This window comes from Paenibacillus sp. FSL E2-0178, from assembly GCF_038593005.1.
Lineage (GTDB): Bacteria > Bacillota > Bacilli > Paenibacillales > Paenibacillaceae > Paenibacillus_AQ > Paenibacillus_AQ phytohabitans.
This window is the reverse complement of the sequence record NZ_CP151953.1, coordinates 5,585,762-5,816,447: the sequence shown is the minus strand read 5'-3', so window position 1 is coordinate 5,816,447 and position 230,686 is coordinate 5,585,762. Positions and strand designations below refer to the sequence as shown.

182 protein-coding genes, 16 tRNA genes, 2 rRNA genes, 2 pseudogenes and 2 riboswitches (1 of these 204 only partly in view) are annotated in these 230,686 nt (G+C 53.1%); of the genes and pseudogenes, 52 read left to right on the top strand and 150 right to left on the bottom strand.

Annotation, left to right across the window (positions count from 1 at the left end):
- From MHI42_RS25485 to MHI42_RS25465, 5 genes are all read left to right on the top strand, one after another.
- On the top strand, positions 1-197 hold the final stretch of the coding sequence (locus MHI42_RS25485) for an exosporium glycoprotein BclB-related protein (protein WP_342421017.1). 2,128 nt of this gene lie to the left of the window's left edge; only the last 197 of its 2,325 coding nucleotides appear in the window; the start codon falls outside the window, past its left edge; the stop codon is at positions 195-197.
- Positions 198-361: 164 nt separating this feature from the next.
- Positions 362-1,048 (top strand): response regulator transcription factor, encoded by a 687-nt coding sequence (locus tag MHI42_RS25480; RefSeq protein WP_342421016.1) that lies wholly within the window; start codon positions 362-364, stop codon positions 1,046-1,048.
- The gene (locus tag MHI42_RS25475; RefSeq protein WP_342421015.1) at positions 1,045-2,079 is read left to right on the top strand and encodes a HAMP domain-containing sensor histidine kinase; all 1,035 of its coding nucleotides are present in this window, start codon (positions 1,045-1,047) and stop codon (positions 2,077-2,079) included. The genes MHI42_RS25480 and MHI42_RS25475 overlap by 4 nt, the downstream gene beginning before the upstream one ends.
- 96 nt (positions 2,080-2,175) lie before the next feature.
- Positions 2,176-2,874, top strand: a complete 699-nt coding sequence (locus MHI42_RS25470) for an ABC transporter ATP-binding protein (protein ID WP_342421014.1) — start codon at positions 2,176-2,178, stop codon at positions 2,872-2,874.
- Positions 2,871-5,375, top strand: a complete 2,505-nt coding sequence (locus MHI42_RS25465) for an FtsX-like permease family protein (RefSeq protein ID WP_342421013.1) — start codon at positions 2,871-2,873, stop codon at positions 5,373-5,375. Before MHI42_RS25470 ends, MHI42_RS25465 begins: the two co-directional genes overlap by 4 nt.
- A gap of 50 nt (positions 5,376-5,425) precedes the next feature.
- Here MHI42_RS25465 and MHI42_RS25460 read toward each other — a convergent pair whose 3' ends face one another.
- From MHI42_RS25460 to MHI42_RS25445, 4 genes are all read right to left on the bottom strand, one after another.
- On the bottom strand, positions 5,426-6,295 hold the full coding sequence (locus tag MHI42_RS25460; protein WP_342421012.1) for a helix-turn-helix transcriptional regulator: 870 nt from the start codon (positions 6,293-6,295) through the stop codon (positions 5,426-5,428).
- A 27-nt stretch (positions 6,296-6,322) separates the two neighbouring features.
- On the bottom strand, positions 6,323-7,294 hold the full coding sequence (locus MHI42_RS25455; protein WP_342421011.1) for an EamA family transporter: 972 nt from the start codon (positions 7,292-7,294) through the stop codon (positions 6,323-6,325).
- Positions 7,295-7,298: 4 nt separating this feature from the next.
- Positions 7,299-7,751, bottom strand: coding sequence for an Lrp/AsnC family transcriptional regulator (locus MHI42_RS25450; RefSeq protein WP_076247727.1), 453 nt, complete (start codon positions 7,749-7,751; stop codon positions 7,299-7,301).
- A 782-nt stretch (positions 7,752-8,533) separates the two neighbouring features.
- Positions 8,534-9,097 (bottom strand): transcriptional regulator, encoded by a 564-nt coding sequence (locus tag MHI42_RS25445; protein WP_042139941.1) that lies wholly within the window; start codon positions 9,095-9,097, stop codon positions 8,534-8,536.
- A 224-nt stretch (positions 9,098-9,321) separates the two neighbouring features.
- Between MHI42_RS25445 and MHI42_RS25440 the strand changes: the two genes are divergently transcribed.
- The 6 genes from MHI42_RS25440 (at position 9,322) to MHI42_RS25415 (ending at position 14,828) form a co-directional block, all read left to right on the top strand.
- Positions 9,322-10,272 (top strand): sugar ABC transporter permease, encoded by a 951-nt coding sequence (locus MHI42_RS25440; RefSeq protein WP_342421010.1) that lies wholly within the window; start codon positions 9,322-9,324, stop codon positions 10,270-10,272.
- Positions 10,273-10,320: 48 nt separating this feature from the next.
- Positions 10,321-11,157: a carbohydrate ABC transporter permease gene (locus tag MHI42_RS25435; RefSeq protein WP_039307391.1), complete on the top strand. Its 837-nt coding sequence runs from the start codon at positions 10,321-10,323 to the stop codon at positions 11,155-11,157.
- 34 nt (positions 11,158-11,191) lie between these two features.
- Positions 11,192-12,538, top strand: a complete 1,347-nt coding sequence (locus MHI42_RS25430) for an ABC transporter substrate-binding protein (protein WP_342424803.1) — start codon at positions 11,192-11,194, stop codon at positions 12,536-12,538.
- 61 nt (positions 12,539-12,599) lie between these two features.
- Positions 12,600-13,499 carry an HAD family hydrolase gene (locus MHI42_RS25425; RefSeq protein WP_342421009.1) on the top strand — a complete coding sequence of 300 codons (900 nt, stop codon included), beginning with the start codon at positions 12,600-12,602 and terminating at the stop codon, positions 13,497-13,499.
- Positions 13,496-13,837, top strand: a complete 342-nt coding sequence (locus MHI42_RS25420; RefSeq protein WP_042139944.1) for a multidrug efflux SMR transporter — start codon at positions 13,496-13,498, stop codon at positions 13,835-13,837. Before MHI42_RS25425 ends, MHI42_RS25420 begins: the two co-directional genes overlap by 4 nt.
- Positions 13,838-13,877: 40 nt before the next feature.
- A complete protein-coding gene (locus MHI42_RS25415; RefSeq protein ID WP_342421008.1) occupies positions 13,878-14,828 on the top strand; it encodes a metallophosphoesterase in 951 nt (316 codons plus the stop codon).
- Between the two features lie 117 nt (positions 14,829-14,945).
- Here MHI42_RS25415 and MHI42_RS25410 read toward each other — a convergent pair whose 3' ends face one another.
- The 10 genes from MHI42_RS25410 to MHI42_RS25365 all read right to left on the bottom strand — a co-directional run bounded on the left by MHI42_RS25410 (position 14,946) and on the right by MHI42_RS25365 (position 27,495).
- Positions 14,946-15,770 (bottom strand): MetQ/NlpA family ABC transporter substrate-binding protein, encoded by an 825-nt coding sequence (locus tag MHI42_RS25410; protein WP_342424802.1) that lies wholly within the window; start codon positions 15,768-15,770, stop codon positions 14,946-14,948.
- 87 nt (positions 15,771-15,857) lie between these two features.
- Positions 15,858-16,520: a methionine ABC transporter permease gene (locus MHI42_RS25405; protein WP_039307317.1), complete on the bottom strand. Its 663-nt coding sequence runs from the start codon at positions 16,518-16,520 to the stop codon at positions 15,858-15,860.
- Positions 16,513-17,274: an ATP-binding cassette domain-containing protein gene (locus MHI42_RS25400; RefSeq protein ID WP_342424801.1), complete on the bottom strand. Its 762-nt coding sequence runs from the start codon at positions 17,272-17,274 to the stop codon at positions 16,513-16,515. The genes MHI42_RS25405 and MHI42_RS25400 overlap by 8 nt, the downstream gene beginning before the upstream one ends.
- A gap of 288 nt (positions 17,275-17,562) precedes the next feature.
- Positions 17,563-18,576, bottom strand: a complete 1,014-nt coding sequence (locus MHI42_RS25395) for an endo-1,4-beta-xylanase (RefSeq protein ID WP_342421007.1) — start codon at positions 18,574-18,576, stop codon at positions 17,563-17,565.
- Between the two features lie 62 nt (positions 18,577-18,638).
- The gene (locus MHI42_RS25390) at positions 18,639-19,598 is read right to left on the bottom strand and encodes a carbohydrate ABC transporter permease (protein ID WP_081970570.1); all 960 of its coding nucleotides are present in this window, start codon (positions 19,596-19,598) and stop codon (positions 18,639-18,641) included.
- Between the two features lie 2 nt (positions 19,599-19,600).
- Positions 19,601-20,578 carry an ABC transporter permease subunit gene (locus MHI42_RS25385; RefSeq protein ID WP_039307312.1) on the bottom strand — a complete coding sequence of 326 codons (978 nt, stop codon included), beginning with the start codon at positions 20,576-20,578 and terminating at the stop codon, positions 19,601-19,603.
- An 89-nt stretch (positions 20,579-20,667) separates the two neighbouring features.
- On the bottom strand, positions 20,668-22,359 hold the full coding sequence (locus MHI42_RS25380) for a sugar ABC transporter substrate-binding protein (RefSeq protein WP_076247735.1): 1,692 nt from the start codon (positions 22,357-22,359) through the stop codon (positions 20,668-20,670).
- 114 nt (positions 22,360-22,473) lie between these two features.
- Positions 22,474-24,018, bottom strand: coding sequence for a response regulator (locus tag MHI42_RS25375; protein ID WP_342421006.1), 1,545 nt, complete (start codon positions 24,016-24,018; stop codon positions 22,474-22,476).
- 3 nt (positions 24,019-24,021) lie between these two features.
- On the bottom strand, positions 24,022-25,845 hold the full coding sequence (locus tag MHI42_RS25370; RefSeq protein WP_342421005.1) for a histidine kinase: 1,824 nt from the start codon (positions 25,843-25,845) through the stop codon (positions 24,022-24,024).
- A 108-nt stretch (positions 25,846-25,953) separates the two neighbouring features.
- Positions 25,954-27,495 carry a response regulator gene (locus MHI42_RS25365; protein ID WP_342421004.1) on the bottom strand — a complete coding sequence of 514 codons (1,542 nt, stop codon included), beginning with the start codon at positions 27,493-27,495 and terminating at the stop codon, positions 25,954-25,956.
- Between the two features lie 211 nt (positions 27,496-27,706).
- On the opposite strand from MHI42_RS25365, the gene MHI42_RS25360 reads away from it, so the two are divergent.
- Complete coding sequence (locus MHI42_RS25360; RefSeq protein ID WP_342421003.1) at positions 27,707-28,057, top strand: DUF2294 domain-containing protein; 351 nt, start codon at positions 27,707-27,709, stop codon at positions 28,055-28,057.
- A gap of 154 nt (positions 28,058-28,211) precedes the next feature.
- On the top strand, positions 28,212-28,766 hold the full coding sequence (locus MHI42_RS25355; protein WP_342421002.1) for a flavin prenyltransferase UbiX: 555 nt from the start codon (positions 28,212-28,214) through the stop codon (positions 28,764-28,766).
- Between the two features lie 111 nt (positions 28,767-28,877).
- Here the strand turns inward: MHI42_RS25355 and MHI42_RS25350 are convergent, their stop codons facing one another.
- The 6 genes from MHI42_RS25350 to MHI42_RS25325 form a co-directional block, all read right to left on the bottom strand.
- Entirely contained in the window at positions 28,878-30,269 is a 1,392-nt protein-coding gene (locus tag MHI42_RS25350) for an ADP-ribosylglycohydrolase family protein (RefSeq protein WP_342421001.1), read from the bottom strand.
- Positions 30,270-30,272: 3 nt separating this feature from the next.
- Positions 30,273-31,229 carry a nucleoside hydrolase gene (locus MHI42_RS25345; protein ID WP_342421000.1) on the bottom strand — a complete coding sequence of 319 codons (957 nt, stop codon included), beginning with the start codon at positions 31,227-31,229 and terminating at the stop codon, positions 30,273-30,275.
- Positions 31,230-31,460: 231 nt separating this feature from the next.
- Positions 31,461-32,396, bottom strand: coding sequence for an ABC transporter permease (locus MHI42_RS25340; RefSeq protein ID WP_342420999.1), 936 nt, complete (start codon positions 32,394-32,396; stop codon positions 31,461-31,463).
- Entirely contained in the window at positions 32,393-33,439 is a 1,047-nt protein-coding gene (locus MHI42_RS25335) for an ABC transporter permease (RefSeq protein ID WP_342420998.1), read from the bottom strand. Before MHI42_RS25335 ends, MHI42_RS25340 begins: the two co-directional genes overlap by 4 nt.
- Positions 33,432-34,994, bottom strand: coding sequence for an ABC transporter ATP-binding protein (locus MHI42_RS25330; RefSeq protein ID WP_342420997.1), 1,563 nt, complete (start codon positions 34,992-34,994; stop codon positions 33,432-33,434). Before MHI42_RS25330 ends, MHI42_RS25335 begins: the two co-directional genes overlap by 8 nt.
- 130 nt (positions 34,995-35,124) lie before the next feature.
- Positions 35,125-36,261, bottom strand: a complete 1,137-nt coding sequence (locus MHI42_RS25325; protein ID WP_042139960.1) for a BMP family ABC transporter substrate-binding protein — start codon at positions 36,259-36,261, stop codon at positions 35,125-35,127.
- Between the two features lie 327 nt (positions 36,262-36,588).
- Here MHI42_RS25325 and MHI42_RS25320 point away from each other — a divergent pair, with 327 nt between their 5' ends.
- The 12 genes from MHI42_RS25320 (at position 36,589) to MHI42_RS25265 (ending at position 49,153) form a co-directional block, all read left to right on the top strand.
- A complete protein-coding gene (locus MHI42_RS25320; protein ID WP_171721068.1) occupies positions 36,589-37,344 on the top strand; it encodes an AraC family transcriptional regulator in 756 nt (251 codons plus the stop codon).
- Between the two features lie 292 nt (positions 37,345-37,636).
- A complete protein-coding gene (locus tag MHI42_RS25315) occupies positions 37,637-38,980 on the top strand; it encodes a UbiD family decarboxylase (RefSeq protein WP_342420996.1) in 1,344 nt (447 codons plus the stop codon).
- Between the two features lie 51 nt (positions 38,981-39,031).
- Positions 39,032-39,298, top strand: coding sequence for a BMC domain-containing protein (locus MHI42_RS25310; RefSeq protein ID WP_342420995.1), 267 nt, complete (start codon positions 39,032-39,034; stop codon positions 39,296-39,298).
- Positions 39,299-40,149: 851 nt separating this feature from the next.
- Positions 40,150-41,607: a hypothetical protein gene (locus MHI42_RS25305; RefSeq protein ID WP_342420994.1), complete on the top strand. Its 1,458-nt coding sequence runs from the start codon at positions 40,150-40,152 to the stop codon at positions 41,605-41,607.
- Positions 41,608-41,683: 76 nt separating this feature from the next.
- The gene (locus MHI42_RS25300; RefSeq protein ID WP_342420993.1) at positions 41,684-42,085 is read left to right on the top strand and encodes a BMC domain-containing protein; all 402 of its coding nucleotides are present in this window, start codon (positions 41,684-41,686) and stop codon (positions 42,083-42,085) included.
- Positions 42,086-42,189: 104 nt separating this feature from the next.
- Complete coding sequence (locus MHI42_RS25295; protein ID WP_019908484.1) at positions 42,190-42,471, top strand: BMC domain-containing protein; 282 nt, start codon at positions 42,190-42,192, stop codon at positions 42,469-42,471.
- An 8-nt stretch (positions 42,472-42,479) separates the two neighbouring features.
- Complete coding sequence (locus MHI42_RS25290) at positions 42,480-43,232, top strand: hypothetical protein (RefSeq protein ID WP_342420992.1); 753 nt, start codon at positions 42,480-42,482, stop codon at positions 43,230-43,232.
- A 16-nt stretch (positions 43,233-43,248) separates the two neighbouring features.
- On the top strand, positions 43,249-43,530 hold the full coding sequence (locus MHI42_RS25285) for a EutN/CcmL family microcompartment protein (protein WP_340985320.1): 282 nt from the start codon (positions 43,249-43,251) through the stop codon (positions 43,528-43,530).
- A gap of 3 nt (positions 43,531-43,533) precedes the next feature.
- Complete coding sequence (ade, locus tag MHI42_RS25280) at positions 43,534-45,348, top strand: adenine deaminase (RefSeq protein ID WP_342420991.1); 1,815 nt, start codon at positions 43,534-43,536, stop codon at positions 45,346-45,348.
- A 31-nt stretch (positions 45,349-45,379) separates the two neighbouring features.
- Positions 45,380-46,063 carry a cyclase family protein gene (locus MHI42_RS25275; RefSeq protein WP_342420990.1) on the top strand — a complete coding sequence of 228 codons (684 nt, stop codon included), beginning with the start codon at positions 45,380-45,382 and terminating at the stop codon, positions 46,061-46,063.
- 24 nt (positions 46,064-46,087) lie between these two features.
- A complete protein-coding gene (locus tag MHI42_RS25270) occupies positions 46,088-46,738 on the top strand; it encodes an urea carboxylase-associated family protein (protein ID WP_342420989.1) in 651 nt (216 codons plus the stop codon).
- Positions 46,739-46,921: 183 nt separating this feature from the next.
- Positions 46,922-49,153, top strand: coding sequence for an AraC family transcriptional regulator (locus tag MHI42_RS25265; protein ID WP_342420988.1), 2,232 nt, complete (start codon positions 46,922-46,924; stop codon positions 49,151-49,153).
- A 1,352-nt stretch (positions 49,154-50,505) separates the two neighbouring features.
- Here MHI42_RS25265 and MHI42_RS25260 read toward each other — a convergent pair.
- The 4 genes from MHI42_RS25260 to MHI42_RS25245 form a co-directional block, all read right to left on the bottom strand.
- Positions 50,506-52,107: an extracellular solute-binding protein gene (locus tag MHI42_RS25260; protein ID WP_342424800.1), complete on the bottom strand. Its 1,602-nt coding sequence runs from the start codon at positions 52,105-52,107 to the stop codon at positions 50,506-50,508.
- A gap of 115 nt (positions 52,108-52,222) precedes the next feature.
- Positions 52,223-53,116: a carbohydrate ABC transporter permease gene (locus MHI42_RS25255; protein WP_039309445.1), complete on the bottom strand. Its 894-nt coding sequence runs from the start codon at positions 53,114-53,116 to the stop codon at positions 52,223-52,225.
- Positions 53,117-53,131: 15 nt separating this feature from the next.
- Positions 53,132-54,127, bottom strand: coding sequence for an ABC transporter permease subunit (locus MHI42_RS25250; protein WP_171721128.1), 996 nt, complete (start codon positions 54,125-54,127; stop codon positions 53,132-53,134).
- A gap of 324 nt (positions 54,128-54,451) precedes the next feature.
- Positions 54,452-55,849: an MATE family efflux transporter gene (locus MHI42_RS25245; RefSeq protein ID WP_342420987.1), complete on the bottom strand. Its 1,398-nt coding sequence runs from the start codon at positions 55,847-55,849 to the stop codon at positions 54,452-54,454.
- A gap of 165 nt (positions 55,850-56,014) precedes the next feature.
- On the opposite strand from MHI42_RS25245, the gene MHI42_RS25240 reads away from it, so the two are divergent.
- Entirely contained in the window at positions 56,015-56,896 is an 882-nt protein-coding gene (locus tag MHI42_RS25240) for a helix-turn-helix domain-containing protein (RefSeq protein WP_342420986.1), read from the top strand.
- Positions 56,897-57,024: 128 nt separating this feature from the next.
- Here MHI42_RS25240 and MHI42_RS25235 read toward each other — a convergent pair whose 3' ends face one another.
- The 4 genes from MHI42_RS25235 to MHI42_RS25220 all read right to left on the bottom strand — a co-directional run bounded on the left by MHI42_RS25235 (position 57,025) and on the right by MHI42_RS25220 (position 63,515).
- On the bottom strand, positions 57,025-60,093 hold the full coding sequence (locus MHI42_RS25235) for a glycoside hydrolase family 2 TIM barrel-domain containing protein (RefSeq protein ID WP_342420985.1): 3,069 nt from the start codon (positions 60,091-60,093) through the stop codon (positions 57,025-57,027).
- 363 nt (positions 60,094-60,456) lie between these two features.
- Positions 60,457-61,017 carry an isochorismatase family cysteine hydrolase gene (locus MHI42_RS25230; RefSeq protein ID WP_076247773.1) on the bottom strand — a complete coding sequence of 187 codons (561 nt, stop codon included), beginning with the start codon at positions 61,015-61,017 and terminating at the stop codon, positions 60,457-60,459.
- A 19-nt stretch (positions 61,018-61,036) separates the two neighbouring features.
- Complete coding sequence (gene allB, locus MHI42_RS25225; RefSeq protein ID WP_342420984.1) at positions 61,037-62,449, bottom strand: allantoinase AllB; 1,413 nt, start codon at positions 62,447-62,449, stop codon at positions 61,037-61,039.
- A gap of 160 nt (positions 62,450-62,609) precedes the next feature.
- Positions 62,610-62,713, bottom strand: a riboswitch (purine riboswitch).
- A gap of 421 nt (positions 62,714-63,134) precedes the next feature.
- On the bottom strand, positions 63,135-63,515 hold the full coding sequence (locus tag MHI42_RS25220; RefSeq protein ID WP_042139976.1) for a MerR family transcriptional regulator: 381 nt from the start codon (positions 63,513-63,515) through the stop codon (positions 63,135-63,137).
- Positions 63,516-63,670: 155 nt separating this feature from the next.
- Between MHI42_RS25220 and MHI42_RS25215 the strand changes: the two genes are divergently transcribed.
- The gene (locus tag MHI42_RS25215; RefSeq protein ID WP_342420983.1) at positions 63,671-64,591 is read left to right on the top strand and encodes an aldo/keto reductase; all 921 of its coding nucleotides are present in this window, start codon (positions 63,671-63,673) and stop codon (positions 64,589-64,591) included.
- 153 nt (positions 64,592-64,744) lie between these two features.
- Here MHI42_RS25215 and MHI42_RS25210 read toward each other — a convergent pair.
- From MHI42_RS25210 to MHI42_RS25120, 19 genes are all read right to left on the bottom strand, one after another.
- A tRNA-Leu gene (locus tag MHI42_RS25210) sits at positions 64,745-64,823 on the bottom strand.
- 29 nt (positions 64,824-64,852) lie between these two features.
- Positions 64,853-64,926: transfer RNA gene (locus MHI42_RS25205), tRNA-Cys, on the bottom strand.
- A gap of 7 nt (positions 64,927-64,933) precedes the next feature.
- Positions 64,934-65,008 (bottom strand) — tRNA-Gly (locus MHI42_RS25200).
- 6 nt (positions 65,009-65,014) lie between these two features.
- Positions 65,015-65,089: transfer RNA gene (locus MHI42_RS25195), tRNA-Gln, on the bottom strand.
- A gap of 18 nt (positions 65,090-65,107) precedes the next feature.
- Positions 65,108-65,183: transfer RNA gene (locus MHI42_RS25190), tRNA-His, on the bottom strand.
- Between the two features lie 49 nt (positions 65,184-65,232).
- A tRNA-His gene (locus MHI42_RS25185) sits at positions 65,233-65,308 on the bottom strand.
- A gap of 26 nt (positions 65,309-65,334) precedes the next feature.
- A tRNA-Trp gene (locus MHI42_RS25180) sits at positions 65,335-65,408 on the bottom strand.
- Positions 65,409-65,413: 5 nt separating this feature from the next.
- A tRNA-Tyr gene (locus tag MHI42_RS25175) sits at positions 65,414-65,499 on the bottom strand.
- 5 nt (positions 65,500-65,504) lie between these two features.
- Positions 65,505-65,580: transfer RNA gene (locus tag MHI42_RS25170), tRNA-Thr, on the bottom strand.
- A 20-nt stretch (positions 65,581-65,600) separates the two neighbouring features.
- A tRNA-Phe gene (locus tag MHI42_RS25165) sits at positions 65,601-65,676 on the bottom strand.
- 19 nt (positions 65,677-65,695) lie between these two features.
- Positions 65,696-65,773: transfer RNA gene (locus MHI42_RS25160), tRNA-Asp, on the bottom strand.
- Between the two features lie 4 nt (positions 65,774-65,777).
- A tRNA-Met gene (locus MHI42_RS25155) sits at positions 65,778-65,854 on the bottom strand.
- Between the two features lie 33 nt (positions 65,855-65,887).
- Positions 65,888-65,963: transfer RNA gene (locus MHI42_RS25150), tRNA-Val, on the bottom strand.
- 5 nt (positions 65,964-65,968) lie between these two features.
- Positions 65,969-66,040, bottom strand: a tRNA-Glu gene (locus tag MHI42_RS25145).
- A 48-nt stretch (positions 66,041-66,088) separates the two neighbouring features.
- Positions 66,089-66,178, bottom strand: a tRNA-Ser gene (locus MHI42_RS25140).
- Positions 66,179-66,181: 3 nt separating this feature from the next.
- A tRNA-Asn gene (locus MHI42_RS25135) sits at positions 66,182-66,257 on the bottom strand.
- A gap of 63 nt (positions 66,258-66,320) precedes the next feature.
- Positions 66,321-69,249 (bottom strand): 23S ribosomal RNA (locus MHI42_RS25130).
- Between the two features lie 385 nt (positions 69,250-69,634).
- Positions 69,635-71,192, bottom strand: a 16S ribosomal RNA gene (locus MHI42_RS25125).
- Together the 16S and 23S rRNA genes with 16 tRNA genes alongside form the textbook arrangement of a ribosomal RNA operon.
- 473 nt (positions 71,193-71,665) lie before the next feature.
- Entirely contained in the window at positions 71,666-72,541 is an 876-nt protein-coding gene (locus tag MHI42_RS25120) for a nucleotidyltransferase-like protein (RefSeq protein ID WP_042239683.1), read from the bottom strand.
- A gap of 131 nt (positions 72,542-72,672) precedes the next feature.
- Here MHI42_RS25120 and MHI42_RS25115 point away from each other — a divergent pair, with 131 nt between their 5' ends.
- Positions 72,673-73,038, top strand: a complete 366-nt coding sequence (locus MHI42_RS25115) for a DUF2614 family zinc ribbon-containing protein (protein WP_039310396.1) — start codon at positions 72,673-72,675, stop codon at positions 73,036-73,038.
- 100 nt (positions 73,039-73,138) lie between these two features.
- On the opposite strand, the gene MHI42_RS25110 is transcribed toward MHI42_RS25115, so the two are convergent.
- From MHI42_RS25110 to MHI42_RS25010, 21 genes are all read right to left on the bottom strand, one after another.
- Positions 73,139-74,860, bottom strand: coding sequence for a glycosyl hydrolase family 18 protein (locus MHI42_RS25110; RefSeq protein WP_342420982.1), 1,722 nt, complete (start codon positions 74,858-74,860; stop codon positions 73,139-73,141).
- A 179-nt stretch (positions 74,861-75,039) separates the two neighbouring features.
- Positions 75,040-75,471 (bottom strand): Fur family transcriptional regulator, encoded by a 432-nt coding sequence (locus MHI42_RS25105; RefSeq protein WP_039310392.1) that lies wholly within the window; start codon positions 75,469-75,471, stop codon positions 75,040-75,042.
- Positions 75,472-75,596: 125 nt separating this feature from the next.
- On the bottom strand, positions 75,597-77,522 hold the full coding sequence (locus tag MHI42_RS25100) for a DUF4097 family beta strand repeat-containing protein (RefSeq protein WP_342420981.1): 1,926 nt from the start codon (positions 77,520-77,522) through the stop codon (positions 75,597-75,599).
- A 37-nt stretch (positions 77,523-77,559) separates the two neighbouring features.
- On the bottom strand, positions 77,560-78,033 hold the full coding sequence (locus MHI42_RS25095; RefSeq protein ID WP_342420980.1) for a GNAT family N-acetyltransferase: 474 nt from the start codon (positions 78,031-78,033) through the stop codon (positions 77,560-77,562).
- A 103-nt stretch (positions 78,034-78,136) separates the two neighbouring features.
- Positions 78,137-79,582 carry an Asp-tRNA(Asn)/Glu-tRNA(Gln) amidotransferase subunit GatB gene (gene gatB, locus MHI42_RS25090; protein WP_342420979.1) on the bottom strand — a complete coding sequence of 482 codons (1,446 nt, stop codon included), beginning with the start codon at positions 79,580-79,582 and terminating at the stop codon, positions 78,137-78,139.
- A 40-nt stretch (positions 79,583-79,622) separates the two neighbouring features.
- Entirely contained in the window at positions 79,623-81,080 is a 1,458-nt protein-coding gene (gene gatA, locus MHI42_RS25085) for an Asp-tRNA(Asn)/Glu-tRNA(Gln) amidotransferase subunit GatA (protein WP_171717944.1), read from the bottom strand.
- Positions 81,081-81,105: 25 nt separating this feature from the next.
- Positions 81,106-81,393 carry an Asp-tRNA(Asn)/Glu-tRNA(Gln) amidotransferase subunit GatC gene (gatC, locus tag MHI42_RS25080; RefSeq protein WP_042139983.1) on the bottom strand — a complete coding sequence of 96 codons (288 nt, stop codon included), beginning with the start codon at positions 81,391-81,393 and terminating at the stop codon, positions 81,106-81,108.
- A gap of 175 nt (positions 81,394-81,568) precedes the next feature.
- Positions 81,569-83,062 carry an L-arabinose isomerase gene (gene araA, locus MHI42_RS25075; RefSeq protein ID WP_342420978.1) on the bottom strand — a complete coding sequence of 498 codons (1,494 nt, stop codon included), beginning with the start codon at positions 83,060-83,062 and terminating at the stop codon, positions 81,569-81,571.
- 19 nt (positions 83,063-83,081) lie between these two features.
- Positions 83,082-84,131 (bottom strand): DUF4432 family protein, encoded by a 1,050-nt coding sequence (locus MHI42_RS25070; protein ID WP_342420977.1) that lies wholly within the window; start codon positions 84,129-84,131, stop codon positions 83,082-83,084.
- A gap of 34 nt (positions 84,132-84,165) precedes the next feature.
- A complete protein-coding gene (locus MHI42_RS25065; protein ID WP_342420976.1) occupies positions 84,166-85,044 on the bottom strand; it encodes a class II fructose-bisphosphate aldolase in 879 nt (292 codons plus the stop codon).
- Between the two features lie 13 nt (positions 85,045-85,057).
- Positions 85,058-86,575 (bottom strand): FGGY-family carbohydrate kinase, encoded by a 1,518-nt coding sequence (locus MHI42_RS25060; RefSeq protein WP_342420975.1) that lies wholly within the window; start codon positions 86,573-86,575, stop codon positions 85,058-85,060.
- Positions 86,576-86,584: 9 nt separating this feature from the next.
- Positions 86,585-88,654 (bottom strand): TIM-barrel domain-containing protein, encoded by a 2,070-nt coding sequence (locus tag MHI42_RS25055; RefSeq protein ID WP_342420974.1) that lies wholly within the window; start codon positions 88,652-88,654, stop codon positions 86,585-86,587.
- Positions 88,655-88,688: 34 nt separating this feature from the next.
- Entirely contained in the window at positions 88,689-89,570 is an 882-nt protein-coding gene (locus MHI42_RS25050) for a carbohydrate ABC transporter permease (RefSeq protein ID WP_042139988.1), read from the bottom strand.
- 14 nt (positions 89,571-89,584) lie between these two features.
- Positions 89,585-90,496 (bottom strand): ABC transporter permease subunit, encoded by a 912-nt coding sequence (locus tag MHI42_RS25045; RefSeq protein ID WP_342424799.1) that lies wholly within the window; start codon positions 90,494-90,496, stop codon positions 89,585-89,587.
- 15 nt (positions 90,497-90,511) lie between these two features.
- Positions 90,512-92,128 (bottom strand): extracellular solute-binding protein, encoded by a 1,617-nt coding sequence (locus MHI42_RS25040; protein WP_342420973.1) that lies wholly within the window; start codon positions 92,126-92,128, stop codon positions 90,512-90,514.
- A 41-nt stretch (positions 92,129-92,169) separates the two neighbouring features.
- Positions 92,170-95,412, bottom strand: coding sequence for a DUF6259 domain-containing protein (locus tag MHI42_RS25035; protein ID WP_342420972.1), 3,243 nt, complete (start codon positions 95,410-95,412; stop codon positions 92,170-92,172).
- A gap of 36 nt (positions 95,413-95,448) precedes the next feature.
- On the bottom strand, positions 95,449-96,867 hold the full coding sequence (locus tag MHI42_RS25030; RefSeq protein WP_342420971.1) for a family 43 glycosylhydrolase: 1,419 nt from the start codon (positions 96,865-96,867) through the stop codon (positions 95,449-95,451).
- Between the two features lie 9 nt (positions 96,868-96,876).
- The gene (locus MHI42_RS25025; protein ID WP_342420970.1) at positions 96,877-98,520 is read right to left on the bottom strand and encodes an extracellular solute-binding protein; all 1,644 of its coding nucleotides are present in this window, start codon (positions 98,518-98,520) and stop codon (positions 96,877-96,879) included.
- A 99-nt stretch (positions 98,521-98,619) separates the two neighbouring features.
- A complete protein-coding gene (locus tag MHI42_RS25020; RefSeq protein ID WP_342420969.1) occupies positions 98,620-100,290 on the bottom strand; it encodes a response regulator in 1,671 nt (556 codons plus the stop codon).
- Complete coding sequence (locus tag MHI42_RS25015) at positions 100,287-101,996, bottom strand: histidine kinase (RefSeq protein WP_342420968.1); 1,710 nt, start codon at positions 101,994-101,996, stop codon at positions 100,287-100,289. The genes MHI42_RS25020 and MHI42_RS25015 overlap by 4 nt, the downstream gene beginning before the upstream one ends.
- A gap of 138 nt (positions 101,997-102,134) precedes the next feature.
- Positions 102,135-103,094 (bottom strand): acetylxylan esterase, encoded by a 960-nt coding sequence (locus tag MHI42_RS25010; RefSeq protein ID WP_342420967.1) that lies wholly within the window; start codon positions 103,092-103,094, stop codon positions 102,135-102,137.
- Positions 103,095-103,195: 101 nt separating this feature from the next.
- On the opposite strand from MHI42_RS25010, the gene MHI42_RS25005 reads away from it, so the two are divergent.
- Positions 103,196-104,059, top strand: a complete 864-nt coding sequence (locus MHI42_RS25005; RefSeq protein WP_342420966.1) for a PocR ligand-binding domain-containing protein — start codon at positions 103,196-103,198, stop codon at positions 104,057-104,059.
- Between the two features lie 289 nt (positions 104,060-104,348).
- On the opposite strand, the gene MHI42_RS25000 is transcribed toward MHI42_RS25005, so the two are convergent.
- From MHI42_RS25000 to MHI42_RS24950, 11 genes are all read right to left on the bottom strand, one after another.
- Positions 104,349-104,732 carry an ATPase gene (locus tag MHI42_RS25000; protein ID WP_342420965.1) on the bottom strand — a complete coding sequence of 128 codons (384 nt, stop codon included), beginning with the start codon at positions 104,730-104,732 and terminating at the stop codon, positions 104,349-104,351.
- Between the two features lie 157 nt (positions 104,733-104,889).
- Positions 104,890-105,657 carry an ABC transporter permease subunit gene (locus tag MHI42_RS24995; RefSeq protein WP_342420964.1) on the bottom strand — a complete coding sequence of 256 codons (768 nt, stop codon included), beginning with the start codon at positions 105,655-105,657 and terminating at the stop codon, positions 104,890-104,892.
- On the bottom strand, positions 105,654-106,568 hold the full coding sequence (locus MHI42_RS24990) for an ABC transporter ATP-binding protein (protein ID WP_342420963.1): 915 nt from the start codon (positions 106,566-106,568) through the stop codon (positions 105,654-105,656). Before MHI42_RS24990 ends, MHI42_RS24995 begins: the two co-directional genes overlap by 4 nt.
- Positions 106,568-106,759, bottom strand: coding sequence for a PLD nuclease N-terminal domain-containing protein (locus MHI42_RS24985; protein ID WP_042139999.1), 192 nt, complete (start codon positions 106,757-106,759; stop codon positions 106,568-106,570). The genes MHI42_RS24990 and MHI42_RS24985 overlap by 1 nt, the downstream gene beginning before the upstream one ends.
- Before the next feature lie 56 nt (positions 106,760-106,815).
- The gene (locus MHI42_RS24980; protein ID WP_042140000.1) at positions 106,816-107,037 is read right to left on the bottom strand and encodes a hypothetical protein; all 222 of its coding nucleotides are present in this window, start codon (positions 107,035-107,037) and stop codon (positions 106,816-106,818) included.
- Positions 107,034-107,360, bottom strand: coding sequence for a YxlC family protein (locus MHI42_RS24975; protein WP_039303114.1), 327 nt, complete (start codon positions 107,358-107,360; stop codon positions 107,034-107,036). Before MHI42_RS24975 ends, MHI42_RS24980 begins: the two co-directional genes overlap by 4 nt.
- Complete coding sequence (gene sigY / locus MHI42_RS24970; protein WP_039303115.1) at positions 107,350-107,892, bottom strand: RNA polymerase sigma factor SigY; 543 nt, start codon at positions 107,890-107,892, stop codon at positions 107,350-107,352. Before sigY ends, MHI42_RS24975 begins: the two co-directional genes overlap by 11 nt.
- A gap of 56 nt (positions 107,893-107,948) precedes the next feature.
- Positions 107,949-108,155, bottom strand: coding sequence for a hypothetical protein (locus MHI42_RS24965; RefSeq protein ID WP_342420962.1), 207 nt, complete (start codon positions 108,153-108,155; stop codon positions 107,949-107,951).
- A gap of 281 nt (positions 108,156-108,436) precedes the next feature.
- Complete coding sequence (locus MHI42_RS24960) at positions 108,437-109,066, bottom strand: MBL fold metallo-hydrolase (protein WP_342420961.1); 630 nt, start codon at positions 109,064-109,066, stop codon at positions 108,437-108,439.
- Between the two features lie 5 nt (positions 109,067-109,071).
- Complete coding sequence (locus tag MHI42_RS24955) at positions 109,072-109,638, bottom strand: thioredoxin family protein (protein WP_171717939.1); 567 nt, start codon at positions 109,636-109,638, stop codon at positions 109,072-109,074.
- Positions 109,635-110,249, bottom strand: coding sequence for a DedA family protein (locus MHI42_RS24950; protein ID WP_171717938.1), 615 nt, complete (start codon positions 110,247-110,249; stop codon positions 109,635-109,637). Before MHI42_RS24950 ends, MHI42_RS24955 begins: the two co-directional genes overlap by 4 nt.
- Positions 110,250-110,501: 252 nt before the next feature.
- Between MHI42_RS24950 and MHI42_RS24945 the strand changes: the two are divergent.
- Positions 110,502-110,738: pseudogene (locus tag MHI42_RS24945) on the top strand (autorepressor SdpR family transcription factor); the annotation flags it as partial.
- Between the two features lie 146 nt (positions 110,739-110,884).
- A complete protein-coding gene (locus MHI42_RS24940; protein ID WP_076248478.1) occupies positions 110,885-111,538 on the top strand; it encodes an SdpI family protein in 654 nt (217 codons plus the stop codon).
- Positions 111,539-111,637: 99 nt separating this feature from the next.
- Here the strand turns inward: MHI42_RS24940 and MHI42_RS24935 are convergent, their stop codons facing one another.
- The 3 genes from MHI42_RS24935 to MHI42_RS24925 all read right to left on the bottom strand — a co-directional run bounded on the left by MHI42_RS24935 (position 111,638) and on the right by MHI42_RS24925 (position 116,922).
- Entirely contained in the window at positions 111,638-114,247 is a 2,610-nt protein-coding gene (locus MHI42_RS24935; RefSeq protein WP_342420960.1) for an O-antigen ligase family protein, read from the bottom strand.
- Between the two features lie 773 nt (positions 114,248-115,020).
- Positions 115,021-116,214, bottom strand: coding sequence for an SAM-dependent methyltransferase (locus tag MHI42_RS24930; protein ID WP_341065459.1), 1,194 nt, complete (start codon positions 116,212-116,214; stop codon positions 115,021-115,023).
- A gap of 45 nt (positions 116,215-116,259) precedes the next feature.
- A complete protein-coding gene (locus MHI42_RS24925; protein WP_171717935.1) occupies positions 116,260-116,922 on the bottom strand; it encodes a DUF6483 family protein in 663 nt (220 codons plus the stop codon).
- A gap of 328 nt (positions 116,923-117,250) precedes the next feature.
- Here MHI42_RS24925 and MHI42_RS24920 point away from each other — a divergent pair, with 328 nt between their 5' ends.
- Together MHI42_RS24920 and MHI42_RS24915 are read left to right on the top strand one after the other, a co-directional pair.
- Entirely contained in the window at positions 117,251-117,817 is a 567-nt protein-coding gene (locus MHI42_RS24920; protein WP_342420959.1) for a winged helix-turn-helix domain-containing protein, read from the top strand.
- Complete coding sequence (locus MHI42_RS24915) at positions 117,818-119,125, top strand: MFS transporter (RefSeq protein WP_336101165.1); 1,308 nt, start codon at positions 117,818-117,820, stop codon at positions 119,123-119,125.
- Between the two features lie 76 nt (positions 119,126-119,201).
- Here MHI42_RS24915 and MHI42_RS24910 read toward each other — a convergent pair whose 3' ends face one another.
- Together MHI42_RS24910 and yyaC are read right to left on the bottom strand one after the other, a co-directional pair.
- The gene (locus tag MHI42_RS24910) at positions 119,202-119,987 is read right to left on the bottom strand and encodes an alpha/beta fold hydrolase (RefSeq protein ID WP_042140005.1); all 786 of its coding nucleotides are present in this window, start codon (positions 119,985-119,987) and stop codon (positions 119,202-119,204) included.
- Positions 119,988-120,075: 88 nt separating this feature from the next.
- Positions 120,076-120,564 (bottom strand): spore protease YyaC, encoded by a 489-nt coding sequence (gene yyaC / locus MHI42_RS24905; RefSeq protein ID WP_342424798.1) that lies wholly within the window; start codon positions 120,562-120,564, stop codon positions 120,076-120,078.
- Between the two features lie 185 nt (positions 120,565-120,749).
- Between yyaC and MHI42_RS24900 the strand changes: the two genes are divergently transcribed.
- Entirely contained in the window at positions 120,750-120,974 is a 225-nt protein-coding gene (locus MHI42_RS24900) for a DUF1128 domain-containing protein (RefSeq protein ID WP_342420958.1), read from the top strand.
- Positions 120,975-121,091: 117 nt separating this feature from the next.
- On the opposite strand, the gene MHI42_RS24895 is transcribed toward MHI42_RS24900, so the two are convergent.
- On the bottom strand, positions 121,092-121,811 hold the full coding sequence (locus tag MHI42_RS24895) for a pirin family protein (protein ID WP_171717932.1): 720 nt from the start codon (positions 121,809-121,811) through the stop codon (positions 121,092-121,094).
- Between the two features lie 359 nt (positions 121,812-122,170).
- Between MHI42_RS24895 and MHI42_RS24890 the strand changes: the two are divergent.
- Both MHI42_RS24890 and MHI42_RS24885 read left to right on the top strand, forming a co-directional pair.
- Positions 122,171-122,500, top strand: a pseudogene (locus tag MHI42_RS24890) (YtxH domain-containing protein); the annotation flags it as partial.
- A 385-nt stretch (positions 122,501-122,885) separates the two neighbouring features.
- On the top strand, positions 122,886-123,218 hold the full coding sequence (locus MHI42_RS24885) for a DUF5665 domain-containing protein (protein ID WP_039309250.1): 333 nt from the start codon (positions 122,886-122,888) through the stop codon (positions 123,216-123,218).
- A 171-nt stretch (positions 123,219-123,389) separates the two neighbouring features.
- Here the strand turns inward: MHI42_RS24885 and MHI42_RS24880 are convergent, their stop codons facing one another.
- The 10 genes from MHI42_RS24880 to MHI42_RS24835 form a co-directional block, all read right to left on the bottom strand.
- Complete coding sequence (locus tag MHI42_RS24880) at positions 123,390-124,160, bottom strand: sigma-70 family RNA polymerase sigma factor (RefSeq protein WP_039309251.1); 771 nt, start codon at positions 124,158-124,160, stop codon at positions 123,390-123,392.
- Positions 124,157-124,609 (bottom strand): anti-sigma B factor RsbW, encoded by a 453-nt coding sequence (gene rsbW, locus MHI42_RS24875; protein ID WP_042140008.1) that lies wholly within the window; start codon positions 124,607-124,609, stop codon positions 124,157-124,159. The genes MHI42_RS24880 and rsbW overlap by 4 nt, the downstream gene beginning before the upstream one ends.
- A gap of 18 nt (positions 124,610-124,627) precedes the next feature.
- Positions 124,628-124,966 carry an STAS domain-containing protein gene (locus MHI42_RS24870; RefSeq protein ID WP_342420957.1) on the bottom strand — a complete coding sequence of 113 codons (339 nt, stop codon included), beginning with the start codon at positions 124,964-124,966 and terminating at the stop codon, positions 124,628-124,630.
- Between the two features lie 96 nt (positions 124,967-125,062).
- Positions 125,063-126,733 (bottom strand): response regulator, encoded by a 1,671-nt coding sequence (locus tag MHI42_RS24865; RefSeq protein ID WP_342420956.1) that lies wholly within the window; start codon positions 126,731-126,733, stop codon positions 125,063-125,065.
- A 17-nt stretch (positions 126,734-126,750) separates the two neighbouring features.
- The gene (locus MHI42_RS24860) at positions 126,751-127,620 is read right to left on the bottom strand and encodes a protein-glutamate O-methyltransferase CheR (protein ID WP_039309260.1); all 870 of its coding nucleotides are present in this window, start codon (positions 127,618-127,620) and stop codon (positions 126,751-126,753) included.
- Positions 127,621-127,702: 82 nt separating this feature from the next.
- Positions 127,703-131,371, bottom strand: coding sequence for a response regulator (locus MHI42_RS24855; protein ID WP_342420955.1), 3,669 nt, complete (start codon positions 131,369-131,371; stop codon positions 127,703-127,705).
- On the bottom strand, positions 131,368-132,540 hold the full coding sequence (locus MHI42_RS24850; RefSeq protein ID WP_171717928.1) for a fused response regulator/phosphatase: 1,173 nt from the start codon (positions 132,538-132,540) through the stop codon (positions 131,368-131,370). Before MHI42_RS24850 ends, MHI42_RS24855 begins: the two co-directional genes overlap by 4 nt.
- A gap of 214 nt (positions 132,541-132,754) precedes the next feature.
- Complete coding sequence (locus MHI42_RS24845; RefSeq protein ID WP_171717927.1) at positions 132,755-133,102, bottom strand: general stress protein; 348 nt, start codon at positions 133,100-133,102, stop codon at positions 132,755-132,757.
- Positions 133,103-133,193: 91 nt separating this feature from the next.
- Complete coding sequence (locus MHI42_RS24840) at positions 133,194-133,730, bottom strand: hypothetical protein (RefSeq protein ID WP_342420954.1); 537 nt, start codon at positions 133,728-133,730, stop codon at positions 133,194-133,196.
- Positions 133,731-133,794: 64 nt separating this feature from the next.
- Complete coding sequence (locus MHI42_RS24835) at positions 133,795-134,301, bottom strand: DUF948 domain-containing protein (protein WP_039309267.1); 507 nt, start codon at positions 134,299-134,301, stop codon at positions 133,795-133,797.
- A 187-nt stretch (positions 134,302-134,488) separates the two neighbouring features.
- Between MHI42_RS24835 and MHI42_RS24830 the strand changes: the two genes are divergently transcribed.
- Together MHI42_RS24830 and MHI42_RS24825 are read left to right on the top strand one after the other, a co-directional pair.
- On the top strand, positions 134,489-134,656 hold the full coding sequence (locus tag MHI42_RS24830) for a DUF1328 domain-containing protein (protein ID WP_171717925.1): 168 nt from the start codon (positions 134,489-134,491) through the stop codon (positions 134,654-134,656).
- Between the two features lie 316 nt (positions 134,657-134,972).
- Positions 134,973-135,371 (top strand): hypothetical protein, encoded by a 399-nt coding sequence (locus tag MHI42_RS24825; RefSeq protein ID WP_342420953.1) that lies wholly within the window; start codon positions 134,973-134,975, stop codon positions 135,369-135,371.
- A gap of 248 nt (positions 135,372-135,619) precedes the next feature.
- On the opposite strand, the gene MHI42_RS24820 is transcribed toward MHI42_RS24825, so the two are convergent.
- On the bottom strand, positions 135,620-136,699 hold the full coding sequence (locus MHI42_RS24820) for an SH3 domain-containing protein (RefSeq protein ID WP_342420952.1): 1,080 nt from the start codon (positions 136,697-136,699) through the stop codon (positions 135,620-135,622).
- Positions 136,700-136,910: 211 nt separating this feature from the next.
- Positions 136,911-137,780: a cation diffusion facilitator family transporter gene (locus MHI42_RS24815; protein WP_042140017.1), complete on the bottom strand. Its 870-nt coding sequence runs from the start codon at positions 137,778-137,780 to the stop codon at positions 136,911-136,913.
- Between the two features lie 138 nt (positions 137,781-137,918).
- On the opposite strand from MHI42_RS24815, the gene MHI42_RS24810 reads away from it, so the two are divergent.
- Positions 137,919-138,104 (top strand): hypothetical protein, encoded by a 186-nt coding sequence (locus MHI42_RS24810; RefSeq protein ID WP_039309279.1) that lies wholly within the window; start codon positions 137,919-137,921, stop codon positions 138,102-138,104.
- Between the two features lie 109 nt (positions 138,105-138,213).
- On the opposite strand, the gene MHI42_RS24805 is transcribed toward MHI42_RS24810, so the two are convergent.
- Complete coding sequence (locus tag MHI42_RS24805; RefSeq protein ID WP_342420951.1) at positions 138,214-139,839, bottom strand: ATP-binding cassette domain-containing protein; 1,626 nt, start codon at positions 139,837-139,839, stop codon at positions 138,214-138,216.
- A gap of 266 nt (positions 139,840-140,105) precedes the next feature.
- Positions 140,106-141,104 carry an MBL fold metallo-hydrolase gene (locus MHI42_RS24800; RefSeq protein ID WP_342420950.1) on the bottom strand — a complete coding sequence of 333 codons (999 nt, stop codon included), beginning with the start codon at positions 141,102-141,104 and terminating at the stop codon, positions 140,106-140,108.
- A gap of 448 nt (positions 141,105-141,552) precedes the next feature.
- On the opposite strand from MHI42_RS24800, the gene MHI42_RS24795 reads away from it, so the two are divergent.
- The 3 genes from MHI42_RS24795 to MHI42_RS24785 all read left to right on the top strand — a co-directional run bounded on the left by MHI42_RS24795 (position 141,553) and on the right by MHI42_RS24785 (position 145,608).
- Positions 141,553-142,686: a virulence factor gene (locus tag MHI42_RS24795; protein ID WP_342420949.1), complete on the top strand. Its 1,134-nt coding sequence runs from the start codon at positions 141,553-141,555 to the stop codon at positions 142,684-142,686.
- Positions 142,687-142,783: 97 nt separating this feature from the next.
- Positions 142,784-143,000, top strand: a riboswitch (Lysine riboswitch).
- A gap of 154 nt (positions 143,001-143,154) precedes the next feature.
- Entirely contained in the window at positions 143,155-144,642 is a 1,488-nt protein-coding gene (locus tag MHI42_RS24790; protein WP_171717921.1) for an amino acid permease, read from the top strand.
- A gap of 285 nt (positions 144,643-144,927) precedes the next feature.
- A complete protein-coding gene (locus tag MHI42_RS24785; RefSeq protein ID WP_342420948.1) occupies positions 144,928-145,608 on the top strand; it encodes a hypothetical protein in 681 nt (226 codons plus the stop codon).
- Between the two features lie 75 nt (positions 145,609-145,683).
- Here MHI42_RS24785 and MHI42_RS24780 read toward each other — a convergent pair whose 3' ends face one another.
- The gene (locus MHI42_RS24780; protein WP_342420947.1) at positions 145,684-146,334 is read right to left on the bottom strand and encodes a nitroreductase family protein; all 651 of its coding nucleotides are present in this window, start codon (positions 146,332-146,334) and stop codon (positions 145,684-145,686) included.
- Between the two features lie 121 nt (positions 146,335-146,455).
- On the opposite strand from MHI42_RS24780, the gene MHI42_RS24775 reads away from it, so the two are divergent.
- A complete protein-coding gene (locus MHI42_RS24775; RefSeq protein ID WP_340985278.1) occupies positions 146,456-146,824 on the top strand; it encodes a MerR family transcriptional regulator in 369 nt (122 codons plus the stop codon).
- Between the two features lie 155 nt (positions 146,825-146,979).
- Positions 146,980-147,297, top strand: a complete 318-nt coding sequence (locus MHI42_RS24770; protein WP_342420946.1) for a DUF3889 domain-containing protein — start codon at positions 146,980-146,982, stop codon at positions 147,295-147,297.
- A gap of 27 nt (positions 147,298-147,324) precedes the next feature.
- Here MHI42_RS24770 and MHI42_RS24765 read toward each other — a convergent pair whose 3' ends face one another.
- The 9 genes from MHI42_RS24765 to xylA form a co-directional block, all read right to left on the bottom strand.
- Entirely contained in the window at positions 147,325-148,464 is a 1,140-nt protein-coding gene (locus tag MHI42_RS24765) for a transglutaminase domain-containing protein (protein WP_171717917.1), read from the bottom strand.
- Between the two features lie 447 nt (positions 148,465-148,911).
- A complete protein-coding gene (locus MHI42_RS24760; RefSeq protein WP_342420945.1) occupies positions 148,912-151,293 on the bottom strand; it encodes a glycoside hydrolase family 95 protein in 2,382 nt (793 codons plus the stop codon).
- Between the two features lie 97 nt (positions 151,294-151,390).
- Positions 151,391-153,136, bottom strand: coding sequence for an ABC transporter substrate-binding protein (locus MHI42_RS24755; RefSeq protein WP_342420944.1), 1,746 nt, complete (start codon positions 153,134-153,136; stop codon positions 151,391-151,393).
- 189 nt (positions 153,137-153,325) lie between these two features.
- Complete coding sequence (locus MHI42_RS24750) at positions 153,326-154,225, bottom strand: carbohydrate ABC transporter permease (RefSeq protein ID WP_042140026.1); 900 nt, start codon at positions 154,223-154,225, stop codon at positions 153,326-153,328.
- Positions 154,226-154,239: 14 nt separating this feature from the next.
- Positions 154,240-155,226, bottom strand: a complete 987-nt coding sequence (locus MHI42_RS24745; protein ID WP_171717914.1) for an ABC transporter permease subunit — start codon at positions 155,224-155,226, stop codon at positions 154,240-154,242.
- A gap of 113 nt (positions 155,227-155,339) precedes the next feature.
- Positions 155,340-157,130: a histidine kinase gene (locus MHI42_RS24740; RefSeq protein WP_342420943.1), complete on the bottom strand. Its 1,791-nt coding sequence runs from the start codon at positions 157,128-157,130 to the stop codon at positions 155,340-155,342.
- Positions 157,131-157,305: 175 nt separating this feature from the next.
- Positions 157,306-158,862: a response regulator transcription factor gene (locus MHI42_RS24735; RefSeq protein ID WP_342420942.1), complete on the bottom strand. Its 1,557-nt coding sequence runs from the start codon at positions 158,860-158,862 to the stop codon at positions 157,306-157,308.
- A 378-nt stretch (positions 158,863-159,240) separates the two neighbouring features.
- Positions 159,241-160,737, bottom strand: a complete 1,497-nt coding sequence (gene xylB / locus MHI42_RS24730; protein WP_342420941.1) for a xylulokinase — start codon at positions 160,735-160,737, stop codon at positions 159,241-159,243.
- A gap of 252 nt (positions 160,738-160,989) precedes the next feature.
- Entirely contained in the window at positions 160,990-162,309 is a 1,320-nt protein-coding gene (xylA, locus tag MHI42_RS24725; RefSeq protein WP_342420940.1) for a xylose isomerase, read from the bottom strand.
- A gap of 457 nt (positions 162,310-162,766) precedes the next feature.
- On the opposite strand from xylA, the gene MHI42_RS24720 reads away from it, so the two are divergent.
- Positions 162,767-163,927: an ROK family transcriptional regulator gene (locus tag MHI42_RS24720; RefSeq protein WP_342420939.1), complete on the top strand. Its 1,161-nt coding sequence runs from the start codon at positions 162,767-162,769 to the stop codon at positions 163,925-163,927.
- Between the two features lie 228 nt (positions 163,928-164,155).
- Positions 164,156-164,356, top strand: coding sequence for a hypothetical protein (locus tag MHI42_RS24715; protein WP_342420938.1), 201 nt, complete (start codon positions 164,156-164,158; stop codon positions 164,354-164,356).
- Between the two features lie 100 nt (positions 164,357-164,456).
- Here MHI42_RS24715 and MHI42_RS24710 read toward each other — a convergent pair whose 3' ends face one another.
- The 7 genes from MHI42_RS24710 to MHI42_RS24680 form a co-directional block, all read right to left on the bottom strand.
- Positions 164,457-164,906 (bottom strand): GNAT family N-acetyltransferase, encoded by a 450-nt coding sequence (locus MHI42_RS24710; protein ID WP_342420937.1) that lies wholly within the window; start codon positions 164,904-164,906, stop codon positions 164,457-164,459.
- A 90-nt stretch (positions 164,907-164,996) separates the two neighbouring features.
- Positions 164,997-165,230 carry a glutaredoxin family protein gene (locus MHI42_RS24705; protein ID WP_039308604.1) on the bottom strand — a complete coding sequence of 78 codons (234 nt, stop codon included), beginning with the start codon at positions 165,228-165,230 and terminating at the stop codon, positions 164,997-164,999.
- 82 nt (positions 165,231-165,312) lie between these two features.
- Entirely contained in the window at positions 165,313-166,254 is a 942-nt protein-coding gene (gene trxB, locus MHI42_RS24700) for a thioredoxin-disulfide reductase (RefSeq protein WP_039308607.1), read from the bottom strand.
- Between the two features lie 198 nt (positions 166,255-166,452).
- Positions 166,453-168,420, bottom strand: a complete 1,968-nt coding sequence (locus MHI42_RS24695; RefSeq protein ID WP_342420936.1) for a heavy metal translocating P-type ATPase — start codon at positions 168,418-168,420, stop codon at positions 166,453-166,455.
- Positions 168,421-169,330: 910 nt separating this feature from the next.
- The gene (locus MHI42_RS24690; RefSeq protein WP_340985269.1) at positions 169,331-171,805 is read right to left on the bottom strand and encodes a glycosyl hydrolase family 65 protein; all 2,475 of its coding nucleotides are present in this window, start codon (positions 171,803-171,805) and stop codon (positions 169,331-169,333) included.
- A 49-nt stretch (positions 171,806-171,854) separates the two neighbouring features.
- Positions 171,855-176,075 carry a glycoside hydrolase family 2 TIM barrel-domain containing protein gene (locus MHI42_RS24685; protein ID WP_342420935.1) on the bottom strand — a complete coding sequence of 1,407 codons (4,221 nt, stop codon included), beginning with the start codon at positions 176,073-176,075 and terminating at the stop codon, positions 171,855-171,857.
- Positions 176,072-176,737 (bottom strand): hypothetical protein, encoded by a 666-nt coding sequence (locus tag MHI42_RS24680; RefSeq protein WP_342420934.1) that lies wholly within the window; start codon positions 176,735-176,737, stop codon positions 176,072-176,074. The genes MHI42_RS24685 and MHI42_RS24680 overlap by 4 nt, the downstream gene beginning before the upstream one ends.
- Before the next feature lie 97 nt (positions 176,738-176,834).
- On the opposite strand from MHI42_RS24680, the gene MHI42_RS24675 reads away from it, so the two are divergent.
- A complete protein-coding gene (locus MHI42_RS24675; RefSeq protein ID WP_342420933.1) occupies positions 176,835-177,701 on the top strand; it encodes an AraC family transcriptional regulator in 867 nt (288 codons plus the stop codon).
- 289 nt (positions 177,702-177,990) lie between these two features.
- Here the strand turns inward: MHI42_RS24675 and MHI42_RS24670 are convergent, their stop codons facing one another.
- The 8 genes from MHI42_RS24670 to MHI42_RS24635 all read right to left on the bottom strand — a co-directional run bounded on the left by MHI42_RS24670 (position 177,991) and on the right by MHI42_RS24635 (position 192,408).
- Positions 177,991-180,261 carry a helix-turn-helix domain-containing protein gene (locus MHI42_RS24670; RefSeq protein WP_342420932.1) on the bottom strand — a complete coding sequence of 757 codons (2,271 nt, stop codon included), beginning with the start codon at positions 180,259-180,261 and terminating at the stop codon, positions 177,991-177,993.
- A gap of 83 nt (positions 180,262-180,344) precedes the next feature.
- The gene (locus tag MHI42_RS24665) at positions 180,345-184,376 is read right to left on the bottom strand and encodes an Ig-like domain-containing protein (protein WP_342420931.1); all 4,032 of its coding nucleotides are present in this window, start codon (positions 184,374-184,376) and stop codon (positions 180,345-180,347) included.
- 412 nt (positions 184,377-184,788) lie between these two features.
- The gene (locus MHI42_RS24660; protein ID WP_342420930.1) at positions 184,789-186,564 is read right to left on the bottom strand and encodes a hypothetical protein; all 1,776 of its coding nucleotides are present in this window, start codon (positions 186,562-186,564) and stop codon (positions 184,789-184,791) included.
- Positions 186,565-186,594: 30 nt separating this feature from the next.
- The gene (locus tag MHI42_RS24655) at positions 186,595-188,259 is read right to left on the bottom strand and encodes an extracellular solute-binding protein (protein WP_342420929.1); all 1,665 of its coding nucleotides are present in this window, start codon (positions 188,257-188,259) and stop codon (positions 186,595-186,597) included.
- Positions 188,260-188,316: 57 nt separating this feature from the next.
- A complete protein-coding gene (locus MHI42_RS24650) occupies positions 188,317-189,192 on the bottom strand; it encodes a carbohydrate ABC transporter permease (protein WP_342420928.1) in 876 nt (291 codons plus the stop codon).
- Between the two features lie 12 nt (positions 189,193-189,204).
- Positions 189,205-190,134: an ABC transporter permease subunit gene (locus MHI42_RS24645; RefSeq protein ID WP_042243556.1), complete on the bottom strand. Its 930-nt coding sequence runs from the start codon at positions 190,132-190,134 to the stop codon at positions 189,205-189,207.
- 191 nt (positions 190,135-190,325) lie between these two features.
- The gene (locus MHI42_RS24640) at positions 190,326-191,351 is read right to left on the bottom strand and encodes an SGNH/GDSL hydrolase family protein (RefSeq protein WP_342420927.1); all 1,026 of its coding nucleotides are present in this window, start codon (positions 191,349-191,351) and stop codon (positions 190,326-190,328) included.
- On the bottom strand, positions 191,344-192,408 hold the full coding sequence (locus tag MHI42_RS24635) for a glycoside hydrolase family 88 protein (protein WP_342420926.1): 1,065 nt from the start codon (positions 192,406-192,408) through the stop codon (positions 191,344-191,346). Before MHI42_RS24635 ends, MHI42_RS24640 begins: the two co-directional genes overlap by 8 nt.
- 651 nt (positions 192,409-193,059) lie before the next feature.
- Here MHI42_RS24635 and MHI42_RS24630 point away from each other — a divergent pair.
- Positions 193,060-193,860: a polysaccharide deacetylase family protein gene (locus MHI42_RS24630; RefSeq protein ID WP_342420925.1), complete on the top strand. Its 801-nt coding sequence runs from the start codon at positions 193,060-193,062 to the stop codon at positions 193,858-193,860.
- 1,534 nt (positions 193,861-195,394) lie between these two features.
- On the opposite strand, the gene MHI42_RS24625 is transcribed toward MHI42_RS24630, so the two are convergent.
- From MHI42_RS24625 to MHI42_RS24580, 10 genes are all read right to left on the bottom strand, one after another.
- Positions 195,395-196,456, bottom strand: a complete 1,062-nt coding sequence (locus MHI42_RS24625) for a hypothetical protein (protein ID WP_342420924.1) — start codon at positions 196,454-196,456, stop codon at positions 195,395-195,397.
- Positions 196,457-197,237: 781 nt separating this feature from the next.
- Positions 197,238-198,533, bottom strand: coding sequence for a homocysteine synthase (locus MHI42_RS24620; RefSeq protein WP_042140043.1), 1,296 nt, complete (start codon positions 198,531-198,533; stop codon positions 197,238-197,240).
- Between the two features lie 255 nt (positions 198,534-198,788).
- Positions 198,789-198,956, bottom strand: a complete 168-nt coding sequence (locus MHI42_RS24615) for a hypothetical protein (protein WP_342420923.1) — start codon at positions 198,954-198,956, stop codon at positions 198,789-198,791.
- Between the two features lie 568 nt (positions 198,957-199,524).
- The gene (gene deoC / locus MHI42_RS24610) at positions 199,525-200,202 is read right to left on the bottom strand and encodes a deoxyribose-phosphate aldolase (RefSeq protein WP_342420922.1); all 678 of its coding nucleotides are present in this window, start codon (positions 200,200-200,202) and stop codon (positions 199,525-199,527) included.
- Between the two features lie 127 nt (positions 200,203-200,329).
- The gene (locus MHI42_RS24605) at positions 200,330-202,039 is read right to left on the bottom strand and encodes a methyl-accepting chemotaxis protein (protein ID WP_342420921.1); all 1,710 of its coding nucleotides are present in this window, start codon (positions 202,037-202,039) and stop codon (positions 200,330-200,332) included.
- A 248-nt stretch (positions 202,040-202,287) separates the two neighbouring features.
- Entirely contained in the window at positions 202,288-203,742 is a 1,455-nt protein-coding gene (locus MHI42_RS24600) for a SulP family inorganic anion transporter (protein ID WP_281365894.1), read from the bottom strand.
- A gap of 197 nt (positions 203,743-203,939) precedes the next feature.
- Positions 203,940-205,016, bottom strand: coding sequence for a bifunctional 3-deoxy-7-phosphoheptulonate synthase/chorismate mutase (locus MHI42_RS24595; RefSeq protein WP_342420920.1), 1,077 nt, complete (start codon positions 205,014-205,016; stop codon positions 203,940-203,942).
- A gap of 496 nt (positions 205,017-205,512) precedes the next feature.
- Positions 205,513-207,789: a PAS domain S-box protein gene (locus MHI42_RS24590; RefSeq protein ID WP_342420919.1), complete on the bottom strand. Its 2,277-nt coding sequence runs from the start codon at positions 207,787-207,789 to the stop codon at positions 205,513-205,515.
- Between the two features lie 221 nt (positions 207,790-208,010).
- Complete coding sequence (locus tag MHI42_RS24585; protein WP_342420918.1) at positions 208,011-208,400, bottom strand: response regulator; 390 nt, start codon at positions 208,398-208,400, stop codon at positions 208,011-208,013.
- Positions 208,401-208,549: 149 nt separating this feature from the next.
- Entirely contained in the window at positions 208,550-209,224 is a 675-nt protein-coding gene (locus tag MHI42_RS24580; protein WP_342420917.1) for a Na-translocating system protein MpsC family protein, read from the bottom strand.
- 291 nt (positions 209,225-209,515) lie between these two features.
- On the opposite strand from MHI42_RS24580, the gene MHI42_RS24575 reads away from it, so the two are divergent.
- Entirely contained in the window at positions 209,516-210,061 is a 546-nt protein-coding gene (locus tag MHI42_RS24575; RefSeq protein ID WP_342420916.1) for a glutathione peroxidase, read from the top strand.
- A 114-nt stretch (positions 210,062-210,175) separates the two neighbouring features.
- Here MHI42_RS24575 and MHI42_RS24570 read toward each other — a convergent pair whose 3' ends face one another.
- From MHI42_RS24570 to MHI42_RS24530, 9 genes are all read right to left on the bottom strand, one after another.
- Positions 210,176-210,520 carry a ferredoxin family protein gene (locus tag MHI42_RS24570; RefSeq protein WP_039297374.1) on the bottom strand — a complete coding sequence of 115 codons (345 nt, stop codon included), beginning with the start codon at positions 210,518-210,520 and terminating at the stop codon, positions 210,176-210,178.
- Positions 210,517-212,127 carry an FAD-binding protein gene (locus tag MHI42_RS24565; protein WP_342420915.1) on the bottom strand — a complete coding sequence of 537 codons (1,611 nt, stop codon included), beginning with the start codon at positions 212,125-212,127 and terminating at the stop codon, positions 210,517-210,519. The genes MHI42_RS24570 and MHI42_RS24565 overlap by 4 nt, the downstream gene beginning before the upstream one ends.
- Before the next feature lie 44 nt (positions 212,128-212,171).
- Positions 212,172-212,972, bottom strand: a complete 801-nt coding sequence (locus tag MHI42_RS24560; protein WP_342420914.1) for a dienelactone hydrolase family protein — start codon at positions 212,970-212,972, stop codon at positions 212,172-212,174.
- A gap of 37 nt (positions 212,973-213,009) precedes the next feature.
- Complete coding sequence (locus MHI42_RS24555) at positions 213,010-214,080, bottom strand: ABC transporter substrate-binding protein (protein ID WP_342420913.1); 1,071 nt, start codon at positions 214,078-214,080, stop codon at positions 213,010-213,012.
- Positions 214,081-214,175: 95 nt separating this feature from the next.
- Positions 214,176-214,508: a ferredoxin family protein gene (locus MHI42_RS24550; RefSeq protein WP_342420912.1), complete on the bottom strand. Its 333-nt coding sequence runs from the start codon at positions 214,506-214,508 to the stop codon at positions 214,176-214,178.
- Positions 214,505-216,112 (bottom strand): FAD-binding protein, encoded by a 1,608-nt coding sequence (locus MHI42_RS24545; protein WP_171718213.1) that lies wholly within the window; start codon positions 216,110-216,112, stop codon positions 214,505-214,507. The genes MHI42_RS24550 and MHI42_RS24545 overlap by 4 nt, the downstream gene beginning before the upstream one ends.
- 57 nt (positions 216,113-216,169) lie before the next feature.
- On the bottom strand, positions 216,170-217,057 hold the full coding sequence (locus MHI42_RS24540; RefSeq protein ID WP_342420911.1) for an ABC transporter permease: 888 nt from the start codon (positions 217,055-217,057) through the stop codon (positions 216,170-216,172).
- A 14-nt stretch (positions 217,058-217,071) separates the two neighbouring features.
- Positions 217,072-217,893, bottom strand: a complete 822-nt coding sequence (locus tag MHI42_RS24535) for an ABC transporter permease (protein WP_042140067.1) — start codon at positions 217,891-217,893, stop codon at positions 217,072-217,074.
- A gap of 354 nt (positions 217,894-218,247) precedes the next feature.
- On the bottom strand, positions 218,248-219,024 hold the full coding sequence (locus MHI42_RS24530; RefSeq protein ID WP_342420910.1) for an ABC transporter ATP-binding protein: 777 nt from the start codon (positions 219,022-219,024) through the stop codon (positions 218,248-218,250).
- A 301-nt stretch (positions 219,025-219,325) separates the two neighbouring features.
- On the opposite strand from MHI42_RS24530, the gene MHI42_RS24525 reads away from it, so the two are divergent.
- Positions 219,326-221,386: a YheC/YheD family protein gene (locus tag MHI42_RS24525; RefSeq protein ID WP_342420909.1), complete on the top strand. Its 2,061-nt coding sequence runs from the start codon at positions 219,326-219,328 to the stop codon at positions 221,384-221,386.
- 119 nt (positions 221,387-221,505) lie between these two features.
- Here MHI42_RS24525 and MHI42_RS24520 read toward each other — a convergent pair whose 3' ends face one another.
- Genes MHI42_RS24520 through MHI42_RS24510 form a run of 3 tightly spaced genes read right to left on the bottom strand, consistent with a single transcriptional unit; the run spans position 221,506 to position 225,564 of the window.
- Positions 221,506-224,982 (bottom strand): S-layer homology domain-containing protein, encoded by a 3,477-nt coding sequence (locus MHI42_RS24520; protein WP_342420908.1) that lies wholly within the window; start codon positions 224,980-224,982, stop codon positions 221,506-221,508.
- A 14-nt stretch (positions 224,983-224,996) separates the two neighbouring features.
- Entirely contained in the window at positions 224,997-225,245 is a 249-nt protein-coding gene (locus MHI42_RS24515; RefSeq protein WP_342420907.1) for a hypothetical protein, read from the bottom strand.
- Positions 225,232-225,564, bottom strand: a complete 333-nt coding sequence (locus MHI42_RS24510; protein WP_342420906.1) for a YheC/YheD family protein — start codon at positions 225,562-225,564, stop codon at positions 225,232-225,234. The genes MHI42_RS24515 and MHI42_RS24510 overlap by 14 nt, the downstream gene beginning before the upstream one ends.
- A 282-nt stretch (positions 225,565-225,846) precedes the next feature.
- Here MHI42_RS24510 and MHI42_RS24505 point away from each other — a divergent pair, with 282 nt between their 5' ends.
- Positions 225,847-226,959, top strand: coding sequence for an LLM class flavin-dependent oxidoreductase (locus MHI42_RS24505; protein WP_342420905.1), 1,113 nt, complete (start codon positions 225,847-225,849; stop codon positions 226,957-226,959).
- Between the two features lie 75 nt (positions 226,960-227,034).
- Here MHI42_RS24505 and MHI42_RS24500 read toward each other — a convergent pair whose 3' ends face one another.
- On the bottom strand, positions 227,035-227,901 hold the full coding sequence (locus MHI42_RS24500) for a hypothetical protein (RefSeq protein WP_342420904.1): 867 nt from the start codon (positions 227,899-227,901) through the stop codon (positions 227,035-227,037).
- 114 nt (positions 227,902-228,015) lie between these two features.
- Here MHI42_RS24500 and MHI42_RS24495 point away from each other — a divergent pair, with 114 nt between their 5' ends.
- Positions 228,016-229,269, top strand: a complete 1,254-nt coding sequence (locus tag MHI42_RS24495) for an MFS transporter (protein WP_342420903.1) — start codon at positions 228,016-228,018, stop codon at positions 229,267-229,269.
- Positions 229,270-229,403: 134 nt separating this feature from the next.
- On the opposite strand, the gene MHI42_RS24490 is transcribed toward MHI42_RS24495, so the two are convergent.
- The 3 genes from MHI42_RS24490 to MHI42_RS24480 are packed head-to-tail and all read right to left on the bottom strand — an operon-like array spanning position 229,404 to position 230,661.
- Positions 229,404-229,808: an integrase core domain-containing protein gene (locus tag MHI42_RS24490; RefSeq protein ID WP_342420902.1), complete on the bottom strand. Its 405-nt coding sequence runs from the start codon at positions 229,806-229,808 to the stop codon at positions 229,404-229,406.
- A complete protein-coding gene (locus tag MHI42_RS24485) occupies positions 229,700-230,287 on the bottom strand; it encodes a DDE-type integrase/transposase/recombinase (RefSeq protein WP_342420901.1) in 588 nt (195 codons plus the stop codon). Before MHI42_RS24485 ends, MHI42_RS24490 begins: the two co-directional genes overlap by 109 nt.
- 35 nt (positions 230,288-230,322) lie before the next feature.
- Positions 230,323-230,661, bottom strand: a complete 339-nt coding sequence (locus MHI42_RS24480) for a helix-turn-helix domain-containing protein (protein ID WP_039310863.1) — start codon at positions 230,659-230,661, stop codon at positions 230,323-230,325.
- Between the last annotated feature and the right edge of the window lie 25 nt (positions 230,662-230,686).

Sequence of the window (230,686 nt, the reverse complement as noted above, 5' to 3'; positions counted from 1 at the left end):
TTACAGGAATAATATCCGTAGGATCCGTCTCTTCCGGTATAATTACAGGCCTATCTATTCCGGTTACTGCACAAACGCGCCTGCTTATGGTATATTCAGCATCCGCGGCAGGTCTCACCCTTATGAATACTGTTCAAGGATACATGAGCGGCGGCCTCAATATCTCGATGCCGGCAACTGTACCAACACCTCCTTGATAATTCATTTTATTAATTAAAGGCTGTTTCCTGGCAGATTTCTGCCGGGGAACAGCTTTTTTACTGTCTCTTCCAAATTATACGGCATCATACTCCCTTGCAGGATAACCCAGTCATGGCCATAATATTGAGATAACGCTTCATCACACAAAGGAGTTACGCCCATGAAGACACTGTTGATCGTTGAAGACGACAGAAGCCTGAACAAGGGGATCGCCCTGTCCTTGGCTCAAAATGACTTAATTATAGAGCAAGCCTATTCTGTGGCGATGGCTGATCAGATTATATCCTCAACCCAGATAGATCTCATTCTGCTGGATGTGAATCTTCCGGACGGAAGCGGACTCGATTACTGCGAGAGAATCCGCCGAACCTCACAAGTGCCGATTATATTTCTGACAGCCAACGACATGGAGCCGGATATTGTTACCGGCTTTGCGCTGGGAGCTGATGACTATATTACGAAGCCATTCAGTCTGATGGTTCTGCGGGCCCGGGTAATGGCCGTCCTGAGAAGGAGCGATGCGCCTGCCAGTGACAGGATCATTATCGGACCGCTGGAATTTGATTTTGGCAAAATGGAATATTTCAAGAACAGGCGCCCCCTGCTGCTGAGCAAGTCCGAACAGAAACTGCTGCGCATACTGGTAGTGAACAGAGGCAACATTCTGACCCGAGAGCAGCTGATCGACAAAACGTGGAGCCAGGAGGCTGTCTTCGTGGATGAGAACGCATTGACTGTAGCGATCAAAAGATTGCGGGCCAAAATCGAAGCTGAACCCTCCGCTCCCCAATATATTAAGACCGTTTATGGTTTAGGGTATACATGGTCAGAAGGGCCGACTCTATGAAGGGACAAGAACGACTGCCGCATACCCGGCTGATAAATCTGGGGTTTGCTGCGGCTTTTATAATTCTGGTACTGGCTTATGTGACTTCTATTATATTACTGGATACCACTGGCTCATCCCTCCTCGGACTCTCCCTTCTGTTTATAATCTGCATGCTGATCCTTGGAGGCGCCTGGTCCTGGTCGCTCAGGCATCAGCTCACTTCTTTTATGGGAAAGGTAGAGACACTGGTAGACAACGCTACTCTCGGGCGTGAGCCAAACTATAATTATGAAGAAACCCTTCTCTCCTCCATAGAACATAAATTAATGCGGTACATAGAGATTGCCAGAGTGAACGGACAGAATCTGGAGACGGAAAAGAACAAAATTAAAGAGCTGATCTCCGATATCTCCCATCAGACCAAAACACCGTTATCCAATATTATGATTTACAGCCAGCTGCTTGAGGAAAATCTGGTGCATGATGAGCATGCGCTCCCGCTTGTTCTCCAAGTTAAAAAGCAGTCGGAAAAGCTCGACTGGCTGATCCAATCCCTGGTCAAGCTGTCCCGACTGGAGACAGGCATGATTTCTTTGCACATGGTGTCTTCTCCTGTGATCCGCGCCGTTTCCGAGGCAGTCTCGCAGATTTTCATCCAGGCAGAGAGCAGCTGTATCACTATCAGTATAAGCTGTGAAGCCCACATCACCGCGCACCATGACTCCAAGTGGACAACCGAGGTGTTATTCAATCTGCTGGAGAACGCCGTGAAATATACAGAAGCGGGAGGGAGCATCCATATCACCGCTGAAGCGAATGAGATGTTTGTACGCCTGGATATCGCAGATACCGGCCGGGGAATCTCCCAGGAAGAGCTGCCCCAAATCTTCAAGCGGTTCTACCGGGGAAATAATGTGCGCGATATAGATGGCGTGGGAATAGGACTATTCCTGGCGCGGGAGATTATCACTGCACAAGGCGGACATATGAAGGCTGCATCTGTGCCCGGGCAAGGAACTGTGTTCTCGATCTTCCTGCCGCTATGCTGAATATGTCCATTCCGTCAGATTTCAGACACTCTCCTGTTAGATTTGTCTGATACCTTGAAGATGTGAATAAGAACATACGCACAGGAGGAATATAACATGCCTATTCTGCGAATAGAGAATCTCAAGAAATATTATGGAAAAGGAGCGCAGACGGTCAAGGCTCTGGATAACGTATCTATGAATGTCGAGAAAGGGGAGTTCGTGGCCATCGTCGGCACGAGCGGCAGCGGAAAAAGTACACTGCTGCATATGCTCGGGGGTCTGGACCGGGCCACAGAAGGCAAGGTGTATGTCAACGGGCATGATATTTTTCAGATGAGTGATGAGAAGTTAACCATTTTCAGGCGCCGCTCTGTCGGATTCGTCTTCCAGAGCTATAATCTGGTGCCGATCCTGAATGTGCTGGCAAATATCGTCCTGCCCATTGAGCTTGACGGAGGCCAGATCGACCAGGAGTATCTGAACCTGATTATCACGAGTCTGGGACTGCAGGAGAAGACCCGCAATCTGCCTGCTGCACTCTCTGGCGGCCAGCAGCAGCGCGTGGCCATCGCAAGAGCGCTTGCGACCAAACCTTCCATTATCCTTGCTGATGAACCCACCGGCAATCTGGACAGCAAGACCAGCCAGGAGGTGCTTATCCTGCTGAAACAGCTCAGTGTCAAATTCGACCAGACTATTGTTATGATTACGCATAACGAAGCCATCGCCCAGATGGCGGACCGGATCATCCGCATTGAGGACGGCAGGATCGCCTCAGGATTAACGCAGGCACCCGGGGAGAGCCGGTTATGATCGCTACGAACAACCGGAAGACCGTGTTCAACCTGGCGATGGCCAGCCTGCGGGCCAACCGGTTGCGAAATTTGGCGGCCATCTGCGCTATTGTGCTGACTACACTGCTTATTACTTCCATTTTCACTATGGCTCTGAGTATCAACCAGTCTATGCAATATGCACAAATGAAAACAGCCGGAAGTGACTTCCACGGAGGCTTTAAATACCTTACTCCGGAAGAAGCCGCTACGCTGCGGAAGCATCCTTCAATTAAACTATATGACTACTCGCTTAGTTCCGGCAGATTGGGGAATACAGAATTTAAGCATGATCCCGTTGAGGTGCTTCAGATTGATCAGGTCTATGCCGATCACAGCTTCATCGTGTTCACAGAGGGAGGATTGCCTGCTGGAGAGAATGAGGTTGCCCTGAACACCTGGATTCTGGACAAGCTGGGGGTGCAGCCGGAGCTCGGCAAGGAGATCACGCTGCAGATAGATATTGGTGAGCGGATGATCAGCCAGAAGTTCACTCTGTCAGGCTATTATGAAGCGGACAAGGAGCTTGCGATGGCGGGACTGGCCTTTGTCTCGAAAGCTTTTACCGATAAAAACCTCTCAGACATCGATCCCGTACAATCAAGAGACAGCGGCTCCTACGTTAATACCTCAAATCTGAGTGTCATGTTCAGCAATTCATTTCATATTGAGAGCAAGCTCAACAAGGTCCTGGCAGACACGGGAATTACGGCTCCTATCGGAATCAATTGGGCTTATTCCAGTGTATCTTTGGCGGAAAATGCAGTGAATATCATTCCATACGCCGCAGTTATCTTCATCATTATGCTTAGCGGCTACCTGCTTATTTATAATATTTTTTATATTTCGGTGGTCCGTGATGTGAAGTTCTACGGCCTGCTGAAAATGATTGGCACCACCCCGAGACAACTGCGGAGAATCATCGCTATTCAAGCCAGGCTGCTATACCTCATTGCCCTGCCGTTCGGCCTTGGCTTCGGCTATCTAATCGGCAGATGGGTTACACCTCTGACCACTTCGCTATCGGGGGAGTTTAAAGGAAGTTCGCTTTCGTCCAGTCCATGGATTTTTGCAGGCGCAGCCCTCTTCTCCTTCCTGACCGTGTGGATCGCAGCGCATAAGCCGGGACGGCTGGCAGCGGACATCGCTCCCGTGGAAGCTGTTAAATTCTCAGGCGTTCAGAATGGCGGAGTGAAAACTCTCAGGTCCTCAAACCACGGGGCCAAGCTGCACCGGATGGCGTTCTCCAATCTGTTCCGGAGTCAAAAGAAGCTGAGCCTGATGTTATCTTCGCTCTTCTTAAGCATTCTGCTGTTTAATACGATATTCACCGTGATCTCCTCCATGGACGTCAATAAGTACCTCAGCGCCTACATTCATGGGGATTATATGATACACAACAAGGGCATTATCCAGCAGCAGGGGGAACGCTCAGTCAATGAAACAGAGCTGTCCGAGGAACTGTGCAGGCAGCTGAGTCATATAGACGGGGTGAACAGTATCGATAAAGTCTATTATAGCCTGCTCACCGTTCCTCCGGATGATATCATCAGCGCTTCACTGAAGTCGTCAGCCAATCCCCAGGACATCCCTGCCCGTGTCCACGCTCAGCTCTTCGGACTGGATTCAGACTGGTACGATCTCGCAGAACAGGATGTGCTCGAAGGGGAATTCAACCGGGAGCAATTTGATTCCGGGGACTTCATACTGGTGACCCAGACTCTTACAGAGCCAGGCGCCTATGCAAGCTACTATCATCCCGGAGATACGATTAGCTACCCCGGATTGAAGCAGAGCTACGAAGTGATGGCCGTGCTGAAATATGACGCTTTCTTTGCGGCAACCACCCAAACGTATTTCGGCAACGGCTACAATGCCTTCCTGCCTGCAGCCAAGCTCCGCCAAGCCACTTTGGAGAGCGGGACTCCAGCAGACATCCTCTCGCTTACCCTGTATGCAGATCCCGCCAAGCTTGATGAAACGGGGCAATTACTCAGGGAGGCTATCCGCCCGCTGGATGCTCTGCAGCTGAAATCCAGAGAAGATTACAGGGAGGAGTTAAGCGATAATATCCGTATTTTTGAGATTATCGGCTATGGCCTCAGTCTCGTAATCGCCCTCATAGGTCTGATCAATTACATTAATTCTGTCCTTACCGGGGTGATCGCCCGCAGGCATGAATTTGCCGTGCTGGAGAGCATCGGGATGACTAAGAAGCAGCTCAAACGGATGCTTGTTTACGAAGGATTGTATACTGTACTGCTCACCGCTCTGCTTACCTCTTCTATAGGCGTGCTGCTGACTTACTGGATCGCCAGGAATATTGCCGCGGGCATGGCCTATATGGAATTCCGCATGATGTGGCTGCCGTTCATTCTGGTCATCCCGGTACTGGCTGTTTTGTCTTATCTCATCACAATAAGTGCCTACAGACCGCTCGCCCGCAGCCCGATCGTCGAGAGGCTGCGTGAAATGGAATAAAGGCATGCTAAACAGCCGGATACTCTAACGAGTACCGGCTGTTTCGGCAGTTATTTGGCGAAGGCCCGCGACACCCAATCGCCCAGAATATCCTCACAGAGGAATGGAGCCAGCGGCAGGAGTGCTGCCGCACCTTCTTTATTGAAGATACGCTCAGCTAGTCCGTTCAGCGCCTCTTCACTGAGGAACGGAGCCAAGGGAAGCAGCGCTCCCGAGCCTTCCTGCTCAAAGACTGCCTCTGCCAGCTCATCCAATAGCTCTTCTTCGAGGAACGGAGCCAGCGGGGGGAGCGCTCCCGGACCTTCTTTGGCAAAAGCGAGCTTGGCGCATTCCTCCAGCCCCTCCTCACTTACAAACGGGGCAAGCGCCACAAGTGCATGTTTTCCTCCTGCGGCATAAGCTTGTTTGGCAAGCTCGTCCAGCCCCTCCTCACTCATAAACGGGGCCAGCTTCAGCAGCGGCTGAATCCCCTCCCGCTCAAACACCTCCACGGCGCATTTATCCAGCGTCTCTTCGCTTAAGAATGGCGCCAGTGCCAACAGATCGTCTACTGCCGCCCCCACCTTCACATGCTCAAACGCTTCGCCGATCTGTTCATTTTGCAGCAGCGGCGCAAGGTCCGAAAGCTCTTGTGCCGTGCCTTCCCCCCGCCGGAAATAATCCCCCGTGGTCTGATCCAGTACACTTTCGATAATGCGGGAGTTTTGCCCCTGCTCTTCTCCGAGGATCTCGCCGATCCCTACGCCAAAGATTTCCGCCAGCTCCGGAAGCTTGGAGATATCCGGCATACTTGCACCTCTCTCCCAGTTGCTGACCGCCTGATAGCTGATTCCCAGCTTATCTGCGAGCCCCATTTGCGTAAGCCCGGCGGCTCCTCTCAATCTAACGATATTCCTGCCCACCTTCAACATGTCAAACATGCTTCCACCCCTTCGGCTAAGATGCTCTCAGTGTACCGACCGCTGCTGTTTTTGTATATCAAGCGTTGCTTGAGTTGCCGCCTTCTGGGGCTTGCCACGAAAAACAGTCACCAGAACGACCGCTGCAATAATGATCACGGCTGCAATCAGCGTATTCAAGGTAAGCTGTTCACCGACCAGCAGCCAGCCAAGCAGTACCGCCACCACCGGATTAACGAAGGCATAGGTTGAGACGAGAGACGCGTCAGCATTCTTGAGCAGCCAGATGTAGGCCGTGTAGCCGACGATGGAGCCGAAGACGACCAGATAACCGAGTGCCAAATATGAGCGCATAGAAATGCCGGAGACATCAAGCCGGGACCAGTCGCCGGTGAAATAGGAGAAAATTATCAACAGCGCCCCTCCCGTCAGCATCTGTGCTGCCGTTGACATCAGCGGGGAATCCGGCATTGCAGCATTGCGTGAATACATCGATCCGACTGCCCAGCTTATGGAAGCTATTAATAAGGTAATAATACCGATCAAATCGGTGGCAGTCCCCGTATCTCCCTTCCCCGGCTGGAAGACCAGCACGGCAATGCCCAGCAGCCCCAGTACAATGCCGGCGATGACACCGGTATTCGGACGTTTGCCGCCGCGGCCAAACCAGCCCATCAGCATCATCCAGACGGGAACGGCCGCAACGATCAGTGAAGCGATGGATGAAGATACTCTTTGCTCTGACCAGGCCACCACACCGTTGCCTCCAAGCAGCAGCAAGGCGCCGACAATCGCCGAAGACCGCCACTCGCGCCCGGCCGGACGCTTCGCTCCGCTTAATCTGGCAATCATATAGAGCACAGCACCGGCTGCAAAAAACCGCACTCCAGCCATCAGAAAAGGCGGCATCGTCTCAATCGCAATCTTCATGCCGACATAGGTGCCTCCCCAAAACAAATAAACGCACAATAGCGCAATACCAACCACGTACACCGGATTCACTTTCTTCTTCTGCGGCATACCGCTACACCCCCTTCAATCCGTCCTCATATATAGTAGATAAAATAAAAGTGGTCGACGTTTCCTTAATGTCAGGAATACGGAGAATCTCGTCAAGCAGGAGCGTTAGCTCCTCAGGCGAGGTCACCCTCACCTTAAGCAACATGCACCACTCTCCCGCCAGCCGCTGGCATTCGATGATGCTCACACCCGGGATTTGGATGCGGATAATCTGTTCTGCCGCCTCCTTAAAGCCCTGGCTGACCACCTTCACGGAGATCATGACCTTAATCTTCTGGTCCAGCTTGCTCCAGTCCACAATTCCCCTATAGCCCTTGATTACTCCGCTTTTCTCCAGCTTGCCGACTCTCTGATGCACAGACGGCCGCGAGATATGCAGCAGCTTGCCGATCTCTTCATGGGACAGTCTTCCGTTCTCTTCCAGCAGCTTTAGAATTCTGATATCGAGTTCATCCACAACACCGCCTCCTGGGCAAAATTATAGCATGATTTATATGAATAATGACTAATCGTTAGTGTTCATCAGTAAAATCAAACGTTTCGTAAGATAAACGGGAAATAATATCGTTAATCGTTAGAATACCGGCTCAAATCTATCATGAGAATAACGAATCGTAGGTGCGTTTGATACGAAAAAACCCAAGTTTTGAGCCGCCAGCTGGAGAAGCTGGCTTAGGCCGCTGCTTGAGCAGGATGATGCCGGGGGATATTTGATATTTGCTGCGAAACTCCAGACTGGGGCGGAACGGAGAGAGAGTAAAATAACCAGCTGGCTGCATGAGTAAAGCAAACGAGTTTGAAAAGGCTGGGTTGTACTGAATTGGGCTGAATCGAACCCAGTTTCCAACCCCAAACCATAACTCAACCGGACTGAGAGGACCCTATTTTACGAAAAGGACTGCTTTGTCCGGGCAAACGGACTCAGTGCTCTATTTACTTCCGGGCACACCAAAACAAGGGTCTTTGAGACATTTAGCGGAATCTGAGTCCGCGTAGGCTAAATAACAGGGTATTTTCGCCAAATAGGGGATTGTCAGTCCGGTTCCCGCAGGATATCGGTCTCCCCCACAGTTGTGTTCCCGTGTCACAGAGGAACTGGAGACGCAGACTTTCATTGCTCCGTCCGCAGCGACAGAGCACAGCAGCTACTTCTGTCCAGCGTCGGCGGCTACGCATTCCCCGAACTCAGCAGCTACTTCTATCCAGCGTCGGCGGCTACGCATTCCCCGAGCTCAGCAGCTATTCCCTGCCCGGCAAGCCGCCGCCGAACACCGTTCCTTCCGCAAGCCCCGACACGAACTGCTGCAGCCAGACATAATATTCAGCGGCATGCTTCAGCTTGTCCAGATCCTTGAGGCAGGCCTGCCGTTCTTCCTCCGGCGTGTCCTCCGCATCGATTAGCGCCTGCAGTTCAGGCACCGCCGTCCCCATCGCCTCCTGCATCACATCAATCTCCCGCTGAAGCTTCAGCGTGAAAAAGTTCCGGAAGGCCTGGAAGAAATCCGTCTCCGCAGCATACAGCTCCTTCCGCTCACGCTTCTCCTCCAGCTTCGTAACCATCCGGGAGGCGATCAGGGAGCGGACACCGTAGCTCATATTGCTTTTGCTCATATTCATGACCTGCTTCATTTCCTCCAGCGTCATCGGCTTGTCCTCAAAGAACATAATTCCGTACAGCTGCCCGAAGGAATAATTCGCTCCATACAAATCCATCGTCTGCGCTATCGCATCAATCATCGGGCCGAGCAGCTGCTCCCGTGGTGAACGATGCGGGTTGTCCTCGCCAAATGCGGCCTGCTTCATCAGGGTAGCACCTCATTTTCGCATAGAATTGTTCTCTCTACATTACACAAAACTGAAGCTTTGCGGCAGACTTACTACAAATTTTACACAAATTCCGAAGTATGTTTACTCCCGCTTGACCACAAGCCTCGTCCATGAGTGTACAATTTTTTTTGAACAGAGGAGTTGTCCTCTGCATTATACCGCACAAAACAATGTAGATGGAATGGGGTATTGGGACGAAAATGACACGTTCAAAGCTTATTAGCGGCCTTAAGCCCGTGCTGTTCACGCTGCCGGCAATGGTCCCGTTCGCCCTGTTCTGGCTGGCACCGCTGCTGTATGTACTGTATCTCAGCTTCACGGAATGGGATTTCATGAGCCCGGAGAAGACCTTTGTCGGCCTGCAGAATTATATCGACCTGCTCAGCAATCCGGCTTTTTACCAAGCCTTAAGAGTAACTGTGCTCTTCTGTGCGGGCAGTGTGCTGCCGATCATCCTGCTGGGACTGGGCCTTGCCCTCCTGATGAACCATAAAACAACCCCACGAAGTGGAGCTTTAGCTTCGAGGTTTACTCAGGTACTTCGCGGGGGCCCCACGTTCAACTTAAAGGGCTCTGCCCTGTATCAGGTGCTGCTGTTCTCGCCTTGGGTCACACCAACCGTTGCCGTATCCATCGTCTGGTCCTGGATATATGAGCCTGACGTCGGTCTCGCCAATACAGTGCTCGGCTTCTTCGGCCTTGAGCCGATCGGGTGGCTGCAAGACCCCAAGTGGGCGCTGATTGGCGTGCTGCTCGTAACGATCTGGAAATCAGTAGGCTGGGCGATGATCTTCTATCTCGTGGCGCTGCGGAATGTGCCTTCAGACCTGCTGGAAGCCGGGGAGCTTGACGGGGCAAGTCCGGTGCAGAAGTTCCTCCGCATCACGCTCCCGCTGATCTCGCCGACCACACTGTTTCTGTTCGTGGTACAGCTCATCTCGGCGCTTCAGGCCTACGATCAGATTAATGTGCTGACGCAGGGCGGCCCGTCCGGCTCTACCCGCACCTTGCTGTATCTGTATTATCAGTCCGCCTTCGAATCGTTCCAGATCGGAGAGGCTTCCACTGTAGCTGTCGTTCTGGTCTTCCTCTGCATGCTGCTGTCGGTGTTCTCTTTCAGCATCAGCAAGCGGACCACCCATTATCAATAGCAGTTATCTGTTCTTATCTTTCGTACAAGGAGGTCTCACCGCTTGCGTATGCTCACACGGCTCAGCGGACCGGCCCGCCAGATTTTTTTCGCCGCGCTTGCTCTGCTGATGGCCTTTCCGTTCTACTGGATGGTTACCAGCGCACTCAAAACCAATGATGAAATCTGGCGCTCCCCGCCTACGCTCTGGCCTGAGGTACCGCTCTGGGGGAATTTCGCCGCAGCCTGGAACGAGGCCCCCTTCGCCCGATATATGGGCAACAGCATCTTCGTGGCTGTCTCCATCGTCATCCTGCAGACGATCAATTCCGGGATGATGGCGTATGCGCTGACGCATATGAAGTTCCGCCTGAAGGGTGTTTTTGCCGGAGTCATTCTGTTCGGTTACATGGTTCCGGCTACAGCCGTCTATCTGCCCGGATATCTGGTATTGTCCGAGCTGCATCTGCTGAACTCCTATGCCGGCCTGATTCTCTCTAATTGTGTAAGTATCTTCTCCATCTTCCTGATCAGACAAGCCTTCCTGCAGGTGTCGCATGAGCTGGTGGAGGCGGGTGAAGTGGACGGCGCTTCGCATATGCGGATTCTCTGGACGGTGCTGGTGCCGGTTACGCGGTCATCCTTCGCCGTACTGGCGCTGATTACCTTCATTGATCAGTACAACAATTATTTCTGGCCGATGCTGATTACCAAGGACCCCAGCCTGCAGCTGGTATCAGCCGGTCTGCGCAGCTTCTTCGTGGAAGGAGGTGCGTACGGACTGAAATGGCCGCTCATCATGGCCGCCAGCGCCTTCACGATTGCCCCGCTGCTGCTTGTCTTCCTGCTGGCGCAGAAAACGATTATGCAAAGTGTCAACATGACCGCAGGCTCCAGTAAAGGCTGAAATCTAATATTTCCAAACAAAGAGGAGAATGATGATGAACGTATTCAAAAGGTTGTCTGCAGTATCCATGATCGCCGGACTTTCCGTACTCACTGCCTGTGGCGGTAATTCTACTTCGGGCAATGTTACGGCAGCGGACGGTGCCGCCACAGTGCCTGCCGCTAATGCTGCTCCGGCTGGAGGCGCACCGGTAACTATTGAATTCTGGTATGGACTCGGTGGCAAGCTCGGTGAAAATATGGAATCGCTCATTCAGAAATTCAATGCCTCCCAGCAGGAGGTCATCGTCAAGGGCATTGTGCAGGCAGATTATACAGAAACCGAACAGAAGCTTCAGGCAGCTATCGCTACCGGGCAGGTTCCGGCAGCCGTGCTCTCCTCCAATATAGACTGGGCCCGCAAAGGCTACTTCGCAGCGATGGATGAACTGATTGCCGGGCAGCCGGATTTCAATCAGGCGGATTTCGTCCAGACCTTCCTGAGCCAGGGCCAGGTTGACGGCAAGCAGTACTTCCTCCCGATGTATGGAACGACACAGGTGATGTACTACCGTAAGGATGCTTTTGAGAAAGCCGGCATTGATGCCAGCCAGATTAAGACCTGGGAAGACCTCGCTGCAGCTGCCAAGAAAATGACAGTCACAGAAGGCGGCAAAACCAGCTTCTACGGCTGGGAGCCGATGTGGGGCTCCGGCAATATGATTGACGCTGTACTCAGTAAAGGCGGCAACATTCTCAGTGAGGATGGCAAAACAGTTACGATCGACTCTCCTGAATGGATCGAGACCTGGGACTTCTTCCGCCAGTCGATTCATGAATACAAGACCATGCGTATTCACTCCGGCGGACAAGGCTGGGAGTACTGGTACAAGACGATTGACGATGTAATGAAAGGCCAGGCGGCCGGATACACCGGCTCCAGCGGCGACCAGGGCGATCTCGACTTCAGCATCGTCTCCGCGATGGAGCAGCCGGGCTGGGCCGGAGTCGGCGAAGGCAAGCCTGTAGCCCAGGCGATTATGGCCGGTATTCCTGCCAAGGCCGGAGATGCTGAGCAGCAGGCCGCTATGAAATGGCTGACCTACTTCACGAACTCCGAGAATACCGCCTTCTGGTCCATTAACACCGGATATATTTCCGTACGCCAGTCTGCACTCGAAGATCCGGCATTCGTCACATTCAGTGAGACTAATCCGCAGATCAAAATCCCGTTACAGCAGGCCTCCCACGCCTCCGCTCCCTTCCAGGACCCTACCGGCGGTAAAATCAACGATGCCCTGACAATCGCTGCGGACAAGGTGCAGATTGAGAATATTCCGGCAGCCGAAGCCCTTAAGGAAGCGCAGCAAACCGCCCAGGCGGCGCTGGATAAACTGAAATAACCGGCAATTAATGATCTAAATATTTCATGAAATGAACGATTAGACACAGGAGGACAGCTGCATGCCTACGCTCATTACCCCGCACGGGGAGCATTCCATATCCGCCATCCTGTTCGACAAGGATGGCACCCTCCTGGAGTTCGTCTCACTCTGGGGCAGCTGGGGCGAGTGTTTCCTCGCACAGTTCACCCGGCAGCTCCAGCAGCGCGGCCTTGAATTTCCGGCGCAGCACCTGGCTTCGCTGCTCGGGACCGTTCACGATGCAAACGGCAGAATTATTGATTATGACCGCAACGGCCCCCTGGCCATGGGCACCATGAATGATCTCTATGCCATTCTGTCCTGGCAGGGCTATCTGCTTGGCTTATCCTGGGCGGAGTCGATGGAACTGACTGACCGCTGCCGGCAAGAAGCAGATGCGTTAATGGAACAGAGCAAGCCTGTCCGGCCCCTCCCCGGCCTGCTGCATTTCCTTGACGAGTGCGCAGCCGAAGGAATTCCGCTGGCCGTAGTCACTGCTGATGAAACCGCAGCGGCGGAGAATCACCTCCGCTGGCTCGGCATCCGCGGGTATTTCAGCGCCGTGATCGGCACGGATCAGGTGGAACGCGGCAAGCCCTTCCCCGACATGGCGCTGCTGGCCTGCGAACGTCTGGGGATACAGCCGGCCGAAGCTGCCGTGATCGGCGACACGAACGGCGATATGCGGATGGCCAAGGCTGCCGGGATGGCGGTGGCCATCGGGATTGCAAGCAATGCGGCAGCCGAGGGGGCACCTGCTGCAGCTACGGCCAGAGCAGGTGCAACCAGCAGCCCGGCCGGCGCGAATACAGCGGCAACAGACCTGGCTGCGGACAGTAGCCGTGCGGCAGATACACGGCCTGCACGCAGTCTTTTACCGGATGCAGATTGTCTGGTGCAGTCTTATGCGGAGCTTGGTATAGGAAGGATCGCACGATGAGGGCCGAGGGGGCCTTAGCCTGGGTGTTTCTCGCAATGGCGATTGTGTTCGAGCTCTCCGGCACCCTCTCCATGAAACTATCCCACGGCTTCACCCGGCCCTGGCCCTCCGTGCTGATGTTCCTGTTCTACGGGATCAGCTTCACCTCGCTCAATGTTGCCCTTACCTCCATCAAAGTTGGAGTTGCTTATGCGGTATGGTCGGGGGCAGGCATCATCCTGATCTCCGTGGCGGGCGCGCTTTTTTTTGAAGAACGGCTGACCTTGTCCTCACTCTTGTGGGTGACCGTAATCGTAGCCGGAATAGTGGGATTGAACATTAGTGCCAAAGGGCATTAGCAGATTATTCATACATCATCAAAGGAGGCTCACCCTGCGAATGAACACAAGCGGACATGGCGGACAACCGCCGCTGTTAACCTTCCAGATTATTACCGACACCCACGTCACGGCCGATCCGGCACATGAATACAATCTGAATTTCGAACGGGCACTGCAGGATTTGGCCGGACATGCGCAGGGCAGCAGCGGAATTATGCATATCGGGGATATCACGGATCATGGCTTCGCAGAGGAATATGCGGAGGTCCACCGTATTCTTCAGCTGCATCAGGCATCGCTGCCGGAGATCCGCTTCACCTTGGGCAATCATGATGTGGGCCTCGGCCACTGGGAATCCCGCCTGGCAATGTACACCTCCCGTATGGGTATGCCTGGTCCCTATCATGACCATTGGACCGACGGGTATCATTTCATCTTCCTTGGAACTGAGGAGGGTCTGCCCACGTTCTGCAATCTGTCGGATGAGCAGCTCCGCTGGCTGGACCGGAAGCTTGGCGAAGGCGTACCGGACAGCCGGCAGCCTGACGGGCAGATGGAGCTGGAGCTCGGTGCAGCCGCGCCACCGAATCAGCCGGTCTTCCTCTTCCTGCACCAGCCGCTGAAGGACACGGTGGCCGGTTCTCTGGAGTCGCAGGAGTGGTATGGCGTTACTCAAGACAAAGAGCTGCGCTCCATCCTGGCGAAGTATCCCCAGACTCTGCTCTTCACCGGGCATACCCACTGGGAGCTTGAGGTCGATAATACGATGTACCCCGGCAACGGGGAGACAGCTACCATGTTCAACGCAGCTTCTGTCGCCTACCTCTGGACGAATGCGGATGAGCACAAGACGGGCAGCCAAGGCTTCTATGTGGAAGTCTACACTGATAAGGTGCTTGTGCGGGGACGCGATTTCACTACGGGAACCTGGATTGAAGCGGCTGAATACGAGGTTGTTAACACCGTTAATGTACCTGGGCAATCTTCTGAAAAAGTCCATATTAAATAAACAAGCTTCATTATAAAAGCTGCAATAAAAACAGCCTTCTCCGTCAATAAGGAGAAGGCTGCTGTGCGTAAAGGCTGCAAAACCGTACATCCGTTTGCGGATGCAGTCTATTTTCAATCAAAAAGCAGGCAACGCGATATCCGCGTAATTATCCTCAAGGAACTTCTTCACTTCCGGGCCGCTGATCGCCTTAGCCAGCTTCTGGATCGCCTCGGAATCCTTGTTGTCCTCACGGGCAACGAGCGTGATCGTAAATGCGGAATCCTCACCTTCGGTGATCAGCGCATCCTTCTTGGGGGTCAGGCCGAGCGGGCTGGCATACGCCGGAGTCATTGCCACCAGATCCGCATCATCCAGCATCCGGGCCAGCATCAGCAGATCGACCTCCTCGAACTTAAAGTTCTTGGTATTGGCGGTAATGTCCGCCTGGGTCGCCTGGATGCCTACCCCTTCCTTCAGGGTAATCAATCCGGCATCGGCGAACATTTGCAGGGAGCGTCCGATATTCGAAGGATCATTCGCCATTACGAGGGTTGCTCCATCAGGCAGTTCATCAATGCTCTTATAGCGTTTGGAGTAACCGCCATAGATGGCATCATATACTGGCTGAACAGCTACCAGGCTTGAACCTTTGCTGGCATTGAACTGCTCCATGTACGGCACATGCTGGAAGAAGTTCGCGTCCACCTCTTTGTTCGCCAGCGCTTCGTTCGGCTGCACGTTATCGGACAGCACCACAACCTCCATATCCACGCCTTCTTCTTTCAGAATCGGCTTCACGATATCAAGAATATCCGTCATCGGCGGAATCAGCGAGGCTACCTTGATCTTCACAGGTTCAGTGCTGGTGGCAGCCGGTGTCTCTTCCGCTTCCTTGTTGTTTCCGCAGCCCGCAAGTGCGAGTACCAATACGAGCAGTGTTAATCCGAAGGCAGCTTTCATTCTTGTTCCGGTTCTCTTAACCGTTCCGTTTCCTGTTGTCATCGTCTTCTTCATTGTTATCTCCAGCCCCCATTGTTATATAGTTACTCAGCGTTTATCCAGCAGTCTTGCCAGCGTACTTCCTGTGAACTGAATCAATTGCACCAGCACAATCATGACGAGAATGGCGTAGATCATCACTTCTGTCTCGAAGCGCTGATATCCGTAGCGGATCGCGAAATCGCCAACCCCGCCGCCGCCGACCACCCCCATTACTGTTGAAAAAGAAATGAAGCTGATCGTAGAAGCTGTCAATCCCAGCACCAGTCCGGAACGGGCCTCCACATACAGAAACTTAAAGATCACTCCCAGCCTGGATGCCCCCATGGATAACGCCGCTTCTATCGTTCCTCTGGGAACCTCCAGCAGAGACTGCTCCACCAGCCGTGAATAATAGGCAATAGCGACGATAGACAGCGGCACCGTTGCCGCCAGCGTGCCAATCGCCGTTCCCACCACTAGACGGGTGAACGGAATCAGAGCCACTACCAGCAGCAGGAACGGAAACGAACGCACCACATTTACAATGCTGTTCAGTATGAGAGACAGGCTTCTGTTCTCATACAATTGGCCTTTGCGGCAAAAATACAGCAGTGTCCCCAGCGGAAGCCCCAGCAGCAGCGCAGCCCCCACGGAGATTCCGACCATCACAAAGGTCTCTCCGATCGACTGCCACATCTGATCCTGATACTTCAGCATGCTCTCAAACATAGGGTTCCCCCGTTCTTCCCGTAATTCTCTCCCGGTAGGAGCCCGAATGGCTCCCCGGCGGAAGAAAGCCGGCCTCATCCCGGGAAAAGAAATCAACCATCCGCCCGCTCTCCATTACAGATACCTCTGAGCAGATGCTCCGGACGACATCCAACTCATGGGTAACTATAACGACAGTAACACCGAGCGAATCATTAATGTGGCGGAGCACACCCAGGATATCCGCCGTGGTGCCCGGATCAAGCGCGGAGGTCGGCTCATCGCACAGCAGCAGCTTCGGGTTGTTCGCCAGCGCCCGGGCAATCGCTACCCGCTGGCGCTGGCCGCCGCTGAGCTGTGCCGGATAGTGATTAGCTTTGTCCGCAAGCCCGACAAACTGCAGACATTCCAGCGTCCGCTTCATCCGCCCGGCACGCGGCACTCCGGCAAGCTCCAGCGGAATCGCCACATTGCGGCTGACGGTGGCATTGCCGACAAGATTGAACTGCTGAAAGATCATGCCGATTCTTTGCCGCTGCTGCCGCAGCTCCTTGTCCGGCAGCTCAGTAAGCAGCTTGCCGTCTACAGTAACCGTTCCCATATCAGGCCGCTCCAGCAGATTGATCAGCCGCAGGAGTGTAGATTTGCCGGCACCGCTTGCCCCGATAATGCCGTGAATAGCACCCGTCTTCACTTCAAGCGATACATTGTCCACAGCAGTATATGGGCCGTCCTTCAGAGCGAAGCTTTTGCTAACCTGACTCAGTGATAGAATATGAAGCCCTCCTCAATAGACTGCCTGGACTACAGCGCTCCACCTTCGGCTGTATTGTACTATAATTATTTAAAATCTGTTTCATTAAAAATCTCTTTAAATAATAAGGCATTTCTTCCGCTGTGTCATCATTTTTCTCAAAATGATTTATAAGCGCTCCGGAAGGGATACCCATTATAAGGATGCCCCCGGGCCGTTTGGGATTATTCTTGTATATACGCAAAAAAGGATGCGGCCCTAATAGGACCCCATCCTTTTTTGCTATTTCACAAGAAAAATCTCCTCCGCTCAGCGGTTCCCCGGTACAATCCGGTTATACGCAGGCTTCGGCTGATGCTTCTCATCGAACAGAAACGGCCAGTTCTTCCGCCCCCGGACCGGAAAATCATCCAGCCAGGTATAATCATCGGCTGCGCCCCAGAAGGTGACAGAGGAGATGACCTCGCGGTATTCCTTCAGCAGCCGGAACACAGCTTCATACCGCTCCGCCTGCAGCTCAAGCAGTTCCGCAGGAGGAACCTTAAGATCCGTTCGCCTGTCATCGAAGCGGAACAGCGACAGATCAAGCTCCGTAAGCTGCAGCTGAAGACCGAGCGAAGCATATTTCTCAATCGCTTCCCTGATTTCATCCAGGCCGGGATCATACAGATTCCAGTGGGCCTGCAAGCCGACGCCGTGCACCGGCACCTCCCGGTCAATCAGGGATTTCATGAGCGTGTAAATTTTGTCCCGCTTCTGCGGGTCGGATTCATTATAGTCATTGTAGAAGAGCAGCGCCTGCGGGTCCGCTGCATGCGCGTACCGGAACGCTTCGGCAATGAAGTCCGGTCCTGCGATCTCCAGCCATTTGGAGGGGCGCAGCAGCTCACTGCCTTCATCGGCAATAGCTTCATTGACCACATCCCAGGCGTAGATATCTCCCCGGTAACGCCCGACCACGGTCTCAATATGACTCTTGAGCCGGGCCAGCAGTGTATTCTTGTCTACAATGCCGTGCGTTTTGTCCTCAAACAGCCAATCGGTTGTCTGATTATGCCATACGAGGGTATGCCCGCGCATCGCCATGCCATGCTTCCGGGCAAAGGCAACCAGCGTATCCGCCGCCCCGAAACGATAGATCTCCTCTGCCGGATGCAGACTCTCAAACTTCATCTCATTCTCGGCAGTAATGCTGTTGAAATGATAAGCCAGCAGCTTTTCCTGTGAACTGGCCGTCCGCGGATTGACCGCTGCGCCGATCTTGAAATCATCAGCGAACACCAGCTTCAGTGCAGGCTCCTTGAAGTCCAGGCTTTCTCTCACGGCTAACAACACTCCTTATTCACATTAGTCGGATCAGGCAAAGCAAGCGCCGTTCCGGCCGCCTATTCCTTCACACTTCCGACATTCAAGCCCACTACAAAGTACTTCTGCATAAACGGATACACCAGCAGGATAGGCACAGAGGCCACGACTGTGATAGCTGCCCGTATAGAGAGCGGTGTCACCATCGCTCTTGCCGAATTCTGATCCATCCCCACCCCATTCTGTACGGTTGGGTTGCCGTTGGAATTCATCGTTGAGGATAGCAGCTTCATCAGCTCATATTGCAGCGTACTGAGATTCTGTCTGGATGAGGTATAGATAAAGGCATCGAACCAGGAGTTCCACGCGCCGACAGCCACAAACAGTGCGATGGTAGCCAGCACCGGCTTGCAGAGCGGAAACACCACCCGCATGAATATTCTGAAATCCCCGGCGCCGTCGATCTTCGCCGATTCCAGGAGGCTCTCCGGAATGGTTCCGATATAGGTACGGATGACGATCATATTGAATGCGCTGATCATGGACGGGAAAATATACACCCAGAAGCTGTTTAACAGATGCAGATCCTTGATCAGGAAATAGTTCGGGATCAGACCGGCGCTGAAATACATCGTAAGCACAAAGATAACAGTAATCGGCTGGCGGAATACATATTCCCTGCGGCTTAAGGTGTATGCAAGCATGGTGGTCAGAAAAATGTTAAGTATCGTAGAAATCACTGTACGGGCTACTGAAACCAGGAAAGCGTCAAAAATAGTTCCCGTGGCAAAAATCGCCCTGTAATTCTGAAAAGTCCATTCTCTCGGCCATAAGTAAATACCGCCGCGGATCGTATCGTTCCCTTCATTAAACGAAACAGCAATCGTGTTGATGAATGGATATAATGTCACAACCACCAGACAGACCATAAAGAGCGTGTTGAAGGAAGTGAACAGAATCGGCTCAAGCCTTCCGGTGCCTAGGCTCCTTTTCACCGTATAGCCTGCTTTTGGCCCAGGGCTAATTTGTCGGTTATCCATCATTATAACAACCTCTCTTCCCCAAGCCGCTTGGAAATCCCATTAGCCATAAGCAGCAAGGTTACACTGACAACTGTTTTGAAAATCCCGCCCGCAGTGGCGAGTGAATAATTCCCTTGGGCAAGCCCGTATTTAAGCACAAAGATATCTATCGTCTCCGCCCAGTCCACTACCAGCCCGTTGCCGAGCAGATACTGCACTTCAAAGCCTGCTTCCAGGACATGTCCTATGGACATAATCATCAGAATTACAATCGTTGCTTTGATACCCGGCAGGGTTACAAACATCATCTTCTTGTAACGGTTAGCACCGTCAATTTCGGCAGCTTCATAAAGGGCCGGGTCAATGGAGGCAATGGCTGCCAGATAAATAATGGTATTCCAGCCCACTTCCTTCCACACATGCGAAGCCCCTACGATTCCCCAGAAGTACTTTCCCTCACTGAGCCATAGAATTGGCTCTTTAATCAGATGCAGCTTCATCAGAACGATATTTACAATCCCGTCGTTAATGGAGAGCGAGGTGGCCACAATGCCGGTAACGATAATCCAGGACAGGAAGTGGGGCAGATAAGAGATTGTCTGCACGGTCCTTTTCCAGAAGACCTTCTTGATTTCATTCAGCAGCAGCGCAAGCACGATGGCTGTAACAAAACCGAGAATCAGATTGATAAGCCCCATCGCCAGCGTGTTGCGCAGTACACGAATGAAGTTATCATCTGTAAACAGAAACCTGAATTGCTTGAGTCCCACCCATTCCTGTTCACCGAAGGACTTCGCCGGCTTGTAATTCTGAAAGGCCATGGTCCAGCCCCAAACGGGAACATAGGCAAAAAGAATAATGTAGAGCATCAAAGGCACAGACATCCAAATAAGCTGATTCTGGTTTTTGATCAAGCGCCAGGTAATCGGCTGTTTTTTCTTCTTTCGGTTCTTCTTCGGATGCCGGACGACAGTATCTATTTCTAGGGTCTCATCCATATTCGTTATCTCCTACTCCATGAAATTAATTTAGCAAGTGGAAGGCCCTAATCGGCCCTCCACCTTCTGATCCCGGAACCAGCGTTCCGTTATTTACTCCAGTTCTCAATTCTCCACTTAATCTGCTCATTGATCTTGTCTTCATATGCCTTCACATTAGCCTTTTCGATCTGTCCGGTATAATCGGTCCATACGGAATCGAAGTCTGCCGGGTCGGCAAGGATGGCTTTAGGCAGGAACTTGGTCTGCAGTTCATTCAGTTTGGTACTGGCTATTTTGGCATCCGATCCTTCAATTAAGTCGATGGACCAGGCAGGATAATAGACCGGGTTGGCAGGTGGTTCACTGAAGAAGTCTACGTAGGAGTCAAAGCCATAGGCATCAAGCACTTCCTTGTCAAAAGGCTTCAGACCCGCTTTGTATTCTTCAGGCTGTGCAGCAGCATCCGTTGAGTTGCCGTCACTGAAGCTTCCTTCGGTTTTGGGCAGGTAATCAAACATCGCTTTGGCTTTGTTGGCCAGCTGCCAGGTGGCATCGGCTGCATTGTCACGCTGCTCCTGGGTTCTCATAAATCTGCCGTTCTCCACGATATAATCTTCGCCTTCCACACCCCAGGAGAACGTTTTCTGCCAGTCTTCCTGGATCAGAGTGTCGAGCAGCTTGATGATCTGTACGGCATTTTTGGCATTGATGCTGATACCGAAGCCGTTGTTAAGGTTAAGAACGGCAAGATCGCGGTAGTAGTCTTTGGTCGACTCGTCGTATACGAGCGGAAGACCGACATAGGTGCGTTCAATTTTACCTTGGGTAGTCAGAGAATCCTCAGCAGCGTTGAAATTCCAGTGCTGGTCGAACATCCCCAGAACGGTTCCGCTGGACAGCTTTGCCATATACTGGTCATAATTCTGTACAAAGGTCTCTTTATCAATCAGACCCTTCTGGTTGATTTCATTCAGCTTCTGGTAGTATTGCTTCGCATAATCTTTATTTGCAAACACTTCAGCTACGCCGTCATTGACAACCACACCGCCATCATTTGGATGGCCGATCAGATGCTGCGGCGCATTGAACAGACCCCAGTTTTTCCAGTCATAGTTCAGGATTTCGAACCCGATCGTCGGGCTTCCGTCGATTTTAGGATATTTCGCCTTATACTGCTCAATCAGGTCAAAGTATTGGTCCAGTGTCTTCACCTGCGGATAATTGAATTCCTTGAGGACTGCTTTTTGAATCCAGAAGGCAGGTCCCGAATACCAGGAGCTGTTGACCTTACCATTGTACACACCGTAGTTAGGCAGGATATAAATATGGCCGTCGTTCGGGTCCTTCATCATGTTCCAGTATTCGGCATAATGCGCTTTCAAATTTGGCGCATGCTCTTCAATCAGGTCTTCCAGCGGAATATAAGCCCCTGCTGCTGTAAGCTTGGTATTCCCGGTCATGAGATCCGGGTAATCCTGGCCGGCAATCATAACGCCCAGCTTCTGGTTAATGTCACCTGCCAGGAATTCCATATCGAAGCTGGCTCCGGTTTCTTCCTTGATCTTCTTGTAAATTTTGTTGTCCGGTGTCGGCTGTTGTCCAGCTGCGCCAATGAATACGCTTACCTTAAAGGGTTCTATCTTTCCTTCTGTGTTAGCTGAAGCAGTTCCTGCCGCAGTTGTCTCTTCAGCTTTGCCCGCAGTATTGTTGTTGTTGCCCCCGCAGCCGGATAGCGTAAAGCTTAGGGATAACAGAACAATCAGGGAAAACTTGTACATCGCTTTCGACTTGCCCCCCATAAAGCACCTCCATAATGTGTTGGTCTTTAATTTGTAAGCACTTACATATATGAATTATAGAGGTGATCCGACTGCTAAAATACGACCGAATTAAAGGTATACCCCCATAAAAGTTTAGAACTTTGCATGGCGGTACTCATTCGGACCCATGTGCATCTCCTTCTCAAACCGTTTCAAAAACTGGCCGTAATTGACATAACCTACACGTTCAGCTATCTCCGAGAGCTTCAGCTTGCTGCCGCGCAGCAGAACCGCCGCCTCCTGAATCCGCAGCTGATGCAGCTGCTCATTGAAGGTCATGCCGTTCTTCTTAATCAGCAATTGCCCCAGATAGACGGGATGCAGGAAGAAGACCTCTGCCATCTTCTGAATGCTCAGACTCTCCTGAAAATGCGCACTGATATACTCGTTAATCTCCTGCACAATGCCATGCGACTTTTGATTCTGCTCACGCATCAGGAGATCAATTGCCATTTCACCGCATAATAATAAGCGGCTAAGCAGTTCATCCAGCGGGATCATGGCCTGCTGGATCTCCGCGATTCCAGACCCTGCCGCCCCCTGCTCCCCGCCTCCGTCCTCCGCCCCGGGCGCGAGCTCGGTGATCCGGTACATGAGATGAATCACAATTTTCCGAACCACCTCCGGTGCCACCTGCTGTGCACGGAAGCTGCGGTCCGCTTCCTCCAGCGCTCTGCGGTAACTGTCCGCATCGAGCAGATTAACAGAATCAAGCAGGGCATCCATCAGCCGGATATGGTCATAATGATAGCTGAAGGAATGGCCCTGTATCCCGTGGTAAGCCAGAATCCCGGCATACTCAGGATTATAGAAAAAATGCTGCAAAGCCTCTTTGGCACTGCGGTAACTCTCCGCAATCCCCGGCAGGGAGTCCTCAGGGGCTCCAATGGCCATATATATCTGTCCGCTGCCGTATTCCTGCCGGAGGATATTCAGCCCCTCTTCTATGGTGCCGCCTTCAGGTCTGTCTGCCGGCATACCGTATACAATCCCGAGTATGCCCGCCTCCAGATCCATCATCACCATGGCCGGATAGGCGGCCAGCAGGGCAGCCGCCCTTCCCCGCAGCTCTGCATACAGCTCCGGGACAGTCTGAATCAGACAAAGATTCCAGATGCCGACCCCCTGAAAGCCAGGCAGGCGATCCAGCAGCTCCTGAAGCTCCGGGTCTGCTTTTTTCCCGTACAGCAGTCCTCTGATCAAGGCCACCGCCTCTTCTTCAGAGGCAATCTCATGAATCATTCTGCGGTTCGCTTCCTGTTCCAGCTCCTGATGAATTTCCCGCAATTCCTCAGCAGCCTCCTCCGGAAAGACCGGCTTCAGCAGATAATGGCTGATTCCGTAGCTGATGGCCGTCCGGGCATATTCAAATTCACTGTAGCCGCTCAGAATCACGAACTTGGGTCTGCCGGCCTCCTGCTCTTGCCAGGCCTCTATCATCTCCAAACCATTCATGAGCGGCATGTTCACATCTGTAATCACCAGGTCCGGCTCCAGCAGCTTCATCAGCCGCAGCCCCTCCCGGCCGTTGCCGCAGGTTCCGCACAGCTCGAAGCCGAGTTCCTCCCAATCAATCCACAGCTGCATACCTTCAATGGCGCTCGGCTCATCATCAATTAATAATACTTTGTATTTCATTGGTTACACCTCGCCTTCCAAGGGATGATTCATCTCCAGCAGCCTGAGCGGAATGCCGAAGGTGACTAAGGTCCCCAGACCCGGTGTGCTGGATATCTCGAAGCGCACCTGATCGGCATAATATAGCTCCAGCCTGCGGTAGACGTTGCGGATTCCGATATTGGCCCCGGAGGAGTCCTCCTTGCGGATGGCAAACAGCAGCTCTTTAAGCTTATCCGGCTCTATGCCTTTGCCGTTATCCGATACGCTAATCTGCAGCCTGTTATCCAGCACTGCCGTGCTCACCCGGATAATGCCAAGCCCTTCAATCGTCTGCAATCCATGCTTGCAGGAGTTCTCGACCAGCGGCTGCATGCTCAGCTTCGGAATTTTATATTTCAGTGACTGCTCATCAATCTCAAAAACATAGTCGAATTTATCCCTGAACCTGAATTTCTCGATTTTGAGATACATCTCGATGAATGTGATCTCCTCCTGCACCGACACCAGGTCTTCCTTCCAGCTGAGCAGCCTGCGCAGCAGCTTCGACAGGCTTTTCACAATATCCGTTACATCGGAATACTTGTTCTTGGTGCAGACCACCAGAATCGCATTCAGCGTATTGAACAGAAAATGGGGGTTCATCTGGCTCTGCAGGAAGTTCAGCTCCGCCCTGACGCGCTCCATCTCCAGATTCTTGCTCTGGATCTCAAGCTTATACACATCGTTGATCAGCGAGTGGATTCTGGAGGTCATCCGGTTGAAATTGTGAATTAAGCCGCCAATCTCATCCCGCCCCTCATCGATGGTGATCAGCTCAAACTTCTCGTTAGACACCTTTTGCATATGACGGGACAGGCGTTTCACCCGGTAATTGTAAGAGCGCAGCATAATATAGATGAACCCGCTGGTCAGCAGCGTAAGCGTTGTTGCCAGCGCAGCCGCGTACAGACGTATATCCAGAATCGCCTGGGAAATCCGCTCACCCTGGGTGATTCCGGCAATTCTCCAGCCTTTGAGATAGTTGGCCGTACCCACAGCTACTATCCGAACATCCTCCTCCTGACCTTGACCGTTGCCCAGCTGATCGAATAAGGGATAGGGCTCTTTGGTGAGCCGCTGATAGCCGCTGTCCGCTGACATGACAATCTTGTTCTGCTCATTGATGAGGTAGAGGCTTAAGTAATCCTTCTCCCGGACAATAATGTCGTAGATCTCATTAAGATCCAGATCAATGCGCAGCACCTTCTCATACTTATTCAAATTTCTGTAATTATCCATCGTTTCTACCACACTTAGCGTAGGGATTGACGATGCCAGATTCTTGTTCTCACTTGTCCGGTAGGCGGTCACAAACACCTGGGTACTCGCATTCTTAGCCTGTCTATACCAGTCGCTGGCCCATACCTTGTCATTCATGACCTGGTAATTCCCGCCGGATACAATGGTGCGGTTGTCTGTGTAGATGCTGATCCGCTCCAGCTGGTTGTTGACAGGCATGTAGCTGTTCATCCGGTCCCTCAGCTGTTCGTCGAACATATTATAGAATTCTATGGAGTCCGTGTAGGTGCGGTCCAGCATCTCGTACAGATTCTTATCCGTAGACAATGCATATCCGACGGAGACCCCCCCTTCGATGAAATCAAGAATATCCTTGCGCGCCCGCTCCAGGGAAATCTCCAGGTTCTGCTGTTCTCTGGATTTGATAAGATCCGTAATCCGGTCCAGAAATACAAGATTAAGCACCATTATAGGCAGGAGTACGCCGACAATATAAATCAGATAGAACTTGTAATTGAGCGGGATATCGTTAACAATCGTCGTGAATTTGAATCTTTTTCTCCACATGCCTTATGCACCCGGCTTTCTTATCATTATAAAATTCATAAGATCTCGGGGTCCCCGCAAAGTACCTGAGTAACCTTCGAAGCCAAAGCCCCACTTTGTGGGGTTATCTCATAGCTGCTTGTTCTTATTGGCATTCTTGTAGACTGAAGGTGAAGAACCAACCCTCCCCTTGAACTTGTCGATAAAATAATCCGTATTCGAAAAGCCCACCTGCAGTGCGATATCCGATATCTTGAGCTGGGTGCGCTTAAGCAGGCCCTTGGCCGCTTCAATCCGTTTCTCATTCAGATAATCGCTGAAGCTCCGGCCCGTTTCCTTACGGAACAGCTGGCCCAAATAGGCCGAGTTCATATGAAACTGCTTGGCAATATCCTGAAGCTGCAGCTTGCTCCGGAATTCAAGATCCACGTACTGAATGACATTATAGATCGTATTCCCTTCATTATCCGCCCGTAATTCAGCCAGATAAGCCGCTGCCTGCAGGCAGAGCTTGTCCACATACAGACTCAGCCTGTAATAATCCGCGAGTCCGCCCAGATTGCCATACTCCGTTCGCATCGCGTTCATGATTCGGTCGGGATCTCCCTGCATTTCAGCGATGCTCCGGCATAAGGTCATCTCCAGATGGGCCACCTCGGCCTGGGCAGCATCGATCTTCAGCGGCTTGGCCGTAATGGCAGCGAACGCTTCCCTGACACAGCTCTGAATCTGCCCGGTCTCGCCTGCCTTAACCTTCTCCAGCACACAGGTGAAGTGCCCTTCAGCTAATTCCAGGGACTGGCCCTTTGCTCCCAGGTCGTTATAGTAGAAGATTCCGCCCTTCTCCCTGCGGTACTTTAATCCCCAGACCTCAAGGCTCTGTGTGTACAATTCCTGGATGGAGCGCGCCCCTTTCCGCTTGCCGCTGATCAGTACGGCCACAGGAACGCCAAGCTTCTCCGACTGTGCCCTCTGCACCTGGGCGGCTGCTGCCTCAATGGCTTCGGAGGACATCCCCGCACACCGCACAATAAGACCCGGCCTGCCCGCAGGGTCCTGAAAGACATAGCCAAGCTCATCCGGAAATCCTTCCCCATTCCCTTCATTCAGGCTCATTGTGCTTGATACAGCAGCAGCAAGGATACACTGCAGCTCCGTATCAGGCTGAATATCCATCAGCCTATTCGCTGCGCGCTCCAGCTCTTCGCTCCATTCCCCCTGAATGAACCGGTTGATCAGATTATTCACCAGGAGGTTGTGCTTCTTACGGCTCTCGTCTCTGGAAGCGATTTCATTTTGGATGATCGCTTTGACCTTTAACAACAGCGCCTCGATCTCCTCATCATCAACCGGCTTCAGCAGATAGCCGTCCACTTTCTGGCGCAGCGCAGTCCGGGCATAGTTGAAATCGTCATATCCGCTCAGAATAACGAATCTGGGCGGATGGTCCATCACTTCCTTCACGGCAGCGATCAGCTCAAGTCCGCTCATTACGGGAAGGTTAATATCCGTAAGCAGCAGGTCCGGCTTATGCTCCTGAATTAACCTGAGGGCCTCCACAGCACTAAGCGCTTCGGCGCATACTTCGTAACCGGATTTCTCCCAGTCGACCATCGTCCTAAGTCCTTCAAGAACCCACGGTTCATCGTCAACAATCATGACTTTCAGCATGAGCCTCGCTCCAATCCCCGAATCTAAATTTTGTCAGCCAATGAATTACAAATAATGCTAACATACAAGTTCAATGATGTGAATTACAACTTAATCAGATACCCGAGTCATATAAAGTAACATTGGTCATTTACTTTTTGCGGATATTCTCTATAATTAGGGTTAATTTTATTGATTATCCGGCATTATCTCACACAGGGAAGTGATATTCTTGACGGTAAACAGTCTTCTATCCTCCAACGAATTCAAGAAGCGCCTCTCCCGCTGCTACAATGAAGTGCATAGGGAACTGTATGGGGTGGGTGTCACACAGCTGAGAATTGATACCGCCGGCGAATCGATGATCCTCTTTCTGGTGAAGCATCAGCGGGTAACTGCACTGCGGGCGCTGGAAGAGAACTATCCCGAGCTGAAGCAATCGGTGGATGCTGCGCTCCATCAGGAGTTCAAGCGGATCTTCCGGAAGAAGCTGGCCGATGAACTGGATCTGCCCGTCACCGGTGTACTCCGGGATTATGATCCGGGCACAGGCTGGGCCAGCACGATCATCATCAGTGAATAACAAGTAGAAGCGGCGGCGTCCGGATTGTATTCTGGGTGCGCTGATTAGGCCTAAGGTTTGCCCGATTTCTGTTTACAGACTGAAGGAAGCCGTTGATTAGAGGGATACCCCTCTAGTTCAGCGGCTTCTTTTCATTTCAAAAGGAGCTTACGCCATGAAAATTATCGTCGGCATTACCGGAGCCAGCGGCTCCATATACGCTTATTCCCTGATCCGCAGCCTGCATCAGCTTGGGGCTGAAACCTATGTCATCGCCACAGGTGCCGGGGAGAATGTGATGAAATACGAGTGCGGTGCGGATATGCAGGAATTGGCCGGGTATGCCACTGTGCTGTCCAATACGGATCTGTTCGCACCCGTGGCCAGCGGGTCCTTCAAAACCGACGGGATGGTCATCATCCCCTGTTCAATGAATACGCTGGGAGCTATCGCTAACGGCATGGGGGATACACTGCTTAGCCGGGCAGCCAGCGTAGTACTTAAGGAGAAGCGGCGGCTGATTATCGTTCCGCGCGAAACCCCGCTCCATGTGATTCATCTGGAGAATATGCTGCGGATTGCCCGGGCGGGGGCGGATATCATGCCGGCTTCACCGGGCTTTTACAATCATCCGACCGAGATCTGGGAGCTGGTGAATTTCATGAATGCCCGCGTTCTAGACGCACTGGGGATTGACCATCAGCTGATGAAGCGCTGGGGGGAATCTTAGGAGGGCTGTGCCGGCCTTCTGCCGAGAACAGGGAAGCCCGCAGTCAGTGTGGCATGGCTGCGGGCTTCCCTGTTCTTTTAAGAAAAATAATGTATGAAAGCCAAGCTAATCCTATTCTCCCAGCTCTGCACGGATCTTCAGGAACACCTGATAGCTCCGCTCGGCAACCTCCGAAATCGCAATCGGGTGGAAGCCCGGCAGATCCGCGTACAGCAGATCATTCAGCGGTGCGGTCCAGCTGGCGGGAAGCCGGGCTGCGCCCAGCTTCGCTCCCATAATGGAGCCGACTGTGGCACCGTTGCAGTCGGTATCCATCCCGGCAGAGACAGAGGTAACCACGGCTTTCTCGAAGTCATTGCCGCCGTATATAAGCGAAGCTGCAACGATGGCGGCGTTGTTATTGGTATGCACCGGGTCATAATGACTGAACCGGTCCCATAGCCTGCTGACAAGCTCCCGCTCGCTGCCCGCTTCCTGTGCAATGGCTATTCCGGTCCGCACATCCCCGGCCAGTCTGCTCGTCTGCGGAATTTCGCTCAGCCCAATCTCTATAATCTCTTCATTGTCGAGGCCCGCGAACGCAGCAGAGATCATTGCAGCATTGAACATTTCGCCATAGATCCCGTTCTTCACATGGGAGAAGGAGGCATCCCGCCAGCCCAGCTCCGCAGCAAGCTCGGGATTCCCGGCCGCTCCATAGGCCAAGGCGTCCGCACGGATGGCCGCCCCGATCCATTCGCGGTACGGATTCAGATGCATGCGCACCCGCTCCTGCCGCAGCGGCCAATCCTCCGGCTTCTCACCGTGCAGATGGGAGGTTTCACCGGCAAAGTTCATATAGGCCTGTGTTTCTGCTGTACATACCTGGCTGTAGGTCAGATGCCCGTGCCACAGCTTGCCGATATCCCAGGAATCCCAGTCCAGCCCTTTCTGCTCCAGCAGCATCAGACCGAGGAGCGTATAACGGATATCGTCGTCACTCTCCATGTAGCTGATCTTCTCCCGGGTACTGGTGAATGACCAGTCGCTTAAGCCCAGACCGTATTCCGCCCGGGCCGTAGAATACTCAGGTGTATACCCTGTAATCGGCCAGGCATCCGCGCCGCGGAACCACAGCTCGATGTTCTCCCAGCCGGTACGGCCGTCCTTCCCGTACAGATAATCCCAGTATTCCAGCGGCTTGCCCAGCGCACAGCCTACACTCCGGCCAAGCCACGCTCCATAGAACCTGTCCCTCCACTCTTCCGGTGTCCAATTCACCGCAAGCTTACGCGGACCTCCGGGGCGCAGCCGTCTGATCGACGCCAGATCCGAGGGCTCCTCGTAAGGAAAGTCGGCAGCCACGGGAAGGGCCATCAGCTCCCGGTATACCTCCATGAGCTTGCCCTCATCACTTCCGGCAGCAGCCAGCTTCTCTGCCAGACTGCCTGGCCGGCAGCCTTCCTCAATCCGCTGCTGCAGCTCCAGCCGCACCGTCTCCTGCAGACGTTCCCAGCCTGCCATCCGCTACAATGCTCCCGCCGCAGGCAGGAGCCCGCGGTCTAACCGCTCCAGTGAATCAAACAGCAGCTTGATAAAGGCTTCACGGTCTACGCCAAGCAGCACCTCTGTATTGGCAGGCTGCTCCGGCTTCTTGCGCCGGTCGGCAACAGTCATCCCCCGGGTCAGCTTGCCTTCGGTCTCCACCGTAACATGCAGATGCTCCGATTCGAATAGCTCCGGATGCAGCAGCCAGGCGATCGCGCACGGGTCATGCAGCGCATTGCCGATATAACCCATCTTTTTGCCGTAGATCGAATAGAAATCCAGCAGCTCTCCGACCATTACCGATACGGGTCCACGGGTCTTCAGCTCCTGAATCTCCTCTTCAAAAATCGCCGCCTTATCCGTCACATCCAGTCCGCTCATCACAATGGGAATCCCCGATTCAAAGACAATCCGCGCTGCCTCCGGGTCGACATATATATTAAACTCCGCCGTCCGGGTCACATTTCCATAGGCGAGCCCGCCGCCCATCAGGGAGATCTTCTCGATTCTGTCCTTCACTTCCGGATACGCGGTAATCAGGAGGGCGATATTCGTTAGCGGAGCTGTAGGCACCAGGGTAATCTTCTCTTTGGATGCGCGGATAATCTCCAGCATGAATTCTACCGCTCCCTGTTCCACCGGCTTGAACTTGCTCGCCGGAAGCGCGGGGCCGTCCATGCCGGACTCCCCATGTGCTGCTTCTCCGGTTATCAGCTTACCAAGCAGCGGAGCCGCCGCTCCCTTGGCCACGGGAATATCGGCATTTACAAAGCTAAGCACCTTGAGTGCATTATCAGTGATTTTATCAAGAACCTGGTTGCCGCCAACCGTGGTAATGCCCCGGATCTCCAGCTGTCCGGGATGAGCCAGCGCAAGCAGAATGGCAATCGCGTCATCATGCCCCGGATCGCAGTCAATTATGATAGGTGTTGGCATCGTTGTCGCTCCCTTGTAGGTTTAATAATAGATTTGAACTTGAAGCTTGGCCGTCACTGCGGTGAACATTTGGACTTTCGGCCGCTGTTGTCCCCAGATTTTCATGATTTGAACCGCTTTTCGCGGTAGAAATCCGGTGACAAAGGCGGTCGCTATCGCTCCTACAGTTCCAAATTTCCCCTCCGCTTCTATTTGCTTTTCGTTTTTTCTTCAGTACATCTATAGAGCTATCTATTTGACAGTAGTTTTAAGCTTCTTGTTCTTCTTCCTTGTCTCCGAGACCGCGTATATAATCAGCCCCACTACCGTCGCCACGTAAGGAAGCGTAGCGATCAGCTCCGCCGGAATCTTCAGCACCTGCAGGGCATTGGAGAGCGCATCGGCTGTGCCGAAGAGCAGCGAGGTTAGCGCTGTTCCTACGGTTGTGCTCCGGCCCATGGATTCAGCAGCAATCGCAATCCAGCCCCGGCCGGCCACCATATCACGGGTGAACAGCGACAAATAGCCCATCGACATATAAGCTCCGCCCAGACTGGCGAAGAAGCCGCTGAGCAGCAGCGCCGTGTACTGGATCCGGACCACGCTGACTCCAACCGACTGGGCCGCATGCGGATTCTCGCCTACCGAGCGGATACGCAGCCCCAGCGGGGTGCGGTTCAGCAGATAATAGACCACAAGCACGGACAGAATCGAGAAATAAGTCAGAATGTGATGCCCCGACAGAATCGGACCCAGCACCGGAATATCCTTCAGCAGCGGAATCTGCACACTCGGCAGTACTTTGCTTGCCAAGGAGGTCGATGAACCCTTGTCCCCACTGAGCAGATACAGAATAAACACTGTTCCGCCTGAGGCGAACATATTAATCGCCACACCGCCTAGAATGATATGCGTCTTGAATTTCAAGGTGAAAAAGGCCAAAATCCCGGCAATCAGCGTTCCCGACAATACCGCACCCAGCAGCCCGACCCAGGCGCTATGCGTATAGGCGCTGACAATAACACCGGCCAGAGCCGAGACCAGCATAATCCCTTCCATCCCGATGTTGATGATGCCGGCACGGTTCGAGATGAGCGCTCCCAGTGCAGCGAACAGGATAGGTGTTGTCACACGCAGTACAGAGAAGGCAAAATCCGTCGTCAGAATGACATCCAGCAGACTGTTCATGCTTGCTTCGCCTCCTTCAGCAGCATGCGGTTCTTCCAGAACTTGAGGAACTGCTCAGCGGAAATCAGCAGGATAATCACAGCCTGAATGATCGAGATCATCTCGGACGGTACATCGGACAGCCGCGCCATGAGATCGGCTCCAATGCGGATATAGGCCAGGAAGAGCGCAGAGACAATGACAGACAGCGGATTGTTCTTGGCCAGCATCGCCACCAGGGCACCATCCAGTCCGTAGCCCGGCAGTGAGGTCCACTGAAAGCGGCTGTACATCCCGAGTACTTCCACCGAGCCGCCCATCCCGGCAATAAACCCGGCGATCAGATGCACGAGAATGATAACCTTGGCAGTCTTCATGCCCGAGTAACGGGCAAACTCCCGGTTGACACCTGTCATCCGCAGCTCATAGCCCCATTTGGTCCGGTAGAGGAACAGATGGGCCAGTACAATCAGCACCAATACAATAATAAGTCCGGTATGAATCCGTGTGCCTGCAAAAAGCTTGCTCAGTTGCGCAGTTTTCTCGAATTTAAACGAAACGTTGGCGAAGGCCTTGGCATCCCGCAGATGATAGTTCAGCAGGTATAGCCCCACCCCGAACAGGATATTATTGAACATCAGCGAAGTCACCAGTTCATTGGCGTTCCACTTCGCTTTGAGAATTCCGGGAATGGCTGACAGCAGCGCCCCAGTGATAGAGCCTGCCAATATCGCCACCAGCGGATGCAGCCAGCTGTTCAGGCTGAGATGAATCGCCAGTACAGAGGCCACGACACCGGAGAAATAAAAGATCCCCTCTGCCCCCAGGTTGAACATATTGGCCCGGAACAGCAGCGAGACGGCAAGGCCGGTGAACATCAGCGGAATGGCCATCTCAATGACATTGCCGATATGCCCCTTAGTGGAGAACGGCTCCAGCAGGAAAATGCCAATCGTCTTGAGCGGCTGGTCACTGACCAGCGAGATGATCAGGAATGCGATAATCAGCGCAATGACAATAACCGCTGCCGTCCGGATTGCCTCAAAATATTTAGCTCTAAACATGATTTAAGGCCCTCCCGGTCTGCTCTTTGTCCTGCCGGTTAATTCCCAGCATATAGAGTCCCAGCTCTTCCTCACTCACGGCAGAAGGATTATCGAAATACGCAACGATCTGCCCCTCATACATCACAAGGAGACTGTCGCTCAGCTCCAGAATTTCATTCAGATCCGCCGATACCAGAACTATGGCGCATTTGTCCGAGCGCAGCTCCAGCAGCTTCTGATGAATGAATTGCGCAGCCCCGATATCCACACCCCGGGTCGGCTGCTCAGCGATCAGCAGCTGCGGATTCGTGGAGCACTCCCTTGCAACGACCACCTTCTGCATATTGCCGCCGGACAGCATGCCGACCGGCTGCCGGGTGCCGGAGCAGCGCACTTTGAATTCTTCTACCAGCGATGACGCCAGAGCAGCAATTTTGGAGCTGTGGAGAAAAGGCCCCTTATTCATATCCTTCGAACGGTAGCGCGTAGAGATCAGGTTGTCGGCAATGCTGGCGTCTCCGGCGGAGCCCTGCCGCATCCGGTCCTCCGGGATATAAGATACGCCCAGGCTGCGGATGCCCAGAATATCCAGTCCGCGGATATCCGTGCCTTTTACACTAACCGCCCCGCTGCCGGAGACGCCGTGCAGACCGCCGGTCAGCGCTTCAATCAGCTGCGTCTGCCCGTTCCCTTCGACGCCGGCGATGCCGACAATCTGGCCTTCGCGGACCGAGAAGCTAATCTCCGCGAGGAGTGCTTCGCCCTGACTATCCGAAACAGCCAGCTGCTCTACCCTAAGCACCGGCTTGCCGTGCGGAATGCTGTCCTTGTCGTACTTCAGCACGACATCGCGGCCGACCATCAGCCTGGAAATTTCCTGCTCCGTCACCTCGCGGGTCTGGAAGACTCCTTCGCTCCTGCCGCCGCGCATAATGGTAATCCGGTCACAGATTGCTTTAACTTCCTTCAGCTTGTGGGAGATAAACACGATGGTGTGGCCCTGCTCCTTAAGCTGCTGCAGCTCATGGAACAGCTCCTCTGTTTCCTGCGGAGTCAGCACGGCGGTCGGCTCGTCGAGGATGAGGATTTTGGCCCCGCGAACCAGTGCCTTCAGAATTTCCACCTTCTGCTTCATGCCGACCGACAGATCCTCCACCTTAGCCCTGGCGTTTACCGAGAGGTTATATTTGCGTGCCGTTTCCTCCGTCAGACGCACCGCTTCGCCAGCATTGAAGCCCACACCTTTTCTAGGCTCCATGCCCAGCACCATATTTTCGGCCACAGTAAAAGAAGGTACCAGCATGAAATGCTGATGAACCATGCCGATGCCGCGGTCAATTGCGTCCTGCGGGGACTGCAGCTTCACTTGTTCTCCCCGGATATAGATCGCGCCTTCACTTGGCTCCTCCATCCCAAACATGATTTTCATCAGAGTCGATTTACCGGCTCCATTCTCTCCCGCAATCGCATGGATTTCGCCCTCCCGCAGGGAGAATCCGACATCCTTATTGGCTACAACGCCATTCGGGTATACTTTGGTGATTCCCCGCATTTCCAGCAGAGCATTTGCCATGGGTCATCAACGCCTTTCAACTTGGGTGGTCTGCAAAAATAGGCAGCTGGAGCTCTCCCAAAGAGAAGAGCCTCCAACTGCGGAGCTGCATACGCATTTTCATTTTATAAAGTATGTTTGATCAATAATCTTAAGGCTTCACGGCATTGCGGATTGCTTCGACTTCAGCCGTTTCCATGCCCATCGCATTGTCGACGGTAACTTCCTTATTAATCAGCTTCTGCTTCACTTCTTCCACCTTAGCCTGCAGATCAGCAGGGAATACGTCTTTGTAAATGTCGTTCTCAGCAATGCCTACGCCGTCTTCAACGAAGCCGAGCACATCGCGTTTGCCCATCTCAAGCGTCCCGTCCTGCAGTTTTTTCACTGCGCCGAGAATGGCCGTATCGATCTTTTTAATCGCGGAAGTGACAATCAGGTTTGCTTTTTCACTATCCGTATCTTTCAGCAGCAGCGCCTGGTCCGAATCAACACCGATAGCATATTTAGTCTTTTCCTTGGCTGCATCAAAGATTCCCAGTCCCGTACCGCCGGCTACGTTGAAAATAATATCCACACCCGAGTTGTACTGGATCAGCGACAATTCCTTGCCTTTGGCAGGGTTCACGAAATCTCCGGCATAGGATACCGCTACCTTCACATCCGGATCAACATACTGTGCGCCCTGGATGTAGCCCACCAGAAAAGCATTAATGCCGGGGATATCCATCCCGCCCAGGAATCCGATCACATTCTCCGGGTTGGCATTCGGCATATCAGACTGTGTTGCAAGTGCAGCTGCCGCCCCTGCCAGGAAAGAGACCTCATTGGTCGAATACGACATGTTGTACATATTTTCAGGCGCTTCATCGATATCGGTATCGTAGTTGATGAATTTTTTATCCGGATTCGCCTCAGCCGTTGCATTGAACATTTCCGTAATTTCCGAGCCGCCCGAGATGACAACATCCCAATCCTCAGCAGCAATATCATTAAAAGTAGGTTCCCACTTCGTCTTGTCCGCGCCCATTTCGACCACTTTCGTTTCCGCGCCTAGCTCGTCCTTCACTTTTTGCAGGCCGCTGTTTGCCGCATCAAAAAACGACTTGTCGCCCAGCGTTCCCGGAATAAGCAGCACCACCTTGAGCTTGTCCCCTGCAGCAGCCTCTCCGCCTTCAGCATTTGTTCCGGAGTTGACCGCATTACCATTGCCGGACGTGTTGTTTCCGCATGCAGTGACCAGTACCATAACCGCCATCAGCAATAAAGCGAGCATCTTCTTTTTCATTTTCTAAGTTCACACCCCTGTTTTGTAATAGATCAACGCTGATAAAATAGCATAAAGTTCCAATTACACGTTTTGTCTAACGGATAGCATCGGGCAGCATGAATAAAAGACTGTTGAAATTCTGAAAACAAGCAATTTACCTTGAAAACCAAACATTTCATGTTACATTTCTCGAAAAAACCGCATAAATCCGAACAAGATGGCCAGTCCAGTTGAGAATCTTCGGTTTAATTGATAAGATCATAACAAAAGAAAAGATAAATATTTATATATTTTCGGTCATCTTTTTGTACGATTCGGCTAAATGACGATAAAGGGAGGCTCATCATGGACCGTGTTCTATATATTGTAAATGCAGAGCATGAAGCAAATACGTATATCCCTCCGCATCAGCATGAATGTTTCGAGCTTGTGTATTATATCCATGGCCAGGGAACCTGCAGCATTGGACCACGCAGCTATCATTTCCGGCCCTTCACCTTTGGCCTGATTCCGGCAGGTTTCAAGCATGACGAGAATCATCAGCCCAGCCCGGAGGTGCTGTTCGTCGGCTTCCATTGCGGCAATCCGATTATCAATACACTATCCGGCGTTTTTGACGATGATAAGGAACATACCGTACTGCAGACCCTGCAGCGGATGAATGCGGAATTCAAGCGCAAGCGCGACGGGTTCGCCGAGCTGCTGAATCTGCAAATGAGCGAAATTACCGTGTATCTGCAGCGGCTGCTCGCCGCCTCGGATTTCCATTCCCCGGCAGAGGATCAGATGCAGTATGTGCTGAATTATATGAATGAGCATTACCGCCATAAGCTCTCCGTGTCCTCTCTGGCAGAAATGTCCGGTTATAGCTACGACCGCTTCCGGCATCTGTTCAAGGAAAGATTTGGACATTCCCCGCACCGTTATCTTGTACTGAAGCGCCTGGATTATGCCAAATCTCTGCTGCTGCATACCCAAATGCATATTTCGGAGGTCTCTTCCGCTGCCGGATTCGTCAATGATGCCCAATTCTGCAATATGTTCAAAAGAGAGAGCGGACTCTCCCCGCGTACTTTCCGCATCAGAAGTAAGGTTATATAATATAACATTAGTCATTTACTTTTCGCTTTTTTTCACTATAATGGAACTTAAGCTTACGTGATGATGACTTACACCGGCTGATCCCGATTATATCCAGATCCGCTGCCCCAATATAAGGTTTGCCCCATTTCTGTTCACAGAATGAAGGAAGCCGCGATTTAGAGAATCTTTTTTCTCTATGTCTGCGGCTTCTTTTTTTATTCCCTTTTTGGAAGGTGTGCGAGTCAAGGCACGCTGAAGCTTACAACGATGTGCAGTACAACAATTAATGAGGTGAAGGAGGTGCAGCCGGATGGCATTCATGAATATGCGGCAATTGCTGGAGCACTGGGAACGCAGCGGCAGACTGCTAAAGATCCGCAAGGAGGTGGACCCCAAGTTCGAGCTTGGGGCCGTGATTAAGGCCGTGAAGAGCAGGCAGCCCATGGTCTTCCAGAAGGTAAAAGGCTACTCCGTCCCGATGGCAGCCGGTCTTGGCGGCTCCAAAGAGCTGCTCGCCGAGAGTATGGGCATGCAGCCGGAAGACTTGCTGCCACGGCTGATCGAGGCCGTTGTTCATCCGCTGCCTACGAGAAGCTGTGAGCAGGCTCCGGTACACGACAACGTGATTACGAGCCGGATTAACCTGCGGGAGCTGTTCCCGGTCTGCACCTATAACGCCCTGGACAGCGGAGCTTATTATGTCTCCGGGGTGATGGTCGTCAAAGGCGCGGACGGGCAGAAGCGTTACACCTCCATCCGGCGGATGCAGCTGCTGGACGGCAACCGGACCAGCATCCTGATCTCCTCCCCTGAATTATTCCAGCAGTACCGGGAATTCGAGGAACGCGGTGAGCCGATGGAGGCGGCATTCATGTTCGGCATCGTCCCGGCAGTCGTGCTGGCTTCCCAGGTCAGCACCCACCTGTTCCATGCCGATAAGCTGGAGGTCGCCTCTGCCCTGCTCGGCCAGCCGCTTGCAGTAGTCCGCTGCAAGACGATCGATCTTGAAGTGCTGGCCGAGGCCGAGGTTGTATTCGAGGGCCGGATTCTCCCCCGGGTCCGCGAACCGGAAGGTCCGTTCGGCGAACTCGGCGGTTACTACGGCCCGCGCACCGAGCAGCCGGTCGTCGAATTCTCTGCTGTCACCTACCGGAACAATCCGGTCTGGCAGACCATTCTTCCGGCCAGCTATGAGGAGAAGCTGCCGATGGCCATTGCACGTGAGATTGCCCTGCTGGGCTCCGTCCGCCAGGTCGTCCCCGGTGTCAAAGATGTTCACATCACCATGGGCGGCGTCGGGCGTTATCATGCGGTCATCCGCATCCGGAAGGTGCAGGAAGGCGACGGCAAAACCGCCCTGCTCGCCGCCTTCGCCGGCGACAAGGATCTCAAGCATGTGGTCGTAGTCGACGAGGACGTCAACCTGCTGGACCCGCTTGATGTGGAGTGGGCCATCGCCACCCGTGTCCAGGCTGATCTGGACACCTTCATTGTCACTGGAGCGAAGGGTTCTCCGCTCGAGCCCTCGCACAACCTGCGCGGCGTCACCGCCAAAATGGGCATCGACGCCACCTTCCCGCTGGCTGAAGCGGAGCATTACCGGCGGACCTCCATCCCCGGCCAGGAGGAAATTGAACTGGCGAGTTATTTATAGACGATGAAGCCGGATCATCGAGACACAATTTAGCTTAACAGGAGGTGGATCATGCAAGCGATCGGATTGATCGAGACCCGGGGACTAACCCCGGCCCTCGAAGCACTGGATGCGATGTGCAAAGCAGCAAATGTGAAGCTGGTCGACTTCAAGCGCGTCGGCTCCGGACTTATAACGGTTATCATCGAAGGCGATGTCGCCGCAGTTCAGGCGGCTGTGGAAGCCGGTATCACCGCCTGCCCCCGGGCCGGAGGACAGCTGATTTCCTCCAACGTGATTCCGCGTCCGCACCCGGATCTGGCGCGGATGCTGCTGTAGATGGATTGAACTATAGAACTACATGCACCTAAGACTGACTATAGCTAAACAGGCTGCAAAGCGGCGGTGACCGGAGCAAGGCGGTTCTAAAGGGCGGGTAGAGGGAATGCAAGAAACGGTTCTGCGGCTGTATATGAATAGCCATGGAGCTGCGCTGGCTATACACAACACGTAGCACTCTACCCGAGGACTAACGCGTTACTCTCCGGCCCGCTGCCCGGCAGCGAAGCGAGCTAGCTTAAGTACAGCTGTAAGTACTATCTCCTAGCAGCTACTGTAAGTACGTCTGTAAGTGCCACCTCCTAGCCGCTACTGTAAGTACGTCTGTAAGTGCTACCTCCTAGCCGCTACTGTAAGCACATCTGTGAGTACTACCTCCTAGCCGCTACTGTAAGTAAGTCTGTAAGTACGTCTGTAAGTACTGTGAGTACTACTGTAAGCACATCTGTAAGTACTGGCCTAAAAGTTGTACGTATTACAACTTAGATACCCCGATACTAGGGAATTTGTAAGGATTGTTGTATGAAATACAACAATTGTCCGCTTGGCAGCTTGAATGTGGGAAGATTGTTGCCTTTTATACAACAATTCCGGATTACGCTCGATTTCACGAGGAGAATGTTGTATTTCGTGCAGGATTTTCGTTAGTGTCTTAAATTCAGCCTTATACTGCCCGCTATAAATAGAACTCTCCTCATAATTAGTGGAGGTTTCTCCTTTTGGCAGCACTTCTCTGCGTGTGAACAACGCGAACCAAGTTGTCAGAAAAGTCGTCTGATGAGTTGACTTAAGTAGACTTAAGTAGACTTATACTGCATTGCATTAATAGTTAGTTTAGGAGGTGATTACCCGTGTCCGATTTCATGAAGAGTATTGTTGCCGAGATTCTGGAGCGAAATCACCCTGCTCCTGCTGCTCTCATTTCCGTCGCTTCACCTGTTACCGTTGCTCCACTTGTTACCGTTACTTCACCCGTTACCGTTCCTATTCCAGCTCCGGCGCTTGCTTCTGTCTTTGCTCCCGCTCCGGCTTCTGTTTCTTCTGCTACGGCTACTCCTGCTGCTCCTGTTGCTTCTTCTGCTCCGGCTCCGGGTGCGACTGCTGCTTCTGCTTCTTCTGCTCCGGCTTCTGCTTCCGCCGGCCCTTCCTGTTCAGCAAGCAAGCAGGCGGACTGCCCGGACACTTGCAGCAGTCCCCGGGATTGTCCGCAACCTCCGGGCGGGATCAAGCGGGTCAATTACCAGAAGCAGCAGGCCGGGAAGCGGCTCGCATTGCTTGGTCTGCCCGGTGACCCCGGCTCGACAGAGTCACCGGTATCACACGGATCACCAGAATCACTAGGATCACACCAATCACACGGACTGCCCGGCGCATCCCCTACTCCAATCCGGTTGCCGGATGCGGCTGCACAGCTCCGCACCTCACACATTCTTCAAGAGCAGCCGGCAGCATCCACAGCTACCGGACGATCCCCGGCAGCAGCTGTTCCTGGGGATCACCAGAGCTTTGCCGAGCGCTGTCTGTCCCCTCTGCTCTTGCGCACCCTTCCTACCGGGAGCGTGCATTCTTCCGGGAGCGGGCAGGCTTCTATTCCAGCCGGTGCTCAGCATTCGGGCAAGAATTCAGCCGGAGATATTCCCTGCCGGCCCGGCGGTATCCCGGGGGCTGGCGCTACCCAGATCAAGGATTCAGCTGGAATACCATACTCCCGGAATGCCGCTTCACCGGACACTCCATTCCCCCTCATCCGGGATGGAACTATTGATGCCTGGCTGTTCCCTGTAATCAGCAGCAGGCTTCGCGGCGTGCTAGGCACTGCTGGCCGCAGCTGCAGCTCAGCAGGCATACTAAGCGTCCCTGTCTGCCATCCGGGCCAGCTGTTCGCCGCAGAAGAACTGCTGGGCAGTGATCCTGCTCTGGAAGCAGATATCCAGTGGGGTGCCAGCGGCGGGAGCTTTGAGCTGCGGCTGTTCAGCAACGATTCCGCCAAGCTGGACCGCTTGCTGACGGAGCTCACCGGCATCCTGCAGCGGGATTCCGCCCGCCGGGTCCGGGTATACACGAGCCTGCAGCCCGGTCCGTTGCTGCGGCGGCATCTGGCTGCAGGCCAGCAGGAGGCCATTGCCGTAATCGATGCCGCCTCGCGCTGGAGCAGCATCGGCCTCGCGGAACAGCTGCTCGGCGGCTGCCCGGATGCAGGCCTTAGCCTCCGCGCCGAACGCAGCTACTGCATAATCAGCGGAACCTCCGCTCAGCTGGCAAACGTGCTGCCTGGGTTAACACGCTTTGCAGACCAGCAGCAACTCTGATAAAGCAAGGAATCCTGCCCTATCGCCCAAGCAGCCCTAAAGACTAAGCCCATCAATAACAAAGGAGGTGCCGGTGATGCAGGCACTTGGATTAATTGAGACTCTCGGATATACCACCGCCGTCTCCGCCGCAGATGCGGCCCTGAAAGCGGCGGATGTGCAGCTGATTGCCGTTGAGAAGGTTATCGGCGTCGGCGGTTCACTCGGTGTGACCATTCATTTAAGCGGTGATGTTGCTGCAGTCGGCGCAGCGGTAGATGCAGGCAAAGCCGAAGCCCGGCGGATAGGTACAGTCATTTCCGCCCATGTCATCGCCAAGGCCCACGAAGATGTGAACCGCAAAATACTGTCCAGATTCCTGCCGGGCCTGCCGGCAGACTCCGGAGCAGCCGCTGCCGGAACCGCAGCAGCAGCGGTTTCCGGGGCCGCCAGCGGGGCCGATGCCGCCAGCGATACCCCGGATATTTCAGAACCTTAATTTTAGTTCTGAATATCCACTACACCCCACTGTTTGCTTGCCTTTATTCAACAAGGCATTTCTGAATACAGCTTAACTAATTTAATCTTATGGAGGTTTTTATAATGGGAGAATCACTCGGATTGATCGAAACTAAAGGTCTGGTAGGCGCAATTGAAGCGGCGGATGCCATGGTGAAGGCAGCAAACGTGGAAATTTGCGGGTATGAAAAAATCGGCTTCGGTCTGGTCACGGTTATGGTACGCGGGGATGTAGGCGCGGTAAAAGCCGCTACGGATGCGGGAGCCGCCGCTGCCAAGCGGGTCGGAGAACTGGTGTCCGTTCATGTCATTCCCCGTCCGCACAGTGAAGTGGAACGCGCACTGCTGTCCAAAGGCATTGAATAAGCACTCCTATGGACAGCCGGCATAGCACAGTTGCGGAGAATGCCCTGCTGGGATTGTCTTACCGGTCCAGAACGGCAGCGCTGAATGAGGAATATCCCCGGGTGCTGGTGCTGCTGGCCGGCCATTTTATCGGTATGGAGGAAGGTTACGCTGCGCTGCGGAGCTTAAGTACGGAGAAACTCAGGCTGCGCTTATGGGCGGAAGATCAGCTGCTTGAAACCAAAAACGCCGGAGAACTTGCACGACAAACCGGAGTAGATGACCTTATCCCCCCCGGGCAGGCCCATAAACTCTCTCCTGCCGATGCTGACGCCTTGTTGATTCCTGTACTATCGCTGTCGCTCCTGTCCCGGCTCGTTCAGCTGGATACCGGGCATCCCTTCGTGAGGCTGATTGTCGAGAACCTATGTGCCGGCAAGCCGGTGGGCGCTCTTACTCTCGGAGCGGAGCCGGAACATTACCGCTGGAGCGAGCAGGGTTTATCTCAGGCCAGTCCGCTGCTGAAAGAGAAAATGCGCAGCATGGTGACCGCAATATCCGGCTACGGGATCAGGCTCCTGGCGCCCAGCGGTCTAGGAAGCTGGCTGTCTTCCAGTAATGAACCGCCGAGGAAGCAGGTGCTGACAGAGGAGGATATCACCGCAGCAGCCAAGCTGGGCAGAACCACCATCCGTCTGAAAGGTCCGGCAGTGATTACCCCCCTGGCCAGGGACACCGCCCGGCAATACGGAATTGAGATTAAACAGGCAGGATTTGAATAGAAGAGGTGACCATCACATGAAGCTGGGAATCATTACAGGACACGTTGTGGCTACGCGCAAAGACGAGCACCTCGTCGGTGCCAAGCTGCTGATCGTACAGCCCATTCTTCCCGATAACACCCCTGCGGGACAGCCGCTTATTGCGGTTGATACTGTAGGAGCAGGCATCGGAGAGACCATTATCTATGCAGTGGGCAGCGTGGCTTCACGGGCGTCGACGCATCCTAATGCTCCTATAGATGCCGCAATTGTCGGAATCGTGGATAGTGTGGATTGTCCCAGAGCAGGAGGCTTGTAGATTATGCTGACAACCGATATCAAAGATGCGATTCAGCGGCGGCGGATGATTGATGTGCTGCTCTCCGGCCAGCTCCATGCCGACCTGGTACTGAAGGGCGGCTACATTATCAACGTAATCACCCGTGAGATTTACCCCGGGGATGTAGCTATTAAAGGTGACCGGATTCTGCTTGTGGGCGAGGCTGATAAACTGATTGGCCCGTCCACAGTAGTCGAGAATATGCACGGCAAATTCATCAGTCCGGGCTTTATCGATTCACATATGCATTTTGAAAGTGCGATGCTGACAGTTACGGAGTTCTCCAAGCTGTCGATTCCAACCGGAACAACCACGCTGGTGGCTGATCCGCATGAGATTGGCAATGTGCTGGGCGTTCCCGGAATGAAGGCGATGATTGAAGAAGCGAAGACCCTGCCGAACCGCGTGCTGTTCACCGTCCCTTGCCTGACGCCTGATGTACCCGGTCTTGAGACCGCAGGCGCAGATATCAGCTCCAAAGACATGCAGGAACTGCTGAATGACGACCATGTTCAGGGAATCGGCGAGCTGCAGGGCTTCAGCAACGTCCATCCCGTATACCGAAACGCCCCTTACCTGATCGATGATCTGCTCGCTTCAGTGTCCTATGCCAAGGCTATCGGCAAAAGCATTGAGGGCAACGCCCCCGGCCTGTCCGGCCAGGAGCTGGCTGCCCACATCATCTGCGGCGGAGGCCATGTCTCCTGCCATGAGACAACAACCAAAGAAGAAATGATGGAGAAGCTGCGCTATGGGGTCAGTGTATTCATGCGCGAAGGCTCCTCGCAGCGCAATATGGCGGAGTGCATCCGGGCAATCACCGAGGAAGGTATGGATTCCCGGCGGGCCATCCTGGTCTCCGACGATATGGTGCCGGAGGATCTGCTGAAGCACGGCCATATGAATGATATCATCCGCCGGACGATCGCCGTCGGCATTGATCCGGTTGAGGCAATTCAGATGGCCACCATTAATCCGGCTACCCATTTCGGCTTCCAGGATATCGGCGTGCTGGCTCCAGGCAAGAAGGCCGATATCGCCGTCATCAGCGACCTGACGAACATGACCATTGCCGAAGTCTATATCAGCGGAGCCAAGGTTGCCAGTGATGGCGAGCTGACCCGCGAGATCCCCTCCTATATCTATCCGGACTCCGTTAAAAAGTCTGTGAAGCGCAAGCCGGTTAAGCCGGAAGATCTATACCTTTCCGCTGAAGGCGCCCAAGGAACAGTCCGGGTCCGCGCCATCGAGGTCATCCCCGACCAGAATCTGACCGGCTCCGGCATCTTCACCGCTGCCGTGAAGGATGGCGTTGTGCAGCCCTCTGTCGAAGAGGATCTGCTGCCCTTGCTCGTCGTAGAACGGCATGGCCGCAGCGGCAAGATCGGCAAAACCTTCGTCCGCGGCATGAAGCTGAAGGCCGGTGCCATCGCCGAAAGCGTGGCGCATGACACCCATAATATTATCGTCACCGGCACCAATTACGCCGATATGGTGACTGCGGTCAACCGGGTCATCGCGATGGACGGCGGCATCGCCATGATCGAAGGGGGCAAGGTGGTCGGCGATCTGCCGCTGCGCATCGGCGGATTGATGACCGATGAGCTGACCGGCAAAGAGATGAGCGCAAGAATTACCGAGCTGCACCGGCTGGCCCGCGAGGAGCTGGGCTGTACGCTGCATGTCCCGTTCATGCATCTCTCCTTCCTGTCGCTGGTCACCAGCCCGGCCTGGAAAATCACCGACATCGGCCTGATCGACGCCGATGCCTTCACCGTGCTGCCGCCGCTCGCCTGAGCCCGTATTTTAAATGAAAGGAGTACGCTACATGGGGATTCAAGTGATTGATCTCTCACAGGAAATCTATCAGGGAATGCCGGTTTTTCCGCCGCATCAGAAGACGATGATCTTCCCAAATATGAGCCATGAAGAGAGTAAGAACAAGCTCGGCTTCGAGTTTGCCACGAACAACCTGTTGATTAACGAGCATGGACCGACCCACAGCGATGCGATTTACGAATATGATCCGCACGGGCCGACGATTGATGAGATGCCGCTGGAGTATTTTTACGGACCGGCTGTCTGCCTGGACCTCTCCCATATTTCACCGGATGCCTACATTACCCGGCCTGATCTGGAACAGGCGCTGCGCAAAGACCATCTCCATCTGGATAAAGGCGATATCGTCCTGCTGTACACTGGACATTATAACCGTGCCTACGGCACTGAAGAATGGCTGACCCGCTATACTGGCCTGGATTATGAAGCGGCCGGATGGCTGGCGAAGCAGGGGATCATTAACATCGGCATTGATGCGCCTTCTATTGATAACCCGCTGGACCTGCTATTTTCCGGCCACCTGATCTGCCGTGAGTACCGGATGACCAATACCGAGAATCTGTGCAATCTGCATCTGATCGCCCAGAAGCGTTTCCTGTATTTCGGACTTCCGCTCCGGATCCGCCGAGGCACCGGCTCCCCCATCCGTGCCGTCGCAGTATTCATAGAATAAACAGATGAGGCAGGTGATTGTACCGTGACCACAGACAAGGTAATTGAAGAAATCCTGGTACCGGCCTATGAGGGAAGAAGCGCGCGGGTCCGCCGAGGACAGACGCTCTACATCATCGATACCGAGGGCAAGCAGGTGGGTGATTTCGTCTGCTTCAATGCCGAAGACCCTGACGAGCATGTCTCCCCCGTACATATGAGGTCCTCGCTCAGCAGTATCCGGCTCAAGCCCGGCGACGGCCTCTACAGCAACCGCCGCAGACCGCTTATGCAGCTGACGAAGGATACGGTGGAGAAACATGATTTCTTTTTTCCGGCATGCGACTATTACCGCTATAAGATCGACTTCGGGCTGGAGGAGCATCCGAACTGCCATGACAATCTGCAGAAGGCGCTGCACAAATATCAGCTGGGTCACAAAGAGCTGCCTGATCCCATCAACTGGTTCATGAACAATGCGCTGGACGGGAATCTCGACTACGTCATTGAAGAGCCGCTCTCCCGGCCCGGCGATTATGTCGCGCTCCTGGCACTGACCGATGTGATCGTCGCCCTCTCCTCCTGCTCGCAGGATCTGGCCCCGGTCAACGGCTTCAAGGTAACCCCGCTGATGATGCAGATTACTGAACCAGCTCCGGCTGTACCCCCGCTTTACCGGGATATACCGTATCGTTAAAACTGCACTATGGTAGCTTTTGTACACAAATCTTGCATTTGTTCACTGCCCGATTCTCCATCCTGTTCACTGTTGTAACCTTGCTCTACTGTCCCGTTCATGGTATGCAGCTTATAATTGTACTATGAACAATATAGATCAGGCCGGTATCGCCAGAGTACACAGTGAATCAGGGGGCTGTTTATGGGACTGCACAAACTCGGCAATCGAAGAGCATTGTACAGCAGGTTATTAGTCAGTATTACGCTTTGCGTCTCCTTAACTTTTCTTGTCTCCACCATCATCTATTACAATTACTATATCGGTGTGGAAAAAAAGCAGGCTTTCCAGTCCGACCTCGGTAACCTCACGCAGACCAGCAGGGAAGTCGTTAACATGACCGATGCTGCGCAATCGCTTTCTTTTCAAATTTACCGCAACAGTACGATCTCCAAAATTGTTTTCTACGACAAGCCCGATATCTATGATGTCACGGCAGCCATGTCCGAGCTGGGCAATTACTTGAGCTCCATGCCTTATATTGAGTCCATCTATGTCTATAATCCCAAAAGCGGACAGCTGTACATCGCCTCTTCCCACGGACAGAACGGTGTATTTACTGAGCAAGAGCTGGTGGACACCCCCATTCTGGATATCCTCGGCCATTATCAGGACTATAAGGCTTTCACACCGATTCCCAGAGTCTATTCCAATGGTGCACGGGAGAATGACCAGGTTCGTGCTTATACTTTTTTGTGTCTGGATGCCATCGGCTGGGACCGGGCCATCAACTCTGCGGTAATCGTCAACATCTCTGCCCCCTGGATCAATAAGGAAATCACCAGTCCTATTAATTCTGCCAGCGCCACTTACATTCTGGACGATCAGGGGGCTTTTCTGTCCGGCAACAGCCTGAAGCAGCAGGAGCTCTCCCCGGAGGAAGCCGGATGGATTGAACAGCGTATCAAAGGCCAGGAGGCAGGTTATTTCATCGGGCCCTTCGGAGGCGTGAACTCGCTGATTTCTTATACTGCACCGGATGACTTAAGCTGGCAGTATGTGCGGATTACCCCCTACGACAACATTACTGAGCATACGAATACTATCCGCAACACCACCCTGCTCATTGCAGCCCTTGTTCTGGTGGCCGGCATCGGCCTCTCCTGGATCATGTCCAGAAGCCTGTATCTGCCGATTGACCGGATTGTCAGCGAGATGAATATTCTCGAGACGGAGAAACGCGACAGCATGTTCATGATCCGGCAAAATACACTGCGCGATCTCATTCTCGGCCTCAAGCCGTTGCAGTCTATTCAGCAGGTAGAGAAGCTGCGCCAGCTCGGGATTCACTTCACCTTCAATGATGATTTCCGCCTGATCCTGCTGAGGATTGATCACTACAAAGAGTTCAGGGAAGCCCGCTCTTCCTACCTGCTGGCCTCCAAGTTTGCCATTATGAACATCGCTTCGGAAATTTGCGGCCAGACCTACCGGGTCGAGACTGTGGATATGAACGATGACGGCATCCTTGTGCTGCTGAACATTATCGATCCCGTGGAATATACGGATACCGGGCTGATTGAGGCGCTGCTCCGGCAGATCCAGCAGGCCTGCTCCGACTATCTGAAGCTAAGCCTTACCCTCACCTACAGTCATATTGACCATAACGCGGGCCAGCTGCACCAGCTCTACAGGCAGGTCCGGGAAGCGTCGAATCACCGACTGTTCTACGGACATGGCTGTATCATTAACGCCCAGGACATATGTGCTCTTGAGTCCAGTACGTATCATTATCCTACCGACAAGGAGAAGAAGCTCACCGATGCGCTCCTGAGCGGTAAACTGGAGGACGCTGCCGGGCAGTTCAGCAGCATTATCCGGGAGACCGAAGCCTTTCCCTTTCAGACGGTGCAGTTAACGGTATCCAGACTCAGCGTGACAGTCAGGGAGATCGTGAATACCGTTCAGAAACGTAACCGTTTACAAAATGACGCAATCAGCGGGCTACCTTGCCTGGATTCCATTGAGACCATTGACGAGCTGGAGGAGGCCTTCTCCGCTCTCTTCACTGCATTGCGCGAACAGCTGGACGAGAAGAAGAACTCCAAGCAGCATGATCTGATCTGCCTCATCAATAGCAAGATCAACGAGAATTACATGAAGCCGAACCTAAGCCTCAACCAGATTGCTGATGAGCTGGATATGTCACCGATCTATATCAGCCGCCTTTACAAGCAGCAGACCATGAATAGTATCGTCGATGTCATTCTGGAGGTACGGATGCGCGAGGTATGCGCCCTGCTGGAGAACACCGACCTGCCGGTAACGAGCATTGCCGAGCGCTGCGGCTTCACCAGCAGCTCTTATCTGCACCGGATGTTCAAGCGCAGCTTCGGAACGACGCCTACGGATTACCGGCGTTCGAAGAATGCTTAATAGTTGACACATTAATGTTCTGGGAGTGCCGGCTATGCTGGCATTTCCGGCTGTTCTGCTGTAGCTGGTTCCAATTCCGGTTCCAGTTCCAGCTAAAGTCCCAGTTCCAATCCAATTCCAGCTCTAGTTCCTGTTCCACCTCAAGTCTCAGTTCCAGCTCAAGTGCCAGTTCCATTTTCCGGTCCCAGCTCGCTCCAGCTCCAGCTCAAGTCCCAATCCAACTCCAGCTCCAGCTCCTATTCCTGTTCCCGTTAGGTTCCCATTGAAATTGGTTGTGACAAGCTAAATGTTGTACGTATTACAACTCTAAGCCAACAATACAGGGCATTTATAAGGATTGTTGTAGGAAATACAACAATCCTCGCGATTAGCCGCTAGAATGAGGCAAAATGTTGCATTTCATACAACAATCCCCGCTTAGCTAGCGCATATTGAGCGGAAATGTTGTATTTTGTGCAAGATTAGTCCCCAGTACACAGAGAACTCCCCCGCTTTGGTGGAACACCAAGCCTATCTCTAATTCTACGGAGATATTCCTCCCGCTTTGGTGGTTGCTCCCTCGCTTTGGTGGAACACCAAGCCAGTCTCTAACTCTACGGAGGTGCTCCCTCCATTTTTCTAAATATTCCCACGATTTAGTGAATGCTCCCTCGCTTTGGTGGAACACCAAGCCCGCCTCTAACTACTCGGAGGTGCTCCCTCCATTTTGCTTGATATTCCCCTGCTTTGGTGGATGCCCCTCGCTTTGGTGGAACACCAAGCCCGCCTCTAACTACTCGGAGATACCCCCTCCGCTTTGCTGGATGTTCTCACGCTTTGCTTGGTTTTCCCTCGCTTTGGTGGAACACCAAGCCGTCACTAACTCTACGGAGATATTCCCTCCGCTTTGGCCCGTCTCCAAGTACACGGAGACGGCCTTTTCTGCTCTCCTCCCCTGCCACGGAAGCGGATGTCTGACGTGGCTTTTGCTCTTCGAGTGCTGTATGCAGGTCTGGCTACCGCTTAAACAGCGGAGAAGACGGAATGAATGTGGAGAAGCGGCAGCGGTCGCCTTTGTATACGGATTTTCACCGCTAAGGTAAAAATAAATAAAATCCGGATACAACAGCGATCGGAACATCATTCCGTTTTCGGAGCGTCCACCCAATGCGCCTCCGTTGCACCTGCACCAGCACCAGCACCCGCACTTGCACCTCGCACTCGCACCCGTCCCTGCAACTCGCACCTGCACCCGCCCTGCACCTCGCACTCGCACCCGCTCTGCACCTCGCACTTGTACCCGCCCCTGCACCCGCACCAACCATCTGCCCATAAAAAAGCCCCAAAAGCCATGCGGCTTCCGGGGCCCCTCTCTACTTAATACCTTTCTCCGCAGTATAAGCGTTCCACTGCTTCGTCCACTCCGCCTGGATCTTCTCGAGTCCGGCCTGCTTGGCCTTCTGCATGAAGGTCTCCAGCCCCTTGTCGATATCCTCCACCAATCCCGCTTCGAGCGGGAACAAATATTGCTTCTCGACCTGCTCCAGCGCCGCTTTCTCTGCCTGATAGGAAGAATAGTCCTCTGCAAAGCCGAGGAACAGATCCGGCTTCTGAATCTTGTCGAGCTCATCAAAGATTGCCTTCACCCCGTCAAAACCCTTGTCGAACAGCATATACTCCGGATTTCTCCACGCCCAGCCGTTCATGCCCTCCCGGGTGAAGCCGTTGGTCTGGCTGGTGCCAAGCAGCTTGTAGTACCCGTCTTCTACGGTATAGTTCTTGCCCTCAATACCATATTCGGTCAGCTGGTTGTAGCGTTTGTCCAGAACCAGCTTTTCATAGAAAGCGAGTGCCCGATCCGGATTCTTGCTGCTCTTCGGAATCGCAAAACCGTTGTGAACCGGATGTACCGGAGTCGCATACCCCGTTGTCTTGCCGAACGGATAATACCCTAGCTCCCATTCGGGATGTGTGGTGCTGATCTTCATGACCATATCATTAAAGCGCGTCGGATTATCCCCGAACATGCTCGCCGCCTTGCCGGAAGTAATCGGGTCCTGCATCGTATCCTTGATATTCAGCACATTCTTGGGAATGAAGCCTTTTTCCTGCCAGCGTTTCATGACCTTCAGCTCTTCTTTTTGCTCATCGGAGCCCCAGTACGAGTACACTTCAGTAGGGGATTCATATTTCACACCCATCCCATATGGCAGCGCGCCGACCATCTTATTCAGCTCGGTATAAATGTAATGGAGATTATTGCCGATGTCGCTGTTCAGAGAGGCCGGCATCATATCCGGTTCGTTCTGGCGGATTCCGTCCATGTAAGCCTCATAGCTGGCCAGATCCGTAGGCTGGGGAAGATTGTATTTCTTGCGCAGGTCCTCCCTCCAGACGAAACCGTTGGTCACGTATTCTTTGTACGTCGCAGGCACTGTATAGATTTTGCCGTCTACCTTAACATCCTCCCACATCGACTCAGGGACGAATTTCTGCAGCTCTGGCGCGGCCTTAGGCAGCAGATCATCGAGGGCCAGGAATGCGCCGCGTTTCGCATAGGAAGCATACTGGGTCCAGTCAGCAGTGAAGATCAGGTCAATCGCCTGGCCCGAGGAGAGCAGCAGCTTGTATTTCTGATCCCAGTCCGTCCAGCTCGTATAGTTGAATTTAACCGTTGTGTTAAGCTCCGCCGCCGCCATCTTGTTGACTTCGGCTTCAATCGCCGGCAGATCCTTCGGCGCATCGCCGAGCATGTAGAACTGCAGCTCCACTTTCTTGGAGGTGTCAATTCCGGGTTCTGCCGTAGCAGTGGTACTGCCCTCCGTTGCCGCTGCCGTGTTGTTTTTACCGCTATCCGTGCTGCCCGCTGCCTCTTTATTGTTGCCGTTACTGCCGCTGCATCCCGCAGCGAGCAGCGAGACTGCCAGCATGGCTGTCAGGACAGCCAGCGATTTTTTCCGTGCATTCTTGCTCATCATGAACCCTCCCAAAAGTGTTGTTTGGTAATACTGCTTCCTGGTTCAGCTCCTCACAATATCTATGTTAGCCGAATAGCAGCCGCCAAAGACAGCGCGGATCTGCTACAAGGTTCTAACCTTTTACCGCGCCGATCGTCAGGCCTTTAACGAAATAACGCTGAATGAACGGGTACAGAAACAGAATAGGTCCAGTGACAACGATGGCCATCGCCATTTTAGTTGACTCTGTAGGCAGATCTGCCCCGAGACTTACCCCCGTTCCCGCCCCCATGTTCGCAATGAAGGAAGCCGAGTTGATCACATTGTACAGATGGAACTGCAGCTGATACTTGTGTGTGTCATTGATGAACAGGGAAGACGAGAACCAGTCGTTCCAGTACGTCAGCGCGAGAAACAGTCCAACCGTGGCAATGCCGGGCATCGACAGCTGCAGCACAATCCGCCAGTATATTTTGAAATCACCCGCCCCGTCAATCTTGGCAGATTCGAACAGCTCCTCAGGAACAGCAGAACGGATGAAGTTCTTCATCAGAATAATCAGAAACGGCGTCATCAGCCCCGGCAGAATCAAGGCTCCGTACGAGTCGGTCAGATGCAGATATTTGGTCATCATAATGTACCAGGGCACGAGGCCCCCGCCGAACAGCGTGGTGAAATAGATATAGAACGAGAACGTATTGCGGTATTTGAAATCCCTGCGGGCCAGCACATAACCAGCCATAGTCATGAAGAACAGCCCCAGCGTCGTCCCCGTAAGTGTAGTGAACAGAGTAACGCCATATGCGCGCAATACCTCATCCGGAAAAGTGAACACCGTCTTGTATCCTTCCAGTGAGAATTCCGCAGGAATCAGATGGTAACCGTCCCTGATAATCGATTCATTGGAGGACAGCGAGGCCGATATAATCAGCAGAAACGGGATCAGACACGCCAGCGAGCCGATGATAATAACCGTGTACGCCAGCCCCTGCAGCAGTCTGGTATAGTGATCGTCTTTAATATGCATGCTCTTTCTCTCCTCCTAAAACAACGCGTAATCATCATTGATTTTGCGGATAATGTAGTTCACCGTCATGATCAGGATGAAGCCGAACAGGGATTGATACAGACCCGCCGCCGTCGCCATGCCGATATCAAAGGTCACCTTCAGGGAGCGGAAGACGTACGTATCCAGAATATCTGTTGTGTTATACAGCACCCCGTTGTTGCCGATCAGCTGGTAAAAGAGGTCAAACTGCCCCTTCATAATGCTTCCGAGTGAGAATAGCAGCAGCACTACGAAGGTAGACTTCAGCATCGGCACCGTAATATACCAGATCCGCTGAAAAATATGTGCTCCGTCAATTTTGGCCGCTTCATAGTACTCATCGCTGATCCCTGTGATGGCCGCCAGGTAGATGACCATGCTGTAGCCGAGATTTTTCCACAGATAGAACAGGATGATCAGGAAGATCCAGACCAGCGGCTTATTATAGACATCCACAGGTCCCGCTCCGAACCGGGCCAGCAAGGTGTTCAAGAAACCGCTATCATAATTGAACACGTTGTAGACGATAACGCTCAGAATAACGAAAGAAACAAAATACGGCAGGAACATAATCGACTGGGTCAGCTTCTTGAACCATTTGTGGCGCAGCTCGCTAAGCAGAATCGCACAGACAATCGCCAGTACGTTGCCGAGCAGGATGAAGGCCAGATTGTAGCCGATGGTATTGAGCGTCAGCTTGATCAGCGTACCCGATTTCCAAAGAAACTCGAAGTTCTTCAGACCCACGAAGGGAGCATCGAACAATCCGGAATTGAAATCAAATTGAGTGAACGCATAATACACGCCGACCATCGGGAAATACGAATTGACCAGGAAGAACAGCAGCGCCGGCAGCAGCATCAGAAAAAGAATCCGGTTATGAATCAGCTCATGCAGAAATCCCTTCTTCCTTCTCTTCCGCGTGCCGGACTCTATCTGCGGGGACAGCCCGCCTGTTCCCTTCAGTGGAAGCTGGATAGCGAGTGGCATACCCGACTTGCGCTTACGGTGTCTCAAAGCCTTCACTCTCCTATACCTATATAAGTTGGCGGCACTGGCTCCGAAGCCTCCGCCCCTCGCGGCCCTTATGGCTTCGTCCAATGGATGCCCTGAGTATAGAAGATACCTCCTGCAGCTGAACAGTGAACCTTACAGCTATTCCTGTATTTTATTGCCAACCCCAGGGTGTACATTTCATACTTTTGTGCAGTAACCACGCTTGAACGCAAATAAGCCCCCGGATTACTCTCCTTCAGGAGAAGAATCCGGGGGAATGTTGTGCGTACTCCCGCGCTTATATCATCATATATACTTCTAAAGCTCTACCGAACATGCCACGCCCGGCTTCTCCCTCACTCCCTGCCGGCGCCCGGCAAACTGCGATTCGGCCTGATTCAGCACCTTCCGTTTCCGCCAGCGCAGCAGCACCAGTCCTCCTCTTGCCGCTTCATCGGCAATCATGCAGCAGTAGATACCCAGCAGCCCCCAGCCGGACGAAATTCCGAGCCAGTAGGAGCCGCCTACGCCAATCAGCGTCATGGAGATCATCGAGACCACCATGGTATAGCGGGTATCACCAATCGCATTAAGCGAGTTGCCCATAGCCATATTTAGCATTTTGCACGGCTGCAGCAGCAGATTAAGCGCCAGCAGGGATACGCCGATAGCGACAATCTCCGGATCGGCAGTGAAGAATCCGAGCAGCGACCGGCCGAACAAATACAATAACAGCACATTGGCGCTGACGATAGCCAGCCCGATGTACAGCGTCCGGTATGCTGCACTATAGGCCTCCTGCATCTGCTTGGCACCGAAGAGATAGGCGATCTGAATCTGACCGGCCATGGCGATGGCATAACCCAGCGTGAAGCAGAAGGACTCCAGCGTGTTCAGATAGGTACGTGCAGCCAGTTCCTTGGCACCCAGCATGGCAAGGAAAGAATAGATTACCAGCTGTGACAGCACCCAGGAGGAGGAGTTCAGTCCCAGCGGCCAGCTGATCCTGACGATCTCCGCGAATAATTTGCGGTGGAAGGTCCGGAAATCCGGCAGCCTGATTCTGCGCTCAAAAGCGCTGCTGAACATATACAGCAGTACAGCCACACCGATCAGCCTGCTAATCATCGTGGAGACCGCAATGCCGCTTAGTCCCATCTCCGGCAGGCCGAACATGCCGAAGATCAGAATATAATTGAGCAGGATATGAATAACATTCACAGCCACTCCCGTATACATCGGCCCGCGCGTATTGCCTGTATTGCGGATTGCAGAGCCTAGAGAGGCAGTCATTCCAACCATGAACAATCCGCCGCCTACATAAGTAAGATAGACATGAGATAGCGGAATCAGCTCTCCTGAAATATGAAGCATCCGGGCAACCGGATCGGCATACAGAAACAAGCTAACACTGAAGGCAACCCCCAGGATAGTGCTTACAGTAACTCCCATAATCGCAATCGTACGCGCCTCTTCATTGCGGCCGGAGCCGAGCCGCTGCGCAATCAGTATACCTGCACCTCCGGCGAACGTGGTAAACAGTGTAATCAAAGCGCCAAATAACTGATTCGAAATGCCTACAACGGCAACGGCATCATCAGAGATCCGGCTGACCATGATCGTGTCCACTGTCCCGAGCAGCGTTTGCAGAAATATTTCAATAAATATAGGCCAGGCCAGCATCCACAGTCCGCTCTTCCCACCCATGGGTTTCATGGAATAAACCCTCCTCTGCCGATATGCGGCTGCTATAACCTGTGTAATCAAGCCTTGCAATTCAAGCTTGCTCGAAATAAATTATAGATGATATACTCTGGAAAATGTACCATATCTCAAACCTAAACTTTCAATATTCAAACCATCCTGCAGGAGGCTACCCTAATGAATCCGCTCCTATTCCGCATTCCTCCCCTGCCGCATTATATTGCAAGCGGCTTCAATCACTACCCGCCCGGCTATCAGCATCCGAACCGCCAACACATCAAAGTATTCGATCTGCTCGTCGTCCGGAAAGGCTGCCTATACATCGGTGAAGAGGAGCGGCGGTTTACGGTGAAGGCAGGAGATGCCTTAATTCTGCGTCCGGACTGCCACCACTTCGGAACGGAGGGCTGCCGGGAGGAGACTGCCTATTATTGGCTTCATTTTCAAACCTTCCATGACTGGCCCGCGCAGCCCGGTTCCGCGCTTGATTCCGGCAGCCCGAATGAGCCGGTGGGCGGCCTGCCCGCTTCGTTCTTCAATATCAGCTCGTTTAACCTCGCGTTGTCGCAATTCGTCACTCTGCTGCAGCCGGCCAAGATCGAAGAGCTGCTAGCCCAGCTGGGGCAGCTGCAAGCCACTGCCCACCTGGAATCGGTCCGCTTCCGGCAGCAGACTCTCTTCCAGGATATTCTGCAGCTGCTTGCTGCCTCCGTGAAGCCGGAGCAGCACAGCTCCCAGTCCACTGTATGCGCCGAGCAGACCGCCTCCTTCCTCCGCGCCCATTACCGCGAAGAGATCACTACGGCGATGCTCGGAGACAGCCTTAACTTTCATCCGGTCTATATTGCCCGCTGCATGAACAAGGCGTATGGCTGTGCACCGATGGAATATCTGCTCCGTTACCGGATCGAGCAGAGCAAGCTGCTGCTGATGCAGACCAGCTTCCCTATCGCCCGGATTGCCGAAGAGGTCGGCTTCAACCAGGCGCCTTACTTCAGCTCCACCTTCATGAAGCTGGAGGGGCTGTCACCGCGGGAGTACCGCCAGCGCTTCTCATGAGAACAGGCCATCAGCGGTTTCCTCCGCTGATGGCCTGTTTCACTATTGTTTATATTTCGGGGTCTCCGCAAATTACCTGAGTATTATCGAAGCCAAAATCCCGCTTTGCGGGGTTATTGTACTAATGCTTACTCCGCCTCCGGCACCGCCGCAGTCATCCAGAACTCGAATTCCAGCTGCTGATCTGCAGGGATCCGGTATTCCGGATGCACCGGCGCACCCCAGCTGTCATCACCGCCGACACCCATTTGCTGCGCGGCAATGGTGACAACCGTGTAGTGCACCTTGGGCAGCTCATAAGGATGCGCTGCCTGCTCCAGTTCGAACGCTGTGTATGGCGACAGCGTACATTCCAGCGGCTCTCCCGCAGCCGCCTGAATCTGCAGCCCGCGGCCGCGCTCGTCCGTAATGCGTACCTGGCGTACGCCGGTACGGTTGCCGGACTCCTGCGGCACCAGATAAGGTGACGGCAGCTCCGTCACCTTACGCCGGAAGCGTCCCAGACGCGCTCCATACGCGCGGTCACTGTAATTCTCTTCCGGCCCGCGGGCATACCAGTCCGACTCTCCATAATCGGCGGACATCCGGAAGGACACGGCCACAACCGGCACATCCGGCAAGCCGGCCGCCCCTGTATACACTGTACGGACCCGCAGTTTGCCGTCTGCGTAGACCGTATACTCAAATCGGGTCTTCAGCTCCCGGCTGATGCTGAATTCATAGTCAAAGGTCACCGTGGCCCGGTTCTTCCCGGTCTCAAGCCTTACCGCCGTGCAGCTGCGGGCAAGACTGGCCGCGAACCAGCCGCCTGCGTGGTAAGCAAGCGAAGTTCCCTTATCATTATCTGTGGTTGCCCGCCAGAACAGCGGAGCAGGCGGTGTAGCAATCATCTCACGTCCCCCGTAACAGAGCGACACCAGCGAACCTGCCTGCTTGGAGAACAGGGCAGCGAATCCGCGGCCGGTTACGCCAATGTTCACGTCTCCCTCGATCACCCTGAACTCTCCGGCCGCAGGCAGCATAACATCCTCCAGGTCCGCCGCAGCCTCAGCGGCTTCAATCCGGAAGACATGCTCCCCGTAGGCTGTCTCAAATCCCGCCTCAGCCCACAGCTCCGCTTCCTTCAGCAACAAGCTTACCGCCAGCGTGTACTCTCCCGGAGCTCCTGACACCTCCGGCAGCGCAAGCGGAATTCGTGCCTCTGCCTGCGCCGCAACCGCTACCTCCTGCTGTCCCTTGAAGATTTGCCGCCCTTCCAGGTACAGCCGGAACTCCAGCCGCAGCCCTTCTGTCCCTTCGAACAGATTACCGTTGATGATCTTCACTGCATCCCGTTCCGGTACAAGCCGGATGTTCTGGTAGAGGAACTTCACCTCCTGCATCTTCGGGGTCACGGTCCGGTCAGCGTAGACAATCCCGTTGCCGCAGAAGCTGTAATCCGTCGGCCGGTCATCAAAGTCACCGCCATAGGCCAGATATTCTTCTCCGTATCTGTTTGTGACCACCAGCGCCTGGTCAATATAATCCCAGATGAAGCCGCCCTGATACTGCGGATACCGGCTCTCCAGCGCGATATACTTATGGAGTCCCCCTACTGAATTGCCCATGGCATGCATATATTCACAGCTGATGTATGGCTTATCCGGCTGACCTTCCAGGTATTCTGCAATGTCCGCAGGCTTGGCGTACATCCGGCTCTCCATGTCACTGGTGTCATTGTATTTACGGTTATGGAATACCCCTTCATAGTGCACCAGCCGCCCCGGATCGGTTTTGCGGAAATAATGGGACACATTCAGAATCACCTCACCCGCATACGATTCATTACCGCAGGACCAGATGAGGATGGACGGATGGTTCTTATCGCGCTCCAGCATCGACACTGCACGGTCCATTACAATATCCTGCCACTCCGGTTTATCACCGGGAATGTTCCAGGACGGCTCAACCGCGCCCATCTTTTGCCACGAGCCATGGGATTCCAGATTCATCTCGTCAATCACATAGACACCGTACTCATCGCATAGCTCATACCAGAGCGTCTGATTCGGATAATGTGAGGTCCGCACCGCATTGATATTATTCTGCTTCAGGATGATGATGTCCTTAATCATGTCCTCTCTGGTGATGTTCCGCCCTCTGCGGCTGTTGAATTCGTGACGATTGACTCCTTTGAAAATAATCCGTTTGCCGTTCAGCCGCATCAGCTTGTCCTTCAGTTCAAACACGCGGAACCCCGCCCGTTGCACAATCGCCTCCACCAGTTCTCCGCTGCCATCGAATACAGAGATACAGACGCTATAGAGATACGGATTTTCTGCGCTCCACAGCGACACCGTACCTGCCTCCAGGGTAAAGGCCGCCTTTCCAGCCACAACCTGCCCCTCGGTTTCCGCCACAACGGCACCGGCCGCATCCTTCAACCCGATTTTCACAAAAGCGTCCGCCGCCGTTGCCATGCTAACTTCAGCAGTTAACGTTCCCTCCTGATAGGCAGCATCCAGCCCCGCGTTAATCCGCAGATCCTGCACATGAAGCTCCGGCACCGTATACAGATACACCTCGCGGAAGATACCCGAGAACCGCCAGAAATCCTGATCCTCCAGCCAGCTGCCCGTGCAGCGCTGATAGACTTCAACGGCCAGCTTGTTCACCCCCTCCTGCAAATAAGGGGTCAACTCAAACTCCGCAGGTGTGAAGCTGTCTTCACTGTAGCCGACGAATTGTCCATTAAGCCAGACATAACAAGCCGCCTCTACGCCCTGAAAAGAAATAAAGACCGGCCCGTTCTCCATATTCACCGGAACCTCGAAGAACTTCACATAACTCCCCACCGTATTGCTCTCCTCCGGAATCGCCGGCGGCCGCACAGCATCAAGCCCGTCCCAGGGATACATCGTGTTGGCATATTGCGGCTTGCCGTACCCCTGAAGCTGGATATGACCGGGCACCTGAATGTCCCCCCAGCCTCTGGTATCATAATCCGCCTTATAGAAATCCTGAACCCGGCTGGCCGCATTCACTGCATAGCTGAATTTCCAGTCTCCGTTCAGGGAATGACGCAGCTCCATCGGGGCTTGCCGCTCCGCTTCCTCCATGGTCTTGTAATAACGATGGTCCGAATGCGCTTCCAATCGGTTCACCTTAAAAACCGAAACATCGCTTAACCAGTCCAGACTGGGCTCGTTGCTGAACATTATATTTTCCTCCTTCATGATTTATCCGCAGATTATATTCTCTTCCATGACTTCTTAACCGCTTGCGTCAGCCGTGCACTTTCATTTTACCCCGGGAGCTTCACAGACTCATAGTGCAGGATCACAACTAAGGTGCACATAGCTGACTTTGGGGCATTTGACCCTGGCCTCTTACTGCATCTTAAGCTTTTAGCAGCCGCAAATGGAATAGCATATTTACCGTTTTTACTGGATTATTTATCTGTATATTAAGAGGAACACCCTCCACTCCGCTTTCACGCAAAAAGCCCCAGCTGAGCGGCAACCGCCGTACAGCATGGAGCTTTTATAGTAACAGGTTTAGCCTTTCAGTCTTTCAGCCTATTAGCCTTTAACAACAGCATTAACCTCTTTATACTCGGCCAGCGTCAGCACTTCTCCAAAAATCCCGATATCCCGCAGACCGGAGACATGCATCTCCTCATCCTTGGAGGCGCAGCAGTCGCTGATACACTTGACCTTGTAAGTGTGGTACATCGCATCGGATGCCGTAGAGCGGACACAGACGTTGGTCCATACCCCGGTAACTACAACCGTATCAATCCCCTCCTCACGGAGAAAAAGATCCATATCCGTATAGCTGAACGCACTATGCCGTCTTTTCTGCACGATATAATCGCCTTTATCCGGCTGCGGAGTCAGCTCGGTTATGAAGTCCGATCCCCAGGTGCCCTTAATCGCATGAACCGGCCTAACCCTGAAGTCAGCATCATTCTGCCGGTGCGCCTCCTGTACGAAGATCACCTGAATATCATTCTCGTGGCTGAATTCGATCAGCTCCTGAATTGCAGGCACGATTCCCGTCCCGTTCGGACAAGTCAGCGCTCCATCCGGATGGATGAAATCATTCAGCATATCAATAATTACTACCGCGTGTTTAGCCATTATGTTCTCTCCCCTTCTCCTAGTATTTCAGCAAACGCGGAAGCTCGCTGATCGTCTGCCGTTTCACGAACTCGCCATAGCCCGGTTTACCGACCACACCAAGCTCATCATCGTAGACCAGTGTGCCTCTGACAATGGTTTTATCCACCTTGCCCTTCAGCTTCATTCCGTGGAACGGGGTGTATTTCGGTTTGCAGTGCATTTTCTCTTTATCGAGCGTCCATTCCTTCTCCAGATCGACAATCGTGAAGTCGGCATCGGTGCCGATTTCCAGCGCGCCTTTCTTCGGATACAGGCCATAATGGATGGCCGGATTCGTGCACAGCAGCTCCACCAGGCGGGACAAGCTGAGTCTGCCTTTGTTGTAGCCTTCACTAATCATGATCGGCACCAGCGTTTCTACACCCGGAATCCCCGGGAAGGAAGTCCAGACATCCATGCCCGGCGCATCCTTTTCCGTAGCAATCTCATAGGGGGCATGGTCGGTAGCCATGAAGTCAATTGTTCCGTCCACCAGTCCCTGCCAGAGCGCTTCATTATCTTCCGGACGGCGCAGCGGAGGTGCTATTTTGGCAAAAGTCCCGAACTCCGTCATCGCATCCACCGCATTCAGCGTCAGGTAGTGCGGACAGGACTCCGCTGTCACCTTCACCCCTTTAAGCTTCGCTTCCTTGATCAGCTGATTGCCTGCCGCCGTACTCATATGCACGATATGCAGGCGCGCTCCCGATTCCTCCGAGAAGCTAATGCCCAGCTGGATCGCCGCCTTTTCCGCCAGAATCTTGCGCGCTTCAGCCCATGCCGGGTAACCCATCCGTCCTTCCTTTTTCAGCTTCTGGGTATAGTAATCGCAGATGGCATAGTTCTCAGCGTGAATTCCGATGGGCATTCCAGTTTCGGCTACAGCATAGAAGGCTTCGAGCATCTCAGGGTCCGTCACACGCGGGTAAGATGGCACAGACGGTGTCATATATACTTTAAAAGCAACCACACCCTCAGCAGCCTGCTCCTTCACAATATCCAGCACATCATTGCGTACATCCTCGCCCGTAATCCCGCCCCACATGGCGTAGTCGACGATTCCTTTACCTTCGAGCGCATTCAGCTTGTTATGCAGGTTCTCCACCGAACGTACAGAGGGTACGCTGCAGCAAGGCATATCTACAATCATCGTTACCCCGCCCGCCGCCGCACTGCTGGTTCCGGTAACGAAGTCTTCACGGTGTGTGAACCCCGGATCATTAAAGTGAGTATGCGAATCAATAACTCCTGGCAGCACCAATTTGCCTTGTGCATCAATAATCGTATCGGCCTCCGCGTCAAGATCCTTGGCGAACCCTACGATAACGCCTTTGTTCACCAGAATGTCCGTCAGCACCTGTCTGTCGCCTTGCGGAATACTCGCATTTTTAATGATCAGTTCATAACCCATGAATACACACCTCTTCTTTATGATTTGGTTGAATCCCCACTCTGGCCGGACGAGGCAAGATCAGCTCCACGCTTCTGTACACAACAAAAAACCCAGGGTACAAAAGGCACATAATAGTAAACACTGCCTCACCCGGATACCTCCGCACAGTGAAAAGCAATTCCTATCACATACCTCCTGTAGCCTGGGGCAATTTACGGTCGCCTGGTCGAAACGCTCAAACCAAATTATTGAGCTTATACAAGAGCAAGAGCTTATTTGATTAGTCCATCTGATAAGCAAGCAGCCCGGCAGCATTATGTTATGTAATATTATATAACACAATATCCGGTTTCGGCTTCCTTAAGTACCTTTATCATATCATCAAGAGGCTTTCCGTCAAGATTATAAACCACTTTGTCAAGAAACGGTCAATTTATGTGTTATATAAAATAACATTAACGGACTTTGCATTCCATTATCCCGGATATTCCGCTCTTTCTACTGCCCTTCTATCTACTCTATAAGCAACTTAAGGAAACACGGGAACCCGGTCTCCGCAAGGATTTCAACCCAGTATAAGGCCTAACTCTATTTATAATTCATCTCATTCTTATACCGTTTTCGCTACAAGCTTAAGTACTGGCTGCAGCATTTCCAATCCTTAATTGCAGCGACAATAATCATACGACCCTGCGGCTCAAGATTAAGGTCTGGCTGCTTTCGCTTCATTCTCCAGGGAGGCAAAATAAGCAATTTTGTGATCCACCTTTTGCGCAAAGCTCTGAAAGAATTTAATCTTCTCATCAATATGCACTTTATGCTCCTGCAGCAGTCTGCGCTGATCGGGCAAAGCACTTACCCCTTCTTTCGAAAGCGCAATGAATTGCTTGATATCGGCAATCGCCATCCCTGTATCTTTAAGACAGCAGATTAACGAAATTAACTCCAGATCCTCATCGTCAAAACACCGGTTGCCGTTAACATCTCTTGCCACAACCGGCAATACGCCCTCCCGTTCGTAGTAACGCAGCGTATATTGGCTCAGTCCGCTTTTTTGTGCTATGGTTTTGATGCTGTATCCCATTATTGCAGCTCCCTTCTATCAGCTGGTATCGGTTTCATCTCTTAAAGTAACACCATTTGGTTTCTATGAAAAGCCGCTCTATAAATCTATTGACTTACACCTAACTCTAAGGTCTAAGCTTAACACTGTACCTTCATTTAAGGAGTGAATAATTAATGGTAAAAAGAATTAACGTTGCTAATGGTGCGCTGGAGGTCGCTGAAATCTCCCTGGGCTGTATGCGGATTGCAGATCTGTCACCACAAGAGGCCGATGTACATATTCACAGCGCCCTTGAGGCTGGCATAGACTTTTTTGACCACGCTGACATTTATGCTGCCGGTAAAGCTGAGGAGGTGTTCGGCGATGTGCTGGCTGCAAGTCCGGGCATGCGGGATCAACTGCTGATCCAGACCAAATGCGGGATCCGTAATGGCTTCTTCGACTTCTCCAAAGAGCATATTGTAAGCTCGGTAGAGAACAGCCTGAAGCGCCTGAAGACCGATTATGTCGATGTTCTGCTGCTGCACCGCCCGGACACCCTTATGGAGCCTGAAGAAGTAGCAGAAGCCTTTGATCAGCTGGAGAGCAGAGGTCTGGTTAAACACTTCGGCGTCAGCAACCAGAATCCCCTGCAGATTGAATTGCTGAAAAAGAACGTCAAACAGCCCCTGCTGTTCAACCAGCTTCAGCTCAGCGTAATGGTCACCGGCATGATCGATTCCGGAATCAACGTCAATATGACAAATTCCGGATCAGTTGTCCATGATGGAGGCATCCTGGAGTATAGCCGCCTGCATGATATGACGATCCAGCCTTGGTCACCGTTCCAATACGGTTTCTTTGAAGGCGTATTCCTCGGCCATGAGAAGTTCCCGGAGGTGAATGAAGTCATTAACCGTCTGGCTGCGGAAAAAGGGGTAGCAGATACGGCCATCGCCATTGCCTGGCTGCTGAGACATCCGGCCAAAATGCAGCCGGTGGTCGGTACCACCAACACTAAGCGTCTGCTGGATATCGCCAAAGCTTCGGATATTACGCTTAGCCGCCAGGAATGGTACGAGATCTACCGCGCAGCCGGGAATGTGCTTCCTTAAGTGGGTCTTAGCATCAACATATAAAACATATTAAAACCCGCAACGAATTTGAGGATCTAAGCTCGTTGCGGGTTTTATCCTTAATTTGAGATGGAGTATAAATATAAAAATCCCTCAGGAGTCAGACTCCCAAGGGATTAGTTTCGTAAATTATACCGGCGAGAGGACTCGAACCTCCACGGTTTCCCACTCGATTTTGAGTCGAGCGCGTCTGCCATTCCGCCACGCCGGCATATACATAGAATTAGTTCTAAAAGATAATGGAGGTGCCACCCAGATTTGAACTGGGGATAAAGCTTTTGCAGAGCTTTGCCTTACCACTTGGCTATGGCACCAAAAAAATGGAGCGGACGACGGGAATCGAACCCGCGACCCTCGCCTTGGCAAGGCGATGCTCTACCGCTGAGCCACGTCCGCATATAATGGCTGGGGATATAGGAATCGAACCTATGAATGACGGAGTCAAAGTCCGTTGCCTTACCGCTTGGCTAATCCCCAACATTTGATTTAATAAAATGGGGCGACTGATGGGTCTCGAACCCACGAATGCCGGAACCACAATCCGGTGCGTTAACCCCTTCGCCACAGTCGCCATATAAAGCTTATTTAATTGCAATGCCTTATAACTCTTATAAAATAAATGGGGCGACCGATGGGTCTCGAACCCACGAATGCCGGAACCACAATCCGGTGCGTTAACCACTTCGCCACGATCGCCATATTAAATTTTATAGGATATTACTTGGCAGGGGCAGCAGGAATTGAACCCACACCAACGGTTTTGGAGACCGTTGTTCTACCTTTAAACTATGCCCCTAAAAATGGTGGAGGCTGATGGATTCGAACCACCGAACACGTACGTGAGCAGATTTACAGTCTGATGCGTTTGGCCACTTCGCTAAGCCTCCGAGGATGGTGCCGGCGAGAGGACTTGAACCCCCAACCTACTGATTACAAGTCAGTTGCTCTACCAATTGAGCTACACCGGCATATTAAGTTGTAAAAAATATGGTGGCGCGGGAGGGAATCGAACCCCCGACACAAGGATTTTCAGTCCTTTGCTCTACCGACTGAGCTACCGAGCCGAACATTTCTTCATAAAGATGGCGGAACCGACGGGATTCGAACCCGCGATCTCCTGCGTGACAGGCAGGCATGTTAGGCCAACTACACCACGGTTCCAAATTGGTTGCGGGGGCAGGATTTGAACCTGCGGCCTTCGGGTTATGAGCCCGACGAGCTACCGGGCTGCTCCACCCCGCGTCAATGTTAAAGATCTATTCTGTTAAAGATAGATGGTGGAGGCTGAGGGGTTCGAACCCCCGACCCTCTGCTTGTAAGGCAGATGCTCTCCCAGCTGAGCTAAGCCTCCATATATGACTCGTATGGGATTCGAACCCATGTTACCTCCGTGAAAGGGAGGTGTCTTAACCCCTTGACCAACGAGCCATGCTGTTTAAAATTGTTTTCTCATCCCTATACAGGGAAGTAAAGCTACGGAGAGAGAGGGATTCGAACCCTCGAGACGCTTGTGGCGCCTACACGATTTCCAATCGTGCTCCTTCGGCCAAACTCGGACACCTCTCCATATGGCTCCCCGAACAGGACTCGAACCTGTGACAACTCGATTAACAGTCGAGTGCTCTACCAACTGAGCTATCAGGGAATATACATATCAGGCTTGATCGCCTGAAAACTGAATCCGAAACGAATCTGCGTTCTTCGAAATTTGGATAAGCCCTCGACCGATTAGTATTGGTCAGCTCCATGCATTGCTGCACTTCCACCTCCAACCTATCTACCTCGTCGTCTTCAAGGGGTCTTACTAATTGGGAAATCTCATCTTGAGGGGGGCTTCACGCTTAGATGCTTTCAGCGCTTATCCCGTCCGTACGTAGCTACTCAGCCATGCTCCTGGCGGAACAACTGATGCACCAGCGGTACGTCCATCCCGGTCCTCTCGTACTAAGGACAGCTCCTCTCAAATTTCCTGCGCCCACGACAGATAGGGACCGAACTGTCTCACGACGTTCTGAACCCAGCTCGCGTACCGCTTTAATGGGCGAACAGCCCAACCCTTGGGACCTACTTCAGCCCCAGGATGCGATGAGCCGACATCGAGGTGCCAAACCTCCCCGTCGATGTGGACTCTTGGGGGAGATAAGCCTGTTATCCCCAGGGTAGCTTTTATCCGTTGAGCGATGGCCCTTCCATGCGGTACCACCGGATCACTAAGTCCGACTTTCGTCCCTGCTCGACTTGTTGGTCTCGCAGTCAAGCTCCCTTATGCCTTTGCACTCTTCGAATGATTTCCAACCATTCTGAGGGAACCTTTGAACGCCTCCGTTACTCTTTAGGAGGCGACCGCCCCAGTCAAACTGCCCGCCTGACACGGTCCCCGTACCCGATTAGGGCACTAGGTTAGAACCTAGATACGATCAGGGTGGTATCCCAACGGCGCCTCCGCAGAAGCTTGCGCTCCTGCCTCTACGGCTCCCACCTATCCTGTACAGATCGTACCCAAATTCAATATCAAGCTGCAGTAAAGCTCCATGGGGTCTTTCCGTCTTGTCGCGGGTAACCTGCATCTTCACAGGTATTAAAATTTCACCGGATCTCTCGTTGAGACAGCGCCCAAGTCGTTACGCCATTCGTGCGGGTCAGAATTTACCTGACAAGGAATTTCGCTACCTTAGGACCGTTATAGTTACGGCCGCCGTTTACTGGGGCTTCGGTTCACAGCTTCGGATTGCTCCTAACCACTCCCCTTAACCTTCCAGCACCGGGCAGGCGTCAGCCCGTATACTTCGCCTTGCGGCTTCGCACAGACCTGTGTTTTTGCTAAACAGTCGCTTGGGCCTTTTCACTGCGGCCCCCTCGGGCTATTCACCCTACCGAGGCACCTCTTCTCCCGAAGTTACGAGGTCATTTTGCCGAGTTCCTTAACGAGAGTTCTTCCGCGCGCCTTAGAATTCTCTTCTCGCCTACCTGTGTCGGTTTGCGGTACGGGCACCTTCTCCTGGCTAGAGGCTTTTCTTGGCAGTGTGAGATCATGACCTTCGCTACTACAATTTTCGCTCCCCATCACAGCCCAGCCTTAATGATGTGCGGATTTGCCTACACATCAGCCTCACTGCTTAGACGGACACATCCATCAGTCCGCGTCACTACCCTCCTGCGTCACCCCATCGCTCATAGCGGATTACGGTGGTACAGTAATTTCAAACTGTTGTCCTTCGACTACGCCTTTCGGCCTCGCCTTAGGTCCCGACTTACCCTGAGCGGACGAGCCTTCCTCAGGAAACCTTGGGCTTTCGGCGGATCAGATTCTCACTGATCTTTTCGTTACTCATACCGGCATTCTCACTTGTATGCTGTCCAGCGCTCCTTACGGTACACCTTCAACCTACATACAACGCTCCCCTACCCCAGATGCAAAGCATCTAGCCATAGCTTCGGTGGTGTGTTTAGCCCCGTTACATTTTCGGCGCAGAGTCACTCGACCAGTGAGCTATTACGCACTCTTTCAATGGTGGCTGCTTCTAAGCCAACATCCTGGTTGTCTGTGCAACTCCACATCCTTTCCCACTTAACACACACTTGGGGACCTTAGCTGATGGTCTGGGCTGTTTCCCTTTTGACAATGGATCTTAGCACTCACTGTCTGACTCCCGGCAAGAAGTTAATGGCATTCGGAGTTTGACTGAGCTTGGTAACCCTTGCGGGCCCCGCACCCAATCAGTGCTCTACCTCCACCACTCCATTCACCGAGGCTAGCCCTAAAGCTATTTCGGGGAGAACCAGCTATCTCCGAGTTCGATTGGAATTTCTCCGCTACCCCCACCTCATCCCCGCATTTTTCAACATGCGTGGGTTCGGGCCTCCAGTGCGTGTTACCGCACCTTCACCCTGGACAGGGGTAGATCACACGGTTTCGGGTCTACGTCCACATACTAAATCGCCCTATTCAGACTCGCTTTCGCTGCGGCTCCGGCTTCTCACCTTAACCTTGCATGTTAAACGTAACTCGCCGGTTCATTCTACAAAAGGCACGCCATCACCCATAGATCGGGCTCTGACTTTTTGTAAGCACACGGTTTCAGGTTCTATTTCACTCCCCTTCCGGGGTGCTTTTCACCTTTCCCTCACGGTACTGTTTCACTATCGGTCGCCAGGTAGTATTTAGCCTTAGCAGATGGTCCTGCTGGATTCATACGGGGTTTCACGTGCCCCGCACTACTCGGGATCCGTCTCGGAGAGAACACAGTTTAGGCTACAGGGCTTTTACCTCTATCGCGGGCCTTTCCAGACCTCTTCGCCTACCATATTCCTTTGTAACTCCATGTGAGACGTCCCACAACCCCAAGGGGCAAGCCCCTTGGTTTAGGCTGTTCCGCGTTCGCTCGCCGCTACTGACGGAATCACTATTGTTTTCTCTTCCTCAGGGTACTTAGATGTTTCAGTTCCCCTGGTCTGCCTCTACATTTCCTATGTATTCAGAAATGAGTAACTGCGAATTACCACAGCTGGGTTTCCCCATTCGGACACCCCCGGATCAAAGCTTGCTTACAGCTCCCCGAGGCAGTTTCGTTGTTCGCCACGTCCTTCGTCGGCTCCTGGCGCCTAGGCATCCTCCGTGTGCTCTTATTAGCTTAACCGTCACTCCGGTGTTTCGCTTGCTTGCTCCTCTTGTTTTGAATGCCGCTCATGGATTGCTCCATTCACTAACACATTCAAAGCCAAAGGTCGCTGCACAATCGAAAACCTTCGTTCTGCACTAATAACTATTTCAACTTGCTTACACAAGTTTCAGCTAAAAGATGTTCTAAAACGCAAATTCGTTTCGGTATCCAGTTTTCAAGGATCAAGGTGCTGAAGTTTCGGTACAATCACGACTGTGATGTTCGAAAATTCAGACAGTTAAAGATGAGAGCTTAAACTCTCAAAACTGACCAACGAGTGAGTGTTTGAACCCTAAGGTTCGTTGTGGAAGCTTTAGCTTCCGATTTGAATGTCACCGTTGCAGGTGACGATTCTCCATAGAAAGGAGGTGATCCAGCCGCACCTTCCGATACGGCTACCTTGTTACGACTTCACCCCAATCATCTACCCCACCTTCGGCGGCTGGCTCCCTTGCGGGTTACCCCACCGACTTCGGGTGTTGTAAACTCTCGTGGTGTGACGGGCGGTGTGTACAAGACCCGGGAACGTATTCACCGCGGCATGCTGATCCGCGATTACTAGCAATTCCGACTTCATGCAGGCGAGTTGCAGCCTGCAATCCGAACTGAGACCGGCTTTGCTGGGATTGGCTCCACCTCGCGGTTTCGCTTCCCGTTGTACCGGCCATTGTAGTACGTGTGTAGCCCAGGTCATAAGGGGCATGATGATTTGACGTCATCCCCACCTTCCTCCGGTTTGTCACCGGCAGTCACTCTAGAGTGCCCAGCTTAACCTGCTGGCAACTAAAGTCAAGGGTTGCGCTCGTTGCGGGACTTAACCCAACATCTCACGACACGAGCTGACGACAACCATGCACCACCTGTCTCCGATGCTCCGAAGAGGGGCACTATCTCTAATGCTTTCATCGGGATGTCAAGACCTGGTAAGGTTCTTCGCGTTGCTTCGAATTAAACCACATACTCCACTGCTTGTGCGGGTCCCCGTCAATTCCTTTGAGTTTCAGTCTTGCGACCGTACTCCCCAGGCGGAGTGCTTACTGTGTTAACTTCGGCACCAAGGGTATCGAAACCCCTAACACCTAGCACTCATCGTTTACGGCGTGGACTACCAGGGTATCTAATCCTGTTTGCTCCCCACGCTTTCGCGCCTCAGCGTCAGTTACAGCCCAGAAAGTCGCCTTCGCCACTGGTGTTCCTCCACATATCTACGCATTTCACCGCTACACGTGGAATTCCACTTTCCTCTTCTGTACTCAAGTCACCCAGTTTCCAGTGCGACCCCAGGTTGAGCCCAAGGTTTAAACACCAGACTTAAATGACCGCCTGCGCGCGCTTTACGCCCAATAATTCCGGACAACGCTTGCCCCCTACGTATTACCGCGGCTGCTGGCACGTAGTTAGCCGGGGCTTTCTTCTCAGGTACCGTCACTCCGGTAGCAGTTACTCTACCGGACGTTCTTCCCTGGCAACAGAGCTTTACGATCCGAAAACCTTCATCACTCACGCGGCATTGCTCCGTCAGGCTTTCGCCCATTGCGGAAGATTCCCTACTGCTGCCTCCCGTAGGAGTCTGGGCCGTGTCTCAGTCCCAGTGTGGCCGTTCACCCTCTCAGGTCGGCTACGCATCGTCGCCTTGGTGAGCCGTTACCCCACCAACTAGCTAATGCGCCGCAGGCCCATCCCCAAGCGGCAGATTGCTCCGCCTTTCATTCTCTCTTCAGGAGAGGAAAGAAATTATCCGGTATTAGCTACCGTTTCCGGTAGTTATCCCAGTCTTGAGGGCAGGTTGCCTACGTGTTACTCACCCGTCCGCCGCTAAGCAAGAATGAAAGCAAGCTTCCATTCAAACTCCGCTCGACTTGCATGTATTAGGCATGCCGCCAGCGTTCGTCCTGAGCCAGGATCAAACTCTCCAAATTGTATTTAGAAAGAGCGATTGCTCATTTTGAAACATCTGACGAGAATTTTCATTCTCACGATGAGATTTCTAAAGCGTACAAGACGCTATGAAACTCATCTATTTCGGAAGTCACTTTCGTGATTTCCCACTCACTCGTTGTTCAGTTTTCAAAGATCAATGTCTCATCTTTTGTCGCCGTTATTTGTTTCAGCAGCGACCTTTATAATATATCACAGCGCCCTCGTTTTAGTCAACCTTTTTTTTGATTTCTTTTTTCGGCTGATTTACGACTGCTTTGCAGCGCATCGTTATGTCAGAGGGACGAGTTATAATTTATCACATAAGTTGCGTCCTAGTCAACCCTAAATATTCCCCTCATTATCTGCGCTCATGCAGCAAGGACAAATAAAAAAAGAGAGTACACTACCTCTCTCCATCCTCCTGCTTATTTTTCTATTATAGGTCTATTCATATCCGTGGACAGCCACCTAACTAAAGGGTATACCGAATTGCATGCCCGTCCCCGGCCTCAACAGCCCAAGAAGTAATTTCTCTAATTAATGAACGCGATACAAGCTTGCGCAGAACAAGCGGCAGCTCTGCCTGAAGCTGGCTCAGTCCTGAATGCTGTAGAAGTTCTTTAATACTCCAAGCCTCCTTACGGCTGCTCAGGATATGGAGAAGCATAGCGCAACAATCCGCCATTTTTGACATTAACGCAAACTCGCAGGCCAGCAAAATCAGTTCGACTCTCTGCTCCAGCGTTTCTGTACTTACTGTCAGTTCCTCATATAACTTATGAACCGGAGAATTCAAATTCTTGACCTGTCCCCAAACTGCGGGTTCCGGAAAATATCCGGCCTCGCTCACTTCAATACGTGCCCAATGATACAGAGCGATCAGCACGCAGTTATAAGCATCCATAGTACAGCCTGCTTCAAGGTAACGTTTCGACTTCACGTACATATGTAGAAACCGGGAGAATTCCATAAACAATACCCGCTCTTTCAGCGGACCTTGAAACTGAATGAGTTCCTTCCGCATCTCCGCCAATATCCCCTTAGGGTCCCAGATCACCTCACCGGACATTAAACTGGTAAGGAGTTCATTATTGTCCCCTGCCATCACAGCGCGTTCCAAAGCAGATAGACCCACATGCACGGATTGCGTCCGCCGGTCCCCGGCAATGGTGTGGGTTATAATTCGCTCTGTCTCCTGTTCCTCATGCAGCATGAGCACCATCATATCAAAGTCGTGCAGCAGCGCGCTCTGAAATGTGTCATTGCCTCTTTGCCGCAAAGCAACGGCTCCAAGAACATTCTCATCAAATGTCTCCCCACTTAATAGGGTCAAATTGGACAGTTCCATACTTCCCTCCATCAAATTTGGCGATTTTGCATCCAGTCAGTTATAATTCTCTTTACATAAATGATATTCTACATATTCATGTCAGTTCCTCCTGGACAACCGAACTATATTTCAGTTAGGAGATAATACTCATGAAATTTAAATCGGCCAAAATCAACGCTTTTCGCACCTGGGGACTGCTTCTTACGATGCTGGGTATGGGTCTTATGATTATGGGAACCGCAGGCATTGTATTCTGGGGATCTGCAGGCAAGGTTGTCGCTGCTATCGGTCTCGTCATTGGTCTAATCTCCATGATGGCCAGTCTGGCCATCTACTTCTGGGCGGGCATGCTCTCAACCAGTGCTGTCCAGGTGGAATGTCCCGAATGCCATAAGCTGACCAAAATGCTTGGCAAAACGGACCGCTGTATGTTCTGTCACACCATCCTTACGATGGACCCTGCACAAGCCACAATTACTGCTGAAGAACTTGAAGTCCAGCAATTGAAGCAATAATCGAATTCATATGTCTTTAATAATCTCCTGGCGGATACAAATAAAACGGGTGTCGTCCTCTAATGGACGACACCCGTTTTATAATTAATCCACTTAAGCATTATTCAACAATTGCCTTGAGTGCTTCCCACGCTTCCGGATTGGCAAAGCTCCGATTCCATGAGGCTACCCCGCCAAGGCCGAAGGACTGCGCCAGCTCGACTCTGGCTGCCAGCGAAACTTTATCCTCGATCCATATTTTGCGCAGAACATCCTCTTCTTTATATTCCACATAATTCTGTCCTGCTTCCTTATCAAGAACCGGTGTCAGCTTCTTCTCGGCAAGTATCTCCTGGACCGCATTCATACTGACGGCCTTGGAACTTACTTTGGTTTCACCTTTCTCGGTCTTCTCGGTCCAGATACGAGTGTACAAGGGTATCCCCAGAATCAGCTTCTCGGCAGGCACTTCATCTTCTTCAATAATCCGGTTTATAGAATTCTTCACCCACGGCAGGGAAGCCACAGAACCGGCAACCGGACTGGCCGCCCAATGCTCATCATAAGCCATTACGATCAGGAAATCCGACACGGCTCCAAGCGCCCGGCGATCCAGGAACAAGGACCACATTTCACTGTTTGATTTCGGAGTTACATCAATAGAGACAATCAGATTCCGGCTCTGCGCCATGGGCTTCAGTTCCCGCATAAACTGGGTTACATTAGGTCCATCCTTGGTGTATACATTCTCAAAGTCGATATTAATACCGTCCAGGTTGTACAGATCCGCATACTTCAGCATCTGCACAATTGTATTCATCCGTCTGTCATACGTGGATAGTGCCTCCGTAGTCAGGTCCGCCTCAAAGCTGTTGCTGAGCAGTCCCCATACCTCCATGCCCTGGGTGTGAGCCCAATCTACATAGGCGCTGTCAGCCTGGCTGCGTACATTGCCATTAACATCGATAATACTGAACCAGGTTGGACTAACCACATTAATCCCAGGCAAATCAGCGAATTTCGCAGGATTCGGCTTGCGTTCGTAGACTGCCTCCCAGAACATATTAACGGGCTTTCCTTTCCAGCTGCGTTCGGCACGGGTAGGAGCCACAGGCTGCTGCACTACTGTTCTATTCCCGTCTGCTAGAATATCGTCCGCCTTGACGAACCCTGTATATCCGCTCTCCAGCTGCACATACAGCCAGCCTTTGATGTCTGAATTCCAGATTCTCACTGTGGCTCCCGGCGGCATATCAGCAAGGATTGGCGCATGTACGGAGGCTCCGCTGCGGAGCGCTTTGGTCCGTCCGCCTTCCTTACCCTTCACCTTGCCTAACGGCACCGATTCGCCGGCAGTCATTAACAGAACAGCACCGGTACTGCTATCCTCGTCTACCTCAAAGCCATATAAGTCCTCCAGTGTATCTGCCGGAAGATATGTCACCCCATCCTTCTCTTCAGGCGCAAGACGAAGCTGCAGGGGCTCATTGTTCAAACTTGCTGCTGTTGAATCTTCCTGCATATATAAAAGACTGCTGTCTGTCGACAGAATCACAGACTTGCTCTTTTCCTCGTAACGGATAGATGAATCTACGTATTCCTGTAATAGCGGCAGTGGTAATAGCAGGCTGTCCCCTGTCCCTGAGGCTGAGTATCCGGTAAGCTCTCCCTTAACAAAAACAGGCTTCTCCAGCCCCTTCCAATCCGGATCCAGATGCTGACGGTTCGGTAATACATAATATACAACCCAAAAGGCTGCGGCAGCTATAATGACAAGTCCCAATAAGCGGCGAAAAAGACTTCCACGCTTTTTGACGCGTCTTTGTCTCTGTCTTCTGTCCAAAATATATCCTCCAAACAGTATGATAAATTTATAATCAGATAGCACTTCTGTTAAGTATACGACATCGCGGCCCTATTGGTTGCGCCAAACTGCTGGAAGCTTTGTATTTTTGTAACAGCTCCATAGAAAAAAGCGTGTATAATCCGCATTCGGATTCTACACGCCTGCAATTCCATATCTTAGTGCTGCTTCTCGTTGCAGCATTTGCAAACACCATACAGTTCCATACGTAATCCATGAATCTTAAAGCCTGTAGCCAATTCGGCACGCTCCTCTACCTCATGGAGAGAAGAATAGCTGAAATCCTCAATCTTACCGCATTCCTGGCAGATGACATGATAATGATCAGACACATTGGCATCGAAACGGCTGGAATTATCACCGTAGGTCAGCTCGCGGACCATACCCGCTTCTATAAACATCTTAAGATTGTTATACACCGTTGCCACACTCATACTGGGAAACTGAGGCTCAAGCGCTCGGTAAATATCGTCTGCCGTAGGATGATTCATCGCTTCCATCAGATACGTAAGAATCGCATGACGCTGAGGCGTAATACGGACACCGGTTGTCTTCAGTTGCTCCAATGCATGCTGTACGCCACTACCCATCCATGCCACCGCCTTTAATTATACAACTTAATAATAACTCTAATGTAATTGTAAGACCGGGCTTTCAATGTTGTCAACGAAGTCCTTACATTATATTCATTATTATATAATAAAAATTACTTATTTCAATATTTGCTCACATTTAAATTGCTGTTTCCATCCACACGAAGCTTGAACTCACCCGTTCCGATCTGGCCGGAGAGGTTTTTTTTGTCGATTACAAGTCCCGGCAGGTCCGTTACAATATCCCCGTACCCGCTTGAGCCCTCCACCGTATAATTACCCGTAAGCGGTAAGTAGAGATCGATATCTCCGACAGCACTGTAGATATCCCAGTCTCCGCCGAAGTCGTTCGAACGAATGTTGATTCTGCCGTTCAAAGATTCGGCGTGCAGCTTCGATCTGGCTCCGGCTACCTCCACATTGCCGTTCTTCGTGGACAGATCCAGTGCATCTCCGCTATCCGTTGCCGATATATTACCGACTGCCGATGACAGCTTCAGAGTCCCGCTAATCTCCCAGGCCCCCATATCACCACCGCTCGTAGTCAGTTCAACACTCCCCTGTACGTTTCTGGCGCGTACTGCGCCATTGAGGGTTTTCCCTTTTACATTGCCGTAAATACGGTGCAGGATCAGCTCCCCGTTCCCTGTCTCCAGAGAAATATCTGAAATAGCCTCCACGTTCTGCAGAGTAATACCGCCGTTCATCGTGCGTACCCCCAGATCAAACCGTCGGTCCTCGGGCAGGGAAATGTCCAGATCTATCCGCGGCTGGCGTTTGCCGGATTCACCGTACGCCTTCCCCTGGGGAGTGATCTTGATCGTCGTGTCTTCTGTCACATCGACAAAAGACTGATCCGCTATGGATTCGGCAAGTACCCCGTCCAGCTGATCCACCCAGACTGTTGCTGTAATCTCAATATCCTCCACAGCAGCCCGGTGGATCAGAATATCCCCGTTAATCGCATCAATATTGATTCCGGACGTATTCAGTTCAACTGGAACAATAAGCGGAGCCTTCTCATAACGGCTTCCTTCAGCTTCTCCATAATCAACTGCCGCTACAGTCAAATTAAGACTGACCCGGTTCCACAGATGCAGATAATGCTCCTGCTCCGTTACGATAAATACGCATGCCGAGAGCAGGATGGCCGAGAACAGTCCGCGCAGGTCCATACGGGCTCTGGCAGTAGTGACGTTCTGGCTGCGGCGGCGGGAAAAGAAGTGGATCAGCAGATACTCCACTCCCCATAATACCGGAATAACAGGCCACCATTTCAGCAGCAGCATCATATAATCAGTTCCGTCACGCCAATCCATGAGCAACAGAACTCCGACACTAATCAGCACTGCGGATGCAGTATATCTGCCCACACGCCGGCTCCGCCGTTCCTTGCTCAGACGTGCGCCCGAGTCCTTAGCAATCTCCCGTACACCCAGAAGCAGGCCCAGAATCATCAGCAGAACCGCTACGGTTGCACCTGCGGAGTTCTCAATGAACACTTGAAGCCAGGGCGGCTTCTGGCGGAAGAGGAAGAGCAGCGCCCCGCCAATGAGCAGCAGCAGACCAAAGGAAACCCCCGGCTCGCTGATTCTCACCCGGCGCCCTGCATTCTTCGCAGAATCCTTCATATCCGATAGTTCAGGGTCATGCTCTTCAGGGAACCGCAATATCCGGTCTGCAGACTGGAGCACATCGAACACATTATAGAAGTACAACGCCGGGATCAGGAGCGCCAGCAAAATTAGCAGCGGTACATTGATCTGCATCCCGATGGATGAGAAATACAGCAGAGCCACAATATCCAGCAGAATAAGAAAGATAAACGAAATTCCTTTACGGAGCAGCCCGAGATACAGATGTCCCGTGCCGGGAATAACTGCAGCCAGCAGGCCGGCTATAAATTTGCGTTTGCGGGGACGCCGCTTTTGGCGGGGAGGGATATAAGGGGCCTTAGGTTCTCCGCCAGCTTCAGCTTCCTGCAAAGCAGCTTCCTTCTCTTCATCCTGCACGGGATTATTCTCATGATCATGTTGACCTGAATTCATCTCGGCACTCCTCCTTTCAGAACGTTTGCTTCGCTTGTCATTCAATCTTGCCGCTCTTGTGAAACTCTATCAGCTCCACACCCGGAGCTACCTCTTCAACACCTGCAGGAATAAACCCGTGTTTGGTGTAGAGCGTTACTGCCGGAACATTCAGCTTTCCCGTAGATACGATAAACTGTTCCATTTCCGCATAACGGGCAAAGATAAATTCTAACATTCTGCCCGCCACCCCTTGGCGAAAATGATCCGGACTTACCATCATGCGTGTAACGGTCAGCTTACCGGGAGCCTCCTCCATTACTGCAACAGCCCCCATGAGCTCCTCATTGTCGTCGAGACAGCCGTAGAAGTCCTCTTTAACCCGGCTCAGCATGTCTCTGGTCTCCAGCAGCGGCGGGATATCACGGAACCCTATGATCTCCGCTTCCAGGCGGTACGCCTTATGCTGAAGACTCCAGAGCTCATCCAGTATTATCTCATCCTGCAGATCCAGCTTCACTATTGTATCCATCCGTACAGTCCCCTTATATACTGCAGAGGGCCTGCCGTTGCCGACAAGCCCTGTGCTCATGATTCTATGACTTATTACCCAATCTATTAGCCAAAAGCAGCCCCTAGCTGTTCAATAAGTCAGCGAGCAGCGTGTTAACAAGACCGGGGTTTGCTTTCCCTTTGCTTTCTTTCATAACCTGGCCAACGAGGAAGCCGATCGCTTGTTTCTTACCGGCCTTGTAGTCTTCGACAGATTGCGGATTAGCAGCGACCACATCCTGGACAATTTTTTTGATTGCCCCTTCATCACTGATCTGGACCAGCCCCTGCTCTTCAACGATAACTGCCGGCAGCTTACCGCTCTCCAGCATTTCTTTGAAGACGGTCTTGGCAATTTTGCTGCTGATGGTTCCGCCTGCGATCAGGCCGATCATCTCACCCAGCCCCTGCGGCGTAATCTTCACCTGGGATAATTCCAGATTATTGCTGTTCAAATATCCCAGCAGGTCTCCCATCATCCAGTTGGCGACAGCCTTGGCATCCTGTGTGTAGGCCAGACTGCCCTCGAAGAAATCAGCGAGCGGCTTGGATGAAGTAAGCACTCCGGCATCATAGGCAGTCAGGCCAAATTCTTCACTGTAACGGGCCTGCCGGGCATCCGGAAGCTCAGGAATGGTTGCGCGGATATCCTCCTTCCAGGCATCGCTAATATGCAGCACGATAAGATCCGGGTCCGGGAAATAACGGTAGTCATGCGCTTCTTCTTTACCGCGCATAGACAAGGTCTTACCTCCAGCTTCATCCCAGCGGCGGGTCTCCTGGACAACGATCCCCCCGTCGTCCAGTATCTCGCCTTGACGGAACTGCTCATACTCCAAACCGCGGAGTACGCCGCGGAAGGAGTTCATGTTCTTCAGCTCTGCCCGGATGCCGAATTCCTCCTGGCCTTCCGGCCGCAGGCTGATATTGGCATCACAGCGCATCGATCCCTCTTCCATCTTCACATCGGATACATCGCAGTACTGCATAATGGCGCGGATCTTCTCCAGATAGGCGCGCGCCTCCTCCGGTGAACGCAGATCGGGCTCAGAGACAATCTCAATAAGCGGAGTCCCCACCCGGTTGAAGTCAACCAGTGAAGCAAAGCCGCCGTCCACATGAGTCAGCTTGCCCGCATCTTCCTCCAGATGAAGACGGGTGATGCCGATCCGTTTGGTCTCTCCGTTCACTTCAATATCAATCCAGCCGTTCAGGCCGATAGGCTGGTCATATTGCGAAATCTGGTACGCTTTTGGCGAATCGGGGTAAAAATAGTTCTTGCGGTCGAATTTGCTGACATCGCCGATCGTACAGTTAAGCGCCATTGCAGCTTTCATCGCGTACTCTACGGCCTGGCGGTTAAGAACCGGCAATACGCCGGGGTGGCCGAGACAGACTGGGCAGGTATGTGTATTGGGCGGAGCGCCGAATTCTGTGGAGCAGCCGCAGAAGATTTTGGACTTGGTATGAAGCTCCACATGAACTTCAAGCCCGATGACCGTTTCATATTTAGACATAGATAATCTCATCCCTTAAAAGTTTTGTGGGCATATATACTCAAACTGGTAGCTACATTTGCGGACGGGCCTTGTGATGCTCTGTATGCTGTTCAAAGGCATGCGCAACGCGCAGTACCGTACTCTCGTCAAACTCCTTGCCGATAATCTGCAAGCCGACAGGCAGGCCTTCCGCGAAGCCGCAAGGGATGCTGATGGCAGGAATACCAGCCAGACTGACAGGAATGGTCAGGATATCATTCAGGTACATCGTCAGCGGATCTTCGGTCTGCGAGCCCAGCTTAAAGGCTGTGGTTGGCGCAGTCGGGCCAATAACGACATCATATTTCTTGAACACTTCATCAAAATCCTGCTTAATCAACGTGCGCACCTTCTGCGCCTTCAAATAATAAGCATCATAATATCCGGAGCTCAGTGCATAGGTACCCAGCATAATCCGCCGCTTGACTTCAGGTCCGAAGCCTTGGCTACGGGAGTTATGGTACAGGTCAAGCAAACCGCCGCCATTGTCTACACGAACCCCATAGCGGACGCCGTCAAAACGGGCCAGGTTGGAGGAAGCCTCTGAAGAGGAGAGCAGATAATAAGCGGCTACGGCGTATTCAGTATGCGGGAGAGAAACTTCTTCCCACACGGCGCCAAGACCTTCAAGTACTTTAAGCGCTGACAGCACAGATTCGCGGACCGATGCATCTACGCCTTCGCCGATGTATTCCTTCGGCACTGCAATGCGCAAACCGGAAATATCGCCGGTCAGCGAGCTCAGGTAATCCGGAATGCTGACCTTGGCCGAGGTGGAATCCTGGGCGTCATAGCCTGCAATAGCCTGCAGTACATATGCGGAATCCTCAACGGTGCGGGTAATCGGACCGATCTGATCCAGGGAGGAGGCAAAAGCTACCAGACCGTAACGGGAGACCAGGCCATAGGTAGGTTTAAGACCGACCACTCCGCAGTAGGAAGCCGGCTGGCGGATCGAGCCGCCGGTGTCGGAGCCGAGGGTGAAGAACACTTCTCCGGCCGCAACCGCCGCTGCCGAACCACCGCTCGAACCGCCGGGAACACGCTCCAAATCCCATGGATTACGCACAGCGCCGAAGCTGGAATTCTCATTTGAGCCGCCCATGGCGAACTCGTCCATGTTCAGCTTGCCGATCGTTACGGCATCGGCCTGGCGCAGCTTGGAAACTACTGTGGCATCGTAAACCGGCTGGAAATTGGTCAGGAACTGGCTGGCACAGGTGGTGCGCAGACCTTTGGTGACAATATTATCCTTGATTCCGGCAGGAAGTCCGAACAGCAGACCGCGCGCGGCTCCGGAAGCCAGCTTGTCGTCTAGTGCGCGTGCTTGATCACGGGCACCCTCTTCATTCAGCGTCAAAAAAGCATGAACCTTACTGTCATGCTCCGCAATGGCAGAAAGCGACGCTTCCGTCAGTTCACTGACCGAGACCGCTTTACTGTGCAGCATGTTATGTACTTCAGGTAATCGATATTGAAACAGGCTCAACTTGCTTCCTCCTCTCAGGCTTTAGTTATTCCAGAACAGCGGGAACCTTAAAGTGTCCGTCTTCATCTTCCGGTGCGTTAAGCAGCGCTGCCTCCTGGGACAGGCTCTCCTTGACTACATCGTCACGCATCACATTACTGACCTGCAGCACATGAGTGGTCGGCTCTACATTCTCAGTATCCAGCTCATTCAATTTCTCGGCATATTGTAAAATAGCATTCATTTGTTCGGTGAAGGTAGCCTCTTCTTCCGGGCTTAATTGCAGTCGGGCCAGCTTGGCCACATGCTGCACATCTTTGACGGTGATGCTCATAATGAATATCCCTCCTGTTTAAAGGGCTAAAGCGCCCGGATAACGTTTTTAATTATATTGTAGACGGCCTTACAATTCAATGCGCTTGTCGATTGAGGGAGATATATGCAGCAAAAGACCCGCACCTGCTGATTGTGGCAGGAAGCGGGTCTTTGACTGATTAAGCTTAATCCGGCTAATGATTCAACCGGTAATACAGGTCATTCCAGCGCAGCTCATTTTCAAGTGAAATCAAGGTGCTGGAGGCGTCGATGACAAGACACTCGATTCCTGCCATGCGCGCCCAATCCCGGAGCTGTTCACTCGTTGTGTGGAAGGAAAAGGCGAAGTGATGTGCACCCCCGGCCAGAATCCAGGCTTCCGATGCACGGGTCAAGGACGGCTGCGGCTGCCAGAGCAGGCGCGCTACCGGCAGATGAGGCATTCTATATTCATTCTGTACGGCATTCACTTCATTGACGATCAGGCGGAACCGGTCGCCCATATCCACCAGGGTGGCATTGATTCCTGTGCCGCTTGCGCCGCCAAATATTAGACGCGCCGGAGCTTCCTTGCCGCCGACAAACAAGGGATGCACTTCAATCCTTGGTCTGTCCGCAGCCAGGGACGGGCAGATCTCCAGCATATGGGAACCCAGCACCATTTCATTGCCCTTTTGCAGATGATACGTATAATCCTCCATGAAAGAGGTGCCTTGATTCCCGGCCATAATCTTCATCATCCGTACCAGCGCGGCCGTCTTCCAGTCGCCTTCACCGCCGAAGCCGTAGCCTGCCGCCATCAGCCGCTGAGCCGCCAGCCCCGGCAATTGCTTCAGTCCATGCAGGTCCTGGAAGCTGGTCACGAACGCTGTATATCCGCCCTCCTCCAAAAATTCGCTCAGCGCAATCTCCATCCGCGCCTGTTCACGAATGGCTTCCCGTTCAGCGCCATCGGCGCGACCCTGATCCGTAAAGTCGTATAATTCCGCGTATTCATCCATCAGCGTACGCAGCTTGGCATCACTTACACTTCGAACCCGTTCAGCCAGATCGCCGGCCGGATAGCCGTTGACCGTCCACCCCAGCTTGATTTGCGCCTCCACCTTATCGCCTTCCGTCACCGCGACATCACGCATATTATCGCCGAACCTGGCGATTCTCATCGTCTGGCTCCCGGTATAACCCGCCGCCGTCTTCATCCACCCTCCGATTCTTGCACGGACCTCTTCATCCTTCCAGTGGCCTGCAATAATCTTTCTGGGCATTCGCAGGCGGGCGCCTATGAACCCGAACTCACGGTCGCCGTGCGCCGCCTGGTTCAAGTTCATAAACTCCATGTCGATACTGTCCCAGGGAATCTCGACATTGTATTGGGTATGGAGATGGAGCAGCGGCTTGCGCAGCTGGGTCAGCCCCGAGATCCACATTTTGGCCGGAGAGAAGGTGTGCATCCATGTGATCACCCCCGCGCAGGTCCCGCTGGAATTGGCTTCAAGGCACACTCGCAGAATCGCTTCCGGAGCCGTAACCATTTCGCGGAATTGGATCGGATACGGGAGGCCCCCTTCGCGGTTTAACTCCTCCACCATTTTCCTGGAATTCTCCTCCACTTGCTCGAGTACATCCTCTCCGTACAAACCTTGGCTCCCTGTGACAAACCAGAATACATAAGGCTTAGCCTGCAGCATATCAAATTCCTCCGTTAGTTCAGTTCGTTTTGAATTTCAATTCAATCTCGTAATGAACGGCTTCTCCAGGCTCCAGCAGCTTCAAAGAATGCGCTCCGCGCTCTTCCGCTCTCCCCCGGGTCCAGCAATTGGACGGCTCGAGTCCCAGCACATGTTCACCTGCTCCGGGCATTCTCCACTGCACCAGTCTGGGCAGCGTCCGCTGATCCCACTTCAGCTCTACCGTCAGGCCTCCCGATGAAGCGGATAAGCCGGGTACAGGAAAAGAAGGGCTGCTGATTTGAGCGCAGATATATGTTTGCTGCTCCAATGGCTCATGGTAGTACACTTGTTCCTTGAAACGCTGATCCGGCGCCTGCCATTCATCTATCCGTGATATCTCCATATCATCATCACGCGGAGCACAGCTGCTCTCCGGCAAGATGATCCTGGTATCCTCCGCAAGCAGCGGAAAGCCAAAGTTGAAATGATACAGCATCAGATGCGGGGCCGGGGTAAAGCCTGCATTCTCCACGCTATCGCGAAGCTGCAAACTGTTCTCTCCAAGCCTGCTTGTAATCGTGCGGGTCAAACGCAGCTTATGTCCAAAAATGGACGTCTCCTCTATGACTCCCCGCAGGCGCATCTCATATTCATTGCCTTGCCATTCCACCTGATATGAAGCCTGGCGTGCGGGTGTATGATGGATCTGCCCATGCAATCCATAAGCTCCGTATTCATCCCGGCCGGCCGCGCCCGCCTGCGACAAGCCGCAAGTCATCAGCAACCCGCCGGAAGCTGTGTGCAGCCAGTGATTCCCCTCATCCCTGAAATAAGCGGCATGGGGATCGCCGTTGGCGGCAGACCAGCTAACCGGAATGCCGCAAAATTCAGCCAAAGAGATATCCAATCCCTTGCCGGGATGCACCCAATAGGAGAGGCCGGAGCCGGTCCGCACACGGAACACTTCCTGACCGGCCTCCGGCCCTTCTCTCATTACAAAGGGCTGCACTCCCGCAAGCTGCTCTATTCTCCCAACTCTGGCTTCCAGCTCACGACGGGTCCATTCTCTGCCATAAAGTCTTGCCATACCGCCATTCCTCCTGCACCCGGGAAGGAAAGCCTCAGGCTTGTCCGGCACTCCCGAAAATTCTCATCGTACGAACAATATCCTGCTGCACTGCTTCCATAGCCCATCTGGATAGATCATGATAATAGCTTTTGCGCTGCTGCGCGCTGTTGGCCGCCAATTTCGCCTGGAGGGTATTGGCCACTTCATGCGCCATATTGGAATAATAGTTAAGCTTGCGGATGCCGCACTGTATGGAAGTTTCATAGGCAGCTTCATCCAGTCCGGACCCGCCATGCATCACCAGCGGCAGGCCTGTAAGCTCTTTGATGAGCTTCAACCGCTCAAAATCCAGAACCGGTTCTGTCAGATAAACACCGTGCGCGGTCCCGTAAGCAACGGCGAGCGCATCGACATCGGTATGTGCAATAAAGGTCTGTGCCTCTTGGGGATTGGTGTATACATCGTCCGGATCATATTCTTCGATCTCTTCCTCCGCTCCGCCGCCCTCCGGACGCAGAATCTTGCCAAGCTCGGCTTCTACGGAAACTCCGAGCGCCTTGGCGATTTTGCTGATCTCATTGGTCTGGCGGATATTCTCCTCCAGCGGCAGATGCGCACCGTCGAACATCACCGACGAGAAGCCGAGCTGCATCGCCCGGATCAGAATTTCGTGATCCTGGCCGTGGTCCAGGTGTACCGCAACGGGAACCTGCGCTTGCCTCGCAGCCGCCAGTATAATGGGAGCGATCACCTCCAGCGGAACAAGCGGAATATGCACTTCCGCAAAGGACAGAATGACCGGTGAGCGTGCCTCCTCGGCCCCGGCAATGATTCCCCGGATCATCTCCAAATTAATCACATTGTACGCGCCGACGGCATAACGCTTGGCTTCGGCATCCTTCATTAACTCTTTCAGGGTCACTAATGGCATTCTTCAACATCTCCTATGGGTTCGACATGACGTTATTCACTGCTTGATACAGCCGTTTATATTTGGCGTAATTCTCGTCATAGTGCTTGCGGTTCTCCGGGCGGGGATAGAAGGTAGTGCCCACCTTCACCAAATGGCGGGCAGCTTCTGCATAGGAAGGGAACACTCCCAGCGCCACCCCGGCCAGAATAACCGCTCCAAGAATACCCGCCTCTTCGATATCGAGGGCGATGACGGCCCTGTTCATGATGTCCGCCTTGATTTGCAGCCACAGGGCGGACTTGGCACCGCCGCCGCAGGCTTTTAGTTCTCTGATACGCATACCCGCTTGCTCCAGACAATCCAGATTGAGCCTCATCTCATAGGTGACGCCCTCCATCAAGGCTCTGTACAGTTCACCCTTCGTGGTGTTGAAATTCAAGCCCGCGATGACCCCAACCGCAGCCGGATTCATGTATGGAGTGCCTGAGCCGGCAAAATGCGGCAGTACCAAGATGTCCGTGGGACCTTCTCCGGCGCTCTCGCCCATAATCTCATAGACACTCCGGCCGGACTCATCTGCCGCACATTTCTCTTCATAACCGAACTGGTCCCTGTACCACTTGAGCAGGGAGCCGCCGGTGAAATTAAACGCATATGTGGTATAACTTCCCTGGATATAAGGAACCAGCGCCAGCTTGCTGAGCGCAAGCGCTTTATCATTGACCTGCATTTTATGAAAGACCGGCGTGATGCACTCTACGGTGCCAATGCCGTCTACGGCCGAGCCTTCTTCCGTGACTCCCGCGCCGATGGCAGCGCATACCTGGTCATGTCCGCCGAGCACCAGCTGAAGGTGGGCAGGCAACCCCAGCGCCTCAGCCGCTGCGGGTGAAATCCGGCCGAGCCGTGATCCAAGCTCCAGCGCCTGGGGAAATATCCCGCTCCTTAAGCCTGACGCCCGGATAATCTCCTCATCCCACTCAAGCCGGTGGACATCAAAGGCCATCGTTCTGGACGCCAGCGAATAGTCGATTACCGGTCCTGCACCCAGCTTATAGAGAATGAATGATCCAAACGGCAGAAATGTATGAAGCCGCTTATAAATGTCCGGCCGCTCTTCGCGGTACCACATCAATTTGGAGAGGGTGTACATCGGATGGGGATGAAGGCCCGACTTGCCAATGATGTTCTCTTCTCCGATATGCTCCACCAAAACCTCCAGTTGCTCGCTTCCCCGCCTGTCAATATACAACAGGCTGTTTCCAAGCACGCAGCCCCCGCTGTCGAGCAGAACTGCAGCCTCCCCAAAGGAAGAAACGGACAGTCCGGCAAGCATGGCAGGCGGTCTGTCATACTTGTTCATTGCGGAACTGATCACAGCTACCACCGCTTCCCACACCCGCTGCGGACTCAGCTCATAACAGCCGCTTTCCGGCGATTCCATGGGGTATTCCCTGTATGCCTGGGCCAGCACCTCACCCGTTGGAGCCATGATCAGGCATTTCGTGCCTGTTGACCCGATATCTAGGCCTATGAGATCGACGGCCATGTCCCCGATTCAGCCCCTCTCCCCATCCGGGACGTATTTCACACCGGCTATACTATAGCGCTCAGAGATTATGTCTTGTTGCTCTATGCTCAGACCGCCTTCTTGGGTCACCTTAATTGTGGCAAAAGGCAGGCTCTCAGAAATCATGGAATAGCTGACTGCATCATCACATAAAAGCGAGCATTCCCCTGCTTCCGCACCGTACAGAACAGGCTCTATATTAAAAACGGTGTCGTCCCGGACACATAGAACGGGCTCTGCCCAAGGAATTAGCGCGCCCTGTTTGATATACAGAGGAACTTCATCCTCAGCAACCTGGCGGGTGATCCATTGTCCGCCGTTCAGCCACTCTCCGGTCAATCGTTCGTACCAGCGGCCTTGAGGCAGGTAGAGCTTACGTGTGTCACCGTTACCATAGACAACAGGAGCAGCCATAAGATCCTCTCCAACCATGAACTGGTCGAAGCAATCCAGCACCTCAGAGTCACCCGGGTAATCCATCACTAAGGGACGTATAGGCGGTACCCCCTGCTGACGGTATCTGCCAAATGCGGCATACAGGTAAGGAATCAGACTCATTCGGATTTGCAGAAGCTTTCTGCATTGCTGCGCCAGCTGCGGCCAATCCTCCAGCCATTCACCGGCATGGTTCTTGTCATGATCGAATTGCTTCCACGGCGGCGAAGGAATCATATAACAGTTAAGCACCGCCAGAGGCGAGAAAATCACTGCGCCAATCCGGCGCAGCAGCTCTTCCCTCGTTGCTGTCTGGCGGACCTCCGGCGACCAGAGCAGACCTGAGAAGGACGCTGTGGCCAGCCCCCGTACGAAGTCTTCATGGTCGTAGAGGTCGCTGTACAGTACATAGGGATAGGGCGCCGCGAGCGCATGGGAAGCGCGCACCTGTCCATAGGTCCGGCGATCCGCTGCCTTGAACGGGGCGAGCATCGTTTGCTGATAGAGCTGGCCGAACAAGCTGTGCATCTGCTCCCCGTCCGCCCCTCCCGGAAAACGGGCGAAATCGGGAAAGCCCCAGTTGCCGATATAATCGCCGTTATCGCATTCATCCAGCTTGAAGCCTGACAACCCCGCCTCAATGAAGGGCTGGTGGATGTCCGTGAAGGCTTTCCGGGCCTCAGCTTGGGTGAAATCCGGCACCAGACCGTCCCATACATAGCTGTCGGCCGAATAAGGCTTCAGCTCCGGGAAGACAGGACTATCAGGATGCACATAAGCATGTTCCCACAGATTAAGCCGGTACCCCATATCATTCAGATCCTGGATCAGCCTTGTTTCATCTGGAAATCTGTTGCTGTCCCACACATAAGTACAGGAGTAGGCGTTCGTCTGCCAGCCGGGCTCCAGACCAAACATGTCGCAGGGCATCTCATCTTCCCTGATTTGCCGGGCTAACTGCAGGACATCTTCCTGATCCGCATGCCAGTCGGCGCGGTACATCACACCCAATCCCCACATCGGAGGTAACGCCCCGCCGCCGCTGAACAGATTATAGCGGCTGACCGCGTCCTTCATATCCCCGCCGCAAAACACATAAATATCTACTCCTTGCGCCGCAGGGATATCCACCAGCATATTGCCGCTTCCCTTTTTCACTTCCCAGTGCCCCTTCTCGGTGCCTGCCGATTCGAAGCCTTCCAGATCCTGCTTGCTGCCAACTCTCTTGCACCCTCCGCTGAAAAAGGTCGCGTACCGGGCCGTATCCACCAGAATGGCATAACCGGCATTACTTACATAAAAGGGAACCGGCGCATGGGAGTCGCCCAGATCCGCGGACGGGTCGGAATTCGTGCGCAGCTTCTTCTTGCTGCCGCTCTGTCTGAACGATTTAAGCTGTAAGCCCAAACCGTATACTTCCTCTTCCGGCTCCAAGGGAATCTCCAGCAATACGGAGCCCTGGCGCGGTTGAAAATGAATGTCCTCCCTTAGAAAGGGAAGCGGATGATCTTCAAGCGCATTCAGCGCTTCGAGACATGTGACAGGCTTCAATACCGATACCGGTGTAAATTCTTCGGGTGTTCCGAAGGTCAGCTTAAAGATTCCGCTGGCAATTTTCTGCATAATCCATTTCTCCTACTGTAAATAGTTTTTGGAACTATCCCTTCACGCTTCCCAGGACGAGACCAGACACGAAATAACGCTGTAAAAAAGGGTATACACACAAGATGGGCAACGTGGCCAGAATGATTTGCGCGCTCTTGGTCGTGCGCGGTGAGATGCTGGCCAGGAGTGCGGCATCCTCAGACCTCACATTGCTGAAATCGAAGCTGACAATAATGGAGCGCAAATAGGTGGCGAGCGGATAGTTCTCGGTCTGGTTCATGAAGATCATTCCGTCAAACCAGCTATTCCAATGCCCTACCATAGCCAGCAGCAGGATGGTCGCAAAAGCAGGCAAGGACAGCGGGAAGTATAACCGCCACAGGATGGTCCAGTGTCCGGCTCCATCTATGCGGAAGGACTCATCCAGTTCCCGGGGCAGTCCTCTGAAGAAATTGATCATCAGAACGATGTTGAAGACCGCCAGGGCTGTCGGCAGAACCAGTACCATCATGGTATCCAGCATGTGGAGGGATTTCACCTGCATGTACAGGGGAACAATGCCTCCGCTGAAGAGGATGGTGAACATGAAAAACCATACATAAAACGTCCGCATGCTGAAATCCCTGTTCTCCCTGGAAAGGGGATAAGCCGAAATAAAGGTAACCAGCATCTGCAGGGCGCTCCCTACAAGCACCCGGATCACAGCCACGCCCAAGGATCTTAGAAATTCCGGACGGGTAGCGATAAATTTATAAGCGTCCAGTGAAAAGTCCGACGGAAAAAACCGTACCTTCCCCATCGCCACCGCCGAGGCGGAGCTGAAGGAAATGGCTAACGTATTGACGATCGGCGCAATGCAGAGGATTCCCAAGAGAATGAGAAACACTTTGTTGAATACTGCGAACACGGTGCTGCCGTTCAAACGGTATTTCACCCTTGCTCCCCCTTTCAAAAAATGCGGTAATCGGCAAACTTATAGGCCATATAATAGGAAACTGAAATAAGTACTCCGGACACCAGTGATTTAAACAGTCCCACGGCTGTCGCTACGCTGTACTGTGCCTGATTGAAGGCCAGCCGGTAGACCAGCGTATCCAGGATATCGCCGGAATCGACCACCAGCGGATTGAGCAGCATGAATACCTGCTCGAACCCGGCGTTCAGCACATTGCCCAGACTGAGAGTAGCCAGAAGAATGATCGTAGGACGAATGCCGGGCAGCGTAACATGCCAGATCTGCCGCCAGCGGCTGGCTCCGTCAATCATGGCTGCTTCATACAAATCCGGATTGATGGAGGTTAGCGCAGCCATATAGATAATCGTATTGAATCCAAAGTTCTTCCACACTTCAGTAGTGACCAGTACGCCGGGGAACAGCCGGTTGCTGGACAGGAAGCCCACCGGCTCTCCGCCAAAGGCCTTGATGAGGCTGTTAATCACCCCCTCCAGACTGAGGACATCCAGAATGATGCCGCCGAGCACCACCCAGGACAGGAAATAAGGCAGGTACATCGCAGTTTGCAGCACCCGCTTCAGCTTCTGGCCGCGCATTTCGTTCAGCAGCAGCGCAACAACGATAGGCACAATCAATGAAAATACAATTTTCAAAATCGAGATATAGATCGTGTTATACATGACTTGCCCGAAGCGGGGCATGGAAATAATATATTTGAAATTGTCCATCCCGACCCATGGACCGGCAAGCCAGCCCTTGAACACGCTAAAGTTCTGGAAGGCCATGACAATCCCCATCATCGGGATATAGCAGAATAGAACGGCCAGTATAATTCCCGGTATCAAAAACAAATGATACGGCAACTCATGTCTGAAGCGGCTCTTCAGGTGCAATGCTCTCACAATAGGCTACCCCTTTCATCACAAGCTGGCGTTGATCTCGTCCAGAATCTGCTGGCCGCCCAGCTTGTGCCACTCGGATACGAAGGTATCGAAGGCGTCAATAGGCTCCGCACCCATGATGATCTTCGTGAAAATTTCACGTTCATAATCGCCCAGAATGCCCATTTTATTCAGCATCGTTTCTGTGGTGCCTCCATAAGCCTGGGGAATCAGATGATCCGTGCCATAGCCCTCCACAATCGTTTTGAAGGCTTTGACCTGGTGATACTCCATATAGCCGGTCCCCTTGCCGTCCAGATAAGCTATGCTCGGTTCGTATTTCCCCGTCTCGGTCAGAGCCTGATCCAGCTTGCTGGGATCGCGCTTCTCGATGGCTTCGATCAGGTATTCCAAAGATTTCACGGTAGCATCATCGGTCGTAAGGGTCCGGGCCAGGGACAAGTGCCCCTGTTCCACAATGGTCTGCCCTTTTTCGAAAGCAAAGAATTTCTTGACTTCGGGATCATTCCGGTTCGGACCGTAGGCCATCTCGTTGTAATCATTCAATAATTGGACGAGAATTTCGGGATGCTTATAGTCTTTGTTCACCGCGTAGTAGCTCACCACGGTTGTGCCTACATTGGCAAATACATCCTCGCCGTCGGCGCTTGGGGCCGCCAGTGGAGTCCAGACCATATCCGGCTGGCCCTCCAGACCCGTACCGTACATGTATACGTTCCAGCAGCGTCCATAGCTGATGCCGTATTTGCCGCCGCTGACCTCCTCCGTTACCTTGGTCGTATCCTTCATGCCAAACTCAGGATCAATCAGGCCGGCCTGATACATTTCTCTGAGCTTAGCCAAGGCATTCTTCATTTCAGGCTGCACGCTGCCGTAGGTGATCTTGCCGTCATCTCCTTTGAGCCAGCTCTGCGGATAGGCATGGTAGCCGTTGAAGAATCCGGTGGTGGAGGTAATCCCGTCGAATAGCCAGTTGCTGAACGCCAGCCCGCCGGTGTCGTCGATGCCGTTGCCGTCCGGGTCCTGTTCCTTGAAGGCCTTGGCCACCGCAATCACATCGTCGATGGTCTTCGGCACAGGCAGGTTCAGCTTATCCAGCCAGTCCTGCCTCACCCACAGCAGACTGGGTTCATAGATAACCGAGGTCGTGTAAGGCAAAGCCATGAGCTTGCCGTCGAAGGTGGCTGAATCCATCGCAAGGCCGCCGTCACCGGTGAGAATCTCCTTCGTCAAATCAGACGCATGCTCCTCGAAAACATCGGTCAGATCCGCTGTCATACCGGCCTTTACCATGGTCTCCAGCTGGTTGGTGGAGGCTTCGATGACGATATCCGGAATCGATCCCGAGGCAATGACGATGTTCAGCTTCTCATTGTATTCATTCTGCAGAGCTGTCCATTCGTGTATGACGTTCAGATTGAACTTGTCAGCATAATGCCGGTACCAGATGTTGTTCGTAAAATCATCCCCTGCGGGATAACCCCAGGTGGGCAGGGAATAACGGCCTACCCGCAGGTCAATGGGTTGCTTGGGATCGGCACTGGAGCTGGCAGTGTCTTTGGTATTGGATGGAGAGCTGCAGGCTGTCAAGGCCAAAAGAACAGTACTAATAGATAAAGCGGCAATTTTTCTCATGATTTTGCTTCCCCCTCATATTCGGTTTCTGCATGATCTCTTTACTGCTCAATCAGAGCCGGCTGGCCCCAGAAGGCCCGGTCATATCCGTAATCGCCCAAAGAATCGGTGATCAGGGTGATGATGACCGAAGTTCCGGCATACTCGGCCAGCGGGACACTGAACGGTGTCCAGGCCCCGCCCGGCATCATATCCTGCGACCACTTTACCGTTCCGTTCACCGCTATGCGGAAGCCGGCGCCCTGGGAGTCATCCGATCCATCCTTAATGCCGGCGAATCCCTGCAGTACAGCCTGCGTGTCTGCGGGCAAATTCAAGGCATATTCAATATGCGTCTGCCCGTGCTGCGGCGGGTGGGCATCCAGCCCCTGCTTCTCAAGACCGAGTACAGAGCCGCTTCCCGGGAATCCGCCGAACGGAGACTGGGCTTGCCCTTCGCTTCCGTCCTCGAACACCAGGCTCGAATGATATGGAGCGCCGGGTAACGATAATGGCAGCTGCACAGGAGCAGACACGTTGTGAATCAGATACACCGTACCCGAGGCAGGTGCTGTAATTTCGTAGTGATTGTTACCTAGACTTACAGACGAGGCTGCTCCGTAGCTGGATTGCACCACAGTTAAGGGCAGCGGGCTGTTCACCTTGAAGCTTACGCTGCGATTGCCGCCGTAAGTTGCAACGGCTACCGTCGGCGCCACCCATACGGCAGAATCATTGTCCACCGTCACACCGGGATGCGTCTCCAGCCGGAGGGTCACTTCTTTGCCTGCTAATTCCGACAAATCCAGCTCCATGGCTGTAGGTGAGGCGCTTCTGCTGAACTGCTCTTCACTCAGCACCGTACGGTCCCCAGGCGCTTCTGCCTTATCCCAGGCAGATACCTTGAAGGTGACACCGTCACTGCTCGCAACGTTCTGCTCGGAGCCCAGCTGCACACCCGCTTGAAAGCTCGCTGCCGCTGCTGCGGGCAGACTGATATCATATTCCAGCCAGGTATGCCCGCCCTGCCACTGTCCTGCGTAAGGCGGATGGGCCAGGATCCGGTCGCCCCAGTGCTGCACAGTTCCTCCTCCGGGGAAGGAGTAGGAGAATCCGCCCGTGGTAGGGAACGGGGCTGCGGTTGTATGGACGGTGCCGTCTCCCAGGACCTCTCCTGCTCTCACCGGTCCTTCGTAATTCAGCAGATCTATATCACCGGACTGAAGCTTATCTTCCATAACGATGGTGGTGTGGGTGGACCGGCTGGACAGCCGTTTTAACGCCACATCCTCCGGCCACTCATAGACATGGAATCCTTCGGAATCGCGGACCTGGTTCAAATACAGATACGTTTTGTCCGGGTCCAGCCCGAACAGCTTTTGTTCGTCATAGAGCAGCCACCCCGGAATGCTTCCCGGCAACGGATAGGTCTCTGCCCCGTACAAATAACGCATGATATCGGTGCCCCCGCCGGAAGGGTTCCCGTCGTAGGCGGTCAGCTTCTCGCCATAGGAATCGCGCACATATTTGGCACTGCCGCCGTTAGCTGTCCTGAAAGCAAACAGAGTGGGATCTGACATATTGCTGAAATCAGCTGTAGGCTGTGCGCTCTGGTACCAGCCCGCTTCATCCAGCAATTGTTCCATCAGCGGCGTAGGATTGGCGATCTGGCCCAGATTAGGTCTTGTGAGCATCGGAATAGCCCCCAGCCGGTTCTGAACAACCTTATGCCAGGCTATGAAATAATCCTCCGTGATCGGGTTCGCATGATCGGGATGACCGTAAATGGTCGTATACGGGGCAAAAATCGCTGAGCTGGCCGGAACCACCTGATTGATTTTGCTGTCATCCCACGTTCCGCTCGCGGAGAAGATGCCATAGGCATGGCGCTGCGCAAAGGACTCATGCCGTGTCGTGATTTCATTCAAGCTCTCCCCGCCCAAGGCGATATCCGGCAGCGCTTCTCTAAGCTCGCGGTGCAGGGCGATATTGCCTTGCATCATGTTGTTGCCGTCAATCAGGCCGTTGGCATCGTTATACATGAGCAGCGACTGGTCCAGATGCAGCGCGTCCGGTCCGACCTCATTCACCAGGGCAGTCATCTTGTTAACGAAGAGTTCCCGCCATGCCTCCGCCGCCGGATTAATAACGGCAAATGAAATCTGTTCCGATCCTGCTGTATACTCCCAGCGCTTCCGCTCCAGCGTGAACGGATCTTTCACCTGATAGGGCTGCATCTGTGTGTAATTCTCGTTGTTAAACGATGTTCCGAATATATTGACATACAGCATGACGCGGAAACCCAGCGCCTGAGCAGCGTCGATCCTGGCTGCGATATCCGGTTTAGGCTCATAGTTGGGAAAATTCACATCATAAGGGTCCGCTCTCCAGCCGGGAACAACCAGCAGCGTCCGCTCCGCATCTACCCGCTGTGCAAGCTCCTCAAGCATCGGCTGGTCTTCCAGATCCGTCAGCACCGTGAATCCTATATCCTTGGCCCAATCCGGTGCCTTCGCGGAAGATTCAGCTAACCCGAAGGCGCCATCTGCCCACTCCCGGTACATCGCCGATCCTTTTGCCCAGTCACCGGCGTATGCTTTAAGCCGCCAATCGGTGGAGACCGCCTTGGTCGTTTGCTGAAATGGAGCGGGTGCTTGCGTCTCTATTCCTACATAGAAGCTGCCATTCTCATGCTTCACATGCAATGTTTTGAAGAAATCGGCATTGTCATCCGCATGAACCAGCAGTCCGCCCTCTGCCCCCTGCACAAGAAACATCTGCGCCTCCCAGACATCGGGATAGGTGAACTGGGAGAAGCCATAGGCGGCGTCCGGTGATTCAGCAGTGAGCCGGATCCCGCCCAGTGCAGGAATAATCAGATCATACGTATCGGGGATAATGAATCCCCATTGCACGCCCGATATGCCTAGCTGCTCTGTCTGCGCATGCTGGCTGACGGTCAAGGTACCGTCATATTTACGGGCAACCGTCGTCTCCAGCTCAGCTAGCGAAGTGCCCGACCCCCAAGTGTGTTCATAGGTGACATGCCCTCTCTTCGCTGAAACGGTGGAAGCTGCCGTATCATTCCACAGATTGTTCTGCGCCAGATGGCGGATACCGGTCAGCTTTCCTTCGTTGCCGCGGGCCAGGTTTATCGTGCCATAAGTGAAGTCTATGGCGGCCGTGCCGGAATCAATCGTCACCTTTACATTAGCCGTATCTGCAGAACTAAAGCCCGGCAGACTGCTATACAAAAGGATACACGCCACACATACCATCACTGTTCTTCTGACAACATTGATCATTACCTATCCCCTCTCTTCATCCGGATTGGAATGGACCTACATTGCAAACTGCCTGAATATGAATTCCGCACTCCCCTCACTCACGAACAACCCCGTCCCTCCCTGCTGGAAATCATACAGCCGTGTGCTTAATGCAAGCTCCTCGTTCACATAGACTACGCATACCTGATCTTCCAGATATATGCTTAACGAGCAGGCGCTTCCCGGCAGCAATTGCAGCGGCCGCTCCATGCCGACGGCGTAGGGGACATCTCCCTTCCTCGGCCACTGGTCAACAACAATCCGGTTACGGCCCGGCTCCAGCCGGATCATATACCCCTGCCTGAACTCCTGATCGGTCCGCAGAACAATGCCGCAGCCCCGGGTGCCGGGAGCGAACGTTATCGTCGCCTCCAGCTTGCAGGCGCCGTCCGGTAATGGCCCCGCATAGGCACCGGCGAAGGAATCGGTTGCCGTAACCGCGGCCGTGCTGCCGCTGAACTTCCAGCGTCCGAGCACTTCGGTGAAGGATAAAGCGCTTTCCTTATTGAACGCAGCATTCAGGGTATCCGGCACTTTTACAAGCAGCGCACCATCCGTGCCCTGTACTACTTCATGCACAACCAGATGTCCGCCCCATTGCCAGGTGCCCCCGTCATGCTCGCCTTCCCGCGTCGGGTTCCATCCGAATGCATAACGCCGCTCACCGTCAGTCCAGGTCTTGGCGGCATAGAATGCCCGGGTATCAAGTGCATCGTTCTCCGGCGCCAGCCAAGGTCCCTGCAGCGAGCGGCTCATCCGGTAATGCGTGACTGTACGGTCCGAGAATGTCGAGTACAGAAGGTACCACCATTCCCCCATCCGGAACAGATCCGGGCATTCGTGAGTCGTATACAAGTAGGGAGCCCAGAACGGATCGCGTACCTCCCAGCCGGTCAAGTCCTTGGAGGCGCATAGGGCAACGCAGCCGCGGCGGCCCGCTGGCCCTTCCTTTAACCGGGCGGCAAGCAGCATCCAATACTCCCCCGCCTCCTCGTTCCAGAACACAAACGGATCGCGCCAGTCATGCTCCTCGTAGACCTCCGTTGGGGCGTAGAAGGCATCCTGCGGCCGTTTTTCCCAATGTACAAAATCGCTGCTGACCGCATGCATCACTGCCTGCTGCGCCTTGCCTTCCGCCGGATAATGAAAATTGTTGCCGGTATAGAAAATATGATACAGTCCGTCTTTCTTGAGCACGCATCCCGTATAGATATACAGGTCCTGCTCGGATACCCCTCCCCTGGGCAGAACCTCTCCGTATTCCTTGTAGTGAATGAAATCCCGGGTCCCCAGCAGAAACCAGGGCGTGCCTTCACCGTGTCCTTCCCTGTCGCGCCAATCTTTCAGATACAGAAGCTTGAACTCGCCGTCTTCATAGAACGGGATAACGTCGGCCAGCCAGCCGTCTTCAGGCTTGTAGAATAATTTGCTCATGCTGCTCGTTCACTCTCCTCCATACGGTTCATTAATTTCTTCCAGGATCGCCTTACCGCCAAGCCGGTTCCAATCCTTTACGAATCGATCGAATTCATCAATGGACACCGCACCCATAATAATTTTGGTGAAGGTTTCTTTCTCGAGTCTGTCCAGCATGGCCCACTTCTCTGTCATCGTAGGGGTCTGTCCGCCGAAGGCAGTCATCAGCAGCCGGTCGCCGCTATAGTGGTCCATGGTCGTTTCGAACCCGAAATATTGATGGGCAACGGCCCAATTGTCCATATTCCCGGTTGTCAGGTAATCGAGAGTCGGCCCGTATTTGTCGGTTTCGGTGAGCGCATCCTTCAGCAGGCTTCCATCCTCGTTCCTGATGGCCTCGCGCAGTAACGACAACGACTCTGCCACATCCTCGTTGGATACACCGGATTGGACAAAGGACAGCCTGGAGGTGTTGATCCGTCCGCCGGCTTCTTCCACGGTAATGAATTCGCCTTCGCCGCGTCTGGAGCCGTGAACTACCTCTTCATGCAGGTTCAGCATTTTCACTACAGCCTCCGGGTGCTGATAGCCTTTGCGTACTACGACATATCCGCTTGCCGAGAAGCCTACGCTGGCCTTGGCCGGCACGCCATCCACTGAAGGCACCGCAAACGGCTTCCACTCCATTCCGGGGTTTTGCCGTACCGCATCCAGGAATACATAGGGATTCCAGTTGGCACCGAACGTCATGCCGAGCTTGTTCGCGGAGATATCCTCCACCACCTGGTCGCTGTCCTTGACACCGAATTCCCGGTCCAGCTGCCCGCTCCTGTACATCTCCTGAAGCTTGCCCAGCGCACGCTTCATCTCCGGCTGAATGGAACCGTACATCACTTGACCGTTCCCGTCCTTGATCCAGGTCTGCGGATAAGCGTGATACGCATTGAAGAATCCGGTAACCGAGGCAATGCCGCCATACAGGTAATTATTGATGGCCAGGCCAAAGGTATCCTGCCGGTTGTTGCCGTCGGGATCTTGCCCCGTAAATGCATCGGCAATCGCAAACACCTCCTCCAGCGTTTTGGGCTCAGGCAGACCCAATTTGTCCAGCCAGTCCGTACGCACCCACAGCAGATTGGCTTCGTAGATCGGAGCATTGACGATGGGAATGGCCAGCAGTTTGCCGTTGAACGTGGCGGAAGCCAAGGCCGCACCGCCGTCTCCCATCTGCAGTTTTTTGGTGCGGCTGGAAGCGTAGCGCTCGTAGACCGCGGTCAGATCTTCCAATTGATCCGCATCCGCCAGCTGTTTGAGCTGGCCTGCCGAGACGGAGAACATCTCCGGCAGACTGCCCAATGCGATCAGGACATTCAGCTTGCGGTTGTACTCGCCCGGCAAGGCGGTCCAATCGTGTTCAATTTCGATGCCCAGCAGGCTGCGGTACTCCCGGTACCAGATATTATCTTCAATGCTGTCACCGCCGGGATACGTCCAGGTCTGATCAACCGGACGCGCGATATGAAGCTTAATCGGCGGATCGTATTTTCCAAACGGGTAGGCTTCATGTTCCGCAGAGTTCAAGCTTCTGTCCGTTCCGGGACTGCCAGTGCTCAGCAGAAGCGACAAAACGATTCCGTAAGACGTCAAGACTGCCAATCTCTTTCCCTTCACTTCTTATCCCCCCTAAATCTTGGTGGGTCTTTCGTGAAAGTTCGCCTTATTTAGCATTATTATAGGCTCGCTTCCCCTAGCCCCTCTACTCGCCGATTTTCACTTTTGATTATCCGATTTGGATAAGGTATGCCGCTCTCTGTATTCCTGGGGAGTAATGCCGGTCTCCTTCTTGAAAAAGCGGTAGAAGGATTGCTCCGTCATAAAGCCGACCGCTTTCGAAATGTCCTGCACAATCAGACTGCCGCCCTCCAGCAGCTTCTGGGCTTCCGCCAACCGGGAGGAAGCCACGTAATCCGGCAACGACTGGCCCGTTAAACGCTTATACAACCGGGTCAAGTAATACGGATTGTAGCCGACGACATCACCGATCCGGGTCAGTGACAGATCGCCGGCCAAATGGTGCTCCACATACAACCGGACGCGGGTAATCAAATCATGCTCGCGGTAGACCTGGTCATCTTGCTTTTGTTCAAACAGCCGCATGGCCAGCGCCGACAAATAATCTTCCGCGCTCTCCCAAGAAGGGTGGGCCTCATATCTTGTAAGCTTGTCCAAATCAATGGACTCTCCGATGACCTCATGTAGTTCCCAGCGGTTCATATAAGACAGCAACAAACACATGAGCGAATAGTAGATCTCCAGCTTCAGCCGGTTGTCGGTGCCACGCGCAAGGGAGGCCAACGCTGCCAGCTTGCCGAATTCGAGAAAAAAATGCTCCTGCTGTCCGTTGTCCAAATAAGCCGCCATGGCTCCCAGCTTCCCCAATTGGCTGCTAATTTCATGATTGTGCAGCTCTGCCTGCTGCGCCTCCTCTCCGGCTTCCTTGCGCTGTTCGATCAGGACAAGCTCCTTGCCCATGCCAAGTCCCCGTCCCAGCAGCGCCTTCAAGGTGCTGAACTGCCGGGGCGCCTCCTCCCAGGGGCGAAATGCTGCACCGGCCGAGAACGACAGCCGCAGCTTCAGCAGCCGCTTGCAGCTCATGGCGATCGTCTCAAGCGTCCCATGGATGAACCGGAGCGCCCGCTCCCTGTCCTCCGGAGCATCTGCCATAGGCTGCAGCAGCCACAGCAGCTTGTTCTTCTCATAACGCAGACTGAGGCAGCGCACGGAGGGTAGCCAATATTCTTCGGCAATATTCCGGATAGCGTACAGCATCAGCTCCCTGTCTGCTACACTAAGCTCGTCCCGCCAGTCGTCCACGCGCCCGATGGTGAGCAGTACGCCGCGGGCAGCATCCAGCGGGCATTCCAGCTCCTGGAATTTATGTGCAAGCTGGCTTACGCCCGGGCTATCCCCCTGCAACAGCTCCAGCAAATAATCGCCCAGCAGCAGGGGACGGACAAGCTGGAGCTGCCGGTGCGCGCGCTCAATCAGCTCCTCTGCTTCCACCGCCGCATCCAATTGCGCAGCGGCCTGCTCCACAGCGTGAAGAATCGCTTCCTCGCCTTCTGTCTTTAAAAGATAGTCCACCCCGCCGCCACGCATGACTTGCTGTATATAATCAAATTCGTTATATCCGCTCAAAAAAATAATTTTGCACCACGGCCAGTGGCGTCTGATTTCCTGCTGCAGCTCCAGCCCGTCCATTCCGGGCATACGGATATCGGACAATACAATATCGAACTTCATCTTTCCCAGCTGCTCCAGTGCCTCCGCAGCGGAATAAGCACCGTATACCTCCAGCTCCAACTTGTCCCAGTGCCCGAACAGATCAAGCAGGTTCCGTACAATCCACCGTTCATTATCGACAATCAGCAGTCTGATCATGGCTGTCTCCCTTCTTCCCGTCTTATCATCAGCAGCACCTTCAATCCGCCCAGCCCGCTGCGTGACACCTCAATTCCGAACGCCGGACCATAGTTCAACTGAAGCCGGCGGTGCACATTGAGGATTCCTGTCGTCTCCATAGCTTCTTCAGCAAGAGCCAGCGTTCTGCGCAGCGCATTCAGCTGTTCATCGTCCAGCGATTCGCCGTTGTCTTCCACCCCGATGACAAGTCGGTCCGCCCCTTCCTCCCGGAAGGTTACCCGCAGCATCCCTTCTGCCAGCTTGTTCTCCAGCCCGTGGGCATAAGCATTCTCAATTAATGGCTGGACAATAAGCCGAGGCACCATGGAAGCCTCCCACCCCTGCGGTATGGGCTCCAGTTCGGCTGTGACCGTACCGGCGAAACGTATATTCTGAATCTCCACATAAGACCATGCGTGCTTCATCTCTGCAAGCAGACTGACCTGTTCTGCTCCACTACGTGTAATAAACTGAAAATAGCCGCTGAGATGGTGAAGCATCCGCTCGGCTACTTCATGTTCCCTCATACGAACGAGACCCTGCAGAATGAAGAAGGTGTTGTAAAAAAAATGGGGGTTGATCTGCGATTGCAATTGCTTAAGCTCGGATTGCTGGGATCTGATCTGCTGCTCATACACTTCATGAATCAACTCCTGAATCCGCTCCAGCATATGGTTGAAGTGATTATACACATAATTGAATTCATCCTGATTGCCGTGATACAGCCTGACGCTCAGATCGCCCATCTCCACTTTCCGGAAGGAAGTAATCAGCCGCCTCATAGGCTTATGAATAAACCGGTATATCCAGTAAGAGAAAACAACGGCGAGCAGCAAAGCGATCAGCGACTCTCCCCAAATCCAGTTGCGATGCTTGTTCAGCGGCTGGAGCACCGTTTCCGCAGGAACAAATACGGCCAAAGTCGTTCCCAGCAGCGGTGAATATTCACTGGCTCCAAAATAGTCAATGCCTGCTGACTCCAGCCGGTATTGGCCGGACTCGCCGCTATCGTCGAGCAGTTCTCCCCGCAGTGCTTCCCCGAACGCAGCCAGCAGCGAGCCCTCCACACCGGAGGCAATCTGCCACTGGCCGCCGGTGTCCATCCATACTGCTCCGCCGCCCTCGCCCTCCGCCATGCTGGAGAGTGAGCGGAGAATCTCCGGGCGTGACAGCTGAATTTCGATAGCCAGCACAGGCGGCCGGCCGGCGTACACCGCATCGGGATACACCCCGCTCATCAGCAGCTTCTCGCCCATGCCGAAGATCGGCGATTTCATGTGGGCCGGGTTCAGAATGTCCTCCAATTCTTCAAGCGGCATCGCACTGTCGAAATTGTTGGCATTGATGCTTCGGTCCAGGGAAGGAATATACAGCGTAACGTTCTCCACGAACGGGCTGGAGCTTTTGAGCAAATACAATTTGCTCTTGGCGGATAATAAGGCGCGGGTCCGTTCATAGTCGTTCAACTGGTTCGGAACCGTCGCCAGCAAGAGCAAATCGTCGTCATTGACATACTCCAGCTTCAGCCGCGTAAGCCGGGTCAGCTCTGTCTCCAGCGAAGTCAGATAGAAGTGGACACGGCTGGCCATGGATTCCGATATTTGCTTCTGGACAACCTCCTGTCCGGATTGATTCATGATCAGGCCCCACAGGTAGAGCGGAATAATAACAAGCAAGAAAGCCATAACAAGTTTGGGATAAATTGAAAGCGTTCTCATAAATCTGATCAATAGCATCTCTCTCCTTCCACAAGCCTTCCCTGTAGTCCCATCATACCTCTGCAGCAGGCCCTTAAACAATAATAAAGAGAGGCTGTAAGCCTCTCACATTTCAAGCAGAAATTGTATTGTCTTATCCTCGAAGCCCGGCAGCCGTTCATGGATAAAATCGGGATAGATCTCCAGTTTCTTCTCGCAGCGGATTCGGTTGTAGGCGGCGAATTGCGTCGAAGGCGGACACACCGTATCCAGCAATCCCACACCCATCATCACTTTCCCGCTGATCCGGTCCGCCAGGTGTTGAACATCAATGTAGCCGAGCCGTTCAAAAATCTCATTCTCCCGCAGGTGCTGGGGATCGCGGTGACGGAAAAAAGTCCGCAGTTCCTCATAGGCATCTCTGGCCAGGTCCATTTCCCATACCCGTTTATAATCACACAAGAACGGAACACTTGGCGCAGCCCGGTTGACCCGCGGCTCAAGCGCCGCACAGGCCAGCGCCAGCCCCCCTCCCTGCGATCCGCCGATTGCACCGACGCGGGCGGCATCCACTTCCGGCATGTCCATTACAATTCCAGCCAGCTGCGCCGCATCAAGATAGATCTGCCGGAACAGCAGCCGTTCGGGCGCATCATCCAGTCCGCGGATCAGATGCCCTTTATGTGTGGTTCCTTTGACCCCTCCAACATCTTCGGACAGTCCTCCCTGTCCTCTGCAATCCATCGTGGCTATGGTAAAGCCCAAGGAAGCATAGATCAGCTTATCGGCCCAGTCATCCGAGTGGTGGGCGTACCCGTGGAACTGCACTACCGCCGGGTGTGGGCCGGCAACATGCTTCGGCTTGACCAGCTTCGCATGGATACGCGCTCCGCCTGTCCCCGTAAAATACAAATGGTAGCATTCGGCGAACGGAACCTGAAACTCGCTTCTCACCAGTTCAACACGGGCATCCGTATTTCTCATCTCTTGCAGTGCTTGTTCCCAGTAAGCCTCGAAGTTGGCCGGACGTGGATTACGTCCCTCATAAGTTAATAATTGTTCTAACGGCATATCGACTAGCGGCATTAATAAGCACCTCCGTCTCTCTTTGTTTGTGTGTCCCATATCAAATACAGTACAATGTTGCCAGCAACGCAGATCAGCCTTGAAGAAGAGGAGGCCGCACAATGAGCTTGTTGTTCAACCTGAGGGGCGTCAAGGAATTGCTGCGCAATTTCTATACATTGACCGGTATCCGCACAGTGATTTTCGACAATTCCTTTACTGAGCTGGCTGCCTATCCCACCCGCCATTCGACATATTGCCACATCATCCGGAGTGATCCGCGCGCAGAGGCCCAGTGCATCCTCTGCGACCAGGCAGCCTGCACCCAAGTGAAAAAGGAGAAAACCCTCTACACCTATCAATGTCATGCCGGACTTACCGAAACGGTGGTGCCTATTCAAACGGACAATCAGGTCATCGGGTATATTATGTTCGGCCAATTGCTGCAGACCGGGTCCCGCGATGAGTTATGGGAGAAGGTCTGTGAGAATATAAGCCCCTATAATGTGGATATGAATAAACTGTACAGCGCCTTCCAGCGAAAAAAATACATCTCCAAGGAAGTCATTGATGCTTACGCCAAAACCATGGAGATGAGCGCCAGCTACCTGTATCTATCCCGGATGCTGGTTCTGAAGGAGGATACGCTGGCACAAAAGATCAACGGTTATATTACAGAGCATATCCAGGAACCGCTGTCCGTTCCCGTTCTGTGCAAAGAATTCAGCATCAGCAAATCCCATCTCTACAAGCTCTCGGAGCAGAACTTTGGCATGGGCATTGCGGAATATATCCGCAACCTGCGCATTCAAATGGCCAAAAGGCTGCTGGGTGACACTGATAGTCCGATTTACGAAATTGCGGAGCAAGTCGGCATTCCCGATTATAATTACTTTACCAAAGCCTTTAAAAAGGTCACCGGCACATTGCCCAGAGTATACCGCAAAGAAAACACTTTACAAGGACGCACTCTGGACCGGTTCTGATTGCACCTGAGGGGAAGCGTATACAGCAGGGAAGGCGCCATGGCAGCTTCCCGCAATAACCGATTTTTATCACCCCCAGCTTATAGCAATTCTGCCTGCTCTTTGCTGATCTTATCATCCGGTCCCTAGAGCAAAATAGTAATAAACGTTTCAGTTAATAGTCATTTTGTTTCAAGGTGTGCACTATTGTACGTGAAAAAAATGCTAATTCATTTCTACATTTTCACCGGTTAGGGTGATGCGTGCTTGGCACGCGACAAACAAAAAAGCCGGCTTTCGCCGGCTCTGCTTAAATCCAAGCGCGAAGATTCACCTGTTTGATGAAATCCGCTTGGGACATACTTTCTTGGGATGCAGCCTCTATCTCTTCAACCTCAACTTCTTCGCCGTTCATCAGATGATGGAACAGCTTCTCATTGTACGTTGACAGTGCATAATCTATCAGCGCTTCGTGCGTGGCTCTTTCAGCTTCTAGTACCAGCAATTGTTCTTCGGCCTCAATATCCTCTGCTGTAACATAGAAATTTCTATTGGCCTCAGGAACACGAATGACATAATCAAACGCATTATCTGGATTGCGGTCGTAAGCAATTAGGTAGCCGTAGTCTCCGATAGGAAGACTCTGCTCAAAAGCGTCCGCGACAATGACAATCTTCTCTCCTAAACGCAGCATCGTCCTACCTCCTGACCAAAATCTATCATGGTTCTGCTTGTTTCAACAGTCTACTAAAAAAAGATAGAGCTGTCCAGCCGCAGGAGAGTAGTCCGATGATTTTTCGCAGAAAATACTCTGAAAATTCTTGAAAACGTGCTATTCTATTGCAATTTTATCAATTCGGCAATTTATTCCTGCGAATGAGCAGCGAAGCTCCGGCAATACAAGCAACGATTAACACCGCTGCTGAGATCATCGGCACGCCGGTTACTCTGCCTTCTGCAAGCAAGCCGGCAGACATTCCAGGAAGCGCTGCAGGCAACCAGGCAGTCCTGGAAGGCAGCAGGCTGTGGGCAAGACTCATGCCAGCAGCCAGCAGGAGAGCAAACCCGGCAGCAGCAGGTCCGCGCAGCCAGGCGCTGAAGAGCAGCGTAAGTGACACCGCACACAGCAGCCAGAGTGCATAGAGTCCTGAAGCCGCCGCAACTGTGCCCCAGGCCAAGCTCCCCATTAGCTGCACTGTATAATAAGCCGCTCCCGCGACCCCCAATACCAGTGCAATTATCAGCACTGTGAAATTTGCCGCCCATTTGGCAACAACGATGGATACCGGTGAAACAGGTCTGGCCATCAGCAGCTCGGCTGTCCCGCTGCTCCGCTCCCCGGCCAGGCTGTTCATTGTCCCCAGCGCCAGAATCAGGATGCCAATCGTTCCGTATTGGCCCAGAGCCTGAGCCATTACCGCAGCGGCCCCAGGCATCTCGTAGCTGTCCATAAATCCTGCCGGGACATTTGAAGAGGCTGCCAGTATATCAGCCATATAAAAGGTGACCAGCGGCTGCATGATACCCAGAATAATGAACACTACAGGTATCCAGATCAGCTTATAGCTGCGTACTGCCTCCAGCATCTCTCTCGAATACAGGGCCCAGAGCTTGCTCATGTTCCCACCACTTTCATAAACAGGTCCTCCAGCGTCGATGAACCTGCTTCAAATTGCAGCAGCGGAATATCCAGCCCTGCCGCTTCCTGCAGAATCATCCGGCGCGCGAGCCCGACATCGCTTACGTTAAAGACTGCCCTGCCGTCCGAAATACTTGCTTCTTCAATAAAAGCTTTGTGCTTAAGCTCCTCCAGCCACCGGACAGCCTTGTCTTCCTTCGCTGTGGTTATTCTGATAACCGGAAGACTGTACTCTGCCCGGAGACGGGCCAAGGTCCCCTGCACAGCTATAGCTCCCCTGTTCATCAATATGACGTCATCGCATATCTCTTCCGCATCATGCAGCACATGGGTGGAGAAAATCACAGTTGTCTCTTCCCGGATGTCCCGCAGCAGCTCCATCACTTCCCGGCGCCCTATAGGATCAAGCGCAGAGACAGGCTCGTCAAGCAGCAGCAGACGCGGGCGGTGCACTAAGGCCTGGGCCAGCCCCAGGCGCTGCTTCATACCGCCGGAATATCCGCCGATCCGGCGGCGCGCTGCGGAGCTAAGCCCCACGCGCTCCAGCACTGCGCCCGACACCGCCGCAGCTTCTTTGGCGGCCATGCCGCTAAGCTTGGCGGCAAAGATCATATATTCGAGTCCGCTCATCCAGCTGTAAAAAGCCGGAGACTGCGGCAGATAACCAAGCTGCCGGCGGTAATCCGTTCCGGGAGGAGCGCCGCCAAAGGAGATGCTCCCTCCGGTAGGCGGCAGAAGACCGGCAAGCATGCGCAGTGTGGTGGTTTTGCCTGCTCCATTGGGTCCCAGCAAAGCGACACAACGCCCGGCTTCGGCTCCGAAGCTGATGCCGTCCACGGAGGGATGTCCGCCAAAGCTTTTGTGGAGATTCGTAACCTCAAGCAGCGGCATCAGAGTTCTTTCCTTCCCAGTGTGAAATAAGCTATACTTCCTAGCAGGTTGCCAAATACCAGGAGCAGCACCCACATCCATTTGGGCCCGCGGACTTGCTCTGTCCTGGCCAGCGAGATCAGTCCCACAACCGCCAGCAGAATCTGCAGCGCCAGCAGCGGCGCAATCAACCCCCAGTTCACTTTATCCATCCGTACACCCTCCATACTCCAGTTTGCTATTCTGAAATCGCCTTCCCTGTCCGCCTTCAGCGCTTCTGCCCGGCCTTCCGCCTGCCCGGGAGAACTACAAACAGCAGATAACACAAAACCGGTGACGGGAAACCGGTAAGGCCCCAAATTCCCCAGAACCAGGCCATTCGGCCCTTCCCTCTGCCCTGAGCATTACGGAACAGCCAAGTCCCCTGCAGCATCAGTACAGCAGCTATACAAAGCCACAGCCACAAAGGCGCCTTCTGCAATTCACTCACTCTTCAGCATCCTCCCGTCGCAGCCTGATCCGTGCTACTCCCAGACTGCCAAGTGCTGCCAACGGAAATAGCGCCTGCAAGCCCCAAAACAGTGCCGGGGCAGAGTTTAGAATAGACAGCACTACGCTGAGCAGGAGTAGAGCCACCAGAGAGAATATCAGCAGTTCCTTGCGCTGCCGCTTCACGCGGCGGATTGCTTCTGCCGCAATAAGCTGCTCCAGCTCCGGCAAGGAGGGGGGCGCCACATCGGCATAGTGCTGATCCAGAATCTCCAGTTCTGCTGACAGCTTATTCAGCAGCTCTTCATCACTGTTAAACCTCATCCTCGTCCAGCTCCTTTCGCAGTTGATTCAATCCGGCTGCTACCCTTGATTTGGCCGTGCCGGAAGGGATCTGCAGCATCTGGCCGATTTCATCATAGCCATATCCGTAATAATGCTTCAGCAGTACAGCCATTCTGTGGGCAGTAGACAGGCGGGATAAGGCATCAAGCACTTCACTCCACTCCATATTCCGGCTCTCAAACCTCCAGCGGATACTGCGGCTCCCCTGCTCCTGAGCCTGCTCCTTCTGCCACTTCAACTCACGCTTCCACCGCCGCTTGCGGTCGATGTAGAGCCGGCTGGCAATCGTTATCAGCCATGAAGAAAATGCAGAGGTTCCATTGTAACTTCCCATCTTCTCCATGCATCTGACCATTGTATCCTGAGCCAGTTCTTCCGCAAGTGAAGGGTCCATTGTAGCTTTAATCAGATACTTGTACAGGAAGGGATAATGCTCCCGCAGCAGCATAGCTGTTGCCTTGGCATCCCCCTGCTGCGCCAGTCTGATCTTCTCCAGCGTCCCGTCGCCCATAGTCCCTCCTCTTTCTCTTCCTCACATCTGTAATACGATTATGTATTGTAGATCGTTCATTCAGGGTCAGAATTATTCTGCAATTCCCACAGCCTGCGCCTCCATGGCTGGACGGCTCCCTTGCCTCTGGGGAAGCGCCAGAACAGAGATATCTTATTATCCCCATTCTCTGCAGCATACTCTACGGAATTCTGCTCCGCCACGCCTTCCCCGTCTGTTCTCAATTGCCCATAGTCCAGTTGGTGATGCATATCTTCCTTCATCTGCTTCCTCCCATGAAATTAAAGACATATAGACAAAAAAAAGAACGCAAACCGGGATTATTCCACAGTCTGCGTGCTTCGCGAGGTAAATGTTACATTTAATTAACATTATTGTAGCAACTCTGTATCTTTTTGTCCATCTCTAATTTCCCGAATGATGTCATAACCGGCATAAACACGTCGTTACATAGCAAGTGGAAACGGTTGTACTCTCCGCTTAAGGACAGTACAGTTTTAGCGAGAAATAGAAGGGGAATTTATCGTGTGCAACAGATAGATTCTTATATTTGAACGTATGGATTATTTAGCTTCTCAAACCCGATAGAGGTGCGCGGACCGTGTCCGGGAAATACCCTCACTTCTTCATCCAGCCGGTACAGCTTACCGCGGATCGAATCAAACAGATCCCGTTCTCTGCCGCCGGGAAGATCGGTGCGTCCTACTCCCATTTTGAACAATACATCGCCGGAGAACAGATCATTTCCGCACAGGAAGCTGACACTCCCCGGAGAGTGTCCAGGCGTATGCAGCACCCGGAAGGTTAAACCGAGCAGCTTCAGAATCTGGCCTTCCGCCAAATCATATTCTGCCGGATCTGTACTGACCGGAGGGGATGATTCAGGCCACATCAGCGAGCCGTTCAGCTTGGGACTGCCCAGCCACTCACTCTCCAGAGCATGGATATACACTGGGCACTTCTTAGCCTTGCGGACCTCATCCAGACCGGCAATATGATCAAAGTGGGCGTGAGTCAGCAGGATAGCCTCTATTTCCATACCCTCAGCAGCACGGAGAAGAGCAGCCGGATTGGCACCGGGATCAATAATCACACCTTTGGCAGGGGCGGCTCCTGTCAGGAGATAAGCGTTCGTCTGAAGCGGTCCAAGATTATAAGACCTAATATTAAGCATCGGCATTAGAATCCGGAGATCAGACTGCGCAGCTCTTTGGCAATAACCGCGTGTGATTCCGTTCCTTCTCCGTAGGCTTGGCCCATGGCTTTGCGCACTTCGGTGATTTTGCCCTCATAATCCGCAGCTTCGCGGTCCGGGTTCTGCTGTTTAAACTCTCTCATCAGTGACTGTACATGCTCCGGACGCGGTCCCCAATGGCCCAGCACATAGCCGCCGGTATCGGCAAAAATCACGATCGGAACCGAACGTCCGCCCATGGTCAGGAAGTTATCCATAACATCCTGATTCTCTTCCAGAATCAGCACTTCAGTCTTAATGCCTGCCGTCTCCAGGATGCGGAACACCACAGGGACATTACGAACCACATCTCCGCACCAGTCAGCAGCCAGAATCAGTACCCGCAGATCATCCCGGTGATTCAGGCTCTCGAAATATTCCCGGTCACTCTCATCTGTCCAGGCGAACTTCTCATACCAGGATTCAAAAGCCTGCTGGTTCTTCGTCATGCCTTCCACGAACTGGCGCGGAGTCAATCCCTGACCAAATTTAGAAGCTACATTCTGTTTCATACTGCACTACCTTTCTTCTTGGATTTGTACCACTTGAACAGGAAATACAGAACAATAACCGCAAGTGCGGCAAGAATGATTTCATGCGTATACTTAGCTGCGACCTCATCAATAGTCTCCCATTTATCGCCGAGAGTATATCCCAGATATACAAACAGTGCACTCCATGGAATAACAGCCAGCGTGGTCAGCATAGTGAACTTACCCAGCGGCATGCGCGAAATACCAGCGGGCACAGAGATCGCATGACGGACAACCGGGATAAAACGGGCGGTGAAGATTACGCCGGTCCCGTATTTCTGGAACCATTCTTCAGAATGGTCAATATGCTTCTTTTTGATAAAAATATACTTCCCGTACTTCTCCAGTACAGGTCTGCCGCCGTAACGGCCGATCCAATACACAAAAATCTGGGCGACTACACCGCCGATCGTACCAAACAGTACCGCGCCAAAAAAGTTGATATCCCCTTGCGACACCAGATAGCCGCCAAAAGCCAATACAATCTCACTTGGTATGACTTCAATCATAAGGCCAATCATTATTCCAAAGTAACCCAAACTCTGAATCCATTCAAATAATTGCGAAATCAGTTCAGATATAAAATGCAACTGCAGCTCTCCTTCCGTGTGTTGCGTAATCAGCCTGGCATTCTGCTGGCAGAATCCTAAGCCTCGTCCGCTCTATGTATCCAGCTTCTCCTAGCCTATTCTAGCATATGCAGGCTTACGACTTCTACTTATGGAAATGGACATTCCGTTCTCTGCTATAGAGAAGCAGGTATTCCAGCATTGACAAAGTGTGGAATGAAGATCTATTATACATTTAGATAATTATTTAAATATCGAAAGGGGGCTGCGGAGTTGAATGAATCCTTCAAGGCGCTGGCTGATCCGACCCGCAGACAGATTCTCCGCCTGCTGCGGGAAAAGGATAGGACGGCCGGAGAAATTGCCGATTTTTTCAATATGTCCAAACCCAGCATCTCCCATCATCTGAATGCACTGAAGCATGCGGGACTGGTGCAGGACGAACGGAAAGGCCAGTTTATTCTCTATTCGCTGGACTCCACGGTGCTCGAAGAGGTGCTGGGCTGGTTCCTGGAATTGACGGGTACGGGTAAGGACGGTACGGAGAGTAAGACCATTGCGGATGAACCGGCTGAAGATGCGTTAGGCTCAAAAGGCGCAGGTTCAAAGGGGACCAGGGGCCGGGAGCATTATTTTGACACGGAGGGTGAATCAAGATGAAGGATTTCCAATGGAAATGGCAGGACACACTGATTGTCATTCTGGGATTATTCTCGCTGGGCTACGCATTGTTGAATTACGGTAGGCTGCCGGATCAGCTTCCTGCCCAGTTCAGCATTACAGGCAAGGTTAACACTTACTGGAGCAAGGGCTCCCTCATTGCTTTTTTCTCCTTCATGGGACTGATCTTCCCTATAGCCATGCAGTTTATGCGTACAATTGATCCCAAAAGAGAGAACTACACTAAGTTTCAAAGCGCTTATAAAATGATCCGCCTGGCAGTGGGCATCATATGCGATGCTGCACTTGTGCTGTCGGTCACGCACGGTCTGGATGAGCAATTTGCCGCCGGAAAGTGGGCTACTGTGAGTCTCGGGCTGCTGTTTATAGTAATCGGAAACTTCATGCCGCAGATCAGGGATAATTATTTCACGGGTGTCCGTACACCCTGGACGCTGGCTAACCCTGTAGTCTGGCGGAAGACCCACCGTCTCTCCGGAATCATGTGGGTGATTGGCGGACTGCTGATTGCACTGGGGGCTTTTATGCCAAAAGCTCTGTCGGTCAGCATGATCATTACCGCCCTGGTTATCGCTACTATCGTACCTTATGTGTATTCGTGGCTGATCTCACGGAGGATCAAGGCCTGAAGCTGGCCGCAGGACTACACCGAGATTCGGAAGAACGCTACCGGAGATGCACATATAATGAGTTCAGCCGGACAGAGTGCCTGCTTAGAGATTCAGTGTTCAGCGGGCCACAATCTTCTCCGGCTTATCAAGCGTAGCCAGTGCCTGCAAAGCTCTCAGCCGAAGGTAAACCCCTTCGGCTTGCTCATTGATCCCGAAGCCGCGGTCATTATGCCGCCGGCCTGCGCTATGCTCCCTGCCGGCAAGCAGGCTGTATTGCCGCAGCAGTTCCAGTCCGGCAGCTGCGCTGTCTGCAGCCCTCCGCCTGTCCCCTTCCGCCCATCCGCGTTCAGCCATTTTAAGCATTCCTTCAATCGCCGCCCGTCTTTTGGCGGCGTTAAATATGTCCGCCTTCAGGCTGCGGCGCACCCAGTACAATGCCTCTCCCGGATCGCTGCCTTGCAGATAACGCTCTGCAAGTTCCCAGTGCAGAGCCGCATCTCCGGGGGAGAATCGCAAACTGCCCAGCAGCAGGTCCATTCCCTGGTCCTCTGGGAGCAGCCGTGATAATGCGGCCGCCGTCTGCGGCTCTCTTGGATTCCACGCCAGCGATTGCCGCAACAGCGCAGTTTGTGCAGCAGGATCAGCGCTTGTGCGGGCAGCCTGCTTATACAAGGCAGCCCCTCTCATCGCCTGATATGAAAAAATGCTTAGCATGAAGGTCAAGGCGCAGAGAACGGCGATTCCTGCATACGGCCATGATCGCCGCAGCCGTGTAAGGATGGCGGTATCCTCCGCAACTGGCCGAGCTATAGTTTCTGCAAGAGCCCATGCAGGCAGCAGCAGGAGCAGCAGCCATATCAATCCGTAGCTCCAGTCAAAATCAACTGCGCTATGCAGGATGATGACAAGCAGAGGCGGAAGCAGCCTTGGTGACGCCTTGAATATGAGCCAGCCTGCGGCCAGCAGCAGCAGGAGGACAGCAGCCAGACCGGCTGTCCCCAGATTGAGCAGGATGTCGAGATAACCGCTGTGCACCTGGCTGCCTACATAGGGGCGGGACTGGGCGGCGAGGTACGAATGTTGCCAGGTCTCGCCCCCGCGCCCCAGCCAGGGCGCTTCTGCCGCGAGCTTCCAGGCATCGCGGTAGAAGAGCCCGCGCGCGGCGGCCGTCGGGGACGGCCCCGTGATCCGCGCGCGTACCTGCAGCAGGACGGCGCTGGCTGCCGCCGTCCAGGCCCCCGCCGCCAGCGCCAGCATGGCGGCGCGGTGCCAGCCCGCCGCGCGGCAGCTGCGGCGGTGCAGCCATAGGCCGGCTAGCAGCGCGCCGGCCCAGAGCCCGGCCAGCAGCAGCAGGCCGGGCAAGGGCTCTGCCGCCAGCCCGGTACGGGCCAGCTGGCGGTACAGGAGCGCCGCGGCGGCCACAGGCGCGGCGCCGGTGATTAGAAGCGGCGCGGACAGCTGCCGCTTCCAGAGCAGGGCTGCGGCGCCGGCGGAGGCCGCAGCCAGCCATGCGCCGCGCGACTCGCTGAGCAGCAGCGCGGCGGCGTACGGGAACAGCGGCAGCAGGCGCGCCGCTGTCCGCCACAGCTCTGCGGCGGACCAGCCCCGTGCACGGTCCGCTCTGCCAGCTATAGCGGTCTCACCCGCTCTGCTTACCGCTCCACCCTCCGCTTCACCGCTGGCTATGTTCTCCTGCTCCGCTCTGCTTACCGCTCCCCTCTCCGCTTCACCGCTGGCTATGTTCTCCTGCTCCGCTCTGCTTACCGCTCCACCCTCCGCTTCACCGCTGGCTATGTTCTTCTGCTCCGCCCGGTTTACCGTTCCACGGGATGCTTCAACCTCGCCCTCTGCGCAGTCTTCTCCACTCACGGTTCCCGAAGGACCTGTCAGCCTGAAGCCATAAGCAGCAGCAAATAGCCGCTCCAGCAGAAACACAGCCATCACCGCGCCAAAGGCATTCGGATACTGAACCAGTCCGGCCAGCCGGGCACCGGTAGCACTGACCTCAGGTGACTGGCTGTAGGCTACCGCGTAAGGAACCGGCAGACCACCGCATACCGCCAATAAGGCAGACAGGCTGATTACGAGACCCAGCAGATGCCAGACCGCTGCAAGAAGAGTTCCTCCCCGGCGGGTCCCCGCAACAAGTACAGCAAATACAGCAAAGCTGGCGTAGAATCCCCAGCGCAGCAACTCATTCAGCGTACCTTGCGAGGATATAGGCTGACATAGCGCATGAATACCATACAGGATAAAGATTACAACGCTGCAGCCGGGCAACAACCAAGCGGCCACTTTCAGCATCCTGTCTCTGCCAGCTCCACCAGCCAACGTTCCACTCCCGGACACTACCTCAACTGCTGCCTGCGTTATCTCGGCCTTCCCGGCATTATCTGTCACCAACCGGCCACTCCCGGCTAACCTCCCAGCTTCAGCTATATCTCCCTTTACGGTACCTCCAGGTAGCGCCCGCGCTTTCGCCGTATTCCCCGGCATTGCCGCCTCCAGCTTCGCCCCCTCCCCCCAGCCGGAGGTGGCATACATGACCAGTCCCGCTATCGCCAGAACCCCGCACAGCGCAAACCATATGGTCAGGAAGAGATACATCTCTCCGGCAAAAAAGAATCCTCTCAGCACACATGCCGCTGCCGCTGCCGCAATTAATGCCATACCGCTAACCACACTTATTGCCATTTCCCCGTATCGCTGAACCTGATTCATCCTCATTCCTAAATCCCCTATTCCTCTTATTGCTTAATATTCTTCCCACATCTATCGCAATGCAAAAGAAAATAGATACATATAAAATCGATATAGAAACATGAACCGCACCTAAGACTGCAATCAGCTAAATAACCGGAAAACGGCGGTGGTCAAACGTGATTATTCGAAATGTTGTATATATTACAACTTTGATTCAGATATACCCGGGAGTTTGGATGGATTGTTGTACAAAATACAAGAATAGTTTCATAAATCGGCTTGGGGGAGGGGAAATGCTGCATTTTGTACAACAATTCCCGATTAGAGGCGGCATAATGAAAGAATTGTTGTATTTGATGCAGGATTTTAATTCAGGGCATCACAGGGGCCCTACAATAGCACAAAAATAACACTAAAATAACATTACGAATTCATTACAAACGCGCCACAGTCAGCACTACATCAGCACCACAGAAGCATCACAGATGCTCTATAGAAGCTCTACAGAAGCACTACAGATGCTCTACAGATGCACCACAGAAGCACCACAGATACTCTACAGAAACACCACAGAAGCACCACAGATGCTCTACAGAAACACCACAGAAGCACCACAGATGCTCTACAGAAGCACTACAGACGCATCGCAATAGCGGCCGAAGCTTCCAATAGCAATCCCAAGTGGAACGGCTTAGCAATCCTTTTGTAAGGACGCTGACGGTTCAGCGAGAAACACAAAAAACAGCCGCCCCCCATAGGAAGCAGCCGTTCTGTCACACTCTGAACTATTAAGCTGATTAATTAAGCTCCGCATTTCCCCCGGGCAGCAGATCAGAGCAGACGCGCTCCAGATAAGGCTTGGCACCGAGAAAATCGCGGAACGCGGTGTACTCGCGCCATTTGGCGGCGTTGTCGCCGCTGTCGCTCCGCACGGCACGGATTAGAATGTTCTTCGGCGTATGCTCCATGTCGATGAATTCCAGCAGCTGGCTGCGGTAACCCATCAGATCGAGCAGCTTGGCCCGGATCGCATCCGTGGCCAGTGCCGAGAAGCGTTCCTTCAGGATTCCGTGTGACAGCAGCGGACTCAGCACATCGCTCTGCACCTGGGCGAACAGCTCATGCTGGCAGCAAGGCACCGAGAGGATGACTGATGCGCCCCAGCGTACCGCCTTCTCCAGAGCGGCATCTGTCGCTGTATCACAGGCATGCAGGGTAACAACCATGTCCACCTGGTCCAGTTCATTATAGTCCGCGATATCACCGACCAGGAACCGCAGACGGTCGTAGCCCAGCTTGGCAGCGAGGGCACCGCAGTGCGCAATGACATCCGCCTTCAGATCAAGACCGACTATATTCAGCTCCCGCTGCTCACGGACGGCCAGATAGTGGTACAGTGCAAAGGTCAGATAGGATTTGCCGCAGCCGAAATCAACAATCGTCAGCGGACGGCCCGCCGGAAGATCACCGAGCACATCCTGGACCATCTCCAGGAACCGGTTGATCTGGCGGAACTTATCATATTTCTTAGCCAGCACTTTGCCCTCGCTGTTCATAATGCCAAGCTCCACGAGAAACGGCACCGGTTCTCCTTCGTCCAGGACATATTGCTTCCGGCGGTTATGTGCCAGGTCCGGTGCCTCCTGTTTGCTGGCAGACTTGGTCAGAATGGACACCTTGTATTTTTTGCTGATCAGCACCTGGTAGTCGGCACTGGCGGTACAGAGCAGGCCTTGGCGGAAGGTCTCTCTCAGCAAAGTCAGCATTTCTTCAGCGGCATCCTCTGCCGGAATATTGCGGTGTTCGACCTTAGGGCCGATATAGTAGGCGAACTGATAGTGCAGCTTGCCCTTTAATTCAACAGGTTTGATCTGCACTTTGCTGTAGGTGACCCCACCCTTGCTGCGCAGCTGGCTTAGTGTAGCCGTAATCAGCGTACGGCCGGTAATCACTTGGTCGATCAATGCTTTCAAAGATTCCAATGGGTACATCTCACTTTCAATTTATAAATGGAGCACGTTGTCTCCTGAATATCGTTATATTATAGCATTAACCGTAAGCTTGCTCCATTCTTCCCCGCCCTGCTGCACTTCCTCCAGAGGAAGCCCCCCCTGGGCTAACCGCTCCGGACTCAGCAGCAGCAGCCGTCCGTACAGCTCCCTGCCCTCCGCCGCAACATCCTCTCCTTGCTCCCATAGCCGGTACAGGCTGTTCTCCGCTTTGGCGTAATGTCCCAGGGATTCCTGGTAGGCCATCAGCAGCCGCTCTGTTTTGGCCGGAAGGCGGTAAGGCTCTACTTCCTCCAAAAGCTCATTGATATCGCCCGTCATGTTCAGCAGCTCACGGTCGGCACCATGCAGATCCGCATACAAAAACAAATGCAAGGACCGCATCGCCCTGTAGAGGGCTTGATCCTGATCCCCTTTTGCCGCGTAAATACCGCCTTCCTCCTTCAGCAGCCGGGCTACCCCTTGCAGCTTATCGGACTCCAGCACACCGCCGAGACGAAACATATCAATAATGTCCTCTACGGACAGCGAATTGAGCAGACGGGAATTTATGCGGAAATGCCGCATCAGCAGCTCGTCCACTTCCCACAGGGCTTCTGTTGTTTTTTTATCCTGCTTCAAGGTCATTACCTTGGCAACCATTGCCGTCATATCCTCGATCATGCGTACGATATAATCTCTCCGGAACATGTTTGCTCACCCTTTCGTATCCGCACCCACATTTATTACAATCCCGCCAAAAGCTGGCCATCGTCTAAGTCTATAGTCTTTGGACTAATCTTAAGCCATTTCATGCGGCAGCGCCACCTTGTTCAGTACCAGAACATCAGCCCATCTCTGCTATGCCTGCAATCAATAATCCTTGACATAAAAGAGCCGGCCCGAATACAATACAAATACTCGATCTGTAATCCAGATCATACTATTATGCAGATCGAATGGCTCCTGAAAATACATTATCCATGGAATTACTATTGTTAATATCAGTTATTCTAAATTACATATTGGAGGAAATCCTATGTCACAACCCGCTGACCCCGGGCAAAGCCCGCCGGAAGCAGCTGCTTCAAGCAAATCTCAACTGGAAGATAACGTCCAGCCTTTGAAGGTCACCCCGGAACAGGATAAGCTGCTGGAAAGCGCCTTGCGGATTAAGATCATGCATACGCTGTCGGGGGAACCCCTCACGTCCAAGCAGGTTGCCGGGAAGCTGAACAAGACACCGGGGAACATCCACTACCACATCGTCAAGCTCTATGAGGGCGGGCTTCTGGAGCTTGTCCGCACCGAAGCGGCGGGAGGCATCAACCAGAAATTCTACCGCTCCAAAGGGACTATGTTCCGCTCGGAGCAGCTTAGCGGATTCCACTTCCGCCAAGAAGACCAGGTGGAGCATTTCATCACCAGGCTTACCCTTTCCCCCCGGGAGCTTGCGAAATTCCATCAGGAGATGCTGGAGCTGATCACCGCCTGGGAATCTAAAGTGACTGCCGGTGACGAGTATGGTGTTGAAATCGTGATGGGCCGCCTGCAGTCTGCAGAGCCTGCTCCGGAGCCGGAAACAGATGCGGAGGTACAGGAGTAGATGAATACTGCCGCTCCTTCCGGACAGGAAAGGCGCAATCCGCTGCAGGGTTTCGCTGCTCCTTTTGTCCGCTCACGCGCCTTTCCTTATCTATGGCTTGGACATTTAATTTCATTCCTCGGCAGCTCGGTGACGATGGTCATTCTGCCCGTCCTTGTCTATTCCCTTACCGGATCAACCACCACGATGGGTCTGGTCATGGCTGCTTACATGCTGCCGAATGTGATCATGCTTCCGGTATCCGGACATATCGTGGACCGTTACGACCGTGTGCGGATTATGATGCTGGCCGATATTGCCCGCTTTGCCGTGATGATGATAACGGCAGTCTTGGCCCTGACCGGAATACTCAGTATTCCGCTGCTCTATATCCTGGTAGCCTTCTACGGTCTGCTCGATGGTCTATTCCAGCCAGCCTATGCTGCAGTCCGGGCCACAGTATTCACTCCGGACATCCGCGTGGCTGCGAATTCATTGACCCAAATCACTACCCAGTCCGTACGCCTGATCGGCCCCGCACTGGGCGGTCTGCTGATCACCCACCTGTCCGCAGGTGTCGGCTTCGGCCTGGATGCCTTCACTTATCTGATCTCCCTAATCTGCCTTGTCTACCTGCGACGAGTGCTGATCGTCAAATTGCAGCCCGGACCCGCCGCAGATTCCGCGGCCTCCGTTCTGCCGGATACTGAAGCCCCGGATACTCCTAACTGGAAAGAGGATTTCATCGAGGGGATCTCCGTTCTGCGCAGCCACCCCTGGCTGTGGATTACGATTCTGGCCTTCTGCTTCATCAACATCTGCTACGCGGGGATCAGCAGTGTCCTTCTTCCCTGGCTCTTCAAGGTCCATCACGGCTGGCCTCCTTATGTCTACGGGCTTGCCGTTACTTTCTCCGGTGTAGGCGCAATTATCGCAGGCTTGCTGTTCGGACTGCGGCCGAAATGGAAGAACCGCGGCATTATGGCTTACGGCGGTGCTATGCTGGGTGGTGTGGCTCTGCTGCTGATGCCGTTTGCGGGCACTCCGGCTGCAGCCATCGCTTTCTTTGCCCTTGAAGGCTTCGGGCTGATGATCTTCGGACTGATCTGGGAGATCAGCCTGCAGGAGCTGGTTCCGAAGGAAGCCTTCGGACGGGTAGCCAGTCTCGATTTATTCGGCTCCTTCGCCCTGCTGCCGGTCGGCTATATCTTTGTCGGCTGGCTGGCCGACCTGATTGGCGGGGTTCCGACCATAATTATTTTCTCCAGTCTGGGACTTACCTGTGTCGCTCTCGTGCTCTGCGTTCCGGCTATCCGTAAATTTCAATAAAAGCCGCAGCGCGGCCAACACAAAGAGGCAGCACTCCGCCATCCGGCGGGTGCTGCCTCTTTGTGTGCTAAATGAATTACTTCTGCACAGGCGTGTGTACGAAATCCTTGATAATCTGCGACAAATGCTCCGGAGCTTCAAACATGCTCATATGGCCCACACCCGCTATTGTCACCTTGGTAATATTGGGATTATCCGAGGTGAAGGTCCGTTCTGGAGTCACCTTCGAATCCTCCGCTCCGGCTACCAGCAGCACCGGCAGCGCTGTTGCCGAGATGACATCCCTGCGGTCCGGACGCTCACGCATGGCCATGGCCGCGCCTACCGCGCCTTGCGGCGGGGTCTTATAGCCGATCTCCTTGGCACGTTCCAGCAGCTGTGGAGCTGCTCCGGAAGCAAAGAGTCCGGGTACCAGCTGATCTACAAAAGCAAAGATACCTTCATTCTGGATCATGCTGACGCTCTTCAGCCGGTTCTCCTTGGCTTCCTCACTATCCGGATAACCGGAGGAATGAATCAGTCCGAAGCCCTTCAGCCTGGAGGCATGGCGCTGGGCAAACGACAATGTAATGTAGCCTCCCAGGGAATGTCCAAGCAAATAACACTCAGGAATCTCCAGGGCATTCAGCAGTGAAAGAACATCATCGGCCATCTGTTCGATCGTGTAGGCTCCGAGCGGAGCATCTGAAGATCCGTGTCCGCGCAAATCAGGGGCAATGACCCGGTAATTGGCGATTAGGCCAGGAATAACCTTCTCAAAGTATTCCGAGCTCCCGCAGAATCCATGCAGCAGAACAATGACATCACCTTTACCTTGATCACTGTAACAAATGTTGTTTCCTTCGCATCGAACATTTTCCATGGCTGCTTCCTTCTTTCTATGTAGTATCCGGTTGAAGACCGCGGCTTGTCTTTATTATTAAGCTAGATCAGGTACCTTTGAAACGCTCTCAGCCCAGGAGCCCGAAACCCTGGGCGGCAGCACGGGCAATCTGGTCGGCCATAACGATCACCCGGTGCAGCGGTGTGGTCTGCAGCGTACGGTAAGGCCGGGGACTGTTCACATCGACAATCGCTGCCAGACTGTAGTTTCCGACCGCGGGCAGCAGCAGCCCGACAGACTGTGCCGGACGAAGCGGCTCCGCAGCCGCGAAGTAATACCCGAGCGCAGCGGGCGGCCCCAGACAGGCATCCACAGCGATAATAATCTGCCCTTCCGGAATCTCTGCTATCCGCTGGACCAGATTATTAGCATCGCATGGTGCCGGCAGCGTACCGGTAACATGGGGGAAACCATATTCAAGCAGACGGCTGCCAGTTAGCGGCCCCAGGGCATCACCAGTGGAGCGGTCCGTTCCGATGCACAGAAAGGTCAGCTGCTCTGCCGGATGCAAGACGGCGATCTCCTGGAAGAAAGAAGCCAGCCCGTCAGCATCCATTTTGCGGCGTTTCCTGCTCTCTTCTTCTCTGATTGCCAAAGACTTCTCTCCCCCTCACTCCATTGCCTGCGAATTATTCCCTCTAATTTAACATGTTTTCTGTGATCCAGACAAAAAAATGGTCTTTCACTGTCCAAACATGATAAAATACTTGAACTATCACTTAGGGAGGACTGTTATACCCCATGGATTTATCGAAACCAAGCCAGGAAAATGTTGAGTATATGATCGAGGGTATCAAAAACAAGCTGAAAATGGCCAGCGCCGCGGCTATGCAGGCCTCGGCTTTTTCGGTGGAGCATTATGAGGATATTCAGGATATTTATGAGGTTGCCATGGGCAGCGACAGGCTCAGCATCTCACAGGTGGAGGCGCTTGTCACTGAGCTTGGACGCTTGCGCAAGAAATAAACCGGTCAATTGGCATGATAAAAGCCCTTCTCTCCGACCCGTCCGTAGGAATGGACAGGGAAGCTGAAGGGCTTTTGTGCGTTGATGCTCGATTATAGGCAGGTCTGCAACTGGCATTTACGGCAGATCAATCAGGATGAACTCTGCATCTCCGCCATTGCTTGTCCCTTTAATGGTCAGATCACAGCTCTTGCGGATACGCGCCGCATCTCCCTGCTGAAGCTGAAACACGCCGTCTGAGCAGCTAATCTCCAGATTTCCGGAAATCAGATAAATATGAGTGCGCCGCTCCTCTTGCTGCGGGTAATGCAGCTCCCGGTTCGTCTGCAGAAGGGACAAATAGACCGTAACATCCTCGCCCAGCTTAAGCGCTCCCATGTCCGCTGATCCGGAAGCCACCGGAAGCAGATTGTTCAGCTTAAGCTCTTCAGGAAAGAATCTCGCGTCCCACCTCGGCGTCATTCCCGGACGGTCCGGCAGCAGCCAGATTTGCAAGAAACGCACATTCGAGCTTAGCGACGGGTTCGTCTCCGAATGATTGATGCCTGTACCCGCGCTCATCATCTGTACACTTCCGGCCTGCAGATCCGCATGATTACCGAGATCATCCTGATGCTTCAGGACTCCGGAAACTACATAAGTAATAATCTCCAGATCATGATGCGGATGCTCGTGCATGCCTTGCCCCGGCTTCAATTCATTGTCGTTATGGGCCAGCAGTGCGCCAAAGTGGGCATTGCTGGGGTCATCATAATCGGCAAAAGAAAAGCTGAATTCACTGTGTATCCATTCTCTATTCGAAGTATGACGCTCAGCTGATGTGACTACTTTAATCATAAACTTTGCACCTCCATAGATGTTGGAACCTTCTCCATATCTTAAACAGGGGATAAATGCTCCTTATATGAGATGTATATAGGCGCTGTGATTTAGTATCTCTTACCCCCTTCCTTTCTTCATCAATCAACCGTTTGTAAAGCCGTGAATGTGGCCGTTTATATATAGAAAAGACCCTTTATGGCCTGGATGCTTCCCTATACTCCGGCAATCTTTCCCATGCTCACCAACTGTTTCAGGATATACCCCTACGTTTATATACGAAGTAAGATACTTCAGGCTATCCTGAATTTGAATGACGGCAGGCAGCATAGCAGCCTGAGTTCAAATCATAATAATCTAATGAGGAGTGATTGGTGATGAACAAGGCAGAAACGGAATATCCAGTAGAAAGCGGCGGCACATTTTTCAAGGGAATTTTCATAGGCGGTCTGCTTGGGGCTGCGGCGGCACTGTTGTTCGCACCGAAACCCGGTCGTGAAATGCGCAGTGATTTGTCAGACAAGCTCTCGATTGCCACGGACAAAACCAAAGAGGTTGCAGGAGCCGTAACAGACAAGACCAAAACGCTGGCAACTACAGTCAGCGAAAAAGCAACCGATCTGGCAGGTACAGTATCTGCTAAAGCCTCCGACATCTTCACAACGGTCAGCGACAGCAAACAACAAATTGCTGCTACATTGTCGGAAACAGGCAAGAAGATTGGTGAAACCGTAAGCGAAGCCTCTAAGGATGTGGCTGGTGACGTTAAAGACGCTTCCAAGGATGTCACGGATGAAGCCAAAGACTCCTCTAAAGAGGTAGCCGACAAGGCTAAAGATGCTTCCAAAGACATAACTGATGAAGCTAAGGATGCTAAAGAGGAAGTTAAATCCTCTTACAAGTCCAATTATTAAAAAACGGCGATATACGGCCTATTCAGGCAGTACAAGAGAGCAGCCAGCTCGCCGTAGCTGGCTGCTCTCTATTTATGCATGCCTTTTTTAGGCTTATAAGCCCCAACTAGCCGAAATGGATTATACCCTCATATTCTCAATAAAGCCTGTTCCAGGCTATAGAAAGCAGGTACGCCTTATGGGAGAAGCGGACAGCAGAACTAAAGCTTATGAAGTTGATGAGCATCCCTTCGAGCTGCGGCATGAGGTCAAACGCTTGAATGCACGGCTCGACAAAATCGCAGATTCACTCGAAAAATCAGAATTCAAGGATATCCTGGAGAATTATACGGACCCCAAGAAGCGGATCATTACCAATCTGATGGCCGGCGTATCCAGAGGCCTGGGGCTTTCCCTTGGTACGTTCGTGATCCTCGGTTTACTGGGCTATATTCTTAGTTTGTTCCTTGATGTGCCGGTTATCGGGGAATATCTTGGAGAAATCAAAAAGTATATTGATGCCAACAGCTAAGTGAATTCCCCGCTCACCCCTCCTGCAGCCTACTCCCGCCAGAATAGACTGCAGGAGGGGTGTTGCTCGTGTGGAACCACGGGGAATTATTCCTGCCTATAGCAAAACAAGCCCTATCCCGGCGGGGAAGGGCTTGTCCTGCTATTCAATATAACGGCATACTTCTTAAGCTTAATAAGAAGAGTTAGCCATAATCTGCTTCAGCTTCTCGGTAGCACGCTTCTGTATGCGGGAAACACTCATCTGCGATACCCCAAGCTTCTGGGCGATGGCACGCTGTGACTGGCCATCCTGGAAGGCCAGCAGCAGCACCTGCTGCTCCTGCTCCTTCAGCTGTCCCAGAGCCTGCTGGAGATCCATGCGTTTCTCCACAGTCTCATAGTCATTGGCGTCAGAGCTGATCAATTCGCCGAGTGTAGCACCCGTCTCTTCCTGTGAGAGCGGTGAATCCAGGGAGACATAATGATAACATTCCCTGCCGGCCAGTACTTCCACAGTTTCTTCCACGGTAAGATCCAGATAATGGGCAATTTCTTCCACCGCAGGGGAACGTTCCAATCGAATGGTAAGTTCATCAATGGCCTGCTGTACAAGTGCGCCTTTTTCTTTGATCCGTCTTGGAACCTGTATGTACCAGGATTTATCACGCAGGAAATTCTTCATATGTCCGATCATGCTTTTCATAGCATAGGGCTCAAAAGGTATCCCCAGGCTAATATCATACTGCTGCAACAGCCGAATCAGCGCCATTTGTCCCACTTGATACAGATCTTCATAAAGATCCGGACGGTTACGGGCAATTTTGCCGGCTGCCATCTTCACCATGGGCTCGTATTTACGGATGAGCACTGTAGCTATTTCATTGTCTTTCGTCTGCTGGTATTCCCAGATCAGGCTTACTGCTTCATTCATGGACTCTGGGGGAGTCACTTTGTCGTTCATACTTTCTCCTCGCTGTAATTAAGCCGCTTAGTCAGGGTAACGACTGTCCCTTTCCCTGCTTCGCTAACGACGCTAACGTCATCCATAAGCGCCTGCATTAAATAAAATCCCAGTCCGCCCACCTGAACATCATTCAGCTCCTTGTCATGCAGCGTCATACGTTCATCGGACGAATCCAAACCGTCAAAGCTCTCCCCCTCATCTTTGACAGTAATGGACAAAGCACTTGATCCTACTTCAAAGATTACATCAACCAAACCGTCTTCCTGCCCGTAAGCATAAAGCACGGAGTTGTTACAGGCTTCCGAGACTGCTACCTTCATATCTTCAATATCTTCATAAGTAAAACCCATCTTAGAGGCAATGCCATATAAATTAAGTCTGACGATATCGACATATTCTGCACTGGCGGGTAACTGAAGCACTACTCTTTGCACGTCATCACTCATCCTTAGTTCGATCCTTTCCTAGTGGGAATTCTCTTGGGGGGCAAAAAACTTGGAAATGCCGGTCATATCAAACAATTTCTGTATTTGTGGAGGAACTTCCTCAACGGCAAATTTAACTTCCATTCCGTGTCTTGCTTTGAGAATCGACAACAAAATCCCGATTCCTGTGCTGTCAATGTATCTCAAATCCTTAAGATTAATCACGAGATCGAGTCCCGTATCTCCCACCAGCGGTTCCATGACCAGACGGAAATCAGGAGCCACAGACAGATCAAGCTCTCCAGTCAGATAAACGGTACATACTGTGCCTTCTGTTTCGGTTTTTGCGTGGAATTTTTCGCTTTTATGTGTATTCATAGACAACTCTCCTGATAAATGTTTTCTTTACCAATAACCCTAATGGTACACTGTTGAAACAACAATTGGGACTTAACGGCTGTGGTAATTACTGGATCATGCATTAAAAAGTGAGGCATTCCGCTGCGCAGCGGGGTTATCCTCGACTGAATATCTGGAAAAAACCTGTTTGATGCTGCTTAGCTTGAGCGGTTTGCTGATATAGCCGTCCATACCGGCAGCGATACAGCGATTCTGAATGCCCTCCATGACATTCGCAGTCATGGCGATGATAATAGTCTTGTCCGGAGAACCACTGCTGTTCTCACGGATCCGGGAGGTTGCTTCAAGCCCGTCCATCACCGGCATCTGCAGATCCATGAATATAAAATCGTAAGCAGAGTTCCGGGCCATCTCTACAGCCTGGTTCCCATCCTCGGCAACCTCGGCATTATAGCCCAGCTTGTCCAGCATGCTCACCATCAGGCGCTGGTTGATCGGATGGTCATCCACTACAAGCACCTTGCTGCGCCAATGCCGGTCAACCACTTTTCCCGCACTCTGCTCCTCCTGGCAGCTGCCTGCCAGTTCATCCTCCGGGACAGCTGCCTGTATCGTGAATACGAATGTAGCTCCCTTCTCTTCCATCGACTCCACACGGATATCTCCGCCCATCATCCCAACAAGTGACTTGCAGATGGCGAGCCCCAGGCCCGTCCCTCCGTATTTGCGGGTCATGGATGAATCAAGCTGAGAGAAGGGCTGGAACAGCCGGTCACATTTCTCCGGTGAAATTCCAATGCCTGTATCTTTCACTGTAAATTCCACTACCAGTTTATTATCAGCTGTAGGCACGCTGGACGCAACCAAATATACGCCGCCCTGGTTGGTAAATTTGACCGCATTGGCCACCAGATTAATTAATACCTGCCGCAAACGGGCCATATCCCCGTAAATGAGCTTGGGCAGCTTCTGGTCGATGAAATAAGCCAGCTCCAGATTCTTTTTGCCAGCCTCCGCAGAAAATAAGCTAAACACCTCCTGGATGGTGGTTTGTAGCTCAAACAACTGCTCTTCCATTTCCATTTTGCCTGATTCCATCTTGGTGAAATCAAGGATATCGTTAATGACCGTAATCAAGGTATCCGCACTTTTGCGGATGATCTCCGTATATTCCTTCTGTTCAGGAGCAAGCTCCGTCTCCATCAGAAGATCGATCATGCCCACTACCCCGTTCATCGGCGTACGGATCTCATGGCTCATCATCGCGAGGAATTCGGTCTTGGCATTAGCGGCAATCTCCGCCTCTTCCTTGGCTTTGACCAGTTCCCCGTTAATCCGCTCGAGTTCCTGCGTCTTCTGCTGCAGCAGCATAGACTGAAGCTGCTGCTTCTTGCTGGTCAGATACATGTTAACAAAGCCTTCGATCTTGGACTTCAGAATCTGCGGAATAAAGGGTTTGACCATATAATCAATGGCACCGGCAGAATAACCCGCGAACAGATGCTCCGCCTCCTTGCTGTTGGCAGAGATAAATATGATCGGAATATCCTTGGTTTTCTCTCTGGCTTTGATTAATTTGGCGGTTTCGATTCCGTCCATACCCGGCATCTGCACGTCCAGTACGATAACTGCAAATTCATATCTTAATAAGCACCGCAGTGCTTCTTCACCAGAATTGGCTTTGACAAGCTTGTAATGCTGACTCTCAAGCACTGCTTCCAGTGCCAGCAGATTCTCGGGACGGTCGTCAACCAGCAGTATATGAATCGGTTCCTGAACCCCCATAGGCCCCTCCTTACCCGCTACTTATTCTTGCGGTATATTTTTTCCACCCTGTCCAAAGCTTCGTAGCTGTCACTGTATTTCGTGAAATGAATGGATTCCTTGGAACCAAGGACCAGCACTCCAAACCGGCTGAGACTTTCGTGGAATAAGCCATGAACATGATCGCGGAGCTCATCGTTGAAATAGATCATTACGTTGCGGCAAAAAATAACATTAAATTCATTAAATGAAGTGTCTGTCGCCAGATTATGCTCCGCAAAAATGATATTCTTGCGCAAGTAAGGCTGCAGAATCACTGAATTATACTTCGCTGTGTAGTATTCCGAGAACGCGCGTGTACCGCCCGCCTCCAGATAATTCTTGGTATATTGCTTCATCTTCCCGATCTCATACACGCCTTCTTTGGCCTGCTGCAGGGAACGGGCGTTCATATCCGTTGCATAAATCCGCGCCTTGTCGTAAAGCCCTTCCTCATGCAGCATAATAGCCATGGAATATACCTCTTCGCCTGTGGAACAGCCGGCATGCCAGATCCGGATATACGGATAGGTCCGCAGCAGGGGGACCACCTTCTGCCTGAAGGTCAGGAAGAGTCCCGGATCGCGGAACATTTCCGTTACAGGGATCGAAAGACTGTATACAAACCGTTCAAAGCAGGCACGGTCATGCAGCACTTTCTCCTGCAGGGCGGATATGCTGGGCACATTCTCGGCATGGACATGATGCCAGATGCGCCGTTTCAAGGAAGGCAGCGCATAATTCCTGAAGTCATATCCATATAGACGGTGTACCCCGCTTAGAAGCAGCTCAATTTCAATCTGTTCAAGCTCCTGTTTGCTCCCTGCCTGAATAGCCTGCTCCTCATATCCGCGTTCCATAGCTGTCATTGTTATCAATACTCCCTTGCCTAAGCCTTATTTCCGGACTCGTTCCAAATGGTACTGTAAAGCTATTACCCCGAAATCGCCCTTACGAATACAACCAGACACGCATTAAGGAAAGAAGCTGATCTGTACTGATCGGTTTCTTCATATAATCGGAGGCTCCGGCCTCAATACACTTCGCCCGGTCCTCCTTCATCGCCTTGGCCGTAAGTGCAATAATCGGCAATTTCTGGTACTGCGGCATTTGCCGGATACGGCGCATCGCTTCGTAGCCGTCCATTTCCGGCATCATCATATCCATCAGCACCAGATCATAATCCGTCTGCTCCACCAGCATATCTATGGCCTCCCGCCCATTCTCGGCGAATTTCACTTCCATGTGATACCCTTCAAGAACACTGGAGAGGGCAAAGACGTTTCGGATATCATCATCAACGAGCAATATTTTTTTGCCGTCGAACAATTCTTCTTTATTGTGCAGCTTTTGCAGAATTTTACGCTTATCTTCCGGAAGATTTGCCTCTACCCGGTGCAGGAACAGCGTAGTTTCATCCAGCAGCCGTTCCGGCGAGCGGACATCCTTGATAATGATCGATTCCGCATATTTACGCAGCTGTGTCTCTTCTTTGCTGTCCAGATCTTTACCGGTGTAAATAATGATCGGCAGATCGTTCAGCTCTTCATCGTCCCGGATCTGATCCAGCAGCTCGAACCCGGTCATATCCTCCAGCATAAGATCGAGGACCATACAGTCATACCTCTGCTTGCGCAGCTCGCCCAGGGCTTCATGGCCGGTGGAAACCGCAGTAATGGCTACATCATCATGCCCGATAAGCTCCATGATGGACCGGCGCTGGATATCATCATCTTCTACAATGAGCAGATGCTTAAGCGTGCTGGCGGTGTAGTTCTCAATCTGCGAGAATGCCCGTTCCAGCGCCTCACGTGAAGACGGCTTTCTTAAGTAGGCCATAGCGCCCATCATTAAGCCCTGCTTAATCTCATCGTTCACAGAGATCACATGCACGGGGATATGCCGGGTCTGGGAAGCACCCTTGAGTTCCCTGAGTATGGACCAGCCGTCCATGACGGGCAGCTGGATATCGAGAATAATCGCGTCAGGCAAATACGTCTTGGCCATCTGAAGGCCGGTATCTCCCTGAAGAGCCACCAGTCCCTTGAAGCCGCGGCCGCGGGCCATGCCGAGCAGTATCTTGGCAAAGCTCTCGTCATCTTCGATAATGAGCAGAACCTTGTCGCCGGCGGTCAGCGATTCGCGGTCGTCCTCAACAATAACCGGCACGAGGGGCGTAGGGGCCACATCGCCGGTTTCATCCCATGAACGTTCATCCCGGTACTCTTCAAGCGTCACCGCATCCCGTGCGGCGGCTGCTTCTACCACTCCCGGCAGCAGGCTGTAATTCCCTTTGACCGGCAGGTACAAGGTGAAGATGCTTCCTTGTCCTTCGCGCGATTCCAATCCAATTGCCCCGCCCATCAGACGGGCCAGCTCGCGGCTGATCGACAGCCCGAGACCTGTGCCCCCATACTTGCGGCTGGTTGTCCCGTCGACCTGCTGGAAGGCCTCAAAGACAATATCCATCTTGTCGGACGGGATGCCGATTCCGCTGTCCTTGACGGACAGTGCAATGTATTCAAATTCATGCGGCAGATAGGAAGGCAGCTGCTTGGTATCCGCCCGGCTGACGGAGAACTCCACATGTCCTTCGCTGGTAAATTTGAAGGCATTGGACAAGAGATTGCGCAGCACCTGCTTCAGTCTGTGGCTGTCCGTGAACACATGATCCGGCAGCGGCTCTTCGAAGGATAAGCGCAGCGACAGCCCCTTTTTACTGGCCAGCGGTGCAAAGTTCTGCTTCACGAAGGTCTTTAGCTCCGTAAGCGGAATCTCTTCGTAATTGAGCTCCATTTTGCCGGCATCCACCTTGGACAGATCGAGGATCTCATCTATCATCTTGAGCAGGTCCGCACCTGACATATAGATGGTATGGGCGAATTCCACCTGCTTGTCGCTCAAATTCCCTTCTTTATTCTCCGTAAGAAGCTGGGACAGGATTAACAGGCTGTTCAGCGGCGTCCGCAGCTCATGAGACATATTCGCCAGGAACTCGGATTTGTATTTGCTGGTCACAGCAAGCTGCATCGCCTGCTTCTCAAGCTGGACGCGGGCATGCTCAATCTCATCCTTCTTCTCTTCGACCTCCTGCACCTGCTCCTGCAGCGCATGGGTCTTGGCGACCAGCTCCGTATTATAATGCTCCAGCTCTCCCTGCTGCCGCTGCAGCAGCTCCTCGGAACGCTTCAGCGCATCCGTCTGTTCCTCCAGATTCTCGTTGGAACGGCGGAGTTCTTCCTGCTGGGTCTGCAGTTCCTCTGACTGGCATTGCAGCTCTTCGGTAAGCGCCTGCGATTCCCGCAGCAGCTCTTCAACGACAAGCCTGCGGCCGATATTATTCAGAATGATACCCAGATTATTCGAAAGCTGATGAAGCAGCTCATTCTGCAGCACCGAGAAAGGAGTGAAGGAAGCGAATTCCACTACCCCCATAAGCTCATCTTCAAATAAAAGCGGATGGATGGAAATGTAACTCGGATGCGATTCCCCGAATCCGGAGGAAATGGAAATATAATTATCCGGAGCCTCTGTCAGCTTAATCGGCAGCTTGTCCAAGGCACTCTGCCCGACCAGCCCCTGACCGATTTCGAAGCTCTCCTTCGGTTTGAGGCCTTCCTCACCGGCATAGAAAGCGCTGCTGACCAGCAGGTTGGGATTGTTCTGATCCTTCAAATATACAGCACCGTACTGGGCTCCCAGCACAGGCGTGAACTCACTGATAAAAGTCTGCGACACCTGATCCAGTGAACTGACGCCGCGCAGTAGCTCCGTTACCCGGGCTATGTTCGCATTCAGCCAAGCCTGATCACTCTGCGCCTGGGCATAGGATCGTTCAAGCTGCTGTTTCTGCTCAATATCCTCAGCCATCTGCTGGAACACACGGGCTACATCACCAATCTCATCTTTGGATTTGACCTTGATCCGCCGGATCGCCCGTATCTTGCCGTTGCCAAAGCTGGTAATCATCATGGATACGACACTCAGACCGCGCGTAATACTCGGAATAACCCACAGGATCACCCCGAGCCCCAGCAGCAGTCCCACAATCATAATCAGGGTTACCATCTGAATCGAACGCTCGGAAGCCTCCTTGGCTTTGGCGGTCTCATCAGTCATCCGGAAGGCATTATAATCGGAAAGTGCATTCAGACTGTTCAGTACCTCATTCTGGATATCTTGTCCTTCTGTATTACGGTAAGTATTGGCATTCTGGAAGTACCCGGCAGTCAGCATCTCCAGCACTTTATTCTGATAATTCTTATACGCAGAATAAGAAGCCTCAATCCGCGATAACAGCTGTAATTCTTCTGTGGTCTTCATGGAGTCCTGTATATTCTTCAGATGATCCTCAGCTTTGAGCACCTTGCTGTTAATTTCCGCCTTCTGGGCATCCACAGAGAGTGTATCCGCGTTAAGCATCGAGGTGGTTAAGATCCGTGCCATATCATTCACTTCACCGCGAAGCCCTGAAGAGGAGCGGCCTTTACTGTATCTCTCCTGGAAGCTGTCAAGCTGTCCGCTCATATAATGAAGCCGGTCATACCCGATCATGGTAAGAGCCAGCATAATGGCCAGCATGGCACTGAAGCCGATTAGCAGTTTAGCCTTTATCTTCATTCCCTATCTGTTCCTTTCTTCAGCGAAATCCATACCAGACACTTATCGTCATCGCGCTCCTGATTCACAGGCTCATTCAGGAAAGCAGTGCGCATAACCTCTTCCTGCCAGTCATGACCGGCATTCAAATGCCCGATCATGAATTCGAGCTGCTCCGCCTGCTCTCCCTGGACCATTTCCAGTAAGCCGTCTGTAAACAGCACCAGATGGCCTTCTTCCTCATAGCTGAGGCTCTGCGGCTGGATATCAATCCGGTCAAACAGCCCGACCGGGTGGCAGTTGCTCTCCAGCAGAACCGGAGTCTTGGCCTCTCCTTCGAATAACAGCGCCGGCGGATGTCCGGCATTCACATAATCAATCCGCTTCATCCGTGTATCAATGACAAGATAGATTGCCGTGAAGTAATACTGGACCAGCTGCTTCTCGATGTAGAGCTGGTTGAAGCGCCTGTTGAGTTCTTGGATAACCTTCTCCGGCTCAACATAGGTAGTCACGGTATCCTTCAATACCGAGGCCAGGAACATACAGAACAGCGATGAAGAGATCCCGTGTCCCATCATATCCAGCAGAATGACAGCATAACGCCCGTCACCCAGCGGATACCAGGCGTATAAGTCACCGGCCAGCTCAAAGGACGGCTGATAAATGGCATGCACCTCAAACGTTTCCTCGGTAAGCGGCAAGCTGAGTACTGCATTCTGCACTAAGGCAGCCAGCTTCAGCTCATCCTGGATGCGCTGATCCCGCTCCTTATGCCAATCCTTCTCGCGTTTCAGCCGCAGTGCCAGACGGATGCGGGCCATCAGCTCCACCTTGTTAATCGGTTTCGTAACATAATCCACGGCACCTGCATCCAGTGCTTCTGCGAGCTTCTTGGAATCTCCCACAGCGGTGACCATAATAATGGGAATGTCCTTCAGATGCTCATATTGCTGAACCACACGGCATGCCTCAATCCCGTCCATCTCCGGCATCATCATATCCAGCAGTATCAAATCCACATCCGACTGCTTAGGTTGCTTCTCATCTACGCCAGAACCCACACCGAGCAGCTTCAACATATCTTTAGCGGACGAAGCCGTTATAAAATTCCGGTAATCTTCTTTTTTCAGGATTTCACGGATAATGATTACATTGGTCGGATTGTCATCTACGATTAAAATTCTCAAGCTCCCTCACCTCACACGAATAGTATTAGGACCGTAAAACCTGTAATTCTATCACTCTATCATACGATATTTGAACGGCCTGTTTCCATATATCAAGATATTGGAAGAGAACCAGGCCCTCGTCTTCAACAAAGTAACCTCCAGCCCCACTGCTTGTAGTGGGGCTGGAGGTTACGCTATTGGACTATAGAGGTCACATAAGGCTGACCGGCAATTATTTCGGATTTCTTTTGGCGATAACGAGAACTTTGCCCAAATCGAGCTCCTTCTCATAAAATGCCGCTTCCGCGCTACTAAAGCCGAGCGAAGTAATCTTGAACCGGAGAGCATCGCCGCGTGAACGGAAAAGGTTAGCAATCGCACCAAATAATCCTTCTTCGCTGAGCCCGACTTCGTTCACGTCTGCAGCATCCACGATACGGCCTTCACGGTCTTCATCGTGACTGATCACGTAGAGGTCATCTCTTGTATAGCCGCTGCTACGCAGACGATTCACTTCTTCTATCGCCTGAACACCATTCTCCAGCAACTTGGCATATGCCTGTGTACCGATTGAATCCATGAAATCACTCTCCTTGTATTGTTTAAGAGGGCAACGCAGTTAAAAGATGACTGAGCATTCATTAACCTAAATTGCCGCCCTTGAAACAGCCTCAGAAGGAATTTCCGTCAAATAAATCAATACCCTCCCATTGTCCGGTGTTCATATTGCGGTAGACTTTGAGCGCTGCACTTCCTCTTATATATACATCGCCGTCCTCGGCTTCAAAATCCGGGGCACCCAATATCTCCTGCAGGCTCGAAGTTACCGGATTCAGTTCCTGACCGTTAAGATTCAGGCCGAACTGTTCTGCCTGGGAAGGTGAAGCATGTACATAGAGGACAACGCCCTCACAAACACCGGCGGAGACGTCAGCATATTGATATTCCAGGCAATCTCCCCAAGGGTCCGGAGTAATCTCAGGCGGGATACCTTTGGTCTGCAGCAGCGCTTCTTCCGGCATATACAGGGTAACCCCCGCCAGAGACTCGAAACTGCTTATGTAGGGAACTGTATTGACACTATGCTCGAATGCGAGCCTTACCGGCGGTTGCACGGTTGCCGAAGAAGCGGCAGGGACAGTCTCAGCTTGCGGCGGAATGGTGATAAAGGGAGAAAGCAGACTAAGCAAAAGAATAACGATTTTCATATAAACTCCCGCCTCTCATAAGCTGTAATTGCCCTTGGCCTGAACCCTGCGCTACTTAACCTGATTAATGGCGGAACTTCTGCCAGATGGCGGCTGCAGCATCCACGCCCTTAAGCGCTGTTGCTATTTTACCCTTGGACTTGCTTTCGTTTACCGCTTCATAGGATTGAATCGTTCTTTCTTCGGACGGAGTAAGCGGAACTTCTGCAATAGATACAGATTTGGCCTTATCCTTCAGTTCGCGTGATTTGCGGAATTTCTCAATGACGGTTACCGATACCTGCTTCACGGTCAGTGTCAGTTCATTCATCACATCACCGAGGTTCTTCACAGAATCGACAATAGGATCGATCTTCTGAATTTTGCCCTGAACATCGGCAGTGATATCGTTGGCATGTCTGACCGTTGTTTTCACTTCATAGGTAAGCTCATCAATGGTCTTTTGCACTTCCTGCAGAGTCTGACTGACCTTGTCGAGGGATTCCTTCGCTGATTTCAAGGTTTTAATTAAGAAGAATACGAGGACTGCGAATGCAACAGCAACTAGTGCTACGCTAAGTTCAATGATCATTTCCATAACCCCTTCCGAATGTCTTATAATGTCGTTTGGCTCTGCCTGTTACTGCATAGTTACCCTTACGGAATTAGGCCGAAACAAATTGTCAAGCGCCTTAAAGACCATCCCCTTCTGTTTGTTTCAAAATGATAGGCACCGTTTAAACAATGACTACATCACCACACAGAAAGGATGACATCTCATGTTAAGATGGTCAGTAATTCTGCTGGTAGTTGCTCTGATTGCCGGTATCTTCGGTTTCTTCAATATTGTGGCAGCCGCTGTAGGCATTGCCAAAGTATTGTTCTACATCTTCCTTGTTCTCTTCGTCGTTTCGCTCTTTATGGGACGCAGAGGAAGGTCAATGTAGTCATTCATTCCGCTAACTGAAACCCAAGCATTGCTGTATAGCCTGAGGCTTCCACGAGAAGCCCCGGGCTTTTTTCTATTTATGCAACTTATTCCGCTTGATATATCCTATTCACCCTTCAGAAAGTATAGGCCTTTCCTCTCAGGTTGTCACTTGCCCTCTGAATCAGAAATACAAGGCCGCCCGGCATAAAACAAAATTAAAATATTTCATTCCGATGTCTGGTTCATTACATACACTTTATGTTTACATGCTTATTAGCACAGCACGAACATGTTAAAGTACACTACTAAACCAAAATCAGGAGGAATCATCGATGAAAAAATTAGCCAGCTTAACAGTAGCAATGGGTCTTATGGCTTCCATAGCAGCAACCGCTTCTGCTGCTGAAGTAACAGGTACAACAACTACTACTACACCTACTTCTGATGCAGCAGTGTCTGTAACCGGAAGTACATACCTGGAGCCATTCGATACTGTAATCACTCCAGCAGACATCAAACTAGCGACTCCTCAGATTATCCTGACCAAGATCACTGCTTTCCACCTTTCCGTGGGCAGCACAACTCCTATCGGCTGGCTGGGTGCGCAGACTGTCGATACAACAGGTGTAATCATGACCGACACTTGGGGCAATGAGTGGAGAGAAGTATATACTTGGCTGGGCAAAGCTTGGCTCAAGGTTCCTGCTTCCGCTTATGTAATTACTCCATAAATACTTAACGATAAGCGAAGTCATAACAGCTGATGTGCTACCTTTGCTATGACTTCGCAGTTGGTATACTCAAGAGGCCCATGGACGTTAGTCCTGACGGCCTTTTTGCTGTGTATAAGGAAAAGGGGTTATCCTTTCAGTAGAAGAATCTACTGAAAGGATAACCCCACAAAACATCCGCCCTAGTTAGTTCACCCGTCACAAACTCGTACTATTGCCGCTTCATGCTCTCTACATCTATTGTTATATTAGCGGATGACCGAGCCTCCATAAAGGAAACGGTTCATCCAAGAAGCGCTTAATTTGTCTACTCTAACGCCGCCGGAAGATACGGAATACGTCTGTAATAACTGCCCGTCTCCCAAATACATCGCTACATGCGTAATTCTTGCTGTAGACTTGTCGATCCCCGCATAGGCGGAAGCCGAGCTTCCTTTATAATCCATGAAGAACATCAAATCACCGCGTTTCAACCCAGCAATGTCCGTTACTACATTACTATTCTGCTTCACCCAGTCACCCTGCTGCCGGGAGTCGGCAGGCAGCTTCAAATTCGCTGCATCCATGAAAATCTGGCGGATGAAATCCGAGCAGTCGAACGTGCTGGTATCATTCCGGCTGGACCCGTACTCATACGGTGTACCGAGGTAGCCCATGCCTGCGGCTATTACACTTTCAATCACAGCAGCCTGCGGCGGAGCCGTAGGAACTGGCGTAGGTGCAGGTGTCGGTATTGGTGTTGGCACCGGTGTCGGAACAGGCGCCGGAGCAGGTGCCGCCGTTGCTTCAATATATTGATCCGCAGAGCTTGTATATCCGGTTGTACCGTTAGCTGCTCTTACTTTGTACCAATAGCTGTTGGTCTCTTCCAGGATTGTTACCTGGTCATTCTTGTATAGGTAACCCAGCACTTTACCGCTTGTGGAAGGTGTCTCCCGAAGACGGACTGTGGACTGGATGACTGCTGTTTGTACTGCAGGTGTAGCCACCGGAGCCGTAATCACACTGATGTATTGGTCTCCCGTACTGGTATAACCGATCTCACCGTCTGCAGTTCTGACTTTGTACCAATAGCTGTTAGTCGCTTCCAGAATCGTTACCTGGTCTCCCTTACTGAGGTACTTCAATACCTTACCGCTGGTAGATGGAGTCGTGCGCAGCCGCACCGAGGATTGAATTATACCTGTCTGTACCGCCGACGCAGCCAAAGACGAATTGGCAGAAGCCGATGCGGCGAAGGACTGCTGAGGACTTAACACTCCCAAGGATAGTGCAAGTGTTGCCGAGACCAATAACGATGCTGTCAGTTTCTTATGTGATACGATCATAGCGTTCCCCCGCTTAGCGTATTGAGAATTCAACAACGGCGCGCGCTACGTTTGTTGCTTTCTGCCCTCATTATAGGCCTGCCCGGGATTTGGAACATGCTCCAAATTTCACAAAAAACCTTTCCATCTTATGGTAACACCCAGGTCTATAGTCACGATTTCTCCTTGGATTTGGTGGAAATTACAGCTAACTAGGAGAAATTAAGGAATGTTAATCTTTGGGTTCAACGTGAACCTGCACATTCATGATGTTATGCAGCTTACTCATCCGCTCTTCGATGGAGTCACTGATGGCATGGCCCTCCATCACCGTCATCTGTGCATTCACTTGTACCACTACATCAACCAGCACATGATTGCCATGAACCCGGGCTTTCAAATCCTTGATGCCCTCCACTCCCGGTGTCCGGGCAATGGTGCTGCGCAGATCAAGCAGTTTATCTTCGTCAAAGCCGTCAGTCAGCCGGTATGTGGAGTCGCGGAATATATCCCAGGCCGTCTTGGAGATTAGCAGTCCTACAGCAACAGCGGCTGCGGAATCGATCCAAGGGAGGCCGAACTGTGCTCCGACGATACCTATTGCAGCTCCGATACTAACCATGGCATCCGAGAAATTATCCTTGGCTGCAGCCATCAGCGCATTGTTGTTAATCTGCTTCGCCAATCGCTTGTTATATATATATACCCCCATCATGGCTACGGCACACACCAGGGCAACTCCTGCCGACCAGAGCTGCGGCGTTGCCTTCGCCCCTTCAAACAAGGATCGCACCGCTTCCACTATAACCTGAATGCCGACCATTGCCATAATAAAAGAAGCCATCAGCGCAGCGACCGTCTCGGCCCGGAAATGCCCGTAGGTATGATCTGAATCCGGCGGCTTCCGCGAGATGCGCAGACCAATCAGCACAGCCAATGAAGCCACAATATCGGTCAGATTGTTGAAGCCGTCTGCCAGGAGAGCGCTGGAAGCGAACAAGTAGCCGCAGACCAGCTTGAAAGCTGACAAAACCAGATAAGCGACAATACTGACCAGTGCGCCCTTTTCTCCTTTGCGTATATCTTCATAAATATCGGACATCCCTGCTACCCCCTGTCAATCTCCATCCTTGTCACATAAATACAGGAAAACTTTCTTTGAGTTATTCTTGCCCTTGTGGCAGCATTTAAAAACAATTAGAATAAGGAAAAGGACTTGCTGCCTAAGGGGGTTAACATAATGAGCGAGAACAATGATAAACCAAAAATTAATTTGGCCGAGGCGATCCGCCAGAAGCTTGAACAGAAGAAACAGCATGCTTCGGGTAAACCGGGTTCAACTTTTCAAGCCGGTTCCGCGAAGCCGCTGAAAAGCCAGAACAATAAGAAGCCAAACAACCAGCGCCGTCGTACAGGCGGATCTTAGGCTTCTTACACTCTTATATGTGAACATAAACGGCTGCGTTATCCCTTCCGGGACGACGCAGCCGTTTTCGTATGAACTCATTACCGTTCATCCTACCTATATCTAGTTCTTAAGCCTCTACAGGATACATGCGTGCACGCATTTCCTTAATTTCCGAATTCTCCAGATATTCATCATAGCTCATCGAGCGGTCGATGACACCAGCCGGTGTAATTTCAATAATGCGGTTGGCGATTGTCTGGATGAACTGATGGTCATGGGAAGTGAACAGGATGGTGCCGTCAAAGTCAATCAGGCCGTTATTGAGCGCTGTGATCGATTCCAGATCCAAGTGGTTGGTTGGCTCATCGAACACGAGCACATTTGCCCCGTTCAGCATCATCTTGGCCAGCATGCAGCGGACCTTCTCGCCCCCGGACAGTACGCTGGCCTTCTTCAGCGCTTCTTCACCGGCAAACAGCATCCGGCCCAAGAATCCGCGCAGGAAAGTTTCATCCTGATCCTTGGAATACTGGCGCAGCCACTCTACCAGGTTCATGTTCACACCGTCGAAATAACTCGAGTTATCCTTAGGGAAGTAAGCCTGGGTTGTTGTAACGCCCCAAGTATATTCACCGGCATCCGCTTCCTTCTCGCCCATAAGCACATCGAACAGCAGTGATTTCGGCTGGGAGTATGGACCTACAAAAGCAATTTTATCGCCCTTGTTCACGACAAAGCTGACTTCATCCAGCAGCTGCTCACCGTCAACCGACTTGCTCAGTCCGCTGACCGTAAGCAGCTGTTTGCCGGCTTCACGTTCAGGCTTGAAGTTCAGGAACGGATATTTACGGTTGGAAGGACGGATATCGTCCAGTGTGATTTTTTCCAGCTGCTTCTTACGGGAAGTAGCCTGTTTCGATTTGGAAGCATTAGCCGAGAAGCGCTGGATAAAGGCTTGCAGCTCCTTCATCTTGTCTTCCTTCTTCTTGTTCGAGTCGCGCTGCAGGGCCTGGGCCAATTGGCTGGACTCGTACCAGAAGTCGTAGTTGCCGACGTACATCTGGATTTTGCCGAAATCGATATCCGCAATATGCGTGCAGACCTTGTTCAGGAAGTGACGGTCATGGGATACCACGATAACGGTGCCTTCATAGTCCATGAGGAAGTTCTCCAGCCAGCCGATGGATTCAAGATCCAAATGGTTGGTAGGCTCATCGAGCAGCAGGTTGTTCGGACGTCCGAACAGGGCTTGCGCCAGGAGTACCCGGACCTTTTCGTTACCGCTGAGTTCGGCCATTTTCTTATCATGCATTTCGCGCATAATACCAAGTCCGATCAGCATTGCAGCAGCATCCGGCTCTGCATCCCAGCCGTTCAGTTCAGCGAATTCGCCTTCCAGCTCACCGGCGCGAAGGCCGTCAGCTTCCGTGAAGTCGCTCTTGGCATACAGGGAATCCTTCTCCTTCATGATCTCATAAAGGCGGGTATGGCCCATAATTACCGTTTCCAGTACCAGAAATTCGTCATACTCAAAATGGTTCTGTTTCAGTATAGCCAGACGTTCACCGGGTGTAATATGCACATCGCCGATGTTGGCTTCGATCTCTCCGGACAGGATCTTTAGAAAGGTCGATTTGCCGGCGCCGTTCGCGCCGATCAGACCATAGCAGTTGCCGGGTGTGAATTTTATGTTTACGTCCTCAAATAGTGCGCGTTTTCCGTAGCGGAGTGTTACGCCGCTTGTGCTAATCATTAAGCATTACCATCCTTTTCACTTAGGGTTCCGGCTCATTATAGCATAAAATCAAGGCAAATGGCCCGTAATTGTAGCCCTTTAAGGGGCATCTTTGCCCTTTTCCAGGCAAATATCTTATCAAGTGGAAACAACTTTGCCGTCCTTTTAAGGAAGGCACCGTTTCAGCGAGAAATAGAAGGATAAGTTATCGTGTGAAACATATAATTTCTTATATTTTTAAGTAGAAGGGTTATGCGGGACTTCTCCCGGTCAGCCGCCGGCAGTTATTGTCCGGGCGGGCGCTCTTCGGGATGCACCACCAGTGTCTCCCCATAACCTAAGGTACGGATACGTTCCTCACTGATCCCGTGTGCCGCACGTGCCAGCTCCATCCGGTCCAGCGCTTCGCGCGCGGTGTCATCAGCCAGCCGGAACGTCCCGAAATGCATCGGAATCATGAGCTCTGCCCCGACATCCAGGAATGCCTGCACAGCCTCCTCCGGATTCACATGCTGGGAGTTCATGAACCACTCCGGCTCATAGGCCCCGATTGGCATCAGTGCGACATGCAGCTTAAAGCGGCTGCCGATCTCCTTGAAGCCCGGGAAGAAGCCGCTGTCTCCGGCAAAATACAGATTCGGCGGAAGCTTGCGCTGCCCTTTGCCCTCTTCGCCCTCCGGATGCTTCTGCGGGTCCGCCGGCTGAAGCACATAACCGCCCCAGTGCGAGGAATTCGTATCAAACGGCGTCCGCCGGGTCCAGTGCTGGGTCGGGACAAAGGTCAGCTTGACGGCACCGAGCGTAAGCTCCTGCCACCACTGCATCTCCAGGCAGTCCGGGAACCCTTTGCGGAGCATTTTGCGCTTCAGTCCTTCCGGGACCACAAGGGTCGTCGTTCCTGCCCGGTACAACTTTCGGATGGAAGCGATGTGCAGATGATCATAATGGGAATGGGAAATCAGGATAAGGTCTATCGGCGGAATATCGCCAAGGGGTATGCCCGGCTGCCCGATCCGCTTCTCAAACCCCAGTCTGCGCGCCCAGATCGGGTCCGTAATGATATTAAGCCCTTCATATTGCAGAAAAAAAGTGGAGTGCCCGATCCACGTAATCGTTGTTTCCAGCCGGTTTCCGGCCAGATAACTCAGCTGCGGCGGATGATTGGGCACCTTATAGGTATAATCCTTCTTCTTCCGGCGGCGTTCCTCGCGCCATTGGCGGAATTCCTTAAGCGTTTTATCGGTACTTACATTATCGATGTTGTTGTAACGTATTTTAGCCATGGTTGAAACCACTCCTTATAACCGCTCTGCCGGATCTCTCTGGTGCGGCAAATCAGATACTCTAACTATAGGGTTCCGCAGAGCCATTTGCAAAATCACAGAGGTGTGCAGGTGCGTACATGAGTGTGCCGATGTGTAATCCTCCCCTTACAAATGTTACCCGTTTGGCCCAAACGGAAACGTCAGCGTGAAATAGAGGATTAACAAATCTACCGCAGATTGTGGTTATAAATTAAAAAATCTGGAGGCAACAGCGGCCGGAAGTCCAAATCTACACCGTAGTAACGACTGGTCTGGAAGTTATTAACTTATGCATCTCTTATCTATACTAATATTTTAAATTTTAGCGGGTTCACACCTCTGCCCTTTTGTGTTCCACCGCTGAAATGATGTAAAATGCGGGTAAAGAGCACGGTGCTTATGCCACTTATCAAAGAGGAGCTGACGTATGAAGATCACCTTTATTGAACCGACTCCAAGTCCAAATACGATGAAGCTTCACCTGGACGAAAGTCTGGAACCCGGCATCCGCCGGACCTACACGCCGGAAAGCCGGCGCTCTGCCCCTTCCTGGGCGCAGGATATGCTGGAAATCCCAGGCGTCACCAGTATCTATCACGCTGCCGATTTCGCGGCCCTGGAACGCAAGGGCAGTGCCGATTGGGCCGCTATTCTCCGCGAGGTCCAGAACCGCTTCGGAGCGGACGGCCTCGCCGCCGATTTCAGCCTGGAGGATGAGAACGCCGGCGCCCATTTCGGGGAAGCCCAGGTGTTCGTACAGATGTTCCGCGCGATCCCGATTCAGATCCGCGTCAAGACCGGCGCGAAGGAGGAGCGCATCGCCTTGTCGAGCCGCTTCACGCAGGCGGTGACCGATGTGGCCAGCGCCGTGCTGATCAAGGAGCGTAAGCTCACCGATTACGGCGTACGTTACGGCGAGCCGCCGGACATTGCGCGCGAGGTCGAGCAGGAGCTGGAGGCGGCGTATCCGCAGGAACGCCTCGACTCCCTCGTGCAGCAGGCGATCGCGCACGGGGCTGCCGGCGAGTTCGTCGAGCAGCGGCACAAGAAAGAGCAGGCCGAGCTGCTGCGGGACCTGCATGATGAGGACTGGCGCGTACGCTACGCCGCGCTGGAGGATCTGGCGCCGAGCGAGCAGCTCCTGCCGGAGCTGCGCACGGCGCTGCACGACCCCAAGCTGCATATCCGCAGATTGGCGGTCGTGTACCTTGGCGACATCCGCACACCAGGGGCGATGGAGCTGCTCTATGAGGCGATGCAGGACAGCGCCCCCGCCGTCCGGCGCACCGCCGGCGACACGCTGTCCGACATCGGCGACCCGGCAGCGACGCCGGTGATGACGGCGTCGCTGAGTGACGCCAGCAAGCTGGTGCGCTGGCGGGCGGCACGCTTCCTGTATGAGGTCGGCACGGCCGAAGCCCAGGAAGCCCTGAGCATTGCGGCCGAGGATCCTGAATTCGAGGTCGGGCTGCAGGCCAAGATGGCGCTGGAGCGGATTCTGTCCGGCGAAGAGGCCGCGGGCACCGTCTGGCAGCAGATGTCGGAGCGCCGGCGGACCTGACGTCAACCTGCCGTATTTTGTCATTGCCTGTGAGGCGAAGTTGCATTATACTGATTCCTGTTGTTCATATCGTTACAAGATAGCCTCATCATACCTAGGATGAGGTAGAGGTCGCGGATATAAAGAGTACGCGCGTGGAGATGCCTAAGAGCCATCTATGATATGCGCCGAAAGGAATATCCGCCGAAATCTGTGCTGCTGCTCTTAGTTTAGCAGCGCGGATTGGGGCCGTCAGCCGAAAGGCGCGGAACTGTCACCGTGTATATGCCTGCCAGGAAACTGCGGGAATTGCACCGTGTTGCGCTATCTTAACAGGGAGTATGATGCGGAGCCTATAATCAGGAAACCGCAGCGTCCGTCTGCGGTTTTTTTGTGTGCATAACGCTAAGCAGAAGACACAGGGCCAAGCAGGCTGCAGCAACTCCCCGCTGTGAACCGAACCAACAACTTAAAGGGAGTGTCCTATTCATGCAAGCGAAGCAAGAGAAGCAGCCGGCTGCACAGGCAGGTAACGCCAGTACTCCGGGCCTGCGCAAAACATTCAAAGCAAGACATCTGACCATGATCGCCCTGGGCGGTTCCATCGGAACCGGGCTGTTCCTGGCCAGCGGCGGTGCGATCGCCTCCTCCGGTCCAGGCGGAGCCCTGCTTGCCTATACCGCAGTCGGCATCATGGTCTATTTCCTGATGACCAGCCTCGGTGAGCTGGCTACCTATTTGCCGGATTCCGGTTCTTTCAGCACGTACGGAACGCGGTTTGTCAGCCCCGCCTTCGGCTTCGCCATCGGCTGGAACTTCTGGTACAACTGGGCGGTAACGATAGCAGCGGAGCTGTCGGCTGCTACCGTCATTATTAAATACTGGTTCCCGGACAGCCCCTCCATGCTCTGGAGCCTGTTGTTCCTGCTGATCATGTTCGGCCTGAACTTCCTCTCCTCGCGCGGTTACGGCGAATCGGAATATTGGTTTGCCATCATTAAAATCATCACCGTCATTGTCTTCCTCGTTGTCGGCGTCCTTATGATCTTCGGTATTATGGGCGGTAAGGCGGTGGGGCTCAGCAACTTCCAGCTGGGAGGCAGCTCGTTCCACGGCGGCTTCTTCGCCTTCGTCGGTGTCTTCATGGCCGCCGGATTCTCCTTCCAGGGGACGGAGCTGGTCGGGGTCGCTGCGGGCGAGAGTGAGAATCCCCGCAAGAATGTACCGGTAGCCATCCGCCAGGTCTTCTGGCGCATCCTGATCTTCTATATCTTCGCCATTCTCGTAATAGGTCTGCTGATTCCTTATACCAATCCCGATCTGCTCCGCGGCGGGATCGATGATATCGGTGTCAGCCCGTTCACGATCGTCTTTAACAAAGCCGGACTGGCAATTGCCGCTTCCGTAATGAACGCCGTCATCCTCAGCTCCGTGCTGTCTGCCGGGAATTCCGGGATGTACGCCTCTACACGTGTCCTGTACGCCATGGCGAAGGACGGCATGGCTCCGCGTGCCCTCGGCAAGCTGAACCGCAGAGGCGTGCCTGTAGGCGCGCTGCTCGTGACCACAGCTGTCGGCATGCTGGCCTTCCTCGCCTCCTTCTTCGGAGACGGCGCGGTTTACAACTGGCTGCTGAACGCCTCCGGGATGTGCGGCTTCATCAACTGGCTCGGGATTGCCGTCTGTCATTACCGCTTCCGCCGTGCCTTCGTCAAGCAGGGGCATTCGCTGGATGAACTGCCTTACCGGGCGAAATGGTTCCCGTTTGGTCCGCTATTTGCCTTCGCCCTCTGCATGGTGGCCGTATTCGGCCAGAACATGGGCGCCTTCACCGGTTCCAAAATCGACTGGTACGGCATTCTCGTCTCTTATGTCAGCGTACCTCTGTTCCTGCTGATCTGGCTGGGCTACGGCTGGTTCCGCAAGAGCAGCATTGTCCCGCTGGACAAATGTGATCTGAGCACTCACGCAGAGTAACTCTTTGCAGGTCATATATTCAAGCGCCAAGGCTATATATAACAATTGGAAACGGCTACGCCGTCCTTTAAAAGGATAGCGTAGCCGTTTCAGCGAGAAATAGAAGGTTAAGTGGATCATGTGAAACATATCATTTCTTATATTTGAACAAAATCACCCTTACGGGTAAAGCAAGCTGAGGGCTTGTGCGACCTGTCTCGCATTTGGGAAATCAAGGGCACTATTGCTCCTCATTTGCTCCTTTAGCTCGCATCCGGGGAATTCAAGGGCACTAATGCTCCTCATTTGCTCCTTTGGCCCTCATTCGGGGAAATCAAGGGCACTAATGCTCCTCATTTGCTCCTTTGGCTCGCATTTGGGGAATTCAAGGGCACTAATGCTCTTCATTGGCTCCTTTGGCTCGCATCCGGGGAATTCAAGGGCACTATTGCTCCTCATTTACTCCTTTGGCTCGCATCCGGAGAATTCAAGGGCACTAATGCTCCTCATTCCCTCCTTTGGCCAACGTGCGATGGAATCAGAGGGATTTATCCCTTTAGTTTCTCCATACCGCTGACCGTCGGCGGAATTAGAGGGATTTATCCCTTTGATTTCTCCATCCCGCCTACCATCGGCGGAATTAAAGGGATTTATCCCTTTAATTTCACCATACCGCTGACCGTCGGCGGAATTAGAGGGATTTATCCCTTTGATTTCTCCATACCGCCTACCATCGGCGGAATTAAAGGGATTTATCCCTTTAATTTCACCATACCGCCGACCGTCGGCGGAATTAGTGGGATTTATCCCTTTAGTTTCTCCATACCGCCGACTTTCGGCGGAATTAGAGGGATTTATCCCTTTGATTTCTCCATACCGCCGACTTTCGGCGGAATTAGAGGGATTTATCCCTTTGATTTCTCCATACCGCCCACTTTCGGCGGATTCAGTAAAAAGACCGGTTTCGGCCACATTATCGTGGCCTGAACCGGTCTTTTTTTGCGTCAGTAGATTAAGTTAAGTATACTTTTGTACTGAAGAACGTCCCCTTGGAGCTGTTGATTATGCCCAGGTTGTGATTGTCTCAACCGGCAGGCGGTAGGAAGGGTAGCCTTCTTTGGCTGCTTTCCCTATCGAGATCAGCATGACCGGCTGGAACCGGTCTTTGTCCAGGCCAAAAGCTTCCGCGATCTTGTCCTTCTCATAACCGGCCATCGGGTTGGTGTCATATCCATGGGCACGGGCAACAAGCATCAGCTGCATCGAAATAAGCGCCGAGTCAATCAGATTCACATCACGCAGCTCGGATGCAGATATCCCCGCATAATAAGGCTTCACTTGCTGCAGCTGCATATCCTTGACGTCGCTCGGCATGTAACCAAGTTCCACCGATTTGCCGAAAATCTCGTCTATATATTCAACATTCTTTGCATCGTAAAATACCGCAATAACTGCCGAGGAAGTCAGAGCCTGCGTCTGGTTGAACGAGGCCAGCGGTGCAAGCTTTTCTTTGCCTTCCGCGCTGTCAATAACAAGGAAACGCCATGGCTGCATGTTAATGGCAGACGGGGCACGGGAGGCTTCCGCCAGAATCTCGCTCATTTCCTCCCGGCTAATTTTTACTTCAGGATCATAGGCCTTCACGGAACGGCGCTCCAGGACGATCTCATTGAAATCGTTGGTTGTACGGTATTTCCCGGTGATTGTACTCATGTTAATTTCTCTCCTTTATCTATAGGTTTTCTTGTGCTGAAATGTCACTTATCATCACTACAAGAATTCTAAACTATGAAGTATACTTTATAGCAAGAGGAAAAAACGGGGTGATTTTAACATGAAGATTAGTGAAGTCGCAAAAATTGTCGATCTGCCTATATCAACCATCCGGTACTATGAGAAAATGGGCATTATCACGGATGAATATATCCTCAGGGAAGAGAACAATTACCGGAATTATGATGCAGAGATCATTCATCATTTGGGTGTTGTTAAGAATTGTCTGGCTGTCGGTTTTTCAATTAATGATATAAAATCCATGATCTCTAAAAATGGAATCTCCAAAGAAGAACAAACACGTATCATCAAAGCTAAAATAGCAGATATTGAAGCTGCCCAAAAAAACCTTGAGGATTCCAAGCAATCTCTTTATGACCTTCTTGAGCTGGATATAACATGCGAGGACGGGTTCGGAAAGTATTCTTGAGCGCTTCCGGCGTTTATCCGGAATTACAACAAACAGGGATGTCCCGCAGCCTATCGGCGCGGCAGACATCCCTGTTTGTTTGCTGTTATGATGTAATTTTTTATTTTGGGGGCAAGCTAATACATATTCACAATCTACAATCTAAGGGGACTGCCATGAAAAAAATTTGGATCACCGCCCTGCTGGCGCTTATCTTCACCCTTAACAGCCCTGTGAGTTCAGCCGCTCCTGAGTATGCCAAATGGGGTATCGTAGCTGTGAAAGCAGCGCAGCAGAAATACAATGCCGAGATTATCGATTATAAGCATGTAGGCCGTACTCAAATAAAGCCAAAGCTTGCGGAGGAGAAATTCAAGCTGTGGATCCGCAGCAAAGCCGGCCGGGAATTTGGCATATTCGTCATGGTCCGCTTTGACCCGTCGGACGATCAGCTGCAAACCATTCTTTTCTCGGAGACGGATCAATGGCGATAAAGCTATACTGTATCCTTTTCAATACTCTTATTTCCAGGTCACATACACCTTAAGGTCTCCTGTATTGTCAAAAGGTGAACTGTTGAATGCCAGATTATTCAGCCCTATTTCATAGAGGACCTGCAGGTCCTGCCTCAGCAGCTTCTCACTGCCCCGGTAACGGAACAGCAGTGAGAGTTGGCCTGAATCCGCCGCCTGCTGCGCAAGCTTTTTCAAGTCTGCCGCCGAAGCGATCACTTGATCCTCCTCATACAGCCTGTAATCCAGAACCTCCTGCAGCTTCTTGTATCCGTCTGTCCCCTGTCCGCCCCGGCTGACCAGCTGTGACAGTGTCTGGGCATAACCGGTTGAAGCAGCCGGATACGTCTTGGTCCAGCTGTGGTCACGGCGCATCTGGGCATCCGTTCTCATGTAATATACGGTACTGATTCCACCCTCCGGACTAGGCTCCGGATCATCCCAGGTCGTATCGAGATGATACCAGAGTCCGTCCAGCTGCACGAGATTCCAGGCATGCGACTGGGCAACGCCCCCCTCGGGCCTCGCAGTACCCTCCACAATTCTATTCGGTATACCCGCTCCCAGCAGCAGCTTATAGGTCAGCAGGGAATACCCCTGACATACCGCACTGCCCGTCTGAAGTCCCTCATACGCCGTATATTTACGGTATGAATTATCATATTGCAAATGCAGCACCACCCAGTCGTGGATGACTTTGACTTTCTGATGGCTGCTCATCCCCGGTGTAATTAATTCCTGCAGAACGGTCTTCACCTGCTTGTTAACATATGCTGTCTGCTGCAGCGTCTCCCGGTACTCCACCTGAACCGTCACGTTGGCAGAGCGTGTGCTCCCCCGGTAAGAAAACGCATAGCTGTCAATAATATAATAGAGATACGGATCGCTCCCCATCGCCTGATCGATTGCCGTCTGCACCTGGCTCTTCAGCTTATTTGTCTTGCCCTGATAAGTGAAGGTAATTGTCTCTCTGCGGTTGCTCATCGCCCCGGTCAGCTTCTGCGCCATCTCATTGACAGAACGCAGCACCACAGAATCAGCAGCAGCATAGGCATGCTCATACCCCCAGTATGTTGCGGGCGGGATAGCAGCAAAAACCAGCATGCCGCAAATCACGGTCTTCATCAGCGATATACGTCTCTTCCCCATAGCCTTCAAGTGCCTCCTGCAATCTATATAATGGATGATTAGCCGTTTACTCTATAGTAAATGCCGGAAATCCCCTGTATACAACTCCAACCCCCGAAACCTTTGAACCTGAACCTGAGATACCTGTTATATTCCTTATTATCGGCCCGGCACACCCGGCGCATAAGTATCCTCCCCATAAATATTATCAGGACAAGCACTGGTGGGCGGGTGAGTGGGTGGGTGGGTAGGTGGCTGGCGGGTGAGTGGGTGGGCTGGTAGGTGGCTGGCGGGTGGGCTGGCGGCGGAGTGGGCTGGGGCAGGCGGAATGCTCAGGAGGTATGCGGGCGTGAAAATAGATCATCAAAAAGCCGCTGCCTCCCGGTCCATCTCCGGGAAGCAGCAGCTTCGGCTGCACTTATCTATGATACACTTAAGCGTTCACGTTCACAGCTTACAGTTCACTGCCTACAGCGTCACAAGATAAGTCTCGCCCGCTTTAACCTCAATCGCAGGTTCTACCATCTGCGCGCTGCCGTCAGGAAGCTGCAGCTTCAGCTCCTGCGCATAGCTGAGACGCAGCAGTCCATCATACTTCGCTGTGATCCGGGCGGATACCAGCAGTCCATCCTGCCAGTCCATGTCAACCACATAGCCGCCGCGTGCCTTCAGGCCGCTAATCCGGCCGTTCTTCCAGGCTCCGGGCAGCGCCGGAAGCAGCGTAAGCTCACCCAGATGACTCTGCAGCAGCATTTCCGCAATACCCGCGGCAGCGCCGAAATTACCGTCAATCTGAAACGGCGGATGCGCGTCGAACAGATTCGGATAGACCGAACGGGTTAACAGCGTACGGACAAAACCATAAGCCGAATCACCGTCCTCCAGCCGGGCATACAGATTAATCAGCCAGGCACAGCTCCAGCCGGTATGCCCGCCGCCGGAAGCGATCCGCTTCTGAAGAGATAAACGGCTCGCCTCCAGCAGCTCCGGTGTGTCCCGTTTGTTGATCCGGTTGCCCGGATAGAGGCTGTACAAGTGCGAGACATGACGGTGTCCCGGCTCGGATTCAGTGAAGTCATAGATCCACTCCTGCAGCCGCCCGTCTTCAGCAATCTTCAGCGGTGACAGACGGGAGAGCGTCTTCTCCAATTCAGCCTGGAACTCCGGATCCACGCCGAGAATCCGTGCAGCCTGCAGGCAGTGCTGCATCAATTCATTGATCAGGCTCATGTCCATGGCTGATCCCATGGATATACTGCTGGCTCTGCCGTCTTCTGTAACAAAACGGTTCTCCGGTGAAGTGGACGGATTGGTCACCAGCTTGCCGTCCGGCCCCTCCACCAGCCAGTCCAGGCAGAAGAGTGCCGCTCCCTTCATTAACGGATATGCCGTCTCTTCCAGATAAACGGCATCCGGCGTGAATTCGTAATGCTCCCACAGATGCCGGGACAACCAGACGCCGCCCATCGGCCAGAACGCCCAGCTGGCATCTCCGCCGGAAGGGTTAGACGCCTTCCACAAATCGACATTGTGATGAGCTACCCAGCCGCGTGCCCCGTAATGAATGGCAGCCGTTCTGGCCCCGGTCTCACTGAGCTCCTTAATGAGGTCAATCAGCGGTTCATGGAATTCACTGAGATTACAGACCTCTGCCAGCCAGTAATTCATCTGCGTATTAATATTGGTTGTATAATTGCTGTTCCATGGCGGCTGTACATGATTATTCCAGATTCCCTGCAGATTGGCGGCCTGTGTTCCGGCACGCGAGCTGCCCATCAGCAGATAGCGGCCATATTGGAACAGCAGCGCCTCCAGCGCCGGGTCCTCATGGCCGCTCTTATAGGCAGCCAGACGTTCATCGGTCGGCAGATTGTCCGCTTCATGACCGCCCAGATCCAGATCCATGCGGCGGAAAACCGCCTGATGATCTTCTGTATGCCGTCTCCGCAGCTCCTCATAGGATTTGCCCGCAGCAGCGGTCAGCCTGCTTGCACAAACCTCCGCAGGGCTTACAATAACTGCGGAATCCTTCACCGCTCCTGCTTTTTTGTGGCTTGCTCTGGACCGCACCTCTTCATAGTCCGTGCCAGCCGCAAGCAGCAGAAGTACACTATCAGCGCCGGATATGACAAGCTTGCCATCCGAATGATGGATGCTTCCTCCCCCGGTTACCTGCGCCTGCAGGTGCAGCTCGAAGGCAATCCCGAGCCCATCCTCATAGCGAACGGCCACAGGATGATCCTGATGATAGTTGTCAGCAATATGCGACGGACAGCGGCCATGGAGCACCAGTTGTTGCTCACTTTCAGAACTGACCGTATGCTTCAGCTGGCTGCTTAGAGCAAGCTCAAGCTGAAGTCCGCCCGGCACCTCACTTGTGAGGTGAACGACACCCACCTTGTCCGGAGCACTGATAAAGACTTCCCGGGTAAAAGCCCCCTGCCCATTCTGATACCTCACCTTGGCAATCCCGCTGTCCAGATCAAGCTCTCGTTCATACGCCGTGCAGTTCTCTACGCCAGGCTGCTCCAGCAACAAGTCACCCAGCGGCATATACGCCTGTGCATTTACCCCAAGCATATGCGCATTGACCACATCCTCGGCTTCCCCATATTTGCCGGAGGATACCAGCTCCCGTACCTTCTTCAGATACCGCAGGGCTTCATAGTTGTTCGTGTCCCGCGGAAAACCGGACCACAGGGTATCTTCATTCAGCTGAATCTGCTCTTTGGCGGTACCGCCAAACACCATAGCGCCCATATGCCCGTTACCAAGCGGCAGCGCTTCTTCCCAGACTGCCGCCGGCTGGCCGTACTTTAATTTCCACGGGTGATGCCTGTTGTTATCCATTCGCTTCTCGCCCTCCGTAATAATATCTGAGTACGGCAAAAGGCCCTGACCTAAGTCGGGCCTTCGCTGTATGGAATGACCTACATCCCATTATTGATTAGAACGTTTTACCTGTCCACAGGGTTACTCTCTTTTTCACGAGCTCTGTGAATTCTTTTTCCATATCCTGAGCGCCAGCTTTATCCAGCTCTGCCAGGAAGGCGTCATACACTTTATCAAAGTCTGCCGGTTTCGACAGGATGGCTTCAGGAATACGTTTGCGGATGATATCCTGTGTCTTCTTGTAGATTACCTGATATTGACCGTCAGTTGGAACCGGCAGGTTGTACAGGGCGCCTGTTTCTTTGATCGGGAATTCATCTTCTTTAGGGAACAGATCTTTCCATGTAGTAGCCTTGTATCCGGCAAGTGATTCCTTCTCAGCATCGGAGTAAGAAGCTACGATCTGATCCGGGAAGCTTGTAGTGTAGTAGTTGTCAGTGGAATCCTTCACACCATCACCATAACGTGCACCGAAGATAAGGTACTGGCCAATCCCGGTTTTTTTCTGGGTGTTTGCAGTATCGTTAGCTAATCCGTCGCTGATTTCAGGAAGAACTTCGCGTTTACCATCTGCATTTACAGTGTAGTGCGTGCCTTCAATACCCCAGGTTCTCAGAATCTGACCTTCATCGGAGGACATCCAGTCCAGCCATTTGATGATCCGGACAGGGTCTTTGGCTGCAGTAGTAATCGCAAGGCCATAGCCGTCGATACCTGTCTGCATGAAGGAATGATCTTTATACTCATCGGACAGGGTTACTGGGAAGTGACCGTAAGTATACTCATCTTTACCGGCTGCCTTCAGAGCATTCTCACCATCGGAGTATTCCCACTCCTGGGAGATCAGACCGAGTACACGGCCGCTGGCAACTTTAGCTTTGTATTGATCGTCTTTTTGTACGAAGGTATCCTTATCAAGCAGACCTTGAGCGTACATTCCGTTCAACCAGCGGAAATATTCTTTTTCTGCCGGACGTTTGTAGTGCAGCTGTGCTTCATAGGTCTCAGGATCTACATAATACTCGCCATCATCCGGTGCACCTGTTGTAGTGAAGGCCGGGTTCGTAACGGTGATCATGATTTTCCAGTCATCAGCGTTCAGCGTCAATGGAATTGTCGGCTGACCATCGGTTTCCGGATGCAGAGCCACATAATCCTTCAGTACTTTCTCATAATCTGCCAGTGTTTTCACTTCAGGATAGCCCAGTTCCTTCAATACACGGTGCTGAATTTCAAATCCGCCTGTAGCGTCGAAGGCTTGTTGGCCGACACCCATATTCGTAGGAATCTGATAGATCGCTTGGTCATCCAGGCTGTATTTCAGACGGCCCATGTTTTCGCCATAGACCTTCTTGAGGTTCGGAGCATATTTATCAATCAGTTCCGTCATATCAATAATCAGGCCGGCATCCACCAGGGTGCTCAAGTTTCCTTTGGCGAAGATCAGATCAGGCACGTCGCCGCTGGCAGCCATCATCGGGATTTTTTGGTCGCCGCCGCCGCTGCCTACATCAAATTCAGCGTCAATAGTAACACCTGTTTTTTCAGTAATGGCTTTACCGACTTCATCCTGCATTTTGTTCCAGTTCGGGCTGGCGTCACCGCCGAAGAAAGAGATCGTGAACGGAGAAGTATCTAATGCGGTATCATCTGCTGCTGCATTACTTGCTGCAGGTGTGTTTCCTGTGTTGTTAGATGTCGTGTTGTTGGCCGCATTATTGTTATTGCCTCCACAACCGGCGATCAGCATAGAGCTCATAAGCATGAGTGTAAAGATTGTTTTGGTACTCTTGCGATTCATTGTATATCCCCCTTGTAAATTAGTATGTTTCATCTATGCATATCAGGATTGACCTGAATATACCATTGTGAACGCTTGCAAAACTACTATAAATATAAATTCCACTATTTAACAATAACCCTGAGATTGGATAGCCGCCTGATCCTGCACTGAACCAGGCAGCTGTTCCATTTCAATCTATTGCCAGGCTTACGCTTTAACTGCACCCAGCGTCATACCGCCTACGAAGTACTTTTGCAGGAACGGATATACAACCAGAATAGGTACAGTTACGACAATCGTAATCGCCATCTTGATCGATTCAGGTGAAATCTGCGCCATCTGCCGCGCCATATCGTTCGCATTCACCATGCCGCTGCCCTGATTGGTAGACGATAATACCTTCATCAGCTCATACTGCAATGTAGTCAAATGCGGTTTGTTACCGTTATACAGATACGTTGTGAACCATTCATTCCATTGGCCAACGGCCAGGAACAGCGCGATGGTTGCCAGTACCGGTTTACAGAGCGGAAGGATGATCTTATAGAAAATCATAAAGTCATTCGCACCGTCCAGCTTGGCGGATTCCTGAAGAGCAAATGGCAGCCCGTCCATAAAGGAACGGATAATGAAGACGTTAAATGCGGAAACCATACCCGGAAGGATATAAATCCAGAACGTTCCGATCAGATTCAAATCTTTCATCAGAATGTACATAGGTACCATACCGCCGGAGAAATACATTGTCAGGGCCAGGAAAGTCGAGATGAATTTTCTCGCTCTGAATTCCGGACGGCTGAGCGTAAAGGCCAGCATGGAAGCACTGATCAGACCCAGAAGTGTACCTGAAAGAGTACGCAGTATGGAGATCTTGAAGCCTTGAATCAGGCCGGTATAGCTGAAGATCCGCTGGTAATTCTCAAGCGTCCAGGCTCTCGGGAAGATATAGATGCCGCCCCGAACGGTATCTGTAGATTCATTGAAAGAAATCGCCAGTACGTTCAGGAAGGGATACAACGTCACAATCATGATTAATGTAAGAGCAGTGTACAGAAAGATGTCGAATGCACGCTCACCTTTTGTCATTTGAAATGCTTTGCCACCCATTTATGGTCCCCTCCTTACATAATACTTTCTTTAGTGAATTTCTTCATCAGACCGTTAGCCGCGAACAGCAGGATTACACTGACTACGGAGGTAAACATGCTTATTGCAGTACCATAAGAGAACCGCATGATCTGAATACCATACTTAAGCGCATACAAATCCAGCACTTCCGAATAATCGGTGACCAGGTTGTTCTGCAGCTGGAACTGTTTCTCGAAGCCGATACCGATCAGATGGCCGATATTCATAATGAGCAGCACCATAACGGTTGAACGGATACCCGGCAAAGTAATATTGAATGCCTGCTTAATTCTTCCTGCACCATCCACTTTTGCGGCTTCGTACAGCTCTTTATCGATCCCTGTAATCGCTGCCAAATAGATGATTGCACCCCAGCCTGTTTCTTTCCATATATCGGATGCAGTCAAAATTCCCCAGAAATATTTACCTTGGGCCATGAATTGGATCGGCTCATCAGTGATATGTAACCACATCAGCAAATCGTTCACGATTCCTCCGTCGATCGCGAGTGTCTTGTAGACAATCCCGCCTACAACGACCCAGGAGACAAAGTGAGGCAGATAAGATACGGTTTGAACCGTTCTCTTGAAAATACTCCCCCGCAGCTCATTGAGCATGATAGCAAACGTAATGGGAACCACGAAACCAAAGATCAGCCCGAGGATGCTCATGGACAGGGTATTTCTTAATACGAGATAGAAACGTTCGTCATGGAACAACTCCTTGAAGTTATCCAGTCCAACCCACTTCTGTTCGCCGAATGTCTTAGCCGGCTTATAATTTTGGAATGCCATCAACCATCCCCATATGGGTACATAGCTGAAAATAAATACCCAGATCACGAATGGAAGAGACATCAGATATAAGTACTTTTGCTGCAGTACGCTTTTCCAAAATCCACTATTCCGTTTCGCAGGTGGGCGGGGGGTTACGCTTTCATTTGCTGTAACACCGTTTTCAGTGAGCGCTTTCACGATCATTATTCCCCCTTCGTTTTTATAGTCTTATCTTACCGCAGCACCCCGGGAGAGAATACCCAACAGATTTCACGTAAAATCCTGTCTAAATTAGAGATTCTCCCAGGCCGCGCTGCTTAAGACTTGAACTCGCTTTCAACGGGAATAGAAAACGCTATCTCAGTACCTTCACCTGATCGGCTTGTAATTCTCAGACCATGCTCCTCTCCGAAATATAGAGTCAGTCTCTGATGCACATTGCGCAGGCCGATCCGTCCCCGTTCCTCTTCCTCCACTTTGCTAATCACATCCACGATCTCGGACAGCCTTTCCTCCTTCATGCCGATGCCGTCATCTGTCACAAGCACCTGAACCTCCTGGTTCTCATCCAGTGTTATACTGACATTGACATGAACGGTACCTTGCTTATTCTCCAGCCCGTGGACTACGGAATTCTCTACAAGCGGCTGGATAATGAGCGGCGGGATCATGATTTCAGCTGCTCTAGGGTCAAATTTAATCTCATACTCCAGCCTGTCCTCATACCGGAACTTCTGGATCTCCAGATAAGAGCGGATCATCTCTACTTCTTCCTTGATCGGCGCCCGTTCGCGGCCTACTTCGAGGTTCTTGCGCATAAGCTTACCGAGCAGTCTGACGATGTTCGCAATCTCCTTCTCGCCCTTGAGATGCGCATTCATACGGATCGATTCCAGTGCGTTGAACAGGAAATGCGGATGGATCTGGCTCGCCATCATTTTTAATTTGATCTCCCGCTGGGCGATCTCCAGTGCACTGTTCTTCTCATTGCTCTCAATCACCTGGGTGATCAGCCGGTTAATACTTGCCACCATGTAATTGAATTGCCGCGACAGCTGGCCGATCTCATCCGTCCCGTCAATCCGGGAGACGATATTCAGATTGCCAAGGGCTACCTGATTCAGCTGGCGGCTCAGGCGCAGCAGACGGTTGGTGGTCAGCAGGGAGATGGTGTATACAAACACAAGGGCAACCAACAGCACACCAATAACGATCAGGAGGCCCAGCTTGCTGACATTATTGGCATCGCTCAGAATGCTTTTCGTTTCAAATATAGAGATGATCTTCAGCTTGCTGCTGCTCAGCTCAGGAGACATTTCATCAATAATGACGTAAGAATCCTTGTCCTTCACCCTGGTTTTGAGCACCCCCTTGGACTGCAATTGCACATCAACGCCAATGTCAAAATCATCCACTGTGCTGCCTACAAGCTGCGGATCATTGGCCGACACAATATAACCCTGCTCATCGATGATTAACGTATCGAACGGCTCCTGGTAGAGCATCTGATTCAGTTCATCCTGAGAAACCTGCACCATCAGTATTCCGGATTTGCCGGATTCCCGGTAATACACCTGACGGATCAGGCTGAGCTTGTTGATCGTCCCTCTGGGGCTGTTGAAATATTTCTCCTTGTCGGGAATATACATCCAGTAAATCTCTCCGGTCTGCATGGCCTTCTTGTACCAGGCTCTCGACTCCAGCTCCGGAGTCAATGGTGCAATCGACATATCATCAACCAGGCTCGGGTTATCAATGAAAAAACGGATATTAGAAATTTCCCGGTACCGCAGAACATATACACGGATATCCGTGTAATTCAAATAAGCCTTTGTAAGCGCCAGTGCATCCGGGTAATGCGTAGTGACCAGCCGCTCAAGATCCTCGTCAAAATAGAGCAGATTAGAAATATCCGTCGGAACACGCAGCTTGCTGGACAATTGGCTTTTGATCTTCTCCACGTTGTTGGTGGCCTGATCAATCGCTCTGTTCAAGGCTCCCTCACGAAAATAGTTTGTAAGAATAATACCAACAATCAGCACAGGTATCATGACGACAATAATGTAGAAAAAAATCAGCTTATATTTCAGCTTCATATTATTGATCATTCGCACCAGCTTCTTAATAACACTTCCCCCTTCCGTTCAATGGAAAACAGGCTGCTCCCCTTATCCTCTGCAGATAGGGAACAGCCTGTATATCATAAGCCTCACGCTGAACGTTCGGCAAGTTCACAGTTCTAACCGCCCATGCTGCTCGCGGGCCTGCCCGGCAGCCGGGATATTAATTCTCTTTGCGGTAGGCCGACGGGGATACTCCGACATATTTGCGGAACTTGGCATTAAAATAATCGGAGTTCATATAACCGACCCGCTCTGCAACCTCATAGACCTTCATGCCTTGGGTCAGGAACTGCTTGGCTTTCTCAATTCTGACTTTATCCAGATACGTGTTGAAGTGTTCTCCCACCTGATTCTTGAACATTTTGCCCAAATACGCGCTATTATAGTTGAAAATTTCGGAAAGCGAGCCCAGCTTCAAATTCTCATTATAGCGGCGCTGGATCAGGTCCGTGATCCGCTTGATTTCATCTCCGCGCCCGCCGCTGCCGATCAGCCCGGAAATTTGCTCCATATAAGCTGATACCAGCTGCTCCACATCATGCAGGTTAGCACTGCTGTACATTTCACCCATAGGCGAGGCTTGACCGGCAATCAGTGGACGGATGTCCGGATTCGCTGCCTCCAGACGGGCAATGGTACTGCTGACAATCCGCATCAGGTTATCCTTGATATAAGTTTCTTCGCGCCGGGCATGAACCAGCTGGCGGACAATTTGCCCTATAAGCCCGCGGGCCACCTCACCGCTTCCGGCCTCAACAGCAAGCAGCAGCTGTACCTCCACATCCCGCTCCGGGTCCGGATCCTCCTCGAATTCTCCGGGCCTCTTCACGGGTTCATTCCAGTTGTCCGGCTTTCCGCTGAGCAGCGTATCCTTCTGCCCGAAAAAAGCATCGTCCAGCCGCGCACGTGCCGTGGCAAATGACTGGCAGATTTCCTCCGGCCGGCCGGCTGCACCGCCTGCCGCCGCCTGAAACTCCAGTCCTTCCTTCGCTGTAATATAATGCAGCTCCTGCCACAGCGAATTCCGGGCGCTGTCAGTTGCAAGCGGTTCCTTCATAAGGATTCCCATGTACGGGGGAAGCGTGAAGAATAACCCGCGCTCTTCCTCCTCCAGCCAATGCCGCTCCATCAGGCTCTTCACCTGTTCCTCACGGCTGTCTTCGCCTTTGTTAAGCCCTTTCAATTCCAGCAATACCACTTCGCAGCTGCATCCTTCGAGACCCAGCTGATCCGCTGCTTCTGCGGGAGCCTCTCCGCCTTCCTTCGGCTGCAGCAGCTCGCGCAACAATACCTCAGTGGTCCGCGCCGGTTCCGTGGCCTGCCATTCGCTGATCCGTTCCTCCAGGCTTATCTTCTCCCGCAGCTCCTGCAGATAGTTGATCAATTCCTCCTCATCGACCGGCTTAAGCAAATAACCGTCGATATGGTAGGCAATCGCCCGTTTGGCATATTCAAAGTCGGCATAGCCGCTAAGAATCAGCACATGGCAGTTAGGGCTCTCTTTGCGGAGCTCGGAGATCAGTTCCAGACCGTCCATCCCGGGCATGCGGATATCAGCAATCACAAGGCCGGGCGCGAGCGCATGGAACTTGTCCAATGCTTCGTATCCGTTCGCCGCTGTTGCCACTACGGTGTATCCCTCTTCTTCCCAGGGGATCAGCGTCCGCATCCCTTCTCTTAGCTTGGGCTCATCATCTACAATCAGTACTTTGATCAATATGGGTTCACCCCCTTATTTAAAAAGAAAACAGCTGCCACCCTGTGAGGAATGGCAGACATTAAGTGCTGGATATACGACTGTATTGATTGAACTAGAGATAATTCCAATGGAGACTGCGGCCGTAACTGCGTGGATTTTGAACTTCCGGCCGCTGCCCGTCTGCAGATTTCTTGATTTGTACCGCTGTTCGCGGTTGAAATCCGCAGACTGATGATGCTTCCGGAGCGAGCTTTCCTGCGGAAAGTTTTCAGGCGGACGCTACCGCTCCTTCCAGTTCCAAAATTCCCCTCCGTTACTATAGCCCTTTTGGTATGGAATTAAGTTCAACTTATACAAGTTCATTAAAATATGGGATAGTTTATATTTTACACTAAATTATTTACGATACAAAGCCAGCTTCTCATTCAGTTCGCGGGTCTGGCCGTAAACATCCTGATACAAGGCGAAGATGCCGTCGTAGATTGCAGCCTGCTCTGCATTAGGAGTGTAGGTTTCAGCCGGACGGATGAAGGCTTCCGCGCACGCTCCCAGCGATTCAAACCAGCCGGCTCCGTAAGCAGCGAGCATCGCCGCGCCCATCGCCGGACCTTGCTCACTCTCCAGCTTGATGATTGAAGCGCCGAAGATATCGGCCTGCATCTGCAGCCAGGCTTCATTCTTGGCGCCGCCGCCGATCGCCACCACCTCAGTGATCTCTTTGCCGGATTCACGTACAATCTCAATCGATTCACGCAGCGAGAAGGTGATGCCTTCCAGCACAGCGCGTGTAAAGTGGGACAGTGTATGGCCGGAATCCATGCCGATGAAGCTGCCGCGGATGTTCGCATCCGGATGCGGTGTACGTTCTCCGCTGATATACGGTGTGAACAAGAGGCCGCTGCTTCCGGCCGGGATTTCATTTACGCCCTGGAGCAATTCGTCGAAGCTCTTCTCAGCGGCAAAAGTCTCCTTGAACCAGGTCAGACTGTGGCCCGCCGCCAGTGTAACGCCCATGATATAGAAGGCATCCTTCTCACTATGGTTGAAGAAATGGACTTTACCTTCAAGGTTAAGATCCTTGTTGCTCTCATAAGACAACACGACTCCGGAAGTCCCGATACTGCACATCGTCCGGCCTTCACCCAGAATTCCGGCACCGAGTGCGCCGCACGCATTGTCTGCACCACCGGCGAACACCTTGGTGGAAGGCAGCAATCCGGAAGCTTCGGCAATCTCCGGAAGCAGGGTTCCGGTCTGCTCGAAGGATTCCACAAGTCTAGGGCAGATAGAGAGCGGCAGACCGAAGGCTTCGGCAATCTCCGGGCTCCACTCCTTGGAGCCTACGTCGAGCAGCAGGGTTCCGGCTGCGTCTGAATAATCCATAGCATAGTCACCGGTCAGGCGGTAACGCACATAATCCTTCGGCAGCAGGAACAGCTCAGCCTGCGACATTACCTCCGGCTCGTTCTCTTGAACCCATAGAATCTTCGGAAGCGTGAAGCCTTCCAGCGCGCGGTTTCTGGCAATTTCGATCAGCTTGCCGCCAAGCGTCTTCTCAATCTTGCGGCACTGGGCTGTTGTGCGTGTATCGTTCCACAGGATCGCCGGACGCAAAGCCTTACCTTCGCCGTCAACGAGCACCAGTCCGTGCATTTGGCCGGAGAAGCTGATTCCGTCCACTTGCGAAGAATCTACACCGGATACCTCCATCAGCCGCTTCAGGCTGACGATTGTCCCTTTAACCCAATCCTCCGGATTCTGCTCACTCCAGTTCGGCTGGGGTCTGCTGAGCGGATAAGCCTCAGAGTGCTCGAACGCAACTTTGCCCTGGGGATCTACCAATACAGTCTTCACTGCGCTGGTTCCGAGATCGACACCGATTACATATTTCATAGTTATCCTCCTAAAAGTTTTGCGAGCTTCTGCTTCCTGAATTCACTTCAAGTAAAACCCGCTTTGTAAGCATCTGCTTAATTATATGAAGCATTAACCATATTACTGAAGCCTGTGCATCAGCCATTCTCCGCCTTACACATCTATTCTCCACCAATAAAAAGGGGCTGCCGAAGAATGCTCTCTTCAGCAACCCCCGTTGCGTTTATCCTCTGATGAATCTGCGGCAGCTGCCGCAAATCCGGTGCAGTCTTACTCTACTGTCAGGATGTACTGGTTAAGTGTAGCTCTCAGCAGTTCCTGGCGTCCGGACTTGTTCGGACGCGGGTTTTCGTTGTTCAGTGCATAGTCAGCAAGCGAAGCGAGTGTCGCTTTGCCGGATACGATGTCCGCACCGATACCTTCATTGAAGCTGCTGTAACGCTCAGCAATGAAGTTCTCGAATACGCCGTCTTCCAGCAGTTTGGCAGCTACCTTCAGACCCTTGGCGTATACGTCCATACCGGAGATGTGTGCCAGGAACAGATCCTCAGGCTCGAAGGAAGGACGGCGTACTTTGGAGTCAAAGTTGATTCCGCCTTTGCCCAGACCATCGTTCTTCAGTACTTCATACAGAGTCAGGGTAGAATCGTAGATGCTTGCAGGGAATTCATCGGTATCCCAGCCGAGCAATGGATCGCCCTGGTTCGCATCAAGCGATCCCAGCATGCCGTTGATACGGGCTACGTGCAGCTCATGCTCGAACGTATGGCCGGCCAGTGTGGCATGGTTAGCTTCAAGGTTCAGCTTGAAGTGCTTATCCAGGTTGTACTTCTGCAGGAATGCGATACAGGTTGCTGCATCGAAGTCATATTGGTGTTTGGTAGGCTCTTTCGGTTTAGGCTCGATCAGGAACTGGCCATCGAAGCCGATTTCCTTAGCATAGTCAACAGCCATGCTGAACAGGCGGGCAATGTTGTCCTGCTCAAGGTTCATATTGGTGTTCAGCAGCGTTTCGTAACCTTCACGGCCGCCCCAGAATACATAGTTGTCAGCGCCCAGACGTTTACCAACTTCCAGACCTTTCTTCACTTGTGCAGCAGCGTGTGCGAACACATCAGCGTTGCAAGTGGAGCCTGCACCGTGCATGTAGCGCGGGTTGGTGAACATGTTAGCTGTGTTCCACAGCAATTTTTTGCCGGAAGCCTTCATGCCTTGTTCAAGGATATCTACGATTGTATCGATGTTGCTGTAGAATTCACGCAGGGACGCGCCTTCAGGAGCGATGTCCACATCATGGAAGCAGTAGTACTGCAGATCCATCTTCTCCATGAATTCGAATGCTGCTTCTGCACGGGCTTTCGCCTTGTCCAGTGTGCTGAGCTTATCCCAAGCGCGGACTGCAGTTTCAGCGCCGAACGGATCGGAACCGCCAGCTGTTAATGTATGCCAATATGCCATTGCAAATTTCAGGTGCTCTTCCATAGTTTTGCCGGCAACGATTTCTGTAGGGTTGTAGAATTTGAATGCGTAAGGGTTAGTGGAACGGCTTCCCTCGTAAGAGATCTTGCTCACTGTTTCAAAATAAGCCATTTGTAAAATCCTCCTCGATATTTTGCTTCGCCCGCAAGCGTTTACAGCAACATCTTATCACATCTTCAGGACTTTGTATATTGGTTAAACAAAGTTTTTGAGAACTTTTATTTTGCCTGTTTTTTATTCTGTGCCGGGCAGAGCAGCCTCTCTCTTCTCGCTTTATTTTCACCTGATGATGCTGAACATAAAGTACCCTCCGGCAGTGCAGCCTATGCGTATAACTGTAATTTCCCCGCCTCACCCGGACGTTAATCTAGTTGCTTTTTGCCGCTCTTCATTCTAGACTAAATGGCATACCTTCTCCGCGTAAGCGCTGCTTCAAGGCTTAATGCATTACGTATGCGGGAAAACCGAAACCTATAAGCTCCGCCCTGATTGAGTGCCTTTCCTCATTGTTATGTGCCGTACTCAGCAGGCCGGATAGTCTTATATTTCAAAAAAGGAAGTGTGCTTCTTGAAAGTTACCGGTGATCAGGCGCTGGTCAAAAAAATCAACAAATCGATTATTTTACATACGATCCGTATGCAGTCCCCCGTCTCCCGGGCCAAGGTGTCCGAGATGACAGGTCTTAACAAGGCTACGGTCTCCAATCTAGTCGCCGAGCTCTGCGGGCAGGAGCTGGTTACCGAAGCCGGTCCCGGAGAATCCAGCGGGGGACGCAAGCCGCTTATGCTGCATTTCAACGAAATGGCCGGAAGCGTTATCGGGATCGAGCTGCGTGTTAAACAGCTTAAGGCCGTGCTCTGCAATCTGGGAGGCGGTATTCTTCATGAACGGGATTGTGCGCTGGAGGCCCACGACTTCCCTTATGTACTGGGGCAGATGCAGCAGATGATCTCGGAGCTGATTGCCGAGGCGCCTCCTTCGCCCTATGGCATTGTCGGCATCGGAGTCGGCGTGCCGGGAATGGTGGATGAACACGGAGTCGTCCTGTTTGCGCCCAACCTTGGCTGGGAAATGGTCGATCTGCGGTCGATTCTGGAAAGCGCCTTCGCGGTTCCGGTCACCATTGACAATGAAGCCAATGCCGGGGCACAAGGGGAGCTGAACTTCGGGGCGGCGCGAGATGTGCGCCATCTGCTGTATATCAGTGCAGGCTCGGGGATCGGGTCCGGAATCATCATCGGCGGAGAATTGTATAAGGGCGCACGCGGATACGCCGGGGAGACCGGGCATATGACGATTGAGGCGGAAGGCAAGCCCTGCAGCTGCGGCAGCCGGGGCTGCTGGGAGCTCTATGCTTCGGAGAAAACGTATGATAATCCCGGCCTTTCCCTGCCTGCCCGCACCACTACCGAACTGGTGGCGTATGCGCTGGAGGGGCAGCCGGATACCCTGCGCCATTTTGACTCCATTGGGGAATATCTGGGCATCGGAGTCACTAATCTGATCAACAGCTTCAATCCGGAGCTGATTGTCATTGGGGGTGCTCTGTCTGAAGCCGAACCGTGGCTGGGCGAGCCGCTGCGCCGGGTAGTAGCCGAGCGTACGCTTCCTTACCACAAGCAGCAGCTTGAGATCACTTTTTCCAGGCTGGGCAGCCGCGGAACGATGATTGGTGCAGGCTTTTCTGCAGTCATGCACTTTCTCGGCAACATCCGGGTAACCCTATAGACATATTGACAAGTAGAAACGGGTGCCTTCCTTTTTTAGAAGGGCACCCGTTTTAGAGAGAAATAGAAGGATGATTTTAGCGTAGAACATATAAGCTCTTATATTTTCGTAAAATTGCCGCATTTGCAGCCGCATTTCCTGCACTAAAAGGAATAGCAATCCTATATAATAAGGATATACGTGTGACATTTATCACCATACCCCTTTTTCTGAATGGAGAGAGCGTCCATGACTTATGTTGATACGTCAGATATTTCGGCGAAGATGTTCATCACCGTGCTGCTGCTGCTGCTTATTATCGCCCCACTCATCAGCCTTGGCGTCCTGCGCCTGTTCCAATCGAGGAAGAAATCCGGATTCATGCTTATTAGCAGCGGCATTGCCATATATGCTGTTTTTCAAATTGTCATGTCGTTTACTCATACTTAGCCTAGCGGCCTCCAAACGGGGTTCACGCTTGCAAGACAGCGGTATCTTGTATCCCCTTCATGTATCTGTTCTAGCAGGAAATACAAAAAGCAGCCTGGATTCAATGACTGCTTTTTGATATATCCGTTGTTCCTCTGGTGCGCAGTACACACTCAAACCGCTCAACCCCCGGATATTTTTCTCCCAGACTGTGAATCTCAAACCCTGCCTTGCTATAAAAGCCTACCGCATCCTGATCCGTTTCTGCCCTCAGCAGCTCTACCTGCTCCCAACCGGAAATTTCTGCGATCATGTTGCTGCCAATGGTGCGTCCGCGCCAATTCTTCTGGACAGCCAGATGTCTGATCTCCACCTCAGGTGCAGCAGCGCAGCTGATTCCTGTGATTCCGGCCAGTTCCCCGTTAATGAAGCAGCCAAACAGCTCACAGCCCTCCGCAGCAAGGTATCTCTTCAGCTCTTCGTTAACTCTCTGATCATCCGCCCACATACATTCTGCGAGCAGGCTCTTCACGGCATCGCTGTCCCAGTAATTCTTTAAGCTGATTAACAAGTTACCCTTCTCCTCTCATTCAGGACAACGAAAAACCGCCTCCGGAGGGAAGCGGCTACTGTATTCTCCTTAAGTCCGGCCAGCTATTCCTTAAATCGTAGCCAAAGCCTTGTCGAACTTGGTTTTGTTCATGCCGACGATTTTGAACTCACCGATAACCGTAATAGGAACAGCTCTCATTCCCATATCCCATACCTGCTGTGCATAATCATCGTTCTGCTCGATGTTGCGCTCTTCGTAGGCTACACCTTTATCGTTCAGGAAGCTCTTCACCTGACGGCAATGCGGACAATTGGTTGAAGTGTACACAATTACATTCTCCATAGTATGATTTCCTCCTAATTTGTAAGTATAAGAATCTGTGATCTATTGTAGCACCGGAGTGCCTTCTATTCCAAATGGAATCTTACAGAATAACCGCGCTGTGCTCCAGGCTCTCGATATATTTCTCGGCATCCATCGCCGCCATACAGCCGCTGCCTGCAGCCGTAATCGCTTGTCTGTAACGGGTATCCTGCACGTCACCGCAAGCAAACACGCCGGGAATATTCGTCTCGGAGGTTCCGGGATTCGACACAATGTAGCCGTTAGCATCCGTAGTGATTTGTCCGCCCAGGAAAGAAGTATTAGGATGATGGCCTACAGCTACGAATACACCGCTGGCTTCAATGAACTCTTCTTCACCGGTCTCATTGTTAATCACCTTCAGGCCAGTCACACCTTTGTCTCCGGCAATAACTTCAACAGGCGTACGGTTGAGTCCCCAGGTAACTTTGGCATTATCGCGTACACGGTCCTGCATAATCTTGGAGGCACGCAGCTCTTCGCGGCGGTGCACCAGGGTTACCTTTGACGCGAATCTTGTCAGGAAGCCCGCTTCCTCCAGCGCCGAATCGCCGCCGCCGACAACCACGATTTCTTTGCCGCGGAAGAAGAATCCGTCACAGGTTGCGCAAGTGCTGACACCGCGTCCGATATTATCCTGCTCCCCGGGAATCCCGAGATATTTCGCTGTAGCGCCGGTGGAAATAATCAATGTATCTGTAACCAGTGTACCCATGCCTTCTACATTCAGCTTGAACGGACGTTCGCCCAGCTCTACACTGTTCACCCAGCCGGTAACGAACTGTGCTCCGAAACGTTCAGCCTGCTTGCGCATATTATCCATCAGATCCGGACCCAAAATGCCTTCCGGGAATCCTGGGAAATTCTCGATCTCTGTTGTAGTTGTAAGCTGTCCGCCTGGCTGCGGACCTTCAATAACGAGCGGGCTCAGGTTCGCCCGGGCCAAGTATATGGCAGCCGTCAATCCGGCCGGTCCAGTACCTACAATAATTGATTTGTACATGATTATATCCTCCTTGAGATGGACGGCAAAGACGCCATTTCTTAATTAAAATTATTATAATGTAGTATTTATTATGATCATCTCAAGGGAATATGTCAATATGCCAGACACGGTGAAAACGTTCCTATTTTGTGAACAATTCAATTTTAAGCAATTAAATATTTGGCTGGGCCGGTTAAACGGCGTATTCGGCTTTTTTTAGCGCAAAAGACGCAGTCCGTTAAGGATTACAAGAATGGTGCTGCCCTCATGGCCCACCACGCCAAACGGCAGCGCGATCCCCTGTACAAAGTTGCTGATCATCAGTGTAGCTATCACCGTCACGGCAAAAATCATATTCTGCTTCACAATCCGCTGCGTGCGGCGGGCCAGGGCAATTGTAGAAGCAATCTCCTCGATATTATCGTTCATCAGCACCACATCGGCAATCTCCAGCGCAGCTCCGCTGCCTTTCATGCCCATCCCCATACCAACCGTTGCTGTAGCCAGCGCAGGCGCATCATTAACACCGTCACCCACCATAATCACATGGCCGTATTGTTCACGAAGCGATTTGATATGCGATACCTTATCTTCCGGCAAAAGACCGGCGAATACCAGGTCCACTCCGGTCTTCCCGGCAATCACCTGTGCGGTGGCCTCACGGTCACCGGTAAGCATCGCTACCTTAATGCCCAGCTCCTGCAGCTTGCGCACCGCCGTCTCCGCCTGGGGACGCACCGTATCCTGCAGCGCAATCATTCCGGCGATGGTGTCTCCGGCGAGAATCAGCGATACTGTCTTCCCTTCCTGCTCCAGTCGGCTGCGCAGCGCTCTCCAGTCTTCCGAACCCTCCTGCGGTTCAGCGCCGTCCACTTCATCCAGCAGATTGGACTTGCCGATCCGCCACAGCTGGCCGTTAATGGTCCCCTCAATCCCCCAGCCGGTAACCGATTTGCTCTCTTCTATGTCGTGCAGCTCTACCTGCTCAGCTTCAGCAAGTGCAACAATCGCTTCCGCGAGCGGATGGCCGGACAGCTTCTCAATCGAAGCACTGACGGACAGCAGCTCTTCACGTCCATAACCTTCTCCGGCAATGAAATCCGTTACCTGCGGAACCCCTTCCGTCAATGTACCCGTTTTGTCAAAAGCAACTACAGAGGTTCGTGCCATATTTTCCAGGTGGACACCGCCTTTGAAGAGAATCCCTTTGCGCGCACTCTTCGAGATGGCCGACAGCATGGCCGGCATAATGGAGGATACGAGTGCACACGGAGAAGCCACTACCAGAAAGACCATTGCTTTATAGAAGGTATTGCTCCAGCTCCAGTCCAGCAGAAACGGCGGCAAAGTGATCAACAGGGCCGTTGCGGCTACTACAACGCGGGCATAGACGGATTCAAGCCGTTTGATAAAACGCTGTGAATCCGGCACTTCATTCTCGGCTTCTTCAACCATCCGGATGATCTTGGCGAACAAAGTATTCTCTGCCGATTTGGTAACTTCAATATATAGCGGGCCTTCACCATTCACTGTACCGGCGAACACTTCACTTCCGGCTGCTTTGTCCACGGGAAGCGATTCTCCGGTAATGGACGCCTGATTGACAGAGGATTCCCCGCGGCATACCTTGCCATCTGCAGGGATAAGCTCACCGGGACGGACCAGCAGCAGATCTCCGATGGCCAGCAGATCAATCGCCACCTCATTCATTGCCCCCTGCTCAATGCGCACAGCCGTGGCAGGTTTGAGCGCCAGCAGCGAGGAGATATCCTTCTTACTGCGCTCCATCGTGTAACTCTCGAGCGCGCCACTCAGCGCGAAGATGAAGATTAGCATCCCGCCTTCATTCCAGTAACCGATGGAAGCTGCGCCTAGAGCCGCGGCAATCATCAGCAGATTGACATCCAGATCGCGCTCCTTGACCAGCGTCTCCACGCCTTCCTTCGCCTTGATCCAGCCGCCTATCGAATAGGAGATCACATAGAGAATTACGGATATCGTCTCAGACCAGCCGCTGGCGGCCCAGGCGATCAGCATCATCAGCCCGCTTCCGAGCGCTGCCTGCATTTCGGCATTTGAGATCATAGCCAGCGGATCGAAGCGTCGCGGCTCCGGCGTCCGCGGCTGCTTAGCGCCTCCTTGACGCGCGACGGATTTGGGCATTTGTTTCGAGGTTGCTTGCATTATAAATCACCTTCCTGATTGTAGTTGTATAAGAGGCATACATGAGAATGAGAGCCGAATGAGAACCATTATGCGCAACTGAGAATGAAAGCAGAATGAGAACCATTATGACTCGACTGAGAATGAGAGCCATTATTAAGACCCTTAAAATGACACATGCTGCCCCGGCTTAGCCGGGACAGCATGTTAAATGAGAATGATAATCATTGTTGTGATAATGCAACTATATTTCCTCAATGCAACTTATAGCTATACTATATCACGCCCGACGTAAAAGTAAACCTGGAAACAAGCCTGTTTTTTCGGAGGGTTGACCACCACCTTGAGCAAAGCCCGCGCGCCGGTTGGGGAAAGTTTTGAGGGATGTTTTGAGGAAATTATGGAGGCTGCTGAGAATGGCGCTGGTGGTGCGAACGAAAGGGTGTGTGGAGTTTGCATAAGCCGGCTGCTGAGTGCTGTTATGAGAGACCGCCCATATGATGCTACATAGTGTGAACTTAAGTATCCAACTTGCTGCATGTGCGGAACCCTTGGGTAGCAAGGGGTTCATCCATCGGCAGGTCATCATTCTTAGGTTCAGCATATATAAGTGGAAAAACGTATCTTAATTCGGACGAATGGAATGATTTCAAGCAAGCAATTGGAAAAAAGGCATTTAATTCAGTTCATTTACCTTCATGTAGCTCATACGCAGCGATTTAAGTGCTGTTTATCCAACTGCTGTTTCAGCAGACGCTCTTCGTTCATCAGCAAGTGGAGAAAATCCAACTGCTATTTCCGGCCGCCGCAGCATCCCGTGACGGAGAATTTGAGGATAATTGCTATTTCGAGGGATAAAAAAATGCCCGCCATAATTCTGCTGGTGCAGCTGGCGGGACACTTTTGAGTATGCATTAAGCTCTGCCTACAACTATAGTAGAACCTCCACTTTCACCGAGCTACGATCCGGATAGACAGGCACTACCGTACCTGCCAGCAGTTCACCGTCAACACGGATTTCCTTGACGCCTGTGCAGACACCGCTCTCGTTCTTCACGGTAATCTCATACAAGCAGCCGCGGAATCTCCGGGAAACGGAAAAGCCCTCCCAAGAAGAAGGGATGCACGGGTTAACCGAAAGTCCGCCGAGTACGGGCTTAATGCCCATAATATACTGCGTAGCGGCTACATACATCCACGCAGCAGTTCCGGTCAGCCAGGATACATTCGCCAGCCCGAATCTGTCAGATTCCGGTCCGAACAGGTTGGAGGCATAGACGTACGGTTCCGCTTTATAGCGCCATAATCCGGCTTGCTCCATCGCAATATTAGGAATCAGCTGGCGGTAATATTTGTAGGCCTGATCTCCTCTGCCCAGCATGCATTCCGCAATAATCGCCCAGGTATTGGCGTGGCAGAAGACGGCCCCGTTCTCGCCTGTCCCCTTGTTGTAATTGGTCAGCGGATCTGCAGGATCGGGGAAATTGGTAATGGACGGGTGCAGCTTCTTAATGCCAAGCTCCGTATCCAGAATGTCGCGGACACTGTCCATGGCCTGGAGCGCTTTATCAGGCTCACCCATGCCGGACAGGGTCGCCCAGGTCTGGGCGTTAAGCCAAATCTGGGCTTCGTCATGCTCAGCGGTGCCCAGATAACGCCCGTCATCCATGACTGCCCGCCGGAACCATTGGCCGTCCCAGCCGAGCGTGTTCACCAGCCGCTTCTGCTCCTCGTACAGCCTGTCATAATCCGCCGCATGCTCCGGATGACCGGCTGCCGCCGCCAGGTCCTTCATGCGCAGCAGCACGGTTCCGAACTGCATCGCCGTCCAGATGCTCTCCCCTCTGCCCTCACGGCATACGCGGAACAGCTGGTCATTCCAGTCCGAGCGGAGCATCAGCGGGAAGCCGTTCGGCCCCAGCCGGGAGACGGTGAAGTCTACCGCACGCTTCAAATGATCATACAGCGGTGCTTCCCCGCCATCATAGAAAGGCAAACTCTCCTGCAGGAATCCGGCATCGCCAGTCTCTGCGAGAATATCCCATACGGCCAGCGCCGTCCACAGGTGGTCATCGGAGTGAATACTGGTCACCGGGTCCCAGCCCTCATTCGGGAAAAAGTAATGATTCACATGCCCGTCCTGATACTGCTGCCCAAGCAGCAGGCGGACCTTGTCTTTGGCCGCCTCCGGATCTAATGGAGCTACGGCCAATATATCCTGGGCGGTATCCCGGTAGCCTACTCCACGGAATGTTCCCGTAGCATAGAACGAAATATTGCGCGAGAAAAGAAAGTTCCGCTGCGACTGATACGGATTCCAGATATTGATCATGCGCTGCGCATCTTTATCCGGCAATTCGCAGTTCCAGGCGCCCAGATAGCTGTCCCAGTTCTCCTTAAGCGCCGCAAAGGAACGGGTGACGAAATTCTTCTCCCGGGAATGGCCGATGGCCTGTTCGATCTCAGCCTCATTCATCGCCGTCCCCAGGAAGAAGTTCACGGTGCGGATCTCGCCGGGCTGCAGCCTCACTTGAACCTGAAGCGCTCCGCAAGGATCTCCGCCAAGTATTGTCGAGCCTGTACAGCCGCCCTGCTCAACCGCAGCCGGATTCGATTCACTTCGGTAGCTGCCGATGAATTCCTCCCGGTCCCCGTCATAACCGGCCAGCGGCGCATCCGACATCATATAGACCAGCGGCGTCTCATCCGGCTTGGGCTGATTCTCAACTCCGTACTTGTAGATAAGGGCTTCCTTGTCATGATACTGCACCGACACCTGATGCTTGTTGTAGCATTGCCATTGCAGCTCACGCATGAATTCCATCATGCCAAACTCGGCATAGGCATACACGTTCAGATCCTTGACCTCTGTACTATGGTTAGTCAGCGTCAAATTCCAGATCAGCGAGTTCTCGTAAGGTCCGACAAAATAAACGGTTTTTGCCGAAACTTCATCCTGCGCGGCTTCAAAGCGGGTATACCCCATGCCGTGGCTGCTCTTCCACTCCTGCGGCTTCTGAAAAGCAGGCTCATAGGTAGGGCACCAGTAGCTGCCCGTTCCGGCATCCTGCAGGTAAATATAAGGGCCGGAGCGGTCGGTCGGCAGATGAAAGAAACGATAGCGTGTAATCCGCCAGATCTGCGGGGATTTATAAAAGGCTAATCCGCCGCCCGCATGGGACAGCATGGTATGGAAGGTGCCGTTGGATAAATAGTTCAGCCATGGGGTCGGCATATCATGGCGCTTGAACTCTACCTCCTTCGCGTCATCGCGGAAGGTGAAATACTGGTCCAGCTCCTGCTCGCGGGCAAACGCGCTGCCCCCGGCTGCAGGTTTTGCAGCATTGTTACTCTGTGTGCGGCCGGAATGGCCTGCCAGATGGATTGTTCCCGGTTGGTTCGTCATTAGTCTGGCTCCTCTCCATTTAGGATTACTCATTGCTTATTCTTATTGCTTATTTAGGCTCAACCTCATCCATTGTCATGCGGAACTCCAAATCATTCATATATGTGCTATCCGGGTTCAGGAAAACCATGCCGAAGGAGATATCCTCCCGGCTTCCCCGGACGATGGCAACCAGCCGGTTGATTCCTTTTCTCAAAATGATCTCCCGCTCCGGCTGAGTCACATGCTGACCGTTCATATAGATCTCGTAAGCACATTCTGAGTTCACCCGCAGCCTGCCGGTTCGGATATTCGCAGGTTCCCCGCTGCCGGAGACGGGCGCAGGCAGATGCACGAAGCAGCTCAGAAACAGCGGACGGCCTTCCGGTGCCGGGATCAGCAGCGTTCCGTCTTCGCGCCGTTCTTTTTTCTTCATCCAGCCGTACAGGCCTTCGCCCAGATTGTTCAGGGAGAATTCCGGGTCGGTATAGTAATCCTTCATGGCCTGATAATCGGTATACGGCGGACAGAACAGCGTCATCGCGGCTTTCACCGCCCACTGCGCATCTCCTTTATCCAGCTGCAGCAGCTCATCCGTGAAGGCGGCGCCCAGATTGCCCAGCAGGCGGGTGTACAGCCTCAGGCTTTTGTCACTGCCCGGGTCGGTGAGCAGCTGCGAGCAGATAATCTCACCCTCGCCGACTGCCTGGCGGATCACAAAGACTCCGGGAGCACAGGCCTTGCTGCGGTTCAGCTCGACCAGCGCCAGCCTGCTGTATTCCGCCGTATGCAACCCGGCGAAGTAATCCTTCCAGGCTGTGCCTTCCACGCTGGTGCACAGCACCTCCGCGCCTTGCACCTCCAGCCTGTGACCGGCGAGCTCCCGGTTTACCACGTCCCGGGGCGAGAGATGCACCTTGTCGAACCCGAACAGGTCGACAGGGCTGATCCCGCAGACGGCGGCGTGCGTATAGTCCGCCGCCAGATGATAGGTCCCGTGCGGCGCGATGCGCACGGGGCGGTCCAGCAGGCGGGCAAGCGCCTCCTGCCCGCCGGGTTCTGCAGGCAGCACCAGCACTGTGCTGCCTGCTTGCGCTGCCTGCCGGACGGCTTCCGCCGCGCCCGGGCCGTGCAGCAGTCCGGCCTCCACGGCCAGGAGGCCGGGGTTCAGGCTGGACAAGCCTGCGGCGCTGTCCAGCCTCTGGCCCTTCAGGCGGAGCTTGCCCAGCAAGGCTTCCGCCGCCCCGCCGCTGCGGACCCACACCGCAGCGGGCACCGGTACAGCGGCTGCGTGGACTGCGCGGCCCGCATACTGGAGCAGGCTCCGCAGCAGCAGGCAGGCCTGGGGAATCCGGTGGAGATGATCCATGATCTCCAGCTGATTCGCCAGGAACATGCCGGCTCCGCTCCGGTACTCCAGCAGCGGCGACCACAGATCGCCGCCATCTCCAAAGTCACCCGCGCTGCATTCCAGCAGCAGGGTGAAATCACCGGTCACCGGCTTCTCGAACGCTGCACGGATAATCGGCAGCGGCCCGTCCTCGCGCAGCCCCTCATGCCAGTACATGAGGTCCTCAGCACTCAGACCCTGGAGCACCGGATGCCCATAGTCGCCTGCATGGGCACGGATGAATTCCCTGCGTACCAGCGGGAGCCTGCCGGGGGAGAGGTGAAGCTGTTCCAGCAGCAGTAATCTGCCGCCCCGCTGCACGTAGCTTCTCAGCTTCCGGTCCAGCGCCCCGTCCTTATCCTGCATTCGGCTGCCGACAATCAGCAGTGTCCCGCCCGCAAGCCGCTCTACCGCTTCCGCTTCTGCCCGGACCAGACCGGGCACCAGGGCGCGGATCGCCTCATAGTCCCGGTCAGAGCCTATATAAGAAGCGGGAAGCGCTACTTCTACCGGCTCTGTCTTGCAGCTCCCGGACAGCAGCCGGTAGCTTAACTGAAGCTCATGCTTCAGCTCCGTGCCATGGAACAGCCGGGCAGACAGCACCGCTTCCGCTTCTGCTACTCCTGCTGGTGCTGCTGCCCCATCTCCTACTCTTACTTCTGCCCCATCTCCTGCTCTTGCTCCTGCCCCATCTCCTGCACTTACTTCTGCCCCATCTCCTGCTCTTGCGCCTACGCCTACGCCTTCATCCCCCACTCCTACTCCTTCACCATTGACCGGTTCCGGCATCCATTCCAGCCGGATGCTCCGGCGGGCGGCAGGCTCGTGGCGGAAACGGAACGTCTCGCTATGAACCTCATGTCCGCCTTGCCGGACCGTGCATTCAATAGTCACTTCCTGTTCTGCCAGCGTATCGTTGTAGACATCAAAGCTGCGGCGGACCGGCGCATCATCGAAGAAGCAGCGGTTATATTCGGCGGCAATCATTGTCACCGGCTTGAAGGCTTCAGCCATAATGGCAAAAGCGGGATTGGCCTTGAATGCCGGATATTCCTCCGGCAGCAGCCCGTTGTTCAGGGAAAGAGAGTAAGCCGGAATTACCGCAGGCTTAGGGCCTGGTGTGGTCAGGTCGGCAGGCGGCAGCTGAATATTCCGTTCCGGCATCGCCCGCATGAAATAATGGGCGAAGTTGAAGGTAGAGATACCGGAGACGCCTTGGCGGCGTGCATACTCCACGAACAGCCTTTCCTTCTGGGCCAAGCCGGCAGCACTTGCATCTGAGTCACGGTATGCGTCCAGTCCGACATACATGCTGCTGTTCTGCGGGCAGATGTACCACCATCCGCCATGCTCGCCGAAGGTGAGCGGAACGCTGCGGTCCCACTGCGCGATCGTGCCGTCAATGTTGTAATGGCGGCTCTCCACCTCTGTCCCTTGCTTGGTGACCAACCGGTTATCCCCTTCCACCATAATCGGGCGGGTAGAATCAAGGGCTCTCATCAGCTCCATCAGACCCGGGATATGCTGTTTGTAGGTATCCCGGCCGTCCACCCAGCGCATCTCGTTCTGCACGCTCCACAGAATGACGGACGGGTGATTCTTATCCCGCTGTACCAGCCGCTGCACATGCGTCCGGCAATTGGAGATGAAATCAGGGTGGGCAGCATCCATGGTTTTGCTCGACCCGTAGATTGCTGTCTCATCGACAATCAGCATTCCTTCCTCATCGGCAATCCGCAGATAATCAGCCGGATACGGCTCGGCATGCAGCCGGATGCTGTTGATGCCCGCCTGTCTGCACAGACGGTACCAATTGCGGATATAGTCTTCTGTCTGCTGCGCCGCCCCCTGGAAATGCCAGGAATCGCCCCGCAGGTTAACGGGAATCCCGTTCAGCATGAACTGCGGGCCTTCGCACCAGAACTCCCGGAAGCCGAATACATCGGTCCGCCGGTCAAGGACCTCCCCGTCTGCCTGAAGCTCCAGCTCCAGCTCATATAGAACCGGGTGATCCGGACTCCACAGCACGGCATCCTGCCAGGGCAGCGCAAAAGATGCTCCACCCCACTCCCGGCTGCCGGTGTTCCAGCATAATTGCCGTCCTTCTCCCGCCTGCAAAGGCAGAACATCTACTCCTGCTTCCGCTTCAAGCACCGGCAGCGGCTCTGCACCCTTCACAGGCAGGGTACCGGCCTTCCGTTCCCTGACTTTCAGGAACACCTGCAGCGATTCCACCGCAGGTCCGCCGGATTCCGTCCCAATAAGGGCCTCTACTTCCAGAATGCCCTGCCGGACAGAGGTGCGGATCGTGAGATCCTCCAGCGATACAGGCGGGTAGCCTTCGAGGAAAACATCCTGCCATATTCCCCTTGCGATCCTGCCGAACCACGAACCGGCAAGTCCGGTGATTCTCTCCTCCCCGGAGGGGAGCACCGCCATGTCGAAGCTTCCGCATACCACATGCAGCTGCTGCTCCCGGCCGGGCTTCACCAGCCTGGTGATATCCAGCCGCAACGGCAGATACCCGTCCTCCCAGACGGCAATCCGCTCGCGGTCCAGATATACCGCTGCCTTTTGCATGATTCCATCGAAGCGCAGCACAATCCGCTGCCCCAGCATAGTCTCCGGCACCTGAAAAGAACGGTGCAGCACCCCAGCCTCGGCCGCATCCCATTCTCCCGGGTAGCCGTACACATCAAACGGCACGAAGTTATGGTCCGGTACTTCTCCAAATTTGCTGCCCGCAAGCGTCTTATAGCTGTGGCGCCAGCTCGAAGGCACCTGTATCTTGCGCGCCTCATATTGCAGCCTCTCAGGAAGACTGCGGCAGCGCGGCTGATCGTAGAGCGGCATGAAATCCCATTCGCCGTTCAGGCATATGGATGTGCGCAGCATATTCATTCTCCTTTTCCCCTTTGCGGGAGGGTGATCGTTAAGACAGGCGTAAGCTTTTTCCAGATTTCCTGATCCGGCTCTACATTCTTCCACTTGATAAAATGCGGCTCCATAACCTCTCCCCACTGCTCCGGACGCAGATTCGTTGTGAGTTTCCCCGTATAGGGAGCGGGCTCCACAGTTGCAGGAAGCTCGGAATAAAAGAAGAGCAGGTTCTCATGAAGACCGATGATCCCGTATTTGTCACCGTCTCCCGGGCGCTCCTCCTGATATTGATAATGGTAATAGACATAGCTTGAGACCTGCTCCGGCTTGAGTACTGCCAGCCTGCCGTAGGGAGCCCCTGGAATCTGGTTGCGCTTCCAATGCTGCCCGGACACCGGCTGCTGATAATGAAAAATGTCCATCATCGGCACCCACAGCCGCGGATACCCCCCGCCCGGCCAGACCTTGAGGATCTCCAATGCGCCCGGAAACAGCTGCTCCGGCTGAGCCTCTTTGCCACTGCATTCGTAATATAGAAACAGCCCCTGGCCGTCTTGAAAGATGCTTAGCCAAGAAATGCCCAGCCAGTCCATACGTTCATTAAGCAATTCCACCTGTGAGCCCAAAAAAGCAGCCGGGCCGCAGCCCTCTCTGCATTCGGCTCTATATAAACATCGCTGCATAAATTCCCTCCAACCGTGTGTCATCTTCCTCTTAAGATTAACGCAAACAGCGGAACGGTTCCTTGACGATCATGCCCTTCTTTAGCATAATAACGACATGACAAATAAACTCTATGCACGGGATTTAGGACTCGAGCCTGGCTTTACTTTCCGCATTCAGAAATGCCCGCTGACTCAGGATTATTATGTTCACTGCCATGATTTCTCGGAGCTGGTGGTCATTCTGGAGGGAAGCGCGATTCATATCATTGAAGGAAGGGAGTACCCCGTATCGGCGGGTCAGGTGTTTTTTATCCACAGCGATATTTCGCATGGGTACAAAAATGTGCAGAATATTGAGTACATCAATGTGATGTTCCATCCCGATCAGCTGCTGCAGCTGCCTGAGCTGAAGCTCCTGCCGGGGTTTCAGGCGCTGTTCTATCTGGAGCCGTTCTTCCGCAAAGAGATGTATTTCAAAGGCATGCTCTCCTTGCAGCCCGCGCAGCTGGAAGAGGCTACTGTTCTGCTGGACCGGATTCTGGAGGAGTATGACCGGCAGTCTGACGGCTACCGGCTGATGATCCGTACGTATTTCACCGCGCTTGTCGGCACACTATCACGATATTACCGGCAGAATGGCGGCGGAACGGAGAACAGGGCGCTGCAGATCGGTGAGGCGGTTACCTATATTGAGGAGCATTTCCTGCAGCCTATTTCACTTCAGTCTCTGGCAGATCTGGCTTATATGTCGAAGCGCCAGTTCCTCCGCGTATTCACCCGGAATTATCATACGACGCCCATGGATTATGTCATCCGCAAACGGCTGGAGTATTCCTGCACGCTGCTGCGCAATGCCAGCTTAACCATCTCACAGGTGGCTATGGACAGCGGGTTCCGGGATCATAATTATTATTCCAGGCAATTCAAAAAAGTGTTCCTGTGCACGCCCTCCGAGTACCGGATGCATAAGGCCGGAATGTAGCGGCAGACAAGCGGAAACCTGCAGTTTTCTCAATTTCGGCGCGAAAACCTGAATTTCTGCTGTACAATGTACAACAGATTAAATTTCCAGGCTGATTTAATGTTCTTCTATTGTACAAAGTACAATAGAACCTCCACTCCCCCTTCCATGGGGACAAGTACAAAGAAAGGCGGCAAGGGGAAACTCCCCCTGCCGCCTTTTAAGCTGTATACCCGCCTTTGGGCCTGTGGAATATACATCTTATCCGCCCTTGATCCCCCGGCAAAAGCCGCCCAGGCCCGGTCCGGGTCTAGCCCTGACGCTCGCCATGCGGAGGGCCGCTCCGCTCCTTGCGGTATTCTCCCGGGGTTACGCCCTCCAGCTTCTTGAACACGCGGATGAAGGACATTGGATACAAATACCCCACCCGCTCGGCGATATTCTGGACAGGCTCGGAGGTCTCTGTCAGCAGGCGTTTGGCCTCGTCCATCCGCAGCCGGGCCAGATAATCGACGAAATTCTCACCGATTTCTTCCTTGAATATCCGGCTCAGCGCTTTGGTATTCATCGCGAAGCTGTCGGCGGCATGGGTCAGGGAGAAATCTGGATCGGCGTAATGCAGGGCAATATACTCACGCACCTTGTTAGCCAGCGTATACTGCTCCCGGTTCATCCGCAGGCCGTGCAGCGCCTCCTCTATCTCCTCCAGAGAAGCCAGGAGCTCCCCGCGCAGCTCCTCTATCCATTCGAAGGATTCCGGAGATTGCGGAATTCCGCGCAACCGCCCGTTATTCCATATCCCCTTCATCTCCGGCGGCAGCTCCTGCATCTCCCTGGAGAGGCCAGCCTCCAGCAGCTGCAGCAGGCGGACAATGTCCTCCTTGGAGTAATTGCCGCCTGCCAGCAGCCCGAAGATCCGCTCCATCAGCGGCCTCCACTCGGCGTTCCCGAGCCGGTATAGCTGGGGAACGGCACCGATGGCCTGCACCAGCACATCCATTCCTTCCGCCTGAGGCGGGGGGCTGCCTTCCGCCGGTGCAGCATAGACGCGGTCGGGACCGCCGGTGAGTTTACGCTCCAGCGCACCTGCTGCCTTGCGGTAAGCATCCGATAAGCCGCTGAGACCGGCCGCCGGCCCGCTGATACCAAAGGTTACCGTGAATTTGAGATGCTGCTTCACCCAGGAGCGGGCACTCTCGGCAATCATCAGCGGCTTCTCGGCACCATCAGCCGTTGCTCCAGCGGCGGAACGGCGGAAGAGCAGCCCGAGACGCCCCGGTCCAATCCACTCTGTCCAGAGCGGTTCCCCTTCTTTCTCGGCGATCTCCTGAATCACACTGCGGAGGGTGAATTTGAACAACGACTGATCACGGGCAGAGTAATCTGCAGCAAAAGCCTCATAGAAATCGATCTCGGCAATGCCCACAACCGCGCCTGCAAATTCACCTTTCATTCCAATCCGCTCCGATTCCCGGCTCCATATTTCTGCAGACACCTGACCGCTGTTCTCCAGCAGCTCTTTGAACAACTGATTCCGCCTGTGCAGGATTCCTTCGGCCTGCTGCTTCTCATAGCTGTTCGTCTGCTCAATCAGACTCTCCAGTGCATGGCCGATGAAAGAAAATTCATCATCCCCCTTACTCTGCGGCTTCCAGCCGGAGGAACGGTCCGCTCCGAACGTGTAAATCCGGCTCATTACCTGCTCAATCGGACGGTAATTCCGGTGGCTGATATACGTCATGGCCGCAATCCCGCCGAAGACCGCCGCAAAGCCCAGAATCGCCCAGACATTAGAGAAGGCTGACAGCAGCGAGAAGGCCTCTGCGCGCGCCATTCCAACCTTAATTGTCCAGCCGGTATAGGAAGACATGCGGCTTACCGCCTGCTCCTGAGCCTGCGGGTCTGAGCAGGTATCCGCCCCTGCAAAAGCGCGCCCTCCGGCATCCTTCAGGCAGATCTCCGTATTCGCCATGTTCATATCCTGAATCAGCGCCTGCAGAGACTGCTTCCGCACGTTAATGACAATCAATCCCTGCTCACCGGAGAAATAAGGCACCTGCTCCACCAGCGAAATGACTGATTTGGGCTGATCCTCCCCGGAGAAAAGCTGCAAATCACGGATTCCGCTCCAGACAGGGCCGCCCGTATTCTTCATCGCTGTCTCAATAAAGCTGCGGTCCCCGAAATCCGGCAGACTGGACGAGAAATGCTGCATCAGCACTTTGCCGTCGGCCGCACGGTACAAATAGACCGAATCGATCATCGGCAGCGGCGACATGAAATCCAGCAGCACCTCCGTTACCCCGTAATCATGATAAGGGTCAAGCTGCCCCGGGCGGTCAAAATAACTGCTCACCTGATCATCCAGCAGCAGGCTTTTGATCGTTGTAGTCTCCAGGTTGCGGAGGGTGGTATCCACGATCTGCAGCACATTCTCTGCGTATACACCGTTTGCCTTGGCCGTCTGTCTCTCCATTACTTCATTCAAGGTCAGGAAAAAGAGGATAATCAGGCAAAATACCACAGCAAACAGGATCGGCAGATAGGAAAGAATCAGTCGGTACAGCCATTTCTTATGCATCGGTGTCATCCCCTGTAAGTCCAGATGTTGGCTATCGCTTAAGTGATATTGACTACGGGGCCGGGTTCATAAGTGTAGTCTGTTCAGTACCCCAGTTCTGTGCTCGCATTGCGGGAGATCAGCCCGAAGTATCCCGCTTCTCCAATCGCTCCTGCGGTGGTGTCCAGATAGTTAAAGATCTGCACCCCGTCAACCTTCAGGATCAGGCGCACACCCCCGGATTCTTGAAAAGCGCCAAGCTGAACGCGGCTCTGCTCCCCGAAGGTTATGGCTGTATTCGGAATGGCCGGCCCGCCCAGACTGGTCAGGCCGTCAATCTTGCCGTAGATCACGGTCCGCACCCCTTCGTTGAAGCGGTGCAGCTCAATACCCGATGTCCCTATAACCACCAGGTACATACTACCGGTACTATAGCTCAGTTCCTTGCTCTGATTATTCAGCATCAGGGCATACCAATTGGACGAGACCGCGCTGTCATTAATCTTCATATTGAAATCCAGCAGCTCATTCTGGTATTTGCGGTTCTGGTAAATGACATGGCCTCCGGGAGCCCGCAGAGTAAGTTTGTCTGCTCCGGTCTCCTTCAGCCCGTTGGCGGTGGCCGATACATACCAGCCCTCCGGGTCCTGCAGTTCCGCCATCAGGGTATGATCGTAGGTGCTGGCCTCATTCCACACCTTAACCTCATATTGTCCCTGCGTCACCGTGCCAAGATAACCGGCCGACAGCGTCAGGGTTGCCGATCCGGTCTGATGCGCCGTTAACAGGCCGTTCCCGCTGACACTGACGATGGAAGGATCACTGCTCGTATAACTGACCTCCTCCAGCTCCTCGCGGTTGCCGAACAGCGTCTCGCCGTAAGGCTGCAGCTGCATGTCCGCACCTTCATGAACATATGCCACATTACCGTCATGCCCCTCCAGGCGGACAACGACTAAGGTGTCTCCCACGAATACATCCGTGGTGATTGTCCGCAGGATGGAGCCGTTAATGATGCTTACGATAAGCTTCGTCTGCCCCTGGCTGAGTCCCGTCACCTCACCCGTGGTATTAACTGAGGCCACGGAGGGATCAAGAATGCTGTAATAGAAGCTGCTGGTTTCCGTGCCCAGCGGCCTGTCTTTGCCGTCCAGCGCTTGAATGGGTGCAAGTTCGCTCCCTCCAATAGCCAGCTTCAGCGAATCCAGCTTCCAGCGGCTGACCTGCCCTTCTGCTGCCCCGGCATATTCCGGCTGAAGCCCGGCCTGGTCAATGATCGTCATTGCCGCCTGAGGCCACTCTGCATCCGGTTGGACCGTATTGTCCGCAAACAGAACATTGCGCCCGTTGTTGGTATACCCGTCCGTGGTTGTATAGTTGTTCACGAAATCCACGTCATGGATCGTCGGCACATAGGCCATCGCCCAGCGGAGCGGTGAATGCCACAGCGGCGTATCCTTCAGGTCGATCACATTTTGCTCAAATTTCCAGTAGGCGGAGCCTTCATCCGTGTATAAGGCGGAGTTCCCGTCCATCTGGTTGCGGATGTAATTGCCGATGACCAGATTTTTCTCACCAGCTGTGGCTCCGGTAGGTCCAAGACTGTAGATGGCTCCTCCATCACGCAAGCCCATTCCCATGAGATCATAGATCAGATTATTCTGAATCTTCACGTTCCGGGTAGCGGCATCGAACAGCTTATCCCAGCCATAGCCGATATGCGTTCCGCTGTAGGGCAGATTGTACATTTCATTATGGCTGATGTCCATATCTACCGGATACCCCGCAGAAACGGCGGATGCCGATTTGTAGTCAATGCCAATATCATGAATGATATTGTTCAGCACATCATTATTTTTCATCAGCAGCCTGTGGTCAGCCGGGTGGTAGATCATGCGGTCCGAGGAATCCGGCTGGCCCACGTTCAGAGCGCTGCCTGAGATATCGTAGAAGTGGTTGCCTTCAATTAAGCTGTTCTGAACACCGTTCTGCATCCGTACCGCCGTAATGCCGAGCTTGGTAAATTCATTGCTGCGGAAATTCACGGTATTAGCCAGCTCCAGCATCACCGCCGCATCAGTCAGCTCATCGGGAATGGACGGATAACGCAGATGGTTATTCTGCGAATCGGAATGTCCCGCTGCCGTACTGGGGCGGTTCCAGGTGGTATACATAAACTTCAGGCCTTCAAAATTCAGATTGCGCACAGGTTCATCAGCCGATATCCCGTACACGGTAGCAAGCTGCTCCAGCACCGGAACTATAACGTCAGCCGTTGACAGATCCTCCCAGGCACGCGGCTTGTAGTACAGCATGCCTTCTACCCGGTTGTAGTACCATTCTCCGGGCTCATCCAGCAGTTCAAACGCATTCTCGTAATATACAGGTACCGTTGCCGAAGTTAATCCCCGGTTAAAGACTGCGCTCCGGCCCGGCTCCTGGAGGCCGATCTGCGCTTTGCCGCCGGATGAAGTTATAGACTCCACCTTGATCCGGGAATTCGTCCACAGCTCGTTGAATACCATTTCCATATCGCTAGTATTGCCCCATCCGGCCAGCTCTGTATTATCGGAGGTATAGCCGGTTGCAGTCTTCACCGGATTCACGAGTCCCGCGGCGCTCCGTGCCCGGACCGCCCGGATACCATCCACGAACAGCTGGCGTGTCGTAAGGCCGGTTCCGGCATTCGCCCGGTAGATGCCCTTGGCACTGTCAAACATTGTCCAGCCCGTAATAGTCCGTCCGCCGCTGATGGCCGCCTGCTCTCCGGGATAGCTGCGGTAAGTGACAAAATACCCGTTCGTCCCGGAATCCTCCGGTGTGAATTCCAGCGGTTCCGTCAGGATATAGGTCCCTTCCCGCAGATTCACAACGATGTCCGAGTCCATATCATCATTCAGCTGGCGTACGGCGGCCTGGGCCCGGGCAATTGTCCGGAAGGGCGATGCTTCTGTCCCGTCATTGCTGTCGTATCCGCCGGGAGCAACATACAGCTCCTGGCCGGTTGTCCGGCCGGTCACAGTAACGGAAGTCTCGGCGCGCACGCTCCCGGTCTCATCCGTGACAAAGGCTGTAGTCATTCCGGCGCTTATCCCCGTCAGCTCTCCGTAGCGGTCAATCACGGCAATGCTCTCGTCCTCCGTTCCCCACTGGATACCTGTATCCGTATTGTCCAGTGGAGTTACCGAGGCATGTAACAGCACACGGGAGCCTTCGAGAACCGCCTGCTCCAGCGGAGCCAGCACGATGTCCGTGATCGGATCTTCATACACGGCTACCGTAGCCGTTACTGCCGGAAGCCCCTCATTCGGCTGTGCCGTAACCGTCGTAATTCCCTGGCGGATGCCTGTCACAAGGCCATTCCCGTCCACTGTTGCCACCTCTTCGCTGCCGGTAGACCAGACAGCCGTCTGATCCGTAGCATCCGCAGGTGTGAACTGGAGCGGCAAGGGCAGCTTGGCGCCTCTCCGCAGCTCGTAATTCTCTTGAGAGAAGGCTGCACTTTCCGCTCGTTTGTATCCGCTTACAATAAAATTGTCAAAGCCTATCTTGCCTATGCTGTCTTTATAGAACCCCATATAGAAGGAGGTTAACGCTGCGCCCTCTGCCATCGGTTCCTTCGTCAGCAGCCTGCTGCCGTCAATGGAAAGATCGAAGCTGTGGCTGCCGCCGTCGAGCGCCAGGCGCACATCATACCATACGCCTGCCGAAATCGGCAGCACGGAGGTCCAGGAGCCGGCGCCTTTTTTCATATAGCTGATCGCGCCATTGTTAATGGCGAACTTCACTAGCGGAACAGCACCGCTCTGCGGGGTAGGCAGGTAGATCACCGCTCCCGTCTGCTCTGCCCGGAACGAATAGCTTAACATGCTTCTGTACGTAACATCCGTAACGGATCTGCTTATACTGTAGCTGCTTGCCGTTTTGGCCGCCTGATGGATCTCCAGCAGCTTGCCGGCATAGCCTTCCCAGGACTGCACAGCAACACTCACACCCTGCGGCGGCGTCTTGATCGTCCATCCGGCCGGCTTCGTGCCGAGACCATAGGATTCGAATGTCTCCTCCAGCTTATATGTGCTGTCCGCCCGGGCGACAGAGCCCAAATCTGCGGGGAGAAGGCCCATCAGCAGAATCATAATGATAACGCATACAAAAAATGGTTTCCGGCTTGATTTTCTCATAATAGCCACCTTTCCGTATGGAAGCAAGTATAGCGGTTCTAGTACAACATTAGGGCTACAGAAGTGAATTCACTCAACCATGTGCAAAAGTTTATAAAGTTCAGTTTGAAGTGAACCTTCAGTGATATCAATGATAGTTGTATAATGTGCAATTAAAAACAGTCAAAAGGCAGGCTTGCCTCTTATAGCTGTAGTCTGTACAACTAAATCTGCCCGAATGGGTGAAGCCAAGGTACAAATGGCAGTTTAATTGTATGAAATACAACTAAACAGATATTCGGTGGTACATCAGGCGATTTAGTTGTACAAAGTGCAATTAAGAGTAAGCATACGTCATTCATTACATTAATCAGCTTGAACTCTGTTGTCACGGTGCGTAAGGATCAACAGTGAGCTGTACCACCGGCAGATTGCCCGCCGCCAGCACAATCTCCCGCGCCCGGGCCCAAGGCTCCCGCGGCACCTCACGGTCATCCGTCTCGTAGTCATCGATCCGCACCGTATCCAGCAGTCTGCGGACATCGCCCGCTTCCGCAGCCTCGTCCAGACATACCACCGCCCAGCCCGCTTCCAGGCGGGGCTGCGCCAGAACGGTGCTGTCACCAGAGTAGAGGACCTGGCGGAGCCTGATCCTCCCTTCCTCCCGCACCACCGTGACGGGCAGTGCGGCGCGCGCCTCCGCCCCGGCACAAATACCCCTCAGCGCCGTGACCGCCACCGCACAGCCCGGATAATGCAGCACCAGCCATTCCCGGTCTCCGGCTGTATTCATTACACGCGCTATCTCTCCGTCATAGCGGTGGATGACCCATTCATCCGCAAGCTCCGCTGCCCGGTTATGCAGCCGGGTCATACTGCGGACCACCAGCAGGGCATTCCCCTGCTGGGCCGAACGTGTCTCCACCTCCGGGTACAGCGGTTCTGCGAACAGCGCAGGCATCAGATAGGCCGTGCGGTAATCCTCCGCCGGATGCGTACGCACCGCAGCGGAATCATCCACGTACCAGCGGAGATATGACACCTGCTGGTCCCTTACGCTGAAGCTGACCGGGAAGCTCTGCCAGCCCAGCCCCCAGGTGGGATGCTGGTAGCTTCCGGGCATGACCGGGAAGCGGTTGATGCTGCCCAGACGGGTATGCTGTCCGATCCAGCTATAGGAACGGGAGGCGTCGAAGATCCGCTCCTCAAGAACCCTGGGCACAGGCTGCGCAGACGGAGAGTCTTCTCCCTGAAGGAAATCATCTTCGAACAGGAGCAGCGTTGCCGCATCATTAAGCGAGAATTTCTGCTCCGCCAGGCGGCCCAGCCCCGTCACACCCGCAATCGGCCACAGCAGGCTCGGCCGTTTCGTCTCTCCCCGGAAGTTGTAGCTGCGGATGGATGGAACCAGTTCCTCCCCGTCATGGAAGACAAGAATGTTCTTCAGTGCATCCATCCGCTCTGACAGCCGTCCGGCGAGCTCCCGGTCATGCTCCTGCAGAACAGAACCGGCAATCCTCAGCGCGTTCATCATCACTCCTTGATAGACCAGGCTGATGTTCTCCCCCCAGCCCCAGCCCCGGCGGACCGTATATTCTTCCCATCTGCGGAAGTAAGCGGTTGCGGTCTGCAGATACTCAGGCTCCCCCAGGAAGTGGGCGATGGCCAGCAGCATGGCTCCGTCGCTCATCGTCTTGTTCGGGTAGAACAGCTCCGGTGTCCTGCATTCCCGGGAGAACCAGGCCGCCGCATGGCTGAACATCCGCCGGATCACCTCCAGGTGATTGGCCGGCAAAACACCGGGATCACAGAGGCGTACAACGACAAGCGGCATGAGGATAAAAAACGCCGCATTGGAATCCTGAATCACGCTCTCCTCCCGGTACCAGAGGAACCCTCCGTAATCCGCATGCTCCGGGTCTGTAAACTGCAGCCCGGCAATCGCTTCAAGCATCTCCAGCCCTGCCGCCTCATCTATCCGGCCCAGCAATGTGCCGTAAGCATAATACCCTGCCGAGAACCGGGCTTCGTGGCAGTACGGCAGCTTGGAAACCTGCCGGGTATGACCCGGCCAGTCATAGCGGACCAGCCCCTCCTCGACCACAATATCCTCCGAGGCAGCCGCAAAGCTCTGCTCCAGAATCTGTCTAACCTGATTATTCAACTCCGCCGCCCCCTGTGTTAAGATTCACATTTATTCGACTGCGCTCAATTGCTCGCCCATCTCATAAATATCCTTCAGCATAATGGCATCCGCTTTATTGTCCTGATACCAGGTTGCATAGAACTCATCGACCTTGGGTCCGCCTGCCTTGTTCCAGACACCCTTGGCTTCCTCAATGAACTGGTCCACCGAAGCCGGATCGGAGCTGACGATGGCCTGCATGGCCCGGTCGAGGATCGTTTTATTCGCATTGGTGTTGATCTGGGTCAGATCCTGCGGAAGCAGCGGCAGAAAGGCCTTTTGCGTAATGCCGACGATCGGACGGTCCGGGTTCATGTACAGCTTCTCGGCCATTTCATAGATTGCGATGAAATCCTGCTCAGCCGGTGTAGGGTTCACCTTGTTCTTCAGCCCGTAATTCTTGCCGATCAGCGGAGTGAGCATGCCCATATCGCGGTTGTATTCCAGCTCCTTCTTGTTCTTCTCCGGATCGATCACCTCAGCGCGGCCGTCGGCTGTCTTGTTGTAATGCACGCCTTCGATACCGTTCTGAATCGTGGTGGTGTATTTCTCTGTGACCATGAAATCAATCATCTTCATCACGGATTCAGGGTCTTTGGCTGACGCATTCACCATCCCGGTCATCTGGATCGGAGAGGTCAGCGTCGGACTGAACTGGCCGAATTCCGTCGTCGGCAAGGCAATCGGAATTACCTCAGCTTCCGGGAAGTTCTTCTTAAGCGTCTCATAGGTGCTGACATCGGCACCGTTGCCGCCGTAAATCCCCAGCTTGCCGGAGATCCAGTCCTGCTTCTGCTTCTCGCCGTTCTTATCGGTGACGAAGTCCTTATCCACCACACCCGCTGCATACAGCTCCTTCTGGAAGGAGATTGCCGCCTTGATCCGGTCCCAGTCATGCACAACCTTGTCATTCTCCAGTACCCAAGGATATTGGTCTTCGCCGAACAGCGTAAACCCGGTGCCGAACATGTTGTTCAGGATAATCCCGGCTACAAAGCTGAGTCCGGTTCCCTGCGTATCATCTTTGCCGTTGCCGTCCGGGTCCTGCTCAGTGAACGCTTTTGCCACCTTCAGCAGCTCCTCCGGGGTAGCGGGAACCTCTAAGTTCAGCTTCTTCAGCCAGTCATTGCGGATAAACAGGTAATGCTGCGGACCGAACTGGATCGGACGCCCCACCGTGTACAGCTTGCCGTCTGCCATCGTGCCTGCCTTGCGCAGCGCCGGATACTTCTCCAGCATCGCCTTATATTCTGTACTGCTGCCCGCAATCAGGTCATCCAGCGGCAGGAGCTGCTTCTGGTTGTAAAGCTGTCCCTGGTAAGCGGTATCAAATTCAAAGATCAGGTCAGGGGCAGACTTCGATGCGAACAGCACATTGAACTTCTGCAGGGATTCAAAGCGCGGAACCGTAACGTATTTGACATTCACCGGCCCGTTCTCATTGACCCATTTCGTCCAGCGGTTGTCGCTCATCGTCCCCTCTTCTGCAGGGACTGTGCCACGGTCATACAAAGATACCGTGATGGACTCACGTTTCTCGGGGGTATCTCCCTTGTTTGAGTCTCCGCCCTGCGTGGCGGCATTATTGCCGCCGCAGCCTGCGACAGCGATAGCGAGCATCAGGGATGCTGCACCGGCAGCAGTTGTTTTTCTAAGCCAAATGGGTTTGGACATATGAATGTGACCCTCCTATAATGATGTTCTTGTACTTACGGATATGAGCAGCAATGATCAGCCTTTGATGGCCCCGATGGTTACACCTTTGACAAAATACCGCTGCAGCAGCGGATACACAATCAGCATCGGAATGACCATAACCATAATCCCGGCGGCCTTGATGCCCTCCGGTGTAATATTGACGACCTCCTGCGAGTTCATGGTATTCAGCTCCTGCAGGACGGCCTGGCTCTTCACCATCTGCTGGATGAGCACCGTCAGATTGATTTTCTCCGGACTGTTCATATAGATCATTACATTGAAGAACGAGTTCCAGTAATACACGCCGTAAAAGAGTCCGATCGTCGCCAGCACAGGCAGGGACAGCGGAAGAATAATCCCCGCCAGCAGCCGCCATTCGCCGGAGCCGTCAATTCTGGCCGCTTCCACCAGCTCCTCGGGAATGTTCTCGAAAAAGGAACGCATGATCATCATATTATAAGTGCTGACCAGGGCCGGCAGCCAAAGTGCCGCGTAGGAATCCACCAGCCCGAGACTGCTGACCACGAGATAGGTCGGGATCAGGCCGCCTGTAAACAGCATCGTGAACACAATCGCCAGCGTCAGCGTGCGTCTTCCGTAGAAATCACGGCGGGACAAGGGATAGGCGGCGAAGATCGTGAACAGCATGCTGGCCGCCACACCGACCAGGGTAATCAGGAGACTGTTGCCAAAGGCACGCACCACCGGCGTTCCCTCGAAGAGCATGGTATAAGAGCTAAATGTGAACTCCACCGGCCATAGGGTGACAAAACCGGAGAGCACCGCGTCCTTGCCGCTTAAGGACAGGGAGGCGAGATGGAGCAGCGGCAGCAGACAGAGAATGCCTGCGAGCGTCAGCAGCAGATAATTGAAGCCGTAGAATACTTTTTCACCTTTTGTACTTTGCATAGTGTCCTCCTGTTACCACAAGCCTTTATTGAAACGCCGGGCAATGGCATTGGATATCAGCACCAGAGTCAGCGCTACGAGGGAATCGAACATTCCCAGTGCAGCCGTCAGGCTGAACTGCCCTCCCTGTAGTCCAATCGCGTAGATGTACGTACTTATAACCTCGGAGATCCCCGATACAATCGAGTTCTGGAGCACATACACATGGTCGAAGCCTACCTCCATCACCCGTCCCATGGCGAGAATCAGCATAATGACAATGGTCGGGCTGATCCCGGGCAGTGTGATGTTGCGGATCTGCTTCCATTTGCCTGCTCCGTCCATACTCGCCGCTTCATAGAGGCTGGGGTCAATGGACGTCAGTGCAGCCAGATAGATAATCGCATTGAAGCCCGCATCCTTCCAGATTCCCGAACCGAGGAAGATCGATACCCAGGACCATTCTTTGAAGAGGAACGGAAACGGCTTGCCGGACAGCTTCTCGACCAGCACATTGGCCACCCCGGTCTGGGCAAAGATCGTCACTACCAGTCCGCCTACAATGACCCAGGAGAAGAAATAGGGCAGATACACCAGCGTCTGGACCGATTTTTTGAAAAACTTGTTCCGGACTTCATTCAGCATAATTGCAAGCGCTATCGGAAACGGAAAGCTGACCAGCACTGACAATATACTGAGCACAAGCGTATTGCGGATAATCTGCACCGATTGCGCCTGGGTGAACAGATTGGTGAAATTGTCCATGCCGACCCACTGGCTGCCCCATACCCCCTCGTAGAAGGTATAATTTTTGAAGGCAATGACCAGTCCCAGCATGGGCGTATATTTGAAAATAATATAGAACGCGATGACCGGAACGAACATGACCCACAGCGGCAAATTGTTCTTGAACCGGCGGGTCTGCCAGAAGCGCTTGCTTCCCGTCTTCCGCAGAGTATCCATCCGCAGCACCGCTTCGCTGGCTCCATTCGCTTTCATATCGGTGCCTCCTTTCGCTTGCCTGTTTTTGCTTCTGAACATGTTGCTGTTGATCTGAAATGGCCGTTTCATGTCCTCACCATAGCCGCTCCGGACGGTTAGAGCAATATTCAGTTTACCTGTTAATCGCCGCAGAACCCTTATGCAGCCTGGGTTTAGAGGATTCCGCCCAGCTCCCGGGCCAAATTCTCCCCCATCCGGATATGTCCGTCATCCCCGGGATGAATCAGATCACAGGACAGCCCGCTAAGGTCATCCAGCACCCGGCTTCCTTCAATCAGGCTCAGCTTGGGGTGTGACAGGCGCTGTACGTGACTGCGCAGAATCCCGTTAAACTGGATATCCTTGTCCGCAATCCCGCTGGCCGGGAAATTCGCAAAGTTGGGATAAATCGTAATTACCGCCACCGGCTTCTCCGGATGCCTGCTTACCAGCCCGTCCAGCAAATAGCCGGTCCGCTCACGGAATTCGTCCGCCGGCATATGATCGCGCATATTCACGCCCAGCTCCAGCGTCATGAACGACCAGTCCTGCTGCTCCGCAAGAAAATCACTCATCTCCCGTTCGCACTGGCAGGAGCCGCTCATGCCCAGATTAAGCACATCGGCAGCCAGCCTTCTTGCCGCTTGGCCGATGTACGGCAGGCTGCTGTTCTCACCGTTGGTAATGGAGGAGCCGTAAGCAATCCAGCGCTTCCGGGGAGTCTCTCCTTCCTCCGGCGGGCGGAGCGGATGACCGAAGGTCTCAATGCCGCAGACCACGCAGGCATACCGTCCGAAGCATATACGCCACACCTCCGGTGCAAAGCCCGTTCCCATCAGCAGCTGGCGGGCGGCCATCGCCAGCCGCGGCGGCTCGCTTAACTGAAGCGTGCGGATGGTCCCTGCCTGAAGCTCATGCCTGGAATGGAATAGTCCGCCCTTGAATACGGTCACACAGCCATCCGCCTCCGGCAAAGACAGGGTTACCCGGATGTTCGGGGCGGCTGTAACGAAACGAAGCTCACAGCCGCCCGCTTCCCCGGCGATGAACCGGCCCCGCTCATTCAGCTGCTCCCTGACGCTGCGGGGAACACGGCGCAGATACACGCCATTTCCTGCTGCCGGTTCCAGCTCAGCGACGTTATGGAACGCAATCCGGTCCAGTCCCGGCAGCCCCTTGACCATGGCGGAATCAACCATGCTTCATCGCCTCCACCAGCAGCAGTAGCGTCATGGATTGCCCGTAGGGCATCGGACAGACCGGAATCTCGCGGTAGTCCTGAAGCGTAGCTCCCATACCCGTTCCGTAAGATACACCCTGTACTATCCCTTCTTCATCAATCTGGCCCAGCACATAGTGAAGAGCTGCCAGGGCAGGCTTGCGGCAGCTCTCATCCAGCAGCCCCTGCCGCACCGCTTTCAGCATGCCGTAAGCAAAAGCGGCGGTAGCCGAGGTCTCCAGATAGGAGCTGCTGTCGTCCAGCAGGGTATGCCACGCGCCTTCCGGCGTCTGCAGCTCAAGCAGCTTGCGTACCTGCCGCTCCAGCGAGGACAGCAGGAAGCTGCTCACGCCCGGCGGCAGCTTCACCATCTCCAGGTAATCCACCAGCCCCGCCGTATACCAGGAGTTGCCGCGCGCCCACAACGCGCGGGCAAAGTGATGGCCCCCCTCGAAGGTCCACCCGTGGAAGAATAGCCCTGTTGCGGGATCGGTCAGGTATTTGAGATGGACGAGAAACTGGCGGATACTCTCCTGTATGCAGTCCTCTTCCTTCAGTACAATCCCCATCCGGGCTACGAACAGCACCGTCATATACAGCGTGTCGTCCCAGAGCTGTCCGGGATTCGGGCTGCCGGTAACCTCATGCTGAATACCCGCTTCCTCTGTGCGGGGCATGTCATTCAGCACATAATCCAGCCATTCCCGGCACAGCTTCAGATAATCTGCGCGTCCGGTCTCCTCCGCCAGATAGCTTAAGGTAAGCATCGGGCACATTGTGTTGACGTTTTTTACGGGAATGCCCCCGTCAAGCTTGCTGTCGAACCAGCCGGTCAGATAGTGCAGAATCTCTTCATCTCCGGTTTCCCGGTAATAGCTGTATAAAGCGAAGAGCCCCACTCCCTGCGGCCATTCCCAATTGTCCATAGAGATAATGCCGATGGGTGCCGTTTCCTGAATGGAGCCTCTCATATCCTTCATCCGCTCAATGACGCGGCCGATATGTCCTTCAAGTACTGTCCGTGATACTGCTTCCATAATGCTCCTCCTTCTGCAATGTCCTGCTCTGAACCTGGGGCCATGAGCATGTGAAGCCTGAAGCCTGTTGATGACTGATTAGCCCTGTTCGCCACCCCATTGTAGTCAAGCGGCGGAATGCCGTCCATTAACAAGAATCTTGCTAATCGCTTTCATTTCTGGCATTGTTCATGATGGGGCTGTATTCATCATTAGGAGGAGTACATGAATAGGAGGAGTACATGCTCACGTTCACCATCTCTATAGATAAGATGCACTACAGAAATTAACGAAAAGCGAAAAGAAGCGTAGGGGAAATTTGGAACTATAGGTGCGGGTAGCGGCCGGAAGTTCAAGGGTTCACCGCTGTGACGACTAAGCTTCAAGTTCAAATCTGAAGTGCGTCTTGTATAGATTGAGCCTGTAAATTTATATTGGGGAGAAGCGGATCAAGTAGAAACTGCTACGCTGTCCTTTTAAAGAACGGCATCCGTTTCAGCGGGAAAACTAAGAAATATGTATGGCGCGAAGCTTATAAATTCTTAACTTTTAGGAAATCCGCAGACTGACCGTGCCCGGAAGGCATAACCCTCCACGGAGCCGGGAATCCATCCCAAATTATAAATTTCCAGTTCAGTCTTATAAGAGAGAAATCAGGGAGGCTAACAGGTAATGAAAATCAAATTTGATCTTTTTCCGGGCGGCGTTACTAAAGCGCTCACATTAAGCTGGGATGATGGAAGAATCCACGACAGACGGCTTGTGGAGATTCATAACCGGCACGGGCTGAAGGGCTCATTCCATTTGAATTCGGGGTTCTTCGGCAATGAAGGCTATATCACTGAAGACGAAGTGGCAGCGCTCTATCAGGGGCATGAAATTTCAGCACATACCAGTACTCATCCCTTCCTCTCCATGACCCCGCGTGAGGGCATCGCCGAAGAGATTCTGAAGGACCGCAGACATCTGGAAGCGATAGCGGGCTATCCCGTAAGGGGCATGTCCTATCCGTTCGGCGATTACAGTGATCAGGTGCTGAGCGTTCTGCCGGCGCTGGGAATTGAATATTCACGTACGGTAAAGTCCCATGGCAGCTTCAGCCTGCCGGACAACCTCCTGGCTTGGCATCCTACCTGCCATCACCGCGACATGCTGGCGCTGGGCAAGCAGTTCCTGAAGGAGCAGCCCCGGTTCTCCCATATGCAGCTTTTGTATGTATGGGGCCACAGCTACGAATTCAACGACAATGATAACTGGGAGGAGCTTGAGCAGTTCGCCGCCATGATGGGCGGCCATGAAGAGATCTGGTATGCCACTAATATCGAGATTGCCGACTACTTGTCCGCTGTACAAGGACTGCGCTTCTCCGCTTCCCGGGAGATGGTCTATAATCCATCAGCAGTGGATGTATGGATCACCGCCGGGGACGAGGCTTGCCGGATATCCGGAGGGGCTACGGTGCAGCTGGGTTAGGAATTGCTGTGGGTATGTTAGGGAGCCGATCCATGGCTTATGAGCATTCGCCCGTGGCCGTGGCCGGGGGCGCGGGCACAGGCACGGTTGCTGGCATGGCCGGGAGCACGGGCACAGGCACGGTTGCTGGCGCGGCCGGGGGCGCGGGCACAGGCACGGTTGCTGGCACGGCCGGGGCGTGGGCACAGGCACGGTTGCTAGCGCGGCCGGGGGCGCGAGCACAGGCACGGTTGCTGGCGCGGCCGGGGGCGCGGGCACAGGCACGGTTGCTGGCGCGGCCGGGGGCGCGGGCACAGGCACGGTTGCTGGCGCGGCCGGGGGTGCGGGCACAGGCACGGCTGCTGGCGCGGCCGGGGGCGTGAGCACAGGCACGGTTGCTGGCGCGGCCGGGGGCGTGAGCACAGGCACGGTTGCTGGCGCGGCCGGGGGCGTGAGCACAGGCACGGCTGTGGCGCGGCCGGGGGCGCGGGCACAGGCACGGTTGCTGGCGCGACCAGGGGCGTGGGCACAGACACGGTTGCTGGCGCGGCCGGGGGCGTGAGCACAGATACGGTTGCTGGCGCGGTAAGGAGAAATTGTTGTATAAATTGCAACTTTGATTCATTAATTCCTGGGTGTTTGAGAGGATTGTTGTACAAAATACAAGAATTCTCTCGCTGAGCGGCTTGGGGGATGAGAAATGTTGTATTTCATACAACAATCCATAGTTATAGCCGATTTAACGCGGAGAATGTTGTATTTAGTGCAGGATTTCAGTAGTAAACGCACACGGTAACGCATTCGTAATAAAACCGGCTATTAACCGCACTAGTTGTGTCATAGTTACAGTCACAGTCACAGTTAAAGTTATAGTTATAGTTATAGTCGTAGTCGTAGTCGTAGTCGTAGTCGTAGTTACAGTCATAGCTACAGTCATAGCTACAGTCATAGTTACAGTCATAGGTACAATCGTAGGTACAATCGTAGGTACAGTTACAGTTACAGTTACAGTTAAAGTCCCAGTCGTAGTTACAGTTAAAGTCTCAGCTGCCGGATTTCTGCCACAAACGTGGTTAGATTTAGCTAAGTCTATTAATATCTACTTCATTCAGCCAGAACTCGAGTTGCACACCTGGTTGGACTGAAGCAGATGCTGATTTGAGCTTAAGTCGCAGGATAGCGGGATTCCCTTATACCTAAGTGCCCCTTATCCCCTTCTTTCTGTGAACATAATAAAACCCGATTCCAACACAGCCTGAACGGCTGGTGGAATCGGGTTATTATTATAGTAGATGCGCTTAGGCACTGAGGGTCTACGGTAAGGGTAGTGATGCCGGCTGGCGGCATAGCTAGATTCACGGCGCGCTTGATAGTGCAGATACTTATAGCTCGCCGTAACAGATTGAACACGGCGAGTGATTCATATGGATTCGCGGCTGTGAGCAGCAGAGGCCTGATTATCGGCGCGTGACAGTGGGGATGCTTATGGCGTTAGCAGCAGTTTGAGTGAGATGAGCAGCATGGATAGATTGGGCACAACCGGTCTAACCGGCTGCTACTGCCATCCTCCGGCGGCAGCATCTATATTGTCCTGCCGGGCGATCCACGTCAGGCAGGCCGCCCGGAGCAGCGCTTCGGTCCGCTGGGCCGCGCTGCAGAAGATTCCGCTCAGGCCGATCTGATACAGATCGGCCAGCGCGTACGCCGCCGGTGCCCCCGCGGCGAGCACGGCCGCCGCCGGCTTCACCCGGCGCACGGCGGCTAACACCTCAGCCGCCGCCTTGGCGAAGCCCTCGGCGGCGCTCTCCTCCAGCGCGGCTTCACCGGCCGCGCCGTCCAGCACCAGGAAATCGGCGATGCGCGCGATTTCCCCCGCGGCAGCGCGCCCCACATCGGGGAGCAGAAGCGCCCCGATGCGGCACGCTGCCGCGTAAGCGTGGCCGAGGGTCTGCTCGGCCACGCCCTCAATGAATTCGCGCTGTGCCGCGAATTCGGCTGCGCTGGCGGGGTACGGCGCCAGCAGGTCCACGCGGCTGTCGCCGCCCAGCCGCTGGCTCTCCGCCACCGCGGCGAACAGCGCTTCAAGCTGCGCATCCTGCAGCGCGGCCAGTCTTGCCGGGCGAACGGCAAGCTCCGGCGTATAGGGCAGAGCTACTGCGGCCCAGACACCGTCCGCCGACTCCAGAAGCGCGCCAGCGGCAGCCCGCAGCCGGTAATAAATCCGCTGCAGGATACGCTCGGCCTGCCCCTCATCCCCGCAGGACATCCAGCTCGAATAGAGTGCGGCAAGCTCCGGCTCCAGCAGCCATTCTTCGCTGCGGATCAGACAGGGACCAGCAGGGTAAATGCCGGGCTCCTCCCGAAGAAGGGAACGGTCGCCCAATCCGTCGCGCAGCACCAGAAAAGCCGGACGTTCACCCGGACGGCGGAAATAGGTCCGGCTCATGTTCCCGTTACTCTTACGCCGCTCCCCGTCGGTAAGAAATTCCGCTGCAGCGGAAGCTACAGATGCAGACTGGCTCATCTCCATGCCAATAGTCCGGTCGCCGGCATTATACTTGAACGGGCGCTCCTCATTATTTTGATTCTGATCCTGCTGACGTTCACCTTTCATCATCGCACCCACCTTTTTAACTTTGGATTGCTGCCGGCGCTGCTCCCCTTATGGCGATGCCACCGGCATTTTACGATGCTTCAATCTATAAATACTGGCAAAGATCCCGAAATATGCAAACGGTATCAAATGAATGCGGCGCAGCCCTATAAACCTGTGATTTTACTGATTTAAAATACGGAACCATTCCCTTTTCCCGCCAACCGCACTTATACTATTCTGGGTTAGTGTTTTCTCATTCCTCACTTTTTCCATTTGTTAGTAATCTCGATAAATACTACGCTGGAGGAGCTTATGCAATCAGACGATAACCTTATTAAAAATAGGCGGTTGCTTGTACTCCTGTTTTTGCTTATATCCAATATTGTTCTGCTGTCAGCGCTCCAAATGTTCGGATATGATTTCGTCCCTTATTTGAAGTCACCCGGGTTCTACATCATTCTTATTTTATTAATCCCTTTATTCACCGTGATTCTTGTTGCCTATGTCTTATGGAATGCTGTGACGGAATACCATTACAGTTTGCTCAAATCTCCTGAACAGACCCAAACTGTTATCGTTAAATATCGTGTAGTTACTTTAGGGGAAAGTTCCTATTTCTTACACCAGAACAGGTCCTGGGAATCGGCTATCCCCAATGGAACAATGAAAAGGAGCTTATTTTCAGTACAGTAACCGGAGAGAAAAAGGCACAATTCAATTGAATTGTGCCCTCAGATTAAAACATAGCAGTATTATACTGTACATCCTTATCCCCTTGGAAATCGTGGGACGATACTTTAATTTACGGCTGCTGGCTGGCAGCGATCGCCTGCTCCAGATCGTAGAGGATATCATCGATCGACTCTGTACCGATGGACAAGCGCAGCAGCTCCGGAGTAACCCCGGCTGTAATCTGCTCTTCGTCTGACAGCTGCTGATGCGTAGTGCTTGCCGGATGAATGATCAGCGACTTGGAATCACCGACATTAGCCAGATGGGAGAACAGCTTCACATTCTCAATCAGCTTGACGCCTGCCGCTGCTCCGCCTTTGATTCCGAAGGTTAGGATGGCACCCTGGCCTTTGGGCAGATATTTCTTCGCCAGCTCATAGGAAGGATGACTCTGCAGCCCGGCATAGCTTACCCACTCTACAGAATCATGCGCTTCGAGATACTGGGCTACCTTGAGTGCATTCTGGCTATGGCGTTCCAGACGCAAATGCAGCGTTTCGAGTCCCTGCAGCAGCAGCCAGGAGTTGAAAGGCGAGATCGCCGCGCCGAGGTCACGAAGGAGCTGTACGCGTGCTTTTATGATATAGGCAATGGGTCCTACAGCTTCAGTGTAGACTACCCCATGATAACTTGGGTCCGGTTCCGTCAGGCCGGGGAACTTGCCGCTTGCCTTCCAGTCAAACTTGCCGCCGTCCACAATAATTCCGCCGATCGAGGTGCCGTGGCCGCCGATGAATTTGGTAGCCGAATGCACTACTATATCTGCCCCGTGTTCAATCGGACGCAGCAGGTACGGGCTTGGGAAGGTATTATCGACAATCAGCGGAATCCCGTGCTCATGGGCGATAGCCGCCACTGCTTCGATATCCAGCACGTTACCCTGCGGATTGCCGATGGTTTCGGCATAGAGCGCTTTGGTTTTGTCCGTAATCGCTGCCCGGAAGTTCTCCGGATTGTCCGAATCAACAAAATGCACCTTAATCCCCAGTTTGGGCAGCGTCGTAGAGAACAGATTATACGTCCCGCCATACAGGCTCGCAGAGGAAACAATCTCATCCCCTGCACCGGCAATATTCAGAATAGAGAAGGAAATAGCCGCTGCTCCGGAAGCTGTCGCAAGCGCACCCGCCCCGCCCTCCAGCGCGGCAAGGCGCTGTTCGAATACATCGGTGGTCGGGTTCATCAGCCGGGTATAGATGTTGCCGAATTCCTTAAGCGCGAACAGATTGGCAGCATGCTCTGCATCACGGAAACCGTAGGATGTGGTCTGATACAGCGGTACAGCACGGGCTAAAGTAGTTGGATCAATCTCCTGGCCTGCGTGGACGGTTAAGGTTTCAAATGACAGCTTGCGCTCTTCTGACATGGGGTATTTCCTCCTCTAAAGGTATAATGGCAAAGGTTAACAATTAAGAATTGTACCTATTCTCTCACAAACCATGTCATTTGGAAAGATAAAATTCTCATTATTTCCCTATGTTTTATTTGTTTAATTATGGGATAATTCAAGCCTGTTTCCCGGGCCGCAACAAAAAATCCCGCCGCAAGCAGCGAGAGTCGGAGAATAACGGTACCCGTCTACAATTTCTTGTGATAAATCCACCCTTATTTCGACCCAGCTTCAGGTGTCGTAACTTACCGTATAACGATGAAGCGCCGTGTTATAGCAGCCGATGCTGTGTTCAATCAGTCTGCCTTCCCCGTCATAGGAGTTGCGCAGGCGTTTAAGCATATGCTTCGGGAGCAGAGGGTAGCGTCCGGTGATATCAGGTGCGCTAACAGCCCTCATTTCCTCCCAGCGAAGCGTTAGCGTCCTTTTATAAGGGGGGCACGCTGCAGTACAGCAAAATTCCGGCTGATTCAGAGGGATTTATCCCTTTAATCCCGCCGCTCAGCCCACTTTCGACCAATTTAGTGGGATTTATCCCTTTAATCCCGCCGCTCAACCTACTTCCGGCTGATTCAGAGGGATTTATCCCTTTATTTCCGCCGCTCAGCCCACTTTCGGCCAATTTAGCGGGATTTATCCCTTTAATCCCGGCGCTCATCCTACTTCCGGAGATTCAGAGGGATTTATCCCTTTAATCCCGCCGCTCAGCCCACTTCCGGCCAATTCAAAGGGATTTATCCCTTTAATCCCGGCGCTCAACCCACTTCCGGCTGATTCAGAGGGATTTATCCCTTTATTTCCCCACACTCAGCCCACTCACCTAACTCTCGGCGCCCCATTTCATATTCAGCTTATCTACAACAGATAACCAGACAACTATTATAATCCCCTTTACAGAAACGAAAAGGCTGCGGCCTCCCTGAAATCCAGGAGGCCACAGCCTTTTCTGTGCATAGCTGAGTTGTATTTAGTAGCTGCTCTGACTTTGTTCACCTTTGGCAATGGCTACGCCGCCGCTTGTCCCGATCCGGGTTGCGCCTGCTCCGACCATAACGAGTGCGTCTTCCGCACTGCGCACACCGCCGGATGCCTTAACGCCGATAGTTGGTCCAACTGTTGCCCGCATAAGTGCGATATCTTCCTTCGTAGCACCACCCGTGGAGAAGCCGGTCGAAGTCTTCACGAAGTCTGCCCCCGCTTCTACAGCGAGCTTACAGGCGCGGACCTTCTCTTCATCGGTCAGCAGGCAGGTCTCAATGATGACTTTGGTCAGCGCTTTACCGCGGGCCGCTTCAACCACTGCGGCGATATCACGTTTCACCAGCTCGTCATTGCCGTCTTTCAGTGCGCCGATATTGATAACCATATCTACTTCGCCGGCACCGTTAGCAATCGCATCGGTGGTTTCAAAGGCTTTGGTTTCCGGTGTGGACGATCCCAGCGGGAACCCGATCACTGTACATACTTTAACTTCCGGCGTATCCTTCAGCACTGCATAGGCCGTGGACACCCAGGCCGGGTTCACGCAGACCGAAGCGAATTTGTATGCTTTGGCTTCCTCAGCCAGCTTGATAATATCGTCTTTACGGGCATCCGCCTTCAGCAGCGTATGATCAATAATTCCGGATATTGTAGTTTCACTCATTATTAATTCCTCCATGTAATCGGTAGTAGATGTTCGCATTCCTTGTAATCATACCAATAGTCGAACACTTTGGAAAGCCGGAGAGCGAACACCTGTCACTACGCCCGATCAACACTCGAATCGCCGCTTATACCTTTACCTGCCGGATAGCCTCCCGCAAGTCGCCCGTATTCGCGCTGATCATCATCGAAGCCTCGTACACTTCTTTGATCTTCTCCAGCTGTTGACCGGTCAGCTCACGGATCTGCCTTGTCTGCTCCGAGACGCCTCCGGCAATGGAAGCCATGCTGCCCACCGTTGCAGCAACCTCCTCTGTGCCTGCTGACAGCTGCTCTGCCGTCGCCGACATATCGACAATCTGTCCGGCCACCTCACGAAAAGCGGCCGAGGCTTCCAGCAGCGCAGCTTCTGCTTCGGCAGACATCCGCACACCTTCACTGACTTCATGGGAAGCGTCCGTCATTTGCGTACCGATGCTTGCCGAGGCATTGCCGATATGAATCAGTAAATCGGCAACCTGCTCGACAGAAGCCGCAGAACCCTCCGCCAGCTTCCGTACCTCTCCGGCTACGACAGTGAAGCCTCGCCCGTGTTCTCCCGCGCGCGCTGCCTCAATCGAGGCATTCAGCGCAAGCAGCTTCGTCTGATCGGCGAACTGCCTGATCGAAGCCAGCGCGCCCTCGATTTCATTCGCATAGCCTTGCAGCAGCAGCACGATATCCAGAGTATGGCCGGTAGATACGGAAATCGACTTCATCTGCTGATTTGTGTGGTTCATGGCGTTCTGGGAGGACTCCACGATATCCAGAGCCCTGACCGCGAATTCGGAGACAGTGGCCGAAGCTGCCGAAATGCGCGAAATCCCCTGCGCCATCTCATCCATTGCCACAGCGCTGCTCTGCGCCCCTTCAGTCTGTGAATGGGCCCCGGCGTAGATGTCGCCTATTCTCCCGTTGACGGCCTCACTCATCTTCAGCACATCATCGGCATTCCTGGCGAATGTCTCGGAGGAGCCGTAGAGAGAATCGGATGCCGTGGACACACCAGACACCATCCCTCTCACTCTTGCATTCAGATCTCCTGACATCTGAAGCATCGCCTGATAAGCCGTTCCAATCTCATCACGGGACTTAACCGGACGGGCATTCAGAATCCGCGCGGCCTCAGCCAATTCGCCCCTGGCCATGGTGCCCGCACTCTCCGTGATCGTCCCCAGAGGACGCAAGGACCGGGATACAAACCAGGCCAGCACCGCCAAAGCGGCCAGGGATAAGGCGAGAATAATACCATAGAGAGGCAGACTTTGGATCAGGACGTCACGGGTCAGGCTGCTAAGGACAGCGACGTCGGTGTCAATGCCCAGCGCCCCGATCAGAGCCCCGTCAGCCCCTTTCACCGGTACAAATGCCGAGATATAATCCCCGTATTCAGGATTCATGATCAGCGGCGTACTCGCATTCTCTCCGGCAAGGACCGCCTCAACTGCAGCAGCCGGCATATCTGTAATTTCATTAATCTGCGAAGCCAGCGGGTCCCCCTCCGGTCTGCCGTCAATCATCAGCTGCGGCTGATTGGCTTCATCGATCCTGACAAAGTATACATAACGGGCACCGATCGACACCCGGAACTGATCCAGTTCATTGCGGAGCGACCAATACAGATCCGATTCCCGGGGATCGGCCAGGAACTCGCTGTAACGGCCGGCATCAATCTGCGTAACATAATGGCTGGCAATACTCATGTTGTAACTGCTGATCGTCCCTTTCACCGCTGATCCGGTGTTCGCCCGCTGAATCGCAATGTTCCCTGCCGTGATACATAGAATGACTACAGTCATGATACAGAGGATACGGGCAATAAGTCTTGTTCGGATAAAAGAAAACATGAAGGCCTTCCCTTTCGCGCACGGCAATTGCGTTGTTAAAGTAGGGTCATTCCTGAACATGCAATGACAAATGTCCCTCTACCGGAAAATTTCGACAAATTTTTCGAAAATCCTTTTTCCTGCCGCAAAAGATATTACAAAAAAAGAGACTGCCTCTGAAGCCATAACAGCTCCAAAGACAGCCTCAATACCTTTATCCTTCAATGCCCGCCCGACAAGCCCAGGCCGATCCGCTTCACCAGCCGGGCACTTTCTTCATTTAATCCGGTAATCGTTACCTTTTTGCCGAGTGCCGCATATTTGTCCAGCGTTTTGGCAATGGCTCCCACCGCCGACTGATCCCACACATGAGAATGGGAGAAGTCGATAATCACCTGCCCCGGATCACTCTCATACATAAATTCATGCACGAAATGACTGGTTGTACCGAAGAACAGCTGGCCCGATACTTTGTAAGTAGTTACAGATGCCGTCGTATGGACACTGAGCTTTATTGAAGCCATTTTCCAGGCAAAAGACAAAGCGCTCAGCAGAACACCGAACAGTACGCCGATCGACAGATTATCCGTCACTACCACGGTGACTACCGTAACGATCATGACCAGCGCATCGCTGAGCGGCACCTTGGCTAAAGTCTTCAGTGAACCCCACTCGAAGGTGCTGATACAGACCATGATCATAACACCGACCAAGGCGCCCATCGGAATCTGCTTAACCACATCGCCCAGGACGAGAATCAGGAACAAAAGAAAGATCCCCGATACAAAAGTAGACAGCCGTGTACGTCCGCCCGATTTCATATTAACCATCGACTGGCCGATCATTGCACAGCCTGCCATCCCGCCGAAGAAGCCGGTCACGATATTAGCCAGGCCTTGTCCCTTCGCTTCCCGGTTCTTGTCACTGCCGGTGCCGGTAATATCATCAATCAGCGTTGCGGTCATTAGGGATTCCAGCAATCCGACTACAGCGAGAGACAGTGAATAGGGCAGAATGATCAGCAGTGTATCCAGCGTGAAGGGAAGATCCGGCAGATGGAACACCGGCAGAGCCGAAGTAATGGTGCCCATATCGCCTACGGTTCTTACATCCAGATTAAGAACAATACTGAGTACGGAAACTGCGATAATCGCTACAAGTGCTGAAGGGACAGCCTTCGTGATCCGCGGAACCGTATAAATGATGACCAGTGTAAGTGCCACCAGCGCATACATAATCCAGCCCTGTCCTTCAAAATGCACCAGCTGGGCCATAAAGATAAGAATGGCTAATGCGTTGACGAAGCCGGTCATTACCGGCTGCGGCAGGAACGTGATGAATCTGCCCAGCTTCAGCATCCCCATTAGAATCTGAAAGATTCCCGCCAGTACGGTGGCCGCGAACAAATACTCAATTCCGTGTGAAATCACCAGGCTGCCGACCAACAGCGCCATCGCCCCGGTTGCGGCCGAGATCATGCCCGGTCTTCCGCCGGCAAAGGCCGTCACAATAGCAATACAGAAAGATGCGTACAATCCAACCATCGGGCTTACGCCGGCGAGGATGGAGAAAGCAATCGCTTCAGGGATTAAGGCAATCGCCACGGTCATACCTGACAGAATGTCGCTCCGTGTGTTGGAAAACCAACCGTTGTTGTATAAGCTTGACTGCTTCAAATTGTGCTGCTCCTCCTGTGTCTTGTTATAAGGTTATAGGCTCTTCCATAGAGCCCGGGGCCGGTGCACCGCCAGTGCTTCTTATTGTACCTGACCCGCCTTAACCTCCACAAAAGTCCAACCTGTGCTTGTAAGCGCTACTTCCTGCCCCGTTCTCGCCGATCCTGCTATTTTCGCCTGAACTCTAGATATTAAAATTAACGGTACAGCCCGGATGCTTTCACTTCATTGAAGAAAGTATTGAACTCTTCAATATTAAGCTGCTGCGCCGCATCCGATAAGGCGGTTGCCGGATCGGGGTGCACTTCCACCATGATGCCGTCGGCTCCGGCGGCAAGTGCGGCTTTGGCACATGGGATCAGGATATCCTTGCGTCCGGTGGAATGGGTCACATCGACCAGCACCGGCAGATGGCATTCCTGCTTGAGAATCGGCACTGCCGAAATATCCAGCGTATTGCGGGTCGCTTTCTCATAGGTACGGATGCCGCGTTCAATCAGTATGATCTCCATGTTGCCCCGGGACATAATGTATTCTGCCGCATGGACGAATTCATCCAGTGTCGCCGACAAACCACGCTTCAGCAATACCGGCTTGTTCACTTCCCCTACCGCTTTGAGCAGTTCGAAGTTATGCATATTCCGTGCACCGACCTGAATAACATCGACATAATCAAGGGCCTCTTCAATATGACGAGGATCTACAATTTCACTGATGGTCAGAAGCCCGTATTCATTCGCCGCTTCACGCAGAATTCTCAGGCCATCCATCCCAAGTCCCTGGAAATCATACGGGGAGGTACGGGGCTTGAAGGCTCCGCCGCGCATCACCTTCACTCCTGCCTTCTGCAGGGCAGCGGCAACTGTACGGGTCTGCAGCTCACTCTCCACCGAGCAGGGTCCGGCAACCATCAGCGAAGATAATCCGCCGACGGTTACATTACCCGGAAGGGTAATTACTGTATCTTCGGCGTGATTTTTCCGGGCTACCAGCAGGGACTTCTTATGCTCCGTGCTTTGCAGATCCAGTGAAGCAGAGAAAATCTGCTTGAACAGGGTACGGATCGTGCCGCTGGTGAACGGTCCCTTGTTGCTTGCTACCAGCTTATCCAGCATGGCTTTCTCGCGTTCAGGATCGAACTTCGGCACACCCTGCTTCTCCTTAAGCACTCCGATTTCCTGAACGATTTCCGCACGCTCCGAGATCAGCTCCAGCAGTTGTCCGTTAATTTCATCAAGCCGTGCTCTCAGCTTATCCAATTCCACATTACTCATTTCCTGACACTCCCTTTAGTAGTTAATAGTTAATCCTATGAACGAACGCAAAAAGGCCCCCCGTCGCAAGGGACGAGGAGCCGTGGTACCACCCTTATTTAGAGATGAATCCTGCTGACGCGTCAGCACCCGGAAAGCTGTTACCTCATCCCGGACCGGATTAACTCTGTCTTACACCCGTTAACGCTGGAAGCGGGCCTCCCTACTCATACCTGCTGCAGCAGTGTACTTCAGGGGCCGACTCGGAAGTGAACTTCAGCACTAAGCGTCAAATGAGGGTGCTCTCAGTCTCCGGCACACCTTCCCTGTTAAGATCCGCTATAAAGTGCTTACTCTCTTCGTCATTGTCATTTAATGGTATATCGGTGCGTCTTATGCACCGGTTTCTGCTATCTTAATCAAAATGACTTCCACATGCAAGATGTCAGAGTGACGCATTACAGCTTTAACGCAACAACGTTACTCATTGATGAATAGACGGAAGACTGCCCGCTGATTAAAAGAATTTTCCGATAACATTCACTATCGTCTCGCTTCTCAGCGGCTTGCTGATATACTCGTCCATTCCGGCGTCAATGCATAATTCACGGTCGCCTTTGAGTGCATTCGCCGTTACGGCAATAATGACCGGCTGCGAGTCCGCCGGCTGCGTCTGCCTGATTCTCGACGTGGCCTCCAGGCCGTTCATGCCGGGCATCTGCACATCCATGAAGATCAGGTCATAGCTGCGCTGAGTGACCATCTCGACTACCTGCAGCCCGTCTTCCGCAACATCCACGGCGAACCCGCGCTTCTCCAGAATTGTGCGCAGCACAAGCTGATTAATGACATTGTCTTCAGCCACCAGGATGCGCAAAGAACGGTTCAGCTGCTGCGGACTCAGCAGGCCCGGCTCCGCCCCCTCAGCGGTCAGGGCCTGCTTCTCGGTCCGGAGCACCACCGTAAATACAAAGGTTGCCCCCTGCCCGGTCTGCGGCTCCAGCTGAATCCTGCCTCCCATCATTTCAACCAGCTGCTTGCTGATCGCCAGCCCCAGACCACTTCCTTCATGTTTGCGGCTCATGTAATGATCCAGCTGGTAGAACGGCTCGAACAACCGGCTGCGGGCATCCTCCGGAATGCCTATTCCTGTATCCGCCACTGTAAATTGCAGTGTTACCCCATCAGCAGTCTCTTCTCCACGTACCCTTTGCACGCCGACTTTTACCCCGCCTGTGTGAGTGAACTTCACTGCATTTCCGACCAGATTGATCAGGATCTGCTTCAAGCGTTCTCCGTCCCCGATCAGATCAGCAGGCACATCCGGACCCACTTCCACCTGGATGGCGAGGCCCTTATTCTCCGCTTTAAGCTGCAGCAGCTCCAGAGCAGACTCCATGCAGTGCTGAAGGACAAACGGTTCTTCATGCAATGAGGTTTTGCCCGCCTCAATCTTGGACAGATCCAGAATATCGTTAATGATATTCAGCAGGGATTCTCCGCTCTGGCGGATGATTTCCAGGTACTCCCTTTGCTGGGAATCCGGATCACTGAGGTCCAGCAGCAGATCGGTCATCCCGATCACCCCGTTCATCGGCGTGCGGATTTCATGGCTCATCATAGCCAGGAACTCACTTTTGGCCCGGTTCGTATTCTCGGCGGTTTCTTTGGCGATCAGCAGCTTCTTCTGCTCGGTAATATCCTTGACGATAATATAAAAGCCCACCGTCTCATTGTTGATAATGATAGGGGCAAGGGTTGTCAGCACCTCCACCGAATGTCCGTCCTTATGCCAGATGAGGTCGATATTCCGTTCCATGGAACCCTTCTTCTGGCAGAAGCTGATCACGTCGTGAAGATGGTGATTCCCGATAATCCGGCCGACACTCATTCCCACCAGCTCAGGAATTGTGTACCCTGTCAGCTGTACGGCCTTCTCATTCCCGTTGATAATGTTACCTTCCAGATCCAGGGAAATAATCGCATCATGGTTATATTTCTTCAGCGAGGTATACCGCTCTACCGATTCCTGCAGCTTCTGCTCCATAATCTTGCGCTGTGTCACATCACGGCCTACGGCAAGCACGCTCCAGCTCCCGTTGTCTTCCACAATCCGCAGCGTGAATTCAATCCAGAGATACCGCCCGTCCTTATGAAGAATCCGCAGCTGCACACTCTGAAGCTCAGCCGCCTGCGGTCCACTCATAAACTCCATATCCCCGGGGTGAACCAGTCCGCGGATATCACAGCCGATTAATTCCTCAGGCTTATACCCGAGTACTTCCACAATCGAAGGAGAACAGTATCTGCAGATACCATCCGGGGTAGCATAATATACAATGTCTCTAATATTGGCTGCGATCAGGCGGTACAGCTCATCTGGCGGTGCCGGAAGTTCATCCATGGACTTAGCTTCCGGGTGCGGCAATCCGGCCAGATGAACGATATAATACAAGCCCATGCCAGTAGAAGGCTCGCTAATCAGAGAAACATGCAGCAGTACTGCAACTTCAGAGCCGTCTGCATGCCGGAAATTCAGTTCGCATTCAAAAAAGGGAACCTCTCCCGCTTTTAGAGTCCCCATCTTTTGCCTATGTATCTCCAGGGAATCTTCAGACAGAAACTCCGTGAAGCCATGTCCCAGCAATCGTTCTTCCGTGTATCCGAGCAACAGGGTTACCGCCGGATTCATACTAGTCCATTCTTCGGAAATGGAGAGAAATGCGACTCCGGCAGTCCCCTTTTTGAATGCCTGTTCGAATGGAGAAGAAGCCTCCGTATACTGTCTTAGCATAAATTCCACCGCCCGTTTGTGGAGTGATAAATGCAATTATTATATATCAAATCTGTACTATAAATATCTTGCATATCCGGGCGAAAGTCAAATAATTATGTCGAAATATAAACTATAAAATGTATAGCAGATTATATTAACCTGCGAACCAGCCTTCAGACAGAGTTCTCCCCAGTTCCCCACCTTTGTTCAATCCATTCCTGCATTACTTTATCCTTGATTTAGAGCCCGCTGTCCAGCAGCCTCTTCACTGTTTCGGTGAAGGCTTTGACCTGGAACGGTTTGGTAATATACGCGGCAAAACCCCTGTTTTTGGCTTTTTCAATATCCGATAATTGAGCAAACGCACTGGTTCCCAGTACCGGAATATGGCAAGTAGCCTCATCCTGCTGCAATATTTCCAGAGCTTCATATCCGTTAAGGCCGGGCAGCCCGATATCCAGGATGATCAGATCCGGCAGTGCTTCACGGGCCATACTTAGTCCGAGCTCTGCCGTTTCAGCTTTCAGCAGCAATATGGAGGGCAGGTTTCTTTTGAAGATATGATGCATTAGGGCCATGTTGAGTTGATTATCTTCCACATATAATACTGTCCGCTTGTATTCCTCCATCCGGCATATCCTCCTAAAAAGTCCCAGCACAACAGCCCATAAACAGGCAGAAAATAAAAAAGCCGAAGAAAGGGACCATTCCCCCTTCTCCGGCTCATGTTCGGCTCATTCGCATGTCCGACTCATTTCCGCCCTATTTATAGTTAAACTTATTGAAAAGTATAAGCTATCACACTGGTATCTTTGTCGAAATCCCAATCCACATATATATCCGACAGTTCCTTGCCGAGCATCGGGGCAATCGTGGTGGTATCCTCCAAATATCGTTTTTCCATCTTGCGTTTGGTGGTCTTAAGCGTATTCTCATAACCAAGGCCAATCAGTTCCTTCTCCAGCGGGATCAGGATACCCTCTCGTTTGATAATCAGAATGCGCGGGCCCAGCCACCAGGAGTCGGTATAGACCGGTTCCTTCTGTACCTGCCTGCTAACTTCATTAATCTGGGCATGGACTTCTTGACGCCCGGCATAATCGTCAATAATCATAGCGTCATTCTTAATGAGCGCAACGATCATTCCAGACGCGTTATGTATACCCCAGTCATAGAAAAGCTCGCCGACCTCAATAGCCATCATTTCCTTCAGGTAAGCCGCAAGCTCGGGCAGCAGAGACTTCATCAGAAGCTCCCGTGTATATCGAAACGCCTGTTCTTCTTCCTTATTTAACAAAAATCTCTCTACAGGCCCGATGAAATTACGGATATGCATTGCAATACATTGCTTCCCGATGGAGGCATGTACCGACTCAGGCCCTTTCCCAAAGCGTTCCCGCAGTAATCTTCCTGTGAAACTGGAAAGTTGGCTAGTAAGTTCTGTAGTGCTCATTCAATTTCCTCCAGCATAATATTCTTTTGTGTCTGTGTTATACGTATGGGGAGACGCTCCGCCTGCTGAAAAAACGGTTCGTTCACTTTAGTATAATCTCAACCGGGGGACTTCGTATATATATAAATATATAAAAGTTTATAAAGGCTGCCGGGCCTCCCTGTATATATATAGGGCCACAACATTAGTATTGCCCTAATTATGGATTATTAGTTTGACACCCAAAATTAAATTGTTTACAATTAAATAGTTATAAATACTAATTACATATACCGGGAGGATGAAGCAGCAATGAGCATTTATGAGTATGAGGCCCGCAATATCCGGGGGAAAGAGACGCGGCTGGAACAATACAAGGATAAAGTCCTCCTGATCGTTAATACTGCCAGCAAATGCGGCTATACTCCGCAATACTCCGACCTTCAGAAGCTTCATGAGAAATACCAGGAGCAGGGCCTGCAAATTCTCGGGTTTCCCAGCAACCAGTTCGGCGAACAGGAGCCCGGCTCCAATGACGAGGTTAACGTGTTCTGCCAGATCAATTACGGCGTAACCTTCCCGCTTTTTGAGAAAATTGATGTTAAGGGGGATAACCGCCATCCCCTGTTTGCTTATCTGACAGAACAGGCCGGCTTCCAGGGCTTCGACGACACGGACTCAAACGGCAAGCTGCTGCACACCATGCTCCAGGAACGTGACCCTGCAGCGCTAACAAACGATGAGATTAAATGGAATTTCACCAAGTTCCTGATTGACCGTAACGGCAACGTGGTGGAACGCTTCGAATCTCCGGTTGATCCGCTGGATATGGAGCCTGCCATTCAGAAGCTGCTGTAAAGCGTTATAGCGAGAATGATGAAGGCTATGTTACCCGTAAAATACTCAAATAAAAAGGTGTTCCGCTGCCGGTAAGGGCTGCGCAACACCTTTTTGTCATTCACTTGCCCCTGGTTACTTGCCGCGGTAAGTCTCGGTGAACACCTCGAAGAAAGGTGTCGTGTCCCGCTCCGCCATCGTATCCTCTGCACCCGGATTCCAGCCGATCTCTGCCCGCCAGCTGCCCAGCAGGCCTGATTCAATCAGCTCCTGCTCATCCACCTCCATGGACAGATCTGCCTGCGGCGCCACATACAGTGCATCCGCCGGACAATACGCCTCGCACATGAAGCAGGTCTGGCAATCCTCCTGGCGGGCAATGACGGCAAGCTTGCCCTGCATCTCGAAGACATTCGTCGGGCAGACCTTCACGCACAGCCTGCAGCCGATGCAGCGGTCCTGGCTGACCAGTTCAATCATATCACCCGCTCCTCTCTCGGCATCCGCAGCTCATGGGCATGCGGCACGCTTTCGGTGCGGATGCCTATCGTCTCAATGCCGGAGAGAATCAGGCGGTGGGTCTGGCGCGGGTCCAGCGCCGGATACTCGGCCAGGCGCTGCAGTCCGCGGCTCTCCTTGCGGGCCAGCGCGGCGGTGTAGATCCAGCGGCCGACATTCAGCATGGCGGCCGCTTCACGCGATTGCACGATGCCCTGAACCGTCGCGGGCACCTGCCCGCTGAGCTCGGGCATCAGGCTGTTCAGCCGCTGCAGGGCCGCGGCGACCACGGGCTCGCTGCGGAAGTAGTTAATCCGCAGCGGCAGGATCTCCCGCTGGACCGCCGCGATCAGCGGCTTCGCGTCCAGCGCCCTGGCTGTGCCGGCGCCAGCCGGCATCCCGTAGCGGCCCGCCGCGCGGAGCAGCCGGCTGTCCGCCGGACGCGGCGCCTGCAGAGCGTGCCGCGCCGCGCCTTGTCCTGCCCAGCTGCCGCTGCAGATGGCCCAGGATGCATTGTAGGCGCCGCCGCCGGAGATGGCGCCGGTGACTTTCTCGCGGGATGCGGCATCTCCGGCCGCATACAGCCCCGGCACCGAGGTGGCACAATCGGTGCCGGTCAGGCGCAGGCCGCCCGTGCCGCGCATCGTGCCTTCATAGCGCAGCGTGAGCGGGAATTTATCCTTGAACGGATCAATCCCCGCCCGCTCCAGCGGCATGAAGAAGATCGGATGGGCGTTGCGGAGGAATTCCTGCTTCTCCTTCGTATCAGCCAGGTCCAGGGAAGCATAGACCGGTCCCCTCAGCATCAGCTCAGGGATGCTGCCGAAGGTGCGGTCACCCTGATGCAGCGGCCTTCCCGCTTCATCATACAGCGTGGCCCAGGCCAGCATCCGCCCGCGCGTTACCGTTCCGTCCGCGAAGCTCGGAGCATATTGCCGGGTGAATTCCATACCCGACAGCTCGGCACCAGCCTCGGCTGACATCAGCAGTCCTTCGCCCGTGAGCACATTACAGCCCAGCCCCTTGCTGAGGAAGGCACAGCCTCCGGTAGCCATAATCACCGCATTCGCCTTCACTTCCCAGGTCTCCCCGGTCAGGCGGTTAATTCCGCGTGCTCCGCCCACGCCGTGCTGATCATGGAGCAGCTCCAGCGCCGGCGACTGATCCCATATACGCACCCCCGCCTTGCGCACCACTTTACGCATAAGCTTCATATATTCCGGGCCATGCAGATGCGTCCGCAGCGGCCTGCCCTCCTCATCCTTCGGAAAGGGATACCCCCACTCCTCTACCAGCTCCAGATTTTGCTCGACCTGATCCAGCACACGGTGAATCCAGGCATTCTCCGAGAGATAGCCGCCTGCCTTAAGTCTGGCCTGCACAGCCTGCTCCCGCAGCTCTGCCACCGGCGGGATCACCAGCAGCGTTGTTCCTCCCGGCGCGGTAGCCCCGCTTGTTCCGAGATATCCCTTATCGGCCAGAATTACCTTCGCTCCCTGAGAAGCTGCACTCCATGCCGCCCATGCTCCGGCCGGGCCTCCGCCCAGCACTAGAACATCTGTTGTTGCCTGCTGTTGCTGCTGCGGCATTCCGCTTCCTCCTCTTCATGGTCCCCTGAAATGTAGAATTAAGATCAGACTAGCTTCTCCCGCAAAAATGCTATTGTCGAGGCAACAGCCTCATTCAGCGCAGAGGTGGAGCCTTCGTACGGGTCCACCGTGCCAAAGGTGTGATCCGCACCCCGGATGCTCTGATACCGGTGATGCGGCGCTTGTTCCCTGAAGCCTGCATGCTGCTGCAGCAAGGCTTCACGGTCCTGATCACCCTGAATCAGCAGCGCTGCGGCCGGTACTCTGCCGAGTGCCTTCTCCAGATTGAAGCGCTCCTTGTTACGCTGCTGATCCTCGCGGATCGCCCGCTCCTGCAGCGTAAGCGCCGGGGCACCTTCACCCTGCTGCGGCTGCGGCGGTGAACCGCCGTTCCAGACCACCAGCGCCTTCACTTGCGGATGCTCTGCCGCGAACAGAATGTTGCTTCCGCCTGCACGGCTGTGCCCCAGAACCGCTATCCGCTCCGTGTCGGCCAGTCCGGCAAGCGGCAGCCTGCCCTCAAGCAGGCTGTGGAGCACCTGCTCCAGATCCAGGAGCTCCCGGCTCAATGTAGCCGCTCCGGCAGCTTCCTCCGGGCTAATCCCGTCCAGATTGCGGGCAGCGATCCGTGAGAAATTGAAGCTTACGGTGTAGAACCCGCTCCCGGCAAGTCTGCCGGAGACCTCCGGCCAGAACGCCCAGTCCTTATGTCCTCGGAAGCCATGGCTGATCAGGATGACGGGCTTCGGTGCAGTCCCCGCAGGAACCCGTACCTCGCCCTCCAGATACAGCCCGTTCTCCAGCGGCAGCTTGAAATGTTCAATGGTCAAGGTTTCTTCGGACATCTGCATCCCCTCCGTTCACCTGTTTACCTGTCATGAATTACTTGAGCTGCCAGTCGCTGATGTTGAAATCCTTCTTGGCCAGCTTCTCTTCCACTAGGAAATTCTTGGTGCCCTCCAGCAGCTTCGTGCCATCTTCCGTGAAGGCTGTATCCTTAATATCACTGATTGGATTCACCTGCTTCGCGAGTTCCGGGGTTGTATCCCCGATCTCGGCCAGGAACTGATAATACTCATCTTCATGCTGCTTCAGGTCGGCCAGTGCCTTCTCCCGTGCCGCATTCCAGACCTTAGGGAAATCCGGGAATTTCGCAAGATACTCCTCTGACACTACGGTAGCACTGCTTCCGAGCAGATCGGGATGAGTAGAGGCATCATCCAAATGGGTGTACCCCTGCTCGATCTGTTTAAGCGCCGCTACGCCGTTATTGGTGGTCGCATCCACATCGCCGCGGGCAAGTGCTGCGGTAGCATCCGGAATCAGCATGTGAACCAGCTTATAGTCGGTTACGCCTTCCTGCTTCAGCAGACCGACTACGTAGCGGTGCATGAAGGACCCTTTCTGGATCGCAATGGTCTTGCCCTTCAGGTCCTGCACTGTCTTCGGTCCGTCCTTCTTGCCGATCAGATAACCTACCGTATGCGCTGAAGTCTGGGCGATTAACCGGGTCTTGGCTCCGGAAGCGTAGGCAATAATCGCCGGGGTATCCCCAAGGCTGCCGAAATCAAGTCTTCCGCTGATTAAGGATTCCGTCTGATCCGGTCCGTTCGGGAAGCCGGTCAGCTTCACTTCGGTAATTCCGTATTGCTTCAGCTCTTCCTGAATAATCCCTTTATAGAGTCCCCAGCCTTCTGCACCGCCCGGCACATTCAGCTTATTGGAGCCAATGTATCCGAAATTCAGCACAGCCGGAACATTGCTTGTCGCCTCACCACCTGCCGCTTCAACGGTATTCGTTCCGCCGCCGTTTGCTGCCGTTCCGCTGTTCCCGGAGCCGGTATTATTGCCGCAAGCCTGCAGCACCAGCATGATCATCACCACACCTGTAATCAGCGTGAGGCGTCCCCCTTTGCTCCATACACCTTTAATCTCTCTGTACAATTTGCTCATTTCTGTATTCTCCCCTCAGTCGTCTGCTGGATGTTTGATGTTTGTATAAGGACTCTTGCCTGTATTTTGGATTAGTGTCTATAACGGCGCATCACTCAGAAGCCTGCCCGGGCCGCCAGCTTATACATGAAGTCATGGCTGGCTACCGGCTGTCTGCCCTTGCCCCAGCCTACCTTCTCGCGGTAACCGCCGAGCAGTCCCTGCTGTTCCAGCTCCGCCTCAGTAATTCCGGTAATCCCCTCGGAATCCGGAGCCACATACAGGGCATCGACCGGGCAATACAGCTCACACATGAAGCAGGTCTGGCAGTCGCTCTGCCGGGCGATAATTGGAATTCCGTTCTCGACTCTGTCGAATACATTGGTCGGGCAGACAGATACACATTGATTGCATTCTACACACCGGTCAGCGCTGATGACTTCAATCACAACAATACACTCTCCTTCGCTACCTCTTCTGTCTTCACCCATACCTGGTCCAGTCCGCCGCTGATCAGGCGGTGATGCTGGCTGTCGTCACTTCCCTTGAAATCCTCCCGCTTGTGCATTCCCCGGGTTTCGGTGCGGGCCAGAGCGGAGCTGTACATCCAGCGTGCCGTTGCCGTCATCGCTTCGGCTTCGCGCGCCTTCACACCTTCCGGTGTGCGCTGGATTTCCCGGCCGCGCTGCTCTTTCCATAGTCCGTCCAGACGTTCCAGCGAAGATGCCAGCCCCTGCTCTGTACGGAACAGATTAATATCGTACGGTTTGACTTCTGCCTGCACCGCCTCCACATATTCTGCGGTTCTGGCAGCGGCTCCCGCCTTCACTTCCTGGTGAACCAGCGGTGAAGAGGATAACCCTACGGGTGCACGGTGAACTGAATGCCAGCCGAGTCCGGCTGCATAGGCTGCCGCCCCTTCTCCGGCGAAGGAGCCGGAAGACATCGCCCAGGCGGCATTATGACTGCCGCCTCCGGTGAACCCTCCGCAGATCAGCTCACGGGTAGCCGCATCCCCTGCTGCATATAGCCCTGGAACCCCAGTGCCGCAGCTCTCGTCTGTAATCCGTATGCCGCCTGTGCCGCGGACTGTACCTTCCAGCCGCAGCGTCACCGGGAATACATCCTTGAAGGGATTAATGCCCCGCCGGTCGAATGGCAGGAAGAAGTTCGTCTGCGCCACCCGCAGCAGTGGCTGCAATGCTTCATCCGCTCCGTCAAGCTTCGCGAATACCTGGCGCCCGGCCAGCAGATTCCTGGCAATGACTGAGCGCCCCTTCTTGGAGCCTGCTCCTTCCACCACAGTGCCGTCTTCATAATAGAAGCTGGCGTAGCTGTAATAAGCAGTCTTCGTTACGGAGGAGAAGGTCGGGCAGATCGCGTAGGCATTGGAGAACTCCATACCCGACAAGCTCGCTCCTGCTTCAGCGGCGAACAAGTACCCGTCACCGGTCAATACGTTGCAGCCAAGCGCCTTGCTGAGGAAAGCGCAGCCTCCGGTAGCGATAACTACCGCCCCGGCATGCACACTCCAGGCTTCTCCGGTCTGGGTCTGCACTCCGGCCGCTCCGGCTACCCCGTGCTCATCGGCGAGCAGCTCCAGCACCGGACTATGGTCCAGAATTTTCACGCCCGCCTTCTTCACAAGCTTGCGCATCAGGCGCATATATTCAGGTCCCTGCAGGCTCCGGCGGTATTGATTGCCTTCCTCATCCACCGGGAACGGATAGCCGGCAACGCCCAGTCTGTTCATATTCTCATAAGTCCGGTCCAGCACCCGGTCCATCCAGCGGTGCTCAGCCAGCTTGCCGCCCATAGCGTAACGGCTGGCCTTCGCTGCCTCGCGCAGCTCTTCTTCCGGCTTCACGTACCAGACTCCGGTGCCCGACGGGGCAGTTGCGCCGCTGGAGCCGCAGTATCCCTTGTCGGCCAGGATCACCTTCACTCCCTTAGCTGCGGCTGTAAGTGCCGCCCATGTTCCTGCCGGACCTCCGCCGATTACCAGTACATCCGCCGTCAGTTTCAATGTTTCCTTCAGTGCCGGTTGGTTCATGTTGTTGCCCCCTTGGTTTCATTAGCGTTAGCGTTTCATTAGCTTGTTAGCTTGTCTTTAACCTTGATAGCTGTCACGCCAGTACAGGAATTTGCGTTCGATGATGCGGAAGAGAGAATCGATCAGCTTGCCGACCACTGCAAAAATAATAATTCCGACAAAAATAACGGCCGTATTGGAATTCTGCTTCGCTTCATTAATGAGAAATCCAACCCCGGACTGTGATCCGATCAGTTCGGCAACCACCAGACCGATCCAGGCCACAGCCATCGACAGGCGCAGTCCCAGCAGAATGCCCGGCAGCGCCGCCGGCAGGATCAGCCGCCGCAGCTTCTGCAGCGGGCTGAATCCGAGCACCCGGGCTACTTCAAACAGCTTGTTGTCCACTCCCCGGATGCCCATGAATGTATTGATATAGAGCGGGAAGAAAGAGCCGCTCATAATAATAACCACCTTCGAAATCTCCCCGAAGCCGAACCATAGAATGATCAGCGGGGCAATAGCCAGATGGGGAACCAGCCGCAGAATCTGCACGCTCGGGTCCAGCAGATAGGCTGCACTGCGGAACAGGCCGGTCAGTGTCCCCAGCAGCAGGCCGAGAATTCCTCCGATCAGGAATCCGATGCCAGCCCGTCCGATACTGACGCCCAGATGATGGACAAGCTCCCCGCTAACCGCCAGATCTGCAAAAGCGGAGAGAATGGTCAGCGGCGCCGGAAGAAACTCCGGCGAGATCCAGCCTGCGCTTCCGGCCAGCTGCCATACGGCAATTACAGCTACAGGAATAACAGCCCCGGTGCCCCAGTCGGACAAAAGAGTTTTCCAGGACGCAAACGTTAATCTTCTCTTGTTGTTATGCGTAGTAATTGGAGCAGTTCCGCTATAATCACGGGCTTCCCTTACCCCCTTGGCGGTCTTGATTATTGCTTCTATCCCTTCACTCATGCGGTACTTCCCTCCTATCCTTGATAGCTGTCCCGCCACCGCAGCAGCCGCTGTTCGATCAGGCGGACAATGGTGTCACTCAGCAGCCCGGCAGCGGCAAATACAATAATCCCGACAAATACCACCGGCGTATCAGCAAACTGGCGGGCATCCGACATCATGTAGCCGATCCCCGAGGTGGAAGCAATCAGCTCCGCCACCACCAGCCCCAGCCATGAGAGGCCCAGCGACAAGCGCACCCCGAGCATGATATTCGGCACTGCTGCCGGGAGCACCAGCCGCACAATCTGCTTCCCTCTGCTGAAGCCGAGCACCCGGGCTACTTCGAACAGCTTGTTATCCGTTCCGCGTATACCCATGAAGGTATTAATATAGATCGGGAAAAACGCTCCCTTGGCAATCAGCAGCACCTTGGATTCCTCGCCGATGCCGAACCAGAGAATGAACAGCGGCACTACCGCAAGGCTCGGGATCATCCGGATCATTTGCAGCGAGGGGTCCAGCAGCTTCTCCGATCTGCGGAATAATCCGACCAGAATGCCGAACAGCAGGCCGAGCCCGCCGCCAAGCAGAAATCCTGACAATGCCCGCACGACACTGATTCTGAGGTTGCTCCATAAATCGCCGGTAGATGCCAGGGTAATGAACGACTGGACAATCGTAGAAGGCGCCGGGAACAGCATCTCCGAGATCATTCCGTAATGGCTCAAAATCTGCCACAGGATTAATACACCTGCCGGAAGCAGCAATCCCAGACCGGCAATCGCCGCCTTTCCGGGGCCGTCAGGCCTTCCTGTTCTTCCGGCATTCCCTGCCGCTACAGCCCGTTCAGCCATGGCTGTCCCTCCTTCTGAATTAATTAGTATATTCGCATTGATTAAGTCGGATATAAAACGGCAGTTGCTCTCTCTTTTTCACAATACAGCCTTCCTGCAACGTCTTCCTGCACAAAATACAACATTTCCCTCCTTATATCGTCCATAATTCATTATTGTTGTACAAAAGGCATCAATTCTTCCTCTCCAAGCCTCTTAGCGGGATAATTCTTGTATTTTGTACAACAATCCCTTCGAACTCCCCGGGTATCGTTGATCAAAGTTGTATTACGTACAACAATATGTGTATACCGTGTCTACTGAGGAGTATCCATTCTGACAACAACGATCCACGAACAACGAATCAGGAGTCACTTATATACCCGCCCCGTCCTTCAGCTCAAGCTCATCGACCTTCTCAAAGTAATTCAGTACCTTCAGGCGCAGCTCTTGAAAAGAGGTTGTTGTTTTTTTGCGCGGATAAGGGAGGTCGACAGGTACGATCTTGCGGATTTTACCCGGACGGGGTTCCAGAATAACGACCCGGTTACCGAGGAACACGGCTTCGTCAATATCATGGGTTACAAAAATCATCGTAGTCCGGTTCCGCCGCCAAATATCGAGCAGCACCGTCTGCATATGCGCCCGGGTGAAGGCATCCAGCGCACCAAAGGGTTCATCCAGCAGCAGAATCTTCGGGTTCCTCAGCAGCGCACGGGCAATTGCCACACGCTGGGCCATCCCGCCCGACAGCTCCCGGGGATAGGACTTCTCGAAGCCGCCCAGCTTCACCAGATCAATCAGCTCATCCACCCGCTTCCGGATATCCGGCCTGCCCAGCGGCAGATCGGAGGCGATGTTCTTCTCTACCGTAAGCCACGGGAACAAGCGGTGCTCCTGAAAAATAAACCCCTTGTCGATCCCCGGCCCGCCTATCTCTGCACCTTCCAGCGTAACTTTGCCGGTATAGCCGGTATCCAGACCGGCAACGATGCGTAGCAGAGTGCTTTTTCCGCAGCCGCTGGGACCAATCACCGTGATGAATTCCCCCTCCTGCACATGCAGCTCCACATCCTGCAATGCCTGCACATGCCCTCCGGCGGTATCAAAGCGCTTGTTCAGCTGTGTGATAGACAATAAAGCTTCTCCCATATCTGCTCCTCCTTCTGGCTGAAATATAAATGTACTATTGTAATACAAAAAAACAGAGGAACCTCGCGATAGAACTCGCGCGGCACCTCTGTCTGTACAGTCGGCTGATTTTAATCCAAAGTAAATCAATTGGAATTTGTAAATTTAAAATATCACCTATCTGTAAATCTGTCAATGAAAATACACAAATTCCGCCCGGATTAATTATTTCGATATAGACTTTCTGAAAGCACTCTGCATTTCTTCATCCTGACCCTTTTGCTATAATGGGCTCAGATGATTTAAGAAGGAGTGGCACAACATGCTAATCGGGGTATTCCATCCTCAAGATCCCTTTGCCGTCATGCCCAAGGAACGTGTTGAGGCTATCCTCGCTGAAGCCGCCCGGCAGGAAGTCCGGCTAGTCTTCTTTAATGAGTCGGGAATTGATCTTGAGCAACAGACCGTTCAGGGACTTACCTCCGGCGGCAGCGGAGAGTGGCAGGAAGCCGTATTCCCGTTCCCCACAGCCGTGATGAACATCAGACCCTGGGGCCCGCGCAAACGTACTCCCAAAGAGCTTGTCTTCCGTAAAATGGTGCCCTTTACCGCCTTTCTGATCGGCGACAAATGGGAGGTTACCCGGCTGCTCTCCGGTTCTGCTGAACTCTCCGGCCATCTGGTCCCCACCCTTCTGCTGAAACAGGTAGAGACGATTGAAGAACTGCTGCTGGAACATGACAAGCTCGTCCTGAAGCCGGCAAGCGGAAGCCGGGGGGATGGAGTACAGGCGCTGACCCGCAGCGGAGATGTCTTTGTGCTGCAGAACGGGACAAGCCGCAAGGAGATGAGCCGGGAGGAATTAACGCATTATATTGCAGGGTTCAAAAAAGACTTCCTGATTCAGCCTTATATCAGGTGCCTCACCTCCGGAGGGGAGCCCTTCGATTTCCGCATCCTGGTTCAACGGAATGGAGCAGGTGAATGGACCGTGCCGCTGATCTACCCGAGGATCGGACAGGCAGATACGATTACAAGCAATGTCAGCATCGGCGGACGCACAGAGCTGCTGGAAGCCTTCCTGGCCAGAGAGCTTCCTGCCAGACGGTATTCGCTTCCGAAGCAGCTGCATGATCTGGGTCTGGCCATCGCGGAAGCCGTCAATTCCCATTATGCATTCCCGCTTAATGAACTAGGAATTGATCTGGCTGTGGACAATCAGTGCCGCATCTGGTTCTATGAGGCCAATACTTGCCCGGGAACACTCAACCACGAGGCAGAACGGGCCGTTCTGGCTATTGCTTATGCCAAGTATGTGGGCACGGAGAATCTGAAGACTCGGGAGGCACCACTCCGGCAGGAGAGCGGCAGAGTCACCGCGGGGCTGCTGTTTGATGCGCCGCCTGCATTGACTGAGCTGGAGCCGTATGCCGGAGTCGCCGCTTCCCTGGGGATGACGCTCAGTTATTTTCTCTATGAGGATATCCGGTTCAGGGCTTCTACCATTGCGGCACATGTACAGGAAGGGCAGGAATGGGTCCGGAGGAATATTCCGTTCCCCGATGTAGTCTACAACCTGATTCAGCAGGACCATAAGGAAGATGTCAGCAGACTGCACAGCAGTACCCATCATCTGTTCCTGACCTCTACCGAACCCAAAGGGCCGATCCCCTCCTCGCTGTTCATGGCGCTGGCCTCCCGTGAACCCCGGCTGCTGGAGAGAGTTCCGGCTTATATGAGCCCTGATGAGGCGGAGGAAGCCCGGCTGTTCATTGACCGCCACGGCTCAGTGGTGATGAAATCCGGCGGCTTGTCTGAAGAGGAGGAGACATTGTTCATTAAACGTCTGCCTACCCATTATGAAGTGCGGGATTCAGAGTTCGTCCATCACTTCAATAATGCTGACTTCGCCGTGTTCCTGGGCCTGTTCCAGGAGGCGGGATATGTCCTGATTCAGCAGATTGACAGCCGGATCAGCGGCGGGCATCCGCTCCATCTCCGCGTATATCTGATGAAGGACCAGCAGAATGTATGGCGCCTGATGCAGATTACACCGCTCCTTGCATTGGCTCCGCTGGAGCAGCCGGATAATCCTCCGGTTATCGTCGACTGGGATTGGCTGCTGTTCCGCGAATTCGGCGATGCCTCAGGTGAAGATATGGATCTGCTGATACAGGAGCTTGCGGTGCATACAGCGCAAGTTGTGGAAGCCTCCAATCACCGGCGGTTTCATGAGCTGGTTGTAGATTTCGCCCTGGACAAGGACCGTAAGCTCTGGCTGCTCGGAGCAGAATTTGACGGCCCGCAGGACGTTGTCCACCCTTATGATGTGGCCAGAATTGTGCTGCCTTATGCGAAGTCGCGAATTCAGAATCCTTCATAGCTCAATTTAGAATTGTTGTCTTTAATCAAAAAACCAGCAAGGCCCTGTCTCAGGGCTTTGCTGGTTTTTTGATTTGTTTTCTGCATCTCTATATGAGTGTGACGGATTAAAATTATGAATTAGTTCGTCAGGTTTGTTCTCTGCAGGAAGCGGCGGATCATGGCTGTGGCCTCATCGCGCGTGACTGCTCTTTTGACACCAAGTGTATCATTCTCATAACCGTAGACCACACCGCCATTGTAAGCTTCATTCAGATATTGCTCAGCCCAATCGGAGATTGTGGAATTATCCTTATAAACATCGGCAATCCTGCTCTGGTGAAGAGCGGGAAGCTCCAGCTCAAAGTTCTGATAGAACCGCATCAATACGGCAATCAGCTGCTCACGGGTAACCTCTGCGTCCGGCGCGAAGACCGCAGCAGAATATCCCTGGAACAGGCCGGCGTCTATCGTGAGCTGAATATCGTGAACAGCAGCCGGATCAGCGGGAAGATCCCGGAAAGCTCCGCTGCTAACTGCGCTGACAGGGCGCTGCCCCAGACCCAGAGAGCGTACCAGAATCGAAGCCAGCTCGGAACGGGATACACTGCCTCCCGGATTGAAGCTGCCATTCACTGCACCTTCCACATTATCCTTATCCGCCATAAAGACGAGATCATTCACACCCCAGTGTCTGCTCAAATCCGTGAAGGTCTGGTTACGCTGAATCAGCATCACGGTTGCATTGGTTGGGGTCTGGATGACCGCATGCCCGGAATCGATAACACGCACCGGCACCGGCACATATTTTCCGTCCAGCAGCATTACCGCTCCCAAAGAGTAAGGATTAATTACGCCTGCCGGGATAGGCACCGTGTGATAGGCATAACGGTCACCGTACTGAACCACCGGTGTAGACAGCGTACCACTTATTACATTAATGCTGAATTTGTACGGATCGCCAATCAATGATGCGTTCTGGCTGACTGCCCACTGTGCAGCTGCGGACTTGACGGCCTCCGGCTGTTTCTCAATTCTGATCTCAAGCTTAAGCTGATCTGCAGAGACCCCGCCTTGCTTGGCAAGCTCCTGTACCGGGATGGACACGGACGGGAATTCGATCGCTACATCGCCAGTGATTACAGCCAGTCTCTGCTGTTTGGCAATGAGGGCCTGGATAGCATCACCCGTAATTTCCCCGTATACGGTCTGCGCATCCTTGAGGGACTTGACGCGGACGGCCATCGTTTCCCTGTTGCTCGCCAACTGGGCTGCCTTGATAACTTCCGCAGTCAGGAACCGGAAGGAAGCCTGTTCAATACCCGTGGTATTCTTAGTCAAGGTCAGCTTAGCCGCATTGATGGTTTCATCATTCTTCTTCACAGCGACAACTTCAATCAGCGATTCTTCCTCTTGGACTGCCGGAATCACTGGTGCAGGTGTGGCGGTAGCCACCGGACTGACCGGCACTTGCACTTCAACATTCGGGCTGGTTACCACTGCAGTTGGTGCACTTTCCGATAAGCTGCCGGTTGAAGGCGTACTCTCATTCTTAGGTGTTACGGCAAAAGTAATAAATTTGCCTGCATCACCGACCGTCAGTACATAAGTTGTTCCAGTAGCTTCGCTGATCTCCGTCTTGTTCGTTCCGGCGGCATCATCTGAACGATACCAGTGATACACGCTACCCAGCTCGGTATCTCCGTTAACATCACCGTACGTGTAAGTGCCTGTCAGTGTCTGACCGATCACAGCGCTGCCGCTAATGATTACATCGGTTGCCGTCGGTGCAGCAGCGGCTACAGCGATTGCTGCTGTCGGCTCGCTGGCCGCCAATTCTCCGATTCCATCCTCGAATTCATTGCGCGGCTGGACTTCGAAGATAATGTATTTACCAAGGTCATCTCCGGTTAATACATATTTCGTGCCGGTCGCTCCGCTGATCTCCGTCTTGTTCGTTCCGGCGGCATCATCTGAACGATACCACTGATACACGCTACCCAGCTCGGTATCTCCGTTAACATCACCGTACGTGTAAGTGCCTGTCAGTGTCTGACCGATCACAGCGCTGCCGCTAACCGCTACATTCGTAGCCGTTGGTGCTGCTGCGGCTACCGCGATTGCTGCTGTCGGCTCGCTGGCCGCCAATTCTCCGATTCCATCCTCGAATTCATTGCGCGGCTGGACTTCAAAGATAATGTATTTACCAAGGTCATCTCCGGTTAATACATATTTCTTGCCGGTAGCTCCAGTGATTGCCGTCTTGTTCGTTCCGGCGGCATCATCCGAGCGGTACCATTGGTAACGGCTGCCCAGCTCTGGCTCTCCGTTAACATCGCCGTAAGTGTACGTTCCTGTCAGTTCTTTGCCTACCTGCGCGAAGCCGCTGACGGCTACATTGGTTGCGGTTGGTGCTGCTGCGGCTACTGCGATTGCCGCTGTCGGCTCGCTGGCCGCCAATCCTCCAATTCCGTCCTCGAATTCATTGCGCGGCTGGACTTCGAAGATAATGTATTTACCGAGGTCATCTCCGGTTAATACATATTTCGTGCCGGTAGCTCCGGTGATTGCCGTCTTGTTCGTTCCGGCGGCATCATCCGAGCGGTACCATTTGTAACGGCTGCCCAGCTCTGGCTCTCCATTAACATCGCCGTAGGTGTACGTGCCTGTCAGTTCCTTGCCTACCTGCGCGAAGCCGCTGACGGCTACATTGGTTGCGGTTGGTGCTGCTGCAGCTACTGCGATTGCTGCTGTCGGCTCGCTGGCCGCCAATTCTCCAATTCCGTCCTCGAATTCATTGCGTGGCTGGACTTCGAAGATAATGTATTTACCGAGGTCGTCTCCGGTTAATACGTATTTCTTGCCGGTAGCTCCGGTGATTGCCGTCTTGTTCGTTCCGGCGGCATCATCCGAGCGGTACCACTTGTAACGGCTGCCCAGCTCTGGTTCTCCATTAACATCGTCGTAGGTGTAAGTACCCGTCAGTTCTTTGCCTACCTGCGCGAAGCCGCTAACCGCTACATTGGTTGCGGTTGGTGCTGCTGCGGCTACCGCGATTGCTGCTGTCGGCCCGCTCTGCACAGGTAAGCCTGCATTCCCATTAACAGCTAAATTCTGCGGTTTAACCTGGAACGTAATGTACTTGCCAAGATCATCATTGGTCAATGTATAGGTTTCCAAAATGGCTCCTGCGATCGGGCTAATATTCGTCCCGTTACTATCGTCCGCACGAAACCATGTAAAGATGCTGCCATCCTCATTGTCGCCGTCGGCGTCTGTATAGGTGTAGGTACCTGTTAGAACCTTACCCACTTGGGCAAACCCGTTTATCCCAACGTTGATTGCTGTCGGCGCTTCTTCACCCGACCCCAATGCTCTGAAGCTGGATTTGCCCAGAAACTGATCTTTGAAATAACTCATGGAATCGCCTTGATACACCTGCGGTGAGGAATACGCTGTAGGCAGAACCTCCGGTTGTACAGACTGCGGATCAGCTTCGCCTGCGGCCTGCATCGAGACAGGTCCCATACTTAATCCCATCGAAATTGCCAATACTGAAGTATGTGCGAGCTTGGTATATTTTTTGACAGCCGCTCTTCTGTTTCTAGTTGTCCCCATTGATCATTTCTCCTCTAATTTTCCGTTTGTACTACCGGGCCTGCTGCGAGATGCAGAGCATAGGAAATTCCATAGTGCGCCGTTTCAAATTCATGAAAATACATCGCGGCGTTGCCTAAATTAGCTTCAAAAAGATAGATATTGCTCTTGAAATCAATCCCCAGATCCAGACCAATCTGCTCAAGACAGGAGGCGGCGAGAAGCGACATTCGTCTGAGCCTGGCATTAAGCCCGTCCCTCTCCGGCGGTTCAGAGCGTGCCAATTCCGGCAATCGCCCATTGTCCTGCCCCATCTTTCATCAGATGCACACGTACGTGAAACGGTATCCCTTCTTGGGTAAGGCTTGCTGTATACTTTTGGATGACAAAACGGTGTGCTTCGAAAGACTCCAGCAGCCCGCTGAATTCCACAGCGTTCAAACGGTGCAAATACGTCTGGTCGTATACCTCATACAGATCATCCTTACGCTGTACATACAGAATCTGCTTGCCGAGTGTCCGGTTGTCAGGCTTCATCATCACTTGTTCATGCTCTTCGATAAAAGCAAGCGCCTTCCCCTCATGCTCCCATCCAATCAACATCCCAATTCTCTGCGTTCGTGCCGGATGACTGTCATTCAAATCTGCCTGCGCCCACCTTTCTGCGTGCCTCTCAATTCATACTTTAAATATCGTCTTTCAGACTTTGAATATTTACAATTTTAAATATTTTTTTCAGCTTGGCGGCTCCTCATATCACAAACTTACACTCATATACTTACATTTTGTAAGTCGTTATGGTATAGTAGAGTATATCCTTGCTGTAACGGACAAGCTTAAGCTTTAAACATACTAAATATTCTGGATAATAAGGGGTCTGTACCAATGAACAATCAAGGGAATGATCAAGCGAAGCAAGCGGCTGAACCGGAGTTCGAGTTCGGTATTTATACACTCGGGGATATCGTAACCGATTGTGAAACGGGGCAGCGGATTAGCCCCCGCCAGCGGCTCCATGAAGTGATTGCCGCCGCGAAGCTTGCCGATGAAGCGGGGCTGGATGTATTCGGCGTGGGTGAACATCACCGGCTGGATTTCGTCATCTCTTCAGTGCCGGTTGTGCTGGCAGCTATTGCCCAGGTTACAGAGCGGATTAAGCTTACCAGTGCAACCACCGTACTGAGCACGATTGATCCGGTTCGTGTCTTCGAGGATTTCGCTACACTGGATCTGCTGTCGGACGGCCGTGCAGAGATTATCGCCGGACGCGGCGCTTTCCTGGAATCCTTCCCGCTGTTCGGCTATGAGCTGGAGGATTACAAGCAGCTGTTCAGCGAGAATCTCGACCTGCTGCTCACGCTGAACCAGCATGAGGTCATGAACTGGGAAGGCAAGTTCCGCTCCCCGCTGCATAACGCCGAGATTGCCCCGCGTCCGCTGCAGCAGAAGCTTCCGCTCTGGGTCGGCATCGGCGGTTCGGCCGAAAGTGCCCAGAAGGCCGGGGCGCTGGGTGTAGGTATGGCTATCGCCATTCTAAGCGGCAGTCCGGAGCCTTTCCAGAATCTGGCCGACACCTACCGCCGTTCCGGCGCCGCAGCAGGGCACAGGCCGGAAGACTTGAAGATCGCCATCACAAGTCACGGCTATATCGCCAAAACCTCCCAGCAGGCGCTGGATGAGTATTATCCTTATTACTACAGCTACCGCAATGCGATCAGCCCGAAGCCCGGCCAGCAATACCGCGTCTCGCGCAATGAATTCGGCCGGTTCACCTCTCCGGACAATACTTTGGCCGTGGGCAGCCCGCAGCAGATTATTGAGAAGATCCTCTATCAGCATGAGCTGTTCGGCCATCACCGCTTCATGACCCAACTGGATATCGGCGGCCTTCCCTATGCCAAGGTGGCAGAAGCCATTGAGCTGCTGGCAACAGAAGTAGCTCCGGTTGTGCGGCGCGAGCTCGCCAAGAAGCGCAGCGGCATCTCTTCCCCCCAATAATAAACAGAACCAAAAAGGTTGCCGCCCGGTGATAGGGCGGCAACCTTTTTTTGCGGAAAATCAATAGTATATGTATCAGAATATATCCGGCAGATGTATCCGGCACACCTGCTGCAGCGCGTCATAACTGTCATTGAACTCAAGCTGCCGGAGAATATCCAGGTAACCCAATAACTGCTGCGTATCTTCTTTATGCTTCAGACAGAGCAGCGTGATCTCATGGTACACCAATGTGACAATTTTATCGTACAGCAAGTTCGTCTTATCCGCTAAGGGCAGCGCTTTTTTAAGAAAGAACAGGCATTGCTCGTAATTATGCTCTTTCAAGCAGATTTTCGCGATGTTCTGCATCAGATGCTGCTGGATGGTCCGGCTCTCGGCAAAGTCATGGTATTTACCAAATTCATCTGCAGCCCTTAATCCAAAAAAGATCGCGTCGCCGCTGCTTAGCGTAAACAGGAAATTATTCAGCAGCTTGAACTCATACAGATACCATATGTCCGCACCCATCAGATAAGGCTTGATCTCCACGGCTAATTCGCTTAACTGCCTGATCTCATCCTCCCGCTGATACTGAATCAGAAAGCCCTGGCCCAGCAGATACAAATGATAATAAGCCTCCGTGCGCGTCGCCCCGTACAAGAAACAGCATTCATAGCTGATCGTCCTTACTTTGTCGAATTCATAACGGTTCGCCGCCTCCACCAGACTTAAGTGAAGCGTACGTTTCTCCGGCTGTGCATAGCCATTCTGCAGGAATAGCAGCTCCTCAAGGGACATTTCCAGCTTGTCCAGCAGGAGGATCAGCTTGTCATATCCGGGATAATATTTACCGCCCTCAAAGCGTGACAAGTTGGAACGGCTCATAATCCCATCCGCCAGAATTAACTGGGTTATTCCTTTGGAGGAACGGATTTGCCTGATTGTAGAGCCCAGAAACATGATTTCACCCCTCCGCTCTACCGTGTGAGTATACAGCACAATTTTCCGGTCTGATTTTCATTGTATGCTACACTCGGCACAAATCAAAATATAAAAAGCAGGGGAAGGATTATCATGGGCTTTCATTTGTCACGGAAACTAAACAGTAGAGTATGGAACATTCTGGCCGGAACTTTTTTCACGAGAACTGCACTATTTATGAGCGTCCCTTATCTGGCTATCTTTCTGACGAGTCAAAAACATCTCTCCATCTTCCTCGCCGGCTGTGTTCTCAGTATCAATCCGCTGGTGAATGTACTCTTCAGCGGCTTCGGAGGGGCGCTTGCGGACCGGCTGCCTCTGCACAAAATCATCGCCGTTGTCCCCATAGTCTGGGGAAGCCTATTCATTCTGTTCTATTATGCAGACAGCTTCCCGGCCTTCCTGCTGCTTAACGGCCTTAACGGATTATGCTACTCCATCTTCGAGCCTGCCAGCAAAAAAGTGCTGTCCACCGAAACGCTCCCGGAGAACCGGCTGCTCGTCTTCAATCTGCGGTATACGGCGATTAATCTGGGCTGTTTTCTCGGCCCGCTGTTAAGCCTGCTGTTCAATATGAAGCTGACGCTCTTTCCTTATGTTATTCTGGGCGTTCTTTATATTCTGTATGGCGTCTCCACCCAATTCTTCTTCCGGCACGGGGGCTGCATCCACGTTTCTGTTGCATCCCAGGGTATCGGCAGCCTCAAGAATCTTGGCGCAATCCGCAAAGACTATGTATTCCTCCTCCTGCTGGCCGGAATGAGCTTCTCCTTCTTCGGGTATTCCCAGCTGAACGGAACCGTATCCCAATATTTAACCGCCACTTCTGCCTTGGCCGATGGTGCCCGGATGTATTCGGTGATCCTGTCGCTCAATGCGGTTGTTATTCTGGCTGCGCAATTTGCCGTACTGCGCTGGATCTCGAAGTGGAATCCTTTCCACGTGGTACTCACCAGCAATCTGCTAATTGCCGCAAGCTTTCTGTTCTTTGTGCTGCCCGTCTCCCCGTTGATGCCGCTGCTGTTCATTACAGTGTTCAGTCTGGGGGAGCTGCTGATTGGTGCGCGGTTCGATGCCTTGGTGGATGAGCTGTCCCCGGAGAGTAATAAGGGACTCTATTTCGGCTGCTCGGAGTTTGTTAAGATCGGAACCACTTTCGGCCCTATGCTTGGGGCGGGTCTGCTGGGGCTGTACGGGGTAGAATCGCCTGTCCCGGTGTTCGGATTGATCGGCGGGATTACTGCAGCCGGGGCTGCTCTGATCGGAGGCGCAAGGTTCCAGCATCTGCGGAAGACCCGGCAGCCAGTGGATGCTAAATATACAGGAGTGCATCAGGAGGGTGCGTAAAAGAACAAACTACTTCTGGAGTAGCGTCCGTCGGTAAAATTGCCCCGCATTCAGCGGAATTAAGGGCGCTTGCGGTTCGGCCCCCTAATTATGGAGACATTCTGCTAAAAACTCGTGTTTTCGCAGGATATTGTTTACAGCTTTATTTCTATCGGTTTTAGCTTGCCCGCTTTCCATGCGGCGTGGTATTGCTTGGGGCTCATGCGCTGCAAACTGCCATGAAAACGGCGCTCGTTGTAAAAGTTAATATAGACTGCGACCGCTTCATAGGCTTCTTCAAACGTTTCAAAGTACCTTTTCGTATACAAATCTCTCTCCAAAATGCTGTGAAACGACTCAATGTAGGCGTTCATATTCGGCGTCTTTGGAGGAATACGCTCATGCTCCAGAGGACGCTGCGTTTCCGCACACAGCTCGCCAAAGGCAGCGCTTAGGAATTGCGGCCCATTATCGGAACGATAACCGGTGAGGGGTCTCCAGGCTGTAAACGTCGGCCCAGAGCCTCCCTCAATGTGGCACAGACTTGCTTCGCCGTACAACTCGCTCCAACGTGGTAACCAACGATACAGCGATCAAACACATCAATCACATCAAACATAAAAAAGAAGCGGTCGTAGCCATTAATGTATCCATATTTAATGTCAATTTGCCAAAGTTGGTTGGGACGTGTGACCACTCGATTCCGCGCCAGCTGCCGAGGGTATTTTACGTTCCTCACCGGTTTCTTCTGAAGCAGCCCGAGCTTCTTGCACAGCCGGTATGCCTTCTTGTGGTTGAGGATTAAGCCCTGCTGGACCGATAGGGCGTACGCCAAATTCCGGTAGCCATAGCCGTTCTCCTCGCCCTCTACCAGCTCACTCAGCCACTCTTCGATCTGTAGGTCACTCACCCGCAGACCGCCAGTAGTGAGGGAATAGGCGGGGATCGGACGACCCGAAGTCACTACCGCATCAGGGGCACTCAGAAGCCCCAGGAAACGTTTTTTATGCGCATAGTAGGTTGAGGGTTGAACCTCCACGATACGTAGAACAAGTGTATCCGAATACCCCCGCTTTATCGCTTCGTCGGCCAGTTCGAGTTTGTCTTGTAAGCGGGGTTGGCTTTTTTTAAGAGTTCACGCAGCAGTTCGATCTCCAGATCCTTTTCACCCAGTAGCTTAATGGCCGTCTCCATCTTCGTCTCCAAGTCTTGGACACGCTCCGCATCTTCAATCCGTTCTTGGACGGACGGCGTAGCCTCTTCTCCAAATCGTTCCTTGTAGAACTTCACCCAATTGGCAATGGTGCTGGGAGAGACGGAATACTTTCGGGCCAGGAAGGAAACCTTGGTTCCATTGATCGCTTCTTGGGCTACCTTAATCCTCTGTTCGTCGTATAACTTGTTGCTTCTCATCGGCTCCACTCCCTCTTCTTAGTGT

Coding starts and splice junctions, on each gene's coding strand:
- MHI42_RS25480 (WP_342421016.1), top strand. CDS start 362: ATGAAGACACTGTTGATCGTTGAAGACGACAGAAGCCTGAACAAGGGG.
- MHI42_RS25475 (WP_342421015.1), top strand. CDS start 1,045: ATGAAGGGACAAGAACGACTGCCGCATACCCGGCTGATAAATCTGGGG.
- MHI42_RS25470 (WP_342421014.1), top strand. CDS start 2,176: ATGCCTATTCTGCGAATAGAGAATCTCAAGAAATATTATGGAAAAGGA.
- MHI42_RS25465 (WP_342421013.1), top strand. CDS start 2,871: ATGATCGCTACGAACAACCGGAAGACCGTGTTCAACCTGGCGATGGCC.
- MHI42_RS25460 (WP_342421012.1), bottom strand. CDS start 6,295: ATGTTTGACATGTTGAAGGTGGGCAGGAATATCGTTAGATTGAGAGGA.
- MHI42_RS25455 (WP_342421011.1), bottom strand. CDS start 7,294: ATGCCGCAGAAGAAGAAAGTGAATCCGGTGTACGTGGTTGGTATTGCG.
- MHI42_RS25445 (WP_042139941.1), bottom strand. CDS start 9,097: ATGAAGCAGGCCGCATTTGGCGAGGACAACCCGCATCGTTCACCACGG.
- MHI42_RS25440 (WP_342421010.1), top strand. CDS start 9,322: ATGACACGTTCAAAGCTTATTAGCGGCCTTAAGCCCGTGCTGTTCACG.
- MHI42_RS25435 (WP_039307391.1), top strand. CDS start 10,321: ATGCTCACACGGCTCAGCGGACCGGCCCGCCAGATTTTTTTCGCCGCG.
- MHI42_RS25430 (WP_342424803.1), top strand. CDS start 11,192: ATGAACGTATTCAAAAGGTTGTCTGCAGTATCCATGATCGCCGGACTT.
- MHI42_RS25425 (WP_342421009.1), top strand. CDS start 12,600: ATGCCTACGCTCATTACCCCGCACGGGGAGCATTCCATATCCGCCATC.
- MHI42_RS25420 (WP_042139944.1), top strand. CDS start 13,496: ATGAGGGCCGAGGGGGCCTTAGCCTGGGTGTTTCTCGCAATGGCGATT.
- MHI42_RS25415 (WP_342421008.1), top strand. CDS start 13,878: ATGAACACAAGCGGACATGGCGGACAACCGCCGCTGTTAACCTTCCAG.
- MHI42_RS25410 (WP_342424802.1), bottom strand. CDS start 15,770: ATGAAAGCTGCCTTCGGATTAACACTGCTCGTATTGGTACTCGCACTT.
- MHI42_RS25405 (WP_039307317.1), bottom strand. CDS start 16,520: ATGTTTGAGAGCATGCTGAAGTATCAGGATCAGATGTGGCAGTCGATC.
- MHI42_RS25390 (WP_081970570.1), bottom strand. CDS start 19,598: ATGGATAACCGACAAATTAGCCCTGGGCCAAAAGCAGGCTATACGGTG.
- MHI42_RS25385 (WP_039307312.1), bottom strand. CDS start 20,578: ATGGATGAGACCCTAGAAATAGATACTGTCGTCCGGCATCCGAAGAAG.
- MHI42_RS25380 (WP_076247735.1), bottom strand. CDS start 22,359: ATGGGGGGCAAGTCGAAAGCGATGTACAAGTTTTCCCTGATTGTTCTG.
- MHI42_RS25375 (WP_342421006.1), bottom strand. CDS start 24,018: ATGAAATACAAAGTATTATTAATTGATGATGAGCCGAGCGCCATTGAA.
- MHI42_RS25370 (WP_342421005.1), bottom strand. CDS start 25,845: ATGTGGAGAAAAAGATTCAAATTCACGACGATTGTTAACGATATCCCG.
- MHI42_RS25365 (WP_342421004.1), bottom strand. CDS start 27,495: ATGCTGAAAGTCATGATTGTTGACGATGAACCGTGGGTTCTTGAAGGA.
- MHI42_RS25355 (WP_342421002.1), top strand. CDS start 28,212: ATGAAAATTATCGTCGGCATTACCGGAGCCAGCGGCTCCATATACGCT.
- MHI42_RS25350 (WP_342421001.1), bottom strand. CDS start 30,269: ATGGCAGGCTGGGAACGTCTGCAGGAGACGGTGCGGCTGGAGCTGCAG.
- MHI42_RS25345 (WP_342421000.1), bottom strand. CDS start 31,229: ATGCCAACACCTATCATAATTGACTGCGATCCGGGGCATGATGACGCG.
- MHI42_RS25340 (WP_342420999.1), bottom strand. CDS start 32,396: ATGAACAGTCTGCTGGATGTCATTCTGACGACGGATTTTGCCTTCTCT.
- MHI42_RS25335 (WP_342420998.1), bottom strand. CDS start 33,439: ATGTTTAGAGCTAAATATTTTGAGGCAATCCGGACGGCAGCGGTTATT.
- MHI42_RS25330 (WP_342420997.1), bottom strand. CDS start 34,994: ATGGCAAATGCTCTGCTGGAAATGCGGGGAATCACCAAAGTATACCCG.
- MHI42_RS25325 (WP_042139960.1), bottom strand. CDS start 36,261: ATGAAAAAGAAGATGCTCGCTTTATTGCTGATGGCGGTTATGGTACTG.
- MHI42_RS25320 (WP_171721068.1), top strand. CDS start 36,589: ATGGACCGTGTTCTATATATTGTAAATGCAGAGCATGAAGCAAATACG.
- MHI42_RS25315 (WP_342420996.1), top strand. CDS start 37,637: ATGGCATTCATGAATATGCGGCAATTGCTGGAGCACTGGGAACGCAGC.
- MHI42_RS25310 (WP_342420995.1), top strand. CDS start 39,032: ATGCAAGCGATCGGATTGATCGAGACCCGGGGACTAACCCCGGCCCTC.
- MHI42_RS25300 (WP_342420993.1), top strand. CDS start 41,684: ATGCAGGCACTTGGATTAATTGAGACTCTCGGATATACCACCGCCGTC.
- MHI42_RS25295 (WP_019908484.1), top strand. CDS start 42,190: ATGGGAGAATCACTCGGATTGATCGAAACTAAAGGTCTGGTAGGCGCA.
- MHI42_RS25290 (WP_342420992.1), top strand. CDS start 42,480: ATGGACAGCCGGCATAGCACAGTTGCGGAGAATGCCCTGCTGGGATTG.
- MHI42_RS25285 (WP_340985320.1), top strand. CDS start 43,249: ATGAAGCTGGGAATCATTACAGGACACGTTGTGGCTACGCGCAAAGAC.
- ade (WP_342420991.1), top strand. CDS start 43,534: ATGCTGACAACCGATATCAAAGATGCGATTCAGCGGCGGCGGATGATT.
- MHI42_RS25275 (WP_342420990.1), top strand. CDS start 45,380: ATGGGGATTCAAGTGATTGATCTCTCACAGGAAATCTATCAGGGAATG.
- MHI42_RS25265 (WP_342420988.1), top strand. CDS start 46,922: ATGGGACTGCACAAACTCGGCAATCGAAGAGCATTGTACAGCAGGTTA.
- MHI42_RS25260 (WP_342424800.1), bottom strand. CDS start 52,107: ATGAGCAAGAATGCACGGAAAAAATCGCTGGCTGTCCTGACAGCCATG.
- MHI42_RS25255 (WP_039309445.1), bottom strand. CDS start 53,116: ATGCATATTAAAGACGATCACTATACCAGACTGCTGCAGGGGCTGGCG.
- MHI42_RS25250 (WP_171721128.1), bottom strand. CDS start 54,127: ATGCCACTCGCTATCCAGCTTCCACTGAAGGGAACAGGCGGGCTGTCC.
- MHI42_RS25245 (WP_342420987.1), bottom strand. CDS start 55,849: ATGAAACCCATGGGTGGGAAGAGCGGACTGTGGATGCTGGCCTGGCCT.
- MHI42_RS25240 (WP_342420986.1), top strand. CDS start 56,015: ATGAATCCGCTCCTATTCCGCATTCCTCCCCTGCCGCATTATATTGCA.
- MHI42_RS25235 (WP_342420985.1), bottom strand. CDS start 60,093: ATGTTCAGCAACGAGCCCAGTCTGGACTGGTTAAGCGATGTTTCGGTT.
- MHI42_RS25230 (WP_076247773.1), bottom strand. CDS start 61,017: ATGGCTAAACACGCGGTAGTAATTATTGATATGCTGAATGATTTCATC.
- allB (WP_342420984.1), bottom strand. CDS start 62,449: ATGGGTTATGAACTGATCATTAAAAATGCGAGTATTCCGCAAGGCGAC.
- MHI42_RS25220 (WP_042139976.1), bottom strand. CDS start 63,515: ATGGGATACAGCATCAAAACCATAGCACAAAAAAGCGGACTGAGCCAA.
- MHI42_RS25215 (WP_342420983.1), top strand. CDS start 63,671: ATGGTAAAAAGAATTAACGTTGCTAATGGTGCGCTGGAGGTCGCTGAA.
- MHI42_RS25120 (WP_042239683.1), bottom strand. CDS start 72,541: ATGGAACTGTCCAATTTGACCCTATTAAGTGGGGAGACATTTGATGAG.
- MHI42_RS25115 (WP_039310396.1), top strand. CDS start 72,673: ATGAAATTTAAATCGGCCAAAATCAACGCTTTTCGCACCTGGGGACTG.
- MHI42_RS25105 (WP_039310392.1), bottom strand. CDS start 75,471: ATGGGTAGTGGCGTACAGCATGCATTGGAGCAACTGAAGACAACCGGT.
- MHI42_RS25100 (WP_342420981.1), bottom strand. CDS start 77,522: ATGAATTCAGGTCAACATGATCATGAGAATAATCCCGTGCAGGATGAA.
- MHI42_RS25095 (WP_342420980.1), bottom strand. CDS start 78,033: ATGGATACAATAGTGAAGCTGGATCTGCAGGATGAGATAATACTGGAT.
- gatB (WP_342420979.1), bottom strand. CDS start 79,582: ATGAGATTATCTATGTCTAAATATGAAACGGTCATCGGGCTTGAAGTT.
- gatC (WP_042139983.1), bottom strand. CDS start 81,393: ATGAGCATCACCGTCAAAGATGTGCAGCATGTGGCCAAGCTGGCCCGA.
- araA (WP_342420978.1), bottom strand. CDS start 83,062: ATGCTGCAGGCTAAGCCTTATGTATTCTGGTTTGTCACAGGGAGCCAA.
- MHI42_RS25070 (WP_342420977.1), bottom strand. CDS start 84,131: ATGGCAAGACTTTATGGCAGAGAATGGACCCGTCGTGAGCTGGAAGCC.
- MHI42_RS25065 (WP_342420976.1), bottom strand. CDS start 85,044: ATGCCATTAGTGACCCTGAAAGAGTTAATGAAGGATGCCGAAGCCAAG.
- MHI42_RS25060 (WP_342420975.1), bottom strand. CDS start 86,575: ATGGCCGTCGATCTCATAGGCCTAGATATCGGGTCAACAGGCACGAAA.
- MHI42_RS25055 (WP_342420974.1), bottom strand. CDS start 88,654: ATGCAGAAAATTGCCAGCGGAATCTTTAAGCTGACCTTCGGAACACCC.
- MHI42_RS25040 (WP_342420973.1), bottom strand. CDS start 92,128: ATGAGAAAAATTGCCGCTTTATCTATTAGTACTGTTCTTTTGGCCTTG.
- MHI42_RS25035 (WP_342420972.1), bottom strand. CDS start 95,412: ATGATCAATGTTGTCAGAAGAACAGTGATGGTATGTGTGGCGTGTATC.
- MHI42_RS25030 (WP_342420971.1), bottom strand. CDS start 96,867: ATGAGCAAATTATTCTACAAGCCTGAAGACGGCTGGCTGGCCGACGTT.
- MHI42_RS25020 (WP_342420969.1), bottom strand. CDS start 100,290: ATGATCAGACTGCTGATTGTCGATAATGAACGGTGGATTGTACGGAAC.
- MHI42_RS25015 (WP_342420968.1), bottom strand. CDS start 101,996: ATGGCTTTCTTGCTTGTTATTATTCCGCTCTACCTGTGGGGCCTGATC.
- MHI42_RS25010 (WP_342420967.1), bottom strand. CDS start 103,094: ATGCCGCTAGTCGATATGCCGTTAGAACAATTATTAACTTATGAGGGA.
- MHI42_RS25005 (WP_342420966.1), top strand. CDS start 103,196: ATGAGCTTGTTGTTCAACCTGAGGGGCGTCAAGGAATTGCTGCGCAAT.
- MHI42_RS25000 (WP_342420965.1), bottom strand. CDS start 104,732: ATGCTGCGTTTAGGAGAGAAGATTGTCATTGTCGCGGACGCTTTTGAG.
- MHI42_RS24995 (WP_342420964.1), bottom strand. CDS start 105,657: ATGAGCAAGCTCTGGGCCCTGTATTCGAGAGAGATGCTGGAGGCAGTA.
- MHI42_RS24990 (WP_342420963.1), bottom strand. CDS start 106,568: ATGCCGCTGCTTGAGGTTACGAATCTCCACAAAAGCTTTGGCGGACAT.
- MHI42_RS24985 (WP_042139999.1), bottom strand. CDS start 106,759: ATGGATAAAGTGAACTGGGGGTTGATTGCGCCGCTGCTGGCGCTGCAG.
- MHI42_RS24975 (WP_039303114.1), bottom strand. CDS start 107,360: ATGAGGTTTAACAGTGATGAAGAGCTGCTGAATAAGCTGTCAGCAGAA.
- sigY (WP_039303115.1), bottom strand. CDS start 107,892: ATGGGCGACGGGACGCTGGAGAAGATCAGACTGGCGCAGCAGGGGGAT.
- MHI42_RS24965 (WP_342420962.1), bottom strand. CDS start 108,155: ATGAAGGAAGATATGCATCACCAACTGGACTATGGGCAATTGAGAACA.
- MHI42_RS24960 (WP_342420961.1), bottom strand. CDS start 109,066: ATGCTTAATATTAGGTCTTATAATCTTGGACCGCTTCAGACGAACGCT.
- MHI42_RS24955 (WP_171717939.1), bottom strand. CDS start 109,638: ATGAAACAGAATGTAGCTTCTAAATTTGGTCAGGGATTGACTCCGCGC.
- MHI42_RS24940 (WP_076248478.1), top strand. CDS start 110,885: ATGAAGGATTTCCAATGGAAATGGCAGGACACACTGATTGTCATTCTG.
- MHI42_RS24935 (WP_342420960.1), bottom strand. CDS start 114,247: ATGAGGATGAATCAGGTTCAGCGATACGGGGAAATGGCAATAAGTGTG.
- MHI42_RS24930 (WP_341065459.1), bottom strand. CDS start 116,214: ATGTACCCATTGGAATCTTTGAAAGCATTGATCGACCAAGTGATTACC.
- MHI42_RS24925 (WP_171717935.1), bottom strand. CDS start 116,922: ATGTTCCGGAGAGATTATATCGTACGCATGATCGAGGATATGACGGCA.
- MHI42_RS24920 (WP_342420959.1), top strand. CDS start 117,251: ATGTCACAACCCGCTGACCCCGGGCAAAGCCCGCCGGAAGCAGCTGCT.
- MHI42_RS24915 (WP_336101165.1), top strand. CDS start 117,818: ATGAATACTGCCGCTCCTTCCGGACAGGAAAGGCGCAATCCGCTGCAG.
- MHI42_RS24910 (WP_042140005.1), bottom strand. CDS start 119,987: ATGGAAAATGTTCGATGCGAAGGAAACAACATTTGTTACAGTGATCAA.
- yyaC (WP_342424798.1), bottom strand. CDS start 120,564: ATGGATGCTGACGGGCTGGCTTCTTTCTTCCAGGAGATCGCCGTCTTG.
- MHI42_RS24900 (WP_342420958.1), top strand. CDS start 120,750: ATGGATTTATCGAAACCAAGCCAGGAAAATGTTGAGTATATGATCGAG.
- MHI42_RS24895 (WP_171717932.1), bottom strand. CDS start 121,811: ATGATTAAAGTAGTCACATCAGCTGAGCGTCATACTTCGAATAGAGAA.
- MHI42_RS24885 (WP_039309250.1), top strand. CDS start 122,886: ATGGGAGAAGCGGACAGCAGAACTAAAGCTTATGAAGTTGATGAGCAT.
- MHI42_RS24880 (WP_039309251.1), bottom strand. CDS start 124,160: ATGAACGACAAAGTGACTCCCCCAGAGTCCATGAATGAAGCAGTAAGC.
- rsbW (WP_042140008.1), bottom strand. CDS start 124,609: ATGAGTGATGACGTGCAAAGAGTAGTGCTTCAGTTACCCGCCAGTGCA.
- MHI42_RS24870 (WP_342420957.1), bottom strand. CDS start 124,966: ATGAATACACATAAAAGCGAAAAATTCCACGCAAAAACCGAAACAGAA.
- MHI42_RS24865 (WP_342420956.1), bottom strand. CDS start 126,733: ATGGGGGTTCAGGAACCGATTCATATACTGCTGGTTGACGACCGTCCC.
- MHI42_RS24860 (WP_039309260.1), bottom strand. CDS start 127,620: ATGACAGCTATGGAACGCGGATATGAGGAGCAGGCTATTCAGGCAGGG.
- MHI42_RS24855 (WP_342420955.1), bottom strand. CDS start 131,371: ATGAAGATAAAGGCTAAACTGCTAATCGGCTTCAGTGCCATGCTGGCC.
- MHI42_RS24845 (WP_171717927.1), bottom strand. CDS start 133,102: ATGGATTCAATCGGTACACAGGCATATGCCAAGTTGCTGGAGAATGGT.
- MHI42_RS24840 (WP_342420954.1), bottom strand. CDS start 133,730: ATGAAAATCGTTATTCTTTTGCTTAGTCTGCTTTCTCCCTTTATCACC.
- MHI42_RS24835 (WP_039309267.1), bottom strand. CDS start 134,301: ATGATCATTGAACTTAGCGTAGCACTAGTTGCTGTTGCATTCGCAGTC.
- MHI42_RS24830 (WP_171717925.1), top strand. CDS start 134,489: ATGTTAAGATGGTCAGTAATTCTGCTGGTAGTTGCTCTGATTGCCGGT.
- MHI42_RS24825 (WP_342420953.1), top strand. CDS start 134,973: ATGAAAAAATTAGCCAGCTTAACAGTAGCAATGGGTCTTATGGCTTCC.
- MHI42_RS24820 (WP_342420952.1), bottom strand. CDS start 136,699: ATGATCGTATCACATAAGAAACTGACAGCATCGTTATTGGTCTCGGCA.
- MHI42_RS24815 (WP_042140017.1), bottom strand. CDS start 137,780: ATGTCCGATATTTATGAAGATATACGCAAAGGAGAAAAGGGCGCACTG.
- MHI42_RS24810 (WP_039309279.1), top strand. CDS start 137,919: ATGAGCGAGAACAATGATAAACCAAAAATTAATTTGGCCGAGGCGATC.
- MHI42_RS24805 (WP_342420951.1), bottom strand. CDS start 139,839: ATGATTAGCACAAGCGGCGTAACACTCCGCTACGGAAAACGCGCACTA.
- MHI42_RS24800 (WP_342420950.1), bottom strand. CDS start 141,104: ATGGCTAAAATACGTTACAACAACATCGATAATGTAAGTACCGATAAA.
- MHI42_RS24795 (WP_342420949.1), top strand. CDS start 141,553: ATGAAGATCACCTTTATTGAACCGACTCCAAGTCCAAATACGATGAAG.
- MHI42_RS24790 (WP_171717921.1), top strand. CDS start 143,155: ATGCAAGCGAAGCAAGAGAAGCAGCCGGCTGCACAGGCAGGTAACGCC.
- MHI42_RS24780 (WP_342420947.1), bottom strand. CDS start 146,334: ATGAGTACAATCACCGGGAAATACCGTACAACCAACGATTTCAATGAG.
- MHI42_RS24775 (WP_340985278.1), top strand. CDS start 146,456: ATGAAGATTAGTGAAGTCGCAAAAATTGTCGATCTGCCTATATCAACC.
- MHI42_RS24770 (WP_342420946.1), top strand. CDS start 146,980: ATGAAAAAAATTTGGATCACCGCCCTGCTGGCGCTTATCTTCACCCTT.
- MHI42_RS24765 (WP_171717917.1), bottom strand. CDS start 148,464: ATGGGGAAGAGACGTATATCGCTGATGAAGACCGTGATTTGCGGCATG.
- MHI42_RS24760 (WP_342420945.1), bottom strand. CDS start 151,293: ATGGATAACAACAGGCATCACCCGTGGAAATTAAAGTACGGCCAGCCG.
- MHI42_RS24755 (WP_342420944.1), bottom strand. CDS start 153,136: ATGAATCGCAAGAGTACCAAAACAATCTTTACACTCATGCTTATGAGC.
- MHI42_RS24750 (WP_042140026.1), bottom strand. CDS start 154,225: ATGGGTGGCAAAGCATTTCAAATGACAAAAGGTGAGCGTGCATTCGAC.
- MHI42_RS24745 (WP_171717914.1), bottom strand. CDS start 155,226: ATGATCGTGAAAGCGCTCACTGAAAACGGTGTTACAGCAAATGAAAGC.
- MHI42_RS24740 (WP_342420943.1), bottom strand. CDS start 157,130: ATGATCAATAATATGAAGCTGAAATATAAGCTGATTTTTTTCTACATT.
- xylB (WP_342420941.1), bottom strand. CDS start 160,737: ATGAAATATGTAATCGGTGTCGATCTCGGAACCAGCGCAGTGAAGACT.
- xylA (WP_342420940.1), bottom strand. CDS start 162,309: ATGGCTTATTTTGAAACAGTGAGCAAGATCTCTTACGAGGGAAGCCGT.
- MHI42_RS24715 (WP_342420938.1), top strand. CDS start 164,156: ATGACTTATGTTGATACGTCAGATATTTCGGCGAAGATGTTCATCACC.
- MHI42_RS24705 (WP_039308604.1), bottom strand. CDS start 165,230: ATGGAGAATGTAATTGTGTACACTTCAACCAATTGTCCGCATTGCCGT.
- trxB (WP_039308607.1), bottom strand. CDS start 166,254: ATGTACAAATCAATTATTGTAGGTACTGGACCGGCCGGATTGACGGCT.
- MHI42_RS24695 (WP_342420936.1), bottom strand. CDS start 168,420: ATGCAAGCAACCTCGAAACAAATGCCCAAATCCGTCGCGCGTCAAGGA.
- MHI42_RS24690 (WP_340985269.1), bottom strand. CDS start 171,805: ATGACGAACCAACCGGGAACAATCCATCTGGCAGGCCATTCCGGCCGC.
- MHI42_RS24685 (WP_342420935.1), bottom strand. CDS start 176,075: ATGAATATGCTGCGCACATCCATATGCCTGAACGGCGAATGGGATTTC.
- MHI42_RS24680 (WP_342420934.1), bottom strand. CDS start 176,737: ATGCAGCGATGTTTATATAGAGCCGAATGCAGAGAGGGCTGCGGCCCG.
- MHI42_RS24675 (WP_342420933.1), top strand. CDS start 176,835: ATGACAAATAAACTCTATGCACGGGATTTAGGACTCGAGCCTGGCTTT.
- MHI42_RS24670 (WP_342420932.1), bottom strand. CDS start 180,261: ATGCATAAGAAATGGCTGTACCGACTGATTCTTTCCTATCTGCCGATC.
- MHI42_RS24665 (WP_342420931.1), bottom strand. CDS start 184,376: ATGATTCTGCTGATGGGCCTTCTCCCCGCAGATTTGGGCTCTGTCGCC.
- MHI42_RS24655 (WP_342420929.1), bottom strand. CDS start 188,259: ATGTCCAAACCCATTTGGCTTAGAAAAACAACTGCTGCCGGTGCAGCA.
- MHI42_RS24650 (WP_342420928.1), bottom strand. CDS start 189,192: ATGCAAAGTACAAAAGGTGAAAAAGTATTCTACGGCTTCAATTATCTG.
- MHI42_RS24645 (WP_042243556.1), bottom strand. CDS start 190,134: ATGGATACTCTGCGGAAGACGGGAAGCAAGCGCTTCTGGCAGACCCGC.
- MHI42_RS24640 (WP_342420927.1), bottom strand. CDS start 191,351: ATGGTTGATTCCGCCATGGTCAAGGGGCTGCCGGGACTGGACCGGATT.
- MHI42_RS24635 (WP_342420926.1), bottom strand. CDS start 192,408: ATGGAAGCAGTATCACGGACAGTACTTGAAGGACATATCGGCCGCGTC.
- MHI42_RS24630 (WP_342420925.1), top strand. CDS start 193,060: ATGAAAATCAAATTTGATCTTTTTCCGGGCGGCGTTACTAAAGCGCTC.
- MHI42_RS24625 (WP_342420924.1), bottom strand. CDS start 196,456: ATGATGAAAGGTGAACGTCAGCAGGATCAGAATCAAAATAATGAGGAG.
- MHI42_RS24620 (WP_042140043.1), bottom strand. CDS start 198,533: ATGTCAGAAGAGCGCAAGCTGTCATTTGAAACCTTAACCGTCCACGCA.
- MHI42_RS24615 (WP_342420923.1), bottom strand. CDS start 198,956: ATGAGGGCTGTTAGCGCACCTGATATCACCGGACGCTACCCTCTGCTC.
- deoC (WP_342420922.1), bottom strand. CDS start 200,202: ATGAGTGAAACTACAATATCCGGAATTATTGATCATACGCTGCTGAAG.
- MHI42_RS24605 (WP_342420921.1), bottom strand. CDS start 202,039: ATGACTGTAGTCATTCTATGTATCACGGCAGGGAACATTGCGATTCAG.
- MHI42_RS24595 (WP_342420920.1), bottom strand. CDS start 205,016: ATGAGTAATGTGGAATTGGATAAGCTGAGAGCACGGCTTGATGAAATT.
- MHI42_RS24590 (WP_342420919.1), bottom strand. CDS start 207,789: ATGCTAAGACAGTATACGGAGGCTTCTTCTCCATTCGAACAGGCATTC.
- MHI42_RS24585 (WP_342420918.1), bottom strand. CDS start 208,400: ATGGAGGAATACAAGCGGACAGTATTATATGTGGAAGATAATCAACTC.
- MHI42_RS24580 (WP_342420917.1), bottom strand. CDS start 209,224: ATGAGCACTACAGAACTTACTAGCCAACTTTCCAGTTTCACAGGAAGA.
- MHI42_RS24575 (WP_342420916.1), top strand. CDS start 209,516: ATGAGCATTTATGAGTATGAGGCCCGCAATATCCGGGGGAAAGAGACG.
- MHI42_RS24570 (WP_039297374.1), bottom strand. CDS start 210,520: ATGATTGAACTGGTCAGCCAGGACCGCTGCATCGGCTGCAGGCTGTGC.
- MHI42_RS24565 (WP_342420915.1), bottom strand. CDS start 212,127: ATGCCGCAGCAGCAACAGCAGGCAACAACAGATGTTCTAGTGCTGGGC.
- MHI42_RS24560 (WP_342420914.1), bottom strand. CDS start 212,972: ATGTCCGAAGAAACCTTGACCATTGAACATTTCAAGCTGCCGCTGGAG.
- MHI42_RS24555 (WP_342420913.1), bottom strand. CDS start 214,080: ATGAGCAAATTGTACAGAGAGATTAAAGGTGTATGGAGCAAAGGGGGA.
- MHI42_RS24545 (WP_171718213.1), bottom strand. CDS start 216,112: ATGAACCAACCGGCACTGAAGGAAACATTGAAACTGACGGCGGATGTA.
- MHI42_RS24540 (WP_342420911.1), bottom strand. CDS start 217,057: ATGAGTGAAGGGATAGAAGCAATAATCAAGACCGCCAAGGGGGTAAGG.
- MHI42_RS24535 (WP_042140067.1), bottom strand. CDS start 217,893: ATGGCTGAACGGGCTGTAGCGGCAGGGAATGCCGGAAGAACAGGAAGG.
- MHI42_RS24530 (WP_342420910.1), bottom strand. CDS start 219,024: ATGGGAGAAGCTTTATTGTCTATCACACAGCTGAACAAGCGCTTTGAT.
- MHI42_RS24525 (WP_342420909.1), top strand. CDS start 219,326: ATGCTAATCGGGGTATTCCATCCTCAAGATCCCTTTGCCGTCATGCCC.
- MHI42_RS24520 (WP_342420908.1), bottom strand. CDS start 224,982: ATGGGGACAACTAGAAACAGAAGAGCGGCTGTCAAAAAATATACCAAG.
- MHI42_RS24510 (WP_342420906.1), bottom strand. CDS start 225,564: ATGTTGATTGGATGGGAGCATGAGGGGAAGGCGCTTGCTTTTATCGAA.
- MHI42_RS24505 (WP_342420905.1), top strand. CDS start 225,847: ATGAACAATCAAGGGAATGATCAAGCGAAGCAAGCGGCTGAACCGGAG.
- MHI42_RS24500 (WP_342420904.1), bottom strand. CDS start 227,901: ATGTTTCTGGGCTCTACAATCAGGCAAATCCGTTCCTCCAAAGGAATA.
- MHI42_RS24495 (WP_342420903.1), top strand. CDS start 228,016: ATGGGCTTTCATTTGTCACGGAAACTAAACAGTAGAGTATGGAACATT.
- MHI42_RS24480 (WP_039310863.1), bottom strand. CDS start 230,661: ATGAGAAGCAACAAGTTATACGACGAACAGAGGATTAAGGTAGCCCAA.